Source organism: Mycobacterium spongiae, assembly GCF_018278905.1.
Taxonomy (GTDB): Bacteria; Actinomycetota; Actinomycetes; order Mycobacteriales; family Mycobacteriaceae; genus Mycobacterium; species Mycobacterium spongiae.
Map to the genome: position 1 here is coordinate 5,360,832 of NZ_CP046600.1, position 220,326 is coordinate 5,581,157.

Consider the following 220,326-nt stretch of genomic DNA (forward strand, 5'->3'; position numbering starts at 1 on the left):
ATCAGATCCGCTCTGCCAACCCTGGATAGTCGACAATGAATCCGTCCGCGTCGACGGTCACCGTCGTCTCGGCGATCGGTGACCGCAGTTTGATCGCGTCCAGCCGCCCTTCGCCCGCATAGCTCACGGTGGCTGCATCGACGGTCATTTCTGGCACGTTGACATAGACCATCGGCAAGCTGATCGAGTCGGCCCGCTCGTGAATGCCGATGCGGCGGATCGCCAGCGCATTGAAGAACGGGCTGAACGCTAAGTCGACGTCCAGGGCTCCGTTGTATCCCGCACGTCGCTCGCCGCGGTGGTCGGTCACCAACCACATGTTTTCTTCGTCGCGGGAAATGGCCAGCTGCCGTTCCCGCTCGGCGAGCGTGACGGTCAGCCCGAACCGCTTGGTGGCACCGGACTCATCGGTCTGGAGGTCGTAGTGAGCGCCGAACGCCGGATTGGTTGCGGTCGCCGCCGCGACAATGCGGCCATGGGCCTTGATTCGCTTGCCGGACAACTGGATTCGTACCGACTCCATGCGGGAGATGTCCGGTGCGCGCCAGGTCAACATCGTAGGCCAGGGGCGCGGGGTCGCATCAACGGGAGTGCTCACTCTTCTACCGTAAGACGTGTTCATCGGTGGCGCCGGGATTGTCTGCAACTGCGTCCTTGTGCGAGTCCCCGCGCCCCGTCGCAGCCCGCCGCAGCCGGCCGGTGCCGGGGACCGACGCCCACACCACCAGCGCGAGCAGGCAGTCCAGAATCAGCGCCAATGCCGCCACCATCAACGCTCCTACGAGTGCGAGGTGGAACTGGCGTTCCTTGATCCCGTCGATCAGGTAGCGACCCAGCCCGCCGAGGCTGGCATACGCGGCCACCGTGGTAGTGGCGACGACCTGGAGCGTCGCGCTACGCAGGCCGCCGAGTAGCAAGGGCAGCGCGTTGGGTAGCTCGACACGCAGCAACACCTGCGACTCGGTCATGCCCATCGCCCGAGCCGCGTCGACCACCAGCGGGTCGACATTGGCGATGCCCGCATAGGTGCCGGCCAGCAGTGCCGGAATCCCCAGGAGCATCAGCGCCACGATCGGCGGCCCGAGACCCAGCCCGAACACCAGGACTCCCAGCAACAACACCCCCAGCGTCGGCAGCGCGCGCAACCCGTTGACCGCGCAGACCACCACCACGGTGCCGCGGCCGGTGTGCCCGATCAGCAGCCCCATCGGCACCGCGATCAGCGCCGACGCAACCAGCGCCAACCCGGTGTACCCCAGGTGTTCGGCGGTGCGGACGAGTAAGCCGACCGGGCCGGTCCAGTGGGCTGCGGTGAACAGATAGCTCAGCGCTTGGTGCAGGAAATTCATCGCGTGCCGCCGGCGATCGGGGCCGCGACCTGACGGCGCCGACGGGTCTTGCGTTGCTGGCGCTCCCAGGGCGTGGCCAGCCGCCCGGCCAGGTTGATCAGCATGTCGATAACGACCGCCAGCAGAAGCATCGCGATGATAGCGGCGATGATTTGATCGCTCTTGTTGGTCTGGTACCCGGTAGTGAACCAGGTACCCAGGCCCCCAATGCCGATCACCGAACCTACCGACACCATCGCGATATTGGTCACGACGACCACGCGCAACCCGGCGGTCAAGACCGGGATAGATAGTGGCAGTTCGACCTTCATCATCCGGGTGAGCGCCGAGTAGCCGACCGCGGTGGCCGCGTCGCGTACCTGCGCCGGCACCGCGTCGAGCGCCTCCAGCACCGCGCGCACCAGCAACGCCGTGGTGTAGGCGCTCAACGCCACGATGACGTTGGCCTCGTCGAGGATCCGGGTTCCGATGATCAGGGGCAATACCACGAACAGCGCCAGTGAGGGGATGGTGAACACCAGGCTGGCCGCCGTCGTCGTCAGCCAGCGGGGTATCCGCGCGCGCCGCACCAGCAGGCCCCAGGGCACCGCTATCGCCAACCCGATCAGTACCGGCACTAGGGACAGCCGTAGATGGACGACAGTCAGCGCCCAGGCGGCGTCGCGATGCGTGATCAGGTAGTGCACGGGTCAGCGCTGCCGTTGGACTTCTTGCCTTCTTCAGCTGCGGCGAGTACGTCAGCAGCCCGTACCCCGCCGACGACCTTGCCGTCGCCGTCGACGGCAACACCCACATCCGTGGGCGAGGACAGCGCCGCGTCCAACGCCTGGCTCAGGTTCCCGTTCGGGCCGAACACCGATCCGACGACGGTCATGCACTCCGACAGCGCTGCGCCGCCTCGGTGCCGCCGCAGGCCGTCGGCGTCGATCCAACCCACGGGCGCACCGTCGTCGGCGACGACCAGTGCCCAGGCGCCGGTGAAGTGCGCCGCCTCGATCGTGGTCCGGGCGATCCGTTCGATGTCGTGGATGGGCAGCCTTCGGCTGTCGAAGAACTGTAGCCAGCGATAGCCGCGGCCGAGACCGATGAAGTTCGACACGAACTCGTTCGCGGGACGCGACAGTAACCGGGTGGGCTCACCGTACTGCTGCAGCGACCCGCCCGGCGCGAACACCGCGATGAGGTCGGCGAGCTTGAACGCCTCGTCGATGTCGTGGGTGACGAACACGATGGTCTTGTGCAATTCGCTTTGCAGACGCAATATTTCGTTTTGCAAATCGTGGCGCACCACCGGGTCGACCGCAGAGAACGGCTCGTCCATCAGCAGGATCGGCGGGTCGGCCGCGAGCGCCCGGGCCACGCCGACGCGTTGCTGTTCGCCGCCGGACAGCTGAGCCGGGTAGCGGGTGGCGACCTTGGGGTCCAGGCCGACGCGCTCGAGCACTTCGTAGGCGGCTTTGCGGGCGGCACGTCGCGACTGCCCCTTCAGCACCGGCACGGTCGCAACATTGTCGATGGCGCGTTGATGGGGCATCAATCCCGCATTCTGGATGACGTAGCCAATTCCCAGACGCAGCCGCACCGGGTTGACGCCTGCGACGTCCGTGCCGTTGACGGTGACCGTGCCAGACGTTGGATCGATCATCCGGTTGATCATTCGCAGTGCCGTCGTCTTGCCACATCCGGACGGGCCGACGAACACGGTCAGCATGCCGTCGGGGACCCGCAAGCTCAATCGGTCGACGACGGTGGTGCCGTCGGCCCATACCTTGGCGGCCTTGTCGAAGCTGATCAAAATGGGTTCCTACCGCTGGATTGGGTGATTGAAACCGTTGTCCTGCAACCATTTCCGCGCCGCCTCGTCGGGATCGATTCCCGTGTTACCCGATACCGCGGCATTGAGTTCGGCCACATCTTCGGTGGTGAGCTTCGCCGATACCGCGTCGAGTACATCTTTGAGGCGATCCGACTTCTTTTGTGAATTCACCAGGGGCACGATGTTGCCGGCCAGGAAATTGTTCGCTGGATCCTCCAGCACCACCAGGTCGTACTGAAGGATCGCCGCAGACGTGCTGAAGATGTTTGCGGCCGTGACTGTTCCGTCCACCAGCGCCCGCACTGTCACCGCCCCGCCGCCGTCATTGATGGCCATGAAGTTGCCCGGTCGGATGTCGAGTCCATACTTCTGGCGCAGTCCGGGCAATCCCTCCGTCCTCATCTGGAACGCTGAGGGCGCGGCAAACTTCACATCCGCAGAGTGCGCTGCCAAGTCCGCGATCGTTGTCAGATTCCACGCGCTGGCGGTGGCGCGGGTGACGGCGACCGTGTCGGTATCGCTGGCCGGCGAGGGCATCAAGATGGACAAGTCACCGGGCAATCGCTGGTAGAGCTCTAATTCCACAGCGTCAAGGGTGGTCGCGATGGAATCGGGTTCAAAGTACAACAACAGATTGCCGATGTACTCCGGAACCAAATCGATGGAGTGGTCCTTCAGTGCTGGAATGTATGTTTCGCGGCTACCAATGCCTATCCTGCGACCGACATCAAAGTCGTTGGCCCGCAATACTTGTGCGTAGATCTCGCCGATTATCTCAGATTCCGGGAAGTCCGCCGATCCGACCACGATCGAACGCGTGCTTCCCGCAGCGCCCCCCAGCGGGTCGCACGTTGCACAGGCCGCAACAAGGTACACCGTGACGAGGACCAACGCGGCGCATAGTGTCCCGCGACGCGTGCGCCGCAGCATCCTCATGCAGCCGACACTATCGTCAGCCGCGGCGCCAACGTGGCGCGACGCCGATGCGAAGTTTCCGCGTGGCTTAGTTTCATTCTGTGAAAGATAGGGGAAGGATGGTTTTATGAGCAGCAATCCTTCTGCCTCGCCCGATCAACCACGGACCGGAAAGCCGACACCGCGCCCCGCAACTGGACCGGCACACGCGGAACCACCGGTCAAATTCACCCGCGCCGGCGCCCTGTGGGGAGCATTGATCGCTGGCTTCCTGATTCTGATCGTACTGCTGATCTTCATTGCCCAGAACACCACGTCAACACTGTTCACATTCCTGGGTTGGCACTGGCACCTGCCGCTCGGGGTGGCCATCTTGCTGGCGGCCGTGGGCGGCGGGCTGCTCACCGTCGCGGTTGGTACGGCCCGAATCCTCCAGTTGCGCCGGGAGGCCAAGAAGAACCGCGCGGCAGCTCTGCGCACGAGCTAAGCGCCCGTCGATCCGAGTCTCGCGACGATAGATCGAGACGGTCTCCGCAGCGCGTGCCGCGGCGCTGGCGACATCCCCGGCCTAAGGGACCGGCTTGGCGATCTCGGTGAGTCCGCGGGCGATCAACGGCGCCACTACTTCGGGCGCCCCCTCCGGTGTTTCGCCTTTGCCTTCAGCCTCCTCCGACATGCGTCTGCGGAAGTCGATACCGGCGGCGATAATGGCGAGCTTGAAGTACGCCAGCGCCAGGTAAAACTCCCAATGCCCCAGCGACAGCCCAGATACCAATGAGTAGCGGTCGGCCAGCTCGTCGGCCGTCGGCAGTAGCGGCGACGTCCAGGCCGCCTGCGCGTTGACGATCAGGTCGAGCGCGGGGTCGCGGTACACGCACATCAGGGCCGCGTCGCTGAGCGGGTCCCCCAGCGTCGAAAGCTCCCAGTCAACGACCGCGCACACCCGCGTCGGGTCGTCGGCGTCCAGGATGGTGTTGTCGATCCGGTAGTCACCATGCACGATCGAGGTACGGCTCTGCTGCGGAATGGCTTGCTGCAGAGCCGAATGCAATCGCCCGACGTCAGCGTCGCGGCGGTCCTCGGGCAGGCGTACCAGGTCCCACTGCGAGCCCCAGCGCCGCACCTGGCGTTCCAGGTAGCCATGGGGCTTGCCAAAATCACCGAGCCCCACGGCGTTCGGGTCGACGCTGTGCAAATCGACGAGGACCCGGATCAGCGCGTCAACGCAGCCGTCGATGACCGACGGGCCGCCAAGCGCTTCCAGTTCGGCGCGGCGGCGCACCACCCGGCCGGAAACGAACTCCACGACCTGAAACGGCGCGCCCAGCACCGAGTTGTCTTCACACAGGGCAATTGTGCGCGCTACGGGGACCGGCGTGTCCTGCAGCGCGGCAACAACTTTGTATTCGCGGGCCATGTCATGGGCCGACGGCGTCAATCCGTGCAGTGGCGGGCGGCGTACCAGCCAATCCGTCGCGTTGTCGCAAACCCGGTATGTCAGGTTGGAGCGGCCGCCGGAGATCAGTTCACCTCGCAGCTCGCCGTCGCGAGGGAGGCCTTGCGAGCGCAGATACCCGTCCAGGGCAATCAGGTCGAGCCCGTCGAGTCGATCAGCCGAAGTCACCGAACTTGTCTACCACCGCCGATTGCCCCGCTTGTCACCGCCACGCCCCCCGCGCAAGCTACCCACCCCACCTCAGGGCTCACGGCCCGCACGCAGCGGTGGGTCGCCGAGCGGTCGCTGGTTTCGCGGCAACAGGTCCCACACATGTTCAACGGAGTTGACCGTTGCGACCGTCGCCTGACCAGACCGAGAGAACAACAGGCGGGTTACCGAGGCATAGTCGACCGGAAAAGACAACAGTCGTGCCGTGCCCAGAATCTCGTGCAAGACCGCGTTGATCACGCCGCCGTGGCTAAAGGCCGCGACGGTGTCCTCGGGGCCGGCGGCTGCGACCACGTCGTCGACCGCGGCACGCACCCGGGCGCGAAATCTGTTTTCGTCGACGGCGCTGGGTAGATGCCCCTGGGCCATGCGCGCCCAGTCCTGCGGGAATTCGTCACGGATCTGCTCGACCGGGATGTACCGGGGAAGGTCGCGATCATATTCGGCGAACCGATCGTCGACGTCCACGGCCAGCTTGCGCGCCGCCGCGACCGGTTCGGCCGTCTGCAGGGCGCGACGCTGCGGGCTGCTGACCACCCGGGAAATGGGAAACCTGGCAAGCGCCTCGGGGAGTCGCGTGACCTGCGCCACACCGGCATCCGACAGGTCCGGATCGGACCCCTCACCGTGTTCGCTGCGCAGCGGTAACGCGTGCCGTATCAGAAGCAGTTGCATGTATTTCTTCCCATCAACTGGTGGTTGTTCGCACTCGGGTGCAGCGTCAAGCCTCGCATGTAGGCTCGATGAGAATGTTATTCTCCACACGGAGAGCGGGGTGTTCGGGCGGCAGTGGCTACCAACGTAACCCAACCGGACGCGGCCATCCTCGGTCGCTGGCTCGACAGCAACCACGCGCCGGGCATCGGCGAATTTCCGACATTGGAGCGGCTGAGCGGCGGCTCACAGAACACGCTGTACCTGATTCGCCGCGGCGGAGAACAAGACGCGGACGAAGACCGCGCGCACATGGTGCTGCGCATGCCCGGCCCACGCGCCGACTCCGCCCGGATGGACGGCTTGCTTCGGGAGATCCGGCTGGTGCGGGCGCTGTCCGGCACCGACGTGCCGCACGCGGAGCTGATCGCGGCCGACGAGACGGGATCGGTGCTCGGCATGCCGTGCTATGTGATGCGGGCAATAGACGGGTGGAGCCCGATGGATGGTGGTTGGCCTGCGCCTTTCGATATCGATCTCGACGCCCGGCGCGGGCTGGCATTCGAGCTCGTTGAGGGTGCCGCCAAGCTGGGCCGGGTGGATTGGCGCGGGCGGGGTCTGGTCGGGTTTGGTCGCCCGGATGGATTTCACGCGCGCCAGGTCGATCGCTGGCTGACTTTTCTCGAGGCCTATCGAGTGCGCGAACTCCCCGGCTTGAACGACGCCGCGGACTGGCTGCGTCGCAACCAACCCAAGCACTACATTCCGGGCATCATGCACGGCGACTACCAATTCGCCAACGTGATGTTCCAACACGGAAAGCCGGCTCGATTGGCCGCGATAGTGGACTGGGAGATGACGACGATCGGCGACCCGCTGTTGGACCTTGCCTGGGCGCTGTTGGGCTACGACGGCGAATATCCCCGCACCGCAGGGTTTTATCTGGACTTGCGGGGCATGCCACGGCGCAGCGAATTGCTCGACCACTATGAGAGTGTCAGTGGAGTTAGCACCGAACACATCGACTACTACCTCGTGCTGGCCAATTGGAAGTTGGGGATCGTGCTCGAGAAGACCTACGCGGCCGGGGTACGCAGCGGCCCCCAAGATAGGGGGATTGATCCCAAGATCACCGAAGCGTTCGGGCCGATGATTCTGCGGCTCATCGCTACCGCCGCCGAACTCGCCCGAACACTGCCGACCAAGGAACGCTGAGATGGGTTATGCCGATGCGCTTTTCGATCTCACCGACCGGGTGGTGCTGATCACCGGCGGCAGCCGCGGGCTGGGCCGGGAGATGGCGTTCGGCGCCGCCCGCTGTGGCGCCGACGTGGTGATCGCCAGCCGCAACATCGACACTTGCCAAGCCACGGCGACTCAAATCCAGGACGAGACCGGCCGCGCGGCCATGGCCTATCAAGTCCACGTGGGACGCTGGGATCAACTTGACGGACTGGTGGCGGCCACTTACAAGCGGTTCGGCACGGTCGACACGCTGATCAACAACGCGGGCATGTCACCGCTCTACGACACGCTGACCGACGTCACCGAGAAGCTGTTCGACGCGGTGATCAACCTCAATCTCAAGGGTCCCTTCCGGCTGTCGGCGTTGGTGGGCGAGCGGATGGTGGCGGCCGGCGGGGGGTCAATCATCAATGTGAGTTCTACCGGTTCACTGCGCCCCGGGGCCGACATCATTCCCTACGCCGCCGCCAAGGCCGGTCTTAACGCCATGACCGAGGGTCTGGCGCGGGCATTCGCCCCCACCGTGCGAGTCAACACCCTGATGGCGGGACCGTTCCTGACCGACGTCAGCAAGTCCTGGAGTCTTGAGGCGGCCGCCGAGAACCCGTTCGCGCACCTCTCGTTGCAGCGGGCCGGGGACCCGCCCGAAATCGTCGGAGCTGCGCTGTTTCTGGCATCCGACGCATCCAGTTTCACCACCGGTTCGATCGTGCGAGCCGATGGCGGCATCGCCTGAATGGGCGCAGAGAAAGTAGGAGTGTTCGAATGCCGTGGGATTTCTCGACCGAACCGGAGTTTGAGAAGAAGCTCGATTGGATCCGCGAGTTCGTTCGCGAGGAAGTGGAACCTCTTGAAGTGCTGTTCGCCGGCTGCGAATTCTTGCCGCTGAACGACGAACGCCGCCGGATCGTCGATCCGCTCAAGCAGCAGGTTCGCGACAACGGCTTGTGGGCACCGCACCTGGGACCGGAACTCGGCGGGCAGGGTTTCGGCGCGGTCAAGCTGACGTTGATCAATGAGATTCTGGGCCGCAGCCCATGGGCGCCGATCATCTTCGGTACTCAGGCGCCCGATACCGGCAACGCGGAGGTCCTCGCCCGCTTTGGCACCCAAGATCAGAAGGACCGGTACCTGGCCGGACTGCTGTCCGGAGAAATCTTCTCCTGCTTCTCGATGACGGAGCCCCAAGGGGGCGCCGATCCCCGGGTCTTCACCACCCGCGCCGTTCGCGACGGTGACGATTGGCTGATCACCGGTCGAAAGTTCTTTTCCTCCAACGCGGCTGTCGCCTCCTTCTTCATCGTTGTCGCGATCACGGATCCCGACGTGGCCGTCCATCGCGGCGCCTCCACGTTCCTGGTACCGGCAGGGACCGATGGCCTGACCATCGAAGCCAACTACCACGTGGTCGGTGCGGCACCACACGAACCGGGACATTCCTTGGTGCGCTATGACGGGGTGCGGGTTCCCTCGGACGCGCTGCTGGGCGAACCCGGTCAGGGCTTTCTGATCTTGCAGGCGCGGCTTGCCGGTGGGCGGCTGCATCATGCAATGCGGTCCATCGGGCTGGCGCAGCGTGCGGTCGAAATGATGTCTCGGCGCGCGAAAAGCCGATTCACACAGGGCAGCTCGCTGGCCGACAAACAGTTGGTTCAGCAGTTCATCGCGGACTCCTACACCGAGCTGATGCCGTTCCGGTTGGCGGTGCTGCATGCCGCTTGGCTGATCGACACGGCCGGCGAACACGCGGCTCGCCCAGAGATCGGCGCCTGCAAGATCCTGGCGTCGCAGGTGCTCAAGTCGATTGGCCTGCGCGCCATCCAGGTACACGGCGCCTTGGGTACCACCGATCAGCTGCCATTGGTGAATGTCTTGTTGGGCGGAGTGGCACTGGGCTTGGCCGACGGTCCCACCGAAGCCCACAAAGTCAACCTGGCCAAGCTGCTGCTGAAGAACTACGAGGCCGAAGATCCGGAATGGCCCAGCGAGTTATTGGACCTCCGCCGCGAAGCCGCCCGCGCCAAGTACGGCGACGCGATCGACCACGGTGCCGCGCACTGATCCTCGACCAGACTGCCGCCATGGTCGTGGAATCGGGCGTGCCAACGACCGCCACGGCAATCTCGGTGCGCGACCGTGCAGACGTCAGGGCGTGACGATGTTGAAAGCCGGATTCCCGTGATCGAGCACGCCCAGCATTGACTGCATTGCCGTCTCGTCGCCGGACATCTCGAGCCCGGGCGAAGTGAAGTCGCCCAACGCCGCCAACAGCAGCCGGGGCTTGCTGTCGAGCTTGATTGTGACGATTGCCGTCGTCGGATCGGCAGCCACGTTGCGATGAACAAGCACTCCGTTGCGCAACGTGAGTCGATAGTTGGTGTTGAGATCAGCAAAAAAGATATCGATGGCGAGATCGAGATCCCAGCTACGCGGCCCGTCAACCCGAAGAGCAAGGCTGTCGAAGATCTGCTCGGGCGTCAGCTGGGCAAGCAATGTCGGCGAGGTGGCCTGAACCGCCGTGCCCAAGTTGCCGTCCAGCAATTCGACGGCGCCGCACAGGAAAAAGTTGCGCCACGTTGCGTTTTCGGCCCCATAGGCGAGCTGCTCGAAGGTCTCGGCCAAGAGCTGACGGGCAGCGGCATGGTCGCTGTCGGTGAAGATCACATGGTCGAGCAACGTCGCCGCCCAACGGAAGTCACCCTCGTCGAAGGCTGTCTTGGCGAGTTCGACAACCCGGTCGACCCCGCCCAGGGCTTCGACGTAGCGGGGACCGAGGGCCTCCGGCGGATGGGGCCACAGCCGGGCCGGGTTGCCGTCGAACCATCCCATGTAGCGCTGGTAGACCGCCTTGACGTTGTGGTTCACCGACCCGTAGTAGCCGTGGGTGTGCCACGCCCGCTCCAGCGCCGGTGGCATCTGGAACATCTCGGCAATCTCGACACCCGTGTAACCCTCATTGAGCAGCCGCACCGTCTGGTCATGCAAGTACGCGTACAGGTCTCGTTGCAATGACAGGAATTCGACGATTCGCTCGCGCCCCCAGGTCGGCCAGTGGTGGGAGGCGAACACCACGTCGGTGCGGTCGGCGAACGTGTCGATGGCTTCGGTGAGGTAGCCCGCCCACGCATGCGGGTCGCGCACCAACGCGCCCCGCAACGTGAGCAGGTTGTGCAAGTTATGGGTGGCGTTCTCGGCCATGCACAACGCCCGGAATTGCGGAAAGTAGAAGTGCATCTCGGCGGGGGCCTCGGTGCCCGGCGCCATCTGAAACTCCATCTCGATGCCGTCGATGGTGTGCGTCTCCCCGGTTTCCCGGATATCGAGAGTCGGGTTGATGATCGCTACCTCGCCCGTCGACGGAGTCTGGCCGAGACCACAGCCGACCTGTTCCTGAGGTCCGCGCGCCAGCTGAGTGCCGTACATGTAGGTCGCGCGCCGTGTCATCGCCGGACCCGCGTAGACGTTTTCTTGCACGGCGTGTTCGGTGAAGCCTTCCGGTGCGAGCACCACTACCTTGCCGGCATCCACGTCCGCCTGAGTGGTAACGCCCAGCACGCCGCCGAAATGATCGACGTGGCTGTGGGTGTAGATCACCGCGACAACGGGCCGATCACCGTCACGGTGCGCCCGATAGAGCTTCAGGGCGGCCGCGGCCACCTCGGTGGACACCAAGGGATCGATGACGATGATTCCGGTGTCGCCCTCAATGAAACTGATGTTCGATATGTCGAAGCCACGGACCTGATAGATGCCCGGCACAACTTCGTACAGTCCTTGCTTGGCGGTCAGCGTCGACTGCCGCCACAGGCTGGGGTGTACGGATGTCGGCGCCGGGCCGCCCAAGAACGAGTACACGTCGTTGTCCCACACCACGCGGCCATCGGCCGCCTTGATGACGCAGGGGGACAGCGCGCCGATGAATCCGCGATCGGCATCGTCGAAATCGGTTGTGTCGTCCAGCGGAAGCGAGTGCTGGCTGTGCGCCGACTCGATGACGGCGGTAGGGGGTTTGTGGTCCACCGTCCTTACATTGCCATCAACCCGGCCGCCCCCGAAAGGCCTCGCGGGATCGCGCCGGACCCATGTCAAAGGCCCAAGAGCTAGCGAACTCGAAAAATAATTTCTCGCAGACCCTAGATCTTCGGTCCAGTTAACCCGCATACTCCGAACGGTCCTCAACGACGATGGGCCGCTACAACTGCAAAGGAGCACAGGTGAAGCGTGGACTTAAGGTCGCGGTAGCCGGGGCAGCAATTTTTGTCGCGGGTCTTTCCGGCTGTTCGAGTGACAAATCGGCGACGAGCGGTGAAGAGACCGGGGGTGCAACCACCACGGCGGAAGGCGGCGGAGGCGGTGGCGCTTCCGGACCGAAGGTCATCATCGACGGCCAGGACCAGAACGTAACCGGCACGGTCGTCTGCACGACCGCCGGCGGCAACGTCAACATCGCGATCGGTGGTGCAGCGACCGGAATCGCGGCCGTCCTGACCGACGCCGACCCACCCGAGGTGAAGTCGGTCGGACTTGGCAACGTCAACGGGGTAACTCTCGGCTTCACGTCGGGCACCGGTCAAGGCGAGGCGAAAGCCACCAAGGACGGCAGCACCTACACGATCACCGGTACCGCGACCGGGGTGGACATGGCCAACCCGATGCAACCGGTGAACAAGCCGTTCGAAATTGACGTGACCTGTTCCTAGCGGCCTAAGCGGGGACTTAGCGGCCGTAAAACGGCCCGCTGAGGAGCCGGGGATATTAGGCGAAGTACGACGCAGGCGGTTGCCACCCATCGAGTGGCAACCGCACTGCGAACTCGGTATGACCGGGCGAGCTCTTGACGGTGATCGTTCCGTCGTGCGCCTTGACCACCGCGGAAACGATTGCCAGACCGAGTCCGGTACTGCCCGCCTTGCGAGAGCGTGAGGTATCGCCGCGCACAAACCGCTCGAATACCTCCGATTGTCGCGCCGGAGGGATTCCCGGGCCGTTATCGGTGACCTGGAGCACCGCGTGAGTCGGCTCGGTAGTCAGCTGGGTCGTCACCAGGGTGCCCGCGCCGGTGTGGATGCGGGCGTTGGCAAGAAGATTTGTCACCACTTGGTGCAACCGCGCCGCGTCGCCCGGGACCACCACCGGCTCGTCCGGCAATTCGAGGGCCCATTGGTGCTCGGGGCCAGCGACGTGCGCGTCGTTGACCGCGTCGACGGCAAGCCGTGACAGGTCCACCGGTTCCCGTTGCAGTGGTCTGCCCGAGTCCAAGCGCGCAAGCAGCAACAGATCCTCGACGAGATGAGTAATTCGAGCGGTCTCCGATTCCACCCGGCTCATGGCGTGCGCGAGCGCCTCGCGATCTCCACCGCCGAGGCCCATGCGCTGCGCCAATTCGGTGTATCCGCGAATCGCCGCGAGCGGGGTTCGCAGTTCGTGACTGGCGTCGGCGACGAACTGGCGAACCCGGGTCTCGCTGGCCTGCCGGGTGGACAGCGCCGCCGCGATATGGTCGAGCATTCGATTCACCGCTGAGCCGAGTTGGCCCACTTCGGTGTAGGGATTCGCGTCCCGCTCAGGCACCCGAACCGGCAGTTCGACCTCGCCGCGGTGCAACGGCAGGTCGGCAACCGCACTCGCGGCTTGCGCGACGCGCCGCAGCGGCGCCAGTGCACGCCTGATGATGACGATCCCGGCTGTGGTTGCGGCCACAAGCGCAACCGCGGTGACGATCGCGAAGATGATCAGCATCTGGAACATGGTCGCGTCGATGTCCTCCATCGACAGGCCAGTGACAATCACGTCGTCGCCGCGCCGGCTCGGAGCGGCGACGGCGCGGTAGCGGCCGAGACCGTCGAGGTTCACGGTCACCGGGGTGCGGCTGCTGGCGATAGCAACCAGCTGGGCCTGTGCGGCGCGGCTCACCTCGGCCCGGCGTCCGCTGCTGGTCAGGTAGCCGGCATCAACCGTCCGGCCGTCGCTGACCACGGCGCCGACCATGCCCGCGGGCTGGCCGGGGGCATCGAGGAAACCCGGTCCGGGGCCTGGCCTCATATGATCGCGCCTTACGTGTCGCCACCATCGCGGCTCGGGGCTCATCAGCGACGACCGGAACGAGGTCCCGCCGAGCTGGCTGTCGAGCTGTTCCACGAGGTGGTGGCGCAGCGCTAGTTCGGTTGCCGCGGTGATCCCGACACAGACCAGCGCGAGAACGACAACCTGGCCAATCACCAACCGCAGGCGAAGCGACCAAAACCGTGGGCTGCTAGCGGGCAGGCTTGAGGACATAGCCCGCGCCGCGCAGCGTGTGGATCATGGGCTCGCGACCATGGTCGATCTTCTTGCGCAGGTATGAGATGTAAAGCTCGACGATGTTGGACCGTCCGCCGAAGTCGTAGCTCCAGACGCGGTCCAGAATCTGGGCCTTGCTCAGCACTCGCTTTGAGTTGCGCATCATGAACCTCAGCAGCTCGAACTCAGTGGACGTCAAGGAGACCGGTTCGCCAGCGCGCATCACCTCATGGCTGTCCTCGTCCAGCACCAAGTCGCCGACCACGAGTTGGGCGCCGCTGTCGATCGTGGTCACCCCGGTGCGCCGCAGCAGCGCCCGCAGCCGCAGCACCACCTCCTCGATGCTGAACGGCTTGGTGACGTAGTCGTCGCCGCCCGCGGTCAACCCAGCAATGCGATCCTCAACCGCATCCTTGGCCGTCAGCAGGAGCACCGGCAGGTGTGGGTGTTCTCTGCGTAGTTTGTGGAGCACCTCGAGCCCACTGACATCGGGCAGCATCACGTCAAGCACAACCACGTCCGGGCGCTGCGCGCGCGCCGCCGCGATCGCCGATTCCCCGTCGCCCGCGGTCGCGATGTTCCAGCCCTCGTAGCGCAAGGCCATCGAGACCATCTCGGCCAGAACGGGCTCGTCGTCGACGACCAACACCGTGACCGGTTGACCATCAGCGCGGCACATGACAACGCGCTCAACCGCGGTTCGGGGCTGCGTCATACTTTCAAGTATGCGCGCATGGCTGGATCGAGGCTATGTGGTTTCTGTATGTGGCCTGTGAACTGTTGGCTTCGGTGCCCGCCAAGCCCGCACACAAACCGAGGATGGGTAACACGGCGCCACTGGGGCCAGCAAAATCCGCTACAACGCGGATTGACGCTCAGACAATTTTGTTGAACTGGGCTCCGGCAAACGGCAATCCGTGACCTTCGGATTGACCCCCAGATAATTTACGGGCCCCGCGACCACGGTCAGTGCGATGGTTCCCAGCGTTGCGCAATTCGTTTCCCCACCTTCGAAGTAGTCACGCTGCCATGCCGCGAAGACGCCGATCAGCAACCACACCACAGCAATCGCGCTGAACCCCCTGCCACCTCGCATAGTGATCTCCTTCGCGTCCGAGAAATGCCCGCACCACCAATACCGGACCAAAACCTCCGCGGTGACTCGTGCCTGAGGCTACCGCCTGCGCACCGGAGTTGTCGCCCCCTGACCGGCCGCCCCGCCGGCACCGCAGCAAATACCGCTCGATCAGTTCGGCTGCGAGGCTAGTCGGGAAATCGAGCGGCAAGCCACGCGGCGGCTCGCGTCTTGGATGCGCGCGACAACCAAGCGTCCTGAATCAGCTCAGCTAATTCCGCGGCGGTGATTTCCGCCAACCGACTTGCCCGCACCAATACGGAAAGGTGTCCGTCGAAATGGGCTGTGGTGAAGAACGGTGATGCGGGATCCTGCACCAAGGCCAGCTTGTCGCTCTCTGACTCCACCCAGAGCATGATGACGTCGGGATAGCGTTCCCCGGTGGCTGGGTCGGTCGCATCTGGCCGCGGTGTTCGAAAGAACACGAACGACTTTCCGCCGACCTGATAGATGGGGTTACCCTTGGGTCCCTCCAGCCGTTTGACGTGGGGCATCGACGCCGCGACGCGGTGCACGTCGTCCACTCCGGCTGGTCGATCGGCCATAGCGGTGACCATACCTAGCGAGCACGGAGTCCCTTGGATAATTCGTTCCCTACCGGTCCTATCGATCGGCGTTCACGACGGCGTTTGTCACACGCACGATGTCGCGCGTGACGCCTAGGACCCCGGGCACCTTAGCGCCGGGCGGATACAAATTGGGTTGGCATCGATGCGCTTTCGCTGTCATAGGAGACCTCCCGCCCATAGCGGGTGAGCAGCTCGGTGAACGTTGTTGCCGAGACCTCCCAACCACGTTCATCGAGCCATTCGGCGAGGGCCGTGCGCTCCTCGGCATACCAAAGATCCTCGAACTCCGGGACGTCGGTATCGATCAGTTTGGCGGCCGCGTCGCGCACACCTTGCATCTCTTCGCGCATCCGTCGCACACCTTCGGGGTCGAAGGAGCCGCTGGCAGGCACGTTGGAAGCCACCCAGCTGCCCGGGGCGCTGAGTGCATGTACGCGCTCGAACAAGAGGTCCTGAGCCCGCGCGGGCAGGTAGCGCACCAGCCCCTCGGCCGACCAGGCGCAGGGTTGGGATGGGTCGAATCCAGCCTGCTGCAGCGCCATTGGCCAATCTTGACGCAGATCAACCGGTATGTTCTCCACGCGTGCGATCGGATGCGCACCGTGCTCGCGCAACGTGGTGGACTTGAATTCCAGCACCTTGGGCTGGTCCAGCTCGTAGACAACGGTCCCGTCCGGCCACGGTAGCCGCCACGCGCGCGAGTCCAGACCCGACGCCAGAATCACCACCTGCCGAACGCCGCTGGCGGCGGCGCCGAGGAAGAAGTCGTCGAAGAACGCCGTCCGCATGGCCATGAAGTCGATCATCAGCCGGACGCGATCGCGCACACTCGGCTCGATGTCCGTGTTGTCGGCGAGCAGTGCGGTATTGGAGTAGACGTTCCAGATCCCGACGCCCGCCGCATCCACAAAGACCCGCGCGAATGGGTCGTTGATCACCGCGTTGTCGCTCTCGGTCTCGGCAGCACGCGCGGCCGCCACGCCTAGCGCGGTCACTCCGACACTCTCGGTGATAGCCCAGGAATCGTTGTCAGTTCGCGTCATAGCCCGTACCTCCCCACGCCAGAAAGTGAGTTTCGGTAACTATTCTTCCAGCCGCCGCGGGCTCCGACCTGGCCTCAAGAATGCCCTACGCTTTTTCCCAGACGGTCGACAGGTTGCAGCAGAGGAGTGTCATGGGGCCTGCCTGGGGAGCTGCGCCGCCACGGACGCCGCAGGAAGTATTCGCCCACCACGTCCAGGCTCTCGCCGCTGGCGAGCTCGATGAGATCGTCGCCGACTACACCGACGAATCCTTTGTGGTCACCGCGGACGGCGTCGCGCGCGGCGCGGATGGCGTCCGGGAGGTGTTCGTCAGGTTGCTGACCGACGTGCCGAACGCGACGTGGAACGTGAAGACTCAAATCTTCGAAGGTGACGTGCTGTTCCTCGAGTGGACCGCGGATTCAGCCGGCAGCAGGGTGGACGATGGTGTCGACACTTTCGTGTTTCGGGACGGCATGATCTGGGCGCAGACCGTCCGGTATACGGCGCGCGCCAAGGGCTGACGGTCGCGCGGCGAAGGAGGTTCGGGCACATGGACGCGCAGCGCCTCGACGTAAATCTGGAAGCGGTCGCGGACTGGATGTCCGAACGGGGCCTGGGCGAGGGTCCCGTGGACGAGGCTGTCCCGGTCACTGGTGGAACCCAGAACGTGATGGTTCGGTTCAGCAGGTCCGGACGTTCCTATGTGCTGCGTCGCGGACCGCGTCACCTTCGGTCGCGCAGCAACACCGTGATCCTGCGGGAGACGCGGGTGCTCGCCGCGCTGGCCGCAACCGATGTTCCGCACCCACGGCTGATCGCGACATGTGACGATCCCGATGTCCTCGGTGACGCCGTCTTCTACCTGATGGATCCCGTCGACGGATTCAACGCAGGCGAGGGCCTGCCTCCGCTGCACGCGGGCGATGCCGAGGTGCGGTTCCAGATGGGGTTGTCGATGGCCGACGCGCTGGCCCAACTTGGCGCCGTAGACCACGTCGACGTCGGTCTCGCCGACTTCGGCAAACCCGAGGGATTCCTGCAACGACAGGTGCCGCGCTGGATCGCCGAGCTGGAGTCCTACCAGCAGTACGACGGCTACCCGGGTCCGCAGATCCCAGGCGTCGAGCAGGTAGCCGCTTGGCTGGAGAGCCATCGACCGGCAACGTGGAAGCCCGGCATCATGCATGGCGACTACCACGCGGCCAACGTGATGTTCTCCCGCACCGGGCCGGACGTGGTCGCGATCGTCGACTGGGAGATGTGCACGATCGGTGACCCGTTGTTGGATCTGGGCTGGCTGTTGGCCACGTGGCGCCAGTCGGACGGTTCCAGCGTGTTCAGCCACTCCCTCGGCGGACACAGCGGCCTGGCCAGCACTGACGATCTGCTGCACCGGTATGCCGCCAACACCACCCGCGACCTGTCCCACATCACCTGGTACACCGTGCTGGCCTGCTTCAAGTTGGGGATCGTGATCGAAGGGACGCTGGCCCGCGCCTGTGCGGGCCAGGCCGAAAAAGAGGTCGGCGACCAACTTCATGCGGCCACGGTGCACCTATTCGAACGTGCCGTGAACCTGATCGACGCCCCGCACTGACCGGCTCCGGTCCGGGTGGCACCGCGTGCTCCCAGATGCCAACCCCGGTCCGTCGACCTGCAATCACCTGGGTCATTCTGGGATCATGGGCACCCCGGTAGAGAATGCACGGACGAAGCGGGTGCACCCCGTCGATGAGGTGCTGCCGATCCCCAAGCTCGCGATCTATGGATTCCAGCACGTGGTCGCGTTTTACGCGGCCGCCGTCCTGGTGCCCATTCTCATCGCCAGCGCGCTCAAGCTGCCGCCGGAAGACCTGATCAAGCTGATCACTGCCGGCCTATTCACCTGCGGTATCGCGTCGATCATTCAGGCGGTCGGGATCTGGCGCATCGGCGTGCGGTTGCCGATGATCCAAGGAGTGACGTTCACCAGCGTCTCCCCCATCATTGCGATCGGGCTCGCCCACGGTGGCGGCGCTCTCAGCCTGCTGCACGTCTATGGCGCGGTGATCGTCGCCGGCATCTTCACCTTCGCCATCGCGCCGATCTTCATCAAGCTGCTGCGATTCTTCCCGCCCGTGGTCACGGGCACCCTCATCATGATCATTGGAATGACCCTGCTGCCAGTCGGAGCCGGTGAGGCCGTCACCAATCCGCTGACCGGTCAACCCGAGCCCGCCAACATCCGGTGGCTGCTCTACGCGGCAGGCACGATCGCGATCATCGTCGGGATCCAGCGGCTCTTCCGCGGGTTCATGGCCACCATCGCGGTGCTGGTTGGCCTTGTTGTCGGTTGCGCAGTCGCCTACGTGTTGGGTGACATGAACGTCGGCAAGGCTGCGGAGGCCGATCTCATCGGCTTCACCACGCCGTTCCTGTTCGGGCTGCCGAAGTTCGACGTCGCGGCCTGCGTCACCATGATCATCGTCATGTTGATCACCGCCGTGGAGTCCACCGGTTCCACGATGGCCACCGCCGAGATCGTCGACAAGCGGTTCCGCACCGCCGACCTCGGCAACGTGCTTCGCGCGGACGGGCTGGCCACCACGATCGGCGGCGTATTCAACTCGTTTCCCTACACGGCGTTCTCGCAGAACATCGGGTTGGTGCGACTCACTGGCGTCAAGAGCCGCTGGGTGGTGGCAGCCGCCGGGGTCATCATGATCATCCTCGGGTTCTTACCCAAGGTTGCCGCGGTAGTGGCATCGATGCCCAATCCGGTACTGGGAGGGGCGGCACTCACCCTGTTCGCGACGGTGGCCGTCGTCGGTATCCAGGCCCTCGGAAAGGTGGACTTCACTGACCATCGCAACCTCATCATCGTGACCACCAGTCTGGGCCTGGCACTGTGGGTGACCAGCTACCCGGACATCGCCAAAGCGATGCCCTCGGGGTTGAACCTGGTGTTCGGCAGCGGCATCACCGTCGGCGCAATCACCGCGGTCCTGCTCAACATCGTGTTCTTCCACGTCGGCAATCGCGGGCCGCGGGTCGCCGGCAGAGGCTCGATCAGGCTCGACGAGGTCAACGCGATGACCCGACAGCGGTTCACCGAGGTATTCGGTCACGTCGTTCAGGATGTGCCGTGGGCCGTCGAGCGAGCCTTCGAGCAACGACCGTTCGCCGACACCGCGGCCTTGCGGGAGGCGTTTCAGGATGGGGTGCTCACCGGATCGTCAGAACAGCTACTCGAGCTGATCCGGGCGTTTCCCGACCTGGGTGCCGAGGACGACGCCGGCCACGCGCTGGCGGTCGACCACGTGGCATTGTTCAAGCTCGATGAGGACGAACACAACGAGCTCGTGGAGCTGGCGACCACCTACCGCCAGCGTTTCGGGTTCCCCCTGGTGATCTGCGCTCGCGAGACCGAGCAATTCGACCAGGTGCTGCGCAACGGCTGGTCGCGCGTGGACAACCCACCGACCACGGAGAAGGCTTTCGCGTTGATCGAGATCGCCAAGATCGCCAACTACCGGTTCTCCGATCTGGTGGCCGACGCGAATCCCATCGCTGCCGCCCGGTTCTCGCCCCTCAACCAGCTGCGCTAGCTATATCAACCCTGGCCATGACGCACCTTTCTACACACGTCCTCGACGCCACATCAGGGCGTCCCGCCCCCGGGGTCGCGGTGACTCTGACCGATTCTCGCGGCGCGGTTCTGGCGACGGCCACGACTGACGACGAGGGTCGCATTGGCGCACTGGCACCCGGGGAACTGTCGGGGGTGTATCGACTGACCTTCGACACCGGCTCCTACTTCGCCGCACACGGTGTCGCGAGCTTCTATCCCGAAGTGGTGGTCACCTTCGAAATCTCCAATCCCGCAACCAGATACCACGTGCCGCTCCTGCTATCCCCCTACGCCTACTCCACCTATCGAGGGAGCTGACGAATGTCCAACATCGTGCTTGGACCCGTTCAATACGGCAAGGCCGAGAACCGCGTCGTCCGCGTCTACCGAGAAACCCCGCGACACGAGATCCGGGATATCACGGTATCCACCTGTTTACGAGGGGATTTCAGCGCCGCTCATCTGACCGGCGATCAGTCCAATATTCTCCCGACCGACACCCAGAAGCAGACGGTGTATGCCTACGCCAAGGAACCCGGGCTGCAGTCGATTGAGGACTATGGGCTGGCGCTGGCGCGACACTTCGTGAACGACGTGGCCCCAGTGCACGCTGCACGCATCGAGATCGACGAACATGCCTGGGAGCGAGCGGTTGTCGACGGTGCCGGGCACGACCACACCTGGGTACGCAATGGCCAGGAGATTCGCACAGCCGCGATAACCGTTGATGCCGAGGGTGAATGGGTGATCGGTGGGCTCAAGGACCTGATCATGTTGAAGTCGACCGGATCGGAGTTCGCGGGGTTCCTCGAGGACGAATACACGATCCTCGAGCCAACGCATGACCGGGTGATGGCCACGTCTTTGGTAGCCCAATGGCGGTATGCCGTCGTCACCGCGGACTGGGAAGCGATGTATGTCGGGATCAAATCCGAACTGGTTAAGCAGTTTTCGCTGGTCCACTCGCTGGCACTGCAGCAGACCCTCTACCAGATGGGCAAGGCCGTCATGGAGCAATACCCGGTTGTCGCCGAGGTGCGGTTATCCGCACCCAACAAACACCACTTCGTCTACGAGCTATCGCCATTCGGACTGGAGAACAACAACGAGGTCTTCCACGCCGACGATCGGCCTTATGGGCTGATTCAAGCAACGGTCACGCGCGACGATGCACCGACGGCCGGGCCCGCATGGCAACCGGGAACGACTTGGCTCACTTAGCGCCGCCCAGTGTAGGCACGGCCGCCCCGGTTTTCTTACCGGGGCGGCCGTCGCGGCACGGTCAGAACGCCTGGCGCAGCTCCGGGTGCGGCACCTGCGGTAGCTGCGGCACCTGCGCCACCCCCGGGTGCGACACCTGAGGCACCCTCGGCACATCGGGAACCCTCGGCACATCGGGAACCCTCGGCACATCCGGCACCCGCGGCACCTCTGGCACCCGCGGTACCTCTGGCACCCGTGGCACCTCTGGCACCCGTGGCACCTCTGGCACCCGTGGTACATCCGGCACCCGCGGTACATCCGGAATCTGGGGAAGTGGGTCGGCGTTCGCCATGCCTGCGCCCAAGCCGACAGCTGCAAGGCTCAGGGCGCCCATAATGCTTGCAGTGCCCGCGATCTTCGAGAGATTCATCGTGCAACTCCTTCCGCCCCCGGTCCCTGCGGCTCCCTGGATCAGGCAACCGACTCCCGTCAACTTTAGGCAACGAGGCTAAGAACTGACCTTGCGCCGACTGACAGGTTGCTGAGTGCGCGGTTGGGCCCTGTCCCGCGTCGATGGCCAGGAATCGTCGCGTTCCGCGAACGATCGCCCTACTTATGCTTCGGCCCTTGCCTTCATCGCCTCGATGATTCGCTGCATGTTCGGGCGTATCTCGGCGATGCGGCGGTGCAGGATTCGCGGTGTCTTCTCGGGCATCGAGGTGAGGGCCGGCGTCAGGCCAGACGGACCGGGGCCGATCGTCACCGTGTGCCGAAGCCGGGTCCCGCCGGCAATCGGCTCGAGCTCGAAACGCCAACGGGCGCCGGGGTTGTCCGGATCGCTGGTGCACCAGCCGAAGACCCGGTTCGGCTCGTACACGTCGACGAAGCACTCGACTTCCCACTCACCGATCGCTTCGTGAGCGTTCTTGCCAATGAACCGGGCGCCGAGCCCTGGTTCGTCGGTGTCCACCCATTCGGCCCCGCGGAATTCGCTGGAAAAATCCGCACCGAAGCTGATGTCGGTCACGAGGGGCCAGAGTTTTTCGGGCGGAGCATCGACATCGATTTCGACCTCGCCGCCGGCACCGTCGGTGAACGCGGCTGGCTGAGTCGGCCCGTGCTCGAAGGTATGTCCGTAGGTGTTGAAGTAGGTGATCGCTCGCGCCGGGCGCCGCGGCGCCCGGTTGAAATCCATTCCGATGGTGTGGGCAACGGGAAGCATCACGATCTCGGTCAGGTGATCCGGAATTCCGAGAATTTCCTTCAGTTCCTGCTCACGGGCGAACACCGCGGTAACCCAGGCGGTCCCCAACCCCCGGGCACGCAATGCCAGGCAGAAGCTCCACGCCGCCTGGATGACCGAGTCGAACAGCCCCGGACGACCGCTATCGTCGTGACGCCCCAAGATTGTGGGGATCACGATCGCGGGCACCTCGGCGAGATGATCGACCAAGTAGGCAGCCGACTCCAGCACCTTGGCCTGGGGGTGGCCAGTGCCGGCAAGCTGGTCGCGCGCTCCCAGGATGAAGTCGCCAGCCGCGGCGCGGTAGAGGTCGGCGAGTTGCCGTTTGCGGCGTGCGTCGTCGATGACGATCCAGCGCCGGCTGGCTTGGTTGCCGCCACTAGGGGCCTGTTCGGCGACGTCGATGCACTCGAGGATGGTGTTCGGGTCCACCGGTCGGCTGAGGTCGAGTCGCTTCCGCACTGACCGCGTGGTGGTGAGCACATAGTCCACCGCCGCAGGATCGAGGGCGTTGCTGGGAATCGTCATCGCTGTCTCCTGAACACGGCGGCACCCCTATTGTGCGGGAGCACTCGGCCGGGTGCGCAGCCCGATTATGACGTACCGCGCCGCGGCTCATCCGCGTGGTTACGACGGCTTACGCGGACCCGCCCGTCCCGCCATCTCCGCCGCGACCCCCGTCAGCGCCCGTGTTGGGGTTACCGGTTGCCCCGGGGTCGCCCACACCACCAGTGCCGTTACCGCCTTGACCGCCGTTACCGCCGGTACCGCCGCTACCGGCGGTGGCGTTAGTGGCGTTGATAGCGGCGGAACCGTTGCCGCCGGTGCTGTTTCCGCCGTCACCGCCGGAACCCCCGCTACCGCCCGTGCCGGCACCAACGCCGGTTGCGCCGTTGCCGCCCTGAGCGCCGGTGCCGCCGTTCCCGCCGTCGCCGTTGGTGCTGTCACCGCCGTCACCGCCGCTACCACCTCGACCGCCGCCGCCGAAGCCGGGCCCGATGCCCTGGCCACCGCTGCCGGCGTTCCCGCCGGCAGCGCCGTTGCCGCCGGTCCCGCCGGTCCCGTTGATGCTGGCACCGCCCTTCCCGCCGGAACCGCCTGAACCACCGCTACTTCTGGCGGAGGGGTCGTTGCCGCCGCTACCGGCTGCCCCGCCGGTGCCGCCAGTCCCGCCATTGCCGTTGATGCTGGCACCGCCGTCACCACCGGAACCGCCCTCCCCACCGCGACTATTGCCGCCGAGGGGTCCGGCGCCGCCGGCGGCGCCGGCCCCGCCGGTGCCACCAGTGCCGCCGGCGCCATTGACGCTGGCACCGCCGTTACCCCCCTTGCCGCCACTACCACCGGAACTGCTGCCGGCGGAGTCGTTGCCGCCGCGGCCGCCATTGCCGCCGTCGCCGCCCGTCCCGCCGGTCCCGTTGGTGCTGGTTCCGCCGTCTCCACCGAAACCGCCGCCACCGCCGACCGTGCTAGCGCCGGAGCCGTCGGAGGAGGCCGCGCCGCCGCCGCCGTTGCCACCTTGGCCACCGTCACCGACCAACCCGCCGGCCCCGCCGGTCCCGCCGTCGCCGCCCCTGCCGGAGTTGATGCTGATGTCGCCGTTGGTCGCGCCTTGGCCGCCGTTCCCGCCGTCGCCTCCGCTGGTGGGAATGCCACCTGCCTGCCCGAATGCGCCAGTGCTGGAGCCGGTGCCGCCGACCCCGCCGGCGCCGCCGATCCCAGGGTTGCCCCCGGTCCCACCATCGCCGCCGCGGCCCGCGTTGACGTTGAACAGTGGGTCGCCCTCGGCGCCTTGGCCGCCGGTGCCGCCGAACCCACCGGCCCCCCCGCGACCACCGTCACCACCGGCGCCCAGGACACCGTCAGCGCCGAACAGACCACCCGAACCACCGGCACCGCCGTTCCCGCCGGCGCCTCCATCTCCGCCCAGGCCGCCGTCACCGCCGTCACCACCGAGACCAGCGTTGAGCATCAGGTCGCCGGGGGCGCCCATGGCTCCGGTGCCACCGGTTCCTCCTGTGCCCCCAGTGCCACCGGCGCCGCCGGCCCCGCCGGCGCCGAACAACCCGCCGGCGCCACCGTTACCGCCGTTGCCTCCCGTCCCACCGACGCCCCCGATGCCCCCCTGACCATTGAGTTCGCCGGTCACACCGGTGTCTCCGGTGCCACCGGCGACACCGATACCACCGGCACCACCGGCCCCGCCGTCGCCGAACAGGGCCCGGGCGTTCCCGCCGTCGCCGCCGGTCGCGCCCGCCCCGCCGACGCCGCCGTTGCCGCCGTTACCGAACAACCATCCGCCCTGTCCGCCGGCCCCACCGACACCACCGGTAGCGCCGGCTCCACCGACCCCGCCTAGGCCGATCAGACCGGCATTGCCGCCGTTGCCGCCATTGGGGGCCGCCACCGTGGTGCCGGCCGCACCTGCTCCGCCGCTGCCGCCGTTACCGAACAACCATCCGCCCTGTCCGCCGGCCCCACCGACACCACCGGCAGCGCCGGCTCCACCGACCCCGCCGCGGCCGATCAGGCCGGCGTTCCCGCCGCTACCGCCGTTGGGGTTCGCGACAGTGCCAGAACCACCGGCCCCACCGTTGCCGTAGAGCAGCCCACCGGCCCCGCCGTTTTGCCCCGGCGCCCCGTTAGCGCCATCACCGATCAGCGGGCGCCCCAACAATGCTTGGGTCGGCGCGTTGATCACCCCGAGTACCTGCTCCTCAACAACCTGCAGGGGCGAGGCGTTGGTCGCCTCCGCGGCGGCATACCAGCCTCCGCTCGCGGACAAAGCCACCACGAACTGCTCATGAAAGCCCGCCATCTGGGCACCCAGCGCCTGATAGTCGGCGGCGTAGGCGGAAAACGCCGCGGCGATCGCCTCCGAGACTTCATCGGCCCCGGCGGCCAACAGTTGTGTGGTCGAAGTGGCGGCGACGGCGTTGGCCGCACCGATCGCCGAGCCGATGCCCGCCAGACTTGTTGCCGCGGCCACCAGCTCTTGAGGTGCCGCCATCACGTACGACATCGTCACTCTCCTTCAAAAGCCCCACGCCCGTCGCCATTCCGCAAGGGTTGTGTTCCCGATCCCGCACCAGGTCACGGTGTGCCGGATGCCCCCCAATGACCGTTCACCTTGCCGTATTCGAACCAGGCTGTCCCGGTTTGGGGGGCGATTCTCGATGAGAGTTCACTCACGCAAGTCCACCCGCTCCGCGAGGGCTGCTGCCGGCGATCGTCGTGTCGTCACAGGGCTATCGGGGCACCGGTTGGGAGCCGAGTCTGTCAGCGCCGTGGAACCCGACGTCAGGGAAATTCCGCTCCGCAGAACAGCGTTGAGCTACCTGCGCCAAACACGCGTCGCCCACGTCCGTGGGTATCGCGTCGTGTTGTCACATACGCTCTGAGCGCGCCCGAAGAGATTCGAACTCCCAACCTTCTGATCCGTAGTCAGATGCTCTATCCGTTGAGCTACGGGCGCCGGTATTTGATTGTGTTCGCTAAAGAACTGCGCGGAGGCGAGAGGATTTGAACCTCCGGTCCCCTTTGAGAGGGACAACTCATTAGCAGTGAGCCCCATTCGGCCGCTCTGGCACGCCTCCATGGACTTCCCGAGGGTACCGAACCCCGCGCGGAGTCCCGCAACCGCCGAGGGCATAGCGTACACAGCCGCAACATATGCTGTCGACGTGACCGCCCGCCTGCGGCCCGAGCTGGCCGGGCTGCCAGTTTATGTCCCCGGCAAAACGGTGCCCGGCGCCATCAAGCTGGCTAGCAATGAAACCGTGCTCGGCCCGCTACCCAGCGTCCGCGCAGCCATCGAGCACGCCACCAACACCGTTAACCGCTATCCCGACAACGGCTGCGTGCAGCTCAAGGCGGCGCTCGCGCGACACCTGAGCTCAGCCGGCCCCGCGGACTTCGCTTCCGAGCACGTCGCCGTCGGCTGCGGTTCGGTCAGCCTGTGCCAGCAGCTCGTTCAGATCACCGCCTCGGTAGGCGACGAAGTGATCTTCGGGTGGCGCAGCTTCGAACTCTATCTACCCCAGGTCCAGGTCGCCGGTGCCAACCCGATTCCGGTGCCGCTGACCGACCACACCTACGACCTCGAAGCTATGCTCGCGGCGATCACCGAACGCACTCGGCTGATTTTCGTCTGCAATCCGAACAATCCGACCTCCACCGTCGTCGACCCGGATGCGCTGACCCGGTTCGTCCAGACGGTTCCGCCCCACATCTTGGTCGCGATCGACGAGGCCTATGTCGAGTACATCCGCGACGGCATGCTGCCCGACAGCCCTCAGCTGGTCCGCACCCACAGCAACGTCGTGGTGCTGCGGACCTTTTCGAAGGCGTACGGGTTGGCAGGGTTGCGGGTCGGCTATGCGATCGGCCAGCCCGACGTGATCACGGCGCTGGACAAGGCCTATGTGCCATTCACGGTGTCCAGCGTTGCGCAGGCCGCGGCTATCGCATCGCTGGACGCGGCCGACGAGCTACTGGCCCGCACCGACGCAGTGGTAGTTGAGCGCACGCGAGTCGCCACCGAGTTGCGGGCCGCAGGGTTCACGGTGTCGCCGACCCAATCCAATTTCGTCTGGCTGCCGCTGGAAGGGCGCACCCGGGACTTTGTTGAGCAGGCCGCCGAGGCTCGCATCGTGCTCCGCCCATACGGCACGGATGGTGTCCGGGTCACTATCGGTGCGCCCGACGAAAACGACGCCCTGCTGGAGTTCGCCCGTAGCTGGGTGACCCGCATCGAGTAAGGAGGACGCGATGAGCCTGGCCCGCGCGAAGTTCGTCGAGTTCAAGGAACATGACGGACCCATTCCAGACGCGCAGCTCGACGACTTCTGGGCCACACTGTCGCCCGCGACCATCGACGACATGATCGGGCAGTGGCGCGGCGGCGAGTTCCGCACCGGCCACAGGATGAACGGCGCGCTGGAGAAGGCCGGCTGGTTTGGCAAGACGTTCACGTCCGCTACCGACGTACAGCCGCTGGTGTGCCTGGACGCCCAGGGAAACAAGTTCTCCAACGTGGCGATGGGCAAGGGGGAGGCAAGCCTCTGGCTTGAGGCCTTCCGCGGCGAAGTCACCGCAACGATGGTGTATGACGGCCAGCCGGTCCACGACCACTTCAAGAAGATTGACGACGACACCGTGCTGGGCATCATGAACGGCAAAGGTGTCCGCGACAATGGCCGATACTTCTACTTCTACCTAGAACGGGTCTAAGTATTGTGCCGTCGAGTGTGCGGTGACGGCGCCGAGTGTGCGTCCAAGGCGCGAATAAGTCGAAAACCGCGCCGTCAGCGCACCCTCACGGCCCACAGCGCACACTCGAGGCCCTCACTGCACACTCGGCGCGAGCAGGCCCTACGTAGCCGGGTTGCGGCCGGTGAACGCAACGAGCCGATCCAGGGCGCTGGCATCCTCGGACACGTCCACCGGGTCATCGAAACCGGCATGCACCCGTTCTTCGGGCTTGATGAGCTGCTGCGCCAACCCCAGCACATAGTCGGTCAGCGAATCCGGTGCCGTGATGTCGTGTCCCAGCGCCACCGCGTAGTCCCACGCGTGGACGAGAAACTCGATCGACAGAACAGAAGCGGCAACCCGGGCCGGCATCGAGCCGTGGGCCAGTGGCACCTCACCGTGCAGGCCGTGCCTGTGCCAGGCATCCAAGGCCGGGCGGGCCGCGGCCATGATCTGCCGCTCGACCGAGGCGGTCTGGTCACGCACCGAAAAATCAGAAAAATCCGCATCCACCATGCGCCCGATGACCATGACGGAGTTCAACAGATGTCCGGTCAGCTGCGACACGTCGTACTCCGAGCACGGCGTCGGCCGGGACAAGTCATCAGCAGCGACGGTGTGCAGGGCTTGCTGCAACACGACCAGCGTGGCCTCGGCGCTGGCTAACTCGTCGGTGGGGGCGGCATCTGGTCCAGGTTGCGATTCAGGAACCACGTCGCCCACGCTACGGTCTGGATATGGGCGAAACATACGAATCGGTCACCGTGGAAACCAAAGATCAGGTCGCGCAGGTGACACTGATCGGGCCGGGCAAAGGCAACGCGATGGGCCCGGCCTTCTGGTCGGAGCTGCCGGAGGTGTTCGCCAAGCTCGACGCAGACCGCGATGTGCGTGCCATCGTCCTTACCGGCTCGGGCAAGAACTTCAGCTACGGCCTGGACTTACCGGCAATGGGGGGGCTCTTGGCACCGGTGCTGGCCGAGGGCGCGCTGGCCCGCCCCCGCACCGACTTCCATACCGAGGTGATGCGGATGCAGCACACGATCACCGCTGTCGCCAACTGTCGCACTCCCACCATTGCGTCCGTACACGGTTGGTGCATCGGTGGCGGCGTCGACCTGATCTCCGCGGTCGACATTCGCTATGCCAGCGCGGACGCGAAGTTCTCGGTCCGCGAGGTCAAGCTGGCCATGGTGGCCGACGTGGGCAGCCTGGCGCGGCTTCCGCTGATCTTGAACGACGGGCATCTGCGGGAACTGGCATTGACGGGCAAGGACATCGACGCCGCCCGGGCAGAGAAGATCGGACTGGTCAACGACGTCTACGCGGACGCCGAGGCGGCCTTGGACGCCGCCCATACGACCGCGGCCGAGATCGCCGCCAATCCACCGCTGGCGGTCTATGGCGTCAAAGACGTCCTCGACCAGCAGCGCACGTCAGCCGTCTCCGAGAGCCTGCGCTACGTCGCCGCCTGGAACGCGGCATTCCTGCCGTCGAAGGATCTGAGCGAAGGCATCTCGGCGACCTTCGCCAAACGCCCCCCGCAATTCACGGGCGAATAGCTTCTACTGCATACGGCTCTCTGCGACGCTGGACCGCAAAGCGGCCGCGAGCAGCACCGTGGATATCGCCAATCCGGCGAATTCGAGCAGCCCCACTCCGGTTCCCGCGCCGTGGTGGGTGTCGACAATGTGGCTGAGCGCGTGCAGCGCCCAGTGCGCGGTGGCGAAGGCCAACGCCGGCACCCGCCACGTCGGCCAGCGCAATGCGGCCAGAAACAGCAGGCCCAGCGGCAACTCGAACGATGCGTTGTCGAAGATGTAGTGGTTGTTGCGGGGCCCGAACGCGCCGAGGGTGTCAAAAAAGACGCCCGGCGACACCAGCATGAAGGTCCCCAGCGCGACGGAATAGACGCCGTAGACGATCAGAATCGCATCGACATAGCGGGAGCGCTTGGCCATCCCAACCCGCTACGAGTTCGCAGTGGCCGAAGACTCGTGCTCACGCGGCCCCATGTCGAGGCGAAACGGTGGGTACTCGTCACGCATCAGCGAGACATACGCGTGCACTCGGACCGCCCACCGGTTGATACCGATCACGAAGTTGTACAAGCCCTTCGGGTAGCGCGCGGTGAACAGCAGGGCCACCACCGCTATCAGCAGCAGGACACAGATGAGCGGCGGCGGTCCGTAGCCTCCGCCGACCTGGTCTTCGCCCCACTCGTGGACGCCACGGGCCACGCGCCCCAGTCCGCCGTAGAAGGCGACGAGCACGAGGTAGTGCGGGACGGCAAGCAGCCACTTAACCAGCACGAGCCCGCGATGGAGCTTTTCGGGGTAGTCGACCTCCAGGTCGGCGGGATACTCGGAGTTGGGCTGCAGGCTGAACGGCGGGTACTTGTCGGTCCCCAATGCGTAGAGGGCGTAGAAGGCGACCCGCCACCGCCACCGCAGGACACCGACATTGAAGTCGAACAGCGCGCGGGGGTAGCGGCCAGTGAACAGGATCGCGAAGAACGCAATGACCGTCACCACAAAGTAGGCGATGTGCAGGAACACCAGGACGACGTAGTGGGGGATGGCGAGGATCCACTTGACCAGCCACTGCCAGCGTGACAGGCCGGGGTCGAGGTCACCACGAACCCGAACAGAAGAAAGGGTAGTTTCCGGTTGCATGATGCACGCTCCTCATGGCGCTCCGGCTCGTTTGATTAGCCGCGGATCCCTCAATTGTCCTGCATCCCGGCAGCCGAACCCATCATTTTCTGACACAGTGACCTAGGGGGGCCGGCCCACCAACCGCCCACCTCACGCCGGCTGCCGATGCGGTGGGGCACCACGTGCTGCCGGGACCAATCGACACCGAGGAGCGGCGCCCCATGACACCAGACGGCAGGATCCGCGTTCCGGCCGACCTTGACGCCGTCACCGCGACCGGCCCCGAGGACCACTCCGGAATCGACAGTGCCGCGGTCGAGCGGATCTGGCAGGCCGCACGCCACTGGTATCGGGCCGGTATGCACCCAGCAATCCAGTTGTGCATCCGACATAACGGGCGGGTGGTGCTCAATCGCGCGATCGGGCATGGCTGGGGCAACGCTCCCACCGACGAACCCGACGCCGACAAGGTCCCCGTCTCGACCGACACACCGTTTTGTGTGTACTCGGCGGCCAAGGCCATCACCGCGACCGTCGTGCACATGCTTGTCGAGCGTGGACAGTTCTCGCTCGACGATCGCGTTTGTGACTACCTGCCCACTTACACCAGCCACGGCAAGCATCGCACCACCATTCGGCATGTACTCACCCACAGCGCTGGCGTCCCGTTTCCCACCGGACCCAAGCCGGACGTCAGGCGCGCCGACGACCACGAGTACGCACAACGAAAGCTCGGCGAGCTCAAGCCGCTCTACCGGCCGGGATTGGTGCATATTTACCACGCGCTGACGTGGGGTCCGCTGATGCGCGAGATCGTCTACGCGGCCGCTGGCAAGGACATCCGGGAGATCCTGGCCACCGAGATCCTGGACCCGCTGGGTTTTCGCTGGACCAACTACGGCGTGGCCACCCGCGATGTGCCACTCGTCGCGCCGAGTCACGCCACCGGAAGGCCGCTCCCGCCGCTGATCGCGGCAATCTTCCGCAAGGCCATCAGTGGAACGGTGCACGAGATCATCCCGTATACGAATACGCCGGCTTTCCTGACCACCGTGGTCCCGTCGTCCAACACCGTGTCCACCGCCAACGAGCTATCCCGCTTCGCTGAAATCCTGCGCCGCGGCGGCGAGCTCGACGGTGTGCGCGTACTGAGCCCGGAAACACTGCACGGCGCCGTGGCGGAATGCCGGCGGCTGCGACCCGATTTTGCGACCGGGCTGGTGCCCCTTCGCTGGGGCACCGGATTCATGCTGGGGTCGACCAAATACGGACCATTCGGGCGCAACGCACCGTCGGCCTTCGGCCATCTTGGATTGGTCAACGTCGCGGTGTGGGCCGATCCCGAGCGGGGCCTTGCCGCTGGACTGATCTCCAGTGGCAAACCCGGCAGGGACCCGGATGCCGGGCGCCACAGCGCGTTAATGAACACCATTGCGGCTGCGATCCCGGCTGTGGACGTGTCACACGGCGGTGGCGGAGGGATTTGAACCCCCGGACGGTTTCAGCCGTCTCTCGCTTTCAAGGCGAGTGCATTAGGCCGCTCTGCCACGCCACCGCTGACAAGGGTAGCGGGGCTGCGACCGCGGGCCGGCGCTCGACTCCGAGCTGACCACCGCGTTGTAGCGTGGCGGGATGCGCGCCATCGTCGCCGAAACCGCCGATCGACTCGTATGGCGGGACGTGCCCGACATAGCCGCTGGACCTGGCGAGGTGCTCATCAAGGTGACCGCGGCCGGCGTCAACCGCGCCGACGTACTGCAGGCTGCGGGCAAGTATCCGCCCCCGCCCGGAGCGAGCGAGATCATCGGCATGGAAGTAGCCGGGGTCGTCGCGGACGTCGGTGCCCAGGCCGGCTCCGAGATCACCCCCTGGTCCGTCGGACAACCAGTCTGCGCATTGCTGGCCGGCGGCGGATACGCCGAATACGTCGCCGCGCCCGCCAGCCACGTCATGCCGATTCCGACCGGTGTCGACACTGTCGACGCCGCCGGGTTGCCCGAAGTCGCGTGCACCGTCTGGTCCAACCTGATCATGACCGCACACCTGAGCGCGGGCCAGCTAGTGCTGATTCACGGCGGGGCCAGCGGTGTCGGCAGCCATGCGGTCCAGGTGGCACGGGCGGTGGACGCCCGGGTGGCGGTGACTGCGGGATCGCCAGAAAAACTGGAGCTCTGCCGCGACCTCGGCGCCCAGATCACGATCAACTACCGCGATGAAGACTTCGTCGCGCGGGTGACGGAAGAATCCGGCGGCGGGGGTGCCGACGTGATCCTCGACATCATGGGCGCGGCCTATCTGCAGCGCAACATCGATGCGCTAGCCACCGACGGCCAGCTGGTCGTCATCGGGATGCAGGGCGGGGTGAAGGCCGAACTCAACCTGGGCAAGCTGCTGACCAAACGAGCGCGGGTGATCGGCACGACGCTGCGCGCGCGGCCGGAAACCGGCCCGAACAGCAAGGGAGCCATCGTCGAAGCGGTGACGGCCAGGGTCTGGCCGATGATCGCCGACGGGAAGATCCGGCCGGTTATCGGCGCACGCTTGCCTATCCAGGAAGCGGCCGACGCGCATCGGCTGATGCTGTCGGGCCAGCTGGCGGGCAAGATCGTTCTGACTGTGTAGGACCCGCGAGGCTGACCTCAGCCCAGTGATGCCAGCGCCCGCACCAGCTGGTCGACTTCCGACATGGTCGAGTAGTGTGCCAGGCCGACGGTGACCGCGCCGCCCACGTCGTTGACACCCAGCACGTCGAGCGCGCGGGAACTCGGGTTGGCGATCGCCAGAATTCCGTTGTCCGCCAACCGCTGCACGACCCGATCGGCTGGCACTTCCTGGACAGCGAAGCTGACAACCGGCACCCGCGCACCCTCCGGCGGTGCAGACATACCGCCAGCCGGGGCAACCCCCACCCGCTCGCGGTGCAGCATCGCTTGAGAGACCCCGATCAGCATCACCAGCGGCAGCGACCGCAGCGACACCATCAGATAGTCGAACAGCCGACTGAGATAGGCACTCGCGGATTGCATCGATACCGACAATCGCTCGCGCCTACTTCCGTGAGCCGACTCGTCTAGCGACGCGAGGTACTCGATGCTGGCCACCACGCCCGCCAGCAGGCCGAACTGGTGTACGCCGACCTCCAGGCGCGCTGGCCCGGTGGCATACGGGTCGGTCGACACCGAACCGAAGGAGTTCATCAGCGAAGGGTCGCGAAAAACCATCGCTCCGATTGGCGGACCACCCCAGCAGACCGCGTTGACGACCACGACGTCGGCATCGGTTTCCTGAAGGTCGATCAACCGGTACGGGGCGGCGGCCGAATGGTCGACCACCACGAGGCCGCCGACGTCATGCACCAGCTTGGTCATCGCTGACAGATCGGTCACCGCCCCCAGCGTTCCGGATGCGGAGGTGACAGCGACCAGCCGAGTCGACTTGCCGATCAGACCCTCCCACTGCCACGAGGGCAGCTCACCGGTTTCGATGTCGACCTCGGCCCACTTGACTTTGGCGCCATAGCGGTGCGCCGCGCGCAACCACGGGGCGATGTTGGCTTCGTCGTCAAGGCGGCTGACCACCAGCTCGTATCCCAAGCCCGCACGCGAGGACGACGCCTCAGCCAGCGACGACAAGAGCGCAGCGCGATCGGCCCCCAGCACGACACCACCGGGGTCCCCATTGACGAGATCGGCCACCGCTTCCCGCGCCGCATCCAGCACCGCAGCGCTACGGCGGGCCGACGGGTGAACCCCGGCCGTGCTGGGGCCGGATCTGCGGAACGCCGTCGACACGGTCGTTGCGACGGAATCGGGAATCAGCATCCCGGCGGGCGCGTCGAAATGCACCCACCCGTCACCCAGCGACGGATGCAGTCCGCGCACCCGGGCGACGTCGTATGCCATGCCAGCCACCTTAGAGCTTTCGACAATTCCGCAAACTGGTGACGGTAGCGGCCGGCACGGATGTTTCCAGACGTGCAAGCCGCTCCGGCGGCCGAAGCCAGCCCCCCGGGCAGACATACTAGTCCAGTGGGCCTGTGGTTCGGAACGCTGATCGCTTTGATTTTGCTGATCACGCCCGGAGCAATCATCGCGCGGATCGCCCAATTGCGGTGGCCCATCGCCATCGCGGTCGGCCCACCGCTGACGTATGGCGTGGTGGCCCTGGCGATCGTTCCCTACGGCGCACTCGGCATCGGATGGAATGGGTGGACGGCACTGCTCGCTCTTGCCGTCATTTGCCTGGTGGCAGTGGGTTTGCAGCTGCTGCTTGCTCGGTTCCGGGACACCGCGGCCGAGGCGAGGGCGATCGGTGGCGGGCCGGCGATAACGGTCGGTGCCGGCGTGCTGCTGGGAGTGCTGCTGATCGGCTGGGCGGCGCACCGCGGCCTGCCCGACTGGCAATCCATACCCAGTACGTGGGACGCCGTCTGGCATGCCAATACCGTGCGCTTCATCCTGGACACCGGCCAGGCGTCACCTACCCATATGGGCGAGCTCCGTAACGTCGAGACTCACGCACTCCTGTACTACCCGTCGGGGTTCCACGCCCTGGTGGCGGTGTTCTGCCAGCTGACCGGCGCGGCCCCCACCACGGGTTACACGCTGAGCTCGGTGGCCGCAGCGGTGTGGCTGTTTCCGGTCAGCGCGGCCGTTCTCACCTGGCGGATATTGCGTACCCGTGTTTGCGAATGGCGCGCCGCCGGCGCTGCGGCCACGGCCGCAGCACTCTCAGCATCGTTCACCGCGGTGCCCTACGTCGAGTTCGGCACCGCCGCGATGCCCAACCTCACCGCCTATGGGATCGCGGTGCCGACGATGGCGCTTATCTGCTCGACCTTGCGGCACCGCGACCGGATACCGCTGTCCGTGCTCGCGCTGGTGGGTGTCTTCTCGGTGCACATCACCGGCGGCATCATCGTCGTGCTGCTGGTGTCGGGCTGGTGGCTTTTTGAGACGCTGTGGCGTCCCGTGCGGAGCCGGCTTGCCGACGTATCAACGCTGGCCGGCGTGGCGGCAATCTCGGGGTTGATCCTGTTGCCGCAGTTCCTCAGCGTCACAAAACAGGAAGACATCATCGCCGGGCACACCTTCCCTACTCACTACAGCAAGAGGCACGGCCTATTCGACGCCGTTTTCCAGCACTCCCGGCATCTCAACGATTTCCCCGTCCAATACGCACTGATCGCGCTGGCCGCTGTCGGCGGGTTCATTTTGCTGTTCACGAAGATCTGGTGGCCAGTGGCGGTGTGGCTGCTGCTGATCGTGATGAATGTCGACGCCGGGACCCCCTTGGGCGGCCCCATCGGCGCTGCGGCCGGCGCCATCGGCGAGTTCTTCTACAACGATCCGCGCCGCATTGCGGCGGCCACTACCCTGCTGTTGACGCCGATGGCGGCCGTGGGGCTGGGTGCGCTGGTTGCGCTGTTGGTGGGCGGCGCGAAACGACTCACTGACCGTTTCAGACCCTCCCCGGCAAGCGGGAGGAATCCCCTGCCGGCGCCCGTCTGGGCGTCGGCGGCCGCGGCGCTACTGATCGCAGCCAGCCTCGTCGGCGCCTGGCATTACTTTCCGCGACACCGGTTTCTGTTCGGCGACAAGTACGACTCGGTGATGATCGACCAGCGAGACCTCGACGCGATGGCCTACCTGGCGACGCTGCCCGGCGCGCGCGACACGGTGATCGGCAATGCCAATACCGACGGCACCGCGTGGATGTACGCAGTGGCCGGCCTGCACCCGCTGTGGACCCACTACGACTTCCCGGTGCAACAGGGCCCGGGCTACCAGCGGTTCATCTTCTGGGCCCACGCCCGCAACGCCGACACCGATCCACGCGTACTCGAGTCCATCAAGGTCCTCAATATTCGCTACATCCTGACGAGCACGCCCACCGTTCGAGGGTTTGTCCTCCCCGACGGACTAGTGTCACTGGAGAAGTCGCCGTCGTGGACCAAGATTTACGACAACGGCGAGGCCCGAATCTACGAATGGCGCGGACACGCCGCCGCGACACACTCCTAGAAGGTGCGCAAGAGGATGGTGACGGGATTGGCTACCAGCGACGATCACGAGGACGTCGAGGGCGTGGAGGTTATTGGCGGCGTCGACCCGCGGCTCATGGCGGTACACGACAACGACGCCGACGAACAGTCCCTCACAGACCTGGTGGAACAGCCCGCCAAGGTGATGCGCATCGGCACCATGATCAAGCAACTACTCGAGGAGGTGCGCGCCGCGCCCCTCGACGAGGCCAGCCGCAACCGGCTGCGTGACATCCACGCCACCAGCATCCGTGAGCTCGAGGAGGGTCTGGCGCCGGAACTACGCGAGGAACTCGACCGACTCACCCTGCCGTTCGGCGAGGACGCCGCGCCGTCGGACGCCGAGTTGCGCATCGCCCAGGCGCAGCTGGTCGGCTGGTTGGAAGGGCTTTTCCACGGCATCCAAACCGCACTGTTCGCCCAACAGATGGCGGCTCGCGCGCAGCTAGAGTCGATGCGCCAGGGCGCACTCCCGCCCGGCGTCTCCATGCCGGGCCACCACGGTCACGGCACCGGACAGTACTTGTAAGCCGTGCCAACTGTTCCGCACATCGAGACACGTAGCGCGTGGGTGGAGTTTCCCATCTTCGATGCGAAATCGCGTTCGCTGAAGAAGGCCGTGCTGGGCAAGGCGGGCGGGACCATCGGGCGCAACGCCTCCAACGTGGTCGTCATCGAGGCGTTGCGGGACATAACAATGCAGCTGAAGCTGGGCGACCGGGTCGGCTTGGTGGGACACAACGGGGCCGGGAAATCGACCTTGCTGCGCCTGCTTTCCGGTATCTACGAGCCCACCCGCGGGTCCGCGACGGTCACCGGCCGGGTGGCGCCGGTGTTCGATCTGGGAATCGGCATGGACCCCGAGATCTCCGGCTACGAAAACATCATCATCCGCGGCCTGTTCTTGGGCCAGACCCGCAAGCAGATGCAGGCCAAGGTGGACGAGATCGCCGAGTTCACCGAGCTGGGTGACTACCTGTCGATGCCGCTGCGCACCTACTCCACCGGGATGCGCGTCCGGCTGGCGATGGGTGTGGTCACGAGCATCGATCCCGAGATCCTGCTGCTTGACGAAGGCATCGGCGCCGTGGACGCGGAATTTCTGAAGAAGGCCCAAACGCGGCTGGAGAAGCTGGTCGACCGCTCCGGAATCCTGGTTTTCGCAAGCCATTCCAACGAGTTCCTGGCTCGGCTGTGCAACACGGCGATGTGGATCGACCACGGTGTCATCCGACTCACGGGCGGCATCGAAGAGGTAGTGCGGGCCTACGAGGGTGAAGACGCTGCCCGCCACGTGCACGACGTCTTGGCAGAGACCCGACACCAAAAAGCGGCCAATACGCAGCTGGCACACAAAGCCACCGGGGATGAGTGAATCCGTCTTCGCCGTGGTCGTGACCCATCGGCGTCCTGACGAGCTGGCCAAATCTCTTGGTGTGCTGACCACGCAAACACGGTTGCCGGATCACCTGATCGTGGTAGACAATGATCCTCCAGAGGACAGCCGGGTCCGCGATCTTGTTGCCGGACAACCGATCTCCACAACCTACCTAAAGTCGCGCCGAAACCTCGGGGGCGCAGGAGGTTTCGCGCTCGGCATGTTGCACGCGCTGGCCCAAGGCGCCGACTGGGTGTGGCTGGCCGACGACGACGGACGCGCCCAGGACAGCCGGGTGCTCGCCACCCTGCTGGAGTGCGCCACCAAGCACAACCTGGCTGAGGTGTCGCCGATGGTGTGCAACATCGACGATCCGGATCGGCTGGCGTTTCCGCTGCGCCGCGGCTTGGTGTGGCGCCGGCGCGCAGCGCAACTGCGTACCGAAGCAGGGCAAGACCTGCTGCGCGGGATCGCGTCGCTGTTCAATGGCGCGCTGTTCCGGGCAACGACCCTGGAGGCAGTCGGTGTCCCGGACCTGCGGCTATTCATCCGCGGCGACGAGGTGGAATTGCACCGTCGTCTGGTCCGCTCCGGCTTGCCGTTTGGAACCTGCCTGGACGCGGTCTACCTGCACCCGTGTGGGTCAGACGAGTTCCGGCCCATCCTGGGCGGCCGAATGCACACCCAATATCCCGACGATCCCGCCAAGCGCTTCTTCACCTACCGCAACCGCGGCTACCTGCTCTCACAACCAGGTCTGCGCAAGCTCCTGCCCCAGGAATGGCTTCGGTTTGGCTGGTTCTTTCTGATCAAACGGCGCGACCCCAAGGGCCTATTGGAGTGGCGTCGGTTGCGCCGCTTGGGACGTCGTGAGCAGTTCGGCAAGCCAGGAGGATCCGCATGACGTTCATGGACGCCGCGGCACAGTCGCGGACGTTCGCCCGCGCCTGGGGCGATCTGGCCGACGGGTTCCGTCGCCACGAGCTGTGGCTGCATCTGGGTTGGCAGGACATCAAACAGCGGTACCGCCGCTCGGTGCTGGGACCGTTCTGGATCACCATCGCGACCGGAACCTCCGCCGTCGCGATGGGCGGCTTATATTCCAAGCTGTTTCATCTCGAGTTGTCGGAGCATCTTCCGTACGTCACGCTCGGATTGATCGTCTGGAATCTCATCAACGCCGCCATCCTGGACGGCGCCGACGTGTTCGTCTCCAACGAGGGCTTGATCAAGCAACTGCCGGCACCGTTGAGCGTGCACGTCTATCGGCTGGTGTGGCGGCAGATGATTTTCTTTGCTCACAACATCGTGATCTATGTCGTCATCGCGATGATTTTTCCCAAACCGTGGTCCTGGGCGGATCTGTCGGTGATTCCCGCGCTGGCGCTGATCGTCGGAAACTGCGTTTGGGTATCACTATGTTTCGGCATCCTGGCGACCCGCTACCGCGACATCGGGCCGCTGCTGTACTCCGTTGTGCAGCTGCTGTTCTTCATGACACCGATCATCTGGAATGCCGATACGCTGAACCGCCAGGGAGCTGGGCGCTGGGCGAGCATCGTCGAAATCAACCCGCTACTGCACTACCTCGACATCGTGCGTGCCCCGCTGCTGGGCGCCCATCAGGAGCTGCGGCACTGGGCGGTGGTGCTGGCGCTGACCGGCGTCGGCTGGATATTGGCGGCGATCGCGATGCGCCAGTACCGGGCGCGGGTGCCCTACTGGGTATAGCTACTACGCTTATGGCCGCTCGCCCGGGCCTCACAACAGGGGCCGGCGGGCTGTTCGACGGACGTGACCCCTCGGTCCGGACCAGTTCCTGTGAGGGAGCAAACCTGTTGAGCTCCAACCGTCGACGGCGAGCGGTGGCGGTACTCGTCGAGCGGTTCACGGCTTCGCTCCGGCGTTCCTGCCGGGTGGTCGGCCAACACCGTTCGGCGCAACAGGATGAGCCGCAACGAGCCGGTGACGACGAGCCCGGTTTCGCGCGCGACGAGGTCAGATCGCCCTCGGGCATCCGCGGTGAGGCTGGCGAAACGCACACGCCATCGCCAGGCCCGAAGGCCTGGCATCAATCTCAAACGCACCGATTGCGGAAAGACGAACGGCTGCACCGTCGGTCAAAGACCCGCAAGCGTGTGCGCCAGGGCCAGGTCACTCACTCGCGAAGCGTCGGCAACACCGCCACGTAACCGAGGACTAGCGCACCGAATACAACGCCTACCGACCCCATAGCGAAGCCACCCAACAACAACTCTTACACAACTTGGCCCGGAAGCTGGGGGCCCCTGTCAGCGCAGCTACACGGTGAACCATCGACAGAAATCGGGCTAGAAATCCGTTGCAGCCCAAGGTTTTTACGTCGTGTCCGCGGCGACCGCGCCATCGCTCCCCTAGCGATACTTACCAAAGCTAACTTCTGGATCTGACATACTTGCGGCGTGCCGAACAGACCGAACGTTGTGTTGATCAACATGGACAACTTGGGCTACGGGGAGCTCGGCTGCTACGGAGGCGGGGAGATCCGAGGCGCCGCAACACCACGGCTCGACGAACTGGCCGCGCAAGGATTGCGGCTCACCAACTTCAACGTCGAGGCTCAATGCACGCCGTCACGTGCCGCGCTGATGACCGGACGGCACGCCATACGCACCGGAAACGCCACCGTTCCCATCGACAGCCCCGTCTACGGCCTGGTGCAGTGGGAGTACACCATGGCGGAGATGTTTGCCGACATCGGTTACCGCACAGCATTGTTCGGCAAATGGCATCTCGGGCACACCGAAGGTCGATTCCCCACCGACCAGGGCTTCGACGAATGGTACGGCATCCCGAACTCCAGCGACGAGTCATTCTGGCCCGATAGCTCGGTGTTCCGAGAGGGCGTCACCCCCTTCGTCCGGCCCGAACACGTGATGGCCGGCGTCAAAGGTCAGCAGCCCGAGAACGTCAAGATCTACAACCTCGAAGCCCGCCGGATGATCGACCGGGAGATCACCGACAAGACAATCGAATTCATCGACCGCCAAGTCGCCGCTGACACCCCGTTCTTCGTCTATGTGCCGTACACGATGGTGCACGCTCCGATGCTGCTCGACCCCGAGTTTGACGGGGCAAGTGGCAACGGCCAATGGGGTGACATCCTCACGCAGGTCGACACCTACACCGGTCGAATCCTGGACAAGCTCGACGAGCTCGGCATCGCCGACGACACGATCGTCATCTTCACCTCGGATAACGGCCCCGAGGGCAAAGCCCCCTATGAGGGGTTCGGAGGACCCTGGCGCGGACCGTATTTCACTGCGCTGGAGGGGTCGCTGCGGGTGCCGTTCATCATGCGCTGGCGAGACCGCATTCCGGCCGGACGGGTCAGCAACGAGATCGTGCATCAAGTCGATCTGATTACCACGCTGGCATCCATGCTGGGTGGCGAAATGCCGACTGACCGGGTGATCGACGGGGTGGATCACGCCGACTTCTTCGAGGGCAGAACGAGTTCCTCGGCACGCGAAGGCTTCGTGGTCTATGTCGGTGCAGAGATCTACGGGATCAAGTGGCGCAACTGGAAGGCAATGTACAAAGAGCTCGACGCCGGGCGGTCAGCAGTAAAGACGTTCGCGACTCCGGTCTTGTACAACTTGCACGAAGATCCCCGTGAGGAACGCCCGGAGCGTCATCTCGTTGAGGCCGCATGGGTCAGATTCCCGGCGTTCGAAGTCTTGAAAGAACACCTCGCGAGCTTCGCGCATGAGCCACCGGTTCCCAAGGGTGCCCCGGACCCGTACGTGCCCGCGAACGCCAGGCCGAAGTAGCCTCTCGTGGCCGCAATGCTCCTGACGCCCCATGGCGCAGCTCACCGCCACCGCCCGCTGACCTCGGTTGCATGACCGTGGAAACCTCGCCCCTGGACCGTGAATCCGGCGATTCCGACTACACCGCGCAGAGCACGTATTTCGACTATCCGCCATATGCCACGGCAGCCGAGAGCGATAAGGCCTTCGGCGAGGTGGTTTCCACCTTCGAAGCATCACTGATCAGCTCTCTACCCCTCAACGTTCACTACGGGAGACGCGACAACGCCCGGGTGCAAGACGCCTACACCGGTCGGTGGTACTGGGACTGTCACCGGGAGGGCTCGAAGTACAACCTCGGGCACCGCAATCCCGCTGTCGTCGACGCTTTGCACGAGGCGATTGACCACATCGACGCTGGCAACTTTTCGCATCTCTCCGGCTACCGGGCGATGATCGTCGAGAAGCTGGTCGCTAGCACGGGCGGTGCATTACCCAGGGGCAGGCTTGGCCTGAGCGGCTCGGACGCGGTGGAGATCGCGGTGCATGCGGCCCGAGCATTCACCCAGCGGAAGGGACTGGTGGCGATCGCCGACACCTCCTACCACGGATCCGGGGAGCTGGGCACGGCCATCAGCGCAATCCGCGCCGCCCAGATGAAGGCGTGCCTGGTCGACGGCGGCCACACCACCTATGTGCCGTACAACGACCTCGCCGCCATGAAATCCGCGATCACCACCGACACGGCCGCTGTCATCATGGAGCCCACTCCTGCTCAGGCCGGCTTCCCCGAGCCATCTCCCGGCTATCTCGCCGGGGTCAAGGCGGCGTGCGAAGCCAAGGGTGCGCTGATGATTCTCGACGAGATCCAGACCGGTTTCGGCAGCACGGGCACCCTGTGGGCCTACGAACAGTTCGACTTCGTCCCCGATCTGATGGCGATCGGTAAGGGCATGGGTGGTGGGATGTATCCGATCTCGGCGACGCTGATGGCCGACGGGCCCTGGCGCGCCTATACCGATGGTCAACTCTTCCCCCACGATTCGACCTACGCCGGCTCGGAGATCGGTTGTGTCATCGCATCCGTCGTCCTCGACCTGACCAACAACCCCGGTTTTCTGGGGCGGGTCGGCGAGCTGGCCGACCGATTCAAACGCGGCTTCGCCGGCGCGCCGTTCGAGTTCAGCCAGGTGGGCTTGTGTATGGGTATTCAGACCGGGGATTCCATAGGAACCGCGACCAAGCTCGCTGAGCACGGTATCCTCACGATTCCGTCCGACTCCGCGCCAGTCGTCCCGTTCCGCCCGTTCCTGACGCTGCGTGACGAGGATGCCGACGACATCATCGAACGGGTCCGACGCGCGCTCGGGTAGGGGGCCACGGACCTAGGCACCCTCAGCTGCTCGAACGAGAAACTTCTCACGATCGACGATGACCCGATCGATTTCGCCGACCGCGACAACATGGCCTGATTCGTCAATAGCCTTCACCACAAAGCTGAGGCGTCGACCGGAGGTCGTCGGCGGGTCCGCCATAGCCTCGATGGTGCCGCCCACTTTGGTAGCGCGTTGATGCTCAATCCGAACTGCGATCCCGACACTAGTCTGACCCGGGCCTACCAACCCGGCGGCGGCTTGCACGGTCGCAGCCTCTAGCCACGCGATCAGCCGAGGGGTCGCGAGCACAGGCACATCGCCGCTGCCCATCTGCTCCGCAGTGTCCGCGGTTGTCACTTCGTGCTGCATCGCACCACCCTAACGAGCGAGGAGTGCCATCCTGAATACGGACAGGCGGGGCTTGACGTGGCGACGTCGTCGGGGCCTCAGCCCGCCGGCTGGCATGCCGCAGTGCCGTGCCGCTCCGGAACGGACACACGCGGTGCGATCTCGATTTTCTCGCGGTCGCGCCACGAATTCTCTGACGTTCGCGTAAAATCTTGTCTCGCGGCGTCCGGCGCTGGACCCCCAGCCCCACGACACGCGCGTGAGCTGTGAATACGGCGCACATTTTTGTTGAAGACAAGCTGTTGAAGACGAGCATTGTGAGGAAGATGCGAACCGCGGACTCTGTGCCCGAAAGGCTGCTCAACGCCGGGCTATCGCTATTCCACGAACGCGGGTACAACGGCACCGGTGTGCAGCAGATTACATTGGCTGCCGGTGTCCCGAAGGGCTCGTTCTACAACTACTACAGCGGCAAGGAATCGCTGGCCATTGCCGCCTTGCATCGATACAACTCGGGCATTCCCATTCCAACCTTGTTCGACACGTCGGTCGGCGGCCCGGCGGCGCGGATCCGAGCCCACTTCGAAGCCCTCCGCGAAACGTTCGCCGCTTCGGGCTACCGAAACGGCTGTCTGATGGGGAAATTCGCTATGGAGCTGGCCGATGCGAGCGAGCGAACCCGCACCACGTTGGAAGAGATGTTCCACACTTGGCAGTCCTCGATCGCGTCGGTGCTTGCCGAGGCGCAATACGCGGGCGAGATAGCCAATCGGTGCGAGCCGGCCATCCTCGCCGAGTATCTCCTGCAAGGCTGGCAAGGTGCGGTCCTGGCCACCCTGGTCACCAAGCGCCAGGAGACTCTCGATGCCTACTTCAACACCACCTTCGATGTGGTGTTGGCTGCGCGCGACGTCGCGCCGGCCGCCAACACGTAGCGGACACCACCGTCGGATCTCCCAGAATCAGCCCCCGGAGGTGCCCGCGTTGGGCGCCACCGCCGCTGGACGGTCGTTGGTGGTCGTGAGAATACGAAAGATGTTGTTTGACAGCGTGACTCATGAGGCGGCCCGGTGATCCGCGGGTCGACGGCGCCCGCGCCCCGAATGACAGCTGGCAAACGCTTGTCGAATATCGGTGACTATTGACGCATAGTGGTGTAACACTGAAACGCCACCAATCCCGATTCACGGCACGTGAGTGATCGGAAAATGGCACCCACGGCATGGATAGCTAGTCCATTGCAGCACAGCAAGCAGGGCGCTGGGCATCGCAGCAACAGCGCCGCGAAAGGTCGGCCGACGTGAACGAGGAAGTCGAATCGACGGGCCTCGCGGAAGCAGGGCGCGAGCATCTCGCCGCGGAACTGGACCGCTTGCGCCAACGCCGCGATCGGCTCGAGGCAGAGGTTAAGAATGACCGCGGCATGGTCGCCGATCACGGTGATGCAGCCGAAGCGATTCAGCGCGCCGATGAACTCGCCGTACTCGCAGATCGGATCAACGAACTCGACCGGCGGTTACGATCCGGACCACCCCGCTCCAACGGGAAGGAGACACTACCCGGAGGCACGGAGGTGACCTTGCGATTCTCCGACGGGGAAGTGGTCACCATGCACGTGATCTCGATCGTCGAGGAGACTCCGGTAGGCCGCGAAGCCGAGACACTAACCGCTCACAGTCCGCTGGGAGAGGCGCTGGCCGGCCGTCAGCCAGGCGACACCGTCACCTACTCCACGCCGCAGGGGCCGAGTCAGGTCCAGCTCATCGCCGTGAAGTTGCCCTCCTAGCCGCATCCGACCCGGCCCGAGCAGGCGATAGACACCCAGGGGTGTCTATCAGCACCATTAGACTCCCCGGATGGCCCAACAATGGTCGCCGACGACGAGGCCCGACGCACCCCATCCACCCCTGAACCTGACGACCCAGGTGTGGCGTTTCGTCATCACCGGCGGTCTGGCAGGAATTGTCGACTTCGGCCTGTACGTGACGCTCTACAAAGCGGTCGGGCTGCAGGTGGACTTGGCGAAAGCCACCAGTTTCGTTGTCGGGACCATCACCGCATACCTGATCAATCGCCGCTGGACATTTCGGGCGTCACCGAGCACAGCCCGGTTCGTCGCGGTCATGGCTCTGTACGCGATCACCTTCACGGTCCAGGTCGGACTCAACCATCTATGCCTCGCGCTGTTGCACTACCAGGCATGGGCGGTACCGGTAGCCTTCGTCATCGCTCAGGGCACCGCCACGGTAATCAACTTCATCGTGCAGCGAACGGTAATCTTTCGAGTCCGCTGAGACGGGAGCGAGCTCCCGCATCATCAACCGAGGGGCGGGTACCCTCTGTGACGATGTCGAGCACCCCCGAGCCCCCCGCGGCTGCCACCAACGCCACCCGGCTGACCGGCTGGGGACGCACCGCTCCGTCGGTGGCGCACGTGCTCAGCACACCCGATCCAGAGGCGATCGCCAAGGCGGTAGCCCGGGTTGCCGACTCGGGCGGACTCCCCCATGGTCGCGGCGTGATTGCCCGCGGATTGGGCCGGTCCTACGGCGATAACGCGCAAAACGGCGGCGGCCTGGTAATCGACATGACCCGCCTGTCGACCATCCACTCGATCAACGCGGACACCAAGCTTGCCGACGTCGACGCGGGGGTGAACCTCGACCAACTAATGAAAGCGGCCTTACCGTTCGGGCTCTGGGTTCCGGTGCTGCCCGGAACCCGGCAGGTCACTGTCGGTGGCGCGATCGCGTGTGACATCCACGGCAAGAACCATCACAGCGCCGGCAGTTTCGGCTGCCACGTACGCAGCATGGACCTGCTGACTGCGGACGGCGAAATCCGCCACCTCACTCCCGGCGGCGAGGATTCCGAACTGTTCTGGGCCACCGTCGGTGGCAACGGTCTCACCGGCATCATCCTGCGGGCAACCATCGAGATGACGCCCACCGAGACTGCCTACTTCATCGCCGACGGCGACGTCACCGCCGACCTCGACGAGACCATCGCACTACATAGCGATGGCAGCGAAGCTGGGTACGCCTACTCCAGCGCCTGGTTCGACGCGATCAGCGCACCTCCGAAACTCGGCCGTGCGGCGGTATCGCGCGGCTGCCTGGCCACCATCGACCAATTGCCGGCGAAGCTGCGGCGTGAACCGCTGAAATTCGATGCACCACAACTGCTTACATTCCCTGACATATTTCCCAACGGGCTGGCCAACAAATACACCTTCGGACCGATCGGTGAGCTCTGGTACCGCAAATCGGGCACGTATCGGGGCAAGGTCCAGAACCTGACGCAGTTCTACCACCCGCTGGACATGTTCGGCGAATGGAACCGCGCCTACGGCTCGGCGGGCTTCCTGCAGTATCAATTCGTGATTCCCACCGAAGCCGTCGATGAGTTCAAGCGCATCATCGCCGACATCCAGTCCTCGGGCCACTACTCGTTTCTCAACGTGTTCAAGTTGTTCGGGCCCGGCAACCAAGCGCCGCTGAGCTTCCCGATACCGGGCTGGAACATCTGCGTCGACTTCCCCATCAAAGCGGGACTGAGCGAATTCGTCACCGAACTCGACCGCAGGGTATTGGAATTCGGGGGCCGGCTCTACACCGCCAAAGACTCCCGCACCACCGCCGAAACCTTTCACGCCATGTATCCCCGCATCGACGAATGGATCGCCGTACGCCGCAAGGTCGACCCCTTGCGGGTATTCGCCTCCGACATGGCCCGACGTTTGGAGCTGCTCTAGATGGTGCGCAATGGTTCTTGATGCCGTAGGAAATCCTCAGACCGTGCTGCTGCTCGGCGGTACCTCCGAGATCGGGCTGGCCATCTGCGAGCGCTACCTGCGCAATGCGCCCGCACGCATCGTGTTGGCCGCACTGGCCGACGACCCCGGCCGCGACGACGCAGTGACCCAGATGAAAGCCGCTGGCGCTCGGTCGGTGGAGCTGATCGACTTCGACGCCCTAGACACCGACAGCCACCCGAAGATGATCGAGGCGGCCTTCGCCGGTGGCGATGTCGACGCGGCAATTGTGGCGTTCGGTTTGCTCGGCGACGCCGAAGAGCTATGGCAGAACCAGCGCAAGGCGGTGCAGATCGCTCAAATCAACTACACGGCGGCAGTGTCGATCGGCGTGCTGCTGGGAGAGAAGATGCGCGCTCAGGGCTTCGGCCAGATCATTGCCATGAGCTCGGCCGCCGGCGAGCGGGTACGCCGGGCCAACTTCGTCTACGGCTCCACGAAGGCGGGTCTGGACGGTTTCTATCTGGGCCTGTCAGAAGCGCTGCGCGAGTTCGGCGTTCGAGTACTGGTGATCCGGCCCGGCCAGGTACGCACCCGGATGAGCGCGCATCTCAAGGAGGCCCCGCTGACCGTCGACAAGGAGTACGTCGCAAACCTCGCGGTGGCCGCGTCCGCAAAGGGTAAGGAATTGGTTTGGGCGCCAGCGACGTTTCGCTACGTGATGATGGTGTTGCGGCATATCCCGCGGAGCATCTTCCGCAAGCTGCCAATCTAGCCATGCGCAACGTCCTGGCCACCCTGGGCCAGATGATCCTCGCCAGTTGCGTGGCCATTCTGATCGCGGTGATTTCGTTGATCGCCATCGCGCGCGTCCAGTGGCCGGCCTTCCCGTCGTCCAACCAACTGCATGCGCTGACCACGGTCGGCCAGGTCGCGTGCCTGGCCGGGCTGGTCGCCTCCGGTTGGGCGTGGCGGCTTTCGGGCACGCGCGGTGGTCGGCTGCGCTTTGTTGCGCAGCTGGGTGGGCTGGCGTCGGTGTCCGCGTTCACCGTGGTGACCCTCGGCATGCCGCTGGGAGCGACCAAGCTGTATCTGTTCGGCATTTCCGTGGATCAGCAGTTCCGCACCGAATATCTCACCCGCCTCACCGACAGCGCCGCGTTGCACGACATGACCTACTTTGGGCTGCCGCCGTTCTACCCGCCGGGCTGGTTCTGGATCGGGGGGCGGGTGGCGGGGCTCACTGGAATACCCGCCTGGGAAATCTTCAAGCCCTGGGCGATCACCTCGATCACGATCGCGGTCGCGATCGCGCTCGTGTTGTGGTGGCGGATGGTCCGCTTCGAGTACGCGCTGTTGGTCACCACCGCGACCGCAGCAGTCACACTCGCCTACGGCTCGCCGGAGCCGTACGCCGCGATGATCACGGTATTGCTGCCGCCGATGTTTGTGCTCACCTGGTCGGGCCTACGCGCCGGAGTCGGCGAGCGTGACGCCACCGTCACGGCCGAGCTCGGGGGTGACGATGGCGTCACAGTCGATCGAGGGGCCGGCTGGGCGGCGGTGGTCGGCGCTGGCCTGTTCCTCGGCTTCGCGGCGACCTGGTACACCCTGCTACTGGCCTATAGCGCGTTCACGGTCGTGTTGATGGCGCTGCTGCTGGCCGGCGTGCGATGGCGGCAGGCCGGGTTCACAGCCGCACGTCGACCGCTGTATCGGTTGGCCGTCATCACCGCCATCGCGGTGGCCATCGCAGCGACGACCTGGCTGCCCTACCTCTTGCGGGCGGCTCGCGGCCCGGTCAGCGACACTGGCAGCGCCCAGCACTACCTGCCGGCCGACGGCGCCGAATTGGCCTTCCCCATGCTGCAGTTCTCGCTGCTGGGGGCGATTTGCATGCTGGGAACCCTGTGGCTGGTGGTGCGAGCGCGGCAGTCCGTCCGGGCGGGCGCGCTGGCCATCGGCGTCGTGGCCGTCTACCTGTGGTCCTTGTTGTCGATGCTCACCACGCTGGCGCGCACCACGCTGCTGTCGTTTCGGCTGCAGCCAACGCTGACAGCACTGCTCGTGGCCGCCGGGGTGTTCGGCTTTGCCGAGATTACGGTCGCGTTGGCGGCGCGGGGAGCTGACCGGGGCTGGGGACCCGGCGTCCTGCCGGTGGCCGGAGCGATCGGGCTGGCCGGAGCGATCGCGTTCAGTCAGGACATTCCCGACGTGCTGCGGCCCGATCTCACCATCGCGTACACCGACACCGACGGAAACGGCAAGCGTGGCGACCTTCGACCACCGGGCTCGGAGAAGTACTACGCGGCGATCGACGCCGCCATCCTGCGCGTCACCGGCAAGCCGCGCGATCAGATCGTGGTCTTGACCGCCGACTACAGCTTCCTGTCGTTTCATCCCTACTGGGGCTTTCAGGGGTTGACGTCGCACTACGCCAACCCACTAGCAGAGTTCGACCGCCGCGCGGCGCACATCGAGAGCTGGTCGAAGCTCAAGACGGCCGACGAGTTGATTCATGCACTGGACACGCTGCCCTGGGCGCCGCCGACGGTCTTTCTCATGCGCCGCGGCTCAGGTTCCGGATCGAGCCGCACCTACACCCTTCGCCTGGCCGAGGACGTCTACCCGAACCAACCCAACGTCCGGCGCTACACCGTGGTCCTGCGGGCCTCCCTGTTCGCCGACCCACGGTTCGCCGTCAAGAGCATCGGCCCATTCGTGTTGGCGATCCGCAAGCCGGGCGCGCGGGCCTGATGGCCACCGAAACCACGCCGGACGCGGTCGAAGGGCTAGCATCTACGTCCGTGCGCTTCGCCGGAGCAAACCACCGGATCGCTCGCTACATCGCTGCCGTGGCTGGTCTGCTGGGGGCAGTTTTAGCGATCGCCACTCCCTTGCTTCCGGTCAAACAGACAACGGCGCAGTTGAACTGGCCGCAGAACGCGACGTTCGGCAGTGTCGAGGCGCCGTTGATCGGCTACGTCGCCACCGATCTGAGCATCACCGTTCCCTGCCAAGCCGCCGCGGGACTGGCCGGACAAGACAATCGCGGCAAGACGGTGCTGCTGTCGACGGTGCCCAAGCAGGCCCCCAAGGCCGTCGATCGCGGGCTGCTGCTAGAGCGCATCAACGATGACCTCGTGCTGATCGTGCGCAACGTCCCGGTAGTGGTCGCGCCGATGAGCGAGGTGCTCAGCCCCGCCTGCCAGCGCCTGACGTTTACCGCGCACGCCGACAAAGTCGTCGGCGAGTTCGTCGGGCTCAAGCAAGGACCTACGGCCGAGCACCCGGGCGCACCGCTGCGCGGCACAAAAAGCGGCTACGACTTCCGGCCGCAAATCGTGGGTGTCTTCACCGATCTGTCTGGCCCGGCGACACCGGGTCTGAGCTTTTCCGCAACGGTCGACACCCGCTACAGCAGCGACCCCACCCTGCTGAAACTGGTCGCGATGATTCTCGGGTTGGTGCTGACCGCGACCGCCTTGGTCGCCCTCCACATCCTTGACACCGCTGACGGGACCCGGCACCGGCGTTTCCTGCCCGCAAGGTGGTGGTCGATCAGCACGCTGGACGCGCTGGTCGTCACGGTGTTGCTGTGGTGGCATTTCGTCGGGGCGAATACCTCCGACGACGGCTACATCCTGACCATGGCCCGGGTGTCCGAGCATGCGGGCTACATGGCGAACTATTACCGCTGGTTCGGCACCCCCGAGGCGCCCTTCGGCTGGTATTACGACCTACTGGCTATTTGGGCGCATGTCAGCACCGCCAGCATCTGGATGCGGCTTCCGACTCTGGCCATGGCGTTGACCTGCTGGTGGGTGATTAGCCGAGAGGTCATTCCCCGGCTGGGTCATGCCGTCAAAGCCAACAAGGCCGCGGCGTGGACCGCTGCGGGCATGTTCCTGGCGGTCTGGTTGCCACTCGACAACGGCCTGCGACCTGAGCCCATCATTGCCCTGGGCATCCTGCTGACCTGGTGTTCGGTGGAGCGTGCGGTGGCCACCAGCCGGTTGTTGCCGGTCGCGGTCGCCTGCATCATCGGAGCCCTGACCTTGTTCTCCGGCCCTACCGGGATCGCGTCCATCGGCGCCCTGCTAGTCGCGATCGGGCCGCTGCGCACCATTCTGCACCGCCGCTGGAAACAGTTCGGCGCGCTGCCGCTCCTGGCGCCCCTCTTGGCTGCGGTCACCGTCACGACCATCTTGATCTTCCGCGACCAAACCCTGGCCGGCGAAGCGCAGGCCACCGTGCTCAAGCGTGCCGTCGGGCCCAGCCTGAGCTGGTTCGACGAACACATCCGCTACGAGCGATTGTTCATGGCCAGCCCCGACGGGTCGGTGGCCCGCCGCTTCGCCGTGCTGGCAGTAGTCCTGGCCCTTGCGGTGTCGGTAGCAATGTCCTTGCGTAAGGGTCGGATTCCCGGCACTGCCGCGGGGCCGAGCCGACGCATCATCGGCATCACCATCATTTCCTTCCTCGCAATGATGTTCACACCCACGAAGTGGACTCACCATTTCGGAGTGTTCGCCGGACTAGCCGGATCGTTGGGGGCGTTGGCCGCGGTCGCCGTGACGGGTGCGGCCATGGGATCCCGACGCAACCGCACGGTGTTCGCTGCGACGGTGCTGTTCTTGATGGCACTATCATTCGCCAGCGTCAACGGCTGGTGGTATGTGTCCAATTTCGGTGTCCCGTGGTCAAATTCGTTTCCGGAATGGGGGTATGGCTTTGCCACCATGCTGCTGGGGCTGACGGTGCTGGTCCTGCTGCTGGCGGCGTGGTTTCACTTCGTGGCCACCGACAACGGGCCACCGAAGACCCACTACGGGGCAAGGCTAGTGGGAATCGTCCAGTCCCCGTTGGCCATCGCGTCGTGGACGTTGGTTCTCTTCGAGGTCGTGTCGCTCACCGCGGCGATGATCGCTCAGTACCCCGCATGGTCGGTGGGCCGGTCCAACCTCGAGGCGCTCACGGGTGAGACCTGCGGGCTGGCCGAAGACGTGCTGGTGGAGCAGGATCCCAACGCGGGAATGCTGCCACCGGTCTCCGCGCCGGTGGCCGCTGCCCTGGGGGCGGGGATATCGGAAGCCTTTACACCCAACGGCATTCCCGCTGATGTCCGTGCCGACCCGGTGCTGGAAAGCCCTCGAGATCGCAGCTTCCTCAGCGACGATGGGCTGGTCACAGGCAGCGAAGCCGGCACCGAAGGCGGCACCACGGCCGCCCCCGGAATCAACGGCTCGCGGGCAAGGCTGCCCTACAACCTGGATCCGGCCCGCACCCCCGTCTTGGGCAGCTGGCATGCCGGCGTGCAGGTGCCCGCCATCTTGCGGTCGGCCTGGTACCGGCTGCCGCCTCAGGAGCAGCGGGAACAGATGCCGCTGCTGGTGGTGTCTGCGGCCGGCCGGTTCGACACCCGCGAGGTCAAGTTGCAATGGGCCACCGACGACCAAGTGAACGTCGAAAACACGGACCAATCAATGGAATTCGCCGACGTCGGTGCGATGCCAGCCTGGCGCAACCTGCGCGCCCCGCTGTCGTCCATCCCGGCCGCGGCCACCCGGGTTCGCCTGATCGCCACCGACAACGACTTGGCACCGCAGCATTGGATCGCCCTGACACCGCCGCGGATTCCGCAGGTGCGCACGCTCCAGGAAGTCGTAGGCTCCCAGGATCCGGTGTTCCTTGACTGGCTGGTGGGTCTGGCATTCCCGTGCCAGCGACCCTTCGGCCATCAAAACGGCGTTGACGAAACGCCCAAATGGCGGATTTTGCCTGACCGTTTCGGCGCCGAGGCCAACTCCCCGGTGATGGACCACAACGGCGGCGGCCCGCTGGGCGTCACCGAGTTGTTGGTGCGCGCGACGACCGTGGCGACCTACCTCAAGGACGATTGGTTCCGCGACTGGGGGGCCTTGCAGCGGCTGACGCCCTACTACCCCGACGCCCAGCCCGCCGACCTGGAGCTGGGCACCGCGACTCGTAGCGGCCTGTGGAACCCGGCGCCACTGCGCAAAGGGTAGCCGTCAAGAGTCCGGGCAATCCCGCTGACCGAGCGGCTTGCTCACCGCCGGCTTACGCTGTTCCGGCTAGCCCAGCCGACGGTGTGCCCTTCCGAGCGTACGCACACGCTGTCCGAAGTCCGCCAGCGCCATTTCGAGGCGTTCGCGCGTGAAGTCGGGCCACAGTTCATCGTCGAAAACCAGTTCGGAATACGCCGATTGCCAGAGATAGCCGTTGGACAGGCGCTGCTCCCCGCCGGTGCGGATGACCAGATCGAGCTCGCGCATCTCAGGGGCGCACAGCAGCCGCCGAAATACCTCCTCCCCGCCACCGTTGTAGCGCTGCGCGGCCTCTAGCAGCTCCTGACGGCCCCCGTAGTTCAGCGCGACGAACAGCTGCATTCGGCTATGGTGCGCCGTGGCCGCTTCGATACGGTCCACTGCATCGAGCATCAACTGCGGCAGCCCACTACGAGATCCCACTACCTGCAGGCGGATGCCCGAGCGGTCCAGCAGTTCGACACCGCGATCGAACTGGGTCGCGACGATCTGCATGACCGAGGCCACCTCGGCAGAAGAACGCTTCATGTTGTCGGAGGAGAAGCCGAATAGCGAGAGCTGCTCGATGCCGAGTTCGCACGCATCCAGCACGCGCTGGATTGCGACTTCACTTCCAGCCAGATGGCCTTCCATCGCGGAGAGGCCATGCCGAGCGGCCCAGCGGACATTGCCGTCGGGGTAGAGGGCCACGCAACGCGGCGATCGCGTGGTGATCGAACCCGACAGCCTATCGTTGGGCTGGTGGACGGACGCCACTGGCGACGCTGGAGCATTCAACGGCCGTAAACTCCGTTCTCGCAACCTGTTTCCGCGGGTCATTCCGGCAGGTCGTCCGAGGGTGTATCGCAGGACCCTACGTCAACCGCCGCCACTGCTGTAATGCCTTTTTGGTACTGCTGGGTGCGAAATAACGCTATCAATGACCACGGCTATTGATCTCTGCCATTACGTAAGCGCTTCGTCGTATCTTTCCGGCGTTGCTCTGTGTTGAACCTATCCACGACAACCGCTGTACCCGAACAACATCCCCCCGTCGGGGAAATGCACGGTGGACCTATGACCGGGACACCCGGACGACGATAATCGTCGCTGCGGCCATTGCAGTTCCTGCGCACACCAGGCAGCTCACCCACATACCGCTGAGGAACGCGTCCGCAACTGCCTGGCCGATGCCGGGGGTCTGTGCGGTGGGAAGTTGGTCAATCACGCGCTGGGCTGCTGCCATGGACTGCCGCATCGCGCCGCGCGCCTCGGGATCCATGTCGCCAAGCGACGCGCTGCGGTCCAGGGTCCTGGTATAGACCGATGCGAATATGCTGCCGACGATCGCCACGCCGAGGCTGCCCGCAAGTTGACGGCTTGCGCTGGCAACTGCCGCCCCGACGCCCGAATGCGCCAGGCTCAGCGAGCCCATGATCGACTCGGTCGCGGATGCGATGGTGAACCCGAGTCCACTACCGAATAGCGCCATTGCCACCGCGATGGCCACGTACGACGTGTCGGCGCGAAACGTTCCCGACCATGCGATCGCGACCGCGAAGATGCCGAGTCCCGCGACGACAACCGTGGTGGTACCGAGTCGCTCAACGAATCTGGGGGCCAGGACACTGGCCACTACCGCCGCCAGCGCGACCGGCAACAACCGCTCGCCGGTTTCAAACGGTGTGTACGCGGCGACGAATTGCAGATACTGCGTCATAACGAAGATGAACCCGAATAGAGCCAGGTGGGCCGACGACACCGCCAGGATTCCACTGCCGAATCGTCGATTGGCGAAAATGGATAGGTCGAGCATCGGGTGGGGTATTCGTCGTTCGTGCCACGCGAACGCAGCGAGACCAATGGCTGCCGCCGTGAAACCGATTGCGGTTCGGCTACTGATCCACCCCGCATGGGGTGCCTCGATGATCGTGTAGGTAAGTGCGGTCACGCCCATCGCGGACAGGACGAGTCCGGCCACATCGAGCGGTGCCGGAGCGGGGTCGCGTGAGGTTGGCACGAATAGGCTCGCGCCTACCATCGCCACGGCGGCCACGGGTACGTTGACCAAGAAAATCGATCCCAGCCAGAAGTTTTGAAGAAGCCACCCTCCCGCAATCGGCCCGATCGCCACTCCCATCGCCGCCATCGCCGACCACAGCCCAATTGCCTTGGCGCGCTGAATGGGATCGATGAAGATGTTGGTGATCAATGCGAGTGTCGTCGGAACGATGAAGGCCGCGCCGAGCCCCATGACGGCGCGGGCGGCGATCAATGCCTCAGCTGACGTGACCCACGCGGCAACCGCGGACATGGTGGCAAAAATCGCCAGACCGAGGTGCAATGACCCGCGCCTCCCGTAGCGGTCACCAACCGTGCCCGCAAAGAGCAACAGTCCGGCGGCTGTCAACGTGTACGCATCGACAGTCCACTGCAGTTGGGCGTTGTTGGCCTTCACATCGCGGGCCAACGTCGGTAGGGCCACATTGACGATGGTCATGTCGATGCCGGCGATGAAGACCCCGAGACAGACGACGGCCAGGACTATGGTTGGGCGCACGCGCCCGGCGGCGCGTCTCGAGGCAAGACTCATCGGTCTGCCAAACTAGAGGCGCGCGGCACAACCGGCAAGTAGCCCAAAACGCGACGTGGACCACTGACCGATCGGGGTGTGCTTGCTTTGATCGCTTCGGCGACCGCCGAAAACCTCTTGGGCATCAGCGAATTGGCGGCGCGCGGCTAGCCGGGTTCGTCCGCGGGAACGTCGTTCGGTCCCAGCGGCCCGCCCGGGTCCGGGCGCACTTCCGGTGGCTGTGGGAGCGGGGTCGGCTGCAGTGGACTGCCCAGTGACCATTGGCGCACGCCCACGACCAGCGTGAGTACGAATGTCGGCGGAGTTTCGGGCGGAAAACCCAGCACTTTCACGTCTTCCGGGATTGGGTCAGGACGTAGGCAGATCGTCGCCAGCCCCCGTCCCGCCCAATAGTCGTCGGGGTCTTCGGTATCGAGTCGATAGTCGAAGACCGTGACGGTCGAACTGCCCAACACCCGGTCTTCGAAGGGGACGATAACCCCGGGGAATTCGTTGGGATTAGCCGATTCCCGGTAGCGCTCCTCGTTTTCGACGTCGTACTGGAGAAGCAGTTCCGCCGGCACATGATGGTGCCTGTTGGGGTCGCTGATATGCGCCCAATACCATCCTGGGCTGGGTAGGCAGTCCGGCTCGCTATAAGGTATCCAGCGAATCGGATCGCCGGGGAGCTGCACTTGGATCAGGGCTCCTTTGGGCACGAGCTGGGGAAGCCAGGTCCTGTTCCACCAACTGAGATTGTCCCGGTGCTGTTGGTTGAAAACGTAGAAGCCCTGGTTGTGCAGCGGCAGCTGGGCGGGATCTGCAGTGGCCGGCCCCGTGGCCAACAGGACAACCGCCACCAGCGCGATCAGCAGTGCACGACGCTGCGTCATGGCTCTGGCTTCGGCGAGATGAGAAGGTTGCCCATCATCCCCCGGTCTTCATGCGGCAGGATATGGCAGTGGTAGACGGTCTTGCCGGTCACATCCGGGCGGAAATAGGTGCGTAACGTGTACCGGCCAAACGGGGGTATGCGGAAGGTGTCCCACCAGATGTCCGACTCCCGTGCCGCTACCCAACTCGTGTCGCCCGGCGGGATGCCGTGGATGTCCACGATTTGGAACGGGTTGACGTGGATGTGGACGGGGTGCTGGAAGATGTCGTCGTTGACGATCGTCCACTCCTCGACCGTGCCGGCCTCGACCTCCTGATCGATGCGCTCGTGGTTGTACTCCTGGCCGTCGATCAAGAATTGCACCCCGAGGCCGGTCCGCCCGGTGACGTCGCCGGAGAACACCAGGGTGCGCCGCCGCGCCACCGGAAGGTCGGGCATCCGCAGCGGTTCCACCAGCGTCGTTGGCATCGGGGTGTTAACGCGGTCGCCGCGAACCACCAACGTGGCCAACGGCAGGTAAGGGCGCGGGCCGCCGGGGTGGCCCTGGTCGTAGGCTTCGGCGTAGATCCGGTACCGGCCGGGTTCCTTGGCTTTGATGATGAATTCGGCCCGGTTGGCCGAGGCCAACAGGATGTGCGGTCGGGTTCTCGGCTCGTAGTAGGGAACTCCGTCCGTGCCGATCTGCGCCATGGTGTGGCCCTCGATGTGCAGCCAGATCGACCGATGTGGACAGGCGTTGAGCACCCGCCAGCGCTGCGCCTCGCCTGGCTGCATGGTGATGTTCGGGATCAACTGGCCGTTGACCGGAAAATACATGCTCCCCGGCACTGCCGGCATGGACGTGAACGGCACCGGGCCGACCGTAGGGATCACCGAAGTGAACGGCACCTCCCCGCTGTCATCGGCGATCCAGAGTTCGTTGATCACGATGGTTCGCTCGCGCATTTCGGCAAGCTCGGGCACGGCGTCGATGTCGCCCTCGACGATGATCGGGCCAGAGAGCCCGTTCCACGCCTGATGCGCGGTTGAGGTGTGGAAATGCGGGTGATACCAATACAGCCCGGCCGGCTGGTCGGTGGGGATGTTGTAGGAGTACTGGTGCTCCGATAGCGGACCCAACCGAAGGAAGACGTTGTCACCCGGGTCCTTCGGGGACACCGCCAACCCGTGGGTGTGCAGGTTCGTGTCCACGAACTCCTGCAGCAGAGTTTGGCCTCGCTCCCATTTGTTCCATAGATCGTGCAGGCATGCGCGCCGGGTGTCATAGCGCGTGTCGTCGGACTTGGAGGCGCAGTACGGCAGGAGAAACACGTTGTTCTCGGGGATCCCCACCGGAACCATGAGGTTCTTGAGGAGGATTCGCAGGTTGTCCCCCGGCCGCACCCGCAGGGCAGGTCCGGGCAGCTGGCCGTTGTAGGTCTCCAGGGTCAACGTTCGACCCCCCAGCGGAATCGGCACGGTGACCATGTCCAGCTGCGTGTCCAAGACACCGTTCACGCTGGACACCTCGGGCAGGTCGCGCAGCTCTTCACCGCTGGACTTCGCTGGAGCCGACGCGGTCCCGGCCATGCCTGCGGCAGTCGTGGCCCCCATCATGGCCAGGAATGTCCTGCGGTTCACGAGGTGTTCCCGCCAGCGGCGCCGGCCCGGCTCACCATGAGGGCGCTCGTCGGCGGCCTGACAGACCCCATGCGCGCTCGACTGAAAGCCCAATCGAAAGCCCAACGTGCTTTGCGGTGCTTCGAACCCAACGAGAGCCCAACCCAGTTAGCAGGAACAGGGGGTACGACACGGTTGATCCTGCCGCATTGGCCGGGAGTGAGCAATGGCTGAAATCCGTTGTTTGGCTTGCCGAGGCGCTCCCGATGACGCGATGCCCCCGCGAAAAAGTGCTGGTCGTCCCAGGTGGTAGTGCGTAGTGTTTGTCGTGATGAGTTCGGCCAGGCGCAGATGGACGGCAATCGCTGCCCTGACGTGTGCCGCGATCGGCGTGCTGTTGGCTCCGGCGACGGCACTGGCAGAACCCCACAACGTCACCTACATCGCGAAGATCAACGGGATCGGCGTGCCCGGGCGAGCGACCTTCATGGTCAACGAGAAATACACCAGCGCCGCGCCGTTGAGCGCCACCGGCCGCGAATTCATGACCACGACCATGCTGGCCGATGCCAGCAAAGCGGGTCTGCAAGTGCGGATCCCGCCGCCTTATTCGGCGAACCTGCACTGTGAGATCAGCGTAGACGGCCAGGTCGCCGAGTTGGTCGATCAATTCGTTACCGCGGTGCCATACAGTCCCGACCCGATGAACGGCATTCTGTCTTGCGGCGCCTCGCCATTGCCGCAACCTGAGTACTACGCGAAGATCTGCGCGTGGTGGTGGTGTTGCGATCTCTCTTGTCCGCCAAGGGAGAGCGGATAGCGCTGTCCCTAGCTGTCCCTGGCCCTCGGGTCTGCGGTGCGCCTTCGCGGCCCCGCATCGTCACCGGAGGTAGCCGCGTCGCCTACGATCGAGCCTCGTGCCCCACGACGGAAATGAGCGGTCTCCGCGGATCGCCCGCCTCCTAGCCGTCGTCTCCGGAATCGTGGGGCTGCTGGCATGCGCCGTCGTTCCGCTGCTTCCGGTCACCCAGACCACGGCGACGATCCTGTGGCCCCAGGGCGCGACCGCGAACGGCAACATCACCCAAGTCACCGCCCCCTTGGTGTCCGGCGCGCCGCGAGCGCTGGACATCTCCATCCCCTGCTCGGCGATGGCTACCCTGCCCGCCAAGGGCGGTCTGGTGTTGTCGACGCTCCCGGCCGACGGTGTCGATACCGGCAAGAGCGGGCTCTTCGTGCGCGCCAACAAGAACACCGTCGTCGTCGCATTCCGCGACTCGGTGGCCGCGGTGGCGCCCCGCTCGGAGATCGCGGCGGGCCGCTGCAGCGTGCTGCACATCTGGGCCGACATTGGCCAAGCCGGCGCAGACTTCGTCGGCATCCCGGGCGCGGCCGGCACACTGCCCGCCGAAAAGAAACCCCAGGTGGGCGGGATCTTCACCGACATGAAAGTCGCCGCCCAGCCCGGCTTGTCGGCGCGCGTGGACATCGACACCCGCTTCATCACGAGACCGACGGCCCTCAAGACGATCGTGATGGTCCTGGGTTCGCTGGCAGTCCTCGGCGCCATCCTTGCCATGGCCGCCCTGGATCGGCTCAGCCGAGGCGGCGACACTCTGCGCAACTGGCGCTCGCCGATCTCCTGGCTGTCGCGACATCGGCCGCGGGTGCGCCGACCCTCCTGCTGGCGCGTCGGCGTGGCGACGTGGCTCACCGATGCCGGCGTGATCGCCACCCTGCTGCTCTGGCACCTCATCGGCGCGATCTCATCCGATGACGGCTACAACCTGACCATCGCCCGCGTCGCACCGGCGGCCGGCTATGTGGCCAACTACTACCGATACTTCGGGACAACCGAGGCACCCTTCGACTGGTATCTCGGTGTGCTGTCCGACATGGCCTCGGTGAGCACGGCCAGCGTGTGGATGCGCCTGCCGGCCACGCTGGCCGGTATCGCCTGCTGGCTGATCATCAGCCGCTTCGTTCTTCGGCGGCTGGGACCGGGAACCGGCGGGCTGGCAGCCAATCCGGTGGCGGTCTTCACCGCTGGCGCGGTGTTCTTGGCCGCCTGGCTGCCGTTCAACAATGGACTGCGGCCCGAGCCGTTGATCGCGCTGGGAACGCTCGTGACCTGGATGCTGGTCGAACGCGCGATCGGGCTGCAGCGACTCGCTCCGGCCGCGGTCGCCGTCATCGTGGCCATGCTCACCGCGATGCTGGCGCCGCAAGGACTGGTCGCGGTGGCCGCGCTGCTGACCGGTGCGCGCGCGGTCGCCCAGCCGATCCGGCGGCGCCGGGCCTCCGATGGGCTGTTGGCGCCCCTGGCGGTGCTTGCGGCATCACTGTCGCTGATCACTGTGGTGGTGTTCCGCAACCAGACGCTGGCCACGGTGGCCGAGTCCGCGCGCATCAAGTACAAGGTCGGGCCGACGATCGCTTGGTACCAAGACCTGCTGCGGTACTACTTCCTCACCGTCGAGACCAACATCGAGGGATCGATGTCGCGGCGATTCGCGGTCCTGGTCATGCTGCTGTGCCTGTTCGGTGCGCTGGTGGTGCTGCTGCGCCGCGGCCGGGTGCCCGGTTTGGCCACGGGCCCGGCCTGGCGGTTGATCGGCACCACCGCCGTGGGTCTGCTGCTGCTGACGTTCACGCCCACCAAGTGGGCCGTACAGTTCGGCGCGTTCGCCGGGCTGGCCGGCGCCCTCGGGGCCGTCACCGCGTTCACGTTCGCCCGTATCGGCCTGCATAGCCGCCGCAATCTGACGCTGTATGTCACCGCGTTGCTGTTCCTGTCGGCGTGGGCCACCTCGGGCATCAACGGGTGGTTCTATGTCGGCAACTACGGGGTGCCGTGGTACGACATCCAGCCAGTCATCGCCGGTCGCCCCGTGACAACGATGCTCTTGGTGTTGTCGATCCTCACCGGCCTCGTGGGCGCCTGGCAGCACTTCCGGATGGACTACGCCGGGCACACCGAAGTCAAAGACAACCGCCGCAACCGCATTCTGGCGTCCACGCCGCTGCTGGTGGTCGCGGTGATCATGGTCCTGGGCGAAGTCGGCTCGATGGCCAAGGCCGCGGTGTTCCGCTACCCGCTCTACACCACCGCCAAGGCCAACCTGGCCGCGACGCTGTCGGCGACCTCCTCCTCGTCGCAAAGTTGCGCGATGGCCGACGCCGTGTTGGCCGAACCCGACCCCAATACCTCCTTGCTGCCACCCGTTCCGGGTCAGACCTTCGGTCCGGACGGCCCGCTCGGTGGCAGCAATCCCGTCGGCTTCACACCCAAAGGCGTGGGCGAGGACCTCAAGTCCGACCCGGTGGTGACCAAACCGGGGCTGGTCAACTCCGACGCGTCACCCAACAAGCCCAACGCCGCCATCAGTGACTCAGCCGGCACCGCCGGCGGAAAGGGACCGGTCGGGATCAATGGGTCGCACGCGGCGCTGCCGTTCGGGCTGGATCCGGCGCGTACCCCGGTCATGGGCAGCTACGGCGCCGACGACCTGGCCGCCACGGCCACCTCGGCGTGGTATCAGTTGCCGCCGCGCGCTCCGGACCGGCCACTTGTGGTAGTCACCGCGGCCGGCGAAATCTGGTCATACAAAGAAGACGGCGACTTCATCTACGGGCAGTCGTTAAGAATCCAGTGGGGCGTCACCGGCCCCGACGGCACCACCGCCCCCCTCGGTCTGGAATTCCCGATCGACATCGGGCCACCCCCCGCATGGCGCAACCTGCGCTTCCCGCTCGCGTCGGCCCCGCCGGAGGCCAACGCGGCGCGCATCGTCGCCAACGACCCCAACCTGAGCCCCGAACAGTGGTTCGCGTTTACGCCGCCCCGAGTGCCCGTCCTTGAAACGCTGCAACAGTTGATCGGGTCGCGGACTCCGGTGCTGATGGACATCGCCACCGCGGCCAATTTTCCTTGCCAGCGGCCGTTCTCCGAGCATCTGGGGATCGCCGAACTCCCGCAGTACCGCATCCTGCCCGACCACAAGCAAACGGCGGCGTCGTCGAATCTGTGGCAGTCCGGCGAGACCGGCGGTCCGTTCCTGTTCACCCAGGCGCTGCTGCGAACATCGACGATTGCCACCTATCTGCAAGGCGACTGGTATCGGGACTGGGGATCGGTGGAGCAGTACTACCGCCTGGTGCCGGCCGAGAAAGCACCGGAAGCCGCCGTCGATGTAGGCGCGATCACCGTACCCGGCTGGAGCCGGCAAGGACCGATTAGGGCCCTCCCATGAGTGTCACGAACGACCACCAGCAGGCCAACGCCGCGGCTCCCGAACACGCCCGGAGCAATGTGCGACTGCTGCGCTGGGTGGCGACGGTCGCTGGCTTGATCGGCTTCGCGCTGTCGGTCGCCACGCCGCTGCTGCCCGTCGTTCAGACCACCGCGATGCTCAACTGGCCGCAAAACGGGCAACTCGACAGCGTGACGGCGCCGTTGATCTCACTCACGCCGGTCGACCTGAAGGCCAGCGTGCCGTGCAGTGTGGTGCGAGACATGCCGGCCAAGGGCGGAGTGGTGCTGGGCACCGCGCCGAAGCAAGGCAAGGACGCCAACCTTCAGGCGCTATTCCTCGTGGTGAGCCGCGACCGCGTGGACGTCACCGACCGCAATGTGGTGATCCTTTCCGTGCCGCGCGACCGGGTGGTGTCGCAACAATGCGAGCGCATCGAGATCACCTCCACACGCGCCGGTACTTTCGCCACCTTTGTCGGGCTCAAGGATCCAGCGGGTCAGCCGTTGCGCAGCGGTTACCCCGATCCGAACCTGCGACCGCAGATCGTCGGAGTATTCACCGACTTGGCCGGTCCCGCTCCGCCGGGTCTGCAGCTTTCGGCGACGATCGACACCCGGTTCTCCACCGCACCGACGAACCTGAAGCTACTGGCCATCATCGGTGCAATTGTGGCCACCGTCGTCGCGCTCGTCGCGTTGTGGCGCCTCGACCAGCTGGACGGCCGCCGGATGCGCCGGCTGATCCCGGCGAGCTGGCGCAACTTCACCATGGCCGACGCGACGGTGATCTTCGGGTTCCTCCTCTGGCACTTCATTGGGGCCAACTCGTCCGACGACGGTTACATCCTGGGCATGGCGCGGGTCGCCGAACGCGCCGGCTACATGTCCAATTACTTCCGCTGGTTCGGCAGCCCCGAGGACCCGTTCGGCTGGTACTACAACCTGCTGGCGTTGATGACCCACGTCAGCGACGCCAGCCTGTGGATGCGGCTACCGGACCTGTTCGCCGGTCTGGTGTGCTGGCTGCTGCTGTCGCGTGAGGTGCTGCCCCGGTTGGGGCCGGCGGTCGCGGCCAGCAGGCCTGCCGCCTGGGCAGCCGGCATGGTGTTGCTGACGGCGTGGATGCCGTTCAACAACGGTCTTCGCCCGGAACCGATCATCGCGCTCGGCTCGCTGGTCACCTACGTGCTGATCGAGCGGTCCATGCGGTATAGCCGCCTGACCCCGGCGGCCCTGGCAATCGTCACCGCGGCGTTCACGCTGGGTGTGCAACCCACCGGTCTGATTGCGGTGGCCGCCTTGGTAGCCGGCGGCCGGCCGATCCTGCGGATCTTGGTGCGCCGCCATCGCCTGGTCGGCACGCTACCGTTGGTGGCGCCGATGCTGGCCGCCGGCACCATCATCCTCACCGTGGTGTTTGCCGACCAGTCCCTGTCAACGGTGTTGGAAGCCACCAGGATTCGCACCCAGATCGGACCTAGCCAGGCCTGGTACACCGAGAACCTGCGCTACTACTATTTGATCCTGCCCACCGTCGACGGCTCGCTGTCGCGCCGATTCGGCTTCCTCATCACCGCGCTGTGCCTCTTCACGGCCGTGTTCATCATGTTGCGGCGCAAGCGGATTCCCGGTGTGGCGCGGGGGCCGGCGTGGCGGCTGATGGGCGTCATCTTCGGCACCATGTTCTTCCTGATGTTCACCCCTACCAAGTGGGTGCACCACTTCGGCCTTTTCGCCGCGGTGGGTGCGGCGATGGCGGCGCTCGCGACCGTATTGGTATCTCCATCGGTGCTGCGATGGTCACGCAACCGGATGGCATTCCTGGCGGCGTTGTTGTTCCTGCTGGCGTTGTGTTTCGCCACCACCAACGGCTGGTGGTATGTCTCCAGCTATGGCGTGCCGTTCAACAGCACGATGCCGAAGATCGCCGGAATTACAGTCAGCACAATATTTTTCGCGCTCTTCGCAATCGCCGTGCTGTATGCGGCATGGCTGCATTTTGCTCCCCGCGGCAGTGGCGAGGGCCGGTTGGCCCGCGCATTGACCTCAGCCCCGGTGCCCATCGCCGCTGGGTTCATGGCGCTGGTCTTTGTTGCATCGATGGTGGCCGGGATCGTGCGCCAGTACCCCACCTACTCCAATGGTTGGTCCAACCTGCGGGCCTTTGTGGGCGGCTGCGGCCTGGCCGACGACGTGCTCGTCGAACCGGACGCAAACGCCGGCTACATGCAGGCGTTGCCCGACCATTCGGGTTCTTGGGGTCCGTTGGGTCCACTGGGCGGCACCGACCCGGTGGGATTCTCGCCCAACGGAGTACCGAAACACACTGTGGCCGAGGCGATCGTGATGAAGCCGAACCAGCCCGGCACGGACTACGATTGGGACGCTCCGACCACATTGAAGACACCAGGTATCAATGGGTCGACGGTGCCGCTGCCCTACCAACTCGATCCCGGACGGGTTCCGCTGGCCGGCACGTACACCACCGGACCGCAGCAACAGAGCAAGCTCGCATCGGCCTGGTACCCGCTGCCGAAACCAGACGACGGGCACCCACTGGTCGTGGTCACCGCCGCCGGCAAGATCGCCGGAAACAGCGTCTTGCACGGGTACACGCCCGGGCAGACGGTGGTCCTGGAGTACGCCAGACCCGGTCGGGGTCCGCTGGTGCCCGCCGGGCGGCTGGTCCCCGACGATCTGTTCGGAGAGCAACCCAAGGCCTGGCGTAATCTGCGCTTTGCCCGCGACAAGATGCCCGCCGACGCCGTCGCGGTCCGGGTAGTGGCCGAGGACCTGTCGTTGACGCCGGAGGACTGGATCGCGGTGACCCCGCCGCGAGTGCCGGAGCTGCGCTCGCTGCAGGAATACGTCGGCTCGACGCAGCCAGTTCTGCTGGATTGGGCTGTCGGACTGGCATTTCCGTGTCAGCAACCGATGTTGCACGTCAACGGCGTCACCGAGATCCCGAAGTTCCGGATCACGCCCGACTATCTGGCCAAGAAGCTGGACACCGACACCTGGGAAGACGGCGTCAACGGCGGCCTGCTCGGTATCACCGACCTGCTGTTGCGCGCCCATGTCATGGCCACGTACCTGTCCCGCGACTGGGCGCGCGACTGGGGGTCGCTGCGCAAGTTCGACACCCTCGTGGATGCCCCGCCGGCGCGGCTCGACCTGGGCACCGCCACCCGCAGCGGCCTGTGGTCACCTGGGAAGATCCGCATCGCCCCGTAACCGTGCGGCGTGCGCGATTCTCCCTCGAGCTAGCCGCTACGAGGATGGTGACCAAGTTCGGCCTGCATCGAGGCGACTCGCTGCCGGGCGCGGGCGTCCGCGTGTTGCTGTTGTGCCGCCGTGACGACGAGGGCATCTGGGCCGGGAAACACCGTTGCCACATGGCCGTCGCCAAGCCAGCGCACCACATACGGCGGCGCGCCGTCGGTGCCGCGGACCTCGGTGATCAGGCCGCGCTGATCCGCTTGATCCGTGATCGTGCCCTTGATCACGAGCCAGTCGCCCACGTCGGCCTTCACTGTCGACCCCCTGTCGGCTGCCGCAATCCTCAACTGCCGAAACGAGTGTGCGGCAGTACCGGTACGCCCGACCAGGGCCATAGGTGATCGATGTCGCAATAGAGGACTTCCGCCTCTATCACTCACGCTGAATCACATGGTCCGATAGAAGTTGTCTGGGATGGCTCGTCAGATGGAGGTACGGTCATGAGCACTTCTCAGTTACAACCAAGGACGCAGATGTTGGCTCGGGTCCTCGGTCCTTTTACTGTCATTGTCTGCATCACCGCCGTGGCGCGCGCCTCGGACATGTCGGCGCTGCTCTCGCAATTTGAGGCGAATTCGCTGTGGACCTGGGTGGCCGGCGCCTTCGTTCTGGTGTTCGGCCTGATTATGGTCGCCGCGCATCAGTACTGGCGGGGCGCCGCGGCGATCATTGTGTCGCTTTTCGGCTGGCTTATCACGCTGCGCGGGCTCATGCTGCTGGCGTTTCCCAAGGCGTTCGTTTCCCTGGCCAACGCCATGATGGACGCGCAAGGGCTGTGGGTCGCGCTCTGCATCGCCTTCGCCGTGGTGGGGCTATATCTGACCTACGTCGGCTGGATGTCGGCGCCCGACCAACCGGCGCCACAAACGGAAAGGTCCGCCAAGGATCTTCCGCGCGCCGCCTGAGGTTGCGTTCAGGACGCACGAGAACTTGTAGGTCTGCCTCATTGCGCGCTGAATCGGCAATACTCGCGACATGAGCGAGTACGACCCAGAGCCCGTCGACCGGTTGCCCTACTCGACGCCGGAGAAGTCACGGCGGTACCAAACCGACCGCTATCGCGGTGCCGCAGGACTCAATTGGTACCACACCGATCCCACTCTGCAAGCCACGATGGCGTACTACCTGCAGCCCAACGAGCTGACGGTGGTGGAACCGCACTTGACGCGCATCGGTCAGTTAATGGGCGGGCCGGTCGCACGGTGGGCTGACGAGACCGACCGCAATCCGCCCCGGCTGGAGCGCTACGACCGCTGGGGACACGACATCAGCCAGGTCGTGATGCCCGCCTCATTCATCGAGTCCAAACGCGCGGTGCTGGATGCCCAGAGCGCGCTGCGGACCGAAGCCCGCCGGGCCTCGCTGAGTTCGTCGTTGGCGATGTTTGCCTCCAACTACCTGCTCAACCAGGCAGACATTGGAATGGGCTGCGCGCTCGGCACCGGCGGTGGCATGGTGCAGTCGCTGGTAGCTGCGTACGCGCCGGCCGACGTGCGGGAGCACGTGCTGGCCAAGTTCGATTCCGGTGAATGGGCCGGTGAAACAGCGCAGCTGCTGACCGAACGAACCGGGGGCTCCGACCTGGGAGCTCTCGAGACGACGGCTCGACGGACCGGCGCCGGGGACGGCGCCTGGCTGCTCAACGGCTTCAAGTGGTTTGCATCGAACTGCGCCGGCGAGGCATTCGTCGTCCTCGCCAAACCCGAAGGCGCCCCGGATTCGACCCGTGGCGTCGCCAATTTCCTGGTGTTGCGGACCCGCCGCGACGGCTCCCGTAACGGGATACGGGTCCGTCGCCTCAAAGACAAGCTCGGCACCCGATCGGTCGCGTCCGGTGAGGTCGAATTCGTCGACGCCGAAGCGTTCTTGCTGTCCGGCGAGCCCACCGGCCCAGAGGCCGCAGCCGGCCCGTCCGACGGCAAGGGCCTTGGCCGCATGATGGAGTTGACCAACGCCGCGCGGCTAGGCATCGCGCTCTTCGCGCTCGGCAACGCACGCCGCGCCTTGGTGGAGTCGCTGTGCTACGCACGGCAGCGCCAGGCGTTCGGCGGGGCGCTGATCGACAAACCGCTGATGCGCCGCAAGCTGGCCGAGCTGATCGTCGACGTTGAAGCCGCCCAAGCCCTGGTGTTCGACGGCACTGGCGCCACCAACCACCGCCAGCCCCGGAGGATGCGACAACGTATCGCCGTGCCGGTCACCAAGCTGAAGGTCTGCCGCCTGGGCATCACCGCGGCATCAGACGCGATCGAGATCCACGGCGGCAACGGGTATATCGAAAGCTGGCCGGTGGCGCGGTTGCTGCGCGACGCACAGGTCAACACCATCTGGGAGGGCCCCGACAACATCCTGTGTCTCGATGTGCGTCGGGGTATCGAGCAGAACCAGGCCCACGAGACCCTGTTGGCGCGGCTGCGTGATGCGGTGTCGGTGTCCAACGACGACGAGACGACGCGCCTGGTCACCGGCCGCATCGAGGATCTCGATGCGACAATCACCGCATGGGCCAAACTCGACAGGCAGGTGGCCGAGGCACGGCTGTTCCCGCTAGCCCAATTCATGGGCGACGTCTACGCGGCTGCGTTGCTCACCGAGCAGACCGCGTGGGAACGAGAAGCCCGCGGCACCGACCGAAAAGCGCTCGTCGCCCGGCTGTACGCGGGCCGGTATCTAGCCGACCGTGGGCCGCTGCGCGGCATCGACGCTGACACGGACGAGGCCCTGGATCGATTCGACGAACTCGCAGACGGTGCTTTCACGGACCATCCGTAGCTTCAGGAGATCTGTTTCGGACCCGACGGCTAAGCGGCGTGCTCGGTTCAGGCTCTGGTGTCGAACCGGTAGGAGTCAGCGTCGCGGGCGATGGTGCCAGCGACGGGTTCCGGGAAGTGGCTGCCAATGAAGAGCGTCTCGGAATCGGCGAGTTCGTGAAGAACCATGCGCCTCGTGCCGGTGCTGGCCGCGGGGTTCTCATCGGCCGCGTTGGCCCATTCGGGATGAGCGATCTGACATGGGTGGTGGAAGCTGTCACCGGAGAGGAACGCTTTCTCGCCGCCGGAGGTGATTTCGACTGCCACATGGCCCGGCGTGTGCCCGGGTGTGGGGACAAGCCGCAATCCTGGTACCAATACGTGGTCCATGTCGACGAGCAGCGCAAGACCGGCATCGACAATGGGCTGCACCGATTCCTGGTAGACAGCAACCTGGGTCTTACTCACTCGCTGCGCCCACGGCTCCAGGTCGCCGCCGACATCGCTCGGATCAGTGGGCGACGACTGACTTTGCGCCCTCCAATGGTCATGCTCCCGGCGAGCGAAGAGATATCGCGAGTTGGGAAACGTCGGCTTCCAGCGGTCGCCGTCGAGGAAGGTGTTCCAGCCGACGTGATCCATGTGCAGATGGGTGCACACCACGGCGTCGACATCGGCAGGGTTGAAGCCAGCTTTCAGGAAGCGTTCGAGGAACCCGGTCCGCCGGTGCGCCCATTCGGGAACCACCACGTTTTCCTTGTTATCGCCGACACAGGTGTCGACCACGACAAGCTTGCCGCCGTGCTCAACAACGAATGCCTGCACGACCCCAAGCAGTTCACCGGTTGCATCGACGAAACGATCGTCCAGCCACGCTAGTTCGGCAAGGGCGTCGGGCGCTGCGCTCGGGATGGTGTTCGACAACCCGATGACGTCCTGCTCATAGACCGAGGTAACTGTCGTCGAGCCGATCTGAATCTTCATGCCGCGCGGCCAGTCTCCTCACCCCCCGCGCCCACCCTACTGATCGTTTGGCGACACGAGGGCAAAGGTCTCGCAGGCGTCGGTGGCCAGGTCTAGACGGGGATCAGGCCGTGCTTGCGCCCGACCCGCCACCACAGTTGCTTGTCCCGTAACAAGTGCATTGACTTGCGCAGCAACAGCCGGGTTTCGTGCGGATTGATGACCGCGTCGATGAACCCGCGCTCGGCGGCAATCCAGGGAATCGCCATATTGAGGTTGTAGTTCTCCACGAAGGTCTTCTTGATCGCTTGGGCCTCCGGCGCGTTCGGATCGGGGAAGCGCTTCATCAGCAGCTGCGCGGCACCATCGGCACCAATCACCGCGATCCGCGCGGTCGGCCACGCGAAGTTCAGGTCCGCGGTCAGCTGCTTGGATCCCATGACCGCGTACGCGCCGCCATAGGACTTGCGGATCGTGATCGTCACCTTCGGCACGTCAGCTTCCACCACCGCGTAGAGGAACCGGCCGCCGCGCTTGATGATCCCGTTCTTCTCCTGCTCGACCCCGGGCATGAATCCGGGCGTATCCACCACGAAGACCAGCGGCGTGCTGAACGCGTCGCAGAACCGGATGAAGCGTGCGGCCTTGTCGGAGGCTTCGTTGTCGATCGACCCCGACATGTGCATGGGCTGGTTGGCCACCACACCCACCGGGCGGCCGTCGATCCGCGCGTAGCCGGTGATAATCGCCTGTCCGGCTTGGGCCGCGACATCGAGGAAGTCGCCGTCGTCAAAGATCCGCAGCAGGATCTCGTGCATGTCATAGGCCATGTTGTCCGAGTCCGGCACGATGGAATCGAGCTCCAGGTCGTGGGCGGTGACCTCGGGCTCCAGGCCGGGGTTCACGATCGGCGCGGTGTCGAAGCAGTTGGACGGCAGAAACGACAGGAAATCGCGCACGTACTGGTACGCCGCGGTCTCGGACTCCACCACCTGGTGGATGTTTCCGTAACTGGCCTGGTAGTCGGCGCCGCCCAGTTCATCGAGGGAGACGTCCTCGCCGGTGACGTCCTTGATCACATCCGGCCCCGTGACGAACATGTAGCCCTGGTCGCGCACCGCCACCACGAGATCCGTCTGGATCGGCGAATACACCGCTCCGCCAGCGCACTTACCGAGGATGATCGAGATCTGCGGCACCAACCCGGAAAGTAGCTCGTGGCGGCGACCCAGCTCGGCGTACCACGCCAGGGAGGTGACCGCGTCCTGGATGCGGGCACCTCCGGAGTCGTTGATGCCGATGATCGGGCAGCCGACCATCGCACACCACTCCATCAGCCGTGCCACCTTGCGGCCGAACATCTCACCGACCGTCCCACCAAACACCGTCTGGTCATGGGAGAAAACTCCCACCGGCCGGCCGTTGATCATCCCGTGCCCGGTGACCACACCATCGCCGTAGAGCGCGTTGGGGTCGCCCGGGGTGCGACACAGCGCCCCAGTCTCCATGAAGCTGCCCGGGTCCACCAGTTCGTAGATGCGCGCGCGGGCACTCGGGATGCCCTTCTTATCGCGTTTGGCGGCGGCCTTCTCACCGCCAGGCTCTTTGGCCAACTCCTGACGAGCGAGCAGCTCAGCTAGTTTTTCCGCGGTGGTGTGCTGGATGGGAGCTGGCGCCATCTCCGTCACTAGTTGCCTACCTCACCTGGTTCTGGACCTGTTCTGACGTATCCGGCTGCCGTTCAGCCCGCAATCGTTTCCAGCGCGCGGGTCATGTGTTCGCCTACCTTGGCGATGATCGGCTCATCGATGGCCTGGATGTGCTCGCCACCGATCGGCACGACCTCGAGGTCGGAGACGTACTCGCCCCAGCCACCGTCCGGCTGGCGAACGGCATACCGCGGCTCGAACATGATCGCGTCGTCATGGTAGCGATCGGCCATGTAGAGCGTGACATGCCCTTCGTAGGACTGGATCTGGGCGGTGTCGATCGCCCTGTTGTCCAGGTACGACGTGCGCTGGTGTTCGATGATCCCGGCCGGAATCTCCACACCGCTCTGCTTGACCGCCTCGAGCACAAACCGGACCTGCCCCTCGTCGTCGAGCTCTTCGAGCTGCTCGTACGGGATTTCCGGGACGGTGACATTGAAGGTCTTCTCCGCGAACCGGGCATAGCGGTCCCAGCGCTTACGGATCTCCTCCTTGGTCTGCGGGATCTCCTCGCCGGCACGCACCGCGTCGATCAGCCCTACGAACCTGACGTCCTTGCCCAGGCGGCGCAATCCGATCGCGCATGCGTAGGCGAGCACGCCACCCAGCGACCAGCCGGCCAGAATGTAGGGTCCGTCACCCTGCAGCTCGATCAGCTTGGGCACATAGGCGGCAGCACGTTCTTCGATCGACCCTTCCACTCGCTCAAAGCCGTACATCGGGGTATCCGCAGGCAACCGGTTCAGCAGCGGCTCGTACACGACCGTGGAGCCGCCGGCCGGGTGGAACACGAACACCGGCGGCTTGGAGGCGTCCCCGGCGCTGCCCTCAGGCCGCGCCCGCAAAGTACGGACGAACCCATCGACCTGGCCGGCCTCAAGGAAACCCCGCACCTTGTCGGCGAGCGCTTCAATGTTCGACGACGCCAGCACGTCCTCGGTGGTAATCGACCCTTCGGCACGCTCGGCAAGGCGCTGCGCCATCTTTGCGGCGGTGTCCGCGTCCAGCTTTGGCAGCGTGTTGAAGATCCCTCCCGGCGACTTCCCGGTGACGATCGCCCACGTCGCGAACGTCACCCGCTCCGCGGCATCTCGTGGCGGCACGTCGGAGTTCAGCGCCGCAGCCACAGCCTCCTGGTTGAGGGCACCGGCCGCCGCGGCCAGGTTCGGCTGCTCACCGTTGCCCGACACACCTGCGGGACCCGACGGATCCGTCGGCGGCGGCGGAATCGGCTGGTCCGATGCCGGCGGTGGCGCCGTGACCTCGGGCGCCGCAGCGGGCGCCGCTGGTTCGGAGGTGCCGCCGCCCTTCCCGTACAGCAATTCCGCCTGCTCCCGGGCAATGTCCTCGGCGGTCTGCGTCTTCTGGTGCTCAGCCAGTTGCTCGACTTCGTCGCGGTGCTCGACCGCGTACTCGATCAGCTTCTCGACGTTGTAGAGGTTGGCGTCCCGCACGGCCTGCAACTGAATGGGCGGCAGGTCGAAGTCGTACTCGACGCGGTTCTTGATCCGCACCGCCATCAGCGAGTCCAGACCCAGCTCGATCAGCGGCACCTCCCAGGGCAGGTCCTCGGGTTCGTAGCCCATGGCCGACCCGACGATCAGGCCCAGCCGCTCAGCGATGGTCTCGCCGGAATCCGGTGTCCACCTGGTCATGCCGGACGGCATGTACCGGTTGGTCAGGCTGTCTGCCAGCGTCTCGGCGTCGTCGTCTTCGGCGGAAGATTCCGCGGGCGCCGTCGCCTCGGTTGGGGCTGCGATCACCGAACCGGCACCCACCGCCGTCGGCAACACGCCCTCGTGGCCCGCACGGGCGACCAGCGCGTCGTAGACGAGGGTGAAGGACTCGTCGATGCGGGCGTGCACCTGAACCGCCGCGCCGCCGGGGTGGCGCGTCATCGTCGTCACCAGCCGTGCGCCCTCGCCGGGCACGGCACGCGGCTCCGCCGCCGTCAACTGGGCGTCCGGCAGCACCTCGGCCGTGGCGGCTCGCACCAACGACGCCAGATCGGTAGCGCCGCCGGGTGCGTACTCCCAGACGTGGCGGCCATCCGGCAGCGCGACGTGGGTCCCCGGCATGATCGCCGCGCTGGCGGCCGCCGAGAAGTTCACATCCAGCCAGTGTTCTTTCCGCTTGAATCGAGTGGGCGGGATATTGGCGTAGTCCTCGGGTCCAATTGGCCCCGAGGATGGCCGGGGAAACAGTGTCCGGACGTCCAGGTCGTGGCCGTACACGAAGAGCTGAGCCATCGTCGAGACGATCGACTCGACTTCGTCCTGCTTGCGAGCCAGGGTTGGGATCAATTGGGCGTCGTGCAAACCGGCCGACGCGGTCGTGAGACCCACCTGCATCAGTGCCACTGGGTTGGGTGCAAGTTCCAGGAAGGTGGTGTGCCCGCTGTCGACCGCATTGCGGATCCCGTGGGTGAAGTAGACGCTGTGCCGCAGGCCCTTCTTCCAGTACTCGACATCGTGAATCGGCTCGCTGCCCGGCTTGACGTAGCTGCCCTCGTGGACCGTCGAGTAGATCCCGGCCGTGGGGCTCATTGGTTTGATCCCCTGCAACTCGGCGGTGAGCTCGCCGAGCAGCGGATCCATCTGCGAGGTGTGGCTGGCGCCCTTGGTCTGGAATTTGCGGGCGAACTTGCCCTCGGATTCCGCGCGGGCGATGATCGCGTCCACCTGCTCTGGCGGGCCGCCGATGACCGTCTGGTTCGGCGCGGCGTAGACGCACACTTCGAGATCGGGAAAGTCGGAGAACACCGTCTTGATCTCGTCAGCGGAGTATTCCACCAGCGCCATCAACCGGATGTACTCGCCGAACAGCATCGCCTCGCCCTCGCCCATCAGATGCGAGCGCGAGCAGATGGCGCGGGTGGCGTCGCGTAGCGACAGGCCGCCGGCGAAGTAGGCCGACGCGGCCTCACCGAGCGACTGCCCGACCACCGCGCCGGGTACCGCACCGTGGTGCTTGAGCAGCTCACCGAGCGCGATCTGAATCGCGAAGATGGTGACCTGTGTGGTTTCGATGCCGTAGTCCTGTGCGTCGTCAAGGATCAGCTCCAGCACCGAGTAGCCCAGCTCGTCCTGAACCAGCGCGTCGACCTTCTCGATCCACTCGGCGAAGACGTCGTTGCGCAGGTACAGGCTCTTGCCCATCTTGCGGTGCTGCGCACCGAACCCGGCGAGCACCCACACCGGGCCGTTGGTGACCGGCCCGTCGACGCTGAATACGTTGGGTGCCTGCTTGCCCGCGGCGACCGCCTGCAAACCCTTGATCGCTTCGTCGTGGTCATGGGCCAGCACCACCGCCCGGGACCGGCCGTGGTTGCGCCGCGATAGCGACCGGCCGATCGATTCCAGCGATGACGCCTGGCCTTCCGGTGTCTGCATCCAGTCGGCCAACTCGGCCGCGGCAGCCTTCTTGCGGGACGTGAGAAACGCCGAGACGGCAAGCGGAACCAGCGGCGGCTTGACGCCCTCTTCGGCTTCCTGTGCCGCGAGCTCCTGCAGTGCGACTTCTTTGAGCCGTAGCGCCTCGTCGGTGAGCCCCGGCAGTTCGGGCTCGGACTCCTCGGTCGTGGCGGCGTCGGTGATGATCTCGCCGTATTCGTCGAAGCGCAGCGCGTGACTTTCCAACGCACCCGCCTCGGCCGCAGCCGCTTGCGCGGAGTCGGCGGCTACCGGCTCCGGTTCCTGTGACGCCTTTTCCATCACGTCGCGTGGCAAGACCTCGCGGACCACCATGTGAGCGTTGGCGCCGCCGAAACCGAAGCTCGACACCCCGGCGAGCGCGTAGCCGCCATAGCGTGGCCAGTCCGTCGCCTCGTCGATCATCTTCAGGCGCATCGCGTCGAAGTCGATGTAGGGGCTGGGTCCGGCGAAATTGATCGATGGGGGCAGTTTGTCGTGCTGCAAGGCCAGCACCACCTTGGCCATGCTGGCCGCCCCGGCGGCCGACTCCAGGTGCCCCACGTTGGTCTTGACCGCACCCAGCAGCGCCGGCCGATCGGCGGGACGCCCTCGGCCGACGATGCGGCCCAACGCCTCGGCCTCGATCGGGTCGCCGAGAATGGTGCCCGTACCGTGCGCCTCGACGTAGTCGACCTGACGCGGATCGATCCCCGCATCCTTGTAGGCCCGACGCAGCACGTCGGCTTGCGCATCCTGGTTGGGTGCGATCAGACCGTTGGACCGGCCATCGTGATTGACCGCGCTGCCGGCGATTACCGCCAGGATCTGGTCGCCGTCGCGGCGGGCGTCGTCGACTCGCTTGAGCACGAGCATGCCGCCGCCCTCGGAACGGGTGTAGCCGTCAGCGTCGGAGGAGAACGACTTGATCCGGCCATCGGGCGCTAGCACCGCCCCAATCTCGTCGAAGCCAAGAGTCACCATGGGCGTGATCAGCGCGTTGACACCGCCGGCCACCGCCACATCGCATTCCCCGTTGCGCAGCGCCTGGACTCCTTGGTGCATGGCCACCAGCGAACTCGAACACGCGGTGTCGATGGTGACCGACGGCCCCCGGAAGTCATAGAAGTACGACACCCGGTTGGCGATGATCGAGCTGCTGGTGCCAGTGATCGCATACGGGTGTGCGACCGTGGGGTCGGAGACGGCCAAGAAGCTGTAGTCATTGGTGGAGCTGCCGACATACACGCCGACGGCCCCGCCGCGCAGGCTGGACGCCGGGATGCGGGCGTGCTCGAGAGCTTCCCAGGTCAGCTCCAGCGCCATTCGCTGCTGCGGATCGATGTTGTCGGCTTCGGTCTTGGCGACCGCGAAGAACTCGGAATCGAAGCCCTTGATGTCCTTGAGGTAGCCCCCACGGGTGCGGGCATTGCCCACGCGCTCGGCCAACCGTGGCTCCTGGAGGAATTCCGCCCAGCGGCCTTCGGGTAAGTCGGTGATCGCGTCGCGGCCTTCGAGCAGCGCCTCCCAGGTCTGGGCCGGACTGTCCATCTCGCCAGGAAAACGGGTGGACAAGCCCACGATTGCGATGTCGACCCGCTCGGCGGGGCCGGGGCGGGACCAATCCTCGTCCTGGGTGCCGTCGTCGGCTCGTTCGGGCTCGCCTTCGATGATCCGCGTCGCGAGCGATTCGATGGTCGGGTGCTGGAATGCCACGGCAACAGACAGAGTGACACCGGTCAGGTCTTCAATGTCGGCGGCCATCGCGACCGCATCCCGTGACGCCAAACCAAGCTCGACCATCGGCACCGATTCATCGATCTGATCCGACGGCTTGCCCACGGCCCTGCCCACCCAGTCGCGCAGCCATTGGCGCATCTGGGGAACGGTCATCTCGGCGTTGGTGGCCGGTGCGTCCGCCCCCTCGGAGCCGGCGGCGGTACCGTCTAGCTGCTGGTTCTGGGCGTCTGAGTTGTCCTGGATATCGTCTGTGTCAGCCATGGTCACCCGGCTCAGTCCGACGTGGCGAAGGTCGTTGGGGAACCGACGCCGCTGCGCAGGCTGTCGTCGAGGTATGCCGCACGGCACGCGCGGCGGCCGATCTTCCCGCTGGAGGTTCGCGGAATCGTGCCGGCCGACACCAGCAGCACGTCGCGCACGGTCACCGCGTGGCCGACGGCGATGGCCGCTCGGATGTCGTCAACGATGGGCTGATGCTCGAGCTTGTGCGTACCAGCCGCGCGCTCCCCGACGATCACGAGCTGCTCGGAGGTGTCCTCGGGGTCGAATTTCAGGCCGACGTGCGGGTCGTCGAACACCGACTCGGGCAACTGGTTGGCCGGCACGGAGAAAGCGGCGACATAGCCGACACGCAAGGCCTTGGTCGACTCCTGCGCGGTGTACTCCAGGTCCTGCGGGTAGTGGTTGCGCCCGTCGATAATGACCAGGTCCTTGATCCGGCCCGCGATATAGAGGTGCCCCCTGAAGTACGTGCCGTAATCGCCGGTGCGTACCCATAGCCCGTCGTCGGCGGCCCCCTCAGCGTGCGACTCGCTGATTCGCGACTTGAGAATGTTCTTGAAGGTCTTGGTGGTCTCTTCTTCCTTGTTCCAGTAGCCGCTACCCAGGTTGTTGCCGTGCAACCAGATCTCCCCGATCTGCCCGTCCGGCAGCTCGCTGGCAGTGTCCGCGTCGACAATGACCGCCCATTCGTCCACCCCGATTCGGCCGGCCGAGACCTGCGCAACAGCATTCGGCGCGTCGGCGGGCACCTCGACAAACCGCTGCTTGTTCAGCTCGTCGCGGTCGACATGAATGACCGTCGGTGCCTCATCCATGGGCGTAGTCGAGACGAACAACGTCGCCTCGGCGAGACCGTACGACGGCTTGATCGCGGTCTCCTTCAATCCGTACGGGGCGAACGCGGCGTAGAACTTGCGCATCGAGGCCGGCGACACCGGCTCGCTGCCGTTGAGGATCCCCTTGACGTTGCTCAGGTCCAGTGGCGGCTCATCGTCGCGGGGCAGCCCACGCACCGCGGCATGTTCGAACGCGAAGTTCGGCGAGGCCGAGAACGTGCCGCCGGTCTCGCCGGGTTTGCGAGCGAGCTCGCGGAGAAAACGGCCGGGCCGGCGCACAAACGCCGCGGGCGTCATGAAGGTGAAGGAGTGCCCCAGCACCGATGCGAGCAGCACCGTGATCAGGCCCATGTCGTGGAAGAACGGGAGCCAGCTGACGCCGCGGTCACCCTCTTGTCCCTCTAGGGCATTAAGCACCTGCACCACATTCGTAGGCAAGTTCAGATGGGTGATCTGCACGCCCGTCGGCGTTCGGGTCGAGCCCGACGTGTACTGGAGGTAAGCGGTGGTGTCCGCGTCGGCCTCGGGCTCCTGCCAGGTGGCGGCGACCTCGGTGGGCACCGCATCGACTGCGATGACGCGGGGCCGCTCCTTGGCCGCACGACTACGGATGAACTTGCGGACACCCTCGGCGGACTCGGTGGTGGTCAGGATGGTCGACGGCGTGCAGTCGTCGAGCACCGCGTGCAACCGGCCCACATGCCCAGGTTCAGCCGGGTCGAACAACGGCACCGCGATCCGGCCGGAGTAGAGCGCGCCGAAGAAGGAAATGAGGTACTCGAGGTTCTGCGGGCACAGGATGGCGATACGGTCGCCCGGCTGAGTGACTTGCTGCAGACGTGCTCCCACCGCGCGGTTGCGCGCGCTGAATTCCGACCACAGGATGTCGCGCGCAACGCCGTCGCGTTCAGTCGAGAAGTCCAGGAACCGGTAGGCCAGCTTGTCGCCACGAACCTTCGCCCACTTCTCCACGTGACGAACCAGGTTGGTGTTTTCCGGAAACCGGATCTTCCCATTCACGATGAACGGGTTGTGGTACGCCATCCCACTCTCTCCTGTCACAACGCATCTCGGTGCCGGCTCCGCCGACAATTACAGCTCCGCGCACCGACACCAGCGGAACTCGCTACTGCGGGCACCATCCGTTGCCAGTTTGGACCCGAACGGGTCATCACCATGCTCTTAAATTCCTCTTAATGTTACGGGGAGGGGCGCGGCAGACCAAATCACACGTTACCGCTGATCGAGCCAGTATCGGTGCACTGAAAGCTGTGTCCGGTGCTCGATAAAACCCTCAAGTCACCCTTGAGTGGGCGCCGCCGAAGCACTCACCCGTGCTTAGGGTGCGGTGCGTTCTTGATCAGCTTTTCTGCCCAGTTCAATGTCCATTGGGTCGCCGTCTCTCCGTCCGAATTCCAGAACTCGGGCGTGGCGTACATCGCATGGACTGGCCCCGCGGCACCGCCAGCGAGGGTGTTCAGCGTGGTCGGTAAATTGGCGGGGCTAAACGCCTCCGCCGGGGCCGCGCAGATCAGGTCACCCGCGGCGCAGATTTCGTTGGTCCGATCGTCGAGCGCACCGAAACCGCCCGGGCGCGCGCCAGTCATGGTCAAGCCAAGACCCGCCAACACCGGCACTTCATGCAAAGTGATCTCGGCGCCCTCGCCTGGAGGGTCGGGAGGGATCTGGTTGCCCACTCCTTGCTGGCGACGGCCGTCGGCAATCAGGGTCACGCCGAGCACCAGGTCCTCATCGACGGGTCCGCGTCCATTGCCGATATCGCTGGCAAGGTCGCCGGCGATCACCGCTCCCTGTGAGAAGCCGATCAGCACGTAGCTGGTCAATGGGCATTTGTTGTTCATGGCGGTCATCTCCTTGACCGCCACCCGGGTGCCTTCTGCCCGGCTGTCGTTGTAGGACATCTGACCGTCAGCGCTCAGCGGATTGTGAAACTGCGCGGTGTAGGGCACGGTGTACGTCTCCACCCGGGATTCGGGAAACTGTTCGGCGATCGGCTCAGTCACCGTGAGCAGCAACGCTTTCGGAAACTGTATCGGATGAAGGGGGTCGTCCTGCGGCGACGACTCCCAGGTGCCCGGAATGGAGATGAGCTGCACATCAGGGCAGGACGCGTCCTGAAAAGCCGGTCGCGGCTTGCGGGGGTGGGACGTCGTGGGACCCGGCGTCAGGACGCCTGGCGGCACGGCACTCGGCGGGGACTGCTGACTCCGAAGCATGATCACCACCGCGACGATGACCAGCGCCACGACTGACGCCATCGCGACGGCTGCGGTCCAGGCGAGGATTCGGTGGCGTTTGCGCCGGGCGTTGCTGGCCATGTTCTCCTGCTAGCAGATTCGGTGGGTCCCAGGATTGGGCTGGGTAGGGCTCTGGGTAGGGCTCAGCACGAAGACCCTAGGCGGCGGCAAATGCGCACCGTCGCGCCCTCACTCACCTGAGCCGCGTGGTGGCGCGGCCCCGCCCGTCTGTTGCTCTCTCTTATACGGTACCGGCCGCTCGAGCGACGCCGTCAGTACCGACGGCCCGGCTAGCGCCGTCGTGCTCGTTCGCTGCGGACCGCCTGGCTAGCCGATCGCCGCGACGATATCGCCCGACATCGCGCCCAGTTGGCCTGACCAGCTTCCCCAGCCATTGTCGCCGCCGCCGGGAAAGTCGAAGTGACCGTTGTGCCCGCCCACCCTGCGGTATTGCGTGTAGAACATCTTGCTGTTGCCCATCGCCTCGGCCGCCTGGCCGATCATGGCGGCGGGATCACTCGAGCCGATGTTGGTCGGGCTGAAGACCCAAACCCGGGTGTTGTTCTGTGCCAGCAGTGCGGCATGCACGTACGGGTCGTGCCACTTCCACCTGCCCAATTGTGGGGCTCCCCACATCCCATTGGTGTCCACGCCGCCGAATTGCCGCATCCCCGCCGCGATCGCACCGTTGGTGGCGGTGTTTGACGGGTACAAGAAGCCCGACAACGATCCGGCGTAGCCAAAACGGTCGGGATGGAAGGCCGCCAGCGCCATCGCCCCGTAGCCCCCTTGGGAGGCCCCCACCGCGGCATGACCACCGGGCGCCAGACCCTTGTTCGCTGCCAGCCAATCGGGCAACTCAGCGGACAGGAAGGTCTCCCATTGCTTGCTGCCGTCCTGCTCCCAGTTGGTGTACATGCTGAAGGCACCGCCGGCGGGTGCGACGACCGAGAGCCCCTTACCAGCCATGGTGTTCATCGCGTTACCCACGGTGACCCAGTTGCTGACATCCGGGCCGGCATTGAAGGGATCCAGGAGGTACACCGCGTGCGGCCCGCCGGCCAGAAAAGCCACCGGGATATCGCGGCCCATCGCTCCCGACGGCACCATGAGTGTCTCGTACGGTGCGGCAGTCGCCGTCGATCCCGCCGTCACCGTGGTCACGCCGAGGCCAACCGCCAGTACGACAACCCCCAGCATCCGTAGCAGCGCCGACAAGCCCTTCATGTCCACCTCCATCGTCCGCCGCCGTGTGCGCACACAGCGGTTAGCCCTCGTGGCAAACTCCGGCCCGCAGGTAGCTAACCACAACCGGACGGCGGGAGATAGAGACAGGATCTCGAGACTAGAGATAGACCAGACAGGGAAAGCCTCACGGCGGCGACCCGAAGGGCCGCCGCCGTGAGACGTGTTGGTGCGTTGCTGCCTAGACGCCCTGGGCAGTCTCCGTGTTGGGTGTCGCACCGAGGACTCGCTGCAGGTCGGGCTTCATAGCGTTGAGCTGCGCGCCCCAGTACTCCCAGCTGTGGGTGCCGGTGTCCGGGAAGTTGAACACCGCGTTGTGGCCACCACCGGCGTTGTAGGCCTCCTGGAACTTGATGTTGCTCGTCCGCACGAAGCCTTCGAGGAACTTGGCCGGCAGGTTGTTGCCACCGAGATCCGACGGCTTGCCGTTGCCGCAGTAAACCCACAAGCGGGTGTTGTTGGCGATCAGCTTCCCAACGTTCAGCAACGGGTCGTTACGCTGCCACGCGCCTTCTTCCGAGGAACCCCACATGTCGGAGGCCTTGTAACCGCCCGCGTCACCCATCGCCAGACCGATCAGCGTCGGACCCATCGCCTGAGAGGGGTCCAGCAGGCCCGACATCGCGCCAGCGTAGACGAACTGGCCCGGGTGGTAGGTCGCCAACGTCAGTGCCGAAGAGGCCGCCATCGAAAGACCAACGGCCGCACTGCCGGTGGGCTTGACCTGCTTGTTGGCCTGCAGCCACTGTGGCAGCTCGCTGGTCAGGAAGGTCTCCCACTTGTAGGTCTGGCAGCCGGAATTGCCGCAGGCCGGCTTGTACCAGTCGGTGTAGAAGCTGGACTGCCCGCCGACCGGCATCACCACCGAAATCCCCGACTGGTAGTACCACTCGAAGGCGGGGGTGTTGATGTCCCAGCCGTTGAAGTCGTCCTGCGCACGCAGACCGTCGAGCAGGTACAGGGCCGGCGAATCGGCACCTCCGCTCTGGAACTGGATCTTGATGTCGCGGCCCATGGAGGCTGACGGAACTTGCAGGTACTCAACCGGCAGGCCGGGCCGGGAGAACGCCCCCGCGGTCGCCGTGCCGCCGACCACGCCGAGACCCGACAGCAGGGCCGCACCGACGGCCCCGACCACGAGCCGGCGCGGCATGCCCGCTAGGGCACCGCGAACTCTGTCAACAAGCTTCATCCTTGGCTTCCCTCATTCTCATTCTGTAAGCGCATCCAGATAGGTTTGGGCGCATCCTGAATTAGGTCATGCTGCAAGCGCGCGGCGCTGCAGCGCCCGTGTAGTCAACCACAACTTTCGGCGTCCACCGTCATCGAACGCGGCGCCGCATCCGCGATCCGGTGGCCACTGATACTGCCTGTGATACTGCCTGGCAGGGAGTTTCGGATGAGAAAAGACGGTCTGAAGTGGCTTTTCCGCGCGCGCACGGGATCGAATATCCGCCGCCGAAGAACCAAGTGTGATCTTGCTGTCAGTTGGCGAGGCGATATGTGGATCCCCGAAATCGAGCCAGCCAAACGGTCGGGCTCAAGCAGGCTCACGGTGGCTCGGAATCGGCGAATTGCCGTCGCCGGTCACGCCGGAGGCGGCGAGCCAGGCACATCAGGGATGTCGAGCCCGCACCTGACGAGCTCGTAGAGCGGAACACGGTCGATTCGATACCGGGTGAACTCGTAGGAGTGCAAGACGTTAGAGATGAATCGGTGCAGGCTCATCGGGGCGCGCACCGAGTTCAGCACCGCCCGGGTCGCGGGGCATTCCAGGGCCGCTTCGGCCTGTGCAACCCACTGCTGGTCGATATAGCCAGGAATGCCCGGATACCACTTCACCCAGGGACCGTCGGCGATCACCCAGTCCGGAAACAGGTTCTTGTCGTGGCCGATGCGCCCGTGCTGGAGCCGGTCGGTGTGTTGCGCCAGCGTGTTTGCCAGCCCTATTTGGTCGAGAACCCTGACATCGAGTCCGACATTCATACCCAGCATGCCCAGGTTGGTGAAGAACACCGTGTGCTGTGGCTCTCGGGCCGCCTTAGGGCTCGCGCTGGGTCCGGGCGCGGGCGCACCCGGTGGAGGTGCCGGCTGCATCATGGGCACGATGTCCCACTGGTTGTAGTTGCCGGAGGGCAGCAACAGCGCCCCGTCCGGAGTGTCTTCCAGTGCTCTCAAGACTGCCGCCATCCTCGGGTAATCGAGGTAGTCGGCGGCGGTCAAGGGGTGCGCGTGTCCGGTGGCCTGCGCGTAGAAACGACGCTCGTCGACGATCCCCGAGTAGGTGACCCGGGTAGCGTCGTCACCCATTCCGGGCGAGTTGGCGGCCCACAGCGACCAGGCGGCAACCCCAAGCCAAAGCAAGCTGACCGCCCCACCCAGCCAGTAGCCGGTTTCCTTGGAGAAGTCCTTTCCGTCGGGCACGACGACGGGAATGACCGCAACCGGAGCCAGCAGACAGAACAGCGGCACCAGCAAAACCCGGCCGTGCATGAAATCGCCGCCCTGGCGAATCCAGTACAGCGCCTGCACCAGGCCACTGACGAGGATGAAAGCCACCACGGCCGGTGGGCTTTGCACAGCCCGGGCCACCCGACCGTAATCAGGCGCCAGGGCCGGACGCAGAAACGACGGCCGCCGACGAGCCGCCATCAGAAGCAAACCCAGCGGAACGAGGATCACGACCGGCACCCAGATCGCATACGGCCGATTGAAATTGGCAAGATAGATCATGCCCTGCGACCACTTGTCGCCGGCAGCGTCCTTGGCCAGTGCAGTGCCCGGCACCAGCAGCCCGTAGTAGCCCATCCGGAATATCTCGTAGGCCACCGGCAGCAATCCTCCGGCCGCCACGATCAGCGCGCGGTGGCGCCAGTTGCGGGCCGCGATCAGCATCATGATCAGCGCCAGCCCGCCAATCAACGCCAGCTCGGGCCGAACCAGGACGCTGCATCCCGCGAGGAAGGCCAGCGCACTGATGAACGCTCGGCCGTCCGGACGCGCTCGCAGGGCCTGCGACCAGCAGACCATCATCCACCACAACAGCCCCAGATAGGCGAGCACCAGCCCGGTCTCCAGCCCCGAGGTGGCGAAGTCGCGTGCCGGTGGCACCGCGATGTAGACCAGCGCCCCCGCCGGCAGCATGATCGCCCGGCGGCCCCGCAGGCTCGGCGCGTACAACCGGCCGGCCCCCAGCATCAGCAGCACCACACCAGCCAGGGAGAGCGTCAGAGCCAGCGCCAGCGCCACGTACTCCAGTCGCATTGGACCGCCGACCCAGCCGCCCGCGTACAACAGATACGTCCATATCGTTGACGTGTTCGCTTCGACCCGCTCACCCTCGTTGAATACGGGCCCGTTGCCGGCCAACAAATTGCGGACCGTGCGCAACACGATGAGTCCGTCGTCGGCGATCCAGCGTCGTTGCCACGTCCCCCAGCCGAACAGCACGACAACCGCTGCCACGCTGAGCCACAGGCTGACCCGGACGACGGGCTCGTAGGGGAACACCGGCCATCTGGGCCGTCTGACCATCGGCCGACGCGGCAGCGGCCCGGCGCGGCGAACCGTGAGATTGGGGCTAGCCGAAGGCAACAGCGGCCCCTACGGTTGCGATCCAGGCCAACGCCAGTAGCTGCAACACGCGGTCACGCAGCGCGATGTCTTCGGGCTCTCCCGCCAGCCCGCCGTCGACGTCTACCGCGTAGCGCAGGATCGCGATAGTGAACGGAATCATGGAAACCGCGAACCACGACCCGGAATAACCGTCGCGTTCGAAAGCCCACAGCCCATAGCACAGCACCACCGCAGTGGCCGACATCGTCCAGACGAACCGAAGGTAGGTGCTGGTGTAGCTCTCCAGCGACTTGCGGATCGCCGCGCCGGTGCGCTCGGCCAGTTGCAGCTCGGCATAGCGTTTGCCGGCGACCATGAACAGCGACCCGAACGCCATCGTCAGGAGGAACCATTTGGACAACGGTATGTCGGCAGCCGCCCCCCCGGCGATGGCACGGATCAGGTATGCCGACGACACGATGCAGACGTCGATTACGGCTTGGTGCTTGAGACCAAAGCAGTACGCCAACTGCATAGCGAGGTAGACCGCAATCACTAGGGCCAGGTTCGGAGTGAGCAACCAGGCGCCGGCCAAAGACGTTGCGCCCAGCACGGCCGCGAGGGTGTAGGCCAACCACTCGGGGACCACCCCGGCCGCGATCGGACGGAATCTCTTGGTGGGATGCTCTCGGTCAGCCTCGATGTCACGCACGTCGTTGATGAGGTATATCGCCGAGGCGGCAAGGCTGAACACCACGAACGCCACGCCAGCCTTGCTCAGCACCTCGGCGTAGTCGTACTTGACACCACCGCCCAACGCGGCCAGCGGCGCGGCCAGCACCAGCACGTTCTTCACCCACTGGCGCGGGCGAATCGCCTTGACCAACCCGGCGACCAGATTGCCCGGAGGTCTGACTACCACGTCTTCACTCATACCCGCTCATCTCTCTGGCGCCCCATCAGCTCGGATCGCGATCGCCGCGACGGCGGCGCCGAGGGCGACGCCGGCCGCGACATCGCTGGGATAGTGCACCCCGAGCAGCACCCGCGATACCGCCATCGGAGGCACCACCGTGGCGGCGCACACTCGTTTGGACAGTCCCGCGGCCCTTCCCATGAGGATGGCCGCGGCCGTCGTCGAGGTGGCATGCGCCGACGGGAAACTCAACCGGCTGGGTGTGGAGACGTTGACCACAACCGCCGGATGGTGCGGCCGTGGGCGGCGTACCAACCGCTTGATCAGTACGGCGGCAGCGTGGGCGGCGAACACGCCCGCCCCGGCCACGAGCCAAACCCGCCGCCGGCGGGGGACCAGAACCGCGCCCAGGAGCGACCCAGCCAGCCAGCCGATGCTGTGTTCACCGAAGTGCGATAGTCCGCGCGCGGTGGCCAGCACCTGTGGCCGGTCAGCCAGCGCCGACTGCACGGCCACCATGGCGGCGACTTCGCCGTGCGGCGCGGCCGGTTCAGCCATGCCCTGACTCTTGGTTGACCGCAGCGCCCGCCGCTGGCAGCAGTGCAGTTTCCCACTTCTGCTTGCTGGACAGCACCGGGAGCGCGGCGCGGTACATCGTGCGCATTTCGTTGCATCGTCTCGACAACTGCCGCTGGCGGCGCAGTGATTGCAACAACAACCAGGCCATCTTGGCCCGATCCCGCTGCCGATAGACCACGCCGCACCCGTCGGCGGTGGTGACGGTAACCCCGTCGACGGTGCACAGCAGGAACCAACGTGCGTCCTGGGTCGGCACGTTGAACTCCGGCCGGCGGTGGTGTTCGGGGTTGGCGACCCGCAGATTGTGCAGTATCCCCCGCGCCAGCCGGTAGGCGATGGTCACGGGGTTCGTTGGTGGTTTCATGACTTTGTTCTTGTGCAACGGCGGCGGCAGCTCGCTGGCCGCCGGCAGGACGACCGCGTCCGGATAGTCCTTGCGCATCCGATGCACTTCCGGCAGTGCCGATTCCAGGATCGAGAAGATGTGCTCGGGACCAGCGAGGAAGTCGTCGATGGCCTTGTTCTGAATCGCCACCGTCGAATATTCAAGGCAAGCGAGGTGTTTCAGGGTTGCTTTGAGGTGGCTGCGGACCAAGCCGGTGAAATCACCGTCCCAGTGCAGCGCCGCGACGACCAGCCGGTTTCGCAGGTGGAAATAGGCCTGCCAGTCGATCGCGTCGTCCTTGTCACTCCAGGCCATGTGCCACACCGCGGCGCCGGGCAGTGTGACGGTCGGGTACCCGTGCTCGGCGGCGCGCAGACCATAGTCGGCGTCGTCCCATTTGATGAACAGCGGCAGCGGCTGACCCAGCTCCTCGGCAACCTGCCGCGGGATCATGCATGTCCACCAGCCGTTGTAGTCGACATCGATGCGTCGATGCAGCAGCTTGCTTTTGTCCTCTTTGTCTTTCTTGTCTTTATTGTCTTTGTCGTTCAACGGATATTCGGCGAAGTCGTGGTCATACTCCGTATGCGGTGCGGCAGTCCACATGAAGTTTCCCCGGTTGACGACCTCACCCATGATGTGCAAGTGCGATGGCTCCTGCAGGTTGAGCATCTGCCCACCCACCAGCATCGGGGCTTTGGCGAAGCGGTGCATGGCCAACACCCGAAGGATCGAGTCGGGCTCGATTCGGATGTCGTCATCCATGAACAGGATCTGTTGGCAATCGGTGTTTTTCAGCGCCTCGTACATCACCCGGCTATAGCCGCCGGAACCACCCAGATTGGGCTGGTCGTGGATCGACAGCCGATTGCCCAGTCGGGCCGAAGCGGCGGCGAATTCAGGGTGATCGCGCACCTTGCGCACACCCTGATCGGGCACGATCACTGCCCCGATCACCTCGTCGACGAGCGGGTCCGCAGTGAGCTCGGCCAGTGCATTGACGCAGTCGCCGGGGCGATTGAACGTGGGAATGCCGACCGCGATGTTGGCCTTCACCGGAGGGGGACCAGTGGCGTACCAACCACCGTTGTGCACGGTGACCGCGGTGTCTGTGGTGATGTCGAACCAGATCCAGCCGCCGTCCTCGAAGGGTTGCAACCCGACCTCGACCTCGACCGCCTGAGGCTGATCCTCGCTGCCGGCGAACGCGCGACCTTCGATGAAGATGCGCGCTCCCGTGGCTTTGCTCCGGTAGACATCGACACGTCCGGCTCCGGCCAGCTCGACCCGCAACACCACCGACGTGCACGTCGTCCAGCGTCGCCAGTAGCTGGCCGGGAACGCATTGAAGTACGTCGCGAACGACACACCCGACTCCGCACCGATCTGCAGCGAGGTGCGGGTTTCGGCATGTGCGCGCCGCGCATTGGTCGGCGACTCCTCGAGATACAACTTGCGCACGTCGAGGGGTTCGCCGGGACGCGGCAGGATGATTCGCGAAAGCAGGCTCACCGCTGTCATCGAGCGCCGCTCTCCTGCGCACACGGGTGGGGGTACCGCCCACACACAGGGGCGAACCCCCATCTCATCGCTTCGCCTGCTTCGCCGGCGCGCATGCGCGCTCACCTTCTTCCTGCAGCGGGGCGCCGTCGCGCAGATGCGGCGCTAAGACGTTGTTGTACATGTTCAATGCGCTCGCGATGGCCATGTGCATATCCAGATATTGGTAGGTGCCCAACCGGCCGCCAAACAGCACCTTCGATGACGCGGTCTCGGACTTCGCCCTGGACCGATACGCAGCGACCAGGGCGCGGTCGGCCTCGGTATTGATCGGATAGTAGGGCTCATCGTCGTCCTCGGCGAACCGAGAGTATTCCCGCATGATCACCGTTTTGTCTGTCGGATAGTCGCGCTCGGGGTGGAAGTGGCGGAATTCATGGATGCGGGTGTAGCGGACATCGAGGTCGTTGTAGTTCATGACCGCCGTGCCCTGAAAGTCCCCGATGGGCAGCACGTCCACCTCGAAATCCAGGGTGCGCCAGCCGAGGCGACCTTCGGCGTAGTCAAAGTAGCGGTCCAAGGGGCCGGTATAGACAACCGGCGCCGAGGGGGATTCTTGGCGCAGCTCGTCGCAAACATCGAACCAGTCGGTGTTGAGCCTGACCTCGATCCGGTCGTCGGCCGCCATGTTGGTCAACCAAGCGGTGTAACCGTTGACCGGCAGGCCCTCGTAGGTGTCGCTGAAATACCGGTTGTCAAAGGTGTAGCGCACTGGAAGCCGACTGATGATGGAAGCCGGCAACTCGGCGGGGTCGGTCTGCCACTGCTTGGCGGTGTAACCCTTGACAAACGCTTCGTAGAGCGGCCGGCCGATCAGTGAGATGGCCTTCTCTTCGAGATTCTGCGCGTCCGCGGTGGCAATTTCGGCAGCCTGCTCAGCGATGAGCTGCCGCGCTTGCGCGGGGGTGAAGTACTTGCCGAAGAACTGCGACACCAACCCAAGTCCCATCGGGAACTGATAGGCCTGGCCGTTGTGCATGGCGAACACCCGGTGCCGGTAGTCGGTGAACTCGGTGAACTGCCGCACATAGTCCCAGACCCTCTTGTTGGAGGTATGGAAGAGGTGAGCGCCGTACTTGTGGACCTCGATGCTGGTGCTCGGCTCGGGCTCGGAATAGGCGTTGCCACCGATGTGAGGGCGCCGCTCGACGACGAGCACACGTTTTCCGAGTTGGGTAGCAACGCGCTCGGCAACCGTCAGACCGAAGAATCCGGAGCCGACGACGAAGAGGTCAAAGCGAGCGGTCATCGGTTGCCTAGGGTATCTGACCGCGCTGGCAAAACCCCATTTTGCCGGCTCCCCGGAGTGGGAACCGGCCACGCCCTGCTGACGGCGAGATCCGTCGAGGTCGAGTAACCGAAGACCGCAGCTTTGGTCGCGATTGCCTCACGATTCGATATAACCACTCTAGTCACAAAAGCCACACTCGTACCATCGAGCGTGTGGGGTTCGCGCCAGGCACCCGGGACTTCGGGGCCGAGCGGACCCAACGAAACGAATAGTCCACATTGAGGAGACTTCCGTGCCGAACCGACGCCGACGCAAGCTCTCGACAGCCATGAGCGCGGTCGCCGCCCTGGCAGTCGCGAGTCCTTGTGCGTATTTCCTAGTTTACGAGTCAACGAACGGCACCAAACCGCCCGAGCATCATGAGTTCACGCAGGCAGCGTCACTGACCGACCTGCCGGGTGAACTCATGTCGGCCCTATCGCAGGGACTCTCGCAGTTTGGGATCAACCTGCCCCCAGTGCCTTCCCTCACCGGCACGAGTTCGCTCAGCCCAGGCCTGGGAAGCCCGGGGTTGTACGGGCCCGGCCTGGACAGTCCGGACCTGTATAGCCCGGGCCTGACCAGCCCAGGCTTGACCAGCCCGGGGCTAACCAGTCCAGGGTTGACCAGCCCGGACCTGACCAGCCCTGGCCTGACCAGTCCGGACCTGACTAGCCCAAGTCTGGCGTCGCCCGGGCTGACACCGATTACCCCCGCGGAACCCGGGACTCCCCTGATTCCGACCCCGGGCGCCGGGGTCGACCCGGCACTGACCAGCCCGACAGGCGTCGCACCGGGCCTGACCAGCCCGACGGGTCTGGATCCCGCGCTCATCTCACCCATGGGACCCAATGAGGTGCCCATCACCACGCCAGTCGGATTGGATCCCGGTATGGACGGCACCTACCCGATCCTTGGTGATCCAACCTTGGGGAGCATGCCGGTGACCGGCGCAGCGGCTGCTCCCAGTGGCGGTGGCGGGCTCGTCAGCGATGTCATGGACATCGCCAATCAGTTGGGCGCCGGACAGGCCATGGACCTGCTCAAGGGCGTGCTGATGCCATCGATCATGCAGGCCGTCCAGAACGGCGGCGCCGCAGCCGCGCCGGCCGCCCTTCCGCCGGCCGGCCCCGCCGCGGTGCTTCCGCCCGTCGCCCCCGGCGCCGGTGCAGCGGTCCCGCCCGTCGTGCCCGTCCCCGATGGGGCGCTGCCGCCAATAGACCCGATCAACGTGCCGGTCACCTAAACGGAGACCGCGCCCCGAGCCTGTCACCTGACGGCACCGCAGAGTCGCGTTGGACCAGGACCCAGCATCCCGTCCAACAAATCATCCTCTGCGGTGTCGTCGACAGGTTTCGCATACCCATACCGTGTCGCCTCACAAATAACAAAAGAAACACACGTAACATCACGTGGTGCCCTCTCGCAGCCGTGCACCGACGATGCTGCTTACTGCGATCGCAACGACCGTCGTGATCGTTGCGTGGATGTACAACCGTCCGCAGCCCCGCACCCACGAGCCACCCCGGCCGCCCGACACCAAGATCGCCGAGCAGCCCCTGGTCGGCCTTGGCGGTGGTGTCACCGTGCGCGAACTCACTCAGCAGACACCGTTTTCACTGGTGGCGCTCGCCGGCGACCTGGCCGGCACATCAACCCGGGTGCGCGCCAAGCTCCCCGACGGCTCCTGGGGGCCCTGGTACCAGACAGAGTATGAAACGGCAGCACCGTATCCCTCCGGCATCGACGACGAGACCGCGCCAAGTAGCCCCGATCAGACGCCCCGCAGCACCGACCCGGTGTTCGTCGGCACCACCAACACCGTTCAGATCGCGGTGACCCGGCCGATCGACGCGCCCGTGACCCAGCCGCCGGCAGGCGCACCACCGGGCGATTCGCCGGACGGGCACGCTCTGGGATACCTACCGGCGACCAAGGAACGGCCTTTCGGCCAGAACATCTCCGCGATTCTCATCTCGCCGCCGCTGGCACCCACCGGAACGCAGTGGACACCGCCGACGGGCGTGCTCATGCCGGGCCAGCCGCCGACCATCATCAGCCGCGCGGAATGGGGCGCCGACGAGTCCCTGCGATGCGGTATGCCGCAGTACGACCGCAGCGTGCGCGCAGCGGTCATCCACCACACTGCGGGCAGCAACGACTACTCGCCGCTGGAGTCCGCGGGGATCGTCAAAGCCATCTACACGTATCACAGCAAGACGCTGGGCTGGTGCGATATCGCCTACAACGCACTCGTCGACAAATACGGCCAGGTGTTCGAGGGCAGTTCCGGTGGCCTCACTAGACCGGTCGAAGGATTTCACACCGGCGGATTCAACCGCGACACTTGGGGAGTAGCCATGATCGGCAACTTCGATGACGAGCCCCCGACGCCGATCCAGATCCGCACGGTTGGCCGCTTGCTTGGCTGGCGGCTAGGTATGGACGACGTCAACCCCGAGAGCAAGGTGGATCTGGAATCAACGGGTAGCACCTACACCACCGTTCCGGGGGGCGCGATAGCGGAATTGCCGACCATCTTTACCCACCGCGATGTCGGCAACACCGACTGTCCAGGCAATGCCGCCTATGCGCTGATGGACGAAATACGCGACATCGCCGCGCATTTCAACGATCCTCCGGAGGAGCTGATCAAGGCGCTCGAGGGTGGCGCAATCTATGAGCGATGGCAGGAGCTGGGCGGGATGAACAGCGTACTGGGCGCGCCAACCTCGCCGGAGGCGGATGCGATGGACGGGGCGCGCTACGCAACTTTCGCCAAAGGGGCCATGTACTGGTCGCCGATCACCGGCGCTCAGCCAGTCACCGGCGCGATCTACGACGCCTGGGCATCCCTGAGCTACGAACGCGGTCCGCTTGGACTGCCAACCAGCGCGGAAATACAAGAGCCGCTGCGGATCACGCAGAACTTCCAACACGGGACGTTGAACTTCACGCGAATTAACACCAACGTCAGCATGGTGATCAACGGGATCACGACACCCGTTGCTACACAGACTCCGCGCGGGCCCGAAGTGCCCCTCGAACACTTCTCCCTGCCCACGCATCCCGAAACTTAGCGCACCATACGCCCAGCGCCTCTGTTGTCGAAATTGTGCAATTGGCACGCAAATACGCGCAATTCCGTGCGATTTTCACACCAATTTTGTGCAACTTTCACACTAATTATCTGAAGACATGCAACTTCCGACGCGGTACGCCGGGTCACACTACCCTTGGTACAGGCCAACCCAGAGTCGCAGAACGTTCGTCGAGAGGAAAAGTTCGTGTCGTTCGTGGTCGCAGCGCCGGAGACAGTGGCTTCTGCGGCCGGGAATCTGGCGGGCATCGGTGCGACTCTAGAGCAGGCAACCGCGGCGGCGGCAGCCCCGACGACCGGCGTCGCAGCCGCCGCCGCTGACGAGGTGTCGATCGCCATCTCGCGGCTGTTCGCCACCCACGGCCAGGAATTTCAAGCCATCAGCACCCGGGTGGCAACGTTTCATTCCGATTTCGTGCGCCTGCTCAACGGCGGCGCGTCGGCATACATTGAGACCGAGATCGCCAACGCCGGAAAGAATTTGGTGAACGCGGTGAATGCGCCGGCCCGGGCGCCGCTCGAGCTCGCACTGCGCAGCGGCGTGTCCGCTGTCACCAATGGTGAAGCAGCGGCCCTCGTGTCCGACCAGATCGGAGCGGGAGCGAAGGCCGTGTCCAGGATCGTGGCCGACGTCCCCCGCCTGCAGGCGCTCGAGACCGCTCTGTCCCCAGGGTTGTTGGGCCCCGCCGCAGCCGCCGGCGTTCCCGGCGGCGCCTACGGGCAACTCTTTTCCAACACGGCCACCAACCTGCAAGCCCTCTACAATGCCTGGTCGGCGAACCCGTTCCCGTTCCTGAGCCAGATCATCGCCAACCAGCAGGTGTACTGGCAGGAGATCGCCGCAGCGCTCGCTAATGCCATCCAGAACTTCCCTGCCCTCTTGGCCAATTTGCCGGCCGCCATCGAGGCGGCCATCCAGCAGCTCTTGGCCTTCAATGCGGCGTTCTACATCCAACAGATCGTCAGCACGCAGATCGGCTTCGCCGAACTGTTCGCCACAACGGTCCAAAGCGCGGTCGGCGACCTCGTTGCCGGGTGGCCCAATTTTGAGACGGGGCTTCAGCTGGCCTTTCAGCAGGCCCTAGCAGGCAACTACCAAAACGCGGTGGCTGATTTCGGACAAGCGCTCAGCGATCTCTTGATCACCGGGTTCGACACCAGCGACGTAACGGTTGATGTGGTGGGCACCACCGTCAACGTCACAGCCAACCCCAAGCTGCTCGGGCCCCTGGGAGACCTGTTCACCATCATGAACATCCCCGGACAGCAGGCGCAATTCTTCACCGACTTGATTCCGCCCTCCATCCTGCGGGACATGGCGCAGAACCTCACCAACGTACTCAATACGCTCACGCTCCCAACCATTTCCGCAACTCTTTCGATACCGCTGCTCGACCCCGCATCCGGAACGCTCAGCGCCTTCTTCGGGGTGCCCTTGGTACTCACCTATGCCTTCTTTGGTGGGCCGTTCAACGCGCTGAACGCGATCGCGGCGAGTGCGGAAACGATCCAGGAGGCCCTGTCGGCCGGGAATTTCGCGGGCGCGGCGGGTGCACTCATTGATGCTCCGGCCTACGCGTTAGACGGCTACCTCAATACCGCGGCCACGTTGGATACGAACATCCCGGTGCCAACGGGTCTCAACCCACCATTCCCCACCCAGGTGCTGATCATCCTGCATTTGCCCTTCGACGGGATTCTTGTTCCGCCCCATCCGGTTACGGCAACGATAGATACCGGCATCATCGCCCCATTTGACGTAACCGTCTTCGGCACGCCCTTTGCGGGAATGGTTCCGCTGCTGGTCAACTACATCCCCCAGCAGCTCGCCAACGCGATAACACCGTGACGCTGTGTGGTTGAACCACCAACTGCCTGAAGACGCGTAATTTCCAACGCGGGTACGCCGGGTCCCACTACCATTAGGTCGTCAGGCCAACCCAGGGTCACCGGGCGTTCGTCGAGAGGAAAAGCTCGTGTCTTTCGTGGTCGCAGCGCCGGAGGCAGTCGCGTCTGCGGCCGGGAATCTGGCAGGTATCGGTGCGACCGTCGAGGAGGCAACCGCTGCGGCGGCAGCCCCTACCACCAGCGTCGCGGCCGCCGCCGCTGACGAGGTGTCGATCGCCATCTCACAGCTGTTCGCCACCCACGGCCGGGAATTTCAAGCCATCAGCACCCGGGTAGCAACGTTTCAAGCCGATTTCGTACGCCTGCTCCACGGCGGCGCGTCGGCATACGTCGAGGCCGAGATCACCAACGCCCGACAGAATTTGGTCGCCGCGGTGAATGCGCCTGCCCGCGCGCCGCTCGGGCAGCTGCTGCAAGGCGGCGTGTCCGCTCTCACCAATGGTCGAGCAGCTTCGGTCGTGTCGGATCAGATCGGAGCGGGAGCGAAGGCCGTGTCCAGGATCGTGGCCGACGGGCCCCGCCTGCAGGCGCTCGAGACCGCTCTGTCTCCAGGGCTGTTGAGCCCCGCCGCCGCCAGCGTTCCCGGCGGCGCCTACGCGCGACTCTTTTCCAACACGGCCACCAACCTGGCGGCCCTCAACAACGCGTGGGCCGCCAACCCATTCCCGTTCCTGCGGCAAGTTCTCGCCAACCAACAGGTCTATTGGCAGGAGATAGCTGCGACGATCGGCAGCGCCATCCAGAACTTCCCCGCCAATCTGGTGAACTTGCCGGCGGCTATCGAAGCTGCGGTCCAACAGCTCTTGACCTTCGACGCGGCGTTCTACGCAGCGCAGTTCATCCATACCCAGATTGGCTTTGCCCAGACGTTCGCCACGACGCTGAACAGCGCGGTCACCGGCATCGAAGCCGGGCTGCCCGCTTTTGAGGTGGGCGTTGAGACGGCCTTTCAAACGGCGCTGGCGGGTGATTACAACGCCGCGGTAGCCATTTTCGGGCAAGCCACAGCAGACCTCTTGGTCACCGGGTTCGACACCAGCGACGTGACGATTAGCACACCAGGCAATAACTCGATAGTCGCTACGGCGAATCCCAAGCTGCTTGGCCCGCTGGGAGATCTATTCACCCTCATGGCGATCCCTGGACAAGAGGCACAGTACTTCACCGACCTGATGCCACCCTCGATCCTTCGGCAGATGTCGCAGAACCTTACCGATGTTCTCAATGTGCTCACGAACCCCAGCATTTCGGCAACCCTGTTTATACCGCCGCCGCTTAACTTCCCAGCGGGAACGCTCAGCGCCTTCTTCGGGTTGCCCTTGATGCTCACCTATTCGGCAGCGGGTGCGCCTTTCGCGACGCTGAATGCGCTCGCAGACAGTGCGACAGCCATTCAGGAGCCGCTGATTGCCGGCAACGGCATGGCGGCGCTGAGTGCTCTCATCGATGCTCCGGCGGTGGTGGCAGACGGCTTCCTCAACGGCCAAGCCGCCATAGATATGCCCATCCAGGTGCCAACGGGTCTCCCAGGACCACTCTTGCCCACTGAGATACTGATTGTGCTGAACCTGCGCTTCGACGGGATTCTCGTTCCGCCGCATCCCGTTACGGGAACGGTCAGCTTCCCGGGTTACATCATTTTTCCGGGTCCAATTGAGGTAACCGTGTTTGGCACACCCTTCATGGGACTCGTTCCCCTGCTGGTCAATTACCTACCCCAGCAACTCGCCACGACAATCACACCCGCACCGTAGCGGGTTGTCAGGACCACCAACGCTCCAACACCCGCGCGACACCGTCGTTGGTATTCGGCGCGGTGATCTCGTCAGCCGCATCGAGCGCGTCGGGATGCGCGTTTCCCATCGCAACGCCCCGACCAGCCCGCAGCAACATCGGCACGTCGTTAGGCATGTCGCCGAAAGCCAGCACCTCAGATTCGGAAATCCCCACTGGTCTTGCGACTTCGTCAACACCGGTGGCCTTGCTGATACCCACCGGCACAATCTCCACCAGTCCGTTGTTAGTGGAGTAGGTGATATCGCCCTCGAAGCCGATATGCTTGGCCAGTTCCGCGGCCATGTCGGCACTGGAAGCGCCAGACTTGCGGATGAGAAGTTTGATCGCTGGTGCGCTCAGCAGATCTTCGACCGACACCTCCGTGTTGTCCGGGTTCAGCCACGCGTGTTCGTAGCCCGGCGAACTAACAAACTGGGGCGTGGCCGTGTCGTGCGCGCTGTCGCCGATTCGCTCTACCGCCAACCCGGCACCGGGGATGACACGCGTAGCAATTTCCGCCAACGCTGCCAGGATGTCGACGGACAGGGTACGTACCGACACCACCCGGTCCGTGGCGGGGTCGTAGACGACAGCGCCGTTCGCGCACACCGCGATCGGTGCAAAGCCGAGTGCCTCCACTACGGGCCACACCCAGCGCGGCGGTCGGCCCGTTGCCAGGATGAAGCGCGCACCATCGTCGACCGCGGCCCGTACCGCGGCGCGAGTACGTGCGGTGACGGTTTCCGCGTCGTCGAGCAAGGTGCCGTCAACGTCGCACGCAATAAGCGCCGGGCGAGTCGGAATTGTCACTGGCGGGATCAACCTTGGCGGCCGGGCGACCCGGTCAACGTAGCCCCCCTGATCGTCGCTGCGGCGATGAGACGCCGTCATACCCGCGCTTCTGCGTCCGCTCAGCCAATTCGGCAACCCGCATCATCCTGGCCTCTTCCTGGCTCGGCGCACCGCCACCCAGACGACGCGGCACCCAGTACGCACCCTGAGGATGTGGGTACTGCTCTTGCACCCGGTGCAGCAGGGTCGTCATCGTTTGCCGCAACTCGACGTTGAGCTGGTCAACATCGCCGTGCGGCTGCAACGACTGACCTACGGACACGGTAATCGGAATCTTGTTGCGGAACAGGTTCCTTGGGTGATCCTTCGGCCAAATCCGGTGTGCTCCCCAGACAATCATGGGAACTATCGGCACCCGCGCCTCTAACGCCATCCGGGCCGCCCCGGTCTTGAACTGCTTGAGTTCAAGGCTGCGGCTGATGGTGGCCTCCGGGTGTATCCCGACGAGTTGGCCGTCCCGTAGTCGTCGTACGGCGACGGCGTACGCGTTAGCGCCCTCGCTGCGATCCACCGGGATGAGCTGGGCGTGCTTGATCACATAGTTGACCGCTCGCACGTCCTGCATTTCGGCCTTGATCATGAACCGCAACCGCCGGCCACACTCATACGCGGCGATCGACGCGGGAATCCAGTCCACGTAGCTCGTGTGATTGAGGGCGATCAACGCGCCGCCACTGTCGGGAACATTGTCGAGGCCATCAAAGGTGATCTTGTTTCCGTTCGCCGCGACGATCGACGGGACGAGGAACTCCATCATTCGGAAGAATGGCTCCGACACGTGATTCTCCTTCATCCGTCCCGCGGTTCCCGCGGAGTTCGGCTGGCGGCTTTCGCCGCTGCCTCGTCAGCGTCGAGTCGTGCCGCCTCGGCCAAGGTCGGGGCACCGCCGCCTAGCCGACGAGGCACCCAGTACGCCCCGGCCGGATGAGAATAGTCCTGCTGAACCTGGTACAGCAGCGAATTCATCGATTCTCGCAGTACCGCCTCCGTCGCTGCGATGTCTTCGCCGACGCGCAACGGTGTACCCACCGCCACGCTGACCGGCACTTTGTTGCGGCCCACATGCTTTGGGTGGTCCTTGGTCCAGATCCGCTGAGCGCCCCAGACAATGACCGGAACAATCGGGACATCCGCTTCCCTGGCCATCCGGGCGGCGCCCGTCTTGAACTCTTTGAGCTCGAAACTGCGGCTGATCGTGGCCTCCGGATACACCCCGACCAGCTCTCCCTCGCGAAGCCGCTGCACCGCAAGGGAGTAGGCGGCCGCACCGGCTCGGCGGTCAACCGGAATTGTCCGGGTGTGCCTGATCAGGAAGTTGACCACCTTCACTCGTTGCATCTCGGCCTTGATCATGAATCGCATCCGACGGCGCCGGCGATGCATCGCCAGCGCGGCCGGCAGCCAGTCGACGTAGCTGGTGTGATTGATTGCGACGACCGCGCCTCCGCGATCGGGCACGTTCTCCTCACCGACATAGGTCACCCGGGTTCCCGAGGTCACCACGAGCAAGTGGGCCAGGATCTCAAGTATGCGGTAGGTGGGCTCCGCCATCGGTCACTGCTCCGGCGCCCCGGCGGGATGGGCGCGCTGGGCGCGGCGAGCGGCCCGTAGCGCTGCCTCCTCGGCGTCCCGGCGGGCGGCCTCGGCGAGCGAGGGCGCGCCGCCCCCGAAGCGGTGCGGTACCCAGAACTCGCCGGCCGGATGGGGTCCGTACTGTTCTTGGGCTCGCTCCAGCAAATGCTGCATCCGGGAATGCAGCAGGCTGGTGAGTTCGGCGGTCGGCAGTGTCGGGTCAATCGGATCACCAACCAGCACCGCGACCGGCACTTTCGGACGAAACAGCTTCTTGGGGTGGTCCTTGGTCCAGATGCGCTGGGCACCCCAGACGATGTGCGGAATGATCGGCACGCCGGCGTCAATCGCCATTCGCGCGGCTCCCGACTTGAATTCCTTTATTTCGAAGCTGCGGCTGATTGTCGCTTCGGGGTAGACGCCGACCAGCTCGCCGGCCTTGAGCATCGTGACCGCGGCTTCATAGGAGGCAGCCCCGTCTCTCCGGTCCACCGGGATATGCCGAAGCCTGCGCATGATCGGCCCGGTGATCTTGTGGTCGAACACCTCCTGCTTGGCCATGAACCGCACCTTGCGCGCGAGGCCCTGCTTGTAGGCGGGCAAACCCGCGAAGGTGAAGTCGAGATAACCGGTATGGTTGATCGCGATGACCGCACCGCCGCTGGCGGGTAGGTGCTCTTCACCCGCGACACTGATGCGCAGGCCCTGGATGCGCCAGGTCAAGCGGGCAAGCTGAATGATAGTCCCGTAATACGGTTCCACAGCTGCTTAGCCTAGTGCTCCCGGCTGTGCGCTGCCCAGAGTGCCGAAAAGAGGCGCGCTTGTCCTTTCCATCGTTGCCGCCGGCGGTGCCGGCCCTGGTCAACCGGTTGGCCGCCGGCAGACCCGTGCATGCGGTCTGGGTCAACGAGCTGGGGGGCATCACCTTTCGGATCGGCTCCGGCGCCGAATTCGTCAAGGTTGCCAAGCCGGGCTCCGTCGACTTCACCAATGAAGCCCACCGGTTACGTTGGGCTGCCCGGTACCTCGCGGTACCGCGGGTCCTGGGCCTTGGCGTGGACCACGGCCCAGACGGGGACTTGGCGTGGCTGCGCACTGGCGGGCTACCGGGTGTGTCCGCGGTGCACCCGCGCTGGCGCACGTCCCCGGACGTGGCGGTGCGAGCGATCGCAGTGGGGTTGCGCGCGTTGCATGACCGACTACCGGCGCCGTCGTGCCCGTTCAGCTGGTCGGCGCAAGACCGGCTGGCCACGCTGGAGCCGCTACGACGGGCCGACCTGGGCCAGCCACCTCCGATCGATCAGTTGGTGGTGTGTCATGGAGACGCGTGTTCGCCCAACACGCTGATCGACGACATGGGCCGGTGCTGCGGTCACGTCGACTTCGGCGATCTCGGTGTGGCCGATCGGTGGGCCGACCTCGCAGTGGCCACATTGTCGCTGCAATGGAACTATCCCGAGTACCCGGGCCGGTGCTGGGAGGACGAGTTCTTCGCCGCCTACGGTGTCACGCCGGACCCGCTGCGCATCGACTACTACCGCCGGCTGTGGCAGTCCGAGCCGAACGGGTCAGGCTAAGCTCGAAGCGCGTTTCACGCACGATGGTGCACGCGGAGACGAGCCCCCCAGAAAGGTATTTATGCAGGTCACAAGCGTCGGTCACGCCGGCTTTCTGATCCGGACCCACGCCGGCAGCATCTTGTGTGATCCCTGGGTCAATCCAGCGTATTTTGCGTCCTGGTTCCCGTTCCCAGACAACAGCACGCTGGATTGGGAATCCCTGGGTCAGTGCGACTATCTGTACATCTCGCACCTGCACAAGGATCACTTCGATGCCGAGAACCTGCGTGCGCACGTGAACAAGAACGCGCTGGTGCTGCTCCCGGACTTTCCGGTGCCCGACCTGAGAAATGAGCTACAGAAGTTGGGATTTCACCGGTTTCTCGAGACCACGGATTCGGTCAAGCACCGGATCAGTGGTCCATCGGGGGACCTCGACGTGATGATCATCGCCTTGCGGGCACCGGCAGACGGCCCGATTGGCGACTCGGCGCTGGTCGTTTCGGATGGCGAAACCACTGCCTTCAACATGAACGACGCGCGCCCGATCGATCTGGAGGTCCTGGCAACCGAGTTCGGCCACGTCGACGTGCACATGCTGCAGTATTCGGGGGCGATCTGGTACCCAATGGTCTACGACATGCCCGCGCGCGCCAAGGAGGCCTTCGGTACCCAGAAACGGCAGCGCGGGATGGACCGCGCGCGCCAATACGTCGCTCAAGTGGGGGCGACCTGGGTGGTGCCGTCGGCCGGACCACCCTGCTTCTTGGACCCTGAGCTCCGCCACCTCAACGACGACGGCACCGATCCGGCCAACATCTTCCCCGATCAGATGGTGTTCTTGGACCAGATGCGGGCGCACGGCCACGATCGCGGCCTGCTGATGATTCCCGGCTCGATCGCGAACTTCACCGGTCCCACGCTCGATTCGCTGAGCCATCCACTGCCCACCGACCAAGTCGAGGCCATCTTCACCACCGACAAGTCGACCTATATCGCCGACTATGCAGACCGGATGGCGCCCGTCCTTGCCGCCGAGCGATCCCGATGGGCCCCTGCGGACGGCGAGTCCCTGTTGGAGCCGCTGCGCGCCCTGTTCGAACCAATCATGTTGCAAAGCAACGAGGTCTGCGACGGCATCGGGTATCCCGTCCAACTGGTGATCGGATCCGGCGACCTCACCGAAACCATAGTCTTGGACTTTCCGAAAAGGGCTGTGCGAGAGCAGATTCCCGATGAGAAATTCCGCTATGGCTTCGCGATCGCAGCGGAGCTGGTGCGGACCGTGCTACGTGATGAAGAACCCGACTGGGTCAACACCATATTCTTGTCCACCCGGTTTCAGGCCTGGCGGGTCGGCGGCTACAACGAATACTTGTACACGTTCTTCAAGTGTCTGACCGATGAACGGATCGCCTACGCCGACGGCTGGTTCGCCGAGACCCATGACGACTCTGCGTCGATCACTTTGGACGGCTGGGAGATCCAACGCCGTTGCCCGCACCTGAAAGCCGACTTGTCGAAATTCGGTGTAGTGGAAGGCGATACACTAACCTGCAACTTGCACGGGTGGCAGTGGCGGCTCGACGATGGTCGATGCCTAACCGCCAGGGGTCACCAGCTACGGAGTTCGCGGCCATGATGCACTTCTACGACGACGGAGTGATCCAGCTGGACCGCGCCGCAATTACACTGCGCCGCTACCATTTCCCGTCTGGCACGGCCAAGGTGATCTCGCTGGACCAGATCCGGGGATTCACGACCGAATCGCTGGGCCTGCTCGTGGCTCGATTCAACATCTGGGGTAGCCCCGATCTTCGCCGCTGGCTGCCGCTCGACGTATACCGGCCGCTCAAGTCCACCCTGGTCACCCTCGACGTAGCTGGAACATACCCAAAGCCCGCCTGCACACCAGCGCGCCCCGACGAGTTCATTGCCTTACTCGATGAGCTACTCGCACTCAACCGGGCATGAGCCTGGCGCGAAGAGGAGTGCGGTTTCTGCTCTGATAGCGCCCTTCGGCGCGGCGCTAGCGATCCGCGAGCGCCGCACGAGCGGCGTTGTAGCCGGGTATGAAGGTGATTCCTGGCCCACCGTGACAACCTGCGCTGCCCAGGTACAGCCCCCCGATCGGAATTGGTTGGCCACGAAACCCTTTCGGACCAGGACGATTCGGACCAATTTGCTCCGGATGCAATAACCCGTGGCAGTAGTCGCCGCCCGGAGCACCGAACATCACTCCCATATGCCTGGGGGTAAACGTGGTGTGCCGAATGATGCTGCGCTCAAAGTTGGGTGCCAACCGAGTGATCTTGTCGATCACTCGCTGACCCATTTCGAGCTTCGCCTGGCCGTAGCCCCGATGATTCGGGCCGCCCTCGATCGGAAACCACATCGCAAATGCCGACGCGGCGTACTTTCCCTCGGGCGCCAACCCGGGATCGTGGAGCGATGGGATCTGCAGTACAACGGTGGGGTCGGCAGGCACGATCCCGCGGCGAGCATTCTCCCACTGCTGCTGCACCTCCTCCGGGGTGCAGAAAATGCCCATCGAGGCCTGCAGGGTTGGGTCGCTGAGGGCCTCATAGGGCGCCGCGAACGTGGGGGGCTCGTCCAGCGCGAAGTGCATCTGCAGGTAGCTGCCGCGGTGGTCGATGCCCGAGTAGCGGTCCCGGATGTCTGCTGACAGCACCGAGTGGTCGATGAGGCCATTGATCGTGACGTCGGGTGCGATGGCCGAGACGACGATCGGGGCCTCGAAGGTGTCCCCTGCCTGGGTGCGCACTCCGCGTACGCGGCACCCGGACTGCGGCTGCGGATCCTGGTCGACGAGGATCTCGGCGACTTGGGACCGCAGCCGAACCTCGCCGCCGTTGCTCTCGAAGAGCTGGCGCAAGTGCTCAGTGAGCGCACCGACGCCGCCGCGTAGCTTTTTCATCTGCACGAATTGGCCTTCTGGGACGCCGAGGCCGAATGCGAGCGCAGCGGCGCTTCCCGGGGTCGCTGGACCACGATAGATCGTGTTGACAGCGAGCACGGTCATCGATCCGCGTAGCGCGGCGTGCTTATCGCGGTCGGGGAAATAGCGGTCCAGCACATCGGTGACGGAGCCGAACAGCATGTCATCGATGCACGAGCGCTCGAATTCGTTGGTCGCACAGGCATACATTTCATCGAACGTCTTGGGCTCAGTGGCGGCCTCAAACCGTCCCAGCGCCCGGGTGGGTGCCTGGCTCCACGCCAGCAGACCTGCCATTCCATCGACGGCATCTGCCCCATGCACGTCTGCCAGATGGTTCAACATCGTGATCGGGTCGGCGTACTGGACCAGCGGGTCATCGCCGACGCCACGCAAGGCGACCGACATCACCTCGAGGTCAACGGTCGGTAGGTCATCCAGGCCGAGTTCGGCGCTGACCGCCGCCGATGTCGGGAACTGCACCGAACCGGCGATCTCAAACCGGTACCCGTCGAAGAGCTCAACCGTCGAGGCCATTCCGCCCGCATACAGCTTCCCCTCTAGGCACAGGGTCCGCAGTCCGGCCTGCTGCAACAGCACCGCCGCAGTCAGCCCGTTGTGGCCGGCACCCACGACGATCGCGTCATAAGCCATGTCACGACCTCCCGGATTGCAGGCTGACACGACGGGTAAGTTTTGTCAATTATGACGAAACTCTGCTGAACGTCATCGGGGGCCGGAGACCCAGTCGTCGGCGAAGCCGACTCGCAACGATTCCAACGCCACGTGGCTCATGCGCGCCAACTCTCCCAATGATCGATTCTCGCCGAGCATCCAGACCTCCATGGCCCCGAACACCGCAGCCGCGATACAACGAGCCGCCACCGCAATGCGCAACCGAGCATCGGGCTTGCTACCCACCGCACAGCTACGTTGTTGCAGCTGTGCGGCGATAGCGTCGGCGAAGTCGGCCGACACGTCCTGGACATGGCGGACGATCCGGCCCGGATCGAGCTCGGAACCCCGGAGCGCGGCGATTTTCGCCACGGCCTCAACGTCATAGGGGAACGCGAATATGGCCGACTGTACGGAATCAATGATCGATTCATCGGAAGGTCTGGCCTGTAACGCCGCGCGAAACCAGTGCAGTCCGGTGTAGTCGGCAAACAACAAGTCGTGCTTGGACCGGAAATGGCGGTAAAACGTGCGCAGCGATACCCCGGCATCCGCAGCGATTTGCTCGGCTGATGTCTCTTCGACGCCCTGGGCAAGGAACCGCACCACCGCGGCCTGTCGCAATGCCTCGCGGGTGCGTTCGCTACGCGCGGTCTGTGCCGGCCTGACCATGGCAGTAAAGTACCCCACGCCTGCGCATTAGCACCCAGTAGTTATGTCAATATTGACAAAACTTGGTACTGGGGGTGAGACTGCGCCCATGGTGTCGCTCATCGTCCACGCCGTTCTCGGGCTTGCCGTCATCGCCTCGATCGTCGCGTCGAACCCTAGGGTTTATGCCCGGCCGGCCAACCGAGCCTGGTTCTCCCCGCTGGAATGTGTGTATTACGGCGTCGGCATCGCGTCGATCGGGTTGGGTTGGTATTTCAACATCCGCTTCGTGCAGGAGTACTCACACGGGTCCGCGAACCCCTTATGGGGTCCCGGCAGCTGGACGGACTTCATCCGCCTCATGTACACCAACCCCGCTGCGGGCTCCGCCAGTCAGGACTACACGATCGCCAACGTGATCCTGCTGCCACTGTTTTCCATCACCGACGGCTATCGGCGTGGCTTGCGGCGCCCGTGGCTCTACTTCGTGAGCAGTTTGTTCACCAGCTTCGCCTTCGCGTTCGCCTTCTACTTCGCCACCATCGAAAGGCAGCACCGGCACCGGAAAGCGCGCGAGCAAGCAGGCGCTTGAGTTACGACTCCGGCTCCAACACCTCGGTACCCACCATCGGCACCAGAGCCTCGGGCACCCGCACACTTCCGTCGGGCTGCTGGTGGTTCTCCAGGATCGACACCAGCCACCGGGTAGTGCCCAGAGTGCCATTGAGCGTGGCCGCGATCTGGGGCTTGCCGTCGTCGCCTCGGTAGCGAGTCGCCAGCCGCCGCGCCTGGAATGTTGTGCAGTTCGATGTCGACGTCAACTCCCGGTAGGTCCCCTGGGTCGGTAGCCACGCCTCACAATCGAACTTGCGGGCGGCTGACGAACCGAGATCACCCGCGGCCACGTCGATTACCCGGTAGGGCACCTCGATGAGGGCCAACATCTGGCGCTGCCATCCCAGCAGTCGTTCATGCTCGGCCTCGGCATCGTCTGGTGGGCAGTAGACGAATCCCTCCACCTTGTCGAATTGATGCACTCGGATGATGCCGCGGGTGTCCTTGCCGTAGCTACCGGCCTCGCGGCGGAAACACGACGACCAGCCCACGTAGCGCAATGGGCCCGCTGACAGATCCAGGATCTCGTCGGCGTGGTAGCCGGCCAGTGGCACTTCGGAGGTGCCGACGAGGTAGAGGTCATCGGCTTGGACCCGATACACCTCGTCGGCGTGGGAGCCCAGAAATCCGGTCCCCGCCATCACCTCCGGGCGCACCAGCACCGGCGGGATCATCGGGATAAAGCCATTGTCGACGGCCAGCCGCAGCGCCAGCTGCAGTAGACCCAATTGCAGCAAAGCCCCCCGCCCGGTAAGGAAGTAGAACCGCGAGCCGGACACCTTGGCGCCGCGTCCCATGTCGATGAGGCCCAAAGACTCGCCGAGCTCGAGATGGTCCTTGGGTTTTTCCATCGTGGCGGGCTCGCCGACGACATCGAGAACGGCAAAGTCATCTTCCCCACCGGCCGGCACCGGCGCCAGAACGACGTTCGAGATCGCCATGTGGGCCGCGGTCAAGGTCGCCTCGGTCTCCGACTGGCTGGCTTCGGCAGCTTTGACCTGCTCGGCGAGTTCCTTGGCGCGCCCCAACAGCGCCGGGCGCTCGTCGGGCGACGCGGCACCGACGTTCTTGCTGGCGGTTTTCAATTCTGCACGCAGCGAATCGGCAGCCGAAATCGCCGCCCGGCGCTTCGCGTCGGCCGCGAGCAGGGCGTCCACCAGGGCTGGATCTTCTCCCCGACTCCGCTGGGAGCGGCGCACGGCGTCGGGATTGTCGCGGAGCAGCTTGAGGTCGATCACGGCCGCAAGACTACTTTCGACGCCGAGTGGCAGTGACATCAGCTGACCGAGCTACCCCGACAAGACAAGACAATCCCGCGAGGCTCCACATGCAACATTGGTCACATGGCTCGGCCGGCCCTGTCAGAATGGACCGGATGGTCGACGCCGACGACAACGACAACGACAACCCGGACACCCCGGACACCGCGGACAACCCGCACACCGTGCCTCCCGGCGAACCCGCCGGCGAGTCGGTTCGCCTGTGGACTGCGGAGGCGGATGAACCGTCGGCTGGGTCCGGGTGGCCACGCGCCTTGCAGGCAACAGCCACTCGGCGGGTACTTCTGCTCACCGCTCTGGGCGCCTTGCTGATCGCTGGACTGGCGACCGCGATTCCCACCGTTGGCACCGCACCCGGGCGGTTGACCGGCTACATCGAGGGCAACCCCGTGCCCAGCACCGGCGCCAAGAGCAACGCCGCCTTCAACCACGCCACCGGCGGTGACTGCCTGATGTGGCCGGACGGAGCGTTGGAGTCCGCCACGATTGTCGCGTGTCCCGAAGACCACCGGTTCGAAGTCGCCGAGTCCATCGATATGCGGACCTTCCCCGGCATGGAGTACGGGCCCGACGCTGCTCCCCCGTCACCCGCCCGTATCCAGCAGATTAGCCAGGAGCAATGCGAAGCCGCTGTGCGCCGCTACCTAGGCACCAAGTTCGATCCCAATAGCAAGTTCACGATCAGCATGCTGTGGTCGGGAGATCGAGCGTGGCGGCACGCCGGCGAGCGCCGCATGCTGTGCGGTTTGCAACTGCCCGGGCCGAACAACCAGCAGGTTGTCTTCCAGGGCAAAGTCGCCGACCTCGATCAGTCGAAGGTCTGGCCGGCTGGCACGTGCCTGGGCATCGACTCGACCACGAACCAACCGACCGACATACCGGTCGACTGCGCTGCGCCGCACGCGATGGAAGTCACCGGCACCATCAACCTAGCCGCGAGGTTTCCCAACGAGCTGCCCGACGAGACCGAGCAGGACGACTACATCAAGGACGTGTGCACCAAGCTGACCGAGGCCTATCTCGCTCCCACCAAGTTGCGTACCACCACATTGACGCTGATCTATCCCACGCTGTCGCTACCCAGTTGGTCGGCGGGTAGTCGTGAGGTCGCATGCAGCATCGGCGCCACCCTGGGAAACGGGGGCTGGGCCACGTTGGTCAACAGCGCCAGGGGCGCGCTGCTGATCAATGGTCAACCCCCGATACCGCCGCCCGACATTCCCGAGGAACGGCTCAACCCGCCGCCGATTCAGCTTCAGCTACCCACCCGCCAGCCCAGCGCGCCGGCGCAGACGGCGCCCAGCCGGCCGCGCAATCAGCACCTACCCCAGCAGCAACCCGCGAACACACCAGCCCAGGCACCGCCACCGGCGCCCCCGGTAGTGCCGGAGAACCAGCCGCCCGTCGCCGGTGGCGAGGCGCCACCCCTGCCCCCGCCACCGGAGCCACCCCTGCCCCCACCTCTGGCACCGCCACCCGCACCCGCCGAACCCGCACCGCCGGGCTAGCCGGGTGCCAGTCCCGATGGACCGGCAACGGTTCGACGAAGTGGTCTCCGAAGCGCTTGACCTCATACCACCCGAACTAGCGGCTGCGATGGACAACGTCGTGGTGCTGGTCGCCGACCGCCATCCGCAAGACGGCGACCTGCTCGGACTGTACGAGGGAGTGGCGTTGACCGAACGGGACTCCGACTACTCCGGGTCATTGCCCGACGCGATCACGATCTATCGCGACCCGTTGCTGGAAACGTGCGATTCCACCGAAGAGGTTGTCGACCAGGTCGCCATTACCGTGATCCATGAAGTCGCCCACCATTTCGGCATCGACGATGACCGCTTGGACCAGTTGGGTTGGGCGTGAGCAGCCCAGCTGGGCGCGTCATCCCTGATTAATCCGCATCCGGTGCTATGAACGGCTCATGAGCACGAGCTGCCGCTACTGCCAAGCAGGCTTGGATCACTGCCACGGCACCATCATTCGTCACGTGGAAGGCCCGGCGCAGGGGCGAATGGAATGCACCGAACGAGACTGCGTCAGTCCCGAGCTGTTAGCGCACACATTCGCCGTGGACTGCGATGCTCTGGGCTGCGGATGCGCTGAACGGGACCCAGAATGCGAGGCCCGCCAGTCACCCCATCGGATCGGTGCTTGACATCGCCTCATCGCCGGCCGGAGCACCGCCCCGATCGGGACCAAACGGCGGTGTCAGAGCTCCCCACCGCACACAACTCCACCGCCCGTCGGTGGTCGGCGCCAATTCCACCGACTCCGCGTTGTCCAAATGGTTGTCCACAACAAAGGTGCGGTCCACGCCGGCCAGTACCGCGGAGGCCAGCCGGATCGCCGCACCATGGCTTACCACGATGATGTCGCCGTCCCATTCGTCATCGTCGAGATAGCGCATCCGCAAGTCGGTGAGTACCGGCAGATAGCGATCCAAGACGTCGGTGCCGGTTTCGCCGCCGGGTAGTGGTACATCCAGCTCGCCACCATGCCATCGGTTGTAGATGGCGTTGAATTCGGCGACGGCCTCGTCGTCGTTGCGCTTTTCCAAGTGCCCCACCTGCACCTCGTGAATGCCGGCGAACTCGTGTGCCACCACGTCGAGCTCCGCTGCGATCACCGCGGCGGTCTGCGACGCCCGGGTGGCTATCGAATGCGCAAGCAGGGCCGGCCGGCCGCAACGGCTGCGGGCGAAAGCCCGGGCCTGATCTCGTCCTAACGACGTGAGTGCCGCTCCCGGTGGAACTGTGTCCAACCTGCGCTCAACGTTGCTGTAGGACTGGCCATGCCGCAGCAGCACCAAACTCCCGCTCACTAGCTACACTCCCCCGGCCGAACATTCTGGACCAGCTCTGGTTTGCCTGCCCGCACGGACGCCAGCCAGTTGGCCGCCTCGTCCGGCTGCCACGGCACGAGCTCGTCCGAGCCGGCGACCGGCCCGGTCGGCCAGGAACCCAGGTATCGCACATCAACACAACGACGGCGCAGCGCCTTGAGTGCCTCGGCGACGCCATCGTCATCGATGTGGCCTACGCAGTCCACGAAGAACATATAGGTACCCAACTCGGTGCGGGTGGGCCGCGACTCGATCCGGGTGAGGTCGATGCCCCGAAGCGAGAATTCGGCCAGCATGGTCACCAGGGCACCAGGTTGGTTTTCGATCCGCAGCACCACCGACGTGCGATCAGCTCCGGTGCGAGGCGGCGGCGGCCCGGGCCGGCCGGCCAGCACGAAGCGGGTGCGAGCGTTCGCCTCATCGACGACCCCGTCTGCCAACCGCGCCAATCCCCAGCGAGTTGCGGCCAGCGACGATGTCACCGCGGCGTCGACCTCGCCTTCGGCCACCTGGCGCGCTGCGTCGGCATTGGAATAGGCCGGTCGAAGCTCGGCATTGGGCAGGTGCGCCGCGAGCCACTGCCGCACTTGCGCGGCCGCCACCGGGAAGGCCGCCACCGTCCGCACTCGGGTTCCGCTCGCGCCGGTTTGCGGCCCAGTCTCGAAGTCGGGTCTGACGACGATGCTGAACGTCACCTCGAGCGTTGTCTCGGCGAACACTTGCAACGGCGATCCGACGGCGAGGCTGTCCAGCGTCGGCATTACCGAGCCATCGATCGAGTTCTCGATCGGCACGCAGGCATAGTCGGCGGCACCGTCGCGCACTGCCGCCAGTGCGGCTGGCGTGCTCTCGACCGACAGCAATTTCGGGGCGCCAGGACCGCTCTCCGGGATGCGGCCCGCGGCGGTGAGCCCAGCCAGCGCCGCTTCGGTGAATGTCCCCTCCGGACCGAGGTAAGCGATGCGGGCCACGCTGACAACACTAACGGCGGACACGCGGCTATCACCTCTTGCCACATCCCCCCAACCTAGTTAAGTTAGGCTTGCCTAATTCGAGGAGGCCTTGTCTATGCCCCACCTGACCAGTCCGGCGCCGACGACTGCCGAACGTATTCGCAGCGCATGTGCGCGGGCCGGCGGCGCCCTCCTGGCCGTCGAGGGCGACGACCCGGTAGCCGTACCCGTACACCACCTATTGTCCGACGGATCCTTTGCCGTGGCGGTTCCGCTCGACCGCGTCAGCACCGCCAGTCACGGGATGGCCGGATCACAAGCGCTCCTCGAGCTCACCGACTACGCACCGCTGCCGGTGCGCGAACCCGTCCGCTCGCTGGTGTGGGTGCGCGGCGTGCTTCATTCGATCCCACCGAGCGAACTGACGGAAACGCTCGATGCGATCGCGACGGAGAATCCGAATCCGGCGCTGCTGCAAGTCGAGACCCCCAGATCCACGCCGACCAACGACGACGAGACCCGGTACACCTTGCTGCGACTCGACATCGCTTCCGTAGTGGTGACCGACTCGACCGGCGCGGAGCCCGTGCCGGCTGCCGATCTGCTCGCGGCCCGCCCGGACCCGTTCTGTGACGTCGAAGCAACCTTGCTGTGGCACTTGACGACCGCTCACAACGACATCGTCGCGCGGCTCGTATCCAGGCTGCCGGCATCGCTGCGACGAGGACAGGTCCACCCCCTTGGCCTCGACCGCTACGGGTTGAGGTTCCGCGTCGAAGGCAACGACGGCGACCACGACGTCCGGCTGCCTTTTCACAAGCCCGTCGATGACATGATCGCCCTACGCCAGGCGATCCGGGTGCTGATGGGTTGCCCATTCCTCAACGGCCTTCGCGCCCGACGTTAAGCAGCCCGACAGCACGCCGCGGCGTCGCAGGCGCACCAGCCAACTCGGCGTGGTGCACCAGAACGCCGAGCCGCGTAGGTTGTCCGGGTGCACGGCGATCGATCATCGGGACCGCCCGGCCCTCGAAAGCCCCGCGGAACTCTGCCAGGCACGCGACCGTCGCACGAGCCCTCGCCGGTGATTCGTCGCGACACAGGACCCCCGCACCCAGCAATCGAGCAGACCGCACCACTGGAGCGCAGCCCGTCGCCCCCCACTCCCGAGGTCACCTCGCGCCAGCGCCATGCCCCGGCGCCGCCGAGGCGACCTGCGCCGTCGACTGGATCGCCACCGCCGCGCCCGCGTACCCGCACAGCGCGTCGTAAGCGCTCTAAACGGCGCTGGGGCCGACGCGTGGCGTTCAGCATCCTGGTTGTACTGCTGCTGGCCGGCACCGGAATCATCGGGGTGGCGGGGTGGCTCGATACCTCGTTGCACCGCGAGCCGATACTCACCGACTATCCCGGTCGACCTGGACCGGGCCGCGGCACGAACTGGTTGCTCGTCGGTTCGGATAGTCGCCAAGGCCTCACCGACGACCAGCAGCAACGCCTGGCCACGGGCGGCGACACCGGTGCCGGGCGCACCGACACCATCTTGTTGGTCCACGTACCGGGCTTCACCTCGGACACCCCGACCACGTTGGTGTCGATACCGCGCGACTCGTATGTACCAATCCCGGGCCATGGCCGGGACAAGGTCAACGCCGCGTTCGCATTGGGCGGACCCCAATTGCTAACCCGCACGATCGAACAAACCACCGGGCTGCGCCTCGACCATTACGCCGAGATCGGCTTCGGCGGATTCGCTGTTGTGGTTGACGCGCTCGGCGGGGTCACCGTGTGTCCGGACGCACCGATCACCGACCCGTTGGCCGGCGTCGACCTGCCGAGCGGCTGCCAGCGGCTCGATGGCCGCAATGCGCTGGGCTACGTGAGGACTCGAGCCACGCCGCGCGCCGATCTCGACCGGATGGTCAACCAGCGCGAGTTCATGTCAGCACTGTTGCACCGCGCAGCGAGCCCCGCTGTGTGGCTCTCTCCGTGGCGGTGGTATTCGGTGTCGCGTGCGGCGGCCCACGCTCTCAACGTTGACCAGAATGACCATGTTTGGGATCTCGCCCTCCTCGGCTGGGCGCTGCATGGCTCAACGACCACGATGACCGTCCCTATCGGTGAGTTCGCCTATAGCGATGCCGGCGCGGTCGTGGTGTGGAACCACGAGGCCGCCGGCGAGTTGTTCGACGCGCTCGCCGCCGATGCGCCGGTACCGAGCGGGTCACTCACTGACCGGCCCTAAAGCCACTGAATCGGCCCCCGAACCCACACCGAAACCACACCGAACCCCGACCGGCCCCAGCTTCGAATACATCAACACCGCTATGAATAACGCTCCGGCTTACAACATAGGCTCGCTTTAGTTAGGCAACCCTGGCCTCTATACAAATGGCTTCCGGAGCCAACAAAATCACTTAGGAAAACCTTTCCTGACTAAGCGATACCTTCGTTGCAGTCGGCGTCCTACCTGCGATAACCTGCCGTTATGAGCGATTACGACGGACCCAAGACCAAATTTCACGGACTTCTGCAAGATCAGATCTACAACGAATTCACGGCCGCACAACAGTACATAGCGATCGCCGTTTATTTCGATGGCGAAGACCTGCCGCAATTGGCAAAACACTTTTATAGCCAAGCCGTCGAAGAACGAAATCACGCGATGATGTTGGTGCAATACCTGCTCGACCGCGATGTCCACGTCGAAATCCCTGGAGCGGGCGCGGTGCGCAACCGATTCGACCAACCCCGTGACGCGTTGGCGCTCGCGCTGGAGCAGGAACGCGCAGTCACCGACCAGGTCAGCCAGCTAGCTGGGGTGGCCCGCGACGAGAGCGACTTCCTTGGCGAGCAGTTCGTGCAGTGGTTCCTCAGTGAACAGGTAGAAGAGGTGGCGCTGATGACTACCTTGCTGCGGGTCGCCGAGCGAGCTGGGGCTAACCTGTTCGAGCTCGAGAACTTCGTTGCTCGCGAGGTGGGTCCGGCACCGGCCGGAGCGGGAGCGCCCCAAGCTGCCGGTGGCCGCCTATAGACCGCATCGCGCCGGTCTATCCACTGCTATCGCCAGCGCGCCCATTCTCTAACCACGCTTTCGTGCGGGCGGGGTGATGGGTGGCCATCCAGGCCACCCCTACCTTGCGACAGAAGTCAATATCCGCGTACTCGTCGACATTCCAGCAGTAGACAGCTCGCCCCTGAGCGGCGGCGCGGTCGACGAGTTGCGGATATTCCTTCAACGCCTGCAGCGATGGCCCCACGGCGGTGGCTCCAACGGCCGTGGCCGCGCCGCTACCCAAGTAGCGGGCAGTCTTGCCGAGCAGCACCGTCGGCAACAGCGGTGCGGAACGCCGGATCCGCCACACCGCCGCCGCCGAGAATGACATCACCACCGCACGCGACAGGTCCGCCGAGGCCGGCGCTGCGATTCCGAATCGATGAAGCAGTGCCAGCAACTTGCTTTCCACAAGCGCCCCGTACCTGACGGGGTGCTTGGTCTCGACGAAGATCTTCACCGGCCGCTGCCAGTCGAGAACCAGCGACACGAGCGCATCCAGGGTTAGCAGACCGGTGTCGCCGTGCGTTCCGTCCGCGCGCCAGCTATCGTGCCAGGCGCCGTACTCAAACTCACGGAGCTGAGCCAGGGTCATCGTGCTCACCGGACCATCCCCGGTAGATGTGCGGTCCAGGCGACGGTCGTGAACACAAACGAGATGCCCGTCGCGGGTCAGCCGGACATCGCATTCGACGCCGTCGGCCCCTTCTTTGAGTGCCAGGTCGTAGGCGGCCAGGGTGTGCTCGGGCCGCGATGCCGAGGCACCGCGGTGGGCAACCACATGGGGGTGGCGCGCGAGCACCTCGTCCGCCGCCGTCATACGACTATGCTGCCGGTTTCTGCCCATCCAGCTCAACTGCCATTTCAGCGGCGGGTCCGGCCGCAGGTTCCGACTCCACCATCATCCAGCGATGCGCCGGCCTTTCCACGGGTTTGCGCTCGAAGCCCTCGAAAACGCGCGCTACGGCAGCCACGGCCATTGCCGCACCCAGATACCCCAGCACCATCATGACGGTGTTGTTGGCGATCCCCTGTGCGTCCGAGACCCCGCTGGTGGCGATCGCAAAGATCGATACCGCGCTGCTCAACACCCACACGCCCCACCACAACATGATCGGCTTGCGCAACCGAGCATAGTTCTGTTCAACGAGCGCCAATTCGATAACGTACACCGGCGCCCACAGCAGATTTACCAGGGGCAAGAGACAGCCGGCCCACAACGACCGGGCCGAACGCGGTTCGGGTAGACCTCGATGCCTAAACGCCGCAGCCCGCCGGGCGATCAGCCACCGGACAAGCAGAATCACACTGATGCCCACCGCCACCATCGCGCCCAAACTCACCAGCACACCCAACAACACCGAGCCCGTGGCGACTGCCGAGTTCAACAATGTGTTGCGGTTGATGACCAGCAGCACATAGCGAACCACAAAGACCAGTGCCGCGACGCCGAGCACCAGCGTGCTGACGAACATCGCGGTACGCACTGCCGCGGCAGACGGCCCAACGGGCGGCGGCGCCTCGAAACGAACTGGGACCTCGTCAACACGGTCTAACAGACCCCACCGGGGTATTGCGGCGTAGCGCGGCGTCGGCCCGCGCGACCGTTGCCCGGGCCGGCGCGGCGGAGCAGCGCCGGGGCGCACCGCGATCCATCGAAAGCCCGGCGGCAACCGTGGCATGGTGCGCCGCACACCGGACGCCATCGACGACTGCTGGCCCGTGGGCGTACGCCAAAGAGGATCCGGCCGTGGCGCCTCTGCCAGCGGCGGCAGCAACGCGCCGCGACAGCGCGGACACCACGTTCGTTGCCGCTCGCGGACATTCCACCGCGTGCTGCACACGGAGCACACCTGGATCACCGGACCAGCCTAATGGGATCGCATCGCGATCGCGTTAAGCGGTTGCTCCCGTGTTTGCGATCGGCAACGGAGTGTGAGGTGAAACGCGCCGCCCGAGGGGAAGGGTTGCGGCGATCCGCGAAGGTCTGCCGCAGGACGCAGCTACTTGTGAGTATCCACAATTTCCACAGCTTTATCCACAAGAGCGGGACGAGACCACGAGCGGTGAAGGGGCCTTGAAGGCGCTTCTATCGGCCAGCAAGAGCCATAACTGTGGATAACAGCGCGCCGACATGGCCGTTCAATGGACAGCCTGAGCGAAATGGATTGCCACGCTAAGCACTGGTTCCGGTCGGGGCAATCCGCCACCCTTCGACCCGGCCGGCTCCGGCCATGATCGGTGAATTCGCAGCTCAGTGGCCCGCCGGGGCCGTTTTCGGGGCAGCGCTTTCGCTGCCGTGCCGACGTAAATTTTCCAAGCCGTTATCAGAGAGCTATGATCGCGAGCAGAACATCTCCTTGTGACTCACGTCACGCTGTGGGTGAAGGTGCAGGTGAAAGGCGTTTCATGGCGGCAACTTCGTTCAGTCCAGGGTCGACGACACCGTCGAGCACGTGCTCTGGCTCGCCAGCGTGGAACCATGCCTATGCCGTCGCCGCACTACGGGCCAGCCTGATCGCTCTGGCGTTGCTGGCGGTTCTCGCGGTCATCGTTTGGTATTGAATCCCCAACAACGGCGCCTTTTGCGGTTGAGGACCTATGCGTTCTTGCGGCGTGAGCCGTGATGGAGCAAAGTTGGCTAAGCCAGGCCGCCACCGCGGCGAGACCCTGCAGCCCGCACATCAGACGACCACGTCATCAACGGAAGGAATGCCGTGGCTGAATACAGCCTGCCCGACTTGGATTGGGACTACGGAGCGCTCGAACCGCATATCTCCGGTCAGATCAACGAGCTTCACCACAGTAAGCACCACGCGACCTATGTCAACGGCGCCAATGCTGCGGTCGCCAAGCTCGAAGACGCCCGCGCCAAAGACGACCACTCGGCAATCTTGCTGAACGAGAAGAATTTGGCGTTCAATCTGAGTGGTCACGTCAACCACACCATTTGGTGGAAGAACCTATCGCCCAACGGTGGTGACAAACCAACCGGCGAGCTCGCGGCAGCCATCGACGATGCATTCGGATCGTTCGACAAATTCCGCGCTCAGTTCCACGCAGCCGCCACCACGGTCCAGGGGTCGGGATGGGCTGCGCTGGGCTGGGACACCCTCGGCGACAAACTGCTCATATTTCAGGTGTACGACCACCAGACCAACTTTCCGCTCGGGATCGTTCCGCTGCTGCTGCTCGACATGTGGGAGCATGCGTTCTACCTGCAGTACAAGAACGTCAAGGTCGACTTCGCGAAAGCGTTCTGGAATGTCGTGAACTGGGCGGATGTGCAGACCAGGTATGCGGCCGCGACCTCGAAGACAAAGGGCCTGATATTCGGCTGACTCCCCCGCTGGGTTCGTCACAGCCCGTTGAGGGCGCATAATTGGCGCGGCCAACCGTAGCCGTGTCGAGTTGCACTGCGGCCGATCCACGCGCATGCTGCTTCTAATCGAGTTGCCAGTGTGGTTATTTGGATGGAGGCGTCGCGGAGGGCGAGATGGCAGACGGCTCAGGTCAGCCAATAGGGGTTGCCCCCTTCCACTCTCGTGGCGCGCTCAAAGGGTTTGTGATCTCCGGGCGCTGGCCTGATTCGACGAAGGAGTGGGCCCAGCTGCTGATGATTGCTGTCCGGGTAGCGTCCCTGCCCGGATTGCTCTCCACCACGACGGTGTTCGGTGCCCGCGAGGAGCTGCCCGACGATCCCGAGCCCGGAACCGTGGGATTGGTCCTGGCCGAAGGCACCGTCTTTGGCGAATCAGCAATCCAGCCAGGGTATTTCGCCGATCATCAGCCCCCCGCATTGCTGATGCTGCATCCCCCCTCGGAAACAATGCCGTCGTTGCCCGAATGCACGGGCGCGGCATCGGGTTGTGTGCTTCTGCCGGGATTGCCGTACCTGGGTTTGGAGCACCGGGCGGCCTGGGTGGAGGCTGAATCCGACGGCACCATCACCTCGATGGTCAGCCGTGTCGGCGTCGACCCGATCAGCCATCCCGATACGGCAGTTTTGGCGATGCTGCTTGCCGCATAAGGAAATTCGAACCAATTAGTTTGGGGGGCGAATCGAAGAATTCGGGCGCCCGAATTTCGCCCGCAACCTGGCGCACGCTGAATCGGGCCGCTAACCTTGGGGCCGTTAGCGAAGGGGAGTAGCCCCGAATCGTCGAGTCGACATACTGGCAACGAGCCCGGCCGGCGAACCGTCTAATCAGGCGGTGGGCGAGACCTTCGACCGATGTTCGATGACCGAATGGTCGTCGACCGCGTGTCGAAAGGTCGCGCACTATGCTCACTGCCACACTGGTTAGTCTCGGCGTGGTTTTCCTCGCCGAGCTCGGCGACAGGTCCCAGCTCATCGCGATGGCATACGCGCTGCGCTATCGCTGGTGGATAGTGCTGACGGGAGTTGCCATCGCCGCTTGCACGGCGCATGGGGTGTCGGTAGCGATCGGACACTTCCTCGGCGCCACGGTGCCCACTCGTCCAATGGCACTTGCGTCCGGGTTTGCGTTCCTGATCTTTGCCGTGTGGACCTGGCGGGAAAGCGCAACCGGCGAAGACAGCGAAGACCAGGGTATCTCAACCCCGACCGCATCTCGGTTCGCGTTACTCACCGTGGTTTCCCCGTTCTTGCTGGCCGAGCTCGGCGATAAGACGACAGTGGCGACAGTGAGTCTGGCCAGTGATCACAACTGGTTGGGTGTGTGGATTGGCACCACCCTGGGCATGATTCTCGCCGACGGCGCAGCGATCGGCGTCGGAATGCTGCTGCACCAACGGCTTCCGAAACGTCTGCTGCAGATCGTGGCCAGCCTGCTGTTTCTGCTGTTCGGCTTGTGGATGCTGCTCGACGGCGCGCTGGGCTGGCGCCCCGTTGCCGTCGGCGTTGTCGCCACCGTGGTGCTGACCGCGGTCGCGGCGGGGACGGCGCAAACTCTTCGGCGGCGAGGTGCGACGCCGGTAATCGCCGAGAGGTCCAAGCAGGAAGCCTGACCCAGCCCGGCGGCACCCCCGTCTCCGGACCACGCGCGGCGGCCCACCGAGACGCCCCGAGCGGCTCCGACCTAGGGCTCCGAAGATGCCCGGGCGGCGGTTCGCGCCAGCTCACCGGCGGCAGACAGCAAAGGATTGCCACACCGAGCCGCCGCAATGATCTGGTTGCCCGTAGTCCAGCGTGCGCGCCCCACCAAGCCTGGCTGGCCTCTTCGTTGGCCCTGCAAGCGACGGCCCGACACGCGCGTGCTGACGCCGCATTCTGCGGATAACCTGTGAAATCCGTTCGGTTTGTGGACACCTCCCGGAATCAGTTGGACGCTCGTCAGGGGCGTCCCGGGCCATCGCACCACGGGCCGGCACCCAATCTGCTCAGGTTTGCACTTGGTTGTGGACACAACTCTCGCTACCATGAGCAGCAAATAAACAAGATAATCGTTCGTTCTCAAAGTCCGGTGGAGGTCATATCGATGAGCACGACGTTCGCTGCCCGCCTGAACCGCCTGTTTGACACGGTATATCCACCCGGACGGGGGCCTCACACCTCCGCGGAGGTGATCGCGGCGCTTAAGGCAGAGGGCATCACGATGTCGGCTCCGTACCTATCACAGCTACGCTCGGGCAACCGCACGAACCCGTCGTCAGCCACCATGGCCGCGCTCGCCAACTTCTTCCGTATCAAGGCGGCTTACTTCACCGACGACGAATACTACGAAAAGCTCGACAAGGAATTGCAATGGCTGGCCGCGATGCAGGAAGACGGCGTGCGCCGGATCGCAACGCGTGCCCACGGGCTGTCGAGCCAGGCGCAGCAGGAGATCGCCGAGCGGATCGACGAGCTGCGCCGCGCGGAGCGTCTCGACGCGTGAGACGGGTTGGTAGGCCCAACCGGACCTGATGGGCTGTTGACGTCCCGTTCGGATTAGGGTTGGCCCTGCGATCGCGCAACGCAACGCGCTCGTCGACGAGATACCGGGAGGCAGCCGGGAATGGGCCTGTTCCGCAAGCGAAAGAGCCGCGCGACCCGCCGCGCCGAAGCCCGCGCGATGAGATCCCGCGCCAGGCTAGAGGCCCGCCTGTCGGCCAAGAATGAGGCGCGTCGCATCAAAGCGGCACGACAGGCCGAGGAGAATGCCCTCAAGGCGCAGCTCAAGGCCCAGCGCGACAGCGACCGGGCGGCACTGAAAACCGCCGAAACCGAACTCAAGGCAGCGCGTGAAGGCAGGTTGCTTTCACCGACGCGAATCCGCAGGACGCTGACGGTGTCTCGGCTGCTCGCCCCGATTCTGACACCCGTAATTTACCGAGCAGCGATGGCTGCTCGCGGTGCGATCGATCAGCGGCGCGCAGATCAGCTCGGAATTCCGCTGGCTCAGCTCGGCCAGTTTTCCGGGCATGGCGCCCGGCTATCGGCGCGGGTTTCCGGGGCAGAGCAATCGCTGCGGATGGTCTCAGACAAGAAGCCGAAAGACGCCGAGACCAAGGCCTTTGTCTCGGCTATTACCGACCGGCTCACCGATCTGTCGGCGGCCATCGCTGCGGCAGAGAATATGCCTGCGCAGCAGCGCCGCGCGGCCCATTCGGCGATCTCGACGCAACTCGACGGCATCGAGGCGGACCTGATGGCCCGCCTCGGCTTGACCTGAACCCGGATCACGCTGGAGAAGGGGATGCACCGGACATGACCCCGCACGACAGGTGGATGTTGCGCATCCTGACCACGGTCGCCTTGGCCGGACTGTATCTGGGTTCCGCCGCGGCTACCGCGTCGGCTTCCGTGCTTGGCCATGGCGGCGCCGATGGCGACGGGGACATCCCCGTTTGGCCATTTGCACTCGGAGCCATCGCGGCGGTCGCCGTGGGTGCACTATGGGCACTGCGACGCGGACCCTAGCCGGGATCCAGTCGCCCTGACTAGCCGACGACCCCAGCCGACGAACCAACAGGTCCTGGCATGATGGGACCCGACCATTTCGCGACCGAGCGAGCGACGAGCAAGCTGCAAAGGAGCGGCCGCATGGCAGACCCGCAGGATCAACCCGACAGCGAACCCGACGGCGCATCGAATCCGCCGGCCAAGAAGCAGCCTGTCAAGAAGCAGCCTGTCAAGAAGGCCGCAAAAGCACCCGCCAAGAAGGCAGCCGCGAAGAAGTCGCCAGCCAAGAAAGCAGCCGCGAAGAAGACTCCGGCAAAAAAGCCTCCGGCCAAGAAGACACCCACCAAGAGCTCGCAAACGTCGCCACCTAAGAAGACCGGAGAACCCGTCGACCCGCAGCAGCGGATCGAAACCAACGGTCAGCTTGCTGCCGGCGCTAAAGATGTCGCAGCACAAGCGAAGTCGATCATTGATCGCGCCAATGACCCGCTGCCGCAAGGCGAGTCGACGGAGCCAGTGAGTCATTCGCCAGTGCCCCTGGTTGTGGCTGTCGCGCTGAGCCTGTTGGCGATTCTGCTGATCCGGCAGCTGCGACGCCGTTGAACGCGCAGGCACCACATTGACCATGTCATTCCGGCCAACCGCCGACCTCGTCGACGATATTGGGCCTGACGTACGCAGCTGTGACCTTCAGTTCAGGCAGTTTGGCGGTCGATGCGAGTTCGCCGGACCGATCAGCACCGTGCGGTGTTTCCAGGACAATGCACTGCTGAAATCGATCCTCGCGCAGCCAGGTGCGGGCGGGGTATTGGTGATCGACGGTGCTGGGTCGCTACACGCGGCGCTGGTCGGCGACGTCATCGCGGAGTTGGCCCGTTCCAACGGTTGGGCCGGGCTCATCATCCACGGCGCGGTGCGCGACGCGGCGGCGCTGCGTCGTCTCGACATCGGCATCAAGGCGCTGGGCACCAATCCCCGAAAGAGCACCAAGACCGGCGCCGGTGAGCGCGACGTCGAGATCGCCTTGGGTGGGGTGACGTTTGTACCCGGCGAGAGCGCCTACTGCGACGATGACGGCATCGTCGTCGTAGCCCCGGCTAGTCTCTAAACGGCGACGGGGGCAGGTTTTCTTGCGAACCGCAGACCCTCGTCCGCGACCCTGCCACGCCGGATGAGGCGGATGTCGCGCAGATAGTTCTGGTTCAGTCGCCACGGTGTGCGCGATCCCTGTTTGGGTAGACCATCCAGAGCGCGGAGCACATAACCGGGAGTGAACTCCATGAACGGGCGCTCGTCGACATCGGCACCCGGGTGTTCGACCACGACTGTGTCAAAAGCGTTGTCGTCCATGTAATTCAACAGACGGCAGACGAACTCCGACACGAGGTCGGCCTTCAGCGTCCACGAGGCATTGGTATAGCCAACCGTGTACGCCATGTTGGGGATCCCGGACAGCATCATGCCCTTGTAGGCCATGGTCTTGGTCAAGTCCACCGGTTGTCCGTCGACGGTAGCCGTTGCTCCGCCGAAGAGCTGCAGGTTCAAACCCGTCGCGGTGACGATGATGTCAGCGGGCAATTCACGGCCGGAGTTGAGTCGGATGCCGGTGGCCGTGAACCGATCAATCGTGTCTGTCACCACCTCGACCTTCCCGTGGCGGATCGCCCGGAACAGATCGCCGTTGGGGACCAGGCACAGCCGCTGCTCCCACGGGTTGTAGTGCGGTCCGAAGTGCTTGCGCACGTCGTAGCCCTCGGGTAGCTGGCGTTGGGCTGCGCCCATGAACATCTTCCGCATCCGGCGCGGCCACTTCTGGCAGGCCCCGTAGACCGCCGACTGCTGCAGAACGTTCTTCCACCGAACCGCGGTATAGGCCATATTCTCCGGCAGCCAGCGGTTGAGCTTCTCGGCGATCGCGTCCCGGTCAGGCTGAGAGACGATGTAGGTCGGCGACCGCTGCAGCATCGTGACGTGCTGTGCACCCGAATTCGCCAGCGCGGGAACGAGAGTGACAGCCGTTGCGCCACTGCCGATCACGACGATGTTCTTGCCTTCGTAGTCGAGGTCCTCGGGCCAGTGCTGGGGATGAATGATCGGGCCGGTGAAGTCCTCCGAGCCGGCGAACGCAGGCGCATATCCCTGCTCGTAGTTGTAGTAGCCGCTGCACAACAACAGGAACTCGCAGGTGAGCTCACTTTGCGTGCCGTTGCTCTCGATCTGCACCGTCCAGCGGTTTTCCGCACTTGACCAATCGGCGCTGAGAACTTTGTGGTTGAAGCGAATGTGCTTGTCGATGCCATACATGGCCGCGGTGCCCTTGACGTAGTCGAGGATCGGCCCGCCATCGGCGATGGCTTGGCGATCGGTCCAGGGACGAAACCGAAAGCCCAGGGTGTACATGTCGGAGTCGGAGCGAATCCCGGGGTAGCGAAACAAATCCCACGTACCGCCCATGGCTTCGCGCTTTTCCAGGATTGCGTAGCGCTTGGACGGGCAGCGGTCCTGCAGGTGCCAGGCCGCACTAACCCCCGAAATACCCGCGCCCACGACGATCACATCAAGGTGCTCAGTCATGGAGCCACGCTATCAACACTGTGTTGACTTCGTCAACGAGGTGTCGAAACTGTCGACAGGGAGTAAGCTACCCACGATGACCACCTCCGCCGCCAGTCACACGTCGCTACACAGGAGTCGGCGCACCCCGCGTCCATCCGGCGACGAGCGGGAACTGGCGATACTGACCACCGCGGAAAACCTCCTCGCCGACCGTCCGCTGGCCGATATCTCGGTCGACGACCTCGCGAAGGGTGCGGGGATCTCCCGTCCAACGTTCTACTTCTATTTTTCGTCCAAGGAAGCGGTGCTGTTGACCCTGCTCGACAGGGTGGTCAACGAGGCCGACGCCGCACTGCAAACGCTCGCCGAGAATCCGGAAGGCGCCGACCAGGAAACCATGTGGCGCGACGGCATCAATGTGTTCTTCGAGACGTTCGGGGCGCACAAGGCGGTGACCCGGGCCTGTCAGGCCGTCAGGGCAACCAGTGCCGAGGTGTCCGACCTGTGGTCGACGTTCATGCAGAAGTGGATCAGTTACACGGCCACCGTCATCGACGCCGAACGAGAGCGCGGTGCCGCGCCCCCCACGCTGCCCAGCCACGAGCTGGCCACGGCGCTCAATCAGATGAATGAACGCACACTGTTCGCCTCGTTCGCCTCCGAGCAGCCTTCTGTTCCGGAGGGGCGGGTGCTCGACACGCTCGTGCACATCTGGGTCACCAGCATCTACGGCGAGGCCGCTGGCTCTCGCTGACACCCGCTTGTCGGAGCTGCGTGGGAACATCGGTTCGTGCAGCGCGAGGCGTCCATCCTGCACGCGGACCTGGATTCGTTCTATGCGTCCGTCGAACAGCGCGACGACCCGACGCTGCGAGGCCGGCCAGTGATTGTCGGCGGCGGTGTAGTGCTGGCGGCCAGCTACGAAGCCAAGGCCTACGGTGTGCGTACTGCGATGGGCGGGGCGCAGGCACGGCGCCTGTGCCCACGTGCTGTGGTGGTCTCGCCCCGCATGAGCGCCTACGTGCAAGCTAGCGACGCTGTGTTCGAGGTCTTTCGCAATTGCACTCCGCTGGTGGAGCCGGTCTCGATCGACGAGGCATTTCTCGACGTCGGAGGGCTGAGTCGGGTGTCTGGCACCCCCGCCCAGATCGGGGCGCAACTGCGTGCCGACGTGCGTGGCCACGTCGACCTGCCCATCACCGTCGGAATCGCCAGAACGAAATTCCTTGCGAAGGTCGCCAGCCAGGAAGCCAAGCCCGATGGATTGCTTCTGGTCCCGCCCGAGGCGGAACTGGCCTTTCTGCATCCGCTGCCGGTGCGTCGCCTGTGGGGCGTCGGCGCAGTGACAGCCGACAAGCTGCAGGAACACGGTATCCGCACTGTCGCCGACATCGCCGTGCTCAGCGAATCGACGCTGGGCTCGCTGGTCGGCGCCGCAATGGGAAAGCGGCTGCATGCACTGGCCCACAACATCGATCGCCGCCGGGTAAGCGGCGGGGCGCGGCGCCGCTCGGTGGGCGCTCAGCGAGCGCTGGGACGAGCGGGCAACGCGATGTCGGCGGCAGAGATCGACAGGGTGGTGGTTACTCTGATCGATCGAATCACAGCCAGGATGCGCAAGGCCGGCCAGACGGGTCGAACGGTGGTGCTGCGGCTGCGCTTCGACGACTTCACCCGGGCAACCAGGTCACGCACGCTGTCTTCGGCGACTTCCTCGACGCAGCCGGTTCTTGCCGCCGCCCGGGAGTTGGTCGCAATGGCCGCACCTGCAATCGACGAGCGGGGACTGACACTGGTCGGTTTCGCGGTGTCGGGTATTGACCGCTCCGGAGCGCAGCAACTGATGTTGCCGTTCGACCAGGCCAGGGAAGCGACCCCGGACGCCCTTGACTCAGCCATTGACTCAGCCATCGACCGGGTCCGCCGCCGCTATGGCAATTCTGCGCTCACTCGGGCGGTGTTGATCGGCCGTGACGACGATCGAGGGATGCCCCCCGCACCTACGGATGACTAACACCTCTGACAGCACTGCTTGTGACAGTCATCGATGAACCCCGGAAACCGGAACTCCAAGCGCCACATCGATCGATTGGGCGGAACCAGCACCGGGGCACCGGCATCCCCCGGGACAGCAGCGACAGGCAACCCAAATCCAGTCGGTAAGGTTTAGGTGTCGCAGCGATCAGGCGCGGGCTCCATCGCTGGCGGCTGCTGGCCCGCCCGTACGCGTGGGACGTATCGGTGAGAGCTGGGTGCCGCATCCGGCTTGTCCATCCCGCCGAAACTGCCTAGGAGGGACCCGTGGCTGAGCCAACCTACCGCGCTATGGAGATCATGGCTCAGACATTCTTCCTGGCCACGAGGACCCGCATCACCTACCTCGGCGAGGAAAACATTCCCGATGATGGCGGGGCGGTGGTCGCCATCAACCACACAAGCTATGTCGACTGGTTGGCCGCCGGATTGGCCGCACGGCGGCGGCACCGTCGATTGCGATACCTGGTCAAAGCCGAGCTGCAAAAGGTGAAGCTGATCAACTTCGCGATCAAGCGCACCAAAACCATTCCGGTCGATCGCAGTGCTGGGGCCGACGCCTACGCAATAGCGGTGCAGCGACTACGCGAAGGGGAACTCGTCGGGGTCTATCCGGAAGCCACGATCAGTCGCAGCTTCGAACTCAAAGAGTTCAAGTCTGGGGCGGTGCGAATGGCCGCCGAAGCAGGTGTCCCCATCATCCCGGTCATTGTCTGGGGCACTCAGCGGATCTGGACCAAGGGCCATCCCAAGAATCTCGTTCGCAATCGGGTGCCGGTGACCGTAATGGCGGGTGCGCCCCTGGATAGCACCCATGACGTCATCGCTGCTGATGCCGCCCTGCGAGAGTCGATGACCACGCTGCTGCACGAGACACAGCGGGACTATTCACACCCGGCCGGCCAGTATTGGGTGCCCCGCCGTCTCGGTGGCACGGCACCGACCGTGGAGGAAGCGGCTCGGATGGACGCCGAGGAGGCTGCGGCTAGAGCGCTGAGCAGAACCACGCGGCGGTAACCAAGCCGACGGCACCACCTGACACGCGCGCTCCGCCTACGCACGAATCGATTCCGACGATCGGCGCGAACCGAATGATCAAGCGGCTACGGGTGTATCGACCTGAGTGGTGAACGCCAGCCACCAATCCCTAGGCGTCTGGGCCTCGCCGCCACGCGCGACGCGAGCACGGCCGATGCCGTCGGCCATGTCGCGCACGATGTCGAGCGGCCACACTGCGGGTTCCGTCTCGGGTGCGAAAGTTCTTGAACCCGAATACTTTTGCTACCTTGTGCTGCTCGGGCAGCGTCTTGGGAGACCAGCGCCCCAACCAAAACGCTCACACCACCATCGCCGGCCTCGCCGCCAATACCAGTGCTATTCGCCGCCAGTGCTAGTCCCGGCGAAGCCGTGGAAGCCGTTTCAGCCGCTCCCCCCGTCGCCACCATCGTCACCCGCGACGCCGTCCTTGCCTGTTTCTATTGGGGTGACCCCTACCGTAGTGGCCCACACCTTATGCAACTTTCTTGGCCCGCCGGTAACCATCAGCGGTGGTGTCGAATTGGCGGTCCGTCGCCCAGACACGGCGCGGGATGCCCGCAGGGCTGGAAAAGATCACCCCACTCGGGCGCACCCTGTGGCACCGCCGCCACGACATCTCGACCGTTTTCGACCACCACACCTCCGACCAACCAACGGAGGCCACCAACGGGCAGCAGTAGTGGCGACTCCCGCGAAAAAGTAATCGGGCTGGCCGGACTCCCCCGGGGTTCACGCCAACGGCACGTTCAAGGTCGTCGATCCAATCGGTGGAGTCAGATCAGGCTGCACCTTTCGGGTTGCCGCGCATCGATCACGATGCTGGCAGGGCTATGCCCAAAAACATTGAGACGCAGCGATTCCGCATGTCGACGGCACAATTCAGCTCCGCCGGGCTGTCCCGGCCCCTTTACCCGCCTGCAGCCCAGTTCAGCAGAGTGTCAGTGGGCCACGTGTTGATGACGCGGTCGACGGGCACGCCTGCGTCCAGCGCGCGCTGCGCCCCGTAGCCGAGGAAGTCAAGCTGGCCGGGAGCGTGCGCGTCGGTATCGATGCTGAAGACGCAGCCGATGTCCAGGGCCAAGTTCAGCAATCTTGTTGGCGGGTCGCGACGCTCGGGACGCGAATTGATCTCCACCGCGGTGCCGTGGTCACGACAGGCGGTGAACACCGCCTCGGCGTCAAACGTCGACTCCGCTCGGATCCCGCGGCCACCGGAGACCAGCCGGCCCGTGCAGTGGCCCAGCACATCGGCATGTTCGTTCGAGACAGCGCGCACCATTCGTCGGGTCATCGAGGCCGAATCCATCGATAGCTTCGAGTGCACACTGGCCACCACAATGTCGAGACGGTCTAGCAGTTCGGGTTCCTGATCCAGGCTGCCGTCGTCGAGAATGTCAACCTCGATTCCGGTGAGCAGCCGCATCGGCGCGAATTTCTCGCGCAGCCCATCGATCACGTCGAGCTGTTTGCGCAACCGTTCCGCCGACAGACCGTTGGCGATCGTTAGCCGCGGGGAGTGGTCGGTTAACGCGCAGTACTCATGACCCAACGCGGCCGCGGTGGCCATCATCTCTTCGATTGGGGCTGAGCCGTCCGACCAGTTCGAATGCAGGTGGAGGTCGCCCCGCAGTGCGGCGCGCACCTCGCCTCCCCCGAGATCTTCAGCAGCGGAGCGTAATTCGGCGAGCACGTCCGGCACGCGTCCAGACCAGGCCTGTGCGATGACCTTGGCGGTTTTGGGTCCAATTCCGGGCAGCGACTGCCAGTTGTTGGCTTGACCGTGTCGCTGCCTCGCGGCGTCGTCGAGGCCCTCGACAACGTCAGCGGCCTTGCGATACGCCATCACGCGTCTGGGATCGTGGCGGCTGCGGTCCTTGTAGTAGGCGATCTGCCGTAACGCGGTCACCGGATCCATGGCTGCTGGCCTACAACAGTTGGCCGACGATGAATCCGGCGAAAATCACCGAGAAACCGCCAATCTCGCCAATGATGAGCAAGACCATCGCCAGCTCTAGTGCGCGCGTGGGATGTTCGAACTGGTTGACGGTGTCACGCCGAGCCCCGTGGAACATATAGCCCGCGATAGCGGCGACGAAAAAGAACACCACCACCATTGCCGCCAACAGGTTCACCCACACCGGCCATGCACTGAGGTGAACGAAGACCGCGATCAGCAGTGTCGCGAAGGCGTACAACAGCGCTGCACGATGTGCGATGTCGACGTAGGGGTGCGCACGGTGCTCATCGCTCGTCATGATCTGCCGGTACTTCCACACCCCGAGACCAAGCGCCAGCAGAAAGATCACTCCGGCGGCCAGCAGGGTGATTTTCGCATCTAATCCGATTGAGCAGCCCATCGTTGCTTGAAGTCTAGTTTCGCCATCCGGCGAGGTCGGGTGGTGGGGGTTCGGCGGCGGTCAGGATGTGGTTGCCGGCTTGGATGGTGACGGTGCGGTAGCGGCGGGCCGCGTGGTTGCCACCCAGGCATCCTGCGAGCCGCCGGCTAGTGCACAAATCCGCACCGGCACAGAACCGAACGCGCAGGTCACAGCCCGACATGTGCACTCGCCGACGGCGAAAAGAGTCGGGCTTCCGTGGCGTCCGGGCATGCTCACGTGGTTGACGCCGTCGATCACACCGCCGCCGTGGGGGCAGGTTATGCGGGCGGAATCGCCCCATTGCAGCCGCCTGGCGGTGGCGTGCCCGCGAAAATTCCGTCGCCGCTGAGGCAGTCGGTGAAAAAGCGTATGCCGGTGTTTTGGGTTATCCCCTGGCGCCAAAACGACCCGTCAGGGTATTTCACGCCGTCGCAGTTGATCCAGCCGCCTGAAGCGGTGACACCACCGATACCTTGGGAATCAGTTCGACCTCCGGGGCAGAAGCCCCTCACCAGGTCCGGCATGTGTGGGTCTGGCGGAGCGGCGGAGGCAACTCCGGTGGTGAACAGCAACGCCGCAGCACAACCTACTAACGCGGCGCCAACGTAAGTACGCTTCACTTTCATTCCACTCCTTTACACATGGAATCAATGCCGTCGATTCCACGTCAGAACGTGTACGCGCCCTCGTATCTAATCCGATTGAGCGGCCCATCGTTGTCTGAAGTCTAGTTTCGCCATCCGGGCAGGCCTACCGTCGAGGTCATGCGATTTGCGTTCAAGACTTCACCCCAAAACACGACCTGGCCCCAGATGCTGGCAGTCTGGCAGCAAGCAGACGACATCGACGTCTTTGAGTCCGGATGGACGTTCGACCACTTCTATCCGATTCTCACCGACACTACCGGCCCGTGCTTAGAGGGTTGGACGACATTGACCGCCCTGGCACAAGCCACCACGCGGTTACGTGTGGGGACACTCGTCACCGGTATTCACTACCGCCATCCGGCGGTACTGGCCAACATGGCCGCCGCGGTCGACATCATTTCCAACGGCCGGCTCGAACTCGGGATCGGCGCCGGATGGAACGAACAGGAATCCGGCGACTACGGCATCGCATTGGGCAGCATCAAGCAGCGCTTCGACCGATTCGAAGAGGCGTGCCAAGTGCTCATCAGCCTGCTCAGCAAGGAGACCACCGACTACTCCGGCACGTACTACCAGCTCAGCGGTGCCCGCAACGAGCCGAAGGGCCCCCAGCGCCCACACCCTCCGATATGTATCGGCGGCAGCGGAGAGAAGCGGACGCTTCGGATTACCGCGCGCTACGCCCAGCACTGGAATTTCGTCGGCGGCACGCCGGAGGAATTTGCCCGCAAGCGCGGCGTGCTCGCAGCGCATTGCACCGACATCGGGCGTGACCCCAAAGAGATCACCCTCTCGGCCCACCTATGGCTATCACCCGAACGCAACTACCGACAAGTCCTCGACAACGCGGCAGGGCTGGCGGCCGAAGGCCTGGACTTGGGCATCGTCTACATCGCCCCGCCGCACGACCCCGCCGTGCTGGAGCCGCTGGCCGAGGCGATCCGGGAATCGGGGTTACTTTCCGATTCCGCCGGTAGCTAGAGAGGTCCGCCGTGGTTCGAAGTCGGCGCTCCAGAGGGCGCTTAGGCTCATTCTCGACCAGATAACAACTCGATAAAGCTGAGCAAACTTGTTGCCCACTCTTGATTAGACGTGGCGACCAGTCACACCCCGAAGCGCAGCAGTTCTTCGGCAGTTACCAGGCGCTCGTGTTTGGCAGGGAACTCGTGGCTCTTCACGGGATAACGAAACCATGACCAGGCGATTCGCCCCATCCGTGACCGGGGTACTGGGTTACTACGCACAGTGACACTCCTGCGATCGGACAACTCAACCGGGCTAGCACACGCAGCGGCTTTGTGATCCAGCCCACACTGGCTTATTAGACACCCCTTTGCTGGCAAACCATAAACGACGCGCCGAGCAACGATAAGGATGTTTCTGGTGTTACTCCTGTTATTTCTGTGATTATCGAAGCGGTGCGGCTGTCGGCGTGATCGGAGCCGGCAATGCGCTTGCACCCATAAGATACCGGTCCACGCCCGCTGCCGCTGCCCGGCCCTCCGCGATCGCCCACACGATCAAGGACTGGCCCCGGCCCATATCCCCGGCAACGAACACACCGGGAACGCTGGTGTCGAAATCGTCGCCGCGGGCGACGTTACCGCGGTCGGTGAACTCCACGCCGAGGTCAGTGAGTAGGCCCGGCTTTTCCGGGCCTACGAATCCCATCGCCAGCAACACCAGATCGGCCTCAAGCTCGAAATCAGATCCCTCGACCTTGACGAACGTGCCGTCTTGCATCGTCACTTCGTGCACCTTGAGCGAGCGCACGCGGCCATCCTGACCGACGAACTCCTCGGTGTTGACCGAGAAGACCCGCTCGCCGCCTTCCTCGTGCGCCGCCGAGATGCGGTACATCAACGGATAGGTTGGCCACGGGGTCGAGGCCGCACGACTGTCCGGTGGGCGGGGCATGATTTCGAATTGGTGGATGTTCGCCGCGCCTTGGCGATGCGCGGTGCCCAAGCAGTCGGCCCCGGTGTCGCCGCCGCCGATGATCACGACCTTCTTGTCTTTCGCGGTGATCGGCGGCTCACCGTTGGCATCGAGAACGTCGTCGCCCTCCTGCGCCCGGTTCGCCCACGGCAGGTACTCCATGGCCTGGTGGATACCGTCGAGATCCCGGCCGGGTATGGGTAGGTCGCGCCACGCGGTGGCACCGCCGGCTAGCACCACCGCATCGAAATTCGCACGCAGCTCTTCGGCACCGATGTCGACACCGACGTTGACGCTGGCCCGGAATTCGGTGCCCTCGGCGCGCATCTGCTCCAGCCGCCGGTCCAGAACGCTCTTTTCCATCTTGAACTCTGGGATGCCGTATCGCAGCAGCCCGCCAATGCGATCGTCGCGCTCGAAGACCGTCACGGCGTGACCGGCGCGTGTCAGCTGTTGGGCGGCAGCCAGACCCGCCGGACCCGAACCGACCACGGCGACCGTCTTTCCTGTCAGCTGTTGCGGCGGCAGCGGCTGCACCCAGCCTTCGGCAACGGCCCGGTCGATGATCTCCAGCTCGATTTGCTTGATCGTCACTGGATCTTGGTTGATACCGAGTACACATGCCGGCTCGCACGGCGCCGGGCAGAGTCGACCGGTGAAGTCGGGAAAATTGTTGGTGGCGTGCAGCCGTTCGATCGCATCGCGCCAGCGGTCCCTACGCACCAAGTCGTTCCACTCAGGAATCAAATTGCCCAGCGGGCATCCATGGTGGCAGAAAGGAACTCCACAGTCCATGCATCGCGTCGCCTGCTCACGCAAGGTCTCGTTGTCAAACTCCTCATACACTTCGTTCCAGTCGCGTAACCGCAGCGGAACGGGACGCCGCTTGGGCAATTCCCGGTGTGTGTACTTGAGGAAGCCGGTCGGGTCAGCCATGCGCGGCCGCCATGATCGCCTTATCGACATCCACGCCGTCACGTTCGGCCTCGGCGATCGCCTGTAGCACCCGCTTGTAATCGCGCGGCATCACCTTGATGAAGTGCCGTTGCTGCGTCGTCCAGTCAGCCAGGACCCGTTGCCCGACAGCTGAATCCGTCGCATCGACATGTGCCTGAATAAAGCCGTGCAAGAAGTCCGCATCGTCGTCGTCGAGGGTTTCTACATCAACCATCTCGGTGTTGAGGTTCTCCGGTAGTTCGCCATCAGGGTCGTACACATAGGCCACTCCGCCCGACATTCCGGCCGCGAAGTTCCGGCCCGTACGGCCCAGGATGACAACGCGACCGCCCGTCATGTACTCGCAACCGTGATCACCCACCCCTTCGACCACAGCATGGGCACCGGAGTTGCGGACCGCGAACCTCTCGCCGACCACACCGCGCAAGAAAACTTCACCACTGGTGGCGCCGAACAAGATAACGTTACCGCCGATAATGTTGTCCTCGGCGACATAATCCTGCGGTGCATTATCCGACGGCCGCACCACAATTCGGCCACCGGACAGCCCCTTGCCGACATAGTCGTTCGCATCGCCGTAGATACGCAGCGTAATCCCTTTGGGCACAAAGGCACCGAAGCTGTTGCCCGCCGACCCATCGAAGGTGATATCGATCGTGCCGTCCGGCAGCCCCTGGCCGCCATAGGCTTTCGTTAGCTCGTGACCGAGCATGGTGCCCACTGTTCGGTTGACGTTACTGATGTTCGTCGAAAAACGTACGGGCCTAGCGGAATCCAGCGCCTCGCGACTCATGACGATCAACTGCTGATCGAGTGCCTTGTCGAGGCCGTGATCTTGTCGCGAGCTGCAGTACAAGTCCTGGTTCATAAAGGCCGACTCCGGCTCATGCAGTACCGGTGCGAGATCCAGCCTGTGCGCTTTCCAGTGCGCTCGCGCCAGCGTGGTGTCTAACGATCCAGCCTGGCCAACGACCTCGTTGAACGTGCGGAAGCCGAGCTGTGCCATGTATTCCCGGACTTCTTCGGCGATATACATGAAGAAGTTCTCCACGAATTCGGGCTTGCCCGTGAACCGCTCCCGCAGCACTGGATTCTGGGTCGCCACCCCGACCGGGCAGGTGTCGAGGTGACAGACCCGCATCATGATGCAGCCAGCCACCACCAGCGGTGCGGTCGCGAAACCGAACTCCTCGGCACCGAGCAGCGCGGCGACCATCACGTCGCGGCCAGTCTTGAGCTGGCCGTCGACCTGGACCACAATCCGATCGCGCAAACCGTTGAGCAGCAGTGTCTGCTGTGTCTCGGCCAGCCCCAACTCCCACGGCGCACCGGCATGCTTCATCGACGTCAGCGGAGTCGCGCCGGTACCACCGTCATGCCCTGAGATCAGCACCACATCAGCGTGTGCCTTGGACACTCCGGCGGCTACCGTCCCCACTCCGTTCTCGGAAACCAGCTTGACATGGACCCGGGCCGACGGGTTGGCGTTCTTCAGATCGTGGATCAGCTGCGCCAAATCCTCGATGGAATAGATGTCATGGTGCGGTGGCGGCGAGATCAGTCCGACACCGGGTGTGGAGTGCCGGACTTTGGCGACCCACGGGTACACCTTGTGCCCTGGAAGTTGGCCTCCTTCGCCGGGTTTCGCACCCTGAGCCATCTTGATCTGGATGTCGGTGCAGTTGGTCAGGTAGTGCGAGGTGACACCGAACCGCGCGGAGGCAACCTGCTTGATGGCGCTGCGGCGCCAGTCGCCGTTGGGATCGTGGTCAAATCGCTTGACGTCCTCGCCGCCTTCACCACTGTTCGACCGCCCGCCGAGGCGGTTCATCGCGATGGCGAGGGCCTCGTGGGCTTCGGCGGAGATCGACCCGTAGCTCATCGCCCCGGTCGAGAAGCGTTTGACGATTTCGCTGGCGGGCTCGACCTCGTCCAATGGCACCGGCGGACGCACGTCGGCGCGGAACTTGAGCAGTCCGCGCAGCGACGCCATGCGTTCGCTCTGGTCGTCGACCAGCCGGGTGTACTCCTTGAAGATCTTGTACTGGCCCGTTCGGGTGGAGTGCTGCAGCTTGAAAACCGTCTCGGGGTTGAACAGGTGGTACTCGCCCTCCCGGCGCCACTGGTATTCCCCGCCCACCTCGAGTTCGCGGTGCGCGCGTTCGCCGGGCTCGTCCAGGTATGCCAGCCGGTGCCGGGCGGCGACATCGGCGGCGATGTCCTCCAGAGTGATCCCGCCGGTTGCGCAGACAAGTCCGGTGAAGTATTCGTCGAGCACCTCCTGGGAAATGCCCACGGCTTGGAACAGTTGCGCACCGGTGTAGGACGCCAGCGTCGAAATTCCCATCTTCGACATGACTTTCAACACGCCCTTACCGGCGGCTTTGACGTAGTTGGTCAGTGCGGTTTCGCGGTCGATACCGGCCCCGAAGCCTTCGAAGACACCCCGGTCGAGCATGTCGTCGATCGACTGGATTGCCAGATAGGGATTGATCGCCGCCGCCCCGAAGCCGAGCAGCATTGCCATGTGGTGGACCTCGCGGGCGTCACCGGATTCGACTACCAGACCCACGTGCGTGCGAGTCCGCTCCCGCACCAAGTGGTGGTGCACTCCCGCCACCGCCAGCAACGACGGTATGGGCGCCATCTTTTTATCGGACTCACGATCGGACAAGACGATTATCCGGGCGCCGTCGGCGATCGCCGCCGATGCCGCCGCTCGGACTTCGTCCAGCGCTACAGCCAAACCGGCGCCACCTTCAGCAACCGGGTACAGGCAGCGAATCACCTTGGACCGCATACCGTGCGGGCGGCCATTGACCTCGTCATCGGGGTTGAGGTTGACCAGCTTGGCGAGCTCGAAATTGCGCAGGATCGGTTGGGGCAACCGGATCTGGTGACAGGAGTTCGCGTCCGGGTTCAGCAAGTCACGCTCGCCGCCGGTGGTGCCCTGCAGGCTAGTCACCACCTCCTCCCGGATGGCGTCCAGCGGCGGGTTCGTTACTTGCGCGAACAGCTGCTGAAAGTAGTCATAGAGCATCCGCGCACGCTGCGACAGCACCGCCACGGGGGTGTCCGTGCCCATCGACCCGATCGGCTCGGCACCGGCGCGGACCATGGGCGTCACCAGTAGGTTGAGCTCCTCGTACGTATAGCCGAAAGTCAACTGGCGCAGGACAAGTCGATCGCGGCTCATCGGTATCTGCTTGCCTGCGGGCAATGCTTCGATCGGAACGAGTCCCTTGTCGAGCCAGTCGCGATAGGGTTGCTCGGCGGCTAGCTCCGCCTTGATCTCCTCATCATCGACGATGCGTCCCTGCGCCATGTCCACGAGGAACATCCGACCCGGCTGCAGCCGCATCCGGCGGACCACTGTTGACGGATCCAGGTCGAGTACACCGGCCTCGGATGCCATCACCACAAGACCATCGTCGGTGACCCAGATTCGCGACGGGCGCAGGCCATTGCGGTCGAGCACGGCGCCCACGACCACACCGTCGGTGAACGTCATCGATGCCGGGCCGTCCCAGGGCTCCATCAACGAGGCGTGGTACTGATAAAACGCCCGCCGGCGCTCATCCATCGACTCGTGCCGCTCCCAGGCCTCGGGAATCATCATCAACACCGAGTGAGGGAGGCTTCGACCGCCGAGGTGGAGGAATTCGAGCACTTCATCGAAGCGAGCGGTGTCCGAAGCGCCGGGGGTACAAACCGGGAACAACTTCTCCACGTCAGCTCTGGACCCGAAGATATCGGTGTCGATCAACGCTTCCCGGGCTCGCATCCAGTTCTCGTTGCCGGTAACGGTGTTGATCTCCCCGTTGTGCGCAATCCGCCGGAAAGGATGTGCAAGCGGCCAGGAAGGAAAGGTGTTGGTCGAAAACCGGGAGTGCACGATACCCAGTGCACTGGTCAACCGATCGTCTTGCAGATCAAGGTAGAACGCTTTCAGCTGCGGGGTCGTCAGCATGCCTTTGTAGACGAAGGTCTGACCCGACAGGCTCGGAAAGTACACCGTCTCACGGCCAGGGCCATCCTGACCGGGACCCCTGGTACCAAGTTCGTGTTCGGCACGCTTGCGGACCACATAGGCGCGGCGTTCCAACACCATGCCGGACGCCCCCGCCATGAATACCTGGCGGAAGGTGGGCATCGCATCGCGCGACAGTGCGCCCAACGACGAATCGTCCGTGGGAACGTTACGCCAGCCCAGCACCCGCAGGCCCTCGGCTTCGGCGATTTTTTCCACGGCCGCGCAGGCGGCTGCGGCGTCTCTGGACGACTGCGGCAGAAACGCAATACCGGTGGCGTAGCTGCCGAGAGCGGGCAGCTCGAAATCCACGACTTCCCGCAGGAACTGGTCGGGGACCTGAATCAGGATGCCGGCACCGTCACCACTGCGCGGTTCGGCGCCCTGGGCGCCGCGATGTTCAAGGTTGAGCAGCGCAGTGATCGCCTTGTCCACAATGTCGCGGCTACGCCGGCCGTGCATATCCACGACCATGGCGACCCCGCAGGAATCGTGTTCAAATGCGGGGTTGTACAGCCCGACGCGCTTGGGCGCCATTCCCACCTAACCCTTCAACAGCTTCAGTTCGGTCCCGTCAGCGGCTCCAACGGGACCGCACCCCGGAGGTCGCGGGCGTGACCCCCTCGGTCTTGTCCCTAGGCTGTCCGCCAAGCGGAGATGACCCGGCCAGGGATTCGTCCGTGCAGCGCTGAACGGTGCCCTGTAATTGGTCTCGACAAGTCGTAAAACGATATGACAGAACCCGCCTGACATGCCAACTTCCTTATAGTAACCCGCTGGTGAACACGCCCGCCTGTGCTGCGCCGCGCGATTGCCGGTCCGCTGCTACTTGCTGATTTGCGCCCGAAACCTACCCGTGCAGGTGGCGGCCAAGCCCAGCGGCAAACCACACCAATTACTTAGGCGGGTTTGCTGGACTGGCGACCAAGCATTTCTGACGGCCGCCTGCAGCGATACGGGTGATCGTTATCCCGGAAGACCCAACCAGCGATGAACCGAGGCAACGGCAATCGAACACCAACTATGGCCGCCGTAATGTCTTGACGGCGATGGCGAGTCAGCACTCGGACAACAGCTCATCGAGTTTGCACAAAACTAATAAAAGCCTAAGACTAGCGTGGACCATGCCGGACTCGGCACACGGCTTCCGGAGGGGAAGCACGGTGGTCAATACTGGACGGGATGCTGTTCGGCGGTCGGCGCCGGCGGTCACACCGTGGCACTCCAACGCCGGGGAGCCCACCAGGGTCGGCCGGGGTCGGCTCTGACGCGACAATCGGTCGCTTCACCTGAGGAGCTCATGAACCAACGCGATGAATTCCTGCGGGATCGTATGAGACCAGCGCAGCTCGAGCCCCCTGACGCACGCCCGCCGGATCCGCAGTCCGGTATCCCTCCGACGGTCGCGCATCAGCCCGGTCCGCCGCCGAAGCCACCCACGCCGCCACCTCCGCCTGCGACCGCTTTCGCGCCCCGACCGACGCCGGCGCCGGAACCGCCGCACCCACCACATCCCTCTTATCCACCCGGGCCGCCGCGCCCACCCGAAGCCCCACCCGCACCACCACCGGGCGTTCTTGAAACCTCATCCCCGCCACTACCGCGCGTTCCCGAAGCTCCATCCGCGCCACCACCGCCCGTTCCCGAAGCTCCATCCGCGCCACCACCGCCCGTTCCCGAAACACCACCCGGTGAGACGCCGTTAGAGGCGCCATCCCCGCGGTCGACCGATGCCGCAATCACCCCGGCACGCAAGGGAGCGCACTCCGGCGAACGCGGTTGGCGCCCGATCGTCCAGGCATTGACATTTGGCCTTATCAACCCGCGCCCCTCGAGTGCACAACGCCAGAGGGCACAATTCGAAGCCACCATCCGCACCGCTCTGCACGGCATCCACAAGGTTGGGGTGCTCGGCAAGGGTGGCGTCGGAAAGACGTCGGTCGCCGCGAGCATCGGGTCGATCCTCGCCCAACTGCGCCTGCAGGACCGCGTCGTTGCGATCGACGCCGACACCGCCTTTGGACGACTGAGCAGCAGAATCGATCCTCGGGCAACTGGCTCGTTCTGGGAGCTGATCGCCGACAAGAACGCACAGTCGTTCGCCGATCTGACCGCGCGGATGGGCCGAAATTCCGCCGGACTGTACGCCTTGGCAGGCGAGCCGGCATCCGGGCCACGCCGGGTCCTCGATCCGGCGATCTACCGGGAATCGGCGCTGCGCCTGGATCGCCACTTCGCGATCTCGATCATTGACTGCGGCTCCGCAATGGACACGGCGGTCACTCAGGAAGTCCTGCGCGACGTGGACGCGCTCATCGTGGTGTCGTCACCGTGGGCCGATGGCGCCTCGGCTGCCGCCAAGACGATGGAGTGGCTTACCGATCATGACCACACCGAATTGCTGCAACGCAGCATCGTGGTGCTCAACGATTCTGATGGGCACGCCGACAAGCGCACGAAGTCGCTATTGGCTCGGGAGTTCGCCGATCAGGGACAGCCGGTCATCGAGGTCCCCTTCGACCCCCATCTGCGACCCGGCGGCGTCATTGATGTGGTGCACGAGATGGATACGGCGACGCGCGGAAAGCTCATGCAAATCGCGGCGACGATCATCGGATACTTCGAATCCCGGCCTGCGAGTGTGCGTGACCAACCAAACCGGTAGGGCACCATCCGTTTTCCGATGCGAATAGACGATCGTGGGTGGCAGCGGGCTATGCCGATCGGGCCGTAATCCGGTGTTCGCGGACCGGGTAGCCGTTACGCTCCGCCAACGACCGCAATTGGCCCAAGGCGAATGCGCGTGCCCGGCCCGCTTCGGGGATCACCACTCCCGCCCAGAGCCCCTCAGCACCTGCTGACTCGACTGCGTCGCGAGCACACAGCCATCGGCGCGGGCAGGCCCGGCACAGCGTCTTGGCCTCTGCATCGGGCGTCGTCGTCCAACGATCGGGGTCTTGCGTGCAAACGCCTAGCGGGATCTCGTACAGAGCTGCAGTGGTCATTTCTCTTCGTTCCTCCAGAAAGCGTTGCAGGTTGTAGCCTCCCGCTTCGGAATCGTATAGAACAAACCATTGCACTGCAACAGTTCGTGCTACGCACTGCCGACGCATGCTACGGCTGGTGGCACCCGGCCGGCGCTGCCGTGCTGGTCACATGGCGAATGGCCGGCAAAACTGACAATAAGCTGTGTATTCACTGCCGTCCACGCCGGGGTTGGGCGACCTCCGCTAACCAGATGCCCAAGAAAGTGCTTCTGTTTACCCGGCTTCCACGTATAGTTAACCGTAGCACTAGTTCGGTTTTAGAACGTGGCTGGAAGTGATGGCGTCGCTGCAGAAACAGGGTCAGAAAGCGTAGCGGAGCTGTAGCGCTAGCTAGGTGCAACGGTTAAGATGACGGGCAGCGGAAGGCCTGTCCCAACGCTCGCGAACAAGGAATGACACGCAGATGCACAACGCAGAGCAGACTGTCGGACAAACTCCGACAGCATCGCCCAGCGGCGATGCGGCGCCCATGCTCAAGCCACTACGCAGCGTGATGACCATGGGCCGCGCGTCCCACTACGCCGTGCCGGTCGGTGATCGGCGCACCTCAAAGCCGGCCGTACGAGCGCCATTCGACGACGGACGCTGGTCGGCTGTCAATCGCAGCCCGAGCGGTATGTTCGTCGGCGGGCGACATGGGCGCTCTCTGATCGTCAGCGACAAGACCATCGTCCGGTTCGGCTATCCCACGGGAGGCAAGGCGTTGACGTTCGAATTCGTCGGGACGTCCGATTCTGCTGAACAGCGCGCTAGGAAGCCGCGGGTCAAGCATCCAACGGCGGACGAATCGCCCGATCTGCCGACGAACACCCCAACGAGCGCGGCGGATCCCGGTTTGGTTCGGGCTGGTGCAGCCGCCGCCGCGCGCCGTCGCGAACTCGACATCAGCCAGCGCAGCCTCGCTGCCGACGGGATCATCAATGCGGGTGCACTCATTGCCTTCGAGAAGGGCCGCAGCTGGCCCCGAGAACGCACCCGGGCCAAGCTCGAAGAGGTACTGCAGTGGCCCCCCGGGACCATCGTGCGCATCCGCCAAGGTGAGTCCGCTACCAACGAAGCGATCCCCGCAACTCCGCAAGGACCTCCCCCGGACAACCCAGCATCGTTGATCGCACAAGCAGTCGCCGCGGCCGTCGACACATGCAGCTTGGCGATCGCGGCGCTGCCGGTGCCAGCGGATCCGGAATTTACCGAGCGCGCCGCGCCGATCCTTGCCGATTTGCGCCAGCTCGAGGCGATTGCCGTTCAAGCGACCCGCATCAGTCGGATTACCCCGGAACTGATCAAGGCACTGGGTGCGGTTCGCCGCCACCACGACGAATTAATGATGCTCGGAGCGACCGCTCCCGGAGCCACGCTGGCACAGCGTTTATATGCTGCCCGCAGACGAGCCAACCTTTCTACTCTGGAGACCGCACAAGCAGCCGGCGTCGCCGAAGAAATGATCGTGCGCGCGGAAGCCGAAGAGCCTTTACCGACCAACGTTGCCGAAGCGATCGAAGCGCTCATCAGTCAAATCAATTGACGTCGACTGCGGGCGCATCCATGCGGAAGCGCGCGGGTCCAACGGTCCGGGGAACGTGAACGTTCCCCCCGAAGTCGTGCGGTGCTGGCCACCGCGCTGGCACTCGAAAACGCCCGTCTCGCTGAAAAATTCGTGCATCGACCCCTACCGAGGCGCTGCTAAGCTCAATGTGCAGCGCAAGACGCGGATAAAGGCAGCACATTAGAACAGCGAGGGTAAGGAACCAGGTAAATGAAGGGCAGCGATCTTTGCAAGTCGACGAGTAATTTCATTTGGGGCCAGTTACTCTTGCTGGGCGAGGGCATCCCCGACCCAGGCGACATCTTCAATACGGGTTCGTCGCTGTTCAAGCAAATCGGTGACCGGATGGGGTTGGCCATTCCGGGAACCAACTGGATCGGCGATGCGGCCGAGGCTTACTTAAACCAAAACATCGCCCAGCAGCTTCGCGCGCAGGTGATGGGTGATCTCGACAAATTAACCGGCAACATGATCTCGAATCAGGCCGAGTACATCTCCAACACGCGCGACGTCTTGCGGGCAATGAAGAAGATGGTCGATGGCGTCTACAAAGCCTGCAAGGCCCTCGAGAAAGTTTGGCTCGTTGGCCACGGCCTGTCGTGGGCACTCGCAGTCCCCTCCTGCGGTTTGGCAATGGCTGTCGTTGGTGGCGCACTTCTTTATCTGACGATTATGACGGCGAGCAACGTAGCCAACCTGAAGGGAATTCTCGGCAGGCTGATCGAAATGTTGACGACGCTGCCGTCGTTCCCGGGCCTACCGAACATTCCGATCCCGGGTCTGCCCGACATCCCCTGGCCGCCCCAGCTTCCCGACCTTCCCATTCCGGGGCTACCCGACATCCCCGGCCTACCCGGGTTCGAGTGGCCTCCCACCACCGGACCTGGCCTGCCGGCCATCCCAGGACTTCCGGGCTTCCCCGAGCTCCCCGGCTTCCCCTCGCTTCCCGGCTTGCCCGGCATCCCCGGGTTCCCCGGCTTACCCGGGCTGCCCAGCGTGCCCGATATGTTCCCCGGCCTGCCGGGCCTGGGTGACCTGTTGCCGGGCGTGGGCAACTTGGGCGGTCTTCCCACCTGGACCGACTTGGCCGCCTTGCCCGACTTCTTGGGCGGCTTCGCCGGCTTGCCCGGCCTCAGCTTCGGCAACCTGCTCGGTTTCGCGGCGTTGCCCACCGTGGGTCAGGTGTCGGCGACCATGGGGCAGCTGCAACACCTCGTGGCAGCCGGCGGCGGGCCAGGCCAATTGGGCAGCATGGCCGGCCAACAGGCGCAGATGATTTCCTCGCAGGCTCAGCAGGGAGGCCAGCAGCAGGCCACTCTCGTCGACGATGTCCAGCGGGATGACCAAGAGGGCCAGGCGGGCGCAGCGGCGGGTGCGGCCGATGCCGGGCGCGCACCTATCGATACCGGCACCGGCGGCGACCAACAAACCCAGGAAGGACGCGTCCTTTAGGCCCGCTAGTTGCTCGGAAACCGGAAACCGACCGTTAGCGAATCAAAGCCATAGCGCGCCAAAGCCATAGCGAGTAGAAAGTTAAACGTAGAGGAGGGTCCACCCCATGACAGGAGTTCTCGGCGTCGTACCTTCGTTTTTGAAGGTGCTGGCCGGCATCCACAACGAAATTGCGGGCGATATCAATAAGGCGACCCAATCGGTCGCTGGAATCAGCGGGCGGGTCGCACTCACCCACGGCTCGTTTACGTCGGACTTCAACGAGACTCTGCAAGAGTTTGAGACCAGCCGAAACAGCACCGGCGTAGGTCTGCAAGGCGTGACCAACGGGCTGGCGTCAAATCTCATTGCGGCCGCTGGGGCCTACCTCAACGCCGACGATGGCCTGGCCGGCATCATCGATAAGATCTTCGGCTGATCATGTCCGGTCCGCTCGCTGCCGGTCGTGCGGGCCCCGCCGACGATGTCGTCGGCGTCGAGGTGACCATCGATGGCATGCTGGTGGTCGCCGATCGACTGCACCTCGTCGATTTTCCTGTCGCACTTGGGATCCGGCCGAATATCCCGCAGGAGGATCTGCGTGACATCGTCTGGGACCAGGTCCAGCGTGACCTCACCGAGCAAGGCGTACTCGATCACGACGGCCAACCCCACCCGGCTGTCACGGCGATGGTCGACACGCTCAGTCGGGCGGATCGGACCCTAGAGGCGCGGTGGTGGCGGCGTGATATCGGCGGCGTCATGATCCGCTTTGTGGTGTGCCGCAAGGGGGATCGCCATGTTGTCGCGGCGCGCGACGGCGACATGCTGGTGCTGCAGCTGGTGGCTCCGCAGATCAGTCTGGCGGACATGGTGACCGTCGTGCTCGGGCCCGCCGAACCGGCCAAGGTCGAACCGCTGACGGGAGTCGCCTCCGAACTGGCCGAGTGCACCACGGCGGCGCAACTAAGCCAACACGGCATAGCGCCAGCCACGGCCCGCGCATACTCCCAGATCGTGAGCAATCCGACCAGCTGGGTTGAGATCGTCGCGGGCCAACGCCACCCCGGCGGCACGACGAGCCAAACCCAGGCGGCCGCCGGAGTCCTCGACTCGGCACACGGCCGATTGGTATCCCTGCCGCGACAGATCAGCGGCGAACTGTACGGAAGCTTCCTTGCCGGCACTCAGCAAAATCTGCAGCGCGCACTGGACAGCCTGCTCGAGCTTCTCCCCGCGGGCGGCTGGTGGGATCACGCAATCGATAGCACTGAAGCCTCCTCGCGAGGCTGACTTTTCAATATTCTTGATGACGAGTTCAGAAAGGGACGCCATAGTGGACCTGCCCGGGACCGACCACGACAGCGATGATCTCGCCGCCCTGGATTTCTCCGGCGGCACCGCGGGCGAGTCGTCTCTCGATGCGTTGGACGATTATGCACCCCCCGCATCCGGCGAGACTGACGAAACCGGATCCGACCTAGACGCACTTCATGGGCTCACCGAGAAGGAAGAAGAGCCCGAGCTCGAGTTGTTCACGGTGACCAACCCCCAGGGGTCGGTGTCGGTAACGGCGCTCATGGACGGCAGGATCCAGCAGGTCACCGTGTCTGACAAAGCTTCCAGCATGTCGGAGTCGTCGCTCGCCGAGGAAATATTCGTGATTGCCGATCTCGCACGGCAAAAGGCGCGGTCTGCCCAATACACCTTCATGCTCGAGAATATGGGCGAACTGACCGGTGAAGACGCGGCAGAAAGTGCATCGCTGCGCGAATTCGTGGGGATGACCCTGAACCTGCCGACCCCGGAGGAAGCAGCCGCTGCCGAGGCAGAGGTGTTCGCGACCCGCTACGACATCGACTACTCCGGGACTACTCCGACCGGTTACCACGGTGATAAATGATTGATCGTTTGGCCAGTTTGTTCGAAAGCGCCGTCGGCATGCTGCCGCTGTCGGAGGCGCGCTCGATGGACCTCTTCACCGAGATCACCAACTATGACGAGTCCGCGTGCGACGGTTGGATAGGAAGGATCCGGTGCGGCGACACCGACCGAGTCACCCTGTTCCGGGCCTGGTACTCGCGTCGGAATTTCGGGCAGTTGGCGGGATCCGCTCAAATCTCGATGACCGCTGTGGGCGCCAGAGTCCCTATCGGCGGCATGTACGGTGACATCACCTACCCGGTCACATCGCCGCTAGCCATCACCATGGGTTTCGCGGCAAGTGAAGCGGCGCAAGGCAACTACGCCGACGCCATGGAAGCCATCGAAGCCAGCGCGGTCAGCGGCTCCGAGCATTTGGTGGCCTGGGTCAAGGCGGTGATCTACGGGGCGGCCCAGCGCTGGACCGACGCGATCGACGAAGTCAAGGGCGCCGGGAAGTGGCCAGACAAGTTCCTCGCTGGCGCCGCCGGCGTCGCGCACGGCGTGGCCGCGGCCAACCTCGGCTTGTTCACTGAAGCCGAACGCCGACTCACCGAAGCCAATGACTCGCCGGCTGGCGAAGCGTGCGCGCGGGCGATCGCATGGTATCTGGCGATGGCACGGCGTAGCCAAGGCAACGAAGAAGCGGCGGTGGCGCTTCTGGAATGGTTACAAACTACTCACCCGGAATCGAAAGTTGCTGCGGCGCTGAAAGATCCGTCGTATCGCCTAGCGACAACCACCGCCGAACAGATCGCGGCCCGCGCCGACCCCTGGGATCCGGGCAGTGTCGTGGCCGACAACTCGGGTCGAGAGAAGCTGCTCGCCGAGGCGCAGGCAGAACTGGACCGCCAGATCGGACTCACCCGGGTCAAGACACAGATCGAGAGGTACCGCGCGGCCACCCTGATGGCCCGGGTTCGTGAAGCCAAGGGAATGAAGGTCGCGCAACCAAGCAAGCACATGATCTTTACCGGCCCACCCGGTACCGGAAAGACCACGATCGCGCGCGTGGTGGCCAACATTCTGGCCGGGCTCGGCGTCATCTCGGAACCGAAACTCGTGGAGACATCGCGCAAAGACTTCGTCGCCGAGTACGAGGGGCAGTCGGCGGTCAAGACGGCCAAAGCCGTCGATCACGCACTCGGCGGCGTGTTGTTCATCGACGAGGCCTACGCGCTGGTGCAGGAACGCGATGGCCGCACGGATCCGTTCGGGCAGGAGGCGCTGGACACGCTACTGGCGCGCATGGAGAACGATCGTGACCGGCTGGTCGTGATTATCGCCGGCTACAGCTCTGACATCGATCGGCTGCTGGAAACCAACGAAGGGCTACGGTCACGATTCGCCACTCGCATCGAATTCGACACGTACTCCCCCGAGGAGCTCCTCGACATCGCCAAGGTCCTTGCAACTGCCAACGACTCGACGCTGAGCACGGAAGCAGCCGAGAACTTCGTGGAAGCGGCCAAGCTGCTCGAGCAGCGGACATTGCGGGGCAGACCCGCGCTCGATGTGGCGGGTAATGGCCGCTACGCACGACAACTAGTCGAAGCCGCCGAGCAGTGCCGCGACATGCGCTTGGCGCAATGCCTCGACATCGAGAACCTGGACGTGGACCGGCTCCGCGAAATCAACGGCGCAGACATGAGCGACGCGATCACGGCGGTGCACGAACACCTCAACATGAGAGAGTGAGACATGGGGCTTCGCCTGACCACGAAGGTTCAGGTTAGCGGCTGGCGCTTCCTGCTTCGCCGAGTCGAACACGCCATCGTGCGCCGAGATACCCGGATGTTCGACGATCCGCTGCAGTTCTACAGCCGGTCGGTCTCGCTCGGCATCGTCATCGCAGTATTGATCCTCGCCGGCGCAGCGCTGCTGGCGTACTTCAAACCTCAGGGAAAACTCGGCGGCAGCAGCCTGCTCACGGACCGCGCGACCAATCAGCTCTATGTGATCCTGTCGGGGCAGTTGCATCCCGTTTACAACCTGACCTCGGCGCGGCTGGTATTGGGCAGCCCATCGACGCCCGCGACAGTGAAGTCTTCCGAATTGAGCAAGATGCCCATGGGCCAGACCATCGGGATCCCCGGCGCCCCCTACGCCACGCCGGTCTCGGGGGATAGCTCCTCGGTGTGGACCCTCTGCGACACCGTAGTCAGAGCCGAGACGTCTTCTCCCGCAGTTCAAACTGCGGTCATCGCGATGCCGCTGAGTATCGATCCCGCTATCGATCCGATCCAGTCCAATGAGGCACTGCTGGCGTCGTATCAAGGCCGGCAGTGGATCATCACGACCAAGGGACGGCACTTGATCGACCTGGCCGATCGTGCGCTCACCTCGGCCATGGGAATACCGGTCACCGCCAAGCCGACTCCCATCTCGACGGGCATGTTCAACGCTCTGCCGGACATGGGGACCTGGAAGCTACCGCCCATACCCGACGAGGGCACACCTAATTCTCTTGGACTACCCGAAGCCCTCGTTGTCGGTTCGGTGTTCCACATCCGCACAGACAAAGGGCGCCAGTACTACGTGGTGCTGCCCGATGGCATCGCCCAGGTGAACGCCACGACGGCTGCTGCATTGCGCGCCACCCAGTCACATGGGCTCGTAGAACCACCCGCCGTGGTGCCGAGCCTGGTCGTGCGAATACCTGAACGGGTATACGGCTCACCTCTGCCCGACGACCGGCTCAGCATCCTGTCCAGGGCGGAGGAGCCCACCTTGTGCTGGACCTGGGAACGCAGCGCCGGCGACCAGTCGGCAAAGGCAACGGTGCTGGCCGGCCGTCACCTACCGATTCAGCCATCAGCGATGCGTACCGGCATCAAACAAATCCATGGCACAGCAACCGTTTACATCGATGGCGGTAAATTCGTGGCACTACAATCGCCCGATCCTCGATACGGCGAATCCATGTACTACGTCGACCACCAGGGCGTGCGCTACGGCGTGCCGGACGCGGACGCGGCAAAAGCGCTGGGCCTCAGCGCGCCGAAGACCGCACCCTGGCAGATCGTCCGTCTCCTCGTCGACGGTCCAGTGCTGTCCAAAGATGCCGCCCTGCTCGAGCACGACACGCTGCCCGCTGACCCAAGCCCCCGGAAACTTCCAGCCGGCGCCCTCGGAAAGCCCGGATGAGGACTGCAAAACCCTGATGACGATGAGAGCACCCACATGACGACAAGAAAGTTCACCCCGACCATCACCCGTGGCCCACGATTGACACCGGGCGAGATCAGTCTCACACCTCCGGAAGACCTCGGTATCGACATTCCACCGTCGGGTGTCCAGAAGGTCCTTCCCTATGTCATGGGTGGCGTCATGTTGGGCATGATCGTGATCTTTGTCGCCGGCGGAACCCGGCAGCTATCGCCCTACATGCTGATGTTTCCCCTGATGATGATCATGATGATGGTCAGCGGACTGGCCGCAGGCACCGGCGGCGGCAAAAAGGTGCCCGAGATCAACGCCGATCGCAAGGAGTACTTGCGCTACCTGGCGGGACTACGCGCCAGGGTGACATCGTCGGCCACCTCCCAGGTGGCGTTCTTCAGCTACCACGCACCCCATCCCGACGACCTGCTGTCCATCGTGGGAACTCAGCGGCAGTGGTCGCGACCGGCCAACAGCGACTTCTATGCCGCCACCCGGATCGGAATCGGCGACCAACCGGCGGTAGACCGATTGTTGAAGCCGGCCGTCGGCGGTGAACTGGCAGCGGCGAGCGCGGCGCCGCAGCCATACCTGGAGCCGGTCAGCCACATGTGGGTGGTCAAGTTTCTGCGTACCCACGGGCTGATCCACGACTGCCCAAAACTCTTGCAAATGCGCACATTTCCGACGATCGCGCTCGGCGGCGACGCGGCCGGGGCCGCTGGGTTATTGACCGCGATGATCTGCCACCTAGCGGTGTTTCATCCGCCCGACCTACTGGAGATCCGGGTACTCACCGAGAACCCCGACGATCCCGATTGGGCGTGGCTGAAATGGCTCCCCCATGTTCAGCATCAGACCGAAACCGATGCTGCCGGAGCGGCCCGGATGATACTTACCCGCCCGGACGGCCTGGCCGACCTGGCCGCCCGCGGTCCGCACGCGCCTGACTCCCTTCCCACCGGCCCCTACGTGGTCGTGGTCGATCTCACCGGCGGCAAGGCGGGATTCCCACCCGATGGCCGGGCGGGTGTCACCGTGCTCACGCTTGGCAACCACCGCGGTTCCGCGTATCGCATCCGAGTCGCCGAGAACGCGACAGCGGATGACCGGCTACCAGGCCAACCGTTTCGGTTGGTGACGTCCGTCACCGACTGCATATCGCCGCAAGAAGCTACTCGCGTCGCGCGCAAGCTAGCCGGCTGGTCCATCACCGGCAGCATTCTCGACAAGACGTCGCGCGTTCAGAAGAAGGTCGCGACGGAATGGCACCAACTGGTCGGTGCCCCCAGCGTCGAGGAAGTGACACCCGCTCGCTGGCGGATGTACACCGACACCGACCGCGACCGCCTCAAGATCCCCTTCGGCCACGAACTGAAGACCGGCAATGTCATGTATCTGGACATCAAGGAGGGCGCGGAGTTCGGCGGCGGACCGCACGGCATGCTCATCGGCACGACAGGGTCGGGTAAGTCGGAATTTCTGCGGACGCTGATCCTGTCGCTGGTAGCCATGACCCACCCGGATCAGGTGAATCTGCTGCTCACCGACTTCAAAGGCGGCTCGACATTCCTGGGAATGGAACGACTTCCGCACACCGCGGCGGTCGTCACCAACATGGCCGAAGAAGCCGAGCTCGTCAGCCGGATGGGTGAAGTGTTGACCGGCGAACTCGATCGGCGCCAGAACATTCTTCGCCAGGCCGGAATGAAGGTCGGTGCTGCCGGCGCCCTCTCCGGCGTGGCCGAGTACGAGAAGTATCGGGAGCGCGGCGCCGAGCTACCACCACTGCCAACGCTCTTCGTCGTGGTCGACGAATTCGCCGAGCTGCTACAAAGCCACCCGGATTTCATTGGACTGTTCGACCGGATCTGCCGTGTGGGCCGGTCGTTGCGCGTCCACCTGTTGCTGGCAACCCAGTCGTTGCAAACCGGCGGAGTGCGGATCGACAAACTCGAGCCCAACCTCACCTATCGCATTGCGCTGCGCACCACGAGCTCTCACGAGTCGAAGGCAGTGATAGGTACCCCGGAAGCGCAGTACATCACCAACAAGGAAAGCGGTGTCGGGTTTCTCCGCGTCGGCATGGAGGATCCAGTCAAGTTCAGCACCTTCTACATCGGTGCCCCCTATATCCCAACGACGCACGCCGCGACCAACGGCGAAGGCGGCAAGCCCGGATCTGCGAACGCCAAGCAGGCGGTGCGGATCCACAAATTCACAGCCGCCCCGGTTCTCGAGGACGTGCCGACACCATGACCCGCGCCGGTGACGATGCAGAGCGTTAGCGATGAGGAGGAGAGGCGCCAATGACACGCGCCGGTGACGATGCAGAGCGTTAGCGATGAGGAGGAGCGGCGCCAATGACACGCGCCGGTGACGATGCAGAGCGTTAGCGATGAGGAGGAGCGGCGCCAATGACACGCGCCGGTGACGATGCAGAGCGTTAGCGATGAGGAGGAGCGGCGCTAATGACCACCGACCAGGATGTAAAGGCGTTGCGCGAGGTAGTGCTGGATCAGCTCGGCACCGGTGAGTCGCGCGCGTACAAGATGTGGCTACCCCCACTGGCCGATCCGACGCCGGTCAACGAACTCGTTGCACGCGACAATGCGCAACCACTCCGCTTTGCGTTGGGAATCATGGATGAACCCCGTCGGCACCGCCAGGAAGTGTGGGGTGTCGACGTTTCCGGCGCCGGTGGCAACATCGGCATCGGAGGCGCGCCACAGACCGGGAAGTCGACCCTGCTGCAGACGCTGGTGATGTCAGCCGCCGCCACGCATTCGCCACGAAACGTCCAGTTCTACTGCGTCGATCTCGGCGGCGGCGGTCTCATCTATCTCGAAAACCTGCCGCACGTCGGCGGCGTGGCCAACCGGTCCGAACCCGACAAAGTCAACCGAGTGGTCGCCGAGATGCAAGCCGTGATGCGCCAACGCGAAACCAGCTTCAAGGAACACCGAGTGGGTTCGATCGGGATGTACCGGCAGCTGCGCGCGGATCCGAACCAACCGGTAGCGGCCGATCCCTACGGCGACGTGTTTCTCATCATCGACGGGTGGCCGGCGTTTGTCGGTGAGTTTCCCGATCTCGAAGGTCAGGTCCAGGATTTGGCAGCGCAGGGGTTGTCGTTCGGGGTACACACCATCCTTTCCACACCACGCTGGACCGAGCTGAAGTCCCGCATTCGCGACTACCTCGGCACCAAGATCGAGTTCCGCCTCGGCGATGTCAACGAAACCCAGATCGACCGCATCGCCCGAGAGATCCCCGCCAATCGTCCGGGTCGAGCGGTGTCGATAGAGAAACACCATCTGATGATGGGTGTGCCCCGGCTGGACGGCGTTCACGGCACCGCTGACTTAGTGGAGGCGATCACGGCCGGTGTCGGGCAGATCGCTGCCGAGCACACCGAGCAAGCGCCTCCCGTGAGGATCCTGCCGGAGCGCATCCACCTCCACGAACTCGATCCGAACCCGCCGGGGCCGGAATCCGACTACCGGACTCGCTGGGAGATTCCGATCGGGTTGCGCGAGACGGACCTGTCGGTGGCCCACAGCCACATGCACTCGAATCCACACCTGCTGGTCTTCGGTGCGGCCAAGTCGGGCAAGACGACTATCGCGCACGCGATCGCCCAAGCGATCTGCGCGAGGAACAGTCCCGAGCAGGTGCGATTCATGCTCGCTGACTACCGCTCCGGTTTGTTGGATGCCGTGCCGGACAGCCACTTGCTCGGAGCGGGAGCGATCAACCGCAATAGTGCGAGTCTGGATGAAGCCGTCCAAGCCCTGGCAGTCAATTTGCGGAAGCGGCTGCCGCCGACCGATCTGACAACAGCGCAGCTGCGCGCACGTTCGTGGTGGAGCGGGTTCGACGTCGTACTCCTGGTAGACGATTGGCACATGATCGTCGGTGCTGCCGGTGGGATGCCGCCAATGGCGCCGTTGGCCCCCCTATTGCCCGCCGCGTCGGATATTGGACTACACATCATTGTCACCTGCCAGATGAGCCAGGCGTACAAGGCAACCATGGACAAGTTCGTCGGCGCCGCATTCGGCTCCGGCGCTCCCACAATGTTCCTTTCCGGCGAGAAGCAGGAATTCCCGTCCAGCGAGTTCAAGGTCAAGCGGCGCCCTCCAGGCCAGGCATTTCTGGTCTCACCGGACGGCAAAGAGGTCATCCAGGCCCCCTACATCGAGCCTCCAGAAGAAGTGTTCTCAGCACCCCCAAACCCCGGTTAGGATTATTTCATCGCCGACGAAGCAGTGCCCGAGCTCACCGTGTAATCGAGCCCGGGATGCTGCTAACCGTCGACTTTGTCTCCGGCCATAGGCGAACGGTTTGTGCCCGGGAGACAAATAGGAGAGAAGAAGTAGGCAAATGGAACATAAGTCCCACAATTCCGCAGCCGTCGACATTGGTCCTCACGTGAGCAAAAACACGAGCCGCGGTGTATCGGCTGATGCGGCAGTGCTGACGCCTTCGGCGCTTTCGGACGCTCGGGGCGACCTCCAACTGGCAGGTGCAGCGGTCCGCGACGCCGCCCACGCAATTTCGGAAGTCGATGGTGGCGCCGCCGCCGGCGCCTAAAGGTCCAAACCAAAAGCACATTCGCAACCAGAGGAATGATCACCATGTTGTGGCACGCAATGCCCCCGGAGCTGAACACCGCGCGGCTGATGGCCGGCGCGGGTCCGGCCCCGATGCTGGCAGCGGCTGCTGGGTGGGAGGCGTTCGCGCTGGCTCTGGATGGTCAGGCCGTCGAGTTGGCCGCGCGACTGAACTCACTTGGCGAGGCGTGGACTGGCGGCGGCAGCGACAAGGCGATTGCCGCTGCCCTGCCCATGGTCACCTGGCTGCAAACCGCATCAGCGCAAGCGAAGATGCGCGGGATGCAGGCGATCGCACAAGCCGGCGCTTACTCGCAGGCGATGGCAACGACACCGTCGCTGCCGGAGATCGCCGCTAACCACATCACACATGCGGTCCTTACCGCCACCAACTTTTTCGGCATCAACACCGTGCCGATTGCCTTCAACGAAATCGACTATTTCGTCCGTATGTGGACCCAGGCCGCCTTGGCCATGGACGTCTACCAGGCCGAGACCACTATCAACACCATGTTCGACAAGCTCGAGCCGATGACGGCCATCCTTGACCCCGGGTCAGCCCAGGCGATGCCATCGAACTCGATGCTGGGGGTGGCGTCCCGAGTCACCGGCGTGCCCGCTGAACAACTCCAGCAGACGGCAAGGCAGGTCGTGGAGATGGGCGGCCCCATGCAGCAGCTGACCCAGCCGATGCAACAGGCCTCGTCGCTGCTAGGCCAGACCGGCGGCGCCGGCGGCCCCGGCCAAGCCCTCGCCGACGAGGAGGCCGCCCAGATGGGCCTGGTCGGGACCAGCCCGCTCTCGAACCACCCGTTGGCGGGCGGCTCGGGCCCGGGGTTGGGCTCGGGTCTGCTACGCGCCGAGTCGCTGCCCGGTGCAGGCGGTTCGTTGGCCCGCACGCCGATGATGACCCAGCTGATCGAAAAGCCGGCCGGCCCCTCGATGGTGCCCGCGGGAGCCAGCGCCGGATCGTCGGTGGCAGGAGGCGCCGCCCCGGTCGGTGGCGCCATGGGCCAGGGCGCACAATCCGGCGGCTCGTCCCGGCCTGGCCTGGCGGCACCGGCGCCCTTAAGCCAGGAACGAGACGAGAACGACTCGGACCTCGGGGACCACTGGGACGACGAGGACGACTGGTGATCCCCCACCGTGACAACAGACTTCCCGGCCAGCCGGGCCGGAAGACTTGCCAGCATCTTGGCGAGGAACGGAAAGAGAGAGAAAGTAGTCCAGCATGGCAGAGATGAGGACCGATGCCGCTACCCTCGCGCAGGAGGCAGGTAATTTCGAGCGGATTTCCGGTGATCTGAAGACCCAGATCGACCAGGTGCAGTCGCTGGCAGACCAGACATCGACCCAGTGGCGCGGCGGCGCGGGCGATGCCGCGCGGGCGGCAGTGCTGCGTTTCCAGGAAGCGGCCAATAAGCAAAAGACGGAACTCGACGAAATCTCGGCGAGTATCCGGCAGGCCGGCGTCCAATACTCAAGGGCCGATGACGAGCAGCAGCAGGCGCTGTCGTCGCAAATGGGCTTCTAGAACCCAAATACTAGAAAGAAACGGAGCAAAACATGACAGAGATGCAGTATAACTTCGCGGCCATTGAGGCCACAGCGAGCGCAATCCAGGGAAATTCCACCACCATTGGCAGTCTTCTTGATGAGGGCAAGCAGTCCCTGACTAAACTCGCGGCAGCTTGGGGCGGTAGCGGTTCCGAGTCCTACCAGGGCATCCAGCGGAAATGGGATGCCACCGCCCAGGAGCTAAACAACTCCCTGGTGAACTTGGCGCGCGCAATTGGTGAAGCGGGTCAGTCGATGGCCGCAACGGAAGGCAACGTCACCGGACTGTTCTCCGGGTAGATCACCGCTGCGCGTAGAATAATCAAGCACGAGATCGGGCGAGTTCAACCACACGGGGGATCTCGCTCTTTCTCGTGCCTAGTTCTATGCACGAACTTCTGAGAGGTTCTGATGGCGGCCGATTATGACAAGCTCTTTCGGTCAGCCGAGGGTATGGAGCCTCCCGACGATGAGCTTGCATTGACGGACTACGACGCCGATCCCTCGTATCCGCCACCGCCGCCACCGGCTGACACAACTGAGCCAAACGGCCAGAATCCGCCCCCGGGGCCGATCGAGCCGACCAACTGGCCGCAGCAGTTTCCGGAACTCTCAACCGAACCCGCACCCCCATCGCCAGAATCTCCACCGGCGCCACCGGAACCACCACCATTCCCCGAGGAGTCCGCCGGACCCGCGTCGGCTCCGATGCCGGCGAGCGGCGCTTCCGCCGCGCCAACAAAACCACCCGGCCCACCCATGCCCATCGGCGGACCGCCGCCGGCACCACCCACACCGCCCCCACCGCCCCCACCGCCCATGCCCATCGATGAACCGCCAGCGGCGCCTCCCGCACCGCCTCCGCCCCAGGCGTCCACCGAACCGCCGCCGGCACCGCCCACACCACCCCCACCGCTCATGCCCATCGACGCGCGCCGAACCTCGACCGAACCAGCATCGGCGCCAATGCCGGCCAGCGGCGCTTCCGCCGCGCCAACAAGACCGACCGGCCCACCCATGCCTATCGGCGGACCGCCGCCGGCACCCCCCACACCGCCCACACCGCCCCCACCGCCCATGCCCATTGCCGGACTCCCAACGGCTCCGCCCGAACCGCCGGCGCCCCCCACGACCAACCGACCCCCCTCACCGCCGGTCAACCCGCCGACAGGGCGGATCCCCGTCGAGTCCCCGCCCGAAGGGCCGCCGACGGCGATACCGACCAACGGACCCGCTTCGGGGCCAACCAAACCACCGCCACCCCCAGGCGTGGCCGGCGCACCGGGACCACGACCGCAGACGCCACCCGATCCACGCCGTCGCCGCGCGCGGCCCGACGGGTCCCAGCGACCGACACCACCATCGCCCGAACCACCAACTCAGCCTCCGGCACACCCTCGACGCGCGCGCCGAGCTCATCGCTATCGCGAGGGCGCCGAAGATGCCAACGATGCACTCGGATGGTCCGTCCCATCGCGTCCGCGCACTGATGAAACACGGCCGGCCCCCAACGTCCCCAATCCCACGGCCAGGGCGCCGGTAGTGCCGTCGCCATCCAGTGAATCCGACCTGGCTTCGCCCGCCGAACCCAGAACAGTGGCAATCGCAGCGCCGGCCGAAACTCGCCCCGATCGCAGCAGCGGACGCAAGCGACGCGCAGGAAAGGCGGCCCCTGCTCAGCGACCCGCCACCGGCGACGAACCCGACACTCGCCGCGCCCAGGGCAGCGCACCTTCCGCCGGCGAGCGGCGAAAGGCGAAGAAGCCGGCCAAACCGGTGTCGAAACGCGGTTGGCGACGTTGGGTCCGTACGTTCACCCGGATCAACCTTGGCCTCTCGCCCGACGAGCGATACGAGCTCGACCTACGCATGCGAATAAGCCGCAGCCCCCGCGGGTCGTATCAGATTGCCGTGCTGGGTCTCAAAGGTGGCGCGGGCAAGACCACCACGACGGTCACCTTGGGCACCACGTTGGCGCAGGTGCGGGGTGACCGAATTCTGGTCCTCGATGCGGATCCGGGCTGCGGAAATCTCGCTGATCGGGCGGGCCGTTCTTCGGCGTCCTCGATCGCAGATCTGCTGGCGGACAGACACCTGACGCACTACAACGATGTCCGCGCACACACCAGCGTCAACGCCGCGAATCTCGAAGTACTGCCGGCAGCCGAATACAGCGTGGCCCAGCGCGGGCTCAACGGCGACGACATGCGCGTCGCCGCCGATACGGTGTCAAAGTTCTACAACCTCGTCTTGGCCGACTGCGGAGCGGGTCTCTTCGACCCGGTAACAGGCAGCGTGCTCGCATCCGCGTCTGCGCTCGTGATCGTCACCAACGTGTCGGTCGATAGCGGGCGGCAAACGGCGATCGCGCTGGATTGGCTGCGCAACAACGGACGCCAGGATCTGCTCCGCCGCGCCTGCGTGGTGATCAACCATGTGACACCGACCGAAACCAACATCTCGGCAAAACAATTGATGCGGCAGTTCGAACAGCACGTGCAGCCAGGCCGCCTTGTGGTCCTGCCTTGGGACAGCCACATCGCGGCCGCAACTGAGATTGAATTCGACCTGCTCGACGCCGTCTACCAGCGGCGGATTCTCGAGCTGGCCGCGGCTCTATCCGACGATTTTGAAAGGGCTGGACGCCGTTGAGCGCACCTGTTGCCGTTGCTGGCTCGACCGCTGCGGGGACCAGTCCCGCACGACCCGCGACCACCCGCGTGACAATCCTTACCGGAAAGCGGATGACCGATTTGGTGCTGCCGGCCGCGGCGCCCATGGAAACGTATATCGACGAGACCGTCGCTGTCCTCGCCGATCTGCTCGAAGATACCCCGCCAGATGTCCTCGCCGGCTTCGACTTTTCCGCGCAGGGCGTGTGGACCTTCGCCCGGCCCGGATCTCCACCGCTGAAGCTTGACCAGTCACTAGACGATGCCGGGATTGTCGACGGATCCTTGCTCACGCTGGTGTCGGCAAGCCGGACAGAGCGCTATCGGCCACTCGTCGAGGACGTCATCGACGCGGTCGCAGTACTCGACGAATCGCCGGAGTTCGACCGCCCCGCACTGGAGCGCTTTATCGAAGTGGCAATCCCGGTGTTGGCTATACCGGTCCTGCTGGTAGCGATTCGCGCGTGGTGGGAGACCGGGCGCAGCTTGTTCTGGCCACTGGCGATCGGCATCGTGGGCATCACTTTCCTGGCTGGCAGTTACGCAGCAAACAGGTTCTACAAGAGGGAGACCCTTGCCGCGTCCCTGCTGATCACGGCCTACACCGTGATCGTGGCCGCAACAGCGATAACCATCCCGCTGCCGCGTGGGGTTAACTCGTGGGGCCCGCCGCAACTTGCCGGTGCCGCCACCGCGATCCTGTTCTTGGCGCTGATGACGCGCGGGGGCCCCCTGAGACGTCATGAGTTGGCTTCGTTCGTCAGGGTTACCGCGATCGCGGTGATCGCGGCAGCGATCGCCTTCGGCTACGGTTACCAGGAGTGGGTGCCCGCAGGAGCGATTGCGTTTGGGCTGTTCATCGTGACGAATGCGGCCAAGCTGACCGTCGCGGTGGCGCGGATCGCGCTGCCGCCGATTCCCGTTCCCGGCGAGACCGTCGACAACGAGGAACTGCTCGATCCCGTCGCGACCGACCAGGCCACTGGCGATGAAACGCCGACCTGGCAGGCCATTATTGCTTCGGTGCCCGAGTCCGCGGTTCGGCTTACCGAGCGCAGCAGACTGGCCAAGCAACTGCTGATCGGGTATGTCTCCGCAGGCACCCTGATTCTTGCTATGGGGGCGATCGCAGTCTTGGTCCAAGGCCACTTCTTCGTGCACAGCCTGGTGGTGGCGTTGCTGATCGCGGTGATATGCGGTTTTCGATCGCGGCTTTACGCAGAGCGTTGGTGCGCGTGGGCTTTGCTGACAGCGACCGTCGCCATACCCACAGGTGTCGTTGTCAGGCTCAGCCTTTGGTTCCCGAATTACGCGTGGATAATGCTGACTATCCACCTCGTGGCAGCTGTAGTGGCACTGGTGATAATCGGATCAATGGCTGGGGTTCGCCGGATCTCTCCAGTGGCGAAACGGATGCTCGAGCTCGTCGACGGCGCGATGGTCGCGTCGATCATTCCGCTGCTGCTGTGGATCACCGGCATCTACGACACGGTGCGAAATATCCGATTCTGAGATATCGCTGTTCGGGGCTCATCCAGCGGGCCATTGGCAGTCTGCCAAATTGACGCAGTTCGGGCTCGCGAGGTCGGGTAAAATTTGCTGAATGGGAATCGTCGAGACGGGATCCAGTCATGGTTGAGCCACTCGCCGTCGATCCTGCTCGTCTTGGTGCCGCAGGGTCCCAGCTTGCCGGACTCGTATTCCCGGCGCCTCCGCCACCCCTCGCGGCCGGCGGAGGTGATGTGGTGTCGGCGGCGATCAACGAGACCATGCCGGACATCGAATCGCTGGTGTCCGACGGCCTGCCGGGCGTGAAAGCCGCGTTGACGCGAACGGCGTCGAGCATGACCAACGCGGCGGACATCTACGCGAAGGCCGACCAGTCGCTCGGCGAAGCCTTGACGCAGTTCCAGTTCGGCTCCGGAGACCAAGCATCGGCCGCGGCAGCCGGGGCGGGACAATCCGCCGCGCGCCATTTAAGCGCGCCTGCGGGGGCAGCCGCCCAGCTCGGTGAGGCGGTTGCCCCACAGGTTGCCGAGCTGACACCACGGGTCGCTGCGACGGTGCCGCAACTGGTTCAGCTCGCCCCGCATGCCGGTCAATTCGCTCAACAGGCGTCTCCGATCGTCCAGACGATTAGCCAGACAGCGCAGCAAGCTGGCTCACAGGGCGGCGGCGCCATGCCCGCACAGCTGGCCGCCGACACCACGATGGATCAGCCGGCTCAGAGCGCGCGGTTGGTCGACGACACAACGCCGGTCGACGAGGGCTCGACCGATGATGAAGGCGGGGTCGCGGACGAAGCCGCCGCCGGCGACGGCGCCTTGGGGAGCGCACCCATTGACGATGCGGCCGGTGGTAGCGCACCGGCGGGTCCGCTCACTGTTCCAATCGTCTAGGCCGATCATCGTCTAGGCCGATCTAGGTCGGCGATTCTCGCGGTAAGCGGCGCGGCTGCTATTCGACTCACGACGCTTCGGACAGGGCGCTGTCGAGCAGCCCGGCGACGTATCGCCAGTACAGCCAGTCGGCGACGGCCGCACGCTGCGCCTCCGGTTCGGTCGCAAGATGCGCCTGATGCAGGGCGATTTCTTGGGAGTGGAGAGCGTAGGCACGGAATGCCCGCAGGTGTGCGGCTTCGCGACCGGTCGCGGTGCTGGTCATCGGCTTCATCAGCTCGAACCACAGCATGTGACGTTCGTCGTCGGGGGCGTTGGCATCCGCCGGCGCGGGCGGGAGCAACTCGATCAAACGCGAATCGCTAGTGTCCGCCAACTGAGCCGCCGCCGAAGGATCCACCACCTCCAGCCGGGAACGGCCGGTCATCTTGCCGCTTTCCGGGATGTCGTCGGGTTCCAGCACGATCTTGGCCGCGCCGGGATCGGATTGCGCCAACTGTTCCGCCGTACCGATCACCGCCCGCAGCTTGAGGTCGTGGAAAGCGGCCCAGCCCTGCACGGCCAGCAACGGATAGGTGGCGCAGCGCGCCATTTCGTCGGCCGGAATCGCGTGATCGGCACTAGCCATATAGACCTTGTCCGGCAACTGCACCCCGTCGGGCAGATAGGCCAGACCATAGCTATTGGCGACGACGATCGAGCCGTCGGTGGTGACCGCGGTGATCCAGCAGAATCCGTAGTCGCCCTCGTCACCAATATCGGGCGCGTTCAACGCCGCGGCGATGCGGCGCGCCAACCGCAGCGGATCAGCCTTGCCGCCTCGGCGGGTGGCGGCGGCAGCGGCGTCACGCGAGGCACGTGATGCCGACACCGGGACCACCGGCGTTGGCGTGACGGGATCCCCCGCCTCGGTTTGTTCGGGGCGATCGGTTGGTTCGGGCGAGCGAGGACTCGCCGGAGGCGCGGAGCGCACAGACGCCGCCCGCGTGGTCGGTGTCGATCCCTCGCTGCCGGATGACCCCAGCGGCGCACGCCCCGACGCCGCCCGCAACCCTGCGCCAGAGCCCGCGGCCGGTTGTGCACTTGGCTTCGCGCCCGTTGCCCCGGCCGCGGCGCCCGACGGTACCGCGGTCACCCCTCGCCCGGCGGCCGGCATCCCGGTCGCAGCGGCGGGCGCTGCCCCGGCTGGTGGCGAGTCGTCTCCAGACGAGGCCCCCGATGACGGACCACTCGCAGCCGGCGCCTGCGTCGCAGCCGCCGGCTTCACCTGAGCTGCCGGTTGATCCGCCGGGGCGGCCGGTGCGCCCGGATCCGCGGGCGTGGATGGCGTCCCAGGATGCACCGGCGTGGCCGGCTGGTGGGGGGCTGGGGATGGTGCCGGACTGGGTTGCGGGGTCGAACCGGGTGGCGGGGCAGGGCCTGGCGCAGGGGCGGGCGGTGGGACGGGGCCTGGCGCAGGAGCAGGCGCCGGACCGGGCGTAACGGGAATCGCAGGTTCGCTTGGGGTTGGTTTGCCCGGTTTGCCGGGTTTGCTGGGTCTGACCGGACCGCCCGGTCTTCCGGGGGTGATCGGGCCACCCGGGTGTCCGGGGGTAACCGGAGGAATCACCGGTTGGCCCGGAGCTGGCGTGCCCGGAGTACCTGGAGCACCAGGCGTAAGCGGGGGAACCGGCATCGGGTTCACCGGAGTCACGGGTGCACCCGGACTCGGCTCAGCCGGAGTTCCCGGATGCGCCGGCGTCGGCGGGGGTACCGGCGGCGTCGGGGTTGGCGTACCCGGGGCAGGACTACCGGGGGCCGGCACTACCAGAGTCGGTATCTCCGGCAGCGGCGGTGTTTTCTGGTGGAGCAAGTCTTCGAGGGCATTCTTCGGCGGCTTCCAATTCCTCGATGCGCGGACCTGCTCAGCGGTTTCGGCTACCACGCTGGCGTTGGCCTCGTGTGCAGCGCTAATCAGTGACTTAATCGCCGCATTGCGCTCATCAGCATCCAACTCGGGGTCGTTTTCCAGGATCATTATCTCCCGGTGAGTGCCATCGACATTGTTGCCAATGTCCGCCTTCGCTTGCGCAACTAGCCCACCGATATGCCGATGCCAGGTGATGACAGTCGCAAGATAATCCTGCAGCGTCATCATTTGATTGATATTTGCGCCAAGCGCGCCATTGGCGGCACTGGCCGCCCCACCGGACCAAATACCGCCTTCGAAGACTTCGCCACGCTGACGCTGGCAGGTCTCCATCACGTCGGTAACATTCCGCAGGACCTGGATGTACTCCTGTGCCCGGTCGTAGAAGGTGTCTTCATTGGCTTCCGGCCACCCGCCCGGCTCTAGCATCGGCACGGCGTAGGCACCTGCCGGCCTGGTAATCCCCATGCCTAACCGCCCCCCAGCGACGGCCGGGCGGCATCGATCGCGGCGGTCGAGCAGAAGACCGCAGCGGACCGCTGAAATGGCGTGCCCGCCGCGGCCCTGGAGCAATTGGCGATGGCGTTGCGTCGCGTGCGCTGACCCTGGTACCGCGTCGGCCACTCGATGGTGCCGGACGTCATGGTTAACTAGCGTAACCGACGTAAAGACCAGCTAAACGCACTAATTTGGTTCGGCCGACGGTCGCCGGATCCGGCGAAACGACGCGTTAGGGCGTGGTCCGCCAGGAGGCCGCCGGCGGGTGATTCTGCCAAGGATCGAACGCTCCTACGACTCGCGGGGGCTAAACCATCCGCGAATGATCACCCTCCAAGGGCGCCGTGGCCGACACGGACACCGTCATCGAGTCCGACGCCGGAACCAAGCTCCCTCTCGAGGAGGCGTTTGATCTCTGCGGTGGTCTGTTCAATCGAGTGGGCGCGTTCGTTGGTGTCGAGCGCCAAGGCGGAGACCGATCGGAGGGTGGATTCGAGGGATGCGACGTATTCCCGCATGGCATCAGCGAACACTTGCTGCGTTTCACCAATGACTTTGAGCGCGGCATGGATATCGGCTTGCGCCTTCTCCAGTGCTGCGACATGTGCTTTTTCCGATTGCTCGGAATGCATTGTGACGACTCCATTCCCCAGCCCCGAGAGACCCTAGAGTGCAATCCTGGGCCTCTCCGGTGAGAACGCTGCTAGCAAGCTGTGAGCGCCTGGGTGTCCCATGTCCGTTGTACCAGGGCTTATGCGGGACCTTGCTCCATCGCTTGATTCATCGCGGCCAGGGCCGCGGCCAGTTGCTCGCCCGCGGCGTCGTTGTAGGCGTTCGCCAGCGATTGGGCATTCTGCAGCGCCTCGTTGACTCGCGCCCCGACTGCCTCGGCGCCCACCTCCTTCAGCAGACCATCGTCAATACGGACACCGGTGAGCCATTGGTGTCCGTTGATCGTGACCTCGACGGACTCCGCGTCGTCGGTGCCACGAAAGGAGCCCTGGTTCATCTGATCGAGCGTCCCGCCCACGGCCGACTGAAACCGTGCCGTCAGGGTCAACGCTCGGGCGGCCTGCGGGTTCATCTCCATGTTCACTTCGCCTCCTTGCTGTCTTGGCGACGGCGGTTGCCGATGACCGCCTCGGTCCACTCCCGGTCCTCGGTGTAAAGCGCCTCGTCGTCCTGCTGCGCGCCTTTGGTTTTCGCACCGCCCTTACCCTGGGCGCCGGCACCCATGGGCATCCCCATGCCGCCGCCGCCCATCATGCCGCCGCCGGGTCCCCTCCCCTGGCCGACGCCGGCGATGTCACCTGCTGCAGCGGGTCGCACAGATTCGGCGTTCCCGATCGCCGGGCCCAACGGCATCGACGGCGCCCCGCCGCCTCCGCCACCGCCGAGCGATGCCGCCTTAACCGCCAGGTCACCGGGCATGTTGGCAGCTGCCTCTCGTCCAGCTGAGGTGAGCTCTGCCGCCGTCCCGGCGGGGAGGCCGCCGCCCGCCCCGGTCGCGGGCATCATCGGAGCGGCGGGCATTCCGGCGCCGGGGGCACTACCGTCGGCCGGCGGCATGAACACCCCGGGTATCAAACCCTGCTCCGCCGGGGGCGGAGGCGCATCGATCTTGATGGCGGCGGGAGGCTTCGGCGGATGAACCGGCTCGAGGGAAGCCTTGTCGTTGTATTCCATCAGCACTTCTTCTGACTTTTGCTGATACTCCGCATAGAGCTTGATGGCTTCGTTCTTGTAGGCCGGATCTTTCGATAGCTCTTCGAGTTTGACGATGTCCGCGAGGGTCGGATGTGACTGCCGTGCCCAGTAATGCAATTTCACGACGAATGTCGCCTGTTCGGCCAGCGCGGCACTCAATTTCGCCATGTGGATCACCCACTGTCGTTGTTGCTCGAGTGATTCCTCGCAAGCTTCGGCCGCGTCGCCTTCCCAGGCTTGGAAATGCCGGAATCGCTGGAGGGATCCCTGCAACGTGCGATTGAAACTGTCCCAGAAATTCGCGAAGTCGGCGAACGTCGAGCCCTGATCTCCGGTCTCGAGTTTCGTGGCTGCCGATTTCAGGTCCGTGAAGTCGGGTTCCCCGGACGCGGGCGCGGTCTGTGTGTCGGCGAGCCTCGCGCTCGGATCGTCGCCCCCGGTTCCAGCCGTCTCGGGCGCGACCTCCCCCTCGCCGTCGTTGTCCAAGGCTTCCGCGGCTTCCTCGTCCACGTCCCCGTAGGCCTTCGCCGCGTTCCGCAGCGACTGCGCCAACCGTTCCCGCTCCCGTTGACCCGCGTCGAGGTAGGCCCGCATGTTGTCGGCGGACAGCACCAGCTGTTCGGCCGCATTGCTGGCAGCCTGGAGGGCGCAGGGTGCGGCGGGGACGTCGGTTGGTGGGTCTGCCATGGGTTCTTCCACCTCGTTGGCCCTGGCCAACAGTTCGTCCTGCTCCACCGTCATCGACTGCGTCATGTCGGATCATCCTCCTTAGTGCTACAGCCATTATCGTCGCTAAATCCGGACGTTGATGCACCAAAATCAGAAGCCGCCGCGACGCCGGTTGTGTCGCGCTTGCCCCCAAAATCAAGGGTCGGCGAGGCAGCCGGTAGCCGCTATCCGTCCGCATATTTTGGGAGGGCCATCTGATAGCGGCTTTCCTCCGGCGGGGAAACCCGCCTTAAGAGTCTGCGCAGCCTGGCGTTGTAGCGGCTGTGGGCGGGCTGGCTCCCGGCCGCGCCGCACGTTGTGAGCAGATGGCGGCCGATCTTTGCCAGACTTCCGTATGCCATCGCGGACCGGCAACACGGCAGGTCCTTTGCACCGACCTTGTCCACCGCCGCGGCGCCAGAGTGGAATACGCCGCGGCAACGAGGTCAACCGCGATCGCCAAGACTCAACAACCGCCGCCGCAGCCGCCGGCCCCGGCGAAGCTGTCGCCTCGGCCTCTTACTTTTTGCCGCGGCTACCCACATGTAGGCAGACCAGCCGGGACAGCCCATCAACCCAGTAGCGAACATCGAAACTCTTGATCTTTCCACCGAGCCCGAGGATCTCGTCACGGTTCGCGAACCATTTCGCGAAGAAGAACTCTTCGCAATGGCCGCAGACAATGCCGTCGATAATCTTTTGGCGACAATCCTTTGCGTCGGGATGTTTGAGCCACTCGATATCGACAAAACCTTTGTCCACCGCATAGGCGAACACCCCGCTCGTGTAGTCGTGCTCGTCGATCTCACGGCGCCACGTCGTGGTCAGATTGCCAATCCGGCCCATGTATTGAGCGAGAATAGCGGCGGCCCGCACTGCCCCAAGATCGGTCGTCTCGAACCGAGAAGAGCACATCAGCTGCAGGTCGGTATACATCACCATGCCCATGTTGTACGGCATGACGAGATCGTGCTCGACCATGCTCATCATATCGGGGTGATCGTTAAAAAGATGAGAGAGCCGGTACATGTTGGCCCAGACCCTACAATCGTAGGCAAAGATGTCGGCAAACTCGGCGTACCGGGGATAGGTTCTTGTCCGCTGCATCAAAGTCGAGTAATAAAACCACAACGCTTCTAACGTCTCCGCCTCCAACGGGGTCGAAGCTTTTTGTAACAACGCCGGATCGATCGCGTTCACGCCACCGCGGCCCTCGATGATGTCGAGAAGGGCATCGAGAAATTCTTGACGGCCATGGTGATCTGCAACGTCATCGATCACGGCATTGATGATGACCATCAGGATCACCGAGTCGATGACATGGTCGTACAGCTCGGCGTCGATACTCGGCAGCGAGGCCATCTCGGCTGCGGCTCTGCACCAGATCCACAGATAGGGATCGCGGTGATTCACGCGACTAAACCGCTCAACCCAACCGTTGACATCCTTCGACAGGGTGATTTCCGTCATCACGACCCGCTGCAACTCTCGCACGAGCGGCTCATCGCCACTAAGCTGCGCCAGATAGCTGCCCGAAGCACCCTCAGGCATCGCTCGCGGGGAGAAGGCTTGGCTTTGACCCCGCAGCCCGAGGCTAGCGGAAGGGTTGTGCCCGCGTCGCTCCTCCGCGGCAGCAGAACTGCCCACACCAAGGCCTAGTACATCAGCTTCACCGAGGATCGCCATCGAGGATTCCCCGCCTTCCCTCGTCAATAACTGACTCACACACGGACAGCATTGGAACGTGAGAATGCCCCGGCGTCGCCATCAATGCTCCCGGCGGCAAACCAGGTGCGATAACGCCATGAGATCCTCCGACTTCACCGCATCGGGCAGTGCAGCCACAGCGGCTTGGATCCGTTCATCGGCAAACCGTTGCGCAGCGCGCCGGCCTCCGGCGAGCTCGACAAGCGCAGCAGCCCGATCAACGTCGCTCTGGGTCATATCGGCGCCGTCCGCATAAAGCGCCGCCAATTCGATTGCTGCCTCAGATCCCGAATTCAGGGCAGCAACAACCGGCAGCGTTGCCTTGCGCCGGGCAAGATCGCTGCCGACCGGTTTTCCCGTCACACCGGGGTCACCCCAGATGCCAATCAGGTCGTCCACGAATTGAAAAGCGAGGCCCAATTCATGGCCAAACCGCCCCAGCGCCGCGACGGTCGCGTCATCCGCTTTTGCGCTCAAAGCCCCCAAAGCGCAACAACAACCGATGAGGCATGCGGTCTTGCCCGCCGCCATCCGTATGTAGTCATCGACCGTCACCCCCAAGCGCCCTTCAAATGAGCAATCCTCATTTTGACCGACGCACAACTCCACACACGTCGCCTCCAACCGCATAATCGCCTTGACCGCAATGGACTGGTCGCGCAGGTCGGCCAGTATCTGAACTGCCGCAGCGTGTAACGCATCGCCCAACACGATCGCGTCGCTCGTTCCCCAGACGCTCCATACCGTCGGTCTTCCCCTGCGGGTTCGATCGCCGTCCATCACATCGTCATGCAACAACGTAAAGTTGTGCATCAACTCGACAGCCGCCGCAATCTGGGCAGTATCACCAACGTCACCACCGGTGCACGCCGCTGCCGCTGCAAAAACAAGAGCGCCACGAAGCGCCTTGCCTGCAGAACCTTCCACCGCAAGTGACCTATCGGCGTCCCACCAACCAAGGTGATAGCCCGCCATCGTCGCCAACGGCTCGCGCATAGACCCGACGGCGCTGCGCAACACCGGCTCACAATCACTTCGAGCGCGTCGCAACAACGCCAGCCCCACATCAGCAGCAGCATTGCGACAAGTCGTGCTCAGACCCACGACGCCTCCCAGGCTTGACTACAGCGGCTCTACGACGTGTCCTTGACCGTGGCCGCCAACCGGTCAACGGATCCAGCCCCGATGCGTGGCGTCTAGCCGGGTCCGCCGTCCCCGCCCGCACCGCCGAGACCACCCGCGCTGCCGACCGCGCGGTCGCGGCCCATGCCCGGGTCGCCACGCCGCCGCCACCAATACCGCCGCCACCGCCGTCACCGCCGCCAGCGCCGAAACTCAAAAAGCCGGCGTTGTCGCCGCCGTCACCGCCGTCGCCGCTCCTCGCGCCGTTGCCACCTGCCCCGGTGGTGCTGGAGCCGCCGTCCCCACCGGCGGTGCAACCCGCCACCACCGCATTGGCCGCACTGATCATCGACTCGATACCGGCCGAATCACCCGCCGCTGCTGCCACCATCTCCGGGCGACCACCACAAACGACATCCGACCAACCTCCAACAATCGGCGGGTGACCCACGACGGACACGACCCGATTCCTGACAAATATAGGACATGTCTGTTCTTTATGTGTTGAGATTCATCAATGCCGGGGATTCAGGCCCGCAGGTGGACCGGTTGATCGGGTGCGACCGGTTGGTCCGAGGCATTACAGCGCATCGCCCATCGGACCAGCGCGTCGAGCGTTGCGCGAACTTACCCGTCCGAAAAATACGCATGTATGCCTACCGGATGAGCCGGATGAGTCTGTTCACGCGCCCGGTAAGTGTCTGGGTGGGCGAGTTGATCGCGATGAGCGCCTGTTGTTGCAGGGTGCGCAATGGCGAGGTGCTGGCCGGAGGGTTGGAGCCGTGTGCGCCCAATAGCTGCCCGCCGATGCCACCGGTACCGGTCGTGCCCGGGGGAGCTCCAGTCCCACCGCTTCCGCTATTACCGCCATTGCCGCCGGCCCCGCCGGCGCCGCCCGCCGCTGCACTGGCGCCGCCATTGCCGCCGTTACCGCCGTTGCCGATCAGGCCGGGCGTGCCGCCGGTGCCGCCGGTGCCGCCGGTGCCACCGGTGCCGCCGGTGGTGGTGGTACCAGCACCACCGGTGCCGCCCGAGCCGTTGAGCAGGCCGGCGTTGCCGCCGGCACCCCCTTTCCCGCCGGTGTCGTCGCCGAACCCGCCGATGCCGATCAACCAGCCGCCGGGCGCGCCATTGGCCCCGGTCCCAGGGGCGCCGTTAGCGCCGTTGCCTGGTCAGCGGGCGCCCGGTAAGGGCCAGGACTTGTGCGCGGGTCGAGTAGCGGTGAGACGACGGCGGCGTCGGCAGCCGCATACGCGGCTGCACCGGTGGACAAGGCTTGGACGAACTGGGCATGACACGTCGCCGCCTGCGCAGACACCGCCTGATAGGCCTGACCATGAGCACCAAACAACGCCGCGATCCCCGCCGACACCTCATCACCAGCCGCGGCCACCACCTCGCCCGTCGGACCCGCCGCCGCCACATTGGCTGCACTGATTATCGACTCGATACCGGCCAAATCACCCGCCGCTGCTGCCACCATCTCCGCGGCGACAACCACAAGTGACATCCGACCAACCTCCCAAAACCGGCCGGTGACCCAAGACGAACACGACCCGATTCCTAAGAAATATCGGACAAGTCTGTTCTTTTGTGTTGAGATACATCACTGTGGGGGATTCAGGCCCGCAGGTGGACCGGTTGATCGGGTGGGCGACCGGTTTGTCCGAGGCAAGCCGTGGTCGTCGAAAAAGGGGGTCGAGAGGGGATGTCTGTGATGACGTATCTGGTCGCTGATCCACAGATCATGACGGCTGTTGCCGCCGACGTCGAAGCGATTGGCTCGGCGGTCGGCGCGGCTAGTGCCGCCGCGGCGGGCCCGACTACGGTCCTGTTGGCCGCGGCCGGCGATGAGGTGTCGGCGGCCATCGCGAACCTATTTGGCGCGTATGGCCAGCAGTACCAAGCCGCCGCCACGCAGGTGTCGGCGGTTCACCGCGAATTCCACCAGGCGCTGGCCGCCGCCGGGCGCACCTATAGCCAAGCAGAAGCCGCCAGCATCGCTGCCCTGCAAGGCGCGGCTGCCGCGCCGGCCCAGGCGCCGACTGCTGCCATGATTCCGCCGTTCCCGGCAAACGATACGACCTTAGTCATCGGCGGCACCGGAGTCCCGATACCGTCGCAGCAATATATCGACTCCGCCAATACGCTCTACGTACGTTCGGCCAACGTGGTGCAGGGGCTGTTTACGCCCTCGGAATTGTACCCGCTGACCGGTGTCAGGAGTTTGACTCTGGACTCGTCGGTGAGCGAGGGCGTAACCATTCTCGACGACACGCTCTACGATCAAATCAACAACTCGGGCAATTCGGTGACAGTTTTCGGCATTTCCCAAGGCGCCATCATCGCTTCGCTGGAAATGGAGAACCTCGCCGCAGGCACATCCGCCTTTGGCGCAACCCCGCCGGCCGCAGACCAACTCAACTTCGTACTGGCTGGCAACGAAATGAACCCCAATGGTGGCTTGCTCGCGCGGTTCCCGGATCTGTCTCTGCCGAGTCTTGGGCTGACGTTCTACGGTGGAACACCTTCAGACACGATCTACCCGACGGCCATCTACACGCAAGAATACGATGGCTTCGCCGACTTCCCGCGGTATCCGCTCAATTTCGTTTCGGTCCTCAACGCGGTAATGGGCATTGTCTACGTGCACCCCACCTATTTTGACCTCACCGTCGAAGAGATTAATAACGCAACAGAATTGTCGACGTCTCCGGGCTACTCCGGCAACACCACCTACTACATCATTGAGACGGAGAATCTTCCGCTTTTGGAACCGCTGCGTGCACTTCCCGTTATTGGAAATCCGCTAGCCAACCTGGTCCAACCAAACCTGGAAGTGCTCGTCAATCTGGGTTACGGTGACCCGGAATTCGGCTACTCGACGGCCCCCGCGGACGTGACAACACCGTTCGGGTTGTTCCCCAATGTCAGCCCCATCACCGTCGCCAACGCTCTGGCCGTCGGCACCCAGGAAGGTATCCAAGACTTCACCCTCGACATCCAAGCCCTGCAAGCCGAGCCGCCGCCGCTACCGTCGTTCGAATTGCCTGCACCGATCGACTTCACGGCAACGGTGACCGCCGCTCCGACGCCGCTACAAGTAGTGAACACACTGACCAAGATCGTCGCCGACGACTACGCCCTTCTCCTTCCGACCGCGGACATCGGAGTTGCCCTCCTCACGACTTTGCCCGCCTACAACGTGAGCCTGTTTGTGGACCAGCTCGCCCACGGGAACCTCACCAACGCGATCGGATACCCAGTCGCTGCCACCGTCGGATTGGTCACGCTTGCGGGCGGAATTGAGTTGTTCACCACTGCGGTAATTGTGGCCACGAACATCAGCGATCTCCAGAGCCTCTTTGCCTAACGCGCCCAGGTGAATTCTGTCCGTCCACGCCCAGTTCAAAGTCGAGACCGGTATCCCGATGTTCTTCGCCGACCCACACTCACCCTGGCAACGCGGCACGAACGAGAACACCAACGGCCTCCTGCGCCAGTACTTCCCGAAGGGCACAGACCTCACCCGGTGGACCGCTGAACACATCGAAGCAGTCGCTCACGCCCTCAACACCAGACCCCGCATGACACTCAGCTGGAAGACCCCAGCCGAGGCCTTCAACGACCATCTACTGTTGCTCCAACAAACCGGTGTTGCTTCCACCGATTGAATCCGCCCAATTGACGTCATGGAGCTTCGGGGAGAACATGCGCCGCTGCGGCCTGCGCTGCACGCCTACGCCCGCGATCATCCGCGCCGCGGGTTTCCGCCCGCCTATCACGATGCCCGCCACGATCCGCTATTTCGTGAAAAGGCTACCCTCGACGGCCGCCACCAAAATGTTCGTCGCAGCCTCGACGTTGCTGCCAGGGAGGCCCTGGCTGAGCACGGCGATGCCCACGGCGCTGCCCAGGAACGCGACGACAAGGTCCAGATCGTTTATCTCTGCTGATATCTCTCCGCGCAGGCGGGCTGTGGCGAACATGTCGACCATTGCGGCCAGCAGTTCGGTGCCCTCCTGCTCAGCGGGCAGCAAGTCGGGTTGTCGGCTCAGTTCTAGTGGGACAGCGGCCAGGAACCGAGCGGTCGCTCTGTTGTTTTGGTATGCGCCCGCTAATGCGCGTAAGAACAACCCGAGCTTTTCGCGCAGCAAACCATCAGTGGTAATCGCTTGAGTGACGTCGGGCAGCAGTGTGGACAGGGCGGCCCCGAACGTGGCTTGATAGAGCTGGCGTTTGGAAGAAAAATACCGGTAGATCGACGAGTGCGTGATACTGGCGGCGGTAGCGATCCGAGTCATCCGGGCACCCGAATAGCCAGCTTCGGCGAAGTCGGCCAGAGCAGCTTCGAGAAGCCGGGACACCGTTTGTTCGGCGCTGCTTCCAGGTGGGCGTCCGAGCTGTTTGGGCGGCCCCAAACGCAGCGCCGTTGGCAAGTGGTGCGCCGACGATCTACTCATCACTAGCACCGGCAGTCATTGGACGAAACTAGCCGACAGACGTCGAAGTGTGACTGCGCCCCGCCCGTGGCTGGCGGTTGTCAACTCCGACGCCCGCTGGGCCTCGGGGTTTGGCCGAGGAGATTCGTAGTCGTCGATTGGCGCCAAGCACGCCTCGAGCTGAAGAACCCCGACTGGTCATCACCTGTATTGTAGGCACCTGAGCTGCCCAGGCCCGAGTTCGCCACATCCGAAACGTTGCCGCCCGAGTTTGCGATGCCCACATTGTCAAGGCCTGTGTTGAGGATGCCCGCGGCTAAGCCGCCCGCAGACGAGCACACAACAGCCGACCTGGGCGCTCAACCCACTGTCGGGGCGACGAATCTATGGGGCTCCATCGCCCACTACGACATAACCCGCCTCGTGCCCACCTGAAACGGGGTCTCTAACTCCTCTGTCATCCCTGAAGGGCGGGCCCTGTCATCCCTGAAGGGTCACAAGATCTGAAGAGCACGAGCAAGTCCGGCCTGACGACGGCGCGCTGGCAGCGCGATTTTCCCACTACAACACACTTGCAGGCACCGTAGCCCGGTTGCTGCGCCACAACGCGGCTTCCAGACTGCTGGCCGCGTCGGTCCCGCTGCCGACGATATCGGCAGTGCTCGGCCACGCCAGCGAAGAATCGACGAACCTATCGTCGCTAGATCCGGACGTGGATACAGCAAAATCAGAAGCCGCCGCGACGCCGGTTGGATCGCGCTTGCCCCTATATCAAGGGTCGGCGACGCAGCCGGTAGCCGCTATCCGTCCGCTTATTTCGGGAGGGCCATCTGATAGCGGCTTTCCTCAGGTGGGGAAACCCGCCTGATCGGTAGCCGGCGGTGGCGCGGGGTCCCGATCACGTTATGCCGCAGTATCACGCGGTCGACGCCGGCGTGTGCGCCGAGATATGTGGTCGCGTTGGGCCACGCCATCTTGGTCTCCGGTCCGACGTGGGCGCCGATCAGCGCGGCGAATTCCTGAAACTGTGGTCCGACGGTGACCACGGCGCCCGCGGCCGCGGCCCGCACCGTGAATTGTGTGAATGTCTGGGCGTCGCCCACATTGATAGACGCGTCGACGTCGTCGAAAGGCATGTAGACATGGCACCGATTTACCGTCTCGCCGATCAGGACACCTGCTGACCCGATTGGCAGCTGGTAGTGCGGGTTGGCGACCAGGTTCTGGCCCTGCAGTGCGGGCTGCTGCCCGCCGAACAGGCGCGCAAATCCCCGTGGCGTCTTGGGTTTGCGCGCCGTGGTCAGCAACACTGTGGACTGCGGCGACATCCCTGGCGCGATCCGGACTCTGGTGATGGTGTGGTCGGCGCGCGCCGACCACCATTCGTCTGGTCCACCAAGTGCGGTGTAGGCAGCGGTATAGCCGTCGCGTCCCTGGATCATTGACCACTTCTCCCGGGCATAGCCGATGTCGATGGCCTGGTCGTAATCATCAAAGCTGCGTCCACACGCCGCGTCGACTCCATGGCTGGCAAGATCATCGGCGATCCGACTCGCAGACGCGACCAGATACCGGGCCAGACCCGCCACGCCAACATCACGCCGCTGGGCAGACCTGCGCGTGGCTTCCGGGTGGGCTCGCAACATGATCCAGGTCCGACGGTTGGAGGGAGCCGGGTCGGCACCGATCACTTGCTGGTAGAGGCCCGTTACGTCCGTCGATGCGGTTCGCCCTACGCGGTAGCCAGCCGATACGACATCGGCCTCCAGGTCGGGACAGTGCACCCAGAGGAGCTTCTCTAGCAGCTCGGTGTCCAGCACATCATCGGTATGTGCATGTCCGTCAACGATGACGGTCGGGGTGAACGGCCGGGGAATGAGTTCGATCACCGCAACCAGGTAATCGCCCTTCCAGCGCACCGCGACGTGATCCCCCGGCTTCACCGTGGCACCGACGACGGGTTCCGACGGTATATCCGGTGGCTTGCGGCGGCGCCGCAACCACGCGTAGAGCGTCGCGACCCAGCCGGTGAGCCGACGACCGTAGAAGGTGACAAACGCCAGCATGGCGCCTAGCGCCGCCAACGCGATACCCGCCCACCAATAGCGCGTGGACAAGAAGAGCATCACTGCCGGTGGGGCCAGCCCGGCGACAACCGCGGTGTGCCCGGTGGCGAACCGTAGCCCTAGAGGATTCCTCATCGCCGTCTCAACGCCCGCCGCGTCAACGCGCCCAATCCCAGGACCAACACGAGGCCGGCGGCGACCAGCGCGACCGCCGTGATCGGTCCATAATCTGGTCCCGGGTCCACCACTGGCGGCGGAATCCGTCTGACATCGAACGGCGCCGACTCTGGGCCCGGTGGAACGTCCCACGTCAGTGCGGCCAGGTCGTCCACGACACCGGCACCCACAAGGTCGTCGACCCCGCCTCCAGGGTGTCTGGCCGTGGCAATGATCCGGTTGATGATCTGCGCCGGGGTCAAATCGGGAAACCGCTGCCGCAGTAGTGCCGCCAAACCCGAGACATACGCTGCGGCGAATGACGTTCCGGCGATCGGGACCGGCCCCTCCCGGCCTTCCAGGGCGTTTACCGGCTCGCCGCCGTAGCCGAGCGCGACAATATCTTCTGCTGGGGCCGCGACGCCCAGCCACGGCCCGTGCATGGAGAACGGGCTGGGCATGCCGTTTCGCGCGATCCCTCCCACGGTCAGCACCAGCGGTGCATACCACGCGGGTGTCACGACCGTCTGCACCGTGTTCCAGCCGCGTGGGTCGGCCGGCGTCGCCGGGTCAGGCAGCGGATTCTGCGCACAATCGCCGCCGGTGTTGCCGGCTGCCACGACAATCACCGCGTCCTTCTCGGTGACCGCATAGTGGATGGCGGCACCCAGGCTGGACTCGTCGATTGGCCTACTCACCTTGTAGCAGGCGGCCTCACTGATGTTGATCACACCCGCGCCGAGATTGGCGGCGTGCACCACTGCACGGGCAAGGCTACGGATCGAGCCAGCGGCCGGCGTGGCATTGGGGTCGTTTGAATTAGCTTGCGAGCCAACCGGTTCGAAAGCCTCAGATGTTTGGCGTAGTGACAGTAGCCGCGCGTCGGGCGCGACGCCGATGAACCCGTCCGTGGGGGCGGGCCGGCCGGCGATGATCGAAGCGGTGAGCGTGCCATGGGCATCGCAATCAGACAGTCCGTCACCTGCCTGATCGACGAAGTCACCCCCGGGCTCGGCTGGGACCCGAGGGGAGGCGTTGACTCCGGTGTCGATGACGGCCACCGTGACTCCAGCCCCGGTCGCGAATTTGTGGGCCTCGTTGACGCCCAAGTAGGCGTTGCTCCACGGCGGATCGTCGAAGCTGGAATCCGGCAACGTCGCAGGCTCCGAACACAACACGCGTTGCTCGGTGGGTTGGTCCGGTCCGGTCACATCCGGCGGCAACGCCCCAGGATCGATGGGAGGCGGCGTGATCGCCAACGCCGGAGGCGCGGCCAGCAAAGCTAGTGCCACCGGTATCACCAAGAAACGGTGCACGCCCGAATCACTCCATTCGTTGAGCTAGCCGCGCTGCTGCCTTCGACGCCGAGACGCTGTGGGCGCCGGGCCTGCCTGCATTTTAGACTTGGCGGCCTCGCAAGCGACGCTTTTCACCCTGACCACACCGGCCGGGTAGCGGGAGCTTCCCGGCACCGCAAACCCAGCGCCACGAAGCTCACCAAACGATGGCTGCCATGTCGCGGTTGTCCGAGCACACGCTGCGAACGGCGGCCTCGATGTCGGCGCGCGTGATGATCTGCAGATCCTCAACCGACACCGATTGACCCGCACGTTTTTGGGCAACCACTCGCGTGTCACGAAGCCCCTCCGCACGTTCGATGACGTTGCGGGCGAACCGGCCGTTCTGCATCGCGTCGATCCCGTGCTGACCCCCAGGTGTGGTGTAGTTGCGGATGGTCGCCGCCGAGTCCAGAAATGTCGCACGGGCGGCCTCGTCGAGCAGGCTGGCACGTGGCGTGGCGTAGCGGTGCCCGATTTCCACGATCTCTGCTGGTGAATAAGACTCAAACCGCAGTTTGCGGTTGAACCGACCGGCCAAACCTGGATTCACGGTGAGGAATTCGTCCACCTGATCCTCATAGCCTGCCCCGATGAAGCAGAAGTCGAATCGGTGGGTCTCCAATTGAACGAGGAGCTGGGTGACGGCTTCCATGCCGATCATGTCCGGCGTGCCGTCCTGGTGCCTCTCGATCAGAGAGTAGAACTCGTCCATGAAAATGATTCGTCCAAGCGACTTCTCGATCAGGTCGTTTGTCTTGGGTCCCGATTCACCGATGTAGTGGCCGCAGAAGTCCGACCGCCGGACCTCCCGAATCTCCGGGTGGCGGACGATCCCCATCCCCGCATAGATCTTGCCCAGAGCTTCCGCGGTCGTTGTCTTACCCGTTCCCGGCGGCCCCACCAGAAGCATGTGGTTGGTCTGTCCCTCGACAGGCAGGCCGTGCTCCAGACGCATCATGCGTACTTCGAGCTGGTCCTCGAGGGCCGATACCGCCTGCTTGACCGCGGCCAAGCCCACCTGTTTGGCCAACAGCTCTCGGCCTTGGGCCAAGAGTTCGGCGCGCCGCTCCAGCGCATCGTCATCGTCAAGTTGGTCGCGAGTCTTTGCCGTCGCGGCGTCCCAGCGGTCGGTGCGGCTGGCGATGGTTTGTTCGTCGGTGACGACCAACCGCAAATTCGGGTCTGCCAGGGCTTCTTTGGCCGCTTCGGTCAGAACTCCATTGATGGTGGCCTTCGACAGCCAGATCTGGGCCTTGTCTTCCTCCTGCAGCTGCCGGTGCACCATCCCCCGTACATACGCCAAATCGGCGACTAGCAGTGGAATATCCGCGGGGCCGATCGAGGCGGTGAGCACGTCGGCGTCGAACCGGGCTGATGACCTGTTGTGCCCAATGACGTCGACGCGGTCCAGCCAGTCCAAGGCCACCCGACCCTGTCCGAGGTGGGCCGCGGCGTGGGCTGCCAACGCGCAGATCGATGCCGTCACAGCAGACATGATGATCGCCTGTGGCGGCAGCTCTTCCGCGGCTGCCAACAACACGTCGGGCCAACGCTGCGTCGTGTACATCAGGAAGGCTCGGGCCAGCTGATGCCACTGATGGTTGGCCCAGGAATCCAACAGTTCGCGGTTAGCCAGAAGCGCCTCGGCTTCAGCGTATTCGCCGGCAATCGTCAACGCCGACGAAAGAGCCAGACCAACCTGAGATGCATCGGTCACGGTGATGCCGATATACGGACCCAGCTGGATCTCAGCCGCTAGCGTCTGGCCTATTCGGGTAGTTTCGCGGTGCAGCCATTCACTGTTGGCGTTGAGTTGTTTCAGCGCAGCTAAATCACTATCGCCACAAGCGATACGGCCCAGCCATGCGTCCGCCATCGCGGGCTCAGCGTCGGTGGCGGCCACGAACTCGGGCAACGCCGCCGCGCGTCCCTGCCGCATCATGATCGCCATGGCCCGGTCGAAATACTTGCGCGCAGTTTGCAAGTCACCCATCGTGTCCCCCATCCTCGACGCCGTGGCTGCGATGGTCATGGCTGCGCGCAATCGTGCCCGTGTCGGCTAGCGGACGGCGCCCAGCCGATCGGTGTTTACGAAAGCTGAAGCCGCTCTTGCCAGTCATGCTCACCACACTGCGTCCCAAACTCTTCGTCTCGGAGTTCCTCGGAGTTCCTCGGAGTTCCTAGGTAGCGGTAGACATCGTGACCGGCTCAACGCTGACGTAACGGTTCTCCGCGCGGAACAGTTCCATCTCGACCAGCCAGTCTTGTCCTGCCGCATTGACTTTCACCATCGCGCGGTCGACTTGTTCGATAATCACCTCAAAGCCGTGCTTGTGTGCCTCGGGCAGTTTCGTGCCAGATGGGGCGATCGTGATCACGCTAGCAGGACGCGGCGTGGGCGCGATCGCTACATCAATGCCGCCACCCTCGACAGTTCCGTCGCGATCTTTCTTTCGGCGCCCGGAGTACTCCACCACGCTCACGGTAGTGCGCGGCGCAGGCCGGGCGGAGCTGACGATATTCACTTCGGGCATGCGCACGCTGGCCCAGCGTTCCTTGTTCCGGGTGTGCACACAGACCCGCTCTCCGGCGCCGACCGTGCGGATCACGATCCGTTTGGCGATCGGGTCATCGGCAGCCACAAACACCCGCGACAGTTCACCGACATCGGTCACCGGGATCAGCAGGCGGTCACCGTTGCTCAACTTGCCCACCAACACACCCGACGGGCCGATCTCGGTGATCAACTGCGCCGGCAGCGGGCTGCGCCGCAGGCCACGGAGGTGCGGGCGGGGGCCACACATGTTGGCCGCCGCAGCGGCGGCTTGCTCGCCGTTGAGGCGGCGCAAGATCACACTGGGCGGAGTCGGGGCCGGCGTAGGAGTGCGCACCGTGAGTGTTGCCGTGCACGTCGCGTCCCCAAAAACTGTCACGTTCTGGATGACCTCATCCGCACGCAGGGTCCATGCCTGGGCGAGGATCCGCGATGTTATCGCCTCCGCCGGGTAGGCGTAGGTGGTCATCCATCCCGACTCCCCGCGAATGGCCTTCCACCGCTGCGCATTCCCCGCAACCGCGTCGGAACCCAGTCGGCGATCGAGTTCAACCATATCGGTGGCGGTAGCCACCTTGGCGCGCAACCCCTGGCACCGCAACGAGCTGGCAATCCGCTGAGCTACCGAAATCGCAGTCGCCCCAACGCTGATGCGCCACTGCACCGCTCGCGTGTTGTCAATGACCCGTAACCGCATGATCAGCCACGTTTCCCGCCGACCCGCATAGGGCGGGGTGCCGATCTCTGCGTCGTAGACCCGTGGGTAGTCACCGACTGTGCTGTGCCGCGAACCAAACGTGACGGCCGAGATCGAATCGAGCTCCAAGCCAAGCGCGTGGTGCAGCATCGGCACCAGTTCCGCCAGATCAACAACGTTGTCGCTGTCGACGGCGACCGAGCCGATCACTGTAGTTGCCCGGTGTGCCCTGCCGAGCAGTTGGACCGCCACCACCGCGGTGCCGTCGTGCACGCGCACACCGCCCCCGGAGCGGTTGTTGGCCGCGGTAATCGGCGCGTTCCAGCAGATCGGACGCCGGCCGCGCAGCATCAACACCGCCCACGACCAAGCCGGCTGACCGCGCCACGGGACGAACACCAGCGCGATGCCCACCACGACGGCGATGCCCGCGCCGAGGTAGCCGCCGAGACCCCAACTCACCAAGACGAGGACGAACACTACCCAGACCCCGACGACCCGCCGATTGCTGCCCGAGCTAAACCCGGTCAGCGTGGATCTCATCGCGACCTCCGTAGCCGGGCCGCGATCGTCGTCACCAGGATTCCGGCGGCCACGGCGCCGACGAAGCCGATAGCGATGTTGCGCGCGCGATGGTCCGCCGGCGGGGGCGGCGGGGCGGGGGTGATCACTCGGCTTTGGGCGCCTGGGGGCAGACGGTCGCCGGGGGGGATGTTGAATGTCAGTGCGGCAACCGGATCTACGAGACCGTAGCCCACTCTGTTGTTCACCCCCGATGGCGGATTGTGCGCCGACTGCACGATGCGGTTGATCACCTGATGCGCGCTCAGGTCCGGGAATTTGGCCCTTACCAGTGCCGCGACGCCGCTGACGTAGGCCGCCGAGAAGCTGGTGCCCCAAAAGGGCATGTTCTTCTCGCCGGGCCGAGAGGGCGGATAAGCATTGACCGGTCCACCGCCTTGCGGCGACAACCCCATGATGTGAGTGCCGGGCCCCGCAGCAGCAACCCAGGGACCCGCCATGCTCTTTGCGAGTGCAGCGCCGGTGGCATCGACGGCTCCGACCGACAAGACGTAGTCGGAAAACCACGATGGCGCGGAGACAAACTTGACCTGATGCCAGTCCCGTGGATCCGCGGGATCCAACGGGTCATACATCGGGTTGTTGTCGCAGCCGGCTTCCCCGTCATTGCCCGCGGCGGCCACGATCACCGCGTCCTTGACGGTGGCCGCGTACCACACGGCCGCGCCTAGCGCCCGCTGGTCGCCTGCGGCCGCCGCTGGAAGGCATGCGGTCACCGAGATGTTGATGACCTTCGCCCCCATATCGGCCGCATGCACCACCGCGCGCGCCACCGTGTTGAGAGTGCCGGCTTTGACTCGGTCCTCGGCGTTGGCCGCCGGTCGCGGGTGTACCGGTTCGAACGCGCGAGAGGACTGCCGAATCGAGATGATGGTCGCGTGGGGAGCGACGCCGACCACGCCATCGGGCGCTCCCGGCGGGGGCGGCGGCACCGCGGGCTCGTCCTCAGTCTGCGGATCCGGCGGTCCCTGCGACGGTGCCATGGCACCCGCCTCTCCCGGTGGCGGGGGTGGTGGGACGGTCTGGGTGATCGTTACCGGCGATGGCGGCGGCGGGGGCGGTACCGGGGGCGGAACCTCTACTGGTGGGGCCGGCGCTTCGGTAGCCGGCGCTGGCCCCGCAAGCGGGGGGAACGCGGGCGTCGCCGGCAAGGGCCGTGGCATGGGCAAGATCCCGAGCGGTGCAGCCGCGATAATGGAACTCACGATCGTGCCGTGCGCGTCGCAATCTTGGAGCCCGTCGTCCCCCATGATGTAGTCGCCACCGGCAACGACCGGCAACCGCGGGTTGGGAGTGACCCCGGTGTCGATGACTGCGACTGACACCCCGTTGCCGGTGCTGTACTTCCACGCCTGGCTGATGTTGAGCAGGTTGAATCCGGGCGCAATCTCGGACACATCGGGGTTTCTCACGGTGATTGGCGAAGAGCAACTGTTGGAGCGGCGCATGGCTTCCTCGGGGCCCGGCCGCCCGTCGGGGGGCACCATGGCCGGATCCACCGATGGTGGCGGGATGGCTTGTGCGGCAGGAATATTAGCTGACAGGGCAACCAGGGTGAGCGTGGCGATCACTGCCCCGGCCCATGAGCACGCCCGTTTCAATGGCGAAGCCACGTGAACAGTCCACCGAGCGCTGCCGCCGCCGGTAGCAACGCGATCATGGCCAGCACTTCGACCCATTCCACAGTCAACCGGATGAGCGGCCTAAATCTCACCGCCGGCACCAATAGTGCAGCCGCCAAACCCAACGCGGCGAACGCGGCCACTGCCACGGCGGGCCATAGCAACCCTCCTGGGACACTTTGTGGTGCATAGAGGGCGTACTTGACAATGCCGGCGCACACCGCAGCCGCGGCCCCACATACCAGCGCCACCGCTTGGTACTTTGCCGCAAATCCACGGCCCTGGGTGATGAAGAGACCGACTACCAACCCGGCAACCACCAACGCCAACCACGCCCACGGTTGTCCCGGCGTAAGAACGCCCCATACCGCCGCCGGCAAGATGATCGACACCCCGACGCACACGCCGATCTGCACCGCGTTGACGAGCCGTGCCGAGGCCGCTATCGCCGCGCCGCGGGCGGTGATGTCTGTCAATTCGTTGTCTTCGTCGTCGGTCTCGTCCTCGCTGACCGGAGATACCGTGTCCACGGGCATTCCCTCGCGACGCGCGAACAAGTCCCGGCCAGTGATCGATCCGAAGTGCGGGGGTCGCACTTGCGCGACCCAGAGTGCGATCAACGCGGTCATCCTGACCAGGACGAGCAGCCCGACCAGCACACAAATCGCCAACACCTGCAGCGAGGCCGGTCGAAACATCCGGACGGCGGCCACAGCGGCAAGGATTCCGCACACTGTGACGACTGCGGCGACCACTGCGGTCTGCCACCGCTTTTGCGTCACGACACCGATAGCAATAGCACCCAGGATCACCACCGCAAGACCGATCAGTCCGTGCGGCGCGCCAAGTCGACCCGGCGGCGCGGTGGCACCAGCGACGGCGAGCAACACCACCGCCAGCCACCCGAACCCGCTGAACAGGTCCCGGCGTTCCCGCCACCCCCACCACACCACCCAGGCCGCGACCACGAGCAGCACGCCGATCGCTCCGGCGACGACCGACGGAATCGGGCTGTCGAGCAATGCACGCATCCGTAAGGTCAGCGCCACCACTACCGCGACCGCCATTGCGATGATCGCGATTGCGGTGTGCGCGGCCGTCAGCGGCGTCACCGGCGCAAACATTCGGTCCCCACCGTCGCGGCCGAGCCACTTGCCCATGGCCGCCAATCCGGTCGATAGCGACTCGTACTGCGGTTCAAACGAGTCGCCGGCGACCCGGGGCACCAGCACCAACGTGTCGCCGTCTTGAACACCCAACTCATCGAGGCTCTTGTTGATATCCAGCCGGACACCGTTGATCTTGTGCAGCTCATAGCTACCCGCTGGCAGCGCGACTCCGTCGAAGCCCTTACGTTTCAGGTCGGCGTCGAACAGCTCTACCATTCCCTCGAAAAACCCCTCCACCGGAATTCCGGCCGGGAACACCTGGGAGCACAGATGCTTGTCGTAGGAAATGTTGACGGCACAGCGTGCCGGAAAAGCAACCTTATGTGGCGCCGTCATGGCGCCATGCGTTCAGCATCGGGAATGTATTTGTCGGCGAGTCCCGCGGTGATTTCGAAAAGCCGCAACCTAGACTTTTTCTTTAATTCATGGGCAGTGTCGATGATCCCACCTTTGGCCAGGTGCGGATCAAAGGGCAACACTTCCACAATTGCACCGACTTTGGTGAAGCGTTCCGTCAGATAAGCCAGCGCATCTTTGTCTGCCATGGCATCGGTGTGGTTGATTATCACGGTGCTGCGCGAGACCAGCTCGTGGTAGCCCTGGGATCGCAGATAGTCCACCGCGCGCAGCACTGGTCTCGACCGATCCGCGGTGATTCCCGAGACGAAAACGAGAGTGTCGGTGCTCTGCAACACCGGCTTCATCACGTCGTGTTCGAGGTCCGCGGACGTGTCGACGACGATCACGGTGTGGGTTCGCCGCAAGCGGGAGAGCACCCCGGAGAACATCGCCGGCACCAGCGGCCGCGGCTGGTCTGATGTGCGATTTCCGGCCAGCACGTCGAGTCCCACCGTATTCTGCCCCAGGTGTTCGCGGATATCCGCGTAGCCTTGCACGTCGGTGTCGTTGATGATCGCGGAGTAGTCGCCTGGTGGCGACTCGTCGATGCGGTCGGCCAGCGTACCGAAACCTGGAACGGCATCGATGGCAATCACGTTCTCCGGCCGGCACTCCCGAAACACGCCACCAATACAGGCGGCCACCGTCGTGACACCTACCCCACCTTTGCCGGAGACCACCGTGACGACGTATTGCCGCCGGATATGGCGCCGGATACGGTTCTGCAAATCGCGGTAGTGCCGTTCACTCGGCGATTCACCAGGGTTTATTTTGTGAAATGAAGCACGATAGACGAATTTTCGCCAACCCGACCCGGGCGGAATCTTTCGCGGGGCGGCCAGATCGGTAATGCGCATTGTGTCCGATACCGAATCATGGAAGTCGCGCCCAGCCGACGGATCCCCCCTTCCGGGCGCACCTTCGTCCGACATATTCGGGTCATTCCAAGGGCTCGTCACGGTCGCGATGCTAACACGATTTGCGATACCACGTTTACCTCTGACTAACCCTTCAAGTACGGTCGGTTTTACCATTCCCAGACATTGTTATTCAGACCACACGGCGGTACGAGTGCCACTCCTCGCCGGCCGGCAACCGGCGGATAAGCCGCTGCACGGCCCCACCAATATCGCTGCGTGACCCCGGCGACAGGACCTGGTAGCGCTGTTGTCCCGACATCACACCCTCTACGCAGATACGGCCAGCAGGGGTGTCGACAATGGCGACCGTCGAATCGCCAACGACGAGGCGTGCCGTTTTTTCGGGTCCGATGCCCGCTTGTAGCGCCACGATGGCCGCGTGCGCAGAGCGGGCCGGATCGGCCGCCATCGTTGCGATCTGCAGCTGGTCGACGTCGAGACGCTGGCTGAGCAGGAACGAGCGCAAGCTCGCGCCGTCACGCACCGATTGCTGCAACTCGTCGGAATCAAGCGTGACCGGCTTGAGCGGCGCGGCTTCGGCGACCCCGCACAGCCGCTCGACCTGACCAACCACGAGTTCACTCGCCGCGGCCTCGTCACTGGCAGTTCCGGCCGGATATAGGCGAACTAGTTCGCCGTGGCGCTCCAACACCACCCACCAAGTAGCGAAACGGCAGATCGCGGCACGCGTCGGCTCATGGCCCGGCACGTTCATCGTGACGAGTAGCCCCAAGTCGCGCCGCACCAGCACGGTGAGCCATTCACGGATCATCGGATCGGCAGCACCAGACTCGTCGAGCGCACCGGCCGCCATCAGTTCAGCGGCGATCGGATGAGCCAAGGCCCGGTCGGGGGTGTCGAGGCGCGGCAGCAGGGGGCGCAGCCCAAGCTCGGGGCAGGTCTGTTCCACCCCCGTTACCGCCTGGAGCACCCAAAGCCCATCGACCGTCGTCGTCAGCATGCCGATGTCACCTCTCGTGGCTAGCTAGTGGCTGGGAAACAACAGAAGGTGGGGCATACCCGCGCCTCCCGCGCCGCTGCCCCACCTTCACCTGGGCATCAAGTGCCCGCGGACTCGACCCGCTAGAACAAGCCAGCGATGTGCTGGTCGGTTCCGATCGCATTGCCCAGCACATGGCTCGTCGTGGTTCCGTGCTGACTGACGGTCTCGATCAGGCCCCGCAACCCCGACAGCATTTGCGCTTGAGCGTCGAAGAAACCTGAGGCTCCATGGCCTGCAAAGAACTCCTGTAGCGCATGTGTCTTGGCCGCGGTGTCATCGTGAATCTGGTGGAGCTGGCCGGCGCGTGCCCCAACGTCCGAGGCGAAGTCGGACACTGCTCCAGGGTTGTAGGTGATCTGGTCGCCCATGGTGAATTCCTTTCCGAAGCGTGAAGTGTGGTGGGAGTGCGTCAGGATCCGTGGCCGGCGCCGAACAGCGACTGGAACGCGGTCTGGGAGTCCGCTTCGTGGGCCTCCATGAGCGCCGCAGCCTGAACAAGGCCCTCGGCGAGCCGGGTGCCACCCACCAGGACCTTGTTGAGGTCACTGGTGATCTCGGTGGCCGTCATATGCGAGGCAACGACGCCGGCGCCGGACCAGGTCGCGGGGTTCATCACGTTCTCCTGGTTAGCCAGGTAGCCCTTGGCGATCCCGAGGGCGTGTTCCATATTCGCCTGGATATCGCGGGCAGTGCTACGCAGCATCTGCGGTGTTACTTGGATTGTGCTGTTTGCCACGGGGGTGTCTCCTTACTGCGATTGGCCGGTCAGCCCGCTGAAAACGGGGCGTGATCCGAAGTGTATGGCTGCCTTTCGAAGCTGTCGATTCACCTTTGCTCTGGTCGGTGTTACAGCCGCTCGTCGACCACCCGCACGGTTGCGGGCTGCTCGGTTTTTCCCTGCGAACCCCGGTGTGCGCCCGCCGCTGGGGCAACCGGCATTCCGCCGACGGGGGTGCCGCCGGCCGTCGTGGTGGGTCCGCGTGGGGTGTCCGCGCCCAACGCCCCGCTAGGCCGCAACCCCACGGGTCGGCCACTGGCGCCGGACTCAAACGCGCTCACGGGACGGGTAAAGCTGGTCGCGGGTACGCCCGCACCGGCCATTGAAACGCCGCCGCCGCCTACTCCGCCTGGCCCGCCGGCCGCCGCGGCCGAGATCCCGCCGGCCGCCGATGCGGCCGACGCGCCGGACGAAGCACCGCCCATCCCGAGCGCACCGGGATTGGCGAACATGCCCATCAGCGACTGCAGTGGCTGCATCGCGCTCATGGGCGCCTGCATGAGTCCGGAGGGAGCCTGCAGCGCCTGCGGGATCGCTCCCATCATTGATTGGACCGGCTGCATGAACGAACCGACCTGACTGCCCACGTCTTGGCCAGCAGAGGCGGACTGGTTGGCACCGGATGTGCCCGTTGAAACGCCCTGATAGGCGGCGCGCATGGCGTCGCCGGCCCCGGTAACCGCGGCCGCCTGGCCGGCCGCCGCCGCTGCTTCGGCCGGGGCTGCCGGTGATGCGCCCATCGTGGCCACCGGTGGAGCGATCGCCAGGCTCTCCGCCAGCCCCGCGAGGACCGCGCCGTACGTGGCGCCGACCGCGGAGTTGTTCGGCCACATAACCCCGAAGTACTCGACATCCAGCGAAACGATTCGCGGAGTCAATGTGTAGAACACAATCGGGTTGACGAAGTTGTCGACTCCCCACTCGTCACGGTTTTCGATGCACTCGGGCGCCGGACGCATCGCGGCATTGGCGGTCTCGAACGCGGCCACAGCCGTCGACACAACAGCTGGCTTCACGTCAACCCAGCCAGCCAGCCCGTGCAACGAGGCATTGAGCATGGTGACATTGATGGCCGAGGCCGCCGACCCACCACCCAACCAGCTCGTCGAGGTCGCAGCGGTATTGATGGCCGAGGCCACGCCGGAGGCATGGTGGCTGGCACCCAAGGTCGTCCATGCCGCTTGATTGGCTACGTGGGTGGCCACGCCCGTACCCGCCTTGAGGAGCAGATCGTTTTCCTCAGGCGTTCGCGCAGCCCACCCAGGATCAGGCATGCGGACGTCCTACCTCAGAGTTGAGCCGCGACCGCGAGCGCGCGGGCACCCTCCGTCACGCCATACAACGCCGACGCCATGCCCTGAGTCCCCGCGAACAATCCGCGCTGCGCCGCATGCTCGGACACCACCCCCAGGTAGCTGGCGCCGCAGGCATTGAGGGCGGCAGAGAACATCGCGGAGTCCGGGTCAGCGCCCATGGGCGTTGTTCCCAGCAGGACCGGCGCCGCGGCCGCCGCCGCAGCCTCAGTTTCTGCGCTGATCGCCGACTCGGCGCCTGCGGACGCCAAAACGTCTTCTGGCTGTATAGACCACATTTTCCCCTCCGGTTCCCGTCGCAATGGGACGTGTTGACGCAACAGTGTAGTGCGGTCTGGCCAATCGTGTATTCAGAATGCGGACGGTTCGAACACAGCTGGCTGGCGAGCCCTTGCTTAGATCGGCGGACAGGGCTTGATTGGCCCTTCGCCTGGCCCTCGACCTCGACCCGCGCAGACGGGATCGGATGAACTGCAAGTGCCGATTCCTGGGTTACCGAAGCCACACTGAACCTTGGGCGTGCGGTGATCCCGCGGCGCACTGCGATTTTCTGTCGCTCATCGTTGCAGAAGACCGCGGTCGAGATCGGTGCTATCGCCAGCGCTCTCGACGCCACCGCCGCCGATCCTCGGGAGTAAATCCCAGGGCAGCGCCAACACCACACCGGGGAAGCTGGGCGGCAGCCCCATAGAGGGCTGGAGCACATATGGCGCTGATTGCACGTACAACGCTGACTACCTATAGTGGCTGGTGAAGCTGATGCATTGCGGTGTCATCAGAAGTGGACCCCAGGAGTTCCTGCCGGAAGACAGGGCCTGGGGTTTCGCGTTTCTCAAGCCCGGATCTCCAGCATTGTCACTTTGGATTCAATCAGGGTGTAGTGCTCTGAATCGCCGCAGCGAAGCTGTGTAACCGCACCACAGCAGGCGTCAGGAATCCACAGCATGGGTTCGACGGGGCCGCCAACGTGGTCAAGGTGCAGATGCCCGCCGAGAGCGTGCTTTCTGCGAAGGTTGTCGAGCGTCGCGTGGTCTTTTTGGTCGTCCTTGGTACCGCGTGACTCTGCGATTGCCCGACCAACCCCCATTGCGACGAGTTCGGGCAACAACCGCTCCATACAGAGCCGCCGCTGACGCTCGGCGTGCTCGGTGGTGGTGGGGTGCGAGCGCACGACGACAAGGTGCTCGACTCCGGTACTCGCAATGGCCGAAGTGATCGCGAACTGGCGGCCGCAGTCCTCGTTCCGCCAATGGAGCTTGCGGTGACGTTTTCCGACCAGCAAACCCCGCATAACCTCGCGGATCGTCTCAGCTTGGCGGCGTTCGCAAATCGCAGCACTGAGAACATAGGTGCCGGGGTCGGCCCTCCGGTTGGAACCGGACTCATCAATCCAAGCATCGAACAAACTCATGGACGGGACGCTAGCGACGCGGGGTGCAGCGCCCGTCCCTGGAGCTTGCTCAGAACGAAATGCAGGCCGGGGCGTAGATGCTGGCTGGGATGGGCAGCACTGGTTATGTCCAGAAGAAGTACCGGGTGCCCCTCGCAGAGCTGCGATGGGCCGAGGATCAAGGCCGCGGCCCCGAGTGTGACGAGGAGGATGGCTGTAAAGGCCACCCAGAGATGAACCGGCGTCGTTGCCGCAACACCAGCAGCAACCCCAAGCCAGGTGAGATAGGCCGCTGAAGGCCCGGTCGCCACACTTAGAGCCTGTTGCCCACGTTCCCTGGCCATATCTTCGTTCTTCCGCAAGGGTCCGACCTGGGTAGCTCGAACCCAACCGACCCGCAAGGGTCGAACAGGAACGGAAGCCAATGTCAAGACGTGCTCATACCTGCGATAGCCGAGCAGAGTTGAGTGCCGTGTCGGGACTCGGCGCGACATTGCCGCACTACTCGCCTGAATCAAACTGACCCACCGCCAAGCGGGTCATGGCACTACTTGTCAAACCACGCTCGCCAGTGCTCAACAAAGCTCACAAGGTTCGATCCTGCGAGCGACTCGGACGCTGCGCTGTTGGTTTGGATCACAGCGCTGCGGCTCAACGCCCTTCGGCCCAACACCTTTGGGCTACTGCGCTGGGGCGCCAGAAGGCAGGCCAACCAAGACCCCTTCGACATCACCGTCGGCGCCGACGAGCAAACCGCGGCCCGGCGGCAGCGTCTGCGCGCGAACTAATCGATTGATTCTGTTTTGTGGATCGTTGTCCATGTACAGCTGGGCTACCTTCGCCGAAGTCTGGAACCTCATCCACGGATCCATCGGCATCGTGGCCCAGTTCGCGCTGTTGCGTGTCGCGAACACGTGCAAACCTATCTGCCGGGCACGTTCCATCAGTTTCCACAGCGCGGCACCCACGGGCGGCTTGGGCGGGTAGCTCTGCTCGGGCCGTAGGTCCTGGACGTCGTCGATGAGCACGAAATGCCGCGAACCCTCCCACGGCTTGAGCGCGCGCAACTCCTCCTGGCTCAACCCTTTGGGAGGCAGCCGCGGCAGCAGGACCTGCTGCGCCAGTTCCGTTATCACCTCGTCGATCTCGTCTTGGTCATAGGCGTAGGCACGCACGTAGCCCGGACCGTGGAGATCCCGCAGCCCATGTGCGGCGGTTTTCGGGTCAATGAGCGTCAACTGCGCCTCCTCCGGGCTGAACCGACTCATCACCGCCTCACCGATGGCCACCAACGCCGAGGTCTTGCCGCAACCTTGCCGGCCCAAGACCATCAATCCGGGGCTCTCATCCAGCCGCAGTGGAACCGGCCCCAGCTCGTGACGTTCCCCAATCGCAAACGCAATCGACAGATCGTCGGCGCTCGGGCGTGCGGCCTCCTGATCAAGAATCGCCGTCAACTCCACGCGCTGGGGCAGGCGTTGCAGACTCGCATGTTTGGTCACCCCGGCGACCTCAACGACTCGAGCACCAACGTCGACGGTGTTGACGACGGCGCCAGTCGCGGGATCCGTCAGCGCGGGCATTCCGACCCGCAACTCGTGCAAAGAATCCGTCAAGCCGAACCCGGGCAGATTCAAGGTGCGCCGCGCTGCCTCCCGCGATTCGATTGACGAGTGCCCCATCTGACTTTCACCGGGGTCAGCCAGGCGCAACTGGATTCGAGCCGTCACGTTCTGCAGCAGACTCTGGCGTTGCCCATGAATCCAGCCCCCGGCGCTGCACATTACGTGGACCCCGTACTCCGGGCCGCGGCTACTCAACGAAATAATGCGGTCCCCCAACAGATTGTCCTTGGAGTACAAGCCGTCGTAGTCATCGAGCACGACGAACACATCACCGAACGGATCGTTGGCATCGGTGCCCCCGAGTCCATCGCTACCCGGCCCGAAACGGCGCTCTCGGAACCCGTCGAGGTCAATGTTGGCTCGCCGGAACGCATCCTCGCGCGCATCGATCAAGGCGTCCATGGTGCTCAGGATTCGCTCGATACCTTCAGAATCCTTGGGTGACACGATGTCCGTCACATGCGGCAGCGACCCGATCTGGGCGAGCGTAGCCCCGCCGACACAGAAGAACGTCACCCGCGAGGGACTGTACATCGCCGCCGCCGAGCACATCAACGTCATCAATGTCGTTGTCTTACCGCGCTGTTTAGCGCCCACCACAATAATGTTGCTGCGCAGTGCGTCCACCGCATACACGACTTGTTTGGATTCCTCTGGAATATCCATGATCCCCACCGGGAACATCAACCCCACGTTGTGGCCATAGTCGACGTCCCACGGTTTTCCTCGGTAGCCGGCAACCAGAACATCAATCGGCTGGGGGTCTTCCAGTGGTGGCAACCAGGGCCGGCGCGGTGATCGGTTCGGCACATTTTCCAACGACTCCCGCAACACGTCGACAATCTTTTTCCGCTTGAAACCGTCATCGTGATAAAGGAATTCATCGGGCTCCGCGTCGACGGCAGCTGCGGCTTCCAAGGCCGCAGCGTCAGCAGAGTCCAGCGGTTGGTATTGCCAGTTGTACAGCCGCGGCTTCGTCAAGGTCATGTCGACGGTCCTGTCCACCTCCCGTTTCTTGGGTACGACAAAGGGCGCGGATAGGTAGAAGCAGCGAAACGGCTCCAAGTCACGCGGTCCGACCTTCAACAGAGCAAAACCATTCTCCTTCGACGGCAGATGGTATGCAGCGTCTGAGCCGATCACCTCGCGGCTGTCATCGCCCGATTCGGCGCGCAGGGCGATCCGAAAGGCGATGTTGGACTTCACTTTTTGTAGCGATGACAGATCCAGCCGTTGCCCGCCCAGCATAAAGAACACATTGGCGCCGCGACCTTCCTGACCGATATGGATGATCAGGTTGATCCACTTTTCGTGGTTGGCGAACAGCTCCAGGTACTCATCGACGACGACCAGGAGAACGGGCACCGGCGGTAGATCGCGCCCGGCTAGCCGGATCTCTTCGTAGTCGTTCGCGTCGCGTGCGCCGACCGATTTGAACAGCTCGTAACGCTGTTTGATCTCCCCGTCGATCACCCTGCGCATCCGTTCTGCGAGATGCCGCTCATCCTTGCCGAGGTTGGACAGCGCAGCCACCACGTGAGGGATTCCCAGAATGTCTTGCGCGGCCGATTCGAACTTCATATCCACGAAGATGACATTGAACGTCTCCGGTGAGTGCGTCAGCGCCATTCCATAGACCAGCGACAAGAAGAACTCCGACTTGCCCGAACCGCTCGTACCGATGACCACCGAGTGAAACCCGAACCCGCCGAAGTCCTTGGCACGGATGATGATGTTTTGCAGCTCGCCGTTCGGCTTGGCGCCCACGGGGATCTCCGACCAACGCTCGTCGCCGCGGCCGCGGCGCTGCGCCCACAGACGGTCGACGTCCAGCTCACGCGGGTCGGCGACCCCCAACGATCGCAACAATTCAGCTGCACCGCTGGTTGAATCGGTGACTTCGCTTCGGCTTGTCGGTGACCACCGCGCCATCGCCCGCGCGTACCGGTAGGCCCGATGGATTGACAGCTGATCGGCATGTGCGAAAAACTTGCCCCGCGCGCGGAGCAACGGCGCAGGGCGCTGATCGTCGTCCTCGACGTCCTCGATCTCGGGGCCAGTGTTGATCGCAGCTGCACCGCCAGGCTCCCCGTTGCATTCGGCTGCCTCGAAGACCTGGTCTGGTGCGAACCCGACGCCGGTTCCTACTCGTGATGCTATGCGCAGCAGGGTAATCCCTGCCTTGCCGACCTGGCCGACTACGCTCTCCCACGCTTCGGGGCTGCCAGTGTTGTCGTCGACGATCACTAGGTGTGGACCCAAATCTATGGCGTCAGCGCCGTGCCCAGTCTCTAGTGTGGAGCCCATCGCGGTCGGGCTGGTCGCCGCCATAGGCGTCCAGGCGCCGCGCTTTCCCTTCATGTGCAACTCGCCGCCGAGCGCCTCCTCCAGCTCTTCGGGTGTGGCAAACACCAGGCGCCGCCACCCACAGGCATCGAACAGCTCGTCGTGCAGGTTGTGGGGCAGCCACACAATCCACGACCACACCTCCGGGTTTCGGGTTACCAGCAGCACTTTCACGTCGTGTGGGTTGTGAAATACCGCCAGCGAGCACAAGACCGAACGCATCAAGGAGCGGACTTGGTTCAAGTCTTCGCTCACGAAACTGAACCCAGGAGCCGATCGCAGGTTCACTACCTTGGCGATATCGCGAATCTTGCGCTGTTCCAAAATGAAATCGCGCAAGGCTTGCCCGGTAACGGGTTCTAGTTCCTCGTCGGAGGAAATGTCGGGCCAGGTGACCGACAGCACCGAATCGGGTGCGTGCTGCACACCCATGCCCACCCGGACCTCGAGAAAGTCCGGGTCAGCGCGGCCCCGTTCCCACATACGCGGACCGCCGATGATGGCGCCCAATCCCCTTGGATCGGAGTGCACCGCGTGCTGCCACTCGCGCTGCGCACACACCGCCGTCTGGATTTCATCGCGGGTGGTATCCAGGTCGCGCAGATAGCGCCGGCGACCCCGTTCCATCTCGCCCCACGTGATCTTCCGCGCCCTGCCGAATCTCCCGGAAAACGCCAACATGCTGAACGCGCCGATGCCCATCAGCGGGAAGAAGCCGGTCGACAGACTGCGCACGCCAGAGACGTAGAGCATGACGATCGTGCCAATCAACGCCACGATCAACGCGGGCACACCGATCATCACCCAGATGTTGCGTGGTTCGCGTTCCGGTAGAGCTATCGGCGCATTCGGGGCTACCCGGACCGGTTTCGGCGACGCGATCTTGACGCGGTTGATAGGAAAAGCTCTCTTGGACATGCTTCAGCCTCCGGCCTTTGCCGTTGTCACTACAGCCACCTGGCCCCGCGTCGGCACGGTGTCGCGGGCCAGCAGTGCAGCCTCCCGCGACAACGCCGGACCTGCGGCAAAAGTCCGTAGCAGCGGCCACGGCGCTTGTACCGCCATGGCTGGATCGAGTCCAAGGGCACGCAGTGTCGCCTCGTCGGACGCGATCCCGAATCGCACCCCGTTGTCTGATATCCAGAACAACGACTCGCGCGACTCCGCAGTGATAACACCGCTGGTTGACGTGACGAAGTTCGCCGCTCCTGGCAGTACCAGGACGTGGTTGGCGACCACCGACTCCGGGGCACGATCGTCTCGCACCAAATGCACGATCCGCCTGTCCATCGACGCCGGAACCGGAAGCCCTCTTCCGTTGAGAACGGCGATGCGGGCCTGGCGATCCGTGGACCCCTTCTCCCACGCCACGCATGTTGTTGGATTCGCCACGGTGTCAACGAAACTCAGTCGCTTGGTCGGGTAGTACTCCACCGGCAGCGACGTCAGTTCCGGGGTGTTGACCAACACGTCGGGACTCACTACCCGCGGCGCGGTGGAGCCATAGGAGTTCGCGCTGCGCAGTAAGTCGGCGACGAAGCTGTTGATCCGCTGCACTCCATCTGCCAGCACGACGTAGTATCGGCTTCCGCCACCGGCGGTTTGGGCCTGTAGCACCGCGCCCACCTGGGAGCCGGGTACCCATTTCGAGGGGGTGCCCGCTTCGGGTATCTCGGGCACACGCAGCGGCTCCGTCGCAGGAAGTCCATCGAACAACGCCCGCGAAATCCCTATTGGTGCCGTGACTCCGGGGTCCAAGCCCAGGCTCAACGTGATTGCTCTGTTGGTCGGATCGATCTGTGAGCGCTTGCCATCCCAGATGACGTAGGTTCGGCCACCGAATGTGACAAGCAGCCCCGCATCATCGCGCAACGGTGCGGCGCGACCACCGCCGGTGAGCTGGCCCGCAATTGAAGTCACCATCGGTGCGTCTCCGCTGCGCGGACGTCCCGCCGTATCGCAAACTGCCCACGCCGACACCGAACCCGCATTCACCGGCATCGCCGCCGGTGCGCCGGGAATGCCAACCAACGGCCCGGTCGGATACTTGGCAATCTCCGAGGGTTTCACCCACGTCGGCCGACCGGCAGTCCCGGTGGCCAGGCGGGCGGAGATCAAGTTCAGCGCCGGGTAGAGCCGGCCATCAATCCGTGCGTAAAGCGCCCCGGAATCGCGGTCACCGATGATTGCCGAGTCCCCCACAACCCCTCTGGGCTTAAGGACGTTCAGCAAGATCATCCAACCCGCAACAATGGCGACCAACACCAAGGACAGTGCTAGTGCGGCTGCCTGTTTGCGGTCGTCGTGTTTCATCCGCACCGAAAAGCGGGTCGTCGCTGCCCGCAGCCGCCGGTTATAGAAGAGGTGGCCCGAATTTTGGTCCCGGTTCGACAAACTCAACGGCATGATTCAGTACCCCCTGGGGGAACGACGCGGATCGGCCTGCTGAATCCGATCGGCCAGATTCGACGCATCAGCGACCACCCCGTAGTGGCCCCGCGCATAGTTGATGAACGCGCACGCTTGCGACACCAAGTCGTGGATATCGGGCGACGTTCCCGGCTGGTGGTACTTGGCAAACGTCGGGGCGATGAACTGCCAAGCGCCCTTGCTGGGCGTGCCCTTCGCGGCGTTCGAATCCCAACGGTTTACCGCGTAGGCATCGTAGTTCGATTCGCGGCGAGCGACCAGATCCATCCCGCGTTCCCAGCGGGCGCGTGCAGCAGGATCGTGAATACCTTTGATATCTAGGGCCTTTCGAATAGCCGCCAACACCGCTCCTCGCCCGCTGCGAGCAGTCGGCGGCACGCTGCGACGGGCTCTGCGTCGCGCAGCTGATCGCGCCCGCAGGTAGCGCAACCGCCGCAGTCGCAGCGCCAATTTCCGCGCGCGCGAGCTGGTCCGAACGATGTGCCCATGCTGAGCCCGCAATCGAGCCAGCATCCTCGCTACCAGCTCGCGCCGTCCCAGCGGCGTGTCGGCGGCCGGCATCGCATCGCTTTTCGCGGCGTCGAGGATCGCGCGCGTCGCCACACTCGCATGGGCGTGGTCGGCGCGGGCTGACCAGAGGATCTGCGCCAGTGCCCTGTCGGTATCGGCGAATCGCCGAAGTTCCCGCGCTAGGCCTTCCGCTCGGGCGGCGGCACCCGCGGGCAGACCTCGAGCTCCTGCGGTGTGCGATATCCGGCCGGCCTGGGGGTCGAACTGCGCTGGCGAATGATCGCCAGGTGGGGCCACGGCGCGTCCTGCGAACAGGCGATGGCCGCGTGATAGCGCCGCCACGGTTTGCGCGATCAGTGGATCGGTCAACGCTCCTCCCGCCGTGGTTCGCGCCGAAATCCGTGCGCGGCTGCGGGGCGCGCCGGCCGAGCCAACCAAAGCCCGCTGCGGTTGCCAGGCCTATGCGACAAAGAGGTCGGCGACACACTAGACCTGCCACTTTGGAGCCAGCAGGCCGCGCTGACGAGAGAGCCTCACGGCACGACATTACTGCTGTCGGCATTGCCCGACCACTCACTATCACCGTCGGACTACGAGGAGGCCCAACAGGGCAACACTCCCTGAGCCATTCGGCTGTGGATAGCTGCTTCCTGGGCAGCACTTCGCCGACTACTGGAACGAGTTTGGTGGGGCTCCGGTGTGCTTGCCGAACATGGCTGAAAAGGCTGCGGGAGTTCCATAGCCGAGCCTGGTGGCTGTCTGGGTAACGCTATTTCCCCTGGACAGCAGCCTGATGGCGTGCAGGATGCAAGCGCGCTGACGCCACTGCTGGAAAGTCAGGCCAGTTTCTGCGCGGAATGTTCTATTGAACGTGCGGGTACTCAGGCCCAAGCGGGATGACCACTGCTGCGGCGTCTCACGAATGCTCGGGGCTGTGGCAAACATTCGACAGTGCTCAAGGAGGGTGCCCTGGCTCGGCATCGGCAAATCGAAGGGCAGCGGGGTCACGGCCTGGAGTTCGTAAAGGATGAGGTCGACCAAAGCGCCATCGCGGCCGCGCGGCCGATAGTCGGCGGGTAGATCGACGGCAGCAAGCAGCAATTCGCGCAGCAGTGCACTGACGTCGACCACCTGGCAACGGATCGGAAACCATGGTGCCGCGGAGGGCTCGAGGAAAAGGCTGCGTGTGCTGACGTCCTCCATCGCGACCTGATGGTCAGTGTTCGGTGGGATCAACACCGCTCGATGTGTTGGCACGGTCCAGCTGCCGTCGATCGTATCGACCTGCATGACCCCTGTTGCGCTATAGAGCAGCTGCGCACGACGGTGCTGATGCATCGGCAATAGATGGCGCGGTGGGTAATCGGTCCGTATTGCCACTACTGCGCAACCGGGCCTGTCCACGTCATCGACCGCGACGTTACGCATGCGATAGACCTACTTAGCTTGTGGCGTAAAATCGATTTTATCTGACTTAATATCGATTGTACGCCAGCAGTCAAAACTCTAGCGTTGGTGCGGTGTCCGAGTTCTTCTTGCTACTGCTGGCTGTTGGTGTTGCGACCGGGGTGACCACCGTGTTGTTCGGCTTCGGTGGCGGATTTGTCACTGTGCCTGCCGTCTACGCAGCCGTTAGCGCAGCCGACGCTATGCACACCGCGGTGGCGACCTCGACGCTGGTGATGATCGTCAACGCAAGCTGGGCAACCATCGCCAGCGCCAGGCATGGCCTATTGCACAAGGCATATCTGTGGCCCATCGGGGCGTTCATCGCACTGGGAGCGGCCATGGGTGCTCTGGCCGCGAACTGGGCGCCTGAAGGTGTGCTCCACGTGTTGTTCGTCGCCTTCGTTGCCGCGACATTGATCGACGGCATCGCACGCAACAGCGTCCTGGGCCGTTCGCCTGATGGCCAGCCCGCAACACCGCTTAGCGCTACCGAATCAACTATCGGTGGACTCGGGATCGGCGCGATTGCCAGCTTCATCGGCGTCGGCGGAAGTGTGCTGACCGTGCCATTGCTACGCCGCAAAGGCATCGCGATGGTCGGCGCCGCCGCTCTGGCCAACCCGTTGAGTCTCCCCGTCGCCGCCGCAGGAAGCATGGTCTACGCACTTGCCACACCAGGGGCGAGCCACCCCGGCGAAGTCGGCCACATCAACCTCGCCGCTGTAGCGATCTTGTTGGGCGGATCATTGCCCACCATCGCGGTCACCAAGCGCATTCTGTCCAAGAAAACGATTTCCGAACGGGTTCACGCCAGCAGTTACCTGATCCTGCTCGGCGTCGTCCTGATCGCGATGACCGCGACCATAGCGTGGTGAATGGAAGATTGACCAATAACTGCGGCGCGACTAGCTTCACCAGCAGCCCATCCGGGGCATAGCGCTGGGTTGACGCTGGGTGGTTCGGGTATGCGCACGCAAAGATCCGCCGAATGAATCGCACGATCGCGCTCACAACCGGCATCCTGGCAGCGCTGCTTGGGGCGTATCAGTGTTGGCGCGCCGTCCGGCTCCTGCATATCGCATCGATCTACTCGGAGGTCCTCAGGCTTCTCGGGCGCCTCCTAGAGAACTACACCACGCCGTTTCACCGCTTCGTCGTGTGGCTGAACGCCGAGGCCGCGTTGGCGGTCGGCGGCGCACTCGCGCTATTGCTCGGCGCCGCGATGATGTTCGCACGCAGGCCTATCGCTCCGACACTGATCGTCAGCGGGAGTGCAATCGTCATCGCCCACACCGGCATTGGCTGGGTCGTGGCCACGAGGATGATCCACCGGTTTTACGCAGTAGGGGCACATGATGCTGGCTTGTATTGGTTCGACACACCCAACAGACCTGCAGTCGTGATGCTCTCATTCATACTGCCCGTCATCGGCGCGGTGCTTGCGTTGCTGCCCGCCACCCGACGATCGCTCCGCGGGGATCCAGCTGGCGGTTCTCCGCCTGGGGTCGTCGAAGCCGACTAACGCCGTTGCGGACCAGCGTCTTACGGGGATGTTGGGGAATGTCGCGGCTGCGGCCGAGCACCTGACGCTACGGAATGCGTGCGGGTGCTATTGGCTCACGACCACATATTCAGATTCGTGGTCATCGCGCCGGTGTAGTTGGCGTGCGCATTCTGGCCCGCGGCCCGCAATAGACCCAGTGCGTCGCGCATCATCGCCTCACCCTGGGTCCAATGCCAGTGGGCCTCGGCATGGGCCGCCGCTGCATCCCCGGTCCAGGTTGTGTGCAGACGTGCGACCAAGCTATCGATTTCGGCCAACATGCCGTGGGTATGCCGGCCGAACTCGGCCATCCGCTCTACCGCGTCGGCCAACGCCTCGGGATCCACCCGAAACGCCTCAGCCATCGCGCACGCTCCTGAGCGCTTCCGCAGCGCCGGCTTCGTTCTCCTGATAGCCCGCGCTGGCCTCGGCGGTCAACGTCGCCAGCATCGACAGTCCGCGCTGGACTTCGGAAGCCCCCAGATGCCACAACTCCCATGCAGAGCTGTACGCGCCCCCCGAGGCACCCTGCCACCCGCCGAGCATGTCGGTGACCTGCGCATTCAGCTCGTCTAACTGCGTTCGAAGATGCTCCGCCGCACCACTAAGCGAGTGGGCGAAGCCCTGCATCACTTGCGGATCCACGCGCAATTCGTTCTCGGCAGCCACGGGCGCAACCTAACGCCGCCCGCAGGCACCCGCAATTCACCCGACGCCGCTAACCCCTATCGGTCTACTCCCCCACGCCCATCATCTTCGTGGGGGTCTGAGGTATCTATTCGGGTTCGGGCGTTTCGCCAAGATCCCGCCCGAGGGCGCGGTCGCGGCGAGCGGGTGACCACCGACTTGCGGCAAAGTACGCGCCCAGGTACGCGATCAGGGGCAATGCAAACACCATCAACGAGGCCAGACTGGCGATCGCGAATTGAACTCTTTGGCCCCGCGCGATCGGAAGCCTGCGGCCCGCATCGTCCCAGCCGGACAGCGCCGCCCCCACGATGGCAGCGCCGACCAACATCGATATTTTCCACGTCCAACCGACGATGTATGGCCCGGTGCCGATGACGCAGGCACTGACCGCGACCAGCCACCAATGGTTCCTCGCCGACACCACGCCGAGATAGCTGTCCGGGGGCGGCTGATACGGCTCTTCTCCGTCAGAGCTCGGGCTTTGCTGGCCGGGGGGCCTCATCGTATACGAGAAATAGCGATTGCCGATTTTCAAGAGGGAATCGTCGTAAAAGAACGCGAAGCCCGCAGCGATCATTGCGCCCGCAATGCAAATCGCCAGGCTCGCATGCCATCCGCGCGGTGACACCGCGATCGACATAAGAATCGTGCCAACCAGGAATCCAAACCAGTAGATCCTCCGATGCAGCCGTTCGGGGAGATCGACAAAGAACGGTACGGCCGCGATCGCCAAAACACCTATTGCCACCCAAAGCACGACAGTCGACCAGGCAGGGTTGTCGACCCGGCCGGACTCTACAGCTGCAACGACTACAGCACTTCCGTCAATGGTCGAGCTGGGATCCAACTGCTCCACCGAACTCTCCTAGTCCAAATCCACCGAGCGTCGCGCCGAGGACGCCCCCGACGAACGCGCCTCCGGGACCCAATGCCATGCCCCCAAGCGCTCCGCCCGCCCATCCCAAGCCCATTCCGCCCAAGAACCCTCCGACAGCCTTGCCGGCAGTCTCACCAGCGGGAGCGCCCTGGGTGATTTCCACACCTGCGAGAGCCATGTCTGCGAGCGAACCAGCTATTCCAAGGCGCTTGCCGAGGCGCTTGACTACTTCGGCGTCTTCAGCAGACAACACCCCGATGCTGCCCGGCAGGTTGTGCGCGCCAGTCGAAACGGCACCCGCAGACGCCTGGATCCCGGCGCCACCGGCGCCAACCAACCCGGCATCGTAACGAGCGATTTCGGACAGCGGTATGCCTTGAGACATGCTGCTGATCACCTGTGACGCAGCGGATGCCGAGAGGCCTTCGCGCTCCAACACCTTGGCGGCTTGTTGAGTTACCAGCACCCGCGCTTGTTGTTCGGAATTGTCGAGCAGTTGGGTTACCTGGTCAGGTGCCATCGGCGGTTGCCCAGCGAACCCTTTTTCAAGTTTCCTTTGCCAGTCCAACCGCATCTGGGCGCGACTGCGTGCATCGGTACCCAGGAGCGGATCGACCGGCAAGGGCCCGGTGAAGTGTGCCATCGCGAAATCGTCGAGACGCTCGCTGGCTAGCCGCCGTGCGTCGGCGTCGGCAGCGGGGTCCGTCGCGACGGCGTAGTCGCGCAATCGCGCTGCAGCATCGGCTTTCTCGGGCGTCATCCCGCCCGGGCTGTTGACCAGCGCTTCGTCTTTGGCGCGCTGAGCCGCGTCATAAGCGCGGACCGCAGTCTCGTCTCGCTCGCCGTGGGGGGTTAGGCCATCGCCGTCGAGGCCCTCGATGGAAGTGGGATCGTACCCGTCTTCGACACGCAAGCTCGCCAGTGACTGCTGTAGGTAGTCCGAATAGCCGCCGCGTACCGACTCCAGTTGGCCCAGAGCGGATTTGGTGTCGCTGATGGCCTGGTTTTCCAGCTCGGTGATGTATCCGTCTATCACAGCTCGTTCAGCGGCAGTCAGCTCGCCGCTTTGTTCCAGCCGGAGGGCCTCGCCCAGCTGGCTGTCGATGTCGTGCAGCTGCGTCTCCAGGACCGAGATCAACACTCCACCGTCGCGTTGCGCCTCGGCCAGGGCGGCCGCGATGTCTTCCAAATCCGTCCCAATCTTGGGCAGTTGCGCGGCCTGTACACCCAAAGAATGGGTCGCACGCCGCACTTCGGCTGAGTCGTTGATCGGGTGCTCGCCATTCTCGCGATTCCAAGCCGCCTCAAAGCGGCGGCGCGCCTCGGCAAAAGCTTCGCCCGACTCGGTAGTACAGCGGCCCGCATCATGGAATGCCTGCGCCAGGTCAGCGATCTGTGCGGGGCGCCCAGCTTGCAGGCTCCGGTTGACTGCCCAGGGATCACCCCCGGCCTCAGCGATCAAATGCGGGACGCTTATGTGCCGGAGCTCCACCGCACCGCCAGTAGCGCCGCGGCGTTGCGGTCATCCATGTCGGTGAACCCCGCGGCAGCCAGATACGCCTTGCTACCTAAACCCGCGAGCGCCTCCCGGTGTGCCTGCAAACTCCGTACATGCTGGGAATGTGCGGAGTTCACCGCGTCGTGGAACGCATCAGCGGCCGCAAAGGCGCCGAACATCTCCGACATCAACGGCCCCCGCGAAAGTCGATCGGCGCCGTCTTGCGCGTAGTCACCGGCCCGGTGAGATTCGCCGCCCCCGGAATGGAGCAAGTCAGCGTCAACGAACATCGCTACCCCTTTCGGGCGATCGAGGACTCGAAACCGACCCCCGCCAGTTCCCGGTCAGGCTAGCGACGGCGTACTTGCCGGTCAATTCATCGGCTTCGCGACGCCGACGAGTCGTCGCCATGGCGTCATAGCGTGCTGGCACCGTCGGCACTACCGTCGCCGTCGGCATCGGTGAGCCGCACATCCCAATGCCCATCGCCGTCGGTATCGACGTATGCCGTCTTGCCGTCTTCGTCGGAGCAGAGCACCCGATCGGCCAGCCCGTTGCCGTCGGTATCGACGAGGCGGTCGTCGGGACGGCCGTCACCATCGAAGTCCGTCAGCGGACCGCTGGAGTGCTCGACGCCATCCAACCCGAACCATCGCACGTGTCCGGCCCGATCCACGGCTACCGCCCAGGTCCCGGATCCGTCATCGGTGAAGTAGCTTTCGGCGATGCCGTCATCGTCCAGGTCGAGCACGGCGTGATCGGCTATTCCGTCGCCGTCAAAGTCCGCTAGTGCATCGTCGCGCGCGCCGTCACCGTCGAAATCCAAGCCGATCGCATCGAACCGACCGTCCCCATCGAGGTCGAGATCGGGCGGATGATTCCAGATGGCAGCCGTACCGTCGTCGCCAGCCAGGCAGTAGTCCACGATTGGTCTGACGCGGCCTCGCCGCTAAGGGTTCCCCGTTACTTGGCGAGTTCGCCACCAGCTCAGCAGCTCTGCCGTCGCTTCCTCACGAGTCAGCGGCCCACGGTCCAACCGCAGTTCCTTCAGGTAGCGCCACGCCTCGCCTACCTGCGGGCCAGCCGGAATATCAAGCAACTGCATAATCTCGTTGCCGTCCAAATCGGGCCGCACCCTGTCCAGATCCTCTCGCGCGGCCAGTTCGGCGATGCGCTGTTCGAGGCGGTCATAACTAGCCTGCAACCGAGCGGCCCGGCGCTGGTTGCGGGTCGTACAGTCGGCGCGCACCAGCTTGTGCAGCCGCGGCAGCAGCGGCCCGGCGTCAGTGACGTAGCGCCGCACCGCGGAATCGGTCCACTTCCCGTCGCCGTAGCCGTGGAATCGCAAATGCAGGTACACCAGCTGAGAGACGTCGTCGACCATCTGCTTGGAGTACTTCAGGGCACGCATCCGTTTGCGGACCATCTTGGCTCCGACCACCTCGTGGTGATGAAAGCTCACGCCACCGTTGGGCTCGTGCCGCCGCGTGGCGGGCTTACCGATGTCATGGAGCAGCGCAGCCCACCGCAACACCAGATCCGGGCCGGCGTCTTCGAGGCCTATGGCTTGGCGCAGCACGGTCAACGAGTGCTGATAGACGTCCTTGTGCTGGTGGTGTTCATCGATAGCCATCCGCATGCCACCGACCTCGGGCAGCACCACCTCCCCCATTCCGGCGTCCACCAGCAGGTCGATGCCGGCGACCGGGTCGTCGCCGAGAACCAGCTTGTCCAGCTCGGCGGCGACCCTTTCGGCACTGATGCGGGCCAGCTGCGGGGCCATTTCTTCGATCGCCTGGTGTACCCGCGGGGCGACGGCAAAGCCGAGCTGCGAAACGAAGCGAGCCGCCCGAAGCATCCGCAACGGATCATCTCCGAAAGACACCGATGGCGCCGCCGGAGTGTCCAGCATTCGCGCACTCAACGCCGCCAATCCACCGAGCGGATCAAGGAAATCACCCGGCCCCCTCGGCGTGATCGCTACGGCCATCGCGTTGACGGTGAAATCCCGGCGCACCAGATCGTCCTCGAGTCGGTGACCGAACCGCACCTCTGGGTTACGGGATACCTGGTCGTACGTGTCGGCGCGGAACGTGGTGATCTCTACGCGATAGTCCCCCTTGCCGACGCCAACGGTGCCGAAGTCGATGCCGGTATCCCATACTGAATCGGCCCAGGGACGCACGATTTTCTGAACCTGTTCAGGACGGGCGTCGGTGGTGAAGTCCAGGTCTGGACTCAGGCGGCCCAGCAGGGCGTCGCGCACGGAACCACCAACGAGGTACAGCTCGTGGCCCGCGTCGGCGAACGCCGATCCGAGTTCGCCAAGCGCGGCGGCGTGCCGATGCAGGGCGACCGCGGCGGCGGTCAGCAGTTCGGCATCCTGGACGGTTTCTGGCACGTTCGATCAGCCTAGTCGTGCGACGATCCGGGCCGCTTGCGCCCGGCGAGGAGCCCGACAATCAGGCCTAAGTCGGGTCGGTCCGGCGACGATGCGGGCCGGCACGGGCCGCGCGAGCAGCCGGACAATCACACCCACGATCCGGGCCGCTTGCGCCCGGCGAGGAGCCCGACAATCAGGCCTAAGTCGGGTCGGTCCGGCGACGATGCGGGCCGGCACGGGCCGCGTGAGGAGCCGGACAATCACACCCACGATCCGGGCCGCTTGCTCCCAGGCACATGCCCGCCGATCGCGGCGAAACGGGTGCTCGCTGGTACCGTCGCAGCGGCGCCCAATCCGCAGCCGGCAACCGGACCATCAACTGGCGATGCAGGCCCGGACGGCGAGTACATCCAGTAGACGTGCTCGTGCCAGCTAATATCGCTTGGGTGTCGGACGGCGAACAAGCCAAACCACGCCGGCGCCGCGGGCGGCGCCGGCGTCGTGGCGCCGCGGCTTCCGCCGAGAAAGCCGTGAACGGCCACTTGGCCGGCGACACGACCGCGAACCCACCGAAGGCTAAGCCTTCCCGGTCGCCGCGACGAGCGACGGACCGGCTGCGAACCGTGCACGAGACATCCGCTGGCGGATTGGTCATCGACGGCATCGACGGGCCGCGGGACGCGCAGGTCGCGGCATTGATCGGTCGCGTCGACCGACGCGGACGGATGCTGTGGTCGCTGCCCAAGGGCCACATCGAGCTTGGCGAGACGGCCGAGCAGACTGCCATTCGAGAGGTTGCCGAGGAGACCGGTATTCGCGGCAGCGTGCTCGCCGCGCTGGGCCGTATCGACTACTGGTTCGTCACTGATGGCCGGCGCGTGCACAAGACGGTGCACCACTATTTGATGCGATTTCTGGGCGGCGAGCTCTCCGATGACGATCTCGAAGTCGCCGAAGTAGCGTGGGTGCCCATTGAGGAGCTGCCGTCACGGTTGGCATACGCCGACGAACGTCGACTGGCTGAAGTTGCCGACGAACTGATCGACAAGCTGCAAAACGACGGCCCCGCGGCGCTGCCGCCACTTCCGCCAAGTTCGCCTCGGCGCCGGCCGCAGACTCATTCCCATGCCCGACATGTCGACAAGCCCGGGCCGGGCCGGAAGAACGGTCACGGGCCGGGGCCGTGACCGCGTTGCGTGTGCGGCGGACGGGGTTGGTGCGCTTCGCCGCAGGGATCGGCATCGTCGCTGCTTTGGTGATGGCGCTCACCGCACCCTTGGCCGCGCCACGCGCGATTGCAGGCGAGCCCGGCGGAACGCCCTTTGTTCAGGTGCGCATCGATCAGGTCACCCCGGACGTGGTCACCACCAGCAGCGACTCCGTCATCACCGTCAGCGGGATGGTGACAAATGTCGGTGACCGCCCCGTCCACGAAGTCATGGTCCGGCTCGAACACGCAGCGGCCATCGAATCCTCGGCCGCGCTGCGCACCTCGCTGGATGGCGACACCGACCAGTACCAGCCGGCCGCGGAGTTCCTCACCGTCGCCCCAGACCTGGATCGTGGGCAGCAAGTTGCCTTCAGTCTCTCCGCGCCGCTGCGCTCGTTCACTAAGCCCTCTTTGGCCGTCGACCGCCCCGGTATCTTCCCGGTCTTGGTCAACGTCAACGGGACTCCCGACTACGGCGCACCCGCTCGGCTCGATGACGCTCGGTTTCTGCTGCCCGTGGTGGGCGTGCCACCAGACGAGGTCGACGACTTCGAGTCCGCAGTCGTCCCTGAAACCAACAAACCCGTATGGATCACCATGCTTTGGCCGCTGGCCGACCGACCGCGGTTAGCGCCCGGGGTACCCGGCGGCACGATACCGGTTCGCCTGGTCGACGACGACCTAGCGAACTCGCTAGCCACCGGCGGCAGACTGGACATCCTTCTTTCCGCCGCCGAGCTGGCCACAAGCCGGGAGGTCGACCCTGGCGGCACTGTCAGCCAAGCGATGTGCCTGGCCGTCGATCCGGATCTCCTGGTCACCGTCAACGCGATGACCGGAGGTTACGTCGTATCCGACGGCCCCGCCGGCGCCGCGCAACTACCCGGCACCCCGACGCACCCGGGCACCGGCCAAGCCGCTGCGACCATGTGGCTAAACCGGCTACGAGCGCTGGCCCACCGCATGTGCGTGACGCCGCTGCCTTATGCCCAGGCCGATCTGGAGGCATTACAACGCGTCAACGACCCAGGTCTGAGTTCGAGCGCAACCCACGGCACCGCGGACATCGTCGACCGCATTTTGGACGTTGCCTCCGTTCGAGGTGCCACCTTGTTTCCCGACGGCCCGTTAACCAGCCGCGCGGTCAGCCTGCTGAGCGCAACCGAGGACACCGTCGCGATCGCCGCCGCCGACTTCGACTACCACGACGCGCGGATTTCTTCGGAGCCCGACGCCTCAGGGGTCGCAGATACGGCACCCCGGCGGTTGTCCCCACAGGTGGTAGCCGCGCCGTTCGAACCAGCAGTCGGTGCCGCATTGGCGGCAGCAGGAAACCGTCCGATCGTCCCCACCTATCTGGACTCAAAGTTGTCGGTTCCCATCGCACACGACTCTGCCACCGCGCGTCGCCAGGATGCCTTGGGGGCCATGCTCTGGCGCAGCCTGGAGCCAGACGCCGCGCCACGCACCCAGATCCTGGCCCCGCCGGGTTCATGGGATCTGCAAAGCGACGACGCGCAGCTCATCCTGACCGCACTCGCCACCACCATCCGGTCCGGCTTGGCCATTCCCCGGCCGCTACCAGCGGTGATTGCGGATGCCGCGACCCGAAGCGAACCGGCGGAGCCACTGGGAGCCGACACCTCGACCCGCGGCCGTTTCGACGACGAGATCACCGAAGAGATCGCCGGCCAAGTCGGGCGCCTCTGGGAACTCACCTCAGCGTTGACTACCGATGAACGCACCGGGTTAACCGGCGCACAGTACACCGCACCGCTTCGCGAGGACATGTTGCGCGCATTGAGCCAATCGGTGCCGCCCGGTACCCGCAACGGGCTGGCCGAGCAGCGACTGACGGTCGTCGGTAAGACCATCAACGACCTCTTCGGTGCGGTGACGATCGTCAACCCCGGCGGTTCCTACACCCTGGCCACCGAACACAGTCCCCTGCCGCTGGCGCTGCACAACGGTTTGGCCGTTCCGATAAGAGTCCGATTGCAGGTCGACGCCCCACCCGGGATGACGGTGACCGATGTCGGCTTGATCGTGCTGCCGCCGGGATACCTGCCACTACGCGTGCCAATCGAGGTGAACTTCACCCAGCGAGTCGCCATCGACGTGTCGCTGCGAACCCCGGACGGCATGGAGCTGGGCGAGCCAGCACGGCTGTCGGTGCACTCGAACGCCTACGGCAAGGTGTTGTTCGCGATCACGCTGACCGCAGCGGCAGTGCTGGTGGCGCTGGCTGGGCGGCGGCTCTGGCACCGGTTCCGCGGCCAGCCCGATCGCGCGGACCTGGATCGCCCCGAGCCACCCCATACGAGCCGACACGCCCTACAGCGCCGCCGCGGTCAGCCTGATCGCGAAGAACACCGCGTATGAAGCCGGCTCCGCGCCGCATCCCGGCGCCATCCCAGCGACAGCCACAACCACAACCACAACCGTCCCAGCCGCCGAGCCCCCCGCGCGCGCCGGGCCAGCAGCTACCGCGACAGGTGCCGCCCCAGCGCGCACCGACAAGCCCGTCTCGAGGTCGCCTGTCGCACCGCACGTCGTCCCGAGCGCCGGAGCTCTCCGACGCCGCGCTGGTATCGCGGTCATGGGCCATGGCATTCGCAACGTTGATCAGCCGGATCACTGGCTTTGCCCGGATTGTGCTGCTGGCCGCCATCCTGGGTGCTGCCCTGGCCAGCTCCTTCACCGTGGCCAATCAGCTGCCCAACTTGGTCGCTGCGCTCGTCTTGGAGGCGACCTTCACGGCGATCTTCGTGCCGGTCCTGGCACGCGCGGAACAAGACGATCCAGACGGCGGCGCGGCGTTCGTGCGTCGGTTGGTCACGCTGGCGACGGCGCTACTACTGACGGCTACGGCGCTGTCAGTGCTCGCCGCGCCGCTACTGGTACGCCTGATGCTAGGCCGTACTCCTCAGGTCAACGAACCGCTGACCATCGCATTCGCCTATCTGCTGCTTCCTCAGGTGCTGGCCTACGGCCTGTCGTCGGTGTTCATGGCAATCCTGAACACCCGCAACATATTCGGGCCACCGGCATGGGCACCGGTGGTGAACAACGTCGTCGCGATCGCCACATTGGCGGTGTATCTCGCCGTCCCCGGCGAACTTTCGGTCGATCCAGTTCGCATGGGTAACGCCAAGTTACTGGTGCTCGGGATCGGCACCACCGCGGGCGTCTTCGCGCAGACGGCGGTGCTGCTGGTGGCCATTGGGCGCCAGCGCATCAGCCTACGCCCCCTCTGGGGAATTGATGAGCGGCTCAAACGTTTTGGCGCGATGGCCGCCGCCATGGTGCTCTACGTGCTGATCAGTCAGCTCGGGCTCGTGGTCGGCAATCAAATCGCCAGCACCGCGGCGGCGTCGGGCCCCGCGATCTACACCTACACGTGGCTGGTCCTCATGCTGCCGTTCGGCATAATCGGCGTGACGGTGCTGACCGTGGTGATGCCTCGGCTGAGCCGAAACGCCGCCGCCGACGACACCCCGGCTGTCCTCGCTGATCTGTCGCTGGCGACGCGACTGACCATGATCACGCTGATCCCCACGGTCGCGTTCATGACCGTCGCAGGCCCAGCAATTGGCAGCGCACTGTTCGCTTACGGCAATTTCGGCGATGTCGACGCGGGATACTTGGGCGCGGCGATCGCGTTGTCGGCGTTCACGTTGATCCCCTACGCGGTGGTACTCCTGCAGCTCCGCGTGTTCTACGCGCGCGAGCAACCGTGGACGCCGATCGCAATCATTCTGGTTATTACCAGCGTCAAGATCATCGCGTCGCTGCTAGCGCCCCATGTCACTAGTGATCGCGAACTGGTAGCCGGCTATCTCGGGCTCGCCAATGGGCTCGGATTTCTCTCCGGCGCGCTCGTCGGCTATTACTTGCTGCGCCGCACCCTGCGGCCCGACGGCGGCCAGCTCGTCGGTGTCCGTGAAGTGCGAACCATCCTGGTGACGATCGCCGCGTCGTTGCTCGCCGGGTTGCTGGCCCACGTCGTCGATCAGCTGCTGGGACCCAGCCAGTTGACGACCCACGGCGGCGGCGCCGGCTCGCTGCTCCGGCTGCTGCTGCTCGCGATGATCATGCTGCCCGTCCTGGCCGCAGTCATGATCCGAGCGCAGGTTCCTGAAGCACTAGCGGCGCGAGACGCCATCCGATCCCGGAACCGGGGCTGGATGAGAGGGCGATCCGGATCCGCGGGACCTCGCAAGACAACTGCGCAAGATCAATCGTCTCGTGGTAGCCCGGTCACGTACGCTGAGCGGAGGAAATCAGCCCCGCCGGCAGGACAAGTGGTGCAAGAGCCGGTCGGGCGCAGGCCTCCGGAGCACCCTCCGGAGCACTTAGCCAGAGCCGCGACATCGAAAGGACCGGAGGTGACCGACCGTCCATCGGACAGCGCCTCGTCTAGTTCTGCGTCGGGCGCCGAATTACCGCGGCCGGGTGGTGGCGATTTTCCGCCCGATATTTCGGCGGGCCGTGCACCTGTCCCCGGTCCGACACACCCGCCCGACCAGCCGAACGGTGACTTCTCAGTCCCCCACGAACGCGACCCCGACCCGTCGATGCCCCCCGACGACGTCCACCTTGTTCCCGGCGCCCGCATCGCCAATGGTCGCTACCGTCTGCTGATCTCCCACGGGGGTGCCCCGCCGTTGCAGTTCTGGCAGGCGCTGGACACGGCACTGGACCGGCAGGTAGCGCTGACCTTCGTAGACCCCCATGGCGTGCTACCCGATGATGTGCTTCAGGAGATACTGTCGCGCACTTTGCGGCTCAGCCGGATCAACAATCCGGGGATCGCCCGCGTGCTCGATGTGCTGCACACCGCAGGCGGCGGGCTGGTTGTCGCGGAATGGATCCGCGGCGGTTCCCTGCAGGAAGTTGCCGAGACCTCGCCGTCGCCCGTCGGTGCTGTCCGGGCGATGCAGTCGCTGGCTGCAGCGGCTCACGCCGCCCACCGAGCCGGCGTCGCTCTTTCTATCGACAATCCCGGCCGGGTGCGGGTCAGTATCGACGGCGAGGTCGTTCTCGCCTACCCGGCGACCATGCCCGAGGCGAATCCCCAGGATGATATCCGCGGGATCGGCGCCTCGCTGTACGCGTTGCTCGTCAACCGGTGGCCGCTACCGGAGTCGAACACCGGCAGCGGATTGGCACCAGCGCAGCGAGATGCCGCCGGCCAGCCGATCGAGCCCACTGTGGTCGACCATGACATCCCCTTCCAGATCTCCGCGGTCGCGGTGCGGTCAGTTCAAGAGGACGGCGGAATACGCAGTGCATCAACCCTTTTGAACCTGCTACAACAGGCGACCGCGGTGGCCGACCACACCGAGGTGCTCGGTCCCATCGAAGAGCCCCCGCGACCTGCCAGCACCCGACGTCCAGCCACCCGCGACGAGGAGACCTACCAGCGCCGTCGGCGCAATTTGATAATCGGCATCAGCGCCGGCGCTGCCATCCTGCTGGTGGCCCTGCTGGTATTTGCTGCGGTGCTCAACCGGATTTTCGGCGATGTCGGCAGCGGGCTCAACGGGGAAGAGCTCGGCCTCAACGCGCCGACCTCGTCGACAACGCCGGACACTCCGGTGGCGGCCGGCAGTATCGTCACACCCACTAAGGCCACCGTGTTCTCCCCCGACGGCGGGCCCGACAACCCTGGCGACGCCGATTTGGCGATCGACGGTGATCCGGCAACCTCCTGGCAAACCGATATCTATACCGACCCGGTGCCGTTCCCCAGCTTCAAGAACGGGGTGGGTTTGATGTTGCAGCTGCCCCAGCCGACCGTCGTCGGCGCCGTCACCATCGATGTGTCCAGCACCGGCACCAAGGTGGAGATTCGCTCCTCCAGGACGCCGACACCGGCGACGCTCGAGGACACCACCGTGCTGACGTCGGCCACCGCCCTCAAGCCTGGTGACAACACCATTCAGGTCAAGGCCGCCCCACCGACCTCGAATTTGCTGGTGTGGATTTCCACGCTGGGGACCGTGGATGACGACAGTCGCGCGGCCATTTCGGAGATCACCATTCGGGCCGCTTCCTGAACCGAAGCGCTAACAGCCCCCGCGCCGGGTGAAGTGCTGCGCGACAACCAATTCGTTACTGTCCGGCCGTGGGATTCGGGGGCCGCAAAGAGCGCAGTGACGCTGAGCTCCTCGCCGCCCACGTGGCCGGTGAGCGCTATGCCTTCGAGGAGCTGTTCCGTCGCCATCACCGCCAGCTCCACCGACTGGCTCGGCTCACCAGCCGAACACCCGAGGATGCCGACGACGCGCTTCAAGAGGCCATGCTGTCGGCGCACCGGAACGCTGGATCCTTCCGCTACGACGCAGCTGTCAGCAGTTGGCTGCACCGAATCGTGGTCAACGCCTGCCTCGACCGAGTGCGTCGCACCAAAGCGCAGCCCACCGCCCCGCTCGCGGATGTCTATCCGGTCCCTGATCGGACGGCTCAGGTCGAAACGGCGATCGTTGTCCATCGGGCACTCATGCGGCTGCCGGTCGAGCAACGCGCTGCCGTCGTCGCCGTCGACATGCAGGGCTATTCGATTGCCGACACCGCCCACATGCTCGGGGTGGCCGAGGGAACCGTCAAGAGCAGATGCGCCCGCGCCCGGGCGCGCCTTGCCCGGCTGCTCGGCTACCTCAATGCCACACCCGACCTGGCTGCACGCTGAGACGACCGGTTTCGCCCGTCGTAGCCGCATTCCGGGTAGCTCCCGTAGCACACTGGTCCCGATGAGTGCAGCCGACGACGATCCGGCGGGGCGCGGTGCCTCCGGCGCGGACCCGCCGCTGACCGTGGAGCTCCTCGCTGACTTACAGGCCGGCCTGTTGGACGAGGAAACCGCCGCTCGCGTTCGCAGCCGAGTCCGATCCGATCCGCAGGCACAACGAATCCTCGACGCGTTGAATCAGGCGCGCAGCGATGTCGCCGCCGTCGCCGACCCCACGAATGCGCCGCCGGCACCCGAAACCGTCGTCTCCAGGATTTCGGAGGCGCTGCGGTCGGAGAGTTCACGCCGGACACGTGGACCCGCTCACGCCGCCCGTCCGCACACCAGGCCCGCCAGGCTACTCGCTGCTCTAGCCGGATTGTGCGCGGTCGCTGTCGCGATCGGCCTCGGTACCGCAGCCTTGGTCAAAGCACCAGGTCCAACTCCACGCAGAGCGCCCACCGCGCAGCACATCACGGTATCGACCCCGGTCCCGGCAATACCGCTATCGCAGCCAGAGATCCTTGAGCTGCTGCGGCGCCCCGCGAACTACGACTCGTCAGGAAGCACATTGGGCGACCCGTCGCGCCGTGCATCGTGCTTGAGCGGCTTGGGTTACCCGGCGTCCACCCAAGTCCTGGGCGCGCAGCCGATCGAAATCAATGGCCGTCCGATGATGCTTCTGGTGGTGCCCGCAGACGCCCCCGACCAGCTGGTCGGGCTTGCGGTGGCGCTGAACTGCAGCGCTGCCGATACTGGGCTGTTGGCCAGCACTGTTGTCCCCCGCGCCTGACTGGTTTGGTGTCGCGGCTCGGTTGCGGGAACAGCAGTGTCTACGCTGGCGTTCGTAGTCATTGGGAGACCTGCATTCGCACCTGAAAGGCCCGCATGACCGACTCTGCTCAAGACACAGTTCACGACATCATCGTTATCGGTTCCGGTCCCGCCGGGTACACCGCTGCTCTCTACACCGCGCGTGCTCAATTGGCACCGCTGGTCTTCGAGGGCACTTCGTTCGGCGGCGCACTCATGACCACCACCGAAGTGGAGAACTATCCGGGTTTTCGCGAAGGCATCATGGGTCCGGAGCTGATGGATGAAATGCGTGAACAGGCGTTGCGGTTCGGAGCGGATTTGCGGATGGAGGACGTCGACGAGGTGTCCCTCGATGGGCCCGTCAAATCAGTCGTCACCGCCGACGGAGAGACCCATCGCGCCCGTGCCGTGATCCTCGCGATGGGAGCGGCGGCGCGCTATCTGCACGTGCCCGGCGAGCAGGAGTTGCTCGGTCGCGGAGTGAGTTCGTGCGCCACCTGCGACGGGTTCTTTTTCCGCGACCAAGACATCGCCGTCATCGGCGGCGGTGACTCGGCGATGGAAGAAGCAACTTTCCTGACCCGGTTCGCGCGCAGTGTCACGATCGTGCATCGCCGCGACGAGTTCCGAGCCTCCAAGATCATGCTCGATCGTGCCCGCAGCAACGAGAAGATCCGATTCCTTACCAACCACACTGTGGTCGCGGTGGATGGGGACGCGACGGTGACCGGATTGCGTTTGCGGGACACCGTCACCGGGGCCGAAACGGCCCTCTCCGTGACCGGGGTGTTTGTCGCGATCGGGCACGAGCCTCGGTCGGGTTTAGTGCGCGACGCACTCGACACCGACCCGGAAGGCTACGTGCTCGTGCAGGCGGGCACCACTCACACCTCACTGCCGGGTGTGTTCGCTGCCGGCGACCTGGTGGATCGCACCTATCGGCAGGCGGTCACCGCCGCCGGCACTGGCTGCGCGGCAGCCATTGACGCCGAGAGGTGGCTGGCAGAGCACACCGAAACTGGCGCGACCCCGCCGAGCGCGGCCGCGTCAACACCCCGAGACACGGACAGTACCGACACGTTGATTGGAGCACAGCGATGACCGATTCCGAGAAGTCCGGCGCCACGATCGAGGTTTCCGATGCCTCTTTCTCCTCCGCAGTACTGTCCAGCAATAAGCCTGTGCTGGTTGACTTTTGGGCGACCTGGTGTGGACCGTGCAAGATGGTAGCGCCGGTTCTCGAAGAGATCGCCACGGAACGGGCAGACCACCTCACCGTCGCCAAGCTGGATGTCGACGCCAATCCCGACACGGCGCGGGACTTTCAGGTTGTTTCCATTCCCACTTTGATTCTGTTCAAGGACGGCCAGGCCGTGAAACGGATCGTCGGCGCGAAGGGCAAGGCCGCGTTGCTGCGCGAACTCTCCGACGAGGTTCCCAACCTCGCCTAGTAGATGGTGGCGATCCGCCGCAGCCGGTGACACCGGCCTTGCGATCGCCAGGAGGCCCTACTAATTGGCAGGATAGAGCCCCACAACTGGCCTGGGGTTTTCATGATATCGGCCGGGATCTGCGACAATACCGGGTGAACTGTCCTATATTTATCCACGCTGTCAATTATCCCGGAGGGCCCTTGGTATGCCGAGTCCGCGCCGCGAAAACGGCGATGTGCTGCGCTGTGGCGACCGCAGCGCGGCGGTCACCGAGATCCGGGCCGCGCTGGCCGCGCTGGGAATGCTGGAGAATCCCGACGAAGATCTGACCACGGGCCGTCAAGTCGCACTCGAATTGTTCGACTCAGAACTTGACCATGCGGTTCGCGCCTTCCAGCAGCACCGCGGTCTGCTGGTGGATGGCGTCGTCGGCGAGGCTACTTACCGTGCGTTGAAAGAGGCCTCCTACCGGCTGGGTGCCCGCACGCTGTATCACCAATTCGGAGCACCGCTCTACGGTGACGACGTCGCTACGCTACAAGCCCGCCTGCAGGACCTCGGTTTCTACACCGGGTTGGTGGACGGCCATTTCGGTTTGCAGACGCACAACGCGCTGATGTCGTACCAGCGCGAATACGGACTTGCCGCGGACGGTATCTGCGGCCCAGAAACATTGCGCTCCTTGTACTTTCTGAGTTCGCGAGTCAGTGGCGGCTCGCCACACGCGATTCGCGAGGAAGAGCTCGTCCGAAGCTCCGGGCCCAAGCTATCGGGCAAGCGGATCATCATTGATCCTGGCCGCGGCGGTGCCGACCATGGGCTGATCACGCACAGCCCGGACGGGCCGATGAGTGAAGCGGACGTGTTGTGGGACTTAGCAAGTCGGCTCGAGGGCCGCATGACTGCTATTGGCATGGAGACGTTTCTCTCCCGACCGACAAATCACAGCCCGTCGGACGCGGAGCGCGCCGCGACCGCCAACGCCGTTGGTGCCGACCTGATGATCAGCCTTCGTTGCGAAACTCAAGCCACGCCGGCGGCTAGCGGCGTGGCTTCATTTCACTTCGGCAATTCACACGGTTCGGTTTCCACCATTGGCCGCAATCTGGCGGATTTCATTCAGCGAGAAGTGGTGGCCCGCACCGGGTTGCGGGATTGCCGGACGCATGGCCGGACATGGGACCTGCTGCGACTGACCAGGATGCCGACCGTTCAGGTTGACATCGGATACATCACCAACCCCGGTGACCGTGCGGTGCTGGTATCAACACAGACTCGTGACGCTATCGCCGAAGGTATTCTCGCCGCGGTCAAGCGACTCTACCTGTTGGGCAAAAACGACCGTCCCACAGGCACATTCACCTTCGCCGAGTTGCTCGCCCACGAGCTATCGGTCGAGCGAACCAGCAGACTCAGCGGTTCTTGATCGCCGCACCCTGGGTGCGCGATTGCAGACTGGTCCCGACGGTAGACCCCGCCGCCACCGGCTGTTGCAACTGAGCGTTCTCCAGTAGACGTTCCAGGGCCGATTCAACTTCGGCTTTCCAGCCAAACCCTTTATCCAACTCCAGTCGCAACCTCGGGAAGTACGGATGTGGTGCCACCACAACAAAACCGACGTCCATCAAGAATTCCGCGTCAATGATGCAGTGCTCGACCGAGCAGTCACCAAGAGCCTCCAACACGGGCTGAACGTCGGGCGTTACCAGCTCAGGATTCTGCAATTCCGCGGCGGCCGAGGTTCGACCGAACGCCTCCAACGCCCGGACACCCCGCCGGACCAGCTCGTCAATCACCCGCGCGATCAATCCGTGCGGCAGGTCGTCGGCTGCTTGGCCGCGCTCGATACCCATCGTCGTGAGCAACACCGCATCGGCCGATACCGGTGCCGTGGGAAACCGATGGGCTCGAGGCACCGCACTCGGCGGGGCGTACAGCACATAACCCAAACACGGTGGTTCGGTGTTGCTGCGATCATCGGGGATCGCGGTCGCGATCTGACCGCATGAGCCCCACTCCAACATCACCATCGACAGCCAGGCTTCTTTTTCGAATTCCGGGTCGGCAAGATGGTCCTCGGTGCCCAGTGTCGCGGGGTCGACCTCCCAAAAAACGCAGCGGCGCGCATGCTTGGGCAGATGCTCGAAAGCTTCGAGTCGCAGCCCTGTTATCCGAGCAGACACTTGTCTCCTGGCCTCTATGCCGTGCTGTTGCCCATTGCCCCGTTCCGCCGCGGGCCACTACCTGGCCCGCCCCGTCGCGCGGCGATGCCGACAACCCCGTTCCGCGGCGAGCTACCACTTAGCCCGCATCGTCGCGAGGCGATGCCAACAGCCCAGTTCCGTCTCGGCTGCTGTGCAACGGCAACCCCTCCAGGATAGGAGAGTTCGTCCCGATCGGGCCAGTATTCAACCGGACCCCCGGGTTCGGGCGCTCGGATCCGTCCGGCCGGCGACAATCGTCGGGAAACCCTCGAATCCACTTGTCGCACAACACCTCTCCGTTGGTCATGGGTGCCAACGACGGTTCGCTCACCCATCGAGCCGTCTTGGTGTCACAGTGACGTAATTACATCGTGTCCCTGTTCAGACTTTTTCAAGGCTGGTCGGGGCTCATCAAGGCGACGAGCCGCTGGAGATCGTCCACCGAGGCGAACTCGACCACAATCTTGCCTTTGCGTTTGCCGAGGCTGACCGTCACCCGAGTATCGAAGGCATTCGACAGGCGCTCAGCAACATCTTGAAGCCCCGGCATTTGAATCGGCTTTCGCCGCGGAGCTGAAGGCGTGCTGCCGCGACCCCGGTGTGCCTCGTGGTTGGCCACCGTGACCGCCTCCTCGGTCGCCCGCACCGAAAGGCCCTCGGCGACGATCCGGCTTGCCAATTCCTCTTGCTCGTCCGGCCCGGCTTCGAGCGACAACAGTGCGCGAGCGTGGCCGGCGGACAGCACGCCAGCCGCTACCCGACGCTGGACCGGAATCGGGAGCTTGAGCAGTCTGATCATGTTGGTGATCAACGGTCTGGAGCGGCCGATGCGGGTGGCTAGCTCGTCGTGGGTGACCCCGAACTCGTCGAGCAGTTGTTGGTAGGCGGCGGCCTCTTCCAACGGGTTCAGTTGTACCCGATGAATGTTCTCGAGCAGCGCGTCACGCAATAGGTTGTCGTCGCCGGTCTCACGCACGATGGCGGGAATGGTGGCGAGACCCGCCTCCTGGGCGGCGCGCCACCGTCGCTCCCCCATCACAATTTGGTAGCGCGGTCCGCTATGGGACGCGGCCCCGGATCCCGCAAGAGCCCGCACCACGATCGGCTGCAGAAGGCCGAACTCGCGGATGGAGTACACGAGCTCGGCTAGTGCCTCCTCGTCGAACACTTGTCGTGGCTGACGCGGATTGGGCTCGATGTCGGCCGGCCCGATCTCCCGGTACACCGCCCCCATGGAGACGTCCGGTGCCGGGCCGCCGATCACGACGTCGGCTGCCGCGGCTCCCATCCGCGGGCCCAGCGCCGATGGACCGGAGTCATCGTCTGCGGGCCCGGTTGGGATGAGCGAAGCCAGTCCCCGGCCAAGACCGCCCTTTTTGCGCGACGGCTGCATTATGGTTGTCCCTTCGCCGAAGGTGGCTGGTCGTGTTCGGCAAGTTCGCGACTGGCGTCGAGGTAACTCATCGCACCTCGCGAACCAGGGTCGTAGTCGATGATCGTCATACTGTAGCCGGGCGCCTCGGAAACCTTTACGCTCCTCGGGATGACCGTGCGGAGCACCTTTCCGCCAAAGTAACGACGTACCTCTTCGGCCACCTGGTCGGCCAGCTTGGTTCGGCCGTCATACATGGTGAGAATGACGGTACTGACCTCGAGTTGGGGGTTGAGGTGCGACTTCACCATCTCGATGTTGCGCATCAGCTGCGACACACCTTCAAGGGCGTAGTACTCACACTGGATCGGAATCATCACCTCTGGTGCGGCCACGAGAGCGTTGATGGTCAACAATCCGAGCGAGGGCGGGCAGTCGACGAACACGTAGTCGAAGTCGAAGTTGTCGAGTTCAGCCAGCGCACTACGGAGTCGGTTTTCGCGAGCGACCATGCTGACCAATTCGATTTCAGCGCCGGCCAGATCGATGGTCGCCGGCACGCAAAATAGCCGGTCGCTGTGCGGGCTGCGCTGCAACGCCGCATGCAAGGGAACCTCACCCAAGAGCAATTCGTAGGAGGATGGCGTACCCGATTGCCGGTCGGTAATGCCGAGCGCAGTGCTGGCATTCCCTTGCGGGTCCAGGTCAATCACGAGGGTTTTTAGTCCCTGAACAGCCAGCGCGGCCGCGAGGTTAACAGCGGTGGTGGTTTTGCCGACTCCACCCTTCTGATTCGCGACGGTGAACAGCCGACGCTGACGTGGGCGGCGCAACGGCTCATGGGCAGTGTGCAAGACCTTCATCGCCCTTTCCGCGGCCGCACCTATCGGGGTGTCGAGATCGTGCGATGTTTCACGTGAAACATCCGGGTTGGGATCGGGCACCCGGCCCGCACTGGATGCTGCTCCGCTGCGGTGGGCGGCTTGGCGCGACACCGCCGGCTGGCTATCCATCACCTGCGGCTCCGGCGTTGCCCGCGCTGGGGCGATTCGCGAATGACTCACGCTGTCCTCCCCTTCGCCGCCCGCCCCGGCTTGTGGGGCCGCCCGCGACGATCGGGCGTTCCTGGCTTGCTGCGTTGCGCTAGCACCACGGTTGCGGGCGGACGCAAATAGTTCGCGCCACATGTCACCACCCTGGCATCTGCCGCACCTGTTGTGGCCATCACACGCCGGTGCTGCCGGAGTTCCTCCGCCGCGCGCTCTCCCTTGATTGCGATCATCCACCCGTTCGGCCGTAGCAACGGCATGCTCCATTTCGTCACCTTGTCCAACGCCGCCACCGCACGAGACACCGCCGCGTCGCTGGCGCCGAGTTGGTCGCGCACCCCCGGGTCTTCCGCACGTCCGCGCACGACCTCTACTGCTAGTCCGAGTTCGGCCACAGCCTCGCGCAGAAACTCGGTCCGCCTCAGCAATGGTTCCAGAAGGACCACCCGGAGGTCGGGCCGCGCTATCGCCAACGGTAACCCGGGCAGGCCCGCTCCGCTCCCGATGTCCACCACCCGGGCGCCAGGGTCTAGAAGCTCGCCGACCACAGCGCAGTTGAGCAGATGCCGGTCCCAGACCCGGCCCGCTTCCTGAGGCCCCACGAGGCCGCGCTTCACGGCCTCGCCCGCCAGGACCTGAGCGTACCGTTCAGCCAGATCTAGCCGCGCCCCGAAGATTATCGCGGCGGATTCGGGCGGCGCCGGAACGGCCGGAGCCGATGGAGGTACCGACCTCCCACCAGGACCACCATGTTTCACGTGAAACATTCTCCTGATCTTCGCGTGCCTGTCCCGGCCGGCTGAACTCAGTCAATCCGCAGAACGAACTACAAGGGTGTAACTCGGTGGCGGATTATGGACCTAGTCTCGCAGGACGACGACCCGGCGCGACGGTTCGACGCCCTCGCTCTCACTGTGTACGCCCGGCACCGCCGCGACCGCATCGTGGACGATCTTGCGTTCGAACGGCGTCATCGGAGCCAGTGCCTCCCGCTCACCGGTCTCGACCACTTGCCGCGCCACCTTGTCACCCAGGGCCGCCAACTCTTCACGGCGCCGACGTCGCCAGCTCGCGATGTCCAGCATCAACCGGCTCCGAACGCCCGTCTTTTGATGCACCGCCAGCCGCGTGAGTTCCTGAAGGGCGTCGAGCACCTCGCCGCCGCGGCCCACCAACTTGTTCAAGTCCTGGCTGCCGTCGATGCTCACCACGGCCCGACTGCCCTCGACGTCCAAGTCGATGTCGCCATCAAAATCCAGCAGATCCAGGAGCTCCTCGAGGTAATCGCCCGCGATCTCACCTTCTGCAACCAATCGTTCTTCCAGGTCGTCCGGCTCCTCGCCACCGGCAAGCCCTGCGGCCGTATCGCCCTCGTCGCTGTCCGTCTCTATTCGTCCATCAACGTCGACCTCGGTGGTCTCCGCATCGGTCATGGCTTTCTCTCCCCTCATCCACGGCTCGGTCTTTCGCGGGTCCTCAGGCGGCTCACCCGCCGCGCCCCGCAATAGTCAGCGTTTGCGCTTCTTTGGTCGCGCCCCCGGGCGCGGTGCGCGGTTGTTGGGACTGGTGTCGCGTCGGGGCGGATTTCGCTTCGCTGCCTGGGTCTTGTTATCCGTCGCCTCGGCATCGGAACCTGGTTTCTTGACGTCCGGCTCACCGCCGCCGTTACCGCTTTCGGTTCCCGACCCTCCGGATCCCGATGATGCCTTCGGATTGCGCTTGGGCTTGGCTCCCGGCGCCGGCGCGTTAGCCGCCCGGCGCTCGATGGCCTCCTGTTTTTTCGCCTCTTCCTCTTTTTCGATCTTCCCGAACACGTAGTGCTGCTGACCGAACGTCCAAATGTTGTTGGAAAACCAGTACAAGATGATCGCCAAGGGAAGGAATGGACCGCCGACCACAACGCCGAGCGGAAACACGTACAGCGCCAGTTTGTTCATCATTGCGGTCTGGGGATTCGCGGACGCCTCCGGGCTCTGGCGCGCGATTGACGCGCGACTATTGAAGTACGTCGCGATGCCGGCGAAGATCATCACCGGCACCCCTACCGCGATCACGGCTGGCCGACTGAAATCGACAAACGCATCCAACCCGGACCGTTGCGTCATCGATGCACCGATCGGAGCGCCGAACAGGTTGGCATCAAGAAAATGCCCGACGTCGACCGGACTGAAGAAGTAGTTGCCCGTGAGTCGGTTTTCCACCACCGATAGATGCGGTTGCCCGAAGCCCCCGGTCGTGCGGTTGAACGACCGCAACACGTGGTACAGCCCAAGGAACACGGGAAGCTGGGCCAGCATCGGCAAGCACCCCAGGATCGGATTGAAGCCGTGTTCGCGTTGCAGCTTTTGCATCTCGAGCGCCATCCGCTGGCGATCCTTGCCGTACTTTTTTTGTAGTGCCTTGATCTGTGGCTGCAACTCCTGCATCTGCCTCGTGGTGCGAATCTGGCGCACGAACGGCTTGTAGAGCAGAGCTCGCAAGGTAAAAACCAAGAACATCACCGAGAGCGACCAGGCGAAGAAGTTTGACGGGCCCAGCACAAACGCGAACAGCTTGTACCAAACCCACATGATCCACGACACCGGGTAGTACACGAAGTCGAGGCTGAAGAAATCAAACAAGAAGCTCACTCTCCCCTGAGGTCGCCGGCGTCTCGCCGCCAGTACCGTCCTCATCGAAGTCTGCCTGTCGGTGAGGTCGCTCCGGTATCGGATCCCAACCTCCCCGGTGCCATGGTCCGCACTTCGCCAACCTCGCCACCGTCAGCCAGCCACCCCGAATCACGCCGTACTCAGTCAACGCATCCACCGCATACTGACTGCAGGTAGGAACAAAGCGACACGACGCCGGTCGCAGCGGAGACACCATGTGCCGATAATTCTGAACAAGGAAAATCAGTACGCGGGCTATCACCGCTCCGGTCCCCCGGATCAAGCCAGCGCACCTCCGACCCACCGAAGTCACCGGCCGGTGCCTGCCGATTCCAGCCGACCACGCAGGCCGGCTCGCAACTGTTGCTCTAGACGGGGCGACGAAACGCCCCGACTGCTCGGCCGCGCTCGGATCACAACCCGATCCGATTCGTGCAGCTCGCTCACTATCGACCTGGCCACGTGACGCAGCCGACGCGCGACTCGGTGACGTTCAACAGCCGAACCGACCGATTTGGCGACGATCAGACCGATACGTGGGCCGGTTCGCACGTCGCAGTCACTCCCCGGCAGGGCATGGACTATCAGGTTGGGCTGTACCGTTCGTCGCCCCCGCTTCACCGTCATATCGAAGTCCGTTGACCGCCTCATACGGTTGCGCGCAGAAAGCACCGCCATGAACCTGCCATCAGATCAGGCAGTTAGCGCGCGGCGGCCCTTGCGGCGCCGGTTCGACACGATGGACCGCCCCGCTCGGGTGCGCATCCGAAGTCGGAAACCGTGAACGCGGGCTCGTCGCCGGTTGTTCGGCTGGAAGGTCCGCTTGCCCTTGGCCACGGCGTTCTCCTCGCTGTGTCTGAAGCACCGTCCGGCCGCTCATGCTTTCCAACGGGTTGGTCCGCGGATCGATCGAAGGTGGTCGTACTCCTGGCCGGCGCGGTCCCCGGAAGTCCGATCCAGGTCGCAGCCGCATCGCCGACTTTCGGGCGACTGTTCGAGGGTACTGACCACCCTTCGCCTGGTCAAACCTCACTCGTCCCAACAGACCCACTCCACCCGCTTTCGGAGCTCGTCCGCTTCAGCGACTACATCCACGATCTGCCACAATCACAAAGAACCTCAGCTGAATTCGAAAGAACTGTTGGCAGCCGCACGGAAAACTGTTAGCTTCGGGCAATGCTGTTTCGGCCTGAAACGGCGGTCCACAACGAAGCGAGGATGGCGGGTCGACAAGCCGTTTAGACAAGCGCTGGCTGGTTGTCTACGGCCTGTAGGTCGTGAGCCGTTGTTGGTAGGCTGCGGCACGGTATTGATGGTCCTGTCCACACCTGTGGATAACCATGTGGACAGTTTCCGCGTCGCCAACATCGGTGGTACCTCGACCCGGAATCAATGAGAGCCAGGGAGTTGCGTCG

General features: G+C 64.7%; 186 protein-coding genes, 3 tRNA genes and 3 pseudogenes (1 of these 192 cut by a window edge). 90 read left to right on the forward strand and 102 right to left on the reverse strand.

Translation table 11 applies throughout. The features are described 5' to 3' along the window. A protein-coding gene (locus F6B93_RS21625; RefSeq protein WP_211696901.1) for a prephenate dehydrogenase crosses the window boundary here: on the forward strand, nt 1–39 show its 3' portion. It extends 921 nt beyond the left edge of the window; 39 of the gene's 960 nt are visible here — the last part of the coding sequence; its start codon lies beyond the left edge, outside the window; it ends in the stop codon at nt 37–39. Here F6B93_RS21625 and F6B93_RS21630 read toward each other — a convergent pair. The 5 genes from F6B93_RS21630 to F6B93_RS21650 are packed head-to-tail and all read right to left on the reverse strand — an operon-like array spanning nt 2 to nt 4,101. After that, nucleotides 2–556, reverse strand: coding sequence for a putative glycolipid-binding domain-containing protein (locus F6B93_RS21630; protein WP_246541174.1), 555 nt, complete (start codon nt 554–556; stop codon nt 2–4). The two genes, F6B93_RS21625 and F6B93_RS21630, sit on opposite strands and share 38 nt — an antisense overlap. Nucleotides 557–602: 46 nt before the next feature. Then, on the reverse strand, nt 603–1,349 hold the full coding sequence (locus tag F6B93_RS21635) for an ABC transporter permease (protein WP_211696903.1): 747 nt from the start codon (nt 1,347–1,349) through the stop codon (nt 603–605). Next, nucleotides 1,346–2,035, reverse strand: a complete 690-nt coding sequence (locus F6B93_RS21640) for an ABC transporter permease (protein WP_211696904.1) — start codon at nt 2,033–2,035, stop codon at nt 1,346–1,348. Before F6B93_RS21640 ends, F6B93_RS21635 begins: the two co-directional genes overlap by 4 nt. Next, nucleotides 2,023–3,144, reverse strand: coding sequence for an ABC transporter ATP-binding protein (locus tag F6B93_RS21645; protein ID WP_211696905.1), 1,122 nt, complete (start codon nt 3,142–3,144; stop codon nt 2,023–2,025). Before F6B93_RS21645 ends, F6B93_RS21640 begins: the two co-directional genes overlap by 13 nt. Before the next feature lie 9 nt (nt 3,145–3,153). Further along, nucleotides 3,154–4,101 carry an ABC transporter substrate-binding protein gene (locus tag F6B93_RS21650; RefSeq protein WP_211696906.1) on the reverse strand — a complete coding sequence of 316 codons (948 nt, stop codon included), beginning with the start codon at nt 4,099–4,101 and terminating at the stop codon, nt 3,154–3,156. Between the two features lie 106 nt (nt 4,102–4,207). On the opposite strand from F6B93_RS21650, the gene F6B93_RS21655 reads away from it, so the two are divergent. Next, entirely contained in the window at nt 4,208–4,567 is a 360-nt protein-coding gene (locus F6B93_RS21655) for a LapA family protein (RefSeq protein ID WP_211696907.1), read from the forward strand. Nucleotides 4,568–4,648: 81 nt separating this feature from the next. Here F6B93_RS21655 and F6B93_RS21660 read toward each other — a convergent pair whose 3' ends face one another. After that, nucleotides 4,649–5,704: a phosphotransferase family protein gene (locus F6B93_RS21660; protein ID WP_211696908.1), complete on the reverse strand. Its 1,056-nt coding sequence runs from the start codon at nt 5,702–5,704 to the stop codon at nt 4,649–4,651. A gap of 72 nt (nt 5,705–5,776) precedes the next feature. Continuing rightward, on the reverse strand, nt 5,777–6,421 hold the full coding sequence (locus F6B93_RS21665) for a histidine phosphatase family protein (RefSeq protein ID WP_211696909.1): 645 nt from the start codon (nt 6,419–6,421) through the stop codon (nt 5,777–5,779). A gap of 114 nt (nt 6,422–6,535) precedes the next feature. Here F6B93_RS21665 and F6B93_RS21670 point away from each other — a divergent pair, with 114 nt between their 5' ends. The 3 genes from F6B93_RS21670 to F6B93_RS21680 are packed head-to-tail and all read left to right on the forward strand — an operon-like array spanning nt 6,536 to nt 9,706. After that, the gene (locus F6B93_RS21670; protein ID WP_211696910.1) at nt 6,536–7,615 is read left to right on the forward strand and encodes a phosphotransferase family protein; all 1,080 of its coding nucleotides are present in this window, start codon (nt 6,536–6,538) and stop codon (nt 7,613–7,615) included. A gap of 1 nt (nt 7,616) precedes the next feature. After that, nucleotides 7,617–8,381 (forward strand): SDR family NAD(P)-dependent oxidoreductase, encoded by a 765-nt coding sequence (locus F6B93_RS21675; protein WP_211696911.1) that lies wholly within the window; start codon nt 7,617–7,619, stop codon nt 8,379–8,381. 29 nt (nt 8,382–8,410) lie between these two features. Further along, a complete protein-coding gene (locus tag F6B93_RS21680; RefSeq protein ID WP_211696912.1) occupies nt 8,411–9,706 on the forward strand; it encodes an acyl-CoA dehydrogenase family protein in 1,296 nt (431 codons plus the stop codon). A gap of 84 nt (nt 9,707–9,790) precedes the next feature. On the opposite strand, the gene F6B93_RS21685 is transcribed toward F6B93_RS21680, so the two are convergent. Continuing rightward, a complete protein-coding gene (locus F6B93_RS21685) occupies nt 9,791–11,665 on the reverse strand; it encodes an alkyl/aryl-sulfatase (RefSeq protein WP_246540906.1) in 1,875 nt (624 codons plus the stop codon). A 194-nt stretch (nt 11,666–11,859) separates the two neighbouring features. Between F6B93_RS21685 and F6B93_RS21690 the strand changes: the two genes are divergently transcribed. Further along, complete coding sequence (locus F6B93_RS21690; protein ID WP_211696914.1) at nt 11,860–12,345, forward strand: lipoprotein LpqH; 486 nt, start codon at nt 11,860–11,862, stop codon at nt 12,343–12,345. A 55-nt stretch (nt 12,346–12,400) separates the two neighbouring features. Here F6B93_RS21690 and F6B93_RS21695 read toward each other — a convergent pair whose 3' ends face one another. The 5 genes from F6B93_RS21695 to F6B93_RS21715 all read right to left on the reverse strand — a co-directional run bounded on the left by F6B93_RS21695 (nt 12,401) and on the right by F6B93_RS21715 (nt 16,671). Beyond that, complete coding sequence (locus F6B93_RS21695; RefSeq protein ID WP_211696915.1) at nt 12,401–13,921, reverse strand: sensor histidine kinase; 1,521 nt, start codon at nt 13,919–13,921, stop codon at nt 12,401–12,403. Next, entirely contained in the window at nt 13,899–14,603 is a 705-nt protein-coding gene (tcrX, locus tag F6B93_RS21700) for a two-component system response regulator TcrX (protein WP_211699663.1), read from the reverse strand. Before tcrX ends, F6B93_RS21695 begins: the two co-directional genes overlap by 23 nt. A gap of 177 nt (nt 14,604–14,780) precedes the next feature. Next, complete coding sequence (locus F6B93_RS21705; RefSeq protein ID WP_211696916.1) at nt 14,781–15,020, reverse strand: hypothetical protein; 240 nt, start codon at nt 15,018–15,020, stop codon at nt 14,781–14,783. A 167-nt stretch (nt 15,021–15,187) separates the two neighbouring features. Then, the gene (locus F6B93_RS21710) at nt 15,188–15,604 is read right to left on the reverse strand and encodes an MmcQ/YjbR family DNA-binding protein (protein WP_211696917.1); all 417 of its coding nucleotides are present in this window, start codon (nt 15,602–15,604) and stop codon (nt 15,188–15,190) included. A 131-nt stretch (nt 15,605–15,735) separates the two neighbouring features. Beyond that, nucleotides 15,736–16,671: a class I SAM-dependent methyltransferase gene (locus F6B93_RS21715; RefSeq protein WP_211696918.1), complete on the reverse strand. Its 936-nt coding sequence runs from the start codon at nt 16,669–16,671 to the stop codon at nt 15,736–15,738. A 131-nt stretch (nt 16,672–16,802) separates the two neighbouring features. Between F6B93_RS21715 and F6B93_RS21720 the strand changes: the two genes are divergently transcribed. The 5 genes from F6B93_RS21720 (at nt 16,803) to pucL (ending at nt 21,484) form a co-directional block, all read left to right on the forward strand. After that, nucleotides 16,803–17,174 carry a nuclear transport factor 2 family protein gene (locus F6B93_RS21720; protein WP_246540907.1) on the forward strand — a complete coding sequence of 124 codons (372 nt, stop codon included), beginning with the start codon at nt 16,803–16,805 and terminating at the stop codon, nt 17,172–17,174. A gap of 29 nt (nt 17,175–17,203) precedes the next feature. After that, a complete protein-coding gene (locus tag F6B93_RS21725; protein ID WP_211696920.1) occupies nt 17,204–18,250 on the forward strand; it encodes a phosphotransferase family protein in 1,047 nt (348 codons plus the stop codon). Nucleotides 18,251–18,335: 85 nt separating this feature from the next. Then, a complete protein-coding gene (locus F6B93_RS21730; RefSeq protein WP_211696921.1) occupies nt 18,336–20,240 on the forward strand; it encodes a solute carrier family 23 protein in 1,905 nt (634 codons plus the stop codon). Nucleotides 20,241–20,257: 17 nt separating this feature from the next. Then, on the forward strand, nt 20,258–20,581 hold the full coding sequence (gene uraH / locus F6B93_RS21735) for a hydroxyisourate hydrolase (RefSeq protein WP_211696922.1): 324 nt from the start codon (nt 20,258–20,260) through the stop codon (nt 20,579–20,581). A 3-nt stretch (nt 20,582–20,584) separates the two neighbouring features. Then, the gene (gene pucL / locus F6B93_RS21740) at nt 20,585–21,484 is read left to right on the forward strand and encodes a factor-independent urate hydroxylase (protein ID WP_211696923.1); all 900 of its coding nucleotides are present in this window, start codon (nt 20,585–20,587) and stop codon (nt 21,482–21,484) included. 61 nt (nt 21,485–21,545) lie between these two features. Here pucL and F6B93_RS23275 read toward each other — a convergent pair whose 3' ends face one another. The 5 genes from F6B93_RS23275 to F6B93_RS21765 all read right to left on the reverse strand — a co-directional run bounded on the left by F6B93_RS23275 (nt 21,546) and on the right by F6B93_RS21765 (nt 26,305). Beyond that, nucleotides 21,546–21,896, reverse strand: a complete 351-nt coding sequence (locus F6B93_RS23275; RefSeq protein ID WP_246540909.1) for a hypothetical protein — start codon at nt 21,894–21,896, stop codon at nt 21,546–21,548. Nucleotides 21,897–22,079: 183 nt separating this feature from the next. After that, nucleotides 22,080–23,237, reverse strand: coding sequence for a nitroreductase family protein (locus F6B93_RS21750; RefSeq protein WP_211696924.1), 1,158 nt, complete (start codon nt 23,235–23,237; stop codon nt 22,080–22,082). A 109-nt stretch (nt 23,238–23,346) separates the two neighbouring features. Beyond that, nucleotides 23,347–25,731, reverse strand: coding sequence for a PE family protein (locus tag F6B93_RS23525; protein ID WP_211696925.1), 2,385 nt, complete (start codon nt 25,729–25,731; stop codon nt 23,347–23,349). 380 nt (nt 25,732–26,111) lie between these two features. After that, a tRNA-Arg gene (locus F6B93_RS21760) sits at nt 26,112–26,184 on the reverse strand. Nucleotides 26,185–26,216: 32 nt separating this feature from the next. Further along, nucleotides 26,217–26,305: transfer RNA gene (locus F6B93_RS21765), tRNA-Ser, on the reverse strand. A gap of 87 nt (nt 26,306–26,392) precedes the next feature. On the opposite strand from F6B93_RS21765, the gene F6B93_RS21770 reads away from it, so the two are divergent. Continuing rightward, nucleotides 26,393–27,469: a pyridoxal phosphate-dependent aminotransferase gene (locus F6B93_RS21770; protein ID WP_211696926.1), complete on the forward strand. Its 1,077-nt coding sequence runs from the start codon at nt 26,393–26,395 to the stop codon at nt 27,467–27,469. Nucleotides 27,470–27,479: 10 nt separating this feature from the next. After that, nucleotides 27,480–27,941 carry a DUF4334 domain-containing protein gene (locus tag F6B93_RS21775; protein ID WP_211696927.1) on the forward strand — a complete coding sequence of 154 codons (462 nt, stop codon included), beginning with the start codon at nt 27,480–27,482 and terminating at the stop codon, nt 27,939–27,941. A 141-nt stretch (nt 27,942–28,082) separates the two neighbouring features. Here F6B93_RS21775 and F6B93_RS21780 read toward each other — a convergent pair whose 3' ends face one another. Next, nucleotides 28,083–28,676, reverse strand: coding sequence for a TIGR03086 family metal-binding protein (locus tag F6B93_RS21780; protein ID WP_246540910.1), 594 nt, complete (start codon nt 28,674–28,676; stop codon nt 28,083–28,085). Between the two features lie 23 nt (nt 28,677–28,699). Between F6B93_RS21780 and F6B93_RS21785 the strand changes: the two genes are divergently transcribed. Continuing rightward, nucleotides 28,700–29,524 (forward strand): crotonase/enoyl-CoA hydratase family protein, encoded by an 825-nt coding sequence (locus tag F6B93_RS21785; RefSeq protein WP_211696929.1) that lies wholly within the window; start codon nt 28,700–28,702, stop codon nt 29,522–29,524. A gap of 3 nt (nt 29,525–29,527) precedes the next feature. Here F6B93_RS21785 and F6B93_RS21790 read toward each other — a convergent pair whose 3' ends face one another. Both F6B93_RS21790 and F6B93_RS21795 read right to left on the reverse strand, forming a co-directional pair. After that, on the reverse strand, nt 29,528–29,923 hold the full coding sequence (locus F6B93_RS21790) for a hypothetical protein (protein ID WP_211696930.1): 396 nt from the start codon (nt 29,921–29,923) through the stop codon (nt 29,528–29,530). 9 nt (nt 29,924–29,932) lie between these two features. Continuing rightward, entirely contained in the window at nt 29,933–30,637 is a 705-nt protein-coding gene (locus tag F6B93_RS21795) for a DUF4389 domain-containing protein (RefSeq protein ID WP_211696931.1), read from the reverse strand. A gap of 203 nt (nt 30,638–30,840) precedes the next feature. Between F6B93_RS21795 and lipE the strand changes: the two genes are divergently transcribed. Beyond that, nucleotides 30,841–32,106 (forward strand): lipase LipE, encoded by a 1,266-nt coding sequence (gene lipE, locus F6B93_RS21800; RefSeq protein ID WP_211696932.1) that lies wholly within the window; start codon nt 30,841–30,843, stop codon nt 32,104–32,106. Here lipE and F6B93_RS21805 read toward each other — a convergent pair. Then, nucleotides 32,088–32,174 (reverse strand) — tRNA-Ser (locus F6B93_RS21805). The genes lipE and F6B93_RS21805 overlap by 19 nt on opposite strands. A 77-nt stretch (nt 32,175–32,251) precedes the next feature. Between F6B93_RS21805 and F6B93_RS21810 the strand changes: the two genes are divergently transcribed. Beyond that, the gene (locus F6B93_RS21810; RefSeq protein WP_211696933.1) at nt 32,252–33,241 is read left to right on the forward strand and encodes an NAD(P)H-quinone oxidoreductase; all 990 of its coding nucleotides are present in this window, start codon (nt 32,252–32,254) and stop codon (nt 33,239–33,241) included. Nucleotides 33,242–33,258: 17 nt separating this feature from the next. Here the strand turns inward: F6B93_RS21810 and F6B93_RS21815 are convergent, their stop codons facing one another. Beyond that, complete coding sequence (locus F6B93_RS21815; RefSeq protein ID WP_211696934.1) at nt 33,259–34,521, reverse strand: cysteine desulfurase-like protein; 1,263 nt, start codon at nt 34,519–34,521, stop codon at nt 33,259–33,261. A 126-nt stretch (nt 34,522–34,647) separates the two neighbouring features. Between F6B93_RS21815 and F6B93_RS21820 the strand changes: the two genes are divergently transcribed. From F6B93_RS21820 to F6B93_RS21850, 7 genes are all read left to right on the forward strand, one after another. After that, entirely contained in the window at nt 34,648–36,642 is a 1,995-nt protein-coding gene (locus F6B93_RS21820; RefSeq protein WP_211696935.1) for a DUF6541 family protein, read from the forward strand. A gap of 3 nt (nt 36,643–36,645) precedes the next feature. Beyond that, on the forward strand, nt 36,646–37,191 hold the full coding sequence (locus F6B93_RS21825) for a bacterial proteasome activator family protein (RefSeq protein ID WP_211696936.1): 546 nt from the start codon (nt 36,646–36,648) through the stop codon (nt 37,189–37,191). 3 nt (nt 37,192–37,194) lie between these two features. Next, entirely contained in the window at nt 37,195–38,037 is an 843-nt protein-coding gene (gene wzt / locus F6B93_RS21830; protein ID WP_211696937.1) for a galactan export ABC transporter ATP-binding subunit Wzt/RfbE, read from the forward strand. Next, on the forward strand, nt 38,030–38,944 hold the full coding sequence (gene glfT1 / locus F6B93_RS21835; protein ID WP_211696938.1) for a galactofuranosyltransferase GlfT1: 915 nt from the start codon (nt 38,030–38,032) through the stop codon (nt 38,942–38,944). The genes wzt and glfT1 overlap by 8 nt, the downstream gene beginning before the upstream one ends. Further along, the gene (wzm, locus tag F6B93_RS21840) at nt 38,941–39,771 is read left to right on the forward strand and encodes a galactan export ABC transporter permease subunit Wzm/RfbD (protein ID WP_211696939.1); all 831 of its coding nucleotides are present in this window, start codon (nt 38,941–38,943) and stop codon (nt 39,769–39,771) included. The genes glfT1 and wzm overlap by 4 nt, the downstream gene beginning before the upstream one ends. A gap of 710 nt (nt 39,772–40,481) precedes the next feature. Continuing rightward, nucleotides 40,482–41,852, forward strand: coding sequence for an arylsulfatase (locus F6B93_RS21845; protein WP_211696940.1), 1,371 nt, complete (start codon nt 40,482–40,484; stop codon nt 41,850–41,852). Nucleotides 41,853–41,923: 71 nt separating this feature from the next. Continuing rightward, nucleotides 41,924–43,204 (forward strand): aspartate aminotransferase family protein, encoded by a 1,281-nt coding sequence (locus F6B93_RS21850; RefSeq protein WP_211696941.1) that lies wholly within the window; start codon nt 41,924–41,926, stop codon nt 43,202–43,204. 12 nt (nt 43,205–43,216) lie between these two features. On the opposite strand, the gene F6B93_RS21855 is transcribed toward F6B93_RS21850, so the two are convergent. Continuing rightward, a complete protein-coding gene (locus tag F6B93_RS21855; protein ID WP_211696942.1) occupies nt 43,217–43,576 on the reverse strand; it encodes a thioesterase family protein in 360 nt (119 codons plus the stop codon). 305 nt (nt 43,577–43,881) lie between these two features. Between F6B93_RS21855 and F6B93_RS21860 the strand changes: the two genes are divergently transcribed. From F6B93_RS21860 to F6B93_RS21890, 7 genes are all read left to right on the forward strand, one after another. After that, a complete protein-coding gene (locus F6B93_RS21860; protein WP_211696943.1) occupies nt 43,882–44,490 on the forward strand; it encodes a TetR/AcrR family transcriptional regulator in 609 nt (202 codons plus the stop codon). A gap of 365 nt (nt 44,491–44,855) precedes the next feature. Then, nucleotides 44,856–45,341 (forward strand): GreA/GreB family elongation factor, encoded by a 486-nt coding sequence (locus F6B93_RS21865; protein ID WP_211696944.1) that lies wholly within the window; start codon nt 44,856–44,858, stop codon nt 45,339–45,341. Nucleotides 45,342–45,411: 70 nt separating this feature from the next. Continuing rightward, entirely contained in the window at nt 45,412–45,849 is a 438-nt protein-coding gene (locus F6B93_RS21870) for a GtrA family protein (RefSeq protein WP_211696945.1), read from the forward strand. Between the two features lie 53 nt (nt 45,850–45,902). Further along, nucleotides 45,903–47,309, forward strand: coding sequence for a decaprenylphosphoryl-beta-D-ribose oxidase (gene dprE1 / locus F6B93_RS21875; protein ID WP_211696946.1), 1,407 nt, complete (start codon nt 45,903–45,905; stop codon nt 47,307–47,309). Between the two features lie 10 nt (nt 47,310–47,319). Continuing rightward, nucleotides 47,320–48,084: a decaprenylphospho-beta-D-erythro-pentofuranosid-2-ulose 2-reductase gene (gene dprE2 / locus F6B93_RS21880; protein WP_211696947.1), complete on the forward strand. Its 765-nt coding sequence runs from the start codon at nt 47,320–47,322 to the stop codon at nt 48,082–48,084. A 2-nt stretch (nt 48,085–48,086) separates the two neighbouring features. Further along, nucleotides 48,087–50,066 carry a galactan 5-O-arabinofuranosyltransferase gene (locus F6B93_RS21885; RefSeq protein ID WP_211699664.1) on the forward strand — a complete coding sequence of 660 codons (1,980 nt, stop codon included), beginning with the start codon at nt 48,087–48,089 and terminating at the stop codon, nt 50,064–50,066. Continuing rightward, entirely contained in the window at nt 50,066–53,338 is a 3,273-nt protein-coding gene (locus F6B93_RS21890) for an arabinosyltransferase domain-containing protein (RefSeq protein WP_211696948.1), read from the forward strand. Before F6B93_RS21885 ends, F6B93_RS21890 begins: the two co-directional genes overlap by 1 nt. 66 nt (nt 53,339–53,404) lie before the next feature. Here the strand turns inward: F6B93_RS21890 and uppS are convergent, their stop codons facing one another. From uppS to F6B93_RS21910, 4 genes are all read right to left on the reverse strand, one after another. Next, on the reverse strand, nt 53,405–54,133 hold the full coding sequence (gene uppS, locus F6B93_RS21895) for a polyprenyl diphosphate synthase (RefSeq protein WP_425518481.1): 729 nt from the start codon (nt 54,131–54,133) through the stop codon (nt 53,405–53,407). 298 nt (nt 54,134–54,431) lie between these two features. Beyond that, a complete protein-coding gene (locus F6B93_RS21900; RefSeq protein ID WP_211696950.1) occupies nt 54,432–55,949 on the reverse strand; it encodes a DHA2 family efflux MFS transporter permease subunit in 1,518 nt (505 codons plus the stop codon). A 146-nt stretch (nt 55,950–56,095) separates the two neighbouring features. Then, nucleotides 56,096–56,821: a hypothetical protein gene (locus F6B93_RS21905; RefSeq protein WP_211696951.1), complete on the reverse strand. Its 726-nt coding sequence runs from the start codon at nt 56,819–56,821 to the stop codon at nt 56,096–56,098. Next, on the reverse strand, nt 56,818–58,443 hold the full coding sequence (locus F6B93_RS21910; RefSeq protein WP_246540912.1) for a multicopper oxidase family protein: 1,626 nt from the start codon (nt 58,441–58,443) through the stop codon (nt 56,818–56,820). Before F6B93_RS21910 ends, F6B93_RS21905 begins: the two co-directional genes overlap by 4 nt. Nucleotides 58,444–58,753: 310 nt before the next feature. On the opposite strand from F6B93_RS21910, the gene F6B93_RS21915 reads away from it, so the two are divergent. The 3 genes from F6B93_RS21915 (at nt 58,754) to embB (ending at nt 65,911) form a co-directional block, all read left to right on the forward strand. Continuing rightward, complete coding sequence (locus tag F6B93_RS21915; protein ID WP_211696952.1) at nt 58,754–59,242, forward strand: hypothetical protein; 489 nt, start codon at nt 58,754–58,756, stop codon at nt 59,240–59,242. Nucleotides 59,243–59,339: 97 nt separating this feature from the next. After that, nucleotides 59,340–62,675 (forward strand): arabinosyltransferase domain-containing protein, encoded by a 3,336-nt coding sequence (locus F6B93_RS21920; RefSeq protein WP_211696953.1) that lies wholly within the window; start codon nt 59,340–59,342, stop codon nt 62,673–62,675. Then, nucleotides 62,672–65,911, forward strand: coding sequence for an arabinosyltransferase EmbB (gene embB / locus F6B93_RS21925; RefSeq protein WP_211696954.1), 3,240 nt, complete (start codon nt 62,672–62,674; stop codon nt 65,909–65,911). Before F6B93_RS21920 ends, embB begins: the two co-directional genes overlap by 4 nt. A 29-nt stretch (nt 65,912–65,940) precedes the next feature. Here embB and F6B93_RS21930 read toward each other — a convergent pair whose 3' ends face one another. After that, nucleotides 65,941–66,210, reverse strand: coding sequence for a DUF1918 domain-containing protein (locus F6B93_RS21930; protein ID WP_211696955.1), 270 nt, complete (start codon nt 66,208–66,210; stop codon nt 65,941–65,943). Between the two features lie 186 nt (nt 66,211–66,396). Here F6B93_RS21930 and F6B93_RS21935 point away from each other — a divergent pair, with 186 nt between their 5' ends. Beyond that, the gene (locus F6B93_RS21935) at nt 66,397–66,861 is read left to right on the forward strand and encodes a hypothetical protein (protein ID WP_211696956.1); all 465 of its coding nucleotides are present in this window, start codon (nt 66,397–66,399) and stop codon (nt 66,859–66,861) included. A 70-nt stretch (nt 66,862–66,931) separates the two neighbouring features. Beyond that, nucleotides 66,932–68,728, forward strand: a complete 1,797-nt coding sequence (locus F6B93_RS21940; RefSeq protein ID WP_211696957.1) for an acyl-CoA dehydrogenase family protein — start codon at nt 66,932–66,934, stop codon at nt 68,726–68,728. A gap of 47 nt (nt 68,729–68,775) precedes the next feature. On the opposite strand, the gene F6B93_RS21945 is transcribed toward F6B93_RS21940, so the two are convergent. The 12 genes from F6B93_RS21945 to glf form a co-directional block, all read right to left on the reverse strand. After that, nucleotides 68,776–69,690, reverse strand: a complete 915-nt coding sequence (locus tag F6B93_RS21945) for an MBL fold metallo-hydrolase (RefSeq protein WP_211696958.1) — start codon at nt 69,688–69,690, stop codon at nt 68,776–68,778. A 92-nt stretch (nt 69,691–69,782) separates the two neighbouring features. Then, nucleotides 69,783–71,348 (reverse strand): acyl-CoA carboxylase subunit beta, encoded by a 1,566-nt coding sequence (locus F6B93_RS21950; RefSeq protein WP_211699666.1) that lies wholly within the window; start codon nt 71,346–71,348, stop codon nt 69,783–69,785. Between the two features lie 62 nt (nt 71,349–71,410). Continuing rightward, nucleotides 71,411–76,681, reverse strand: a complete 5,271-nt coding sequence (gene pks13 / locus F6B93_RS21955) for a polyketide synthase Pks13 (protein ID WP_246541175.1) — start codon at nt 76,679–76,681, stop codon at nt 71,411–71,413. Nucleotides 76,682–76,800: 119 nt separating this feature from the next. Next, a complete protein-coding gene (gene fadD32, locus F6B93_RS21960) occupies nt 76,801–78,690 on the reverse strand; it encodes a long-chain-fatty-acid--AMP ligase FadD32 (RefSeq protein ID WP_211696960.1) in 1,890 nt (629 codons plus the stop codon). Between the two features lie 284 nt (nt 78,691–78,974). After that, nucleotides 78,975–79,985 carry a carboxylesterase Culp6 gene (culp6, locus tag F6B93_RS21965; protein ID WP_211696961.1) on the reverse strand — a complete coding sequence of 337 codons (1,011 nt, stop codon included), beginning with the start codon at nt 79,983–79,985 and terminating at the stop codon, nt 78,975–78,977. A 246-nt stretch (nt 79,986–80,231) separates the two neighbouring features. Continuing rightward, nucleotides 80,232–81,131, reverse strand: a complete 900-nt coding sequence (locus tag F6B93_RS21970; RefSeq protein WP_211696962.1) for an esterase family protein — start codon at nt 81,129–81,131, stop codon at nt 80,232–80,234. A 199-nt stretch (nt 81,132–81,330) separates the two neighbouring features. Then, nucleotides 81,331–82,341, reverse strand: coding sequence for a diacylglycerol acyltransferase/mycolyltransferase Ag85A (gene ag85A, locus F6B93_RS21975; RefSeq protein WP_211696963.1), 1,011 nt, complete (start codon nt 82,339–82,341; stop codon nt 81,331–81,333). A 395-nt stretch (nt 82,342–82,736) separates the two neighbouring features. Next, nucleotides 82,737–84,683 (reverse strand): terminal beta-(1->2)-arabinofuranosyltransferase, encoded by a 1,947-nt coding sequence (gene aftB / locus F6B93_RS21980; RefSeq protein WP_246540914.1) that lies wholly within the window; start codon nt 84,681–84,683, stop codon nt 82,737–82,739. Between the two features lie 46 nt (nt 84,684–84,729). Next, on the reverse strand, nt 84,730–85,638 hold the full coding sequence (locus tag F6B93_RS21985) for a decaprenyl-phosphate phosphoribosyltransferase (RefSeq protein ID WP_211696965.1): 909 nt from the start codon (nt 85,636–85,638) through the stop codon (nt 84,730–84,732). 6 nt (nt 85,639–85,644) lie between these two features. Then, the gene (locus F6B93_RS21990; protein WP_211696966.1) at nt 85,645–86,178 is read right to left on the reverse strand and encodes a phosphatase PAP2 family protein; all 534 of its coding nucleotides are present in this window, start codon (nt 86,176–86,178) and stop codon (nt 85,645–85,647) included. Then, nucleotides 86,171–88,105: a glycosyltransferase gene (locus F6B93_RS21995; RefSeq protein WP_211696967.1), complete on the reverse strand. Its 1,935-nt coding sequence runs from the start codon at nt 88,103–88,105 to the stop codon at nt 86,171–86,173. Before F6B93_RS21995 ends, F6B93_RS21990 begins: the two co-directional genes overlap by 8 nt. Before the next feature lie 64 nt (nt 88,106–88,169). After that, a complete protein-coding gene (glf, locus tag F6B93_RS22000) occupies nt 88,170–89,393 on the reverse strand; it encodes a UDP-galactopyranose mutase (RefSeq protein ID WP_211696968.1) in 1,224 nt (407 codons plus the stop codon). 274 nt (nt 89,394–89,667) lie between these two features. Between glf and F6B93_RS22005 the strand changes: the two genes are divergently transcribed. The 4 genes from F6B93_RS22005 to F6B93_RS22020 all read left to right on the forward strand — a co-directional run bounded on the left by F6B93_RS22005 (nt 89,668) and on the right by F6B93_RS22020 (nt 96,176). Then, complete coding sequence (locus tag F6B93_RS22005; protein ID WP_211696969.1) at nt 89,668–90,660, forward strand: hypothetical protein; 993 nt, start codon at nt 89,668–89,670, stop codon at nt 90,658–90,660. Nucleotides 90,661–90,829: 169 nt separating this feature from the next. Next, a complete protein-coding gene (locus F6B93_RS22010) occupies nt 90,830–92,494 on the forward strand; it encodes an LGFP repeat-containing protein (RefSeq protein WP_211696970.1) in 1,665 nt (554 codons plus the stop codon). Between the two features lie 207 nt (nt 92,495–92,701). After that, a complete protein-coding gene (locus tag F6B93_RS22015) occupies nt 92,702–94,363 on the forward strand; it encodes a PE family protein (RefSeq protein ID WP_211696971.1) in 1,662 nt (553 codons plus the stop codon). Nucleotides 94,364–94,490: 127 nt separating this feature from the next. Then, nucleotides 94,491–96,176: a PE family protein gene (locus tag F6B93_RS22020; RefSeq protein ID WP_211696972.1), complete on the forward strand. Its 1,686-nt coding sequence runs from the start codon at nt 94,491–94,493 to the stop codon at nt 96,174–96,176. Between the two features lie 7 nt (nt 96,177–96,183). Here the strand turns inward: F6B93_RS22020 and F6B93_RS22025 are convergent, their stop codons facing one another. From F6B93_RS22025 to F6B93_RS22040, 4 genes are read right to left on the reverse strand one after another with little or no spacing between them, the layout of a single operon-like run. Further along, complete coding sequence (locus F6B93_RS22025) at nt 96,184–97,008, reverse strand: HAD family hydrolase (RefSeq protein ID WP_425518482.1); 825 nt, start codon at nt 97,006–97,008, stop codon at nt 96,184–96,186. A gap of 34 nt (nt 97,009–97,042) precedes the next feature. Then, a complete protein-coding gene (locus tag F6B93_RS22030) occupies nt 97,043–97,828 on the reverse strand; it encodes a lysophospholipid acyltransferase family protein (protein ID WP_211696974.1) in 786 nt (261 codons plus the stop codon). 11 nt (nt 97,829–97,839) lie between these two features. Further along, a complete protein-coding gene (locus F6B93_RS22035) occupies nt 97,840–98,601 on the reverse strand; it encodes a lysophospholipid acyltransferase family protein (RefSeq protein ID WP_211696975.1) in 762 nt (253 codons plus the stop codon). A 3-nt stretch (nt 98,602–98,604) separates the two neighbouring features. Beyond that, complete coding sequence (locus F6B93_RS22040) at nt 98,605–99,384, reverse strand: lysophospholipid acyltransferase family protein (RefSeq protein WP_211696976.1); 780 nt, start codon at nt 99,382–99,384, stop codon at nt 98,605–98,607. Between the two features lie 59 nt (nt 99,385–99,443). On the opposite strand from F6B93_RS22040, the gene F6B93_RS22045 reads away from it, so the two are divergent. The 3 genes from F6B93_RS22045 (at nt 99,444) to F6B93_RS22055 (ending at nt 102,155) form a co-directional block, all read left to right on the forward strand. Next, nucleotides 99,444–100,199, forward strand: a complete 756-nt coding sequence (locus F6B93_RS22045; RefSeq protein WP_211696977.1) for a phosphotransferase — start codon at nt 99,444–99,446, stop codon at nt 100,197–100,199. A 61-nt stretch (nt 100,200–100,260) separates the two neighbouring features. Next, entirely contained in the window at nt 100,261–101,823 is a 1,563-nt protein-coding gene (locus F6B93_RS22050; RefSeq protein WP_211696978.1) for an MBL fold metallo-hydrolase, read from the forward strand. Further along, on the forward strand, nt 101,820–102,155 hold the full coding sequence (locus F6B93_RS22055) for a hypothetical protein (protein WP_211696979.1): 336 nt from the start codon (nt 101,820–101,822) through the stop codon (nt 102,153–102,155). Before F6B93_RS22050 ends, F6B93_RS22055 begins: the two co-directional genes overlap by 4 nt. 55 nt (nt 102,156–102,210) lie before the next feature. On the opposite strand, the gene F6B93_RS22060 is transcribed toward F6B93_RS22055, so the two are convergent. Then, nucleotides 102,211–103,794, reverse strand: coding sequence for a phytoene desaturase family protein (locus F6B93_RS22060; RefSeq protein WP_211696980.1), 1,584 nt, complete (start codon nt 103,792–103,794; stop codon nt 102,211–102,213). A 72-nt stretch (nt 103,795–103,866) separates the two neighbouring features. Further along, nucleotides 103,867–104,487, reverse strand: a complete 621-nt coding sequence (locus F6B93_RS22065; RefSeq protein ID WP_211696981.1) for a TetR/AcrR family transcriptional regulator — start codon at nt 104,485–104,487, stop codon at nt 103,867–103,869. Nucleotides 104,488–104,575: 88 nt separating this feature from the next. On the opposite strand from F6B93_RS22065, the gene F6B93_RS22070 reads away from it, so the two are divergent. Beyond that, nucleotides 104,576–105,058 carry a DUF2834 domain-containing protein gene (locus tag F6B93_RS22070; RefSeq protein ID WP_211696982.1) on the forward strand — a complete coding sequence of 161 codons (483 nt, stop codon included), beginning with the start codon at nt 104,576–104,578 and terminating at the stop codon, nt 105,056–105,058. A 1-nt stretch (nt 105,059) separates the two neighbouring features. On the opposite strand, the gene serS is transcribed toward F6B93_RS22070, so the two are convergent. Continuing rightward, on the reverse strand, nt 105,060–106,319 hold the full coding sequence (gene serS, locus F6B93_RS22075) for a serine--tRNA ligase (RefSeq protein WP_211696983.1): 1,260 nt from the start codon (nt 106,317–106,319) through the stop codon (nt 105,060–105,062). Nucleotides 106,320–106,447: 128 nt separating this feature from the next. Between serS and F6B93_RS22080 the strand changes: the two genes are divergently transcribed. The 3 genes and pseudogenes from F6B93_RS22080 to F6B93_RS23290 all read left to right on the forward strand — a co-directional run bounded on the left by F6B93_RS22080 (nt 106,448) and on the right by F6B93_RS23290 (nt 108,516). Then, on the forward strand, nt 106,448–107,869 hold the full coding sequence (locus F6B93_RS22080; RefSeq protein ID WP_425518483.1) for a septum formation family protein: 1,422 nt from the start codon (nt 106,448–106,450) through the stop codon (nt 107,867–107,869). 4 nt (nt 107,870–107,873) lie between these two features. Continuing rightward, nucleotides 107,874–108,256 (forward strand): annotated as a pseudogene (locus F6B93_RS22085) (metallopeptidase family protein). Nucleotides 108,257–108,282: 26 nt separating this feature from the next. Continuing rightward, nucleotides 108,283–108,516: a hypothetical protein gene (locus tag F6B93_RS23290; protein ID WP_246540916.1), complete on the forward strand. Its 234-nt coding sequence runs from the start codon at nt 108,283–108,285 to the stop codon at nt 108,514–108,516. On the opposite strand, the gene F6B93_RS22090 is transcribed toward F6B93_RS23290, so the two are convergent. Together F6B93_RS22090 and pheA are read right to left on the reverse strand one after the other, a co-directional pair. Continuing rightward, nucleotides 108,493–109,182 (reverse strand): histidine phosphatase family protein, encoded by a 690-nt coding sequence (locus F6B93_RS22090; RefSeq protein WP_211696986.1) that lies wholly within the window; start codon nt 109,180–109,182, stop codon nt 108,493–108,495. The two genes, F6B93_RS23290 and F6B93_RS22090, sit on opposite strands and share 24 nt — an antisense overlap. After that, nucleotides 109,182–110,174, reverse strand: coding sequence for a prephenate dehydratase (gene pheA, locus F6B93_RS22095; protein ID WP_211699667.1), 993 nt, complete (start codon nt 110,172–110,174; stop codon nt 109,182–109,184). Before pheA ends, F6B93_RS22090 begins: the two co-directional genes overlap by 1 nt. Nucleotides 110,175–110,271: 97 nt before the next feature. Between pheA and F6B93_RS22100 the strand changes: the two genes are divergently transcribed. The 3 genes from F6B93_RS22100 to F6B93_RS22110 all read left to right on the forward strand — a co-directional run bounded on the left by F6B93_RS22100 (nt 110,272) and on the right by F6B93_RS22110 (nt 113,190). Then, the gene (locus tag F6B93_RS22100; protein WP_211696987.1) at nt 110,272–111,063 is read left to right on the forward strand and encodes a DUF2470 domain-containing protein; all 792 of its coding nucleotides are present in this window, start codon (nt 110,272–110,274) and stop codon (nt 111,061–111,063) included. 87 nt (nt 111,064–111,150) lie between these two features. Further along, nucleotides 111,151–112,401 (forward strand): LCP family protein, encoded by a 1,251-nt coding sequence (locus tag F6B93_RS22105; RefSeq protein ID WP_211696988.1) that lies wholly within the window; start codon nt 111,151–111,153, stop codon nt 112,399–112,401. 243 nt (nt 112,402–112,644) lie between these two features. Beyond that, nucleotides 112,645–113,190, forward strand: coding sequence for a ferritin (locus F6B93_RS22110; RefSeq protein WP_211696989.1), 546 nt, complete (start codon nt 112,645–112,647; stop codon nt 113,188–113,190). Nucleotides 113,191–113,206: 16 nt separating this feature from the next. Here F6B93_RS22110 and F6B93_RS22115 read toward each other — a convergent pair whose 3' ends face one another. Then, entirely contained in the window at nt 113,207–114,031 is an 825-nt protein-coding gene (locus tag F6B93_RS22115) for a glycerophosphodiester phosphodiesterase (RefSeq protein ID WP_211696990.1), read from the reverse strand. A 4-nt stretch (nt 114,032–114,035) separates the two neighbouring features. Then, nucleotides 114,036–115,073 carry a DUF4328 domain-containing protein gene (locus tag F6B93_RS22120; protein WP_211696991.1) on the reverse strand — a complete coding sequence of 346 codons (1,038 nt, stop codon included), beginning with the start codon at nt 115,071–115,073 and terminating at the stop codon, nt 114,036–114,038. 855 nt (nt 115,074–115,928) lie between these two features. Here F6B93_RS22120 and F6B93_RS22125 point away from each other — a divergent pair. The 8 genes from F6B93_RS22125 to rraA all read left to right on the forward strand — a co-directional run bounded on the left by F6B93_RS22125 (nt 115,929) and on the right by rraA (nt 121,187). Further along, nucleotides 115,929–116,552, forward strand: a complete 624-nt coding sequence (locus tag F6B93_RS22125) for a superoxide dismutase (RefSeq protein WP_211696992.1) — start codon at nt 115,929–115,931, stop codon at nt 116,550–116,552. A gap of 155 nt (nt 116,553–116,707) precedes the next feature. Continuing rightward, nucleotides 116,708–117,241 carry a peptidase gene (locus F6B93_RS22130; protein WP_211696993.1) on the forward strand — a complete coding sequence of 178 codons (534 nt, stop codon included), beginning with the start codon at nt 116,708–116,710 and terminating at the stop codon, nt 117,239–117,241. 254 nt (nt 117,242–117,495) lie between these two features. Continuing rightward, nucleotides 117,496–118,203, forward strand: a complete 708-nt coding sequence (locus F6B93_RS22135) for a TMEM165/GDT1 family protein (protein WP_211696994.1) — start codon at nt 117,496–117,498, stop codon at nt 118,201–118,203. Between the two features lie 470 nt (nt 118,204–118,673). Then, nucleotides 118,674–119,072 (forward strand): transcriptional regulator, encoded by a 399-nt coding sequence (locus F6B93_RS22140; RefSeq protein ID WP_211696995.1) that lies wholly within the window; start codon nt 118,674–118,676, stop codon nt 119,070–119,072. Between the two features lie 120 nt (nt 119,073–119,192). Beyond that, complete coding sequence (locus F6B93_RS22145) at nt 119,193–119,849, forward strand: DUF6474 family protein (protein WP_211696996.1); 657 nt, start codon at nt 119,193–119,195, stop codon at nt 119,847–119,849. A gap of 35 nt (nt 119,850–119,884) precedes the next feature. Beyond that, on the forward strand, nt 119,885–120,097 hold the full coding sequence (locus tag F6B93_RS22150) for a hypothetical protein (RefSeq protein ID WP_211696997.1): 213 nt from the start codon (nt 119,885–119,887) through the stop codon (nt 120,095–120,097). A gap of 123 nt (nt 120,098–120,220) precedes the next feature. Continuing rightward, nucleotides 120,221–120,682, forward strand: coding sequence for an Rv3852 family protein (locus tag F6B93_RS22155; protein ID WP_211696998.1), 462 nt, complete (start codon nt 120,221–120,223; stop codon nt 120,680–120,682). Between the two features lie 16 nt (nt 120,683–120,698). After that, nucleotides 120,699–121,187 carry a ribonuclease E activity regulator RraA gene (rraA, locus tag F6B93_RS22160; RefSeq protein WP_211696999.1) on the forward strand — a complete coding sequence of 163 codons (489 nt, stop codon included), beginning with the start codon at nt 120,699–120,701 and terminating at the stop codon, nt 121,185–121,187. Here the strand turns inward: rraA and F6B93_RS22165 are convergent. After that, nucleotides 121,184–122,653, reverse strand: a complete 1,470-nt coding sequence (locus tag F6B93_RS22165; protein WP_211697000.1) for a flavin-containing monooxygenase — start codon at nt 122,651–122,653, stop codon at nt 121,184–121,186. The genes rraA and F6B93_RS22165 overlap by 4 nt on opposite strands. A gap of 76 nt (nt 122,654–122,729) precedes the next feature. Between F6B93_RS22165 and F6B93_RS22170 the strand changes: the two genes are divergently transcribed. The 4 genes from F6B93_RS22170 to F6B93_RS23295 all read left to right on the forward strand — a co-directional run bounded on the left by F6B93_RS22170 (nt 122,730) and on the right by F6B93_RS23295 (nt 126,387). After that, on the forward strand, nt 122,730–123,389 hold the full coding sequence (locus tag F6B93_RS22170; RefSeq protein WP_211697001.1) for a TetR/AcrR family transcriptional regulator: 660 nt from the start codon (nt 122,730–122,732) through the stop codon (nt 123,387–123,389). Between the two features lie 36 nt (nt 123,390–123,425). Then, nucleotides 123,426–124,649 carry a DNA polymerase IV gene (gene dinB / locus F6B93_RS22175; RefSeq protein WP_211697002.1) on the forward strand — a complete coding sequence of 408 codons (1,224 nt, stop codon included), beginning with the start codon at nt 123,426–123,428 and terminating at the stop codon, nt 124,647–124,649. Nucleotides 124,650–124,936: 287 nt separating this feature from the next. Further along, the gene (locus F6B93_RS22180) at nt 124,937–125,686 is read left to right on the forward strand and encodes a lysophospholipid acyltransferase family protein (RefSeq protein ID WP_211697003.1); all 750 of its coding nucleotides are present in this window, start codon (nt 124,937–124,939) and stop codon (nt 125,684–125,686) included. A 572-nt stretch (nt 125,687–126,258) separates the two neighbouring features. Beyond that, the gene (locus F6B93_RS23295; RefSeq protein ID WP_246540917.1) at nt 126,259–126,387 is read left to right on the forward strand and encodes a transposase; all 129 of its coding nucleotides are present in this window, start codon (nt 126,259–126,261) and stop codon (nt 126,385–126,387) included. Between the two features lie 227 nt (nt 126,388–126,614). Here the strand turns inward: F6B93_RS23295 and F6B93_RS22185 are convergent, their stop codons facing one another. Both F6B93_RS22185 and F6B93_RS22190 read right to left on the reverse strand, forming a co-directional pair. Further along, entirely contained in the window at nt 126,615–127,622 is a 1,008-nt protein-coding gene (locus F6B93_RS22185) for a PHP domain-containing protein (RefSeq protein WP_211697004.1), read from the reverse strand. Between the two features lie 10 nt (nt 127,623–127,632). Further along, entirely contained in the window at nt 127,633–128,064 is a 432-nt protein-coding gene (locus tag F6B93_RS22190) for a hypothetical protein (RefSeq protein WP_211697005.1), read from the reverse strand. A gap of 785 nt (nt 128,065–128,849) precedes the next feature. Between F6B93_RS22190 and F6B93_RS22195 the strand changes: the two genes are divergently transcribed. Beyond that, entirely contained in the window at nt 128,850–129,713 is an 864-nt protein-coding gene (locus F6B93_RS22195; RefSeq protein ID WP_211697006.1) for an LLM class F420-dependent oxidoreductase, read from the forward strand. 426 nt (nt 129,714–130,139) lie between these two features. On the opposite strand, the gene F6B93_RS22200 is transcribed toward F6B93_RS22195, so the two are convergent. Next, entirely contained in the window at nt 130,140–131,606 is a 1,467-nt protein-coding gene (locus tag F6B93_RS22200) for a glutamate synthase subunit beta (protein ID WP_211697007.1), read from the reverse strand. Further along, the gene (gene gltB / locus F6B93_RS22205) at nt 131,599–136,194 is read right to left on the reverse strand and encodes a glutamate synthase large subunit (protein WP_211697008.1); all 4,596 of its coding nucleotides are present in this window, start codon (nt 136,192–136,194) and stop codon (nt 131,599–131,601) included. Before gltB ends, F6B93_RS22200 begins: the two co-directional genes overlap by 8 nt. A gap of 763 nt (nt 136,195–136,957) precedes the next feature. Here gltB and F6B93_RS22210 point away from each other — a divergent pair. After that, nucleotides 136,958–138,322 carry a MinD/ParA family ATP-binding protein gene (locus F6B93_RS22210; RefSeq protein ID WP_211697009.1) on the forward strand — a complete coding sequence of 455 codons (1,365 nt, stop codon included), beginning with the start codon at nt 136,958–136,960 and terminating at the stop codon, nt 138,320–138,322. Nucleotides 138,323–138,371: 49 nt separating this feature from the next. On the opposite strand, the gene F6B93_RS22215 is transcribed toward F6B93_RS22210, so the two are convergent. Beyond that, a complete protein-coding gene (locus F6B93_RS22215; RefSeq protein WP_211697010.1) occupies nt 138,372–138,662 on the reverse strand; it encodes a WhiB family transcriptional regulator in 291 nt (96 codons plus the stop codon). A 445-nt stretch (nt 138,663–139,107) separates the two neighbouring features. Here F6B93_RS22215 and F6B93_RS22220 point away from each other — a divergent pair, with 445 nt between their 5' ends. From F6B93_RS22220 to F6B93_RS22290, 15 genes are all read left to right on the forward strand, one after another. Continuing rightward, nucleotides 139,108–140,229, forward strand: coding sequence for an FHA domain-containing protein (locus F6B93_RS22220; protein ID WP_246540921.1), 1,122 nt, complete (start codon nt 139,108–139,110; stop codon nt 140,227–140,229). A 231-nt stretch (nt 140,230–140,460) separates the two neighbouring features. Continuing rightward, nucleotides 140,461–141,702: an EspA/EspE family type VII secretion system effector gene (locus F6B93_RS22225; RefSeq protein WP_211697011.1), complete on the forward strand. Its 1,242-nt coding sequence runs from the start codon at nt 140,461–140,463 to the stop codon at nt 141,700–141,702. A gap of 106 nt (nt 141,703–141,808) precedes the next feature. Beyond that, nucleotides 141,809–142,120: an ESX-1 secretion-associated protein gene (locus tag F6B93_RS22230; RefSeq protein ID WP_211697012.1), complete on the forward strand. Its 312-nt coding sequence runs from the start codon at nt 141,809–141,811 to the stop codon at nt 142,118–142,120. Nucleotides 142,121–142,122: 2 nt separating this feature from the next. Next, nucleotides 142,123–142,974: an ESX secretion-associated protein EspG gene (locus F6B93_RS22235; RefSeq protein WP_211697013.1), complete on the forward strand. Its 852-nt coding sequence runs from the start codon at nt 142,123–142,125 to the stop codon at nt 142,972–142,974. A 40-nt stretch (nt 142,975–143,014) separates the two neighbouring features. Then, nucleotides 143,015–143,584: a DUF2694 domain-containing protein gene (locus tag F6B93_RS22240; protein ID WP_211699669.1), complete on the forward strand. Its 570-nt coding sequence runs from the start codon at nt 143,015–143,017 to the stop codon at nt 143,582–143,584. Beyond that, complete coding sequence (eccA, locus tag F6B93_RS22245) at nt 143,581–145,302, forward strand: type VII secretion AAA-ATPase EccA (RefSeq protein ID WP_211697014.1); 1,722 nt, start codon at nt 143,581–143,583, stop codon at nt 145,300–145,302. Before F6B93_RS22240 ends, eccA (F6B93_RS22245) begins: the two co-directional genes overlap by 4 nt. A gap of 3 nt (nt 145,303–145,305) precedes the next feature. Further along, nucleotides 145,306–146,751 carry a type VII secretion protein EccB gene (gene eccB / locus F6B93_RS22250; RefSeq protein ID WP_211697015.1) on the forward strand — a complete coding sequence of 482 codons (1,446 nt, stop codon included), beginning with the start codon at nt 145,306–145,308 and terminating at the stop codon, nt 146,749–146,751. Nucleotides 146,752–146,787: 36 nt separating this feature from the next. Then, nucleotides 146,788–149,025, forward strand: coding sequence for a type VII secretion protein EccCa (eccCa, locus tag F6B93_RS22255; protein WP_211697016.1), 2,238 nt, complete (start codon nt 146,788–146,790; stop codon nt 149,023–149,025). Nucleotides 149,026–149,237: 212 nt separating this feature from the next. After that, entirely contained in the window at nt 149,238–151,013 is a 1,776-nt protein-coding gene (gene eccCb / locus F6B93_RS22260; protein WP_211697017.1) for a type VII secretion protein EccCb, read from the forward strand. A 393-nt stretch (nt 151,014–151,406) separates the two neighbouring features. Beyond that, nucleotides 151,407–152,519, forward strand: a complete 1,113-nt coding sequence (locus tag F6B93_RS22265) for a PPE family protein (RefSeq protein WP_211697018.1) — start codon at nt 151,407–151,409, stop codon at nt 152,517–152,519. Between the two features lie 94 nt (nt 152,520–152,613). Further along, nucleotides 152,614–152,916 (forward strand): WXG100 family type VII secretion target, encoded by a 303-nt coding sequence (locus F6B93_RS22270; protein ID WP_211697019.1) that lies wholly within the window; start codon nt 152,614–152,616, stop codon nt 152,914–152,916. Between the two features lie 32 nt (nt 152,917–152,948). After that, nucleotides 152,949–153,239, forward strand: coding sequence for a WXG100 family type VII secretion target (locus tag F6B93_RS22275; protein ID WP_211697020.1), 291 nt, complete (start codon nt 152,949–152,951; stop codon nt 153,237–153,239). A 111-nt stretch (nt 153,240–153,350) separates the two neighbouring features. Then, nucleotides 153,351–155,591, forward strand: coding sequence for a MinD/ParA family ATP-binding protein (locus F6B93_RS23875; RefSeq protein ID WP_211697021.1), 2,241 nt, complete (start codon nt 153,351–153,353; stop codon nt 155,589–155,591). Further along, complete coding sequence (eccD, locus tag F6B93_RS22285) at nt 155,588–157,123, forward strand: type VII secretion integral membrane protein EccD (RefSeq protein WP_211697022.1); 1,536 nt, start codon at nt 155,588–155,590, stop codon at nt 157,121–157,123. The genes F6B93_RS23875 and eccD (F6B93_RS22285) overlap by 4 nt, the downstream gene beginning before the upstream one ends. A 119-nt stretch (nt 157,124–157,242) precedes the next feature. Next, complete coding sequence (locus tag F6B93_RS22290) at nt 157,243–158,010, forward strand: hypothetical protein (RefSeq protein WP_211697023.1); 768 nt, start codon at nt 157,243–157,245, stop codon at nt 158,008–158,010. Nucleotides 158,011–158,077: 67 nt separating this feature from the next. Here F6B93_RS22290 and F6B93_RS22295 read toward each other — a convergent pair whose 3' ends face one another. From F6B93_RS22295 to F6B93_RS23320, 9 genes and pseudogenes are all read right to left on the reverse strand, one after another. Continuing rightward, nucleotides 158,078–160,387, reverse strand: a complete 2,310-nt coding sequence (locus tag F6B93_RS22295) for a secretion protein EspK (RefSeq protein ID WP_211697024.1) — start codon at nt 160,385–160,387, stop codon at nt 158,078–158,080. A gap of 2 nt (nt 160,388–160,389) precedes the next feature. Continuing rightward, nucleotides 160,390–160,563, reverse strand: a complete 174-nt coding sequence (locus tag F6B93_RS22300) for a hypothetical protein (protein ID WP_211697025.1) — start codon at nt 160,561–160,563, stop codon at nt 160,390–160,392. Between the two features lie 180 nt (nt 160,564–160,743). Continuing rightward, nucleotides 160,744–161,049, reverse strand: a complete 306-nt coding sequence (locus F6B93_RS22305) for a hypothetical protein (RefSeq protein WP_211697026.1) — start codon at nt 161,047–161,049, stop codon at nt 160,744–160,746. 119 nt (nt 161,050–161,168) lie between these two features. Beyond that, nucleotides 161,169–161,507, reverse strand: a complete 339-nt coding sequence (locus F6B93_RS22310; RefSeq protein ID WP_425518574.1) for a YbaB/EbfC family nucleoid-associated protein — start codon at nt 161,505–161,507, stop codon at nt 161,169–161,171. Nucleotides 161,508–161,509: 2 nt separating this feature from the next. Next, on the reverse strand, nt 161,510–162,877 hold the full coding sequence (espB, locus tag F6B93_RS22315) for an EspB family ESX-1 secretion system-associated protein (RefSeq protein WP_211697028.1): 1,368 nt from the start codon (nt 162,875–162,877) through the stop codon (nt 161,510–161,512). 474 nt (nt 162,878–163,351) lie between these two features. Next, the gene (locus F6B93_RS22320) at nt 163,352–164,518 is read right to left on the reverse strand and encodes a hypothetical protein (RefSeq protein ID WP_211697029.1); all 1,167 of its coding nucleotides are present in this window, start codon (nt 164,516–164,518) and stop codon (nt 163,352–163,354) included. 81 nt (nt 164,519–164,599) lie between these two features. Continuing rightward, nucleotides 164,600–165,655, reverse strand: a complete 1,056-nt coding sequence (gene idsB / locus F6B93_RS22325) for a geranylgeranyl diphosphate synthase IdsB (protein WP_246541178.1) — start codon at nt 165,653–165,655, stop codon at nt 164,600–164,602. After that, nucleotides 165,606–166,121, reverse strand: a complete 516-nt coding sequence (locus F6B93_RS23530; RefSeq protein ID WP_211697031.1) for a PE family protein — start codon at nt 166,119–166,121, stop codon at nt 165,606–165,608. Before F6B93_RS23530 ends, idsB begins: the two co-directional genes overlap by 50 nt. Nucleotides 166,122–166,431: 310 nt before the next feature. Further along, nucleotides 166,432–167,171, reverse strand: a pseudogene (locus F6B93_RS23320) (PE family protein); the annotation flags it as partial. Nucleotides 167,172–167,378: 207 nt separating this feature from the next. Here F6B93_RS23320 and F6B93_RS22345 point away from each other — a divergent pair. Both F6B93_RS22345 and F6B93_RS22350 read left to right on the forward strand, forming a co-directional pair. Next, nucleotides 167,379–169,034, forward strand: a complete 1,656-nt coding sequence (locus F6B93_RS22345) for a PE family protein (protein ID WP_211697033.1) — start codon at nt 167,379–167,381, stop codon at nt 169,032–169,034. A 16-nt stretch (nt 169,035–169,050) separates the two neighbouring features. Next, nucleotides 169,051–169,335: pseudogene (locus F6B93_RS22350) on the forward strand (IS30 family transposase); the annotation flags it as partial. A 129-nt stretch (nt 169,336–169,464) separates the two neighbouring features. Here the strand turns inward: F6B93_RS22350 and F6B93_RS22355 are convergent. From F6B93_RS22355 to F6B93_RS22440, 19 genes are all read right to left on the reverse strand, one after another. Beyond that, entirely contained in the window at nt 169,465–170,124 is a 660-nt protein-coding gene (locus F6B93_RS22355; protein ID WP_211697034.1) for a TetR/AcrR family transcriptional regulator, read from the reverse strand. Nucleotides 170,125–170,915: 791 nt separating this feature from the next. Next, nucleotides 170,916–172,304, reverse strand: a complete 1,389-nt coding sequence (eccE, locus tag F6B93_RS22360; protein ID WP_211697035.1) for a type VII secretion protein EccE — start codon at nt 172,302–172,304, stop codon at nt 170,916–170,918. Next, nucleotides 172,301–173,641 (reverse strand): type VII secretion-associated serine protease mycosin, encoded by a 1,341-nt coding sequence (gene mycP / locus F6B93_RS22365; protein WP_211697036.1) that lies wholly within the window; start codon nt 173,639–173,641, stop codon nt 172,301–172,303. The genes eccE (F6B93_RS22360) and mycP (F6B93_RS22365) overlap by 4 nt, the downstream gene beginning before the upstream one ends. A gap of 178 nt (nt 173,642–173,819) precedes the next feature. Continuing rightward, nucleotides 173,820–175,697 (reverse strand): type VII secretion AAA-ATPase EccA, encoded by a 1,878-nt coding sequence (eccA, locus tag F6B93_RS22370; protein WP_211697037.1) that lies wholly within the window; start codon nt 175,695–175,697, stop codon nt 173,820–173,822. Nucleotides 175,698–175,845: 148 nt separating this feature from the next. Beyond that, the gene (gene eccE / locus F6B93_RS22375; protein ID WP_211697038.1) at nt 175,846–177,459 is read right to left on the reverse strand and encodes a type VII secretion protein EccE; all 1,614 of its coding nucleotides are present in this window, start codon (nt 177,457–177,459) and stop codon (nt 175,846–175,848) included. Further along, entirely contained in the window at nt 177,456–179,111 is a 1,656-nt protein-coding gene (gene mycP / locus F6B93_RS22380) for a type VII secretion-associated serine protease mycosin (protein WP_246540922.1), read from the reverse strand. The genes eccE (F6B93_RS22375) and mycP (F6B93_RS22380) overlap by 4 nt, the downstream gene beginning before the upstream one ends. Then, a complete protein-coding gene (gene eccD, locus F6B93_RS22385; RefSeq protein WP_211697040.1) occupies nt 179,096–180,625 on the reverse strand; it encodes a type VII secretion integral membrane protein EccD in 1,530 nt (509 codons plus the stop codon). The genes mycP (F6B93_RS22380) and eccD (F6B93_RS22385) overlap by 16 nt, the downstream gene beginning before the upstream one ends. Beyond that, nucleotides 180,622–181,647, reverse strand: a complete 1,026-nt coding sequence (locus F6B93_RS22390) for a MinD/ParA family ATP-binding protein (RefSeq protein ID WP_211699670.1) — start codon at nt 181,645–181,647, stop codon at nt 180,622–180,624. Before F6B93_RS22390 ends, eccD (F6B93_RS22385) begins: the two co-directional genes overlap by 4 nt. A gap of 91 nt (nt 181,648–181,738) precedes the next feature. Then, nucleotides 181,739–182,569 (reverse strand): ESX secretion-associated protein EspG, encoded by an 831-nt coding sequence (locus F6B93_RS22395; protein ID WP_211697041.1) that lies wholly within the window; start codon nt 182,567–182,569, stop codon nt 181,739–181,741. A gap of 122 nt (nt 182,570–182,691) precedes the next feature. Further along, the gene (locus F6B93_RS22400) at nt 182,692–182,979 is read right to left on the reverse strand and encodes a WXG100 family type VII secretion target (RefSeq protein ID WP_211697042.1); all 288 of its coding nucleotides are present in this window, start codon (nt 182,977–182,979) and stop codon (nt 182,692–182,694) included. Between the two features lie 41 nt (nt 182,980–183,020). Continuing rightward, nucleotides 183,021–183,347 carry a WXG100 family type VII secretion target gene (locus tag F6B93_RS22405; RefSeq protein WP_211697043.1) on the reverse strand — a complete coding sequence of 109 codons (327 nt, stop codon included), beginning with the start codon at nt 183,345–183,347 and terminating at the stop codon, nt 183,021–183,023. A 110-nt stretch (nt 183,348–183,457) separates the two neighbouring features. Next, nucleotides 183,458–184,663 (reverse strand): PPE family protein, encoded by a 1,206-nt coding sequence (locus F6B93_RS22410; RefSeq protein WP_211697044.1) that lies wholly within the window; start codon nt 184,661–184,663, stop codon nt 183,458–183,460. 14 nt (nt 184,664–184,677) lie between these two features. Next, nucleotides 184,678–184,980, reverse strand: coding sequence for a PE domain-containing protein (locus F6B93_RS22415; RefSeq protein WP_211697045.1), 303 nt, complete (start codon nt 184,978–184,980; stop codon nt 184,678–184,680). A gap of 279 nt (nt 184,981–185,259) precedes the next feature. After that, nucleotides 185,260–185,391, reverse strand: a complete 132-nt coding sequence (locus F6B93_RS23535; RefSeq protein WP_281426116.1) for a hypothetical protein — start codon at nt 185,389–185,391, stop codon at nt 185,260–185,262. A gap of 143 nt (nt 185,392–185,534) precedes the next feature. Then, complete coding sequence (locus tag F6B93_RS22420; RefSeq protein ID WP_211697046.1) at nt 185,535–186,113, reverse strand: hypothetical protein; 579 nt, start codon at nt 186,111–186,113, stop codon at nt 185,535–185,537. A 659-nt stretch (nt 186,114–186,772) separates the two neighbouring features. Next, complete coding sequence (gene eccCa, locus F6B93_RS22425; RefSeq protein WP_211697047.1) at nt 186,773–190,981, reverse strand: type VII secretion protein EccCa; 4,209 nt, start codon at nt 190,979–190,981, stop codon at nt 186,773–186,775. Between the two features lie 3 nt (nt 190,982–190,984). Continuing rightward, nucleotides 190,985–192,469 carry a type VII secretion protein EccB gene (gene eccB, locus F6B93_RS22430; RefSeq protein WP_211697048.1) on the reverse strand — a complete coding sequence of 495 codons (1,485 nt, stop codon included), beginning with the start codon at nt 192,467–192,469 and terminating at the stop codon, nt 190,985–190,987. Nucleotides 192,470–192,472: 3 nt separating this feature from the next. Beyond that, nucleotides 192,473–193,372 (reverse strand): transglycosylase, encoded by a 900-nt coding sequence (locus tag F6B93_RS22435; protein ID WP_211697049.1) that lies wholly within the window; start codon nt 193,370–193,372, stop codon nt 192,473–192,475. Nucleotides 193,373–193,672: 300 nt separating this feature from the next. Continuing rightward, nucleotides 193,673–194,431: an AraC family transcriptional regulator gene (locus tag F6B93_RS22440; RefSeq protein WP_211697050.1), complete on the reverse strand. Its 759-nt coding sequence runs from the start codon at nt 194,429–194,431 to the stop codon at nt 193,673–193,675. 92 nt (nt 194,432–194,523) lie between these two features. On the opposite strand from F6B93_RS22440, the gene F6B93_RS22445 reads away from it, so the two are divergent. Next, the gene (locus F6B93_RS22445) at nt 194,524–195,327 is read left to right on the forward strand and encodes a sulfite exporter TauE/SafE family protein (protein WP_246540923.1); all 804 of its coding nucleotides are present in this window, start codon (nt 194,524–194,526) and stop codon (nt 195,325–195,327) included. A gap of 113 nt (nt 195,328–195,440) precedes the next feature. Next, nucleotides 195,441–195,974, forward strand: coding sequence for a hypothetical protein (locus F6B93_RS22450; RefSeq protein WP_211697052.1), 534 nt, complete (start codon nt 195,441–195,443; stop codon nt 195,972–195,974). Nucleotides 195,975–196,069: 95 nt separating this feature from the next. Here the strand turns inward: F6B93_RS22450 and F6B93_RS22455 are convergent, their stop codons facing one another. The 7 genes from F6B93_RS22455 to F6B93_RS22485 form a co-directional block, all read right to left on the reverse strand. Further along, nucleotides 196,070–196,360 carry a WXG100 family type VII secretion target gene (locus F6B93_RS22455; protein ID WP_211697053.1) on the reverse strand — a complete coding sequence of 97 codons (291 nt, stop codon included), beginning with the start codon at nt 196,358–196,360 and terminating at the stop codon, nt 196,070–196,072. After that, nucleotides 196,353–196,664, reverse strand: coding sequence for a WXG100 family type VII secretion target (locus F6B93_RS22460; protein ID WP_211697054.1), 312 nt, complete (start codon nt 196,662–196,664; stop codon nt 196,353–196,355). Before F6B93_RS22460 ends, F6B93_RS22455 begins: the two co-directional genes overlap by 8 nt. 106 nt (nt 196,665–196,770) lie before the next feature. Continuing rightward, a complete protein-coding gene (locus tag F6B93_RS22465; protein ID WP_211697055.1) occupies nt 196,771–197,433 on the reverse strand; it encodes a hypothetical protein in 663 nt (220 codons plus the stop codon). 76 nt (nt 197,434–197,509) lie between these two features. Beyond that, nucleotides 197,510–199,054, reverse strand: coding sequence for a putative alpha/beta hydrolase (locus tag F6B93_RS22470; protein WP_211697056.1), 1,545 nt, complete (start codon nt 199,052–199,054; stop codon nt 197,510–197,512). After that, nucleotides 199,036–199,350, reverse strand: coding sequence for a DUF2563 family protein (locus F6B93_RS22475; RefSeq protein ID WP_211697057.1), 315 nt, complete (start codon nt 199,348–199,350; stop codon nt 199,036–199,038). The genes F6B93_RS22470 and F6B93_RS22475 overlap by 19 nt, the downstream gene beginning before the upstream one ends. Nucleotides 199,351–199,475: 125 nt before the next feature. Next, nucleotides 199,476–199,985: a pullulanase gene (locus F6B93_RS22480; protein WP_211697058.1), complete on the reverse strand. Its 510-nt coding sequence runs from the start codon at nt 199,983–199,985 to the stop codon at nt 199,476–199,478. Nucleotides 199,986–200,009: 24 nt separating this feature from the next. Further along, nucleotides 200,010–201,461 carry a CCA tRNA nucleotidyltransferase gene (locus tag F6B93_RS22485; protein ID WP_211697059.1) on the reverse strand — a complete coding sequence of 484 codons (1,452 nt, stop codon included), beginning with the start codon at nt 201,459–201,461 and terminating at the stop codon, nt 200,010–200,012. 428 nt (nt 201,462–201,889) lie between these two features. Here F6B93_RS22485 and F6B93_RS22490 point away from each other — a divergent pair, with 428 nt between their 5' ends. From F6B93_RS22490 to F6B93_RS22525, 8 genes are all read left to right on the forward strand, one after another. Beyond that, the gene (locus tag F6B93_RS22490) at nt 201,890–202,630 is read left to right on the forward strand and encodes an NUDIX hydrolase (RefSeq protein ID WP_211697060.1); all 741 of its coding nucleotides are present in this window, start codon (nt 201,890–201,892) and stop codon (nt 202,628–202,630) included. Beyond that, nucleotides 202,627–205,035, forward strand: a complete 2,409-nt coding sequence (locus F6B93_RS22495; RefSeq protein ID WP_211697061.1) for a hypothetical protein — start codon at nt 202,627–202,629, stop codon at nt 205,033–205,035. The genes F6B93_RS22490 and F6B93_RS22495 overlap by 4 nt, the downstream gene beginning before the upstream one ends. Further along, nucleotides 205,032–208,715: a murein biosynthesis integral membrane protein MurJ gene (gene murJ, locus F6B93_RS22500; RefSeq protein WP_211697062.1), complete on the forward strand. Its 3,684-nt coding sequence runs from the start codon at nt 205,032–205,034 to the stop codon at nt 208,713–208,715. Before F6B93_RS22495 ends, murJ begins: the two co-directional genes overlap by 4 nt. Before the next feature lie 68 nt (nt 208,716–208,783). Beyond that, on the forward strand, nt 208,784–209,347 hold the full coding sequence (sigM, locus tag F6B93_RS22505; RefSeq protein WP_211697063.1) for an RNA polymerase sigma factor SigM: 564 nt from the start codon (nt 208,784–208,786) through the stop codon (nt 209,345–209,347). Nucleotides 209,348–209,408: 61 nt separating this feature from the next. Beyond that, the gene (locus tag F6B93_RS22510; protein WP_211697064.1) at nt 209,409–210,179 is read left to right on the forward strand and encodes an anti-sigma factor; all 771 of its coding nucleotides are present in this window, start codon (nt 209,409–209,411) and stop codon (nt 210,177–210,179) included. A 95-nt stretch (nt 210,180–210,274) separates the two neighbouring features. Continuing rightward, nucleotides 210,275–211,303, forward strand: a complete 1,029-nt coding sequence (trxB, locus tag F6B93_RS22515) for a thioredoxin-disulfide reductase (protein WP_246540925.1) — start codon at nt 210,275–210,277, stop codon at nt 211,301–211,303. Further along, nucleotides 211,300–211,653 carry a thioredoxin gene (gene trxA / locus F6B93_RS22520; RefSeq protein WP_211697065.1) on the forward strand — a complete coding sequence of 118 codons (354 nt, stop codon included), beginning with the start codon at nt 211,300–211,302 and terminating at the stop codon, nt 211,651–211,653. The genes trxB and trxA overlap by 4 nt, the downstream gene beginning before the upstream one ends. 187 nt (nt 211,654–211,840) lie before the next feature. After that, entirely contained in the window at nt 211,841–213,061 is a 1,221-nt protein-coding gene (locus F6B93_RS22525) for an N-acetylmuramoyl-L-alanine amidase (protein WP_211697066.1), read from the forward strand. On the opposite strand, the gene F6B93_RS22530 is transcribed toward F6B93_RS22525, so the two are convergent. From F6B93_RS22530 to rpmH, 9 genes are all read right to left on the reverse strand, one after another. Beyond that, complete coding sequence (locus tag F6B93_RS22530; RefSeq protein ID WP_211697067.1) at nt 213,048–213,818, reverse strand: acetyltransferase; 771 nt, start codon at nt 213,816–213,818, stop codon at nt 213,048–213,050. The two genes, F6B93_RS22525 and F6B93_RS22530, sit on opposite strands and share 14 nt — an antisense overlap. A 412-nt stretch (nt 213,819–214,230) precedes the next feature. Then, entirely contained in the window at nt 214,231–215,235 is a 1,005-nt protein-coding gene (locus tag F6B93_RS22535; protein ID WP_211699671.1) for a ParB/RepB/Spo0J family partition protein, read from the reverse strand. Further along, nucleotides 215,232–216,155 carry a ParA family protein gene (locus F6B93_RS22540; protein ID WP_425518484.1) on the reverse strand — a complete coding sequence of 308 codons (924 nt, stop codon included), beginning with the start codon at nt 216,153–216,155 and terminating at the stop codon, nt 215,232–215,234. Before F6B93_RS22540 ends, F6B93_RS22535 begins: the two co-directional genes overlap by 4 nt. Before the next feature lie 116 nt (nt 216,156–216,271). Next, nucleotides 216,272–217,027: a 16S rRNA (guanine(527)-N(7))-methyltransferase RsmG gene (gene rsmG, locus F6B93_RS22545; protein WP_211697068.1), complete on the reverse strand. Its 756-nt coding sequence runs from the start codon at nt 217,025–217,027 to the stop codon at nt 216,272–216,274. 93 nt (nt 217,028–217,120) lie between these two features. Continuing rightward, nucleotides 217,121–217,693 carry a Jag family protein gene (locus F6B93_RS22550; RefSeq protein ID WP_211697069.1) on the reverse strand — a complete coding sequence of 191 codons (573 nt, stop codon included), beginning with the start codon at nt 217,691–217,693 and terminating at the stop codon, nt 217,121–217,123. A gap of 75 nt (nt 217,694–217,768) precedes the next feature. Further along, nucleotides 217,769–218,890, reverse strand: coding sequence for a membrane protein insertase YidC (yidC, locus tag F6B93_RS22555; RefSeq protein ID WP_211697070.1), 1,122 nt, complete (start codon nt 218,888–218,890; stop codon nt 217,769–217,771). Next, nucleotides 218,874–219,224 (reverse strand): membrane protein insertion efficiency factor YidD, encoded by a 351-nt coding sequence (yidD, locus tag F6B93_RS22560; protein ID WP_211697071.1) that lies wholly within the window; start codon nt 219,222–219,224, stop codon nt 218,874–218,876. The genes yidC and yidD overlap by 17 nt, the downstream gene beginning before the upstream one ends. Next, complete coding sequence (gene rnpA / locus F6B93_RS22565; protein ID WP_211697072.1) at nt 219,221–219,583, reverse strand: ribonuclease P protein component; 363 nt, start codon at nt 219,581–219,583, stop codon at nt 219,221–219,223. The genes yidD and rnpA overlap by 4 nt, the downstream gene beginning before the upstream one ends. Before the next feature lie 21 nt (nt 219,584–219,604). Next, entirely contained in the window at nt 219,605–219,748 is a 144-nt protein-coding gene (rpmH, locus tag F6B93_RS22570) for a 50S ribosomal protein L34 (RefSeq protein ID WP_085163128.1), read from the reverse strand. Nucleotides 219,749–220,326: the final 578 nt, after the last annotated feature.

Excerpts from the sequence above, each read along its gene's own strand:
- F6B93_RS21630 (WP_246541174.1), bottom strand. The coding sequence starts at position 556 with ATGTTGACCTGGCGCGCACCGGACATCTCCCGCATGGAGTCGGTACGA.
- F6B93_RS21635 (WP_211696903.1), bottom strand. The coding sequence starts at position 1,349 with ATGAATTTCCTGCACCAAGCGCTGAGCTATCTGTTCACCGCAGCCCAC.
- F6B93_RS21650 (WP_211696906.1), bottom strand. The coding sequence starts at position 4,101 with ATGAGGATGCTGCGGCGCACGCGTCGCGGGACACTATGCGCCGCGTTG.
- F6B93_RS21655 (WP_211696907.1), top strand. The coding sequence starts at position 4,208 with ATGAGCAGCAATCCTTCTGCCTCGCCCGATCAACCACGGACCGGAAAG.
- F6B93_RS21665 (WP_211696909.1), bottom strand. The coding sequence starts at position 6,421 with ATGCAACTGCTTCTGATACGGCACGCGTTACCGCTGCGCAGCGAACAC.
- F6B93_RS21675 (WP_211696911.1), top strand. The coding sequence starts at position 7,617 with ATGGGTTATGCCGATGCGCTTTTCGATCTCACCGACCGGGTGGTGCTG.
- F6B93_RS21680 (WP_211696912.1), top strand. The coding sequence starts at position 8,411 with ATGCCGTGGGATTTCTCGACCGAACCGGAGTTTGAGAAGAAGCTCGAT.
- F6B93_RS21695 (WP_211696915.1), bottom strand. The coding sequence starts at position 13,921 with ATGTCCTCAAGCCTGCCCGCTAGCAGCCCACGGTTTTGGTCGCTTCGC.
- tcrX (WP_211699663.1), bottom strand. The coding sequence starts at position 14,603 with ATGTGCCGCGCTGATGGTCAACCGGTCACGGTGTTGGTCGTCGACGAC.
- F6B93_RS21705 (WP_211696916.1), bottom strand. The coding sequence starts at position 15,020 with ATGCGAGGTGGCAGGGGGTTCAGCGCGATTGCTGTGGTGTGGTTGCTG.
- F6B93_RS21710 (WP_211696917.1), bottom strand. The coding sequence starts at position 15,604 with ATGGCCGATCGACCAGCCGGAGTGGACGACGTGCACCGCGTCGCGGCG.
- F6B93_RS21715 (WP_211696918.1), bottom strand. The coding sequence starts at position 16,671 with ATGACGCGAACTGACAACGATTCCTGGGCTATCACCGAGAGTGTCGGA.
- F6B93_RS21720 (WP_246540907.1), top strand. The coding sequence starts at position 16,803 with ATGGGGCCTGCCTGGGGAGCTGCGCCGCCACGGACGCCGCAGGAAGTA.
- F6B93_RS21725 (WP_211696920.1), top strand. The coding sequence starts at position 17,204 with ATGGACGCGCAGCGCCTCGACGTAAATCTGGAAGCGGTCGCGGACTGG.
- F6B93_RS21730 (WP_211696921.1), top strand. The coding sequence starts at position 18,336 with ATGGGCACCCCGGTAGAGAATGCACGGACGAAGCGGGTGCACCCCGTC.
- uraH (WP_211696922.1), top strand. The coding sequence starts at position 20,258 with ATGACGCACCTTTCTACACACGTCCTCGACGCCACATCAGGGCGTCCC.
- pucL (WP_211696923.1), top strand. The coding sequence starts at position 20,585 with ATGTCCAACATCGTGCTTGGACCCGTTCAATACGGCAAGGCCGAGAAC.
- F6B93_RS23275 (WP_246540909.1), bottom strand. The coding sequence starts at position 21,896 with ATGAATCTCTCGAAGATCGCGGGCACTGCAAGCATTATGGGCGCCCTG.
- F6B93_RS21750 (WP_211696924.1), bottom strand. The coding sequence starts at position 23,237 with ATGACGATTCCCAGCAACGCCCTCGATCCTGCGGCGGTGGACTATGTG.
- F6B93_RS23525 (WP_211696925.1), bottom strand. The coding sequence starts at position 25,731 with ATGTCGTACGTGATGGCGGCACCTCAAGAGCTGGTGGCCGCGGCAACA.
- F6B93_RS21775 (WP_211696927.1), top strand. The coding sequence starts at position 27,480 with ATGAGCCTGGCCCGCGCGAAGTTCGTCGAGTTCAAGGAACATGACGGA.
- F6B93_RS21785 (WP_211696929.1), top strand. The coding sequence starts at position 28,700 with ATGGGCGAAACATACGAATCGGTCACCGTGGAAACCAAAGATCAGGTC.
- F6B93_RS21790 (WP_211696930.1), bottom strand. The coding sequence starts at position 29,923 with ATGGCCAAGCGCTCCCGCTATGTCGATGCGATTCTGATCGTCTACGGC.
- F6B93_RS21795 (WP_211696931.1), bottom strand. The coding sequence starts at position 30,637 with ATGCAACCGGAAACTACCCTTTCTTCTGTTCGGGTTCGTGGTGACCTC.
- lipE (WP_211696932.1), top strand. The coding sequence starts at position 30,841 with ATGACACCAGACGGCAGGATCCGCGTTCCGGCCGACCTTGACGCCGTC.
- F6B93_RS21810 (WP_211696933.1), top strand. The coding sequence starts at position 32,252 with ATGCGCGCCATCGTCGCCGAAACCGCCGATCGACTCGTATGGCGGGAC.
- F6B93_RS21815 (WP_211696934.1), bottom strand. The coding sequence starts at position 34,521 with ATGGCATACGACGTCGCCCGGGTGCGCGGACTGCATCCGTCGCTGGGT.
- glfT1 (WP_211696938.1), top strand. The coding sequence starts at position 38,030 with ATGAGTGAATCCGTCTTCGCCGTGGTCGTGACCCATCGGCGTCCTGAC.
- wzm (WP_211696939.1), top strand. The coding sequence starts at position 38,941 with ATGACGTTCATGGACGCCGCGGCACAGTCGCGGACGTTCGCCCGCGCC.
- F6B93_RS21850 (WP_211696941.1), top strand. The coding sequence starts at position 41,924 with ATGACCGTGGAAACCTCGCCCCTGGACCGTGAATCCGGCGATTCCGAC.
- F6B93_RS21855 (WP_211696942.1), bottom strand. The coding sequence starts at position 43,576 with ATGCAGCACGAAGTGACAACCGCGGACACTGCGGAGCAGATGGGCAGC.
- F6B93_RS21860 (WP_211696943.1), top strand. The coding sequence starts at position 43,882 with ATGCGAACCGCGGACTCTGTGCCCGAAAGGCTGCTCAACGCCGGGCTA.
- F6B93_RS21870 (WP_211696945.1), top strand. The coding sequence starts at position 45,412 with ATGGCCCAACAATGGTCGCCGACGACGAGGCCCGACGCACCCCATCCA.
- dprE1 (WP_211696946.1), top strand. The coding sequence starts at position 45,903 with ATGTCGAGCACCCCCGAGCCCCCCGCGGCTGCCACCAACGCCACCCGG.
- dprE2 (WP_211696947.1), top strand. The coding sequence starts at position 47,320 with ATGGTTCTTGATGCCGTAGGAAATCCTCAGACCGTGCTGCTGCTCGGC.
- F6B93_RS21885 (WP_211699664.1), top strand. The coding sequence starts at position 48,087 with ATGCGCAACGTCCTGGCCACCCTGGGCCAGATGATCCTCGCCAGTTGC.
- F6B93_RS21890 (WP_211696948.1), top strand. The coding sequence starts at position 50,066 with ATGGCCACCGAAACCACGCCGGACGCGGTCGAAGGGCTAGCATCTACG.
- F6B93_RS21900 (WP_211696950.1), bottom strand. The coding sequence starts at position 55,949 with ATGAGTCTTGCCTCGAGACGCGCCGCCGGGCGCGTGCGCCCAACCATA.
- F6B93_RS21905 (WP_211696951.1), bottom strand. The coding sequence starts at position 56,821 with ATGACGCAGCGTCGTGCACTGCTGATCGCGCTGGTGGCGGTTGTCCTG.
- F6B93_RS21915 (WP_211696952.1), top strand. The coding sequence starts at position 58,754 with ATGAGTTCGGCCAGGCGCAGATGGACGGCAATCGCTGCCCTGACGTGT.
- embB (WP_211696954.1), top strand. The coding sequence starts at position 62,672 with ATGAGTGTCACGAACGACCACCAGCAGGCCAACGCCGCGGCTCCCGAA.
- F6B93_RS21935 (WP_211696956.1), top strand. The coding sequence starts at position 66,397 with ATGAGCACTTCTCAGTTACAACCAAGGACGCAGATGTTGGCTCGGGTC.
- F6B93_RS21940 (WP_211696957.1), top strand. The coding sequence starts at position 66,932 with ATGAGCGAGTACGACCCAGAGCCCGTCGACCGGTTGCCCTACTCGACG.
- F6B93_RS21945 (WP_211696958.1), bottom strand. The coding sequence starts at position 69,690 with ATGAAGATTCAGATCGGCTCGACGACAGTTACCTCGGTCTATGAGCAG.
- F6B93_RS21950 (WP_211699666.1), bottom strand. The coding sequence starts at position 71,348 with ATGGCGCCAGCTCCCATCCAGCACACCACCGCGGAAAAACTAGCTGAG.
- pks13 (WP_246541175.1), bottom strand. The coding sequence starts at position 76,681 with ATGACCGTTCCCCAGATGCGCCAATGGCTGCGCGACTGGGTGGGCAGG.
- fadD32 (WP_211696960.1), bottom strand. The coding sequence starts at position 78,690 with ATGGCGTACCACAACCCGTTCATCGTGAATGGGAAGATCCGGTTTCCG.
- culp6 (WP_211696961.1), bottom strand. The coding sequence starts at position 79,985 with ATGGCCAGCAACGCCCGGCGCAAACGCCACCGAATCCTCGCCTGGACC.
- F6B93_RS21970 (WP_211696962.1), bottom strand. The coding sequence starts at position 81,131 with ATGAAGGGCTTGTCGGCGCTGCTACGGATGCTGGGGGTTGTCGTACTG.
- ag85A (WP_211696963.1), bottom strand. The coding sequence starts at position 82,341 with ATGAAGCTTGTTGACAGAGTTCGCGGTGCCCTAGCGGGCATGCCGCGC.
- aftB (WP_246540914.1), bottom strand. The coding sequence starts at position 84,683 with ATGGTCAGACGGCCCAGATGGCCGGTGTTCCCCTACGAGCCCGTCGTC.
- F6B93_RS21985 (WP_211696965.1), bottom strand. The coding sequence starts at position 85,638 with ATGAGTGAAGACGTGGTAGTCAGACCTCCGGGCAATCTGGTCGCCGGG.
- F6B93_RS21990 (WP_211696966.1), bottom strand. The coding sequence starts at position 86,178 with ATGGCTGAACCGGCCGCGCCGCACGGCGAAGTCGCCGCCATGGTGGCC.
- F6B93_RS21995 (WP_211696967.1), bottom strand. The coding sequence starts at position 88,105 with ATGACAGCGGTGAGCCTGCTTTCGCGAATCATCCTGCCGCGTCCCGGC.
- glf (WP_211696968.1), bottom strand. The coding sequence starts at position 89,393 with ATGACCGCTCGCTTTGACCTCTTCGTCGTCGGCTCCGGATTCTTCGGT.
- F6B93_RS22035 (WP_211696975.1), bottom strand. The coding sequence starts at position 98,601 with ATGGCGGAGCCCACCTACCGCATACTTGAGATCCTGGCCCACTTGCTC.
- F6B93_RS22050 (WP_211696978.1), top strand. The coding sequence starts at position 100,261 with ATGCAGGTCACAAGCGTCGGTCACGCCGGCTTTCTGATCCGGACCCAC.
- F6B93_RS22055 (WP_211696979.1), top strand. The coding sequence starts at position 101,820 with ATGATGCACTTCTACGACGACGGAGTGATCCAGCTGGACCGCGCCGCA.
- F6B93_RS22060 (WP_211696980.1), bottom strand. The coding sequence starts at position 103,794 with ATGGCTTATGACGCGATCGTCGTGGGTGCCGGCCACAACGGGCTGACT.
- F6B93_RS22065 (WP_211696981.1), bottom strand. The coding sequence starts at position 104,487 with ATGGTCAGGCCGGCACAGACCGCGCGTAGCGAACGCACCCGCGAGGCA.
- F6B93_RS22070 (WP_211696982.1), top strand. The coding sequence starts at position 104,576 with ATGGTGTCGCTCATCGTCCACGCCGTTCTCGGGCTTGCCGTCATCGCC.
- F6B93_RS22080 (WP_425518483.1), top strand. The coding sequence starts at position 106,448 with ATGGACCGGATGGTCGACGCCGACGACAACGACAACGACAACCCGGAC.
- F6B93_RS23290 (WP_246540916.1), top strand. The coding sequence starts at position 108,283 with ATGAGCACGAGCTGCCGCTACTGCCAAGCAGGCTTGGATCACTGCCAC.
- F6B93_RS22100 (WP_211696987.1), top strand. The coding sequence starts at position 110,272 with ATGCCCCACCTGACCAGTCCGGCGCCGACGACTGCCGAACGTATTCGC.
- F6B93_RS22110 (WP_211696989.1), top strand. The coding sequence starts at position 112,645 with ATGAGCGATTACGACGGACCCAAGACCAAATTTCACGGACTTCTGCAA.
- F6B93_RS22115 (WP_211696990.1), bottom strand. The coding sequence starts at position 114,031 with ATGACGGCGGCGGACGAGGTGCTCGCGCGCCACCCCCATGTGGTTGCC.
- F6B93_RS22130 (WP_211696993.1), top strand. The coding sequence starts at position 116,708 with ATGGCAGACGGCTCAGGTCAGCCAATAGGGGTTGCCCCCTTCCACTCT.
- F6B93_RS22135 (WP_211696994.1), top strand. The coding sequence starts at position 117,496 with ATGCTCACTGCCACACTGGTTAGTCTCGGCGTGGTTTTCCTCGCCGAG.
- F6B93_RS22140 (WP_211696995.1), top strand. The coding sequence starts at position 118,674 with ATGAGCACGACGTTCGCTGCCCGCCTGAACCGCCTGTTTGACACGGTA.
- F6B93_RS22145 (WP_211696996.1), top strand. The coding sequence starts at position 119,193 with ATGGGCCTGTTCCGCAAGCGAAAGAGCCGCGCGACCCGCCGCGCCGAA.
- F6B93_RS22150 (WP_211696997.1), top strand. The coding sequence starts at position 119,885 with ATGACCCCGCACGACAGGTGGATGTTGCGCATCCTGACCACGGTCGCC.
- F6B93_RS22155 (WP_211696998.1), top strand. The coding sequence starts at position 120,221 with ATGGCAGACCCGCAGGATCAACCCGACAGCGAACCCGACGGCGCATCG.
- F6B93_RS22165 (WP_211697000.1), bottom strand. The coding sequence starts at position 122,653 with ATGACTGAGCACCTTGATGTGATCGTCGTGGGCGCGGGTATTTCGGGG.
- F6B93_RS22170 (WP_211697001.1), top strand. The coding sequence starts at position 122,730 with ATGACCACCTCCGCCGCCAGTCACACGTCGCTACACAGGAGTCGGCGC.
- F6B93_RS23295 (WP_246540917.1), top strand. The coding sequence starts at position 126,259 with ATGCCCGCAGGGCTGGAAAAGATCACCCCACTCGGGCGCACCCTGTGG.
- F6B93_RS22185 (WP_211697004.1), bottom strand. The coding sequence starts at position 127,622 with ATGGATCCGGTGACCGCGTTACGGCAGATCGCCTACTACAAGGACCGC.
- F6B93_RS22190 (WP_211697005.1), bottom strand. The coding sequence starts at position 128,064 with ATGGGCTGCTCAATCGGATTAGATGCGAAAATCACCCTGCTGGCCGCC.
- F6B93_RS22195 (WP_211697006.1), top strand. The coding sequence starts at position 128,850 with ATGCGATTTGCGTTCAAGACTTCACCCCAAAACACGACCTGGCCCCAG.
- F6B93_RS22200 (WP_211697007.1), bottom strand. The coding sequence starts at position 131,606 with ATGGCTGACCCGACCGGCTTCCTCAAGTACACACACCGGGAATTGCCC.
- gltB (WP_211697008.1), bottom strand. The coding sequence starts at position 136,194 with ATGGCGCCCAAGCGCGTCGGGCTGTACAACCCCGCATTTGAACACGAT.
- F6B93_RS22210 (WP_211697009.1), top strand. The coding sequence starts at position 136,958 with ATGAACCAACGCGATGAATTCCTGCGGGATCGTATGAGACCAGCGCAG.
- F6B93_RS22215 (WP_211697010.1), bottom strand. The coding sequence starts at position 138,662 with ATGACCACTGCAGCTCTGTACGAGATCCCGCTAGGCGTTTGCACGCAA.
- F6B93_RS22220 (WP_246540921.1), top strand. The coding sequence starts at position 139,108 with ATGCACAACGCAGAGCAGACTGTCGGACAAACTCCGACAGCATCGCCC.
- F6B93_RS22225 (WP_211697011.1), top strand. The coding sequence starts at position 140,461 with ATGAAGGGCAGCGATCTTTGCAAGTCGACGAGTAATTTCATTTGGGGC.
- F6B93_RS22230 (WP_211697012.1), top strand. The coding sequence starts at position 141,809 with ATGACAGGAGTTCTCGGCGTCGTACCTTCGTTTTTGAAGGTGCTGGCC.
- F6B93_RS22235 (WP_211697013.1), top strand. The coding sequence starts at position 142,123 with ATGTCCGGTCCGCTCGCTGCCGGTCGTGCGGGCCCCGCCGACGATGTC.
- eccA (WP_211697014.1), top strand. The coding sequence starts at position 143,581 with ATGATTGATCGTTTGGCCAGTTTGTTCGAAAGCGCCGTCGGCATGCTG.
- eccB (WP_211697015.1), top strand. The coding sequence starts at position 145,306 with ATGGGGCTTCGCCTGACCACGAAGGTTCAGGTTAGCGGCTGGCGCTTC.
- eccCa (WP_211697016.1), top strand. The coding sequence starts at position 146,788 with ATGACGACAAGAAAGTTCACCCCGACCATCACCCGTGGCCCACGATTG.
- eccCb (WP_211697017.1), top strand. The coding sequence starts at position 149,238 with ATGACCACCGACCAGGATGTAAAGGCGTTGCGCGAGGTAGTGCTGGAT.
- F6B93_RS22265 (WP_211697018.1), top strand. The coding sequence starts at position 151,407 with ATGTTGTGGCACGCAATGCCCCCGGAGCTGAACACCGCGCGGCTGATG.
- F6B93_RS22270 (WP_211697019.1), top strand. The coding sequence starts at position 152,614 with ATGGCAGAGATGAGGACCGATGCCGCTACCCTCGCGCAGGAGGCAGGT.
- F6B93_RS22275 (WP_211697020.1), top strand. The coding sequence starts at position 152,949 with ATGACAGAGATGCAGTATAACTTCGCGGCCATTGAGGCCACAGCGAGC.
- F6B93_RS23875 (WP_211697021.1), top strand. The coding sequence starts at position 153,351 with ATGGCGGCCGATTATGACAAGCTCTTTCGGTCAGCCGAGGGTATGGAG.
- F6B93_RS22290 (WP_211697023.1), top strand. The coding sequence starts at position 157,243 with ATGGTTGAGCCACTCGCCGTCGATCCTGCTCGTCTTGGTGCCGCAGGG.
- F6B93_RS22295 (WP_211697024.1), bottom strand. The coding sequence starts at position 160,387 with ATGGGGATTACCAGGCCGGCAGGTGCCTACGCCGTGCCGATGCTAGAG.
- F6B93_RS22300 (WP_211697025.1), bottom strand. The coding sequence starts at position 160,563 with ATGACGTCCGGCACCATCGAGTGGCCGACGCGGTACCAGGGTCAGCGC.
- F6B93_RS22305 (WP_211697026.1), bottom strand. The coding sequence starts at position 161,049 with ATGCATTCCGAGCAATCGGAAAAAGCACATGTCGCAGCACTGGAGAAG.
- F6B93_RS22310 (WP_425518574.1), bottom strand. The coding sequence starts at position 161,507 with ATGGAGATGAACCCGCAGGCCGCCCGAGCGTTGACCCTGACGGCACGG.
- espB (WP_211697028.1), bottom strand. The coding sequence starts at position 162,877 with ATGACGCAGTCGATGACGGTGGAGCAGGACGAACTGTTGGCCAGGGCC.
- F6B93_RS22320 (WP_211697029.1), bottom strand. The coding sequence starts at position 164,518 with ATGGCGATCCTCGGTGAAGCTGATGTACTAGGCCTTGGTGTGGGCAGT.
- F6B93_RS22345 (WP_211697033.1), top strand. The coding sequence starts at position 167,379 with ATGACGTATCTGGTCGCTGATCCACAGATCATGACGGCTGTTGCCGCC.
- F6B93_RS22355 (WP_211697034.1), bottom strand. The coding sequence starts at position 170,124 with ATGAGTAGATCGTCGGCGCACCACTTGCCAACGGCGCTGCGTTTGGGG.
- eccE (WP_211697035.1), bottom strand. The coding sequence starts at position 172,304 with ATGAGGAATCCTCTAGGGCTACGGTTCGCCACCGGGCACACCGCGGTT.
- eccA (WP_211697037.1), bottom strand. The coding sequence starts at position 175,697 with ATGACCATCGCAGCCACGGCGTCGAGGATGGGGGACACGATGGGTGAC.
- eccE (WP_211697038.1), bottom strand. The coding sequence starts at position 177,459 with ATGAGATCCACGCTGACCGGGTTTAGCTCGGGCAGCAATCGGCGGGTC.
- eccD (WP_211697040.1), bottom strand. The coding sequence starts at position 180,625 with ATGACGGCGCCACATAAGGTTGCTTTTCCGGCACGCTGTGCCGTCAAC.
- F6B93_RS22395 (WP_211697041.1), bottom strand. The coding sequence starts at position 182,569 with ATGCTGACGACGACGGTCGATGGGCTTTGGGTGCTCCAGGCGGTAACG.
- F6B93_RS22400 (WP_211697042.1), bottom strand. The coding sequence starts at position 182,979 with ATGGGCGACCAGATCACCTACAACCCTGGAGCAGTGTCCGACTTCGCC.
- F6B93_RS22410 (WP_211697044.1), bottom strand. The coding sequence starts at position 184,663 with ATGCCTGATCCTGGGTGGGCTGCGCGAACGCCTGAGGAAAACGATCTG.
- F6B93_RS22415 (WP_211697045.1), bottom strand. The coding sequence starts at position 184,980 with ATGTGGTCTATACAGCCAGAAGACGTTTTGGCGTCCGCAGGCGCCGAG.
- F6B93_RS23535 (WP_281426116.1), bottom strand. The coding sequence starts at position 185,391 with ATGGGGCTGCCGCCCAGCTTCCCCGGTGTGGTGTTGGCGCTGCCCTGG.
- F6B93_RS22420 (WP_211697046.1), bottom strand. The coding sequence starts at position 186,113 with ATGAGTTTGTTCGATGCTTGGATTGATGAGTCCGGTTCCAACCGGAGG.
- eccCa (WP_211697047.1), bottom strand. The coding sequence starts at position 190,981 with ATGTCCAAGAGAGCTTTTCCTATCAACCGCGTCAAGATCGCGTCGCCG.
- eccB (WP_211697048.1), bottom strand. The coding sequence starts at position 192,469 with ATGCCGTTGAGTTTGTCGAACCGGGACCAAAATTCGGGCCACCTCTTC.
- F6B93_RS22440 (WP_211697050.1), bottom strand. The coding sequence starts at position 194,431 with ATGCGTAACGTCGCGGTCGATGACGTGGACAGGCCCGGTTGCGCAGTA.
- F6B93_RS22450 (WP_211697052.1), top strand. The coding sequence starts at position 195,441 with ATGAATCGCACGATCGCGCTCACAACCGGCATCCTGGCAGCGCTGCTT.
- F6B93_RS22455 (WP_211697053.1), bottom strand. The coding sequence starts at position 196,360 with ATGGCTGAGGCGTTTCGGGTGGATCCCGAGGCGTTGGCCGACGCGGTA.
- F6B93_RS22475 (WP_211697057.1), bottom strand. The coding sequence starts at position 199,350 with ATGTTCGTTGACGCTGACTTGCTCCATTCCGGGGGCGGCGAATCTCAC.
- murJ (WP_211697062.1), top strand. The coding sequence starts at position 205,032 with ATGAAGCCGGCTCCGCGCCGCATCCCGGCGCCATCCCAGCGACAGCCA.
- F6B93_RS22510 (WP_211697064.1), top strand. The coding sequence starts at position 209,409 with ATGAGTGCAGCCGACGACGATCCGGCGGGGCGCGGTGCCTCCGGCGCG.
- trxB (WP_246540925.1), top strand. The coding sequence starts at position 210,275 with ATGACCGACTCTGCTCAAGACACAGTTCACGACATCATCGTTATCGGT.
- trxA (WP_211697065.1), top strand. The coding sequence starts at position 211,300 with ATGACCGATTCCGAGAAGTCCGGCGCCACGATCGAGGTTTCCGATGCC.
- F6B93_RS22525 (WP_211697066.1), top strand. The coding sequence starts at position 211,841 with ATGCCGAGTCCGCGCCGCGAAAACGGCGATGTGCTGCGCTGTGGCGAC.
- rsmG (WP_211697068.1), bottom strand. The coding sequence starts at position 217,027 with ATGTTTCACGTGAAACATGGTGGTCCTGGTGGGAGGTCGGTACCTCCA.
- F6B93_RS22550 (WP_211697069.1), bottom strand. The coding sequence starts at position 217,693 with ATGACCGATGCGGAGACCACCGAGGTCGACGTTGATGGACGAATAGAG.